Source organism: Burkholderiales bacterium, from assembly GCA_036262035.1.
Taxonomy (GTDB): domain Bacteria; phylum Pseudomonadota; class Gammaproteobacteria; order Burkholderiales; family SG8-41; genus JAQGMV01.
On record DATAJS010000031.1, the window covers coordinates 57,496 to 288,181 of the forward strand.

General features: G+C 67.1%; 201 protein-coding genes and 4 pseudogenes (2 of these 205 running past the window's edge). 83 read left to right on the forward strand and 122 right to left on the reverse strand.

Annotated elements, in window-relative coordinates; all coding sequences use genetic code 11:
* Positions 1-1,200, reverse strand: the 5' portion of a protein-coding gene (gene pabB, locus VHP37_30275) for an aminodeoxychorismate synthase component I (GenBank protein ID HEX2830663.1). 186 nt of this gene lie to the left of the window's left edge; the window shows 1,200 of its 1,386 coding nt (coding positions 1-1,200); the start codon lies at positions 1,198-1,200; its stop codon lies beyond the left edge, outside the window.
* 33 nt (positions 1,201-1,233) lie between these two features.
* Between pabB and VHP37_30280 the strand changes: the two genes are divergently transcribed.
* Positions 1,234-2,058: a sugar phosphate isomerase/epimerase gene (locus VHP37_30280; protein HEX2830664.1), complete on the forward strand. Its 825-nt coding sequence runs from the start codon at positions 1,234-1,236 to the stop codon at positions 2,056-2,058.
* Positions 2,059-2,066: 8 nt separating this feature from the next.
* On the opposite strand, the gene VHP37_30285 is transcribed toward VHP37_30280, so the two are convergent.
* Entirely contained in the window at positions 2,067-3,176 is a 1,110-nt protein-coding gene (locus VHP37_30285; protein ID HEX2830665.1) for an S-(hydroxymethyl)glutathione dehydrogenase/class III alcohol dehydrogenase, read from the reverse strand.
* A gap of 7 nt (positions 3,177-3,183) precedes the next feature.
* Positions 3,184-4,620, reverse strand: coding sequence for a glycosyltransferase family 39 protein (locus VHP37_30290; GenBank protein ID HEX2830666.1), 1,437 nt, complete (start codon positions 4,618-4,620; stop codon positions 3,184-3,186).
* Positions 4,621-4,688: 68 nt separating this feature from the next.
* On the opposite strand from VHP37_30290, the gene gluQRS reads away from it, so the two are divergent.
* On the forward strand, positions 4,689-5,582 hold the full coding sequence (gene gluQRS, locus VHP37_30295) for a tRNA glutamyl-Q(34) synthetase GluQRS (protein ID HEX2830667.1): 894 nt from the start codon (positions 4,689-4,691) through the stop codon (positions 5,580-5,582).
* Here the strand turns inward: gluQRS and VHP37_30300 are convergent.
* Both VHP37_30300 and VHP37_30305 read right to left on the reverse strand, forming a co-directional pair.
* Positions 5,579-6,352, reverse strand: coding sequence for a class II glutamine amidotransferase (locus VHP37_30300; protein HEX2830668.1), 774 nt, complete (start codon positions 6,350-6,352; stop codon positions 5,579-5,581). The two genes, gluQRS and VHP37_30300, sit on opposite strands and share 4 nt — an antisense overlap.
* Positions 6,353-6,363: 11 nt before the next feature.
* A complete protein-coding gene (locus tag VHP37_30305) occupies positions 6,364-7,239 on the reverse strand; it encodes a patatin-like phospholipase family protein (GenBank protein HEX2830669.1) in 876 nt (291 codons plus the stop codon).
* A 94-nt stretch (positions 7,240-7,333) separates the two neighbouring features.
* Here VHP37_30305 and VHP37_30310 point away from each other — a divergent pair, with 94 nt between their 5' ends.
* Positions 7,334-8,326, forward strand: coding sequence for a tripartite tricarboxylate transporter substrate binding protein (locus tag VHP37_30310; protein HEX2830670.1), 993 nt, complete (start codon positions 7,334-7,336; stop codon positions 8,324-8,326).
* A gap of 64 nt (positions 8,327-8,390) precedes the next feature.
* Here the strand turns inward: VHP37_30310 and VHP37_30315 are convergent, their stop codons facing one another.
* From VHP37_30315 to VHP37_30340, 6 genes are all read right to left on the reverse strand, one after another.
* A complete protein-coding gene (locus VHP37_30315) occupies positions 8,391-8,720 on the reverse strand; it encodes a DUF4124 domain-containing protein (protein HEX2830671.1) in 330 nt (109 codons plus the stop codon).
* Positions 8,721-8,751: 31 nt separating this feature from the next.
* Complete coding sequence (gene bfr, locus VHP37_30320; GenBank protein ID HEX2830672.1) at positions 8,752-9,222, reverse strand: bacterioferritin; 471 nt, start codon at positions 9,220-9,222, stop codon at positions 8,752-8,754.
* A gap of 87 nt (positions 9,223-9,309) precedes the next feature.
* Positions 9,310-9,546: a (2Fe-2S)-binding protein gene (locus VHP37_30325; protein ID HEX2830673.1), complete on the reverse strand. Its 237-nt coding sequence runs from the start codon at positions 9,544-9,546 to the stop codon at positions 9,310-9,312.
* 45 nt (positions 9,547-9,591) lie between these two features.
* A complete protein-coding gene (locus VHP37_30330) occupies positions 9,592-9,777 on the reverse strand; it encodes a hypothetical protein (protein ID HEX2830674.1) in 186 nt (61 codons plus the stop codon).
* A 4-nt stretch (positions 9,778-9,781) separates the two neighbouring features.
* Positions 9,782-9,964 carry a hypothetical protein gene (locus VHP37_30335; GenBank protein HEX2830675.1) on the reverse strand — a complete coding sequence of 61 codons (183 nt, stop codon included), beginning with the start codon at positions 9,962-9,964 and terminating at the stop codon, positions 9,782-9,784.
* A 40-nt stretch (positions 9,965-10,004) separates the two neighbouring features.
* A complete protein-coding gene (locus VHP37_30340; protein ID HEX2830676.1) occupies positions 10,005-10,394 on the reverse strand; it encodes a hypothetical protein in 390 nt (129 codons plus the stop codon).
* Between the two features lie 139 nt (positions 10,395-10,533).
* Between VHP37_30340 and aat the strand changes: the two genes are divergently transcribed.
* The 5 genes and pseudogenes from aat (at position 10,534) to VHP37_30365 (ending at position 14,927) form a co-directional block, all read left to right on the forward strand.
* Positions 10,534-11,232 carry a leucyl/phenylalanyl-tRNA--protein transferase gene (gene aat, locus VHP37_30345; GenBank protein ID HEX2830677.1) on the forward strand — a complete coding sequence of 233 codons (699 nt, stop codon included), beginning with the start codon at positions 10,534-10,536 and terminating at the stop codon, positions 11,230-11,232.
* Positions 11,216-11,962, forward strand: a complete 747-nt coding sequence (locus tag VHP37_30350) for an arginyltransferase (GenBank protein HEX2830678.1) — start codon at positions 11,216-11,218, stop codon at positions 11,960-11,962. Before aat ends, VHP37_30350 begins: the two co-directional genes overlap by 17 nt.
* Positions 11,963-12,149: 187 nt before the next feature.
* Complete coding sequence (locus VHP37_30355; GenBank protein HEX2830679.1) at positions 12,150-13,163, forward strand: quinone-dependent dihydroorotate dehydrogenase; 1,014 nt, start codon at positions 12,150-12,152, stop codon at positions 13,161-13,163.
* Between the two features lie 38 nt (positions 13,164-13,201).
* A pseudogene (locus VHP37_30360) lies at positions 13,202-13,585 on the forward strand (RnfABCDGE type electron transport complex subunit B).
* Between the two features lie 214 nt (positions 13,586-13,799).
* Positions 13,800-14,927, forward strand: a complete 1,128-nt coding sequence (locus tag VHP37_30365) for an HD domain-containing phosphohydrolase (GenBank protein ID HEX2830680.1) — start codon at positions 13,800-13,802, stop codon at positions 14,925-14,927.
* A gap of 117 nt (positions 14,928-15,044) precedes the next feature.
* Here the strand turns inward: VHP37_30365 and VHP37_30370 are convergent, their stop codons facing one another.
* Genes VHP37_30370 through VHP37_30380 form a run of 3 tightly spaced genes read right to left on the reverse strand, consistent with a single transcriptional unit; the run spans position 15,045 to position 17,503 of the window.
* Positions 15,045-15,971: an aspartyl/asparaginyl beta-hydroxylase domain-containing protein gene (locus VHP37_30370; protein HEX2830681.1), complete on the reverse strand. Its 927-nt coding sequence runs from the start codon at positions 15,969-15,971 to the stop codon at positions 15,045-15,047.
* Positions 15,972-15,975: 4 nt separating this feature from the next.
* On the reverse strand, positions 15,976-16,992 hold the full coding sequence (locus VHP37_30375) for a M48 family metallopeptidase (GenBank protein HEX2830682.1): 1,017 nt from the start codon (positions 16,990-16,992) through the stop codon (positions 15,976-15,978).
* Positions 16,993-17,002: 10 nt separating this feature from the next.
* Positions 17,003-17,503 carry an SH3 domain-containing protein gene (locus VHP37_30380; GenBank protein ID HEX2830683.1) on the reverse strand — a complete coding sequence of 167 codons (501 nt, stop codon included), beginning with the start codon at positions 17,501-17,503 and terminating at the stop codon, positions 17,003-17,005.
* A 187-nt stretch (positions 17,504-17,690) separates the two neighbouring features.
* Between VHP37_30380 and tssJ the strand changes: the two genes are divergently transcribed.
* The 6 genes from tssJ to VHP37_30410 are packed head-to-tail and all read left to right on the forward strand — an operon-like array spanning position 17,691 to position 27,772.
* Positions 17,691-18,533, forward strand: coding sequence for a type VI secretion system lipoprotein TssJ (gene tssJ, locus VHP37_30385; protein ID HEX2830684.1), 843 nt, complete (start codon positions 17,691-17,693; stop codon positions 18,531-18,533).
* A gap of 54 nt (positions 18,534-18,587) precedes the next feature.
* Positions 18,588-19,928: a type VI secretion system baseplate subunit TssK gene (gene tssK, locus VHP37_30390; protein HEX2830685.1), complete on the forward strand. Its 1,341-nt coding sequence runs from the start codon at positions 18,588-18,590 to the stop codon at positions 19,926-19,928.
* 2 nt (positions 19,929-19,930) lie between these two features.
* Positions 19,931-21,259 (forward strand): DotU family type VI secretion system protein, encoded by a 1,329-nt coding sequence (locus tag VHP37_30395; GenBank protein ID HEX2830686.1) that lies wholly within the window; start codon positions 19,931-19,933, stop codon positions 21,257-21,259.
* The gene (tssM, locus tag VHP37_30400; GenBank protein HEX2830687.1) at positions 21,256-24,855 is read left to right on the forward strand and encodes a type VI secretion system membrane subunit TssM; all 3,600 of its coding nucleotides are present in this window, start codon (positions 21,256-21,258) and stop codon (positions 24,853-24,855) included. The genes VHP37_30395 and tssM overlap by 4 nt, the downstream gene beginning before the upstream one ends.
* 5 nt (positions 24,856-24,860) lie before the next feature.
* On the forward strand, positions 24,861-25,652 hold the full coding sequence (gene tagF, locus VHP37_30405; GenBank protein HEX2830688.1) for a type VI secretion system-associated protein TagF: 792 nt from the start codon (positions 24,861-24,863) through the stop codon (positions 25,650-25,652).
* Entirely contained in the window at positions 25,649-27,772 is a 2,124-nt protein-coding gene (locus VHP37_30410; protein HEX2830689.1) for a protein kinase, read from the forward strand. The genes tagF and VHP37_30410 overlap by 4 nt, the downstream gene beginning before the upstream one ends.
* A 144-nt stretch (positions 27,773-27,916) precedes the next feature.
* Here the strand turns inward: VHP37_30410 and VHP37_30415 are convergent, their stop codons facing one another.
* Complete coding sequence (locus VHP37_30415) at positions 27,917-41,182, reverse strand: autotransporter-associated beta strand repeat-containing protein (GenBank protein ID HEX2830690.1); 13,266 nt, start codon at positions 41,180-41,182, stop codon at positions 27,917-27,919.
* Positions 41,183-41,318: 136 nt separating this feature from the next.
* Positions 41,319-43,007, reverse strand: coding sequence for a POTRA domain-containing protein (locus VHP37_30420; GenBank protein ID HEX2830691.1), 1,689 nt, complete (start codon positions 43,005-43,007; stop codon positions 41,319-41,321).
* A 239-nt stretch (positions 43,008-43,246) separates the two neighbouring features.
* On the opposite strand from VHP37_30420, the gene VHP37_30425 reads away from it, so the two are divergent.
* Positions 43,247-44,605 carry a caspase family protein gene (locus VHP37_30425; GenBank protein HEX2830692.1) on the forward strand — a complete coding sequence of 453 codons (1,359 nt, stop codon included), beginning with the start codon at positions 43,247-43,249 and terminating at the stop codon, positions 44,603-44,605.
* Between the two features lie 43 nt (positions 44,606-44,648).
* Here VHP37_30425 and VHP37_30430 read toward each other — a convergent pair whose 3' ends face one another.
* Complete coding sequence (locus VHP37_30430) at positions 44,649-45,194, reverse strand: OmpA family protein (GenBank protein ID HEX2830693.1); 546 nt, start codon at positions 45,192-45,194, stop codon at positions 44,649-44,651.
* 10 nt (positions 45,195-45,204) lie between these two features.
* Entirely contained in the window at positions 45,205-45,747 is a 543-nt protein-coding gene (locus VHP37_30435; protein ID HEX2830694.1) for an OmpA family protein, read from the reverse strand.
* 238 nt (positions 45,748-45,985) lie between these two features.
* Here VHP37_30435 and VHP37_30440 point away from each other — a divergent pair, with 238 nt between their 5' ends.
* Complete coding sequence (locus VHP37_30440) at positions 45,986-46,552, forward strand: glycine zipper 2TM domain-containing protein (protein HEX2830695.1); 567 nt, start codon at positions 45,986-45,988, stop codon at positions 46,550-46,552.
* Positions 46,553-46,585: 33 nt separating this feature from the next.
* The gene (locus VHP37_30445) at positions 46,586-47,053 is read left to right on the forward strand and encodes a hypothetical protein (protein ID HEX2830696.1); all 468 of its coding nucleotides are present in this window, start codon (positions 46,586-46,588) and stop codon (positions 47,051-47,053) included.
* Here the strand turns inward: VHP37_30445 and VHP37_30450 are convergent, their stop codons facing one another.
* A complete protein-coding gene (locus tag VHP37_30450) occupies positions 47,054-47,797 on the reverse strand; it encodes a protein phosphatase 2C domain-containing protein (protein HEX2830697.1) in 744 nt (247 codons plus the stop codon).
* 15 nt (positions 47,798-47,812) lie between these two features.
* Entirely contained in the window at positions 47,813-49,558 is a 1,746-nt protein-coding gene (tagH, locus tag VHP37_30455) for a type VI secretion system-associated FHA domain protein TagH (protein HEX2830698.1), read from the reverse strand.
* A gap of 177 nt (positions 49,559-49,735) precedes the next feature.
* Between tagH and VHP37_30460 the strand changes: the two genes are divergently transcribed.
* Entirely contained in the window at positions 49,736-50,005 is a 270-nt protein-coding gene (locus VHP37_30460; protein ID HEX2830699.1) for a hypothetical protein, read from the forward strand.
* A 1-nt stretch (position 50,006) separates the two neighbouring features.
* On the opposite strand, the gene VHP37_30465 is transcribed toward VHP37_30460, so the two are convergent.
* The 15 genes from VHP37_30465 to VHP37_30535 form a co-directional block, all read right to left on the reverse strand.
* On the reverse strand, positions 50,007-50,300 hold the full coding sequence (locus VHP37_30465) for a PAAR domain-containing protein (protein ID HEX2830700.1): 294 nt from the start codon (positions 50,298-50,300) through the stop codon (positions 50,007-50,009).
* A 45-nt stretch (positions 50,301-50,345) separates the two neighbouring features.
* Positions 50,346-52,475, reverse strand: coding sequence for a type VI secretion system tip protein TssI/VgrG (tssI, locus tag VHP37_30470; GenBank protein HEX2830701.1), 2,130 nt, complete (start codon positions 52,473-52,475; stop codon positions 50,346-50,348).
* 77 nt (positions 52,476-52,552) lie between these two features.
* A complete protein-coding gene (locus VHP37_30475) occupies positions 52,553-53,920 on the reverse strand; it encodes a tetratricopeptide repeat protein (GenBank protein HEX2830702.1) in 1,368 nt (455 codons plus the stop codon).
* Between the two features lie 33 nt (positions 53,921-53,953).
* The gene (tssH, locus tag VHP37_30480) at positions 53,954-56,704 is read right to left on the reverse strand and encodes a type VI secretion system ATPase TssH (protein ID HEX2830703.1); all 2,751 of its coding nucleotides are present in this window, start codon (positions 56,702-56,704) and stop codon (positions 53,954-53,956) included.
* A 23-nt stretch (positions 56,705-56,727) separates the two neighbouring features.
* A complete protein-coding gene (gene tssG / locus VHP37_30485; protein HEX2830704.1) occupies positions 56,728-57,903 on the reverse strand; it encodes a type VI secretion system baseplate subunit TssG in 1,176 nt (391 codons plus the stop codon).
* On the reverse strand, positions 57,879-59,753 hold the full coding sequence (gene tssF / locus VHP37_30490) for a type VI secretion system baseplate subunit TssF (protein HEX2830705.1): 1,875 nt from the start codon (positions 59,751-59,753) through the stop codon (positions 57,879-57,881). Before tssF ends, tssG begins: the two co-directional genes overlap by 25 nt.
* On the reverse strand, positions 59,753-60,271 hold the full coding sequence (tssE, locus tag VHP37_30495; protein ID HEX2830706.1) for a type VI secretion system baseplate subunit TssE: 519 nt from the start codon (positions 60,269-60,271) through the stop codon (positions 59,753-59,755). Before tssE ends, tssF begins: the two co-directional genes overlap by 1 nt.
* 6 nt (positions 60,272-60,277) lie before the next feature.
* The gene (locus tag VHP37_30500) at positions 60,278-61,102 is read right to left on the reverse strand and encodes a type VI secretion system accessory protein TagJ (protein HEX2830707.1); all 825 of its coding nucleotides are present in this window, start codon (positions 61,100-61,102) and stop codon (positions 60,278-60,280) included.
* Between the two features lie 33 nt (positions 61,103-61,135).
* Positions 61,136-61,618: a type VI secretion system tube protein Hcp gene (locus tag VHP37_30505; GenBank protein HEX2830708.1), complete on the reverse strand. Its 483-nt coding sequence runs from the start codon at positions 61,616-61,618 to the stop codon at positions 61,136-61,138.
* A gap of 149 nt (positions 61,619-61,767) precedes the next feature.
* Positions 61,768-62,250 (reverse strand): type VI secretion system tube protein Hcp, encoded by a 483-nt coding sequence (locus tag VHP37_30510; GenBank protein HEX2830709.1) that lies wholly within the window; start codon positions 62,248-62,250, stop codon positions 61,768-61,770.
* An 88-nt stretch (positions 62,251-62,338) separates the two neighbouring features.
* Entirely contained in the window at positions 62,339-63,832 is a 1,494-nt protein-coding gene (gene tssC, locus VHP37_30515) for a type VI secretion system contractile sheath large subunit (GenBank protein HEX2830710.1), read from the reverse strand.
* Between the two features lie 35 nt (positions 63,833-63,867).
* Positions 63,868-64,377: a type VI secretion system contractile sheath small subunit gene (gene tssB, locus VHP37_30520; GenBank protein HEX2830711.1), complete on the reverse strand. Its 510-nt coding sequence runs from the start codon at positions 64,375-64,377 to the stop codon at positions 63,868-63,870.
* A 187-nt stretch (positions 64,378-64,564) separates the two neighbouring features.
* Positions 64,565-65,584 carry a type VI secretion system protein TssA gene (gene tssA, locus VHP37_30525; GenBank protein HEX2830712.1) on the reverse strand — a complete coding sequence of 340 codons (1,020 nt, stop codon included), beginning with the start codon at positions 65,582-65,584 and terminating at the stop codon, positions 64,565-64,567.
* Positions 65,585-65,772: 188 nt separating this feature from the next.
* Positions 65,773-67,041 (reverse strand): serine/threonine-protein kinase, encoded by a 1,269-nt coding sequence (locus tag VHP37_30530; protein ID HEX2830713.1) that lies wholly within the window; start codon positions 67,039-67,041, stop codon positions 65,773-65,775.
* A gap of 5 nt (positions 67,042-67,046) precedes the next feature.
* Positions 67,047-67,916 carry a DUF3365 domain-containing protein gene (locus tag VHP37_30535; protein ID HEX2830714.1) on the reverse strand — a complete coding sequence of 290 codons (870 nt, stop codon included), beginning with the start codon at positions 67,914-67,916 and terminating at the stop codon, positions 67,047-67,049.
* A gap of 66 nt (positions 67,917-67,982) precedes the next feature.
* Here VHP37_30535 and nth point away from each other — a divergent pair.
* Positions 67,983-68,609, forward strand: a pseudogene (gene nth, locus VHP37_30540) (endonuclease III).
* 141 nt (positions 68,610-68,750) lie between these two features.
* On the forward strand, positions 68,751-69,170 hold the full coding sequence (locus VHP37_30545) for a DUF1841 family protein (GenBank protein ID HEX2830715.1): 420 nt from the start codon (positions 68,751-68,753) through the stop codon (positions 69,168-69,170).
* A gap of 90 nt (positions 69,171-69,260) precedes the next feature.
* On the opposite strand, the gene VHP37_30550 is transcribed toward VHP37_30545, so the two are convergent.
* Positions 69,261-69,599, reverse strand: coding sequence for a cytochrome c (locus tag VHP37_30550; GenBank protein HEX2830716.1), 339 nt, complete (start codon positions 69,597-69,599; stop codon positions 69,261-69,263).
* Positions 69,600-69,609: 10 nt separating this feature from the next.
* Positions 69,610-69,882 (reverse strand): annotated as a pseudogene (locus VHP37_30555) (cytochrome c).
* A gap of 373 nt (positions 69,883-70,255) precedes the next feature.
* Here VHP37_30555 and VHP37_30560 point away from each other — a divergent pair.
* Both VHP37_30560 and VHP37_30565 read left to right on the forward strand, forming a co-directional pair.
* A complete protein-coding gene (locus tag VHP37_30560) occupies positions 70,256-72,082 on the forward strand; it encodes a SulP family inorganic anion transporter (protein ID HEX2830717.1) in 1,827 nt (608 codons plus the stop codon).
* The gene (locus tag VHP37_30565) at positions 72,082-72,642 is read left to right on the forward strand and encodes a cob(I)yrinic acid a,c-diamide adenosyltransferase (GenBank protein HEX2830718.1); all 561 of its coding nucleotides are present in this window, start codon (positions 72,082-72,084) and stop codon (positions 72,640-72,642) included. Before VHP37_30560 ends, VHP37_30565 begins: the two co-directional genes overlap by 1 nt.
* Positions 72,643-72,760: 118 nt before the next feature.
* Here VHP37_30565 and VHP37_30570 read toward each other — a convergent pair whose 3' ends face one another.
* Genes VHP37_30570 through aroG form a run of 3 tightly spaced genes read right to left on the reverse strand, consistent with a single transcriptional unit; the run spans position 72,761 to position 75,311 of the window.
* Entirely contained in the window at positions 72,761-73,627 is an 867-nt protein-coding gene (locus VHP37_30570) for a helical backbone metal receptor (protein ID HEX2830719.1), read from the reverse strand.
* Positions 73,628-73,635: 8 nt separating this feature from the next.
* Positions 73,636-74,181: a cyclic nucleotide-binding domain-containing protein gene (locus VHP37_30575; GenBank protein HEX2830720.1), complete on the reverse strand. Its 546-nt coding sequence runs from the start codon at positions 74,179-74,181 to the stop codon at positions 73,636-73,638.
* A gap of 56 nt (positions 74,182-74,237) precedes the next feature.
* Entirely contained in the window at positions 74,238-75,311 is a 1,074-nt protein-coding gene (gene aroG, locus VHP37_30580) for a 3-deoxy-7-phosphoheptulonate synthase AroG (protein ID HEX2830721.1), read from the reverse strand.
* A gap of 110 nt (positions 75,312-75,421) precedes the next feature.
* Here aroG and VHP37_30585 point away from each other — a divergent pair, with 110 nt between their 5' ends.
* Positions 75,422-76,015, forward strand: coding sequence for a methyltransferase domain-containing protein (locus VHP37_30585; GenBank protein ID HEX2830722.1), 594 nt, complete (start codon positions 75,422-75,424; stop codon positions 76,013-76,015).
* A 9-nt stretch (positions 76,016-76,024) separates the two neighbouring features.
* Here the strand turns inward: VHP37_30585 and VHP37_30590 are convergent, their stop codons facing one another.
* From VHP37_30590 to VHP37_30610, 5 genes are all read right to left on the reverse strand, one after another.
* Positions 76,025-77,470, reverse strand: coding sequence for a hypothetical protein (locus VHP37_30590; protein ID HEX2830723.1), 1,446 nt, complete (start codon positions 77,468-77,470; stop codon positions 76,025-76,027).
* Positions 77,471-77,492: 22 nt separating this feature from the next.
* Positions 77,493-78,938 carry a metalloprotease TldD gene (gene tldD, locus VHP37_30595; protein HEX2830724.1) on the reverse strand — a complete coding sequence of 482 codons (1,446 nt, stop codon included), beginning with the start codon at positions 78,936-78,938 and terminating at the stop codon, positions 77,493-77,495.
* A 97-nt stretch (positions 78,939-79,035) separates the two neighbouring features.
* A complete protein-coding gene (locus tag VHP37_30600; protein HEX2830725.1) occupies positions 79,036-79,851 on the reverse strand; it encodes a carbon-nitrogen hydrolase family protein in 816 nt (271 codons plus the stop codon).
* On the reverse strand, positions 79,848-80,162 hold the full coding sequence (locus VHP37_30605) for a hypothetical protein (GenBank protein ID HEX2830726.1): 315 nt from the start codon (positions 80,160-80,162) through the stop codon (positions 79,848-79,850). The genes VHP37_30600 and VHP37_30605 overlap by 4 nt, the downstream gene beginning before the upstream one ends.
* 8 nt (positions 80,163-80,170) lie before the next feature.
* A complete protein-coding gene (locus tag VHP37_30610) occupies positions 80,171-84,001 on the reverse strand; it encodes a YhdP family protein (protein ID HEX2830727.1) in 3,831 nt (1,276 codons plus the stop codon).
* 78 nt (positions 84,002-84,079) lie between these two features.
* On the opposite strand from VHP37_30610, the gene glnE reads away from it, so the two are divergent.
* Genes glnE through waaF form a run of 4 tightly spaced genes read left to right on the forward strand, consistent with a single transcriptional unit; the run spans position 84,080 to position 89,090 of the window.
* Complete coding sequence (gene glnE / locus VHP37_30615) at positions 84,080-86,815, forward strand: bifunctional [glutamate--ammonia ligase]-adenylyl-L-tyrosine phosphorylase/[glutamate--ammonia-ligase] adenylyltransferase (protein HEX2830728.1); 2,736 nt, start codon at positions 84,080-84,082, stop codon at positions 86,813-86,815.
* Positions 86,816-86,851: 36 nt separating this feature from the next.
* Positions 86,852-87,778 carry a branched-chain amino acid transaminase gene (locus tag VHP37_30620; GenBank protein ID HEX2830729.1) on the forward strand — a complete coding sequence of 309 codons (927 nt, stop codon included), beginning with the start codon at positions 86,852-86,854 and terminating at the stop codon, positions 87,776-87,778.
* A 41-nt stretch (positions 87,779-87,819) separates the two neighbouring features.
* Positions 87,820-88,023 carry a zinc-finger domain-containing protein gene (locus VHP37_30625; GenBank protein ID HEX2830730.1) on the forward strand — a complete coding sequence of 68 codons (204 nt, stop codon included), beginning with the start codon at positions 87,820-87,822 and terminating at the stop codon, positions 88,021-88,023.
* Between the two features lie 5 nt (positions 88,024-88,028).
* The gene (waaF, locus tag VHP37_30630; GenBank protein HEX2830731.1) at positions 88,029-89,090 is read left to right on the forward strand and encodes a lipopolysaccharide heptosyltransferase II; all 1,062 of its coding nucleotides are present in this window, start codon (positions 88,029-88,031) and stop codon (positions 89,088-89,090) included.
* 42 nt (positions 89,091-89,132) lie between these two features.
* Here waaF and VHP37_30635 read toward each other — a convergent pair whose 3' ends face one another.
* Positions 89,133-90,377: an acyl-CoA dehydrogenase family protein gene (locus tag VHP37_30635; GenBank protein ID HEX2830732.1), complete on the reverse strand. Its 1,245-nt coding sequence runs from the start codon at positions 90,375-90,377 to the stop codon at positions 89,133-89,135.
* Between the two features lie 85 nt (positions 90,378-90,462).
* On the opposite strand from VHP37_30635, the gene VHP37_30640 reads away from it, so the two are divergent.
* The 6 genes from VHP37_30640 to VHP37_30665 all read left to right on the forward strand — a co-directional run bounded on the left by VHP37_30640 (position 90,463) and on the right by VHP37_30665 (position 96,739).
* The gene (locus VHP37_30640) at positions 90,463-90,891 is read left to right on the forward strand and encodes a nuclear transport factor 2 family protein (protein HEX2830733.1); all 429 of its coding nucleotides are present in this window, start codon (positions 90,463-90,465) and stop codon (positions 90,889-90,891) included.
* A gap of 163 nt (positions 90,892-91,054) precedes the next feature.
* Entirely contained in the window at positions 91,055-92,557 is a 1,503-nt protein-coding gene (gene tcuA, locus VHP37_30645; GenBank protein HEX2830734.1) for an FAD-dependent tricarballylate dehydrogenase TcuA, read from the forward strand.
* A 7-nt stretch (positions 92,558-92,564) separates the two neighbouring features.
* Positions 92,565-93,341, forward strand: a complete 777-nt coding sequence (locus VHP37_30650) for a class II aldolase/adducin family protein (GenBank protein ID HEX2830735.1) — start codon at positions 92,565-92,567, stop codon at positions 93,339-93,341.
* 127 nt (positions 93,342-93,468) lie between these two features.
* A complete protein-coding gene (locus tag VHP37_30655; protein ID HEX2830736.1) occupies positions 93,469-94,362 on the forward strand; it encodes an amidohydrolase family protein in 894 nt (297 codons plus the stop codon).
* Between the two features lie 12 nt (positions 94,363-94,374).
* Positions 94,375-95,343 carry a hydrolase gene (locus VHP37_30660; protein ID HEX2830737.1) on the forward strand — a complete coding sequence of 323 codons (969 nt, stop codon included), beginning with the start codon at positions 94,375-94,377 and terminating at the stop codon, positions 95,341-95,343.
* Between the two features lie 4 nt (positions 95,344-95,347).
* Complete coding sequence (locus VHP37_30665) at positions 95,348-96,739, forward strand: phosphomannomutase/phosphoglucomutase (protein HEX2830738.1); 1,392 nt, start codon at positions 95,348-95,350, stop codon at positions 96,737-96,739.
* 15 nt (positions 96,740-96,754) lie between these two features.
* On the opposite strand, the gene VHP37_30670 is transcribed toward VHP37_30665, so the two are convergent.
* From VHP37_30670 to VHP37_30685, 4 genes are all read right to left on the reverse strand, one after another.
* The gene (locus tag VHP37_30670) at positions 96,755-97,294 is read right to left on the reverse strand and encodes a putative Ig domain-containing protein (protein HEX2830739.1); all 540 of its coding nucleotides are present in this window, start codon (positions 97,292-97,294) and stop codon (positions 96,755-96,757) included.
* Positions 97,295-97,314: 20 nt separating this feature from the next.
* Positions 97,315-98,700 (reverse strand): FkbM family methyltransferase, encoded by a 1,386-nt coding sequence (locus VHP37_30675; protein ID HEX2830740.1) that lies wholly within the window; start codon positions 98,698-98,700, stop codon positions 97,315-97,317.
* 16 nt (positions 98,701-98,716) lie between these two features.
* Positions 98,717-101,332 (reverse strand): alanine--tRNA ligase, encoded by a 2,616-nt coding sequence (gene alaS / locus VHP37_30680; GenBank protein ID HEX2830741.1) that lies wholly within the window; start codon positions 101,330-101,332, stop codon positions 98,717-98,719.
* Between the two features lie 114 nt (positions 101,333-101,446).
* Positions 101,447-102,163: a hypothetical protein gene (locus tag VHP37_30685; protein ID HEX2830742.1), complete on the reverse strand. Its 717-nt coding sequence runs from the start codon at positions 102,161-102,163 to the stop codon at positions 101,447-101,449.
* 173 nt (positions 102,164-102,336) lie between these two features.
* On the opposite strand from VHP37_30685, the gene VHP37_30690 reads away from it, so the two are divergent.
* A complete protein-coding gene (locus tag VHP37_30690; GenBank protein HEX2830743.1) occupies positions 102,337-103,413 on the forward strand; it encodes a tetratricopeptide repeat protein in 1,077 nt (358 codons plus the stop codon).
* Here VHP37_30690 and VHP37_30695 read toward each other — a convergent pair.
* The 16 genes from VHP37_30695 to VHP37_30770 all read right to left on the reverse strand — a co-directional run bounded on the left by VHP37_30695 (position 103,400) and on the right by VHP37_30770 (position 115,697).
* On the reverse strand, positions 103,400-104,389 hold the full coding sequence (locus VHP37_30695) for a tripartite tricarboxylate transporter substrate binding protein (GenBank protein ID HEX2830744.1): 990 nt from the start codon (positions 104,387-104,389) through the stop codon (positions 103,400-103,402). The two genes, VHP37_30690 and VHP37_30695, sit on opposite strands and share 14 nt — an antisense overlap.
* Positions 104,389-104,877, reverse strand: coding sequence for a recombination regulator RecX (recX, locus tag VHP37_30700; GenBank protein ID HEX2830745.1), 489 nt, complete (start codon positions 104,875-104,877; stop codon positions 104,389-104,391). The genes VHP37_30695 and recX overlap by 1 nt, the downstream gene beginning before the upstream one ends.
* Entirely contained in the window at positions 104,846-105,886 is a 1,041-nt protein-coding gene (recA, locus tag VHP37_30705; GenBank protein ID HEX2830746.1) for a recombinase RecA, read from the reverse strand. Before recA ends, recX begins: the two co-directional genes overlap by 32 nt.
* Before the next feature lie 187 nt (positions 105,887-106,073).
* Entirely contained in the window at positions 106,074-106,598 is a 525-nt protein-coding gene (locus tag VHP37_30710; protein HEX2830747.1) for a nicotinamide-nucleotide amidohydrolase family protein, read from the reverse strand.
* A 1-nt stretch (position 106,599) separates the two neighbouring features.
* Entirely contained in the window at positions 106,600-107,064 is a 465-nt protein-coding gene (locus VHP37_30715) for a phosphatidylglycerophosphatase A (GenBank protein HEX2830748.1), read from the reverse strand.
* A gap of 28 nt (positions 107,065-107,092) precedes the next feature.
* Positions 107,093-108,064, reverse strand: coding sequence for a thiamine-phosphate kinase (gene thiL, locus VHP37_30720; GenBank protein HEX2830749.1), 972 nt, complete (start codon positions 108,062-108,064; stop codon positions 107,093-107,095).
* Positions 108,065-108,143: 79 nt separating this feature from the next.
* Positions 108,144-108,479: a hypothetical protein gene (locus VHP37_30725; GenBank protein ID HEX2830750.1), complete on the reverse strand. Its 336-nt coding sequence runs from the start codon at positions 108,477-108,479 to the stop codon at positions 108,144-108,146.
* Positions 108,479-108,970, reverse strand: coding sequence for a transcription antitermination factor NusB (gene nusB, locus VHP37_30730; GenBank protein ID HEX2830751.1), 492 nt, complete (start codon positions 108,968-108,970; stop codon positions 108,479-108,481). The genes VHP37_30725 and nusB overlap by 1 nt, the downstream gene beginning before the upstream one ends.
* A 3-nt stretch (positions 108,971-108,973) precedes the next feature.
* The gene (gene ribH / locus VHP37_30735) at positions 108,974-109,444 is read right to left on the reverse strand and encodes a 6,7-dimethyl-8-ribityllumazine synthase (protein ID HEX2830752.1); all 471 of its coding nucleotides are present in this window, start codon (positions 109,442-109,444) and stop codon (positions 108,974-108,976) included.
* Between the two features lie 3 nt (positions 109,445-109,447).
* Positions 109,448-110,560, reverse strand: a complete 1,113-nt coding sequence (ribBA, locus tag VHP37_30740; GenBank protein ID HEX2830753.1) for a bifunctional 3,4-dihydroxy-2-butanone-4-phosphate synthase/GTP cyclohydrolase II — start codon at positions 110,558-110,560, stop codon at positions 109,448-109,450.
* A gap of 114 nt (positions 110,561-110,674) precedes the next feature.
* On the reverse strand, positions 110,675-110,905 hold the full coding sequence (locus tag VHP37_30745) for a hypothetical protein (protein ID HEX2830754.1): 231 nt from the start codon (positions 110,903-110,905) through the stop codon (positions 110,675-110,677).
* A 62-nt stretch (positions 110,906-110,967) separates the two neighbouring features.
* Positions 110,968-111,561 carry a riboflavin synthase gene (locus VHP37_30750; protein ID HEX2830755.1) on the reverse strand — a complete coding sequence of 198 codons (594 nt, stop codon included), beginning with the start codon at positions 111,559-111,561 and terminating at the stop codon, positions 110,968-110,970.
* Complete coding sequence (gene ribD / locus VHP37_30755; protein ID HEX2830756.1) at positions 111,561-112,646, reverse strand: bifunctional diaminohydroxyphosphoribosylaminopyrimidine deaminase/5-amino-6-(5-phosphoribosylamino)uracil reductase RibD; 1,086 nt, start codon at positions 112,644-112,646, stop codon at positions 111,561-111,563. The genes VHP37_30750 and ribD overlap by 1 nt, the downstream gene beginning before the upstream one ends.
* Positions 112,647-112,751: 105 nt before the next feature.
* A complete protein-coding gene (gene nrdR / locus VHP37_30760) occupies positions 112,752-113,297 on the reverse strand; it encodes a transcriptional regulator NrdR (protein HEX2830757.1) in 546 nt (181 codons plus the stop codon).
* 3 nt (positions 113,298-113,300) lie between these two features.
* On the reverse strand, positions 113,301-114,548 hold the full coding sequence (gene glyA, locus VHP37_30765) for a serine hydroxymethyltransferase (GenBank protein HEX2830758.1): 1,248 nt from the start codon (positions 114,546-114,548) through the stop codon (positions 113,301-113,303).
* 60 nt (positions 114,549-114,608) lie between these two features.
* The gene (locus VHP37_30770; protein HEX2830759.1) at positions 114,609-115,697 is read right to left on the reverse strand and encodes a TRAP transporter substrate-binding protein; all 1,089 of its coding nucleotides are present in this window, start codon (positions 115,695-115,697) and stop codon (positions 114,609-114,611) included.
* A 121-nt stretch (positions 115,698-115,818) separates the two neighbouring features.
* On the opposite strand from VHP37_30770, the gene VHP37_30775 reads away from it, so the two are divergent.
* Positions 115,819-116,043, forward strand: coding sequence for a hypothetical protein (locus VHP37_30775; GenBank protein ID HEX2830760.1), 225 nt, complete (start codon positions 115,819-115,821; stop codon positions 116,041-116,043).
* A 10-nt stretch (positions 116,044-116,053) separates the two neighbouring features.
* On the opposite strand, the gene pmbA is transcribed toward VHP37_30775, so the two are convergent.
* Positions 116,054-117,394: a metalloprotease PmbA gene (pmbA, locus tag VHP37_30780; GenBank protein ID HEX2830761.1), complete on the reverse strand. Its 1,341-nt coding sequence runs from the start codon at positions 117,392-117,394 to the stop codon at positions 116,054-116,056.
* 64 nt (positions 117,395-117,458) lie between these two features.
* On the opposite strand from pmbA, the gene yjgA reads away from it, so the two are divergent.
* The 3 genes from yjgA (at position 117,459) to VHP37_30795 (ending at position 119,338) form a co-directional block, all read left to right on the forward strand.
* Positions 117,459-117,959, forward strand: coding sequence for a ribosome biogenesis factor YjgA (yjgA, locus tag VHP37_30785; GenBank protein HEX2830762.1), 501 nt, complete (start codon positions 117,459-117,461; stop codon positions 117,957-117,959).
* The gene (mog, locus tag VHP37_30790) at positions 117,946-118,548 is read left to right on the forward strand and encodes a molybdopterin adenylyltransferase (GenBank protein ID HEX2830763.1); all 603 of its coding nucleotides are present in this window, start codon (positions 117,946-117,948) and stop codon (positions 118,546-118,548) included. The genes yjgA and mog overlap by 14 nt, the downstream gene beginning before the upstream one ends.
* A 109-nt stretch (positions 118,549-118,657) precedes the next feature.
* A complete protein-coding gene (locus VHP37_30795; GenBank protein HEX2830764.1) occupies positions 118,658-119,338 on the forward strand; it encodes an alpha/beta hydrolase in 681 nt (226 codons plus the stop codon).
* 96 nt (positions 119,339-119,434) lie between these two features.
* Here VHP37_30795 and VHP37_30800 read toward each other — a convergent pair whose 3' ends face one another.
* The 3 genes from VHP37_30800 to VHP37_30810 all read right to left on the reverse strand — a co-directional run bounded on the left by VHP37_30800 (position 119,435) and on the right by VHP37_30810 (position 122,416).
* Complete coding sequence (locus tag VHP37_30800; GenBank protein ID HEX2830765.1) at positions 119,435-120,265, reverse strand: class I SAM-dependent methyltransferase; 831 nt, start codon at positions 120,263-120,265, stop codon at positions 119,435-119,437.
* An 87-nt stretch (positions 120,266-120,352) separates the two neighbouring features.
* Positions 120,353-121,864 (reverse strand): hypothetical protein, encoded by a 1,512-nt coding sequence (locus VHP37_30805; protein HEX2830766.1) that lies wholly within the window; start codon positions 121,862-121,864, stop codon positions 120,353-120,355.
* A gap of 120 nt (positions 121,865-121,984) precedes the next feature.
* Positions 121,985-122,416, reverse strand: coding sequence for a CBS domain-containing protein (locus VHP37_30810; protein HEX2830767.1), 432 nt, complete (start codon positions 122,414-122,416; stop codon positions 121,985-121,987).
* A 104-nt stretch (positions 122,417-122,520) separates the two neighbouring features.
* Between VHP37_30810 and VHP37_30815 the strand changes: the two are divergent.
* Positions 122,521-122,652: pseudogene (locus VHP37_30815) on the forward strand (DUF3096 domain-containing protein).
* 86 nt (positions 122,653-122,738) lie between these two features.
* On the opposite strand, the gene VHP37_30820 reads toward VHP37_30815, so the two are convergent.
* The 7 genes from VHP37_30820 to VHP37_30850 form a co-directional block, all read right to left on the reverse strand.
* Positions 122,739-123,506, reverse strand: coding sequence for an ABC transporter permease (locus tag VHP37_30820; protein ID HEX2830768.1), 768 nt, complete (start codon positions 123,504-123,506; stop codon positions 122,739-122,741).
* 108 nt (positions 123,507-123,614) lie between these two features.
* Positions 123,615-124,424, reverse strand: a complete 810-nt coding sequence (locus VHP37_30825) for an ABC transporter ATP-binding protein (protein HEX2830769.1) — start codon at positions 124,422-124,424, stop codon at positions 123,615-123,617.
* Positions 124,425-124,669: 245 nt separating this feature from the next.
* Positions 124,670-125,710 carry an ABC transporter substrate-binding protein gene (locus VHP37_30830; protein ID HEX2830770.1) on the reverse strand — a complete coding sequence of 347 codons (1,041 nt, stop codon included), beginning with the start codon at positions 125,708-125,710 and terminating at the stop codon, positions 124,670-124,672.
* Between the two features lie 67 nt (positions 125,711-125,777).
* Complete coding sequence (locus VHP37_30835) at positions 125,778-127,484, reverse strand: GMC family oxidoreductase (GenBank protein HEX2830771.1); 1,707 nt, start codon at positions 127,482-127,484, stop codon at positions 125,778-125,780.
* A complete protein-coding gene (locus tag VHP37_30840; GenBank protein HEX2830772.1) occupies positions 127,481-127,960 on the reverse strand; it encodes a gluconate 2-dehydrogenase subunit 3 family protein in 480 nt (159 codons plus the stop codon). The genes VHP37_30835 and VHP37_30840 overlap by 4 nt, the downstream gene beginning before the upstream one ends.
* A 3-nt stretch (positions 127,961-127,963) precedes the next feature.
* Positions 127,964-128,509 carry a hypothetical protein gene (locus tag VHP37_30845; GenBank protein HEX2830773.1) on the reverse strand — a complete coding sequence of 182 codons (546 nt, stop codon included), beginning with the start codon at positions 128,507-128,509 and terminating at the stop codon, positions 127,964-127,966.
* Between the two features lie 114 nt (positions 128,510-128,623).
* The gene (locus VHP37_30850) at positions 128,624-129,865 is read right to left on the reverse strand and encodes a CaiB/BaiF CoA-transferase family protein (GenBank protein ID HEX2830774.1); all 1,242 of its coding nucleotides are present in this window, start codon (positions 129,863-129,865) and stop codon (positions 128,624-128,626) included.
* Positions 129,866-129,979: 114 nt separating this feature from the next.
* Here VHP37_30850 and VHP37_30855 point away from each other — a divergent pair, with 114 nt between their 5' ends.
* Entirely contained in the window at positions 129,980-130,948 is a 969-nt protein-coding gene (locus VHP37_30855) for a hypothetical protein (protein ID HEX2830775.1), read from the forward strand.
* 39 nt (positions 130,949-130,987) lie between these two features.
* Positions 130,988-131,362 carry a hypothetical protein gene (locus VHP37_30860; protein HEX2830776.1) on the forward strand — a complete coding sequence of 125 codons (375 nt, stop codon included), beginning with the start codon at positions 130,988-130,990 and terminating at the stop codon, positions 131,360-131,362.
* Between the two features lie 7 nt (positions 131,363-131,369).
* Here the strand turns inward: VHP37_30860 and VHP37_30865 are convergent, their stop codons facing one another.
* The 3 genes from VHP37_30865 to VHP37_30875 are packed head-to-tail and all read right to left on the reverse strand — an operon-like array spanning position 131,370 to position 133,433.
* Positions 131,370-132,542 carry an alpha/beta hydrolase gene (locus VHP37_30865; GenBank protein HEX2830777.1) on the reverse strand — a complete coding sequence of 391 codons (1,173 nt, stop codon included), beginning with the start codon at positions 132,540-132,542 and terminating at the stop codon, positions 131,370-131,372.
* 1 nt (position 132,543) lies between these two features.
* Positions 132,544-132,717 carry a hypothetical protein gene (locus tag VHP37_30870; protein ID HEX2830778.1) on the reverse strand — a complete coding sequence of 58 codons (174 nt, stop codon included), beginning with the start codon at positions 132,715-132,717 and terminating at the stop codon, positions 132,544-132,546.
* On the reverse strand, positions 132,714-133,433 hold the full coding sequence (locus tag VHP37_30875) for a DUF2470 domain-containing protein (protein HEX2830779.1): 720 nt from the start codon (positions 133,431-133,433) through the stop codon (positions 132,714-132,716). The genes VHP37_30870 and VHP37_30875 overlap by 4 nt, the downstream gene beginning before the upstream one ends.
* A gap of 85 nt (positions 133,434-133,518) precedes the next feature.
* Here VHP37_30875 and VHP37_30880 point away from each other — a divergent pair, with 85 nt between their 5' ends.
* Together VHP37_30880 and VHP37_30885 are read left to right on the forward strand one after the other, a co-directional pair.
* Positions 133,519-134,079 carry a hypothetical protein gene (locus VHP37_30880; protein HEX2830780.1) on the forward strand — a complete coding sequence of 187 codons (561 nt, stop codon included), beginning with the start codon at positions 133,519-133,521 and terminating at the stop codon, positions 134,077-134,079.
* A gap of 53 nt (positions 134,080-134,132) precedes the next feature.
* Positions 134,133-136,850 carry a pitrilysin family protein gene (locus VHP37_30885; protein HEX2830781.1) on the forward strand — a complete coding sequence of 906 codons (2,718 nt, stop codon included), beginning with the start codon at positions 134,133-134,135 and terminating at the stop codon, positions 136,848-136,850.
* A gap of 81 nt (positions 136,851-136,931) precedes the next feature.
* Here VHP37_30885 and VHP37_30890 read toward each other — a convergent pair whose 3' ends face one another.
* The 3 genes from VHP37_30890 to VHP37_30900 all read right to left on the reverse strand — a co-directional run bounded on the left by VHP37_30890 (position 136,932) and on the right by VHP37_30900 (position 141,723).
* A complete protein-coding gene (locus VHP37_30890) occupies positions 136,932-138,455 on the reverse strand; it encodes a hydantoinase B/oxoprolinase family protein (GenBank protein ID HEX2830782.1) in 1,524 nt (507 codons plus the stop codon).
* A gap of 176 nt (positions 138,456-138,631) precedes the next feature.
* The gene (locus tag VHP37_30895; GenBank protein ID HEX2830783.1) at positions 138,632-140,767 is read right to left on the reverse strand and encodes a hydantoinase/oxoprolinase family protein; all 2,136 of its coding nucleotides are present in this window, start codon (positions 140,765-140,767) and stop codon (positions 138,632-138,634) included.
* The gene (locus VHP37_30900) at positions 140,764-141,723 is read right to left on the reverse strand and encodes a tripartite tricarboxylate transporter substrate binding protein (GenBank protein HEX2830784.1); all 960 of its coding nucleotides are present in this window, start codon (positions 141,721-141,723) and stop codon (positions 140,764-140,766) included. Before VHP37_30900 ends, VHP37_30895 begins: the two co-directional genes overlap by 4 nt.
* A gap of 106 nt (positions 141,724-141,829) precedes the next feature.
* Here VHP37_30900 and VHP37_30905 point away from each other — a divergent pair, with 106 nt between their 5' ends.
* From VHP37_30905 to VHP37_30915, 3 genes are all read left to right on the forward strand, one after another.
* Positions 141,830-142,780, forward strand: a complete 951-nt coding sequence (locus VHP37_30905) for a tripartite tricarboxylate transporter substrate binding protein (protein ID HEX2830785.1) — start codon at positions 141,830-141,832, stop codon at positions 142,778-142,780.
* Between the two features lie 15 nt (positions 142,781-142,795).
* Positions 142,796-143,836 (forward strand): LLM class flavin-dependent oxidoreductase, encoded by a 1,041-nt coding sequence (locus VHP37_30910; GenBank protein ID HEX2830786.1) that lies wholly within the window; start codon positions 142,796-142,798, stop codon positions 143,834-143,836.
* A gap of 172 nt (positions 143,837-144,008) precedes the next feature.
* A complete protein-coding gene (locus VHP37_30915; protein ID HEX2830787.1) occupies positions 144,009-144,896 on the forward strand; it encodes a Dyp-type peroxidase in 888 nt (295 codons plus the stop codon).
* Here VHP37_30915 and VHP37_30920 read toward each other — a convergent pair.
* Entirely contained in the window at positions 144,886-146,118 is a 1,233-nt protein-coding gene (locus tag VHP37_30920; protein ID HEX2830788.1) for an MFS transporter, read from the reverse strand. The genes VHP37_30915 and VHP37_30920 overlap by 11 nt on opposite strands.
* A gap of 47 nt (positions 146,119-146,165) precedes the next feature.
* On the opposite strand from VHP37_30920, the gene VHP37_30925 reads away from it, so the two are divergent.
* Positions 146,166-147,515, forward strand: coding sequence for a hypothetical protein (locus VHP37_30925; GenBank protein ID HEX2830789.1), 1,350 nt, complete (start codon positions 146,166-146,168; stop codon positions 147,513-147,515).
* A gap of 13 nt (positions 147,516-147,528) precedes the next feature.
* Here VHP37_30925 and VHP37_30930 read toward each other — a convergent pair whose 3' ends face one another.
* The 3 genes from VHP37_30930 to VHP37_30940 form a co-directional block, all read right to left on the reverse strand.
* Complete coding sequence (locus VHP37_30930) at positions 147,529-148,506, reverse strand: tripartite tricarboxylate transporter substrate binding protein (protein ID HEX2830790.1); 978 nt, start codon at positions 148,504-148,506, stop codon at positions 147,529-147,531.
* Positions 148,507-148,655: 149 nt separating this feature from the next.
* Positions 148,656-148,958, reverse strand: coding sequence for a hypothetical protein (locus tag VHP37_30935; GenBank protein ID HEX2830791.1), 303 nt, complete (start codon positions 148,956-148,958; stop codon positions 148,656-148,658).
* 49 nt (positions 148,959-149,007) lie between these two features.
* Complete coding sequence (locus tag VHP37_30940) at positions 149,008-149,970, reverse strand: tripartite tricarboxylate transporter substrate binding protein (GenBank protein HEX2830792.1); 963 nt, start codon at positions 149,968-149,970, stop codon at positions 149,008-149,010.
* Between the two features lie 111 nt (positions 149,971-150,081).
* Here VHP37_30940 and VHP37_30945 point away from each other — a divergent pair, with 111 nt between their 5' ends.
* From VHP37_30945 to VHP37_30970, 6 genes are all read left to right on the forward strand, one after another.
* Positions 150,082-151,692, forward strand: coding sequence for a D-aminoacylase (locus VHP37_30945; GenBank protein ID HEX2830793.1), 1,611 nt, complete (start codon positions 150,082-150,084; stop codon positions 151,690-151,692).
* A gap of 57 nt (positions 151,693-151,749) precedes the next feature.
* On the forward strand, positions 151,750-152,337 hold the full coding sequence (locus VHP37_30950) for a restriction endonuclease (protein ID HEX2830794.1): 588 nt from the start codon (positions 151,750-151,752) through the stop codon (positions 152,335-152,337).
* A gap of 413 nt (positions 152,338-152,750) precedes the next feature.
* Positions 152,751-153,326, forward strand: coding sequence for an ANTAR domain-containing protein (locus VHP37_30955; GenBank protein HEX2830795.1), 576 nt, complete (start codon positions 152,751-152,753; stop codon positions 153,324-153,326).
* 237 nt (positions 153,327-153,563) lie between these two features.
* Entirely contained in the window at positions 153,564-154,835 is a 1,272-nt protein-coding gene (locus VHP37_30960; GenBank protein ID HEX2830796.1) for a CmpA/NrtA family ABC transporter substrate-binding protein, read from the forward strand.
* Between the two features lie 12 nt (positions 154,836-154,847).
* The gene (ntrB, locus tag VHP37_30965; GenBank protein HEX2830797.1) at positions 154,848-155,762 is read left to right on the forward strand and encodes a nitrate ABC transporter permease; all 915 of its coding nucleotides are present in this window, start codon (positions 154,848-154,850) and stop codon (positions 155,760-155,762) included.
* 103 nt (positions 155,763-155,865) lie between these two features.
* The gene (locus tag VHP37_30970; protein ID HEX2830798.1) at positions 155,866-156,657 is read left to right on the forward strand and encodes an ABC transporter ATP-binding protein; all 792 of its coding nucleotides are present in this window, start codon (positions 155,866-155,868) and stop codon (positions 156,655-156,657) included.
* A 98-nt stretch (positions 156,658-156,755) separates the two neighbouring features.
* Here the strand turns inward: VHP37_30970 and VHP37_30975 are convergent, their stop codons facing one another.
* Positions 156,756-158,507 carry a bifunctional protein-serine/threonine kinase/phosphatase gene (locus VHP37_30975; GenBank protein ID HEX2830799.1) on the reverse strand — a complete coding sequence of 584 codons (1,752 nt, stop codon included), beginning with the start codon at positions 158,505-158,507 and terminating at the stop codon, positions 156,756-156,758.
* On the reverse strand, positions 158,504-159,325 hold the full coding sequence (locus VHP37_30980; protein HEX2830800.1) for a formate/nitrite transporter family protein: 822 nt from the start codon (positions 159,323-159,325) through the stop codon (positions 158,504-158,506). Before VHP37_30980 ends, VHP37_30975 begins: the two co-directional genes overlap by 4 nt.
* A 324-nt stretch (positions 159,326-159,649) precedes the next feature.
* Between VHP37_30980 and nirB the strand changes: the two genes are divergently transcribed.
* The 6 genes from nirB to VHP37_31010 all read left to right on the forward strand — a co-directional run bounded on the left by nirB (position 159,650) and on the right by VHP37_31010 (position 167,945).
* Complete coding sequence (gene nirB, locus VHP37_30985; GenBank protein HEX2830801.1) at positions 159,650-162,091, forward strand: nitrite reductase large subunit NirB; 2,442 nt, start codon at positions 159,650-159,652, stop codon at positions 162,089-162,091.
* Between the two features lie 102 nt (positions 162,092-162,193).
* Complete coding sequence (gene nirD / locus VHP37_30990; GenBank protein HEX2830802.1) at positions 162,194-162,535, forward strand: nitrite reductase small subunit NirD; 342 nt, start codon at positions 162,194-162,196, stop codon at positions 162,533-162,535.
* On the forward strand, positions 162,522-165,242 hold the full coding sequence (locus VHP37_30995; protein HEX2830803.1) for a molybdopterin-dependent oxidoreductase: 2,721 nt from the start codon (positions 162,522-162,524) through the stop codon (positions 165,240-165,242). Before nirD ends, VHP37_30995 begins: the two co-directional genes overlap by 14 nt.
* A 51-nt stretch (positions 165,243-165,293) precedes the next feature.
* Positions 165,294-166,214, forward strand: a complete 921-nt coding sequence (gene ybiB / locus VHP37_31000) for a DNA-binding protein YbiB (GenBank protein ID HEX2830804.1) — start codon at positions 165,294-165,296, stop codon at positions 166,212-166,214.
* Positions 166,211-166,963, forward strand: a complete 753-nt coding sequence (cobA, locus tag VHP37_31005; protein ID HEX2830805.1) for a uroporphyrinogen-III C-methyltransferase — start codon at positions 166,211-166,213, stop codon at positions 166,961-166,963. Before ybiB ends, cobA begins: the two co-directional genes overlap by 4 nt.
* Positions 166,964-166,979: 16 nt before the next feature.
* On the forward strand, positions 166,980-167,945 hold the full coding sequence (locus VHP37_31010; protein ID HEX2830806.1) for a tripartite tricarboxylate transporter substrate binding protein: 966 nt from the start codon (positions 166,980-166,982) through the stop codon (positions 167,943-167,945).
* 74 nt (positions 167,946-168,019) lie between these two features.
* Here the strand turns inward: VHP37_31010 and VHP37_31015 are convergent, their stop codons facing one another.
* The 5 genes from VHP37_31015 to VHP37_31035 form a co-directional block, all read right to left on the reverse strand.
* Entirely contained in the window at positions 168,020-168,349 is a 330-nt protein-coding gene (locus VHP37_31015; GenBank protein HEX2830807.1) for a hypothetical protein, read from the reverse strand.
* A 94-nt stretch (positions 168,350-168,443) separates the two neighbouring features.
* Positions 168,444-171,884 carry a DEAD/DEAH box helicase family protein gene (locus VHP37_31020; protein ID HEX2830808.1) on the reverse strand — a complete coding sequence of 1,147 codons (3,441 nt, stop codon included), beginning with the start codon at positions 171,882-171,884 and terminating at the stop codon, positions 168,444-168,446.
* Positions 171,881-173,062, reverse strand: coding sequence for a Fic family protein (locus tag VHP37_31025; GenBank protein ID HEX2830809.1), 1,182 nt, complete (start codon positions 173,060-173,062; stop codon positions 171,881-171,883). The genes VHP37_31020 and VHP37_31025 overlap by 4 nt, the downstream gene beginning before the upstream one ends.
* 129 nt (positions 173,063-173,191) lie before the next feature.
* The gene (locus VHP37_31030; GenBank protein HEX2830810.1) at positions 173,192-174,184 is read right to left on the reverse strand and encodes a restriction endonuclease subunit S; all 993 of its coding nucleotides are present in this window, start codon (positions 174,182-174,184) and stop codon (positions 173,192-173,194) included.
* 212 nt (positions 174,185-174,396) lie between these two features.
* Positions 174,397-175,956, reverse strand: a complete 1,560-nt coding sequence (locus VHP37_31035) for a class I SAM-dependent DNA methyltransferase (GenBank protein ID HEX2830811.1) — start codon at positions 175,954-175,956, stop codon at positions 174,397-174,399.
* Between the two features lie 238 nt (positions 175,957-176,194).
* On the opposite strand from VHP37_31035, the gene VHP37_31040 reads away from it, so the two are divergent.
* From VHP37_31040 to VHP37_31055, 4 genes are all read left to right on the forward strand, one after another.
* Entirely contained in the window at positions 176,195-177,880 is a 1,686-nt protein-coding gene (locus VHP37_31040) for a thiamine pyrophosphate-binding protein (GenBank protein HEX2830812.1), read from the forward strand.
* Positions 177,881-178,045: 165 nt separating this feature from the next.
* Entirely contained in the window at positions 178,046-179,002 is a 957-nt protein-coding gene (locus VHP37_31045; protein HEX2830813.1) for an ornithine cyclodeaminase family protein, read from the forward strand.
* A gap of 169 nt (positions 179,003-179,171) precedes the next feature.
* Positions 179,172-180,404 (forward strand): CaiB/BaiF CoA-transferase family protein, encoded by a 1,233-nt coding sequence (locus VHP37_31050; protein HEX2830814.1) that lies wholly within the window; start codon positions 179,172-179,174, stop codon positions 180,402-180,404.
* Positions 180,405-180,497: 93 nt separating this feature from the next.
* On the forward strand, positions 180,498-181,238 hold the full coding sequence (locus VHP37_31055) for a BON domain-containing protein (protein HEX2830815.1): 741 nt from the start codon (positions 180,498-180,500) through the stop codon (positions 181,236-181,238).
* Positions 181,239-181,329: 91 nt separating this feature from the next.
* Here VHP37_31055 and VHP37_31060 read toward each other — a convergent pair whose 3' ends face one another.
* The 8 genes from VHP37_31060 to VHP37_31095 all read right to left on the reverse strand — a co-directional run bounded on the left by VHP37_31060 (position 181,330) and on the right by VHP37_31095 (position 189,402).
* Positions 181,330-182,496 carry an enolase C-terminal domain-like protein gene (locus VHP37_31060; GenBank protein HEX2830816.1) on the reverse strand — a complete coding sequence of 389 codons (1,167 nt, stop codon included), beginning with the start codon at positions 182,494-182,496 and terminating at the stop codon, positions 181,330-181,332.
* 161 nt (positions 182,497-182,657) lie between these two features.
* Complete coding sequence (locus VHP37_31065; protein ID HEX2830817.1) at positions 182,658-183,629, reverse strand: tripartite tricarboxylate transporter substrate binding protein; 972 nt, start codon at positions 183,627-183,629, stop codon at positions 182,658-182,660.
* A gap of 11 nt (positions 183,630-183,640) precedes the next feature.
* The gene (locus VHP37_31070) at positions 183,641-184,603 is read right to left on the reverse strand and encodes a tripartite tricarboxylate transporter substrate binding protein (protein ID HEX2830818.1); all 963 of its coding nucleotides are present in this window, start codon (positions 184,601-184,603) and stop codon (positions 183,641-183,643) included.
* Positions 184,604-184,764: 161 nt separating this feature from the next.
* A complete protein-coding gene (gene otnC, locus VHP37_31075) occupies positions 184,765-185,397 on the reverse strand; it encodes a 3-oxo-tetronate 4-phosphate decarboxylase (GenBank protein ID HEX2830819.1) in 633 nt (210 codons plus the stop codon).
* The gene (gene otnK / locus VHP37_31080; protein ID HEX2830820.1) at positions 185,394-186,659 is read right to left on the reverse strand and encodes a 3-oxo-tetronate kinase; all 1,266 of its coding nucleotides are present in this window, start codon (positions 186,657-186,659) and stop codon (positions 185,394-185,396) included. Before otnK ends, otnC begins: the two co-directional genes overlap by 4 nt.
* Complete coding sequence (denD, locus tag VHP37_31085) at positions 186,656-187,627, reverse strand: D-erythronate dehydrogenase (protein ID HEX2830821.1); 972 nt, start codon at positions 187,625-187,627, stop codon at positions 186,656-186,658. The genes otnK and denD overlap by 4 nt, the downstream gene beginning before the upstream one ends.
* Complete coding sequence (locus VHP37_31090) at positions 187,624-188,433, reverse strand: alpha/beta hydrolase (GenBank protein ID HEX2830822.1); 810 nt, start codon at positions 188,431-188,433, stop codon at positions 187,624-187,626. Before VHP37_31090 ends, denD begins: the two co-directional genes overlap by 4 nt.
* Before the next feature lie 3 nt (positions 188,434-188,436).
* Positions 188,437-189,402 carry a tripartite tricarboxylate transporter substrate binding protein gene (locus VHP37_31095; protein HEX2830823.1) on the reverse strand — a complete coding sequence of 322 codons (966 nt, stop codon included), beginning with the start codon at positions 189,400-189,402 and terminating at the stop codon, positions 188,437-188,439.
* An 86-nt stretch (positions 189,403-189,488) separates the two neighbouring features.
* On the opposite strand from VHP37_31095, the gene VHP37_31100 reads away from it, so the two are divergent.
* From VHP37_31100 to VHP37_31110, 3 genes are all read left to right on the forward strand, one after another.
* Positions 189,489-190,577 carry an isocitrate/isopropylmalate family dehydrogenase gene (locus VHP37_31100; GenBank protein HEX2830824.1) on the forward strand — a complete coding sequence of 363 codons (1,089 nt, stop codon included), beginning with the start codon at positions 189,489-189,491 and terminating at the stop codon, positions 190,575-190,577.
* Positions 190,578-190,776: 199 nt separating this feature from the next.
* Positions 190,777-191,436: an aspartate/glutamate racemase family protein gene (locus VHP37_31105; protein ID HEX2830825.1), complete on the forward strand. Its 660-nt coding sequence runs from the start codon at positions 190,777-190,779 to the stop codon at positions 191,434-191,436.
* A 63-nt stretch (positions 191,437-191,499) separates the two neighbouring features.
* On the forward strand, positions 191,500-192,492 hold the full coding sequence (locus VHP37_31110) for a tripartite tricarboxylate transporter substrate binding protein (GenBank protein HEX2830826.1): 993 nt from the start codon (positions 191,500-191,502) through the stop codon (positions 192,490-192,492).
* Positions 192,493-192,670: 178 nt separating this feature from the next.
* On the opposite strand, the gene VHP37_31115 is transcribed toward VHP37_31110, so the two are convergent.
* A complete protein-coding gene (locus VHP37_31115) occupies positions 192,671-193,171 on the reverse strand; it encodes a methylated-DNA--[protein]-cysteine S-methyltransferase (GenBank protein ID HEX2830827.1) in 501 nt (166 codons plus the stop codon).
* Positions 193,172-193,173: 2 nt separating this feature from the next.
* The gene (alkA, locus tag VHP37_31120) at positions 193,174-194,619 is read right to left on the reverse strand and encodes a DNA-3-methyladenine glycosylase 2 (GenBank protein HEX2830828.1); all 1,446 of its coding nucleotides are present in this window, start codon (positions 194,617-194,619) and stop codon (positions 193,174-193,176) included.
* A gap of 76 nt (positions 194,620-194,695) precedes the next feature.
* On the opposite strand from alkA, the gene VHP37_31125 reads away from it, so the two are divergent.
* From VHP37_31125 to VHP37_31150, 6 genes are read left to right on the forward strand one after another with little or no spacing between them, the layout of a single operon-like run.
* Positions 194,696-195,169: a GNAT family N-acetyltransferase gene (locus VHP37_31125; protein ID HEX2830829.1), complete on the forward strand. Its 474-nt coding sequence runs from the start codon at positions 194,696-194,698 to the stop codon at positions 195,167-195,169.
* Positions 195,166-195,462: a hypothetical protein gene (locus tag VHP37_31130; protein ID HEX2830830.1), complete on the forward strand. Its 297-nt coding sequence runs from the start codon at positions 195,166-195,168 to the stop codon at positions 195,460-195,462. Before VHP37_31125 ends, VHP37_31130 begins: the two co-directional genes overlap by 4 nt.
* A 2-nt stretch (positions 195,463-195,464) precedes the next feature.
* Positions 195,465-196,073, forward strand: coding sequence for a DUF938 domain-containing protein (locus VHP37_31135; GenBank protein HEX2830831.1), 609 nt, complete (start codon positions 195,465-195,467; stop codon positions 196,071-196,073).
* Positions 196,057-197,097 carry an NADP-dependent oxidoreductase gene (locus tag VHP37_31140; GenBank protein ID HEX2830832.1) on the forward strand — a complete coding sequence of 347 codons (1,041 nt, stop codon included), beginning with the start codon at positions 196,057-196,059 and terminating at the stop codon, positions 197,095-197,097. Before VHP37_31135 ends, VHP37_31140 begins: the two co-directional genes overlap by 17 nt.
* 3 nt (positions 197,098-197,100) lie before the next feature.
* A complete protein-coding gene (locus VHP37_31145; protein HEX2830833.1) occupies positions 197,101-197,445 on the forward strand; it encodes a phage holin family protein in 345 nt (114 codons plus the stop codon).
* A 56-nt stretch (positions 197,446-197,501) separates the two neighbouring features.
* Positions 197,502-198,077 (forward strand): hypothetical protein, encoded by a 576-nt coding sequence (locus tag VHP37_31150; GenBank protein HEX2830834.1) that lies wholly within the window; start codon positions 197,502-197,504, stop codon positions 198,075-198,077.
* Positions 198,078-198,219: 142 nt separating this feature from the next.
* On the opposite strand, the gene VHP37_31155 is transcribed toward VHP37_31150, so the two are convergent.
* From VHP37_31155 to VHP37_31185, 7 genes are all read right to left on the reverse strand, one after another.
* The gene (locus VHP37_31155) at positions 198,220-199,080 is read right to left on the reverse strand and encodes an oxaloacetate decarboxylase (GenBank protein HEX2830835.1); all 861 of its coding nucleotides are present in this window, start codon (positions 199,078-199,080) and stop codon (positions 198,220-198,222) included.
* 95 nt (positions 199,081-199,175) lie between these two features.
* Positions 199,176-200,162 (reverse strand): amidohydrolase family protein, encoded by a 987-nt coding sequence (locus VHP37_31160; GenBank protein ID HEX2830836.1) that lies wholly within the window; start codon positions 200,160-200,162, stop codon positions 199,176-199,178.
* Between the two features lie 78 nt (positions 200,163-200,240).
* Positions 200,241-201,200, reverse strand: coding sequence for a tripartite tricarboxylate transporter substrate binding protein (locus tag VHP37_31165; GenBank protein ID HEX2830837.1), 960 nt, complete (start codon positions 201,198-201,200; stop codon positions 200,241-200,243).
* A 198-nt stretch (positions 201,201-201,398) separates the two neighbouring features.
* On the reverse strand, positions 201,399-202,370 hold the full coding sequence (locus VHP37_31170) for a tripartite tricarboxylate transporter substrate binding protein (GenBank protein ID HEX2830838.1): 972 nt from the start codon (positions 202,368-202,370) through the stop codon (positions 201,399-201,401).
* A gap of 101 nt (positions 202,371-202,471) precedes the next feature.
* The gene (locus VHP37_31175) at positions 202,472-203,641 is read right to left on the reverse strand and encodes a SpoIIE family protein phosphatase (protein HEX2830839.1); all 1,170 of its coding nucleotides are present in this window, start codon (positions 203,639-203,641) and stop codon (positions 202,472-202,474) included.
* Positions 203,638-204,009 carry a response regulator gene (locus VHP37_31180; GenBank protein ID HEX2830840.1) on the reverse strand — a complete coding sequence of 124 codons (372 nt, stop codon included), beginning with the start codon at positions 204,007-204,009 and terminating at the stop codon, positions 203,638-203,640. Before VHP37_31180 ends, VHP37_31175 begins: the two co-directional genes overlap by 4 nt.
* Positions 204,006-207,071, reverse strand: a complete 3,066-nt coding sequence (locus VHP37_31185) for a response regulator (GenBank protein HEX2830841.1) — start codon at positions 207,069-207,071, stop codon at positions 204,006-204,008. The genes VHP37_31180 and VHP37_31185 overlap by 4 nt, the downstream gene beginning before the upstream one ends.
* Positions 207,072-207,247: 176 nt before the next feature.
* On the opposite strand from VHP37_31185, the gene VHP37_31190 reads away from it, so the two are divergent.
* Together VHP37_31190 and VHP37_31195 are read left to right on the forward strand one after the other, a co-directional pair.
* The gene (locus VHP37_31190; protein HEX2830842.1) at positions 207,248-208,087 is read left to right on the forward strand and encodes an N-formylglutamate amidohydrolase; all 840 of its coding nucleotides are present in this window, start codon (positions 207,248-207,250) and stop codon (positions 208,085-208,087) included.
* 126 nt (positions 208,088-208,213) lie between these two features.
* Positions 208,214-209,485, forward strand: a complete 1,272-nt coding sequence (locus tag VHP37_31195) for an MATE family efflux transporter (protein ID HEX2830843.1) — start codon at positions 208,214-208,216, stop codon at positions 209,483-209,485.
* Here the strand turns inward: VHP37_31195 and VHP37_31200 are convergent.
* Together VHP37_31200 and VHP37_31205 are read right to left on the reverse strand one after the other, a co-directional pair.
* Positions 209,482-210,171, reverse strand: coding sequence for a gamma-glutamyl-gamma-aminobutyrate hydrolase family protein (locus VHP37_31200; GenBank protein HEX2830844.1), 690 nt, complete (start codon positions 210,169-210,171; stop codon positions 209,482-209,484). The genes VHP37_31195 and VHP37_31200 overlap by 4 nt on opposite strands.
* Positions 210,172-210,179: 8 nt before the next feature.
* A complete protein-coding gene (locus VHP37_31205; GenBank protein ID HEX2830845.1) occupies positions 210,180-211,142 on the reverse strand; it encodes a tripartite tricarboxylate transporter substrate binding protein in 963 nt (320 codons plus the stop codon).
* Positions 211,143-211,199: 57 nt separating this feature from the next.
* Between VHP37_31205 and VHP37_31210 the strand changes: the two genes are divergently transcribed.
* Positions 211,200-212,726: an acyl--CoA ligase family protein gene (locus VHP37_31210; protein HEX2830846.1), complete on the forward strand. Its 1,527-nt coding sequence runs from the start codon at positions 211,200-211,202 to the stop codon at positions 212,724-212,726.
* A gap of 234 nt (positions 212,727-212,960) precedes the next feature.
* Here the strand turns inward: VHP37_31210 and VHP37_31215 are convergent, their stop codons facing one another.
* From VHP37_31215 to VHP37_31230, 4 genes are all read right to left on the reverse strand, one after another.
* Entirely contained in the window at positions 212,961-214,049 is a 1,089-nt protein-coding gene (locus VHP37_31215) for a Gfo/Idh/MocA family oxidoreductase (protein HEX2830847.1), read from the reverse strand.
* Positions 214,049-214,486, reverse strand: coding sequence for a carboxymuconolactone decarboxylase family protein (locus VHP37_31220; GenBank protein ID HEX2830848.1), 438 nt, complete (start codon positions 214,484-214,486; stop codon positions 214,049-214,051). The genes VHP37_31215 and VHP37_31220 overlap by 1 nt, the downstream gene beginning before the upstream one ends.
* A gap of 53 nt (positions 214,487-214,539) precedes the next feature.
* Positions 214,540-215,502 (reverse strand): tripartite tricarboxylate transporter substrate binding protein, encoded by a 963-nt coding sequence (locus VHP37_31225; GenBank protein ID HEX2830849.1) that lies wholly within the window; start codon positions 215,500-215,502, stop codon positions 214,540-214,542.
* A gap of 92 nt (positions 215,503-215,594) precedes the next feature.
* Positions 215,595-217,193, reverse strand: a complete 1,599-nt coding sequence (locus VHP37_31230; protein ID HEX2830850.1) for an AMP-binding protein — start codon at positions 217,191-217,193, stop codon at positions 215,595-215,597.
* Positions 217,194-217,321: 128 nt separating this feature from the next.
* On the opposite strand from VHP37_31230, the gene VHP37_31235 reads away from it, so the two are divergent.
* From VHP37_31235 to VHP37_31245, 3 genes are read left to right on the forward strand one after another with little or no spacing between them, the layout of a single operon-like run.
* On the forward strand, positions 217,322-218,743 hold the full coding sequence (locus tag VHP37_31235) for a TldD/PmbA family protein (GenBank protein ID HEX2830851.1): 1,422 nt from the start codon (positions 217,322-217,324) through the stop codon (positions 218,741-218,743).
* A complete protein-coding gene (locus VHP37_31240; protein ID HEX2830852.1) occupies positions 218,744-220,066 on the forward strand; it encodes a metallopeptidase TldD-related protein in 1,323 nt (440 codons plus the stop codon). It begins immediately after the preceding gene.
* A gap of 57 nt (positions 220,067-220,123) precedes the next feature.
* Entirely contained in the window at positions 220,124-220,609 is a 486-nt protein-coding gene (locus VHP37_31245; GenBank protein ID HEX2830853.1) for a hypothetical protein, read from the forward strand.
* A gap of 34 nt (positions 220,610-220,643) precedes the next feature.
* Here VHP37_31245 and VHP37_31250 read toward each other — a convergent pair whose 3' ends face one another.
* From VHP37_31250 to VHP37_31265, 4 genes are all read right to left on the reverse strand, one after another.
* Complete coding sequence (locus VHP37_31250; protein ID HEX2830854.1) at positions 220,644-220,973, reverse strand: hypothetical protein; 330 nt, start codon at positions 220,971-220,973, stop codon at positions 220,644-220,646.
* A gap of 149 nt (positions 220,974-221,122) precedes the next feature.
* On the reverse strand, positions 221,123-222,400 hold the full coding sequence (locus VHP37_31255) for an amidase (GenBank protein ID HEX2830855.1): 1,278 nt from the start codon (positions 222,398-222,400) through the stop codon (positions 221,123-221,125).
* A gap of 208 nt (positions 222,401-222,608) precedes the next feature.
* Complete coding sequence (locus VHP37_31260; protein ID HEX2830856.1) at positions 222,609-223,565, reverse strand: tripartite tricarboxylate transporter substrate binding protein; 957 nt, start codon at positions 223,563-223,565, stop codon at positions 222,609-222,611.
* Positions 223,566-223,749: 184 nt separating this feature from the next.
* On the reverse strand, positions 223,750-224,652 hold the full coding sequence (locus VHP37_31265) for an alpha/beta fold hydrolase (protein HEX2830857.1): 903 nt from the start codon (positions 224,650-224,652) through the stop codon (positions 223,750-223,752).
* Positions 224,653-224,892: 240 nt separating this feature from the next.
* On the opposite strand from VHP37_31265, the gene VHP37_31270 reads away from it, so the two are divergent.
* Positions 224,893-225,687, forward strand: a complete 795-nt coding sequence (locus tag VHP37_31270) for a class II aldolase/adducin family protein (GenBank protein ID HEX2830858.1) — start codon at positions 224,893-224,895, stop codon at positions 225,685-225,687.
* An 81-nt stretch (positions 225,688-225,768) separates the two neighbouring features.
* Here VHP37_31270 and gcvA read toward each other — a convergent pair whose 3' ends face one another.
* Positions 225,769-226,695 (reverse strand): transcriptional regulator GcvA, encoded by a 927-nt coding sequence (gene gcvA / locus VHP37_31275; protein ID HEX2830859.1) that lies wholly within the window; start codon positions 226,693-226,695, stop codon positions 225,769-225,771.
* Between the two features lie 186 nt (positions 226,696-226,881).
* Here gcvA and VHP37_31280 point away from each other — a divergent pair, with 186 nt between their 5' ends.
* The 4 genes from VHP37_31280 to VHP37_31295 all read left to right on the forward strand — a co-directional run.
* Entirely contained in the window at positions 226,882-227,886 is a 1,005-nt protein-coding gene (locus VHP37_31280) for a tripartite tricarboxylate transporter substrate binding protein (GenBank protein ID HEX2830860.1), read from the forward strand.
* Between the two features lie 27 nt (positions 227,887-227,913).
* Complete coding sequence (locus VHP37_31285; GenBank protein HEX2830861.1) at positions 227,914-229,080, forward strand: acyl-CoA dehydrogenase family protein; 1,167 nt, start codon at positions 227,914-227,916, stop codon at positions 229,078-229,080.
* A 128-nt stretch (positions 229,081-229,208) separates the two neighbouring features.
* A complete protein-coding gene (locus VHP37_31290) occupies positions 229,209-230,600 on the forward strand; it encodes an MmgE/PrpD family protein (protein HEX2830862.1) in 1,392 nt (463 codons plus the stop codon).
* Positions 230,597-230,686: the 5' end (the start) of a LysR substrate-binding domain-containing protein gene (locus tag VHP37_31295; protein HEX2830863.1), read on the forward strand. Its footprint extends 882 nt past the window's final position; 90 of the gene's 972 nt are visible here — the first part of the coding sequence; its start codon is at positions 230,597-230,599; its stop codon lies off the right edge, out of view. Before VHP37_31290 ends, VHP37_31295 begins: the two co-directional genes overlap by 4 nt.

Genomic DNA, 230,686 nt, shown 5'->3' on the forward strand with positions numbered 1-230,686 from the left:
GAATCCGATGTAACCGATGGCGCCGCAGTACACGCCCCGCCGCTGCGGCTCGAGCTCTTCGATGATCTGCATCGCTCGCAGCTTGGGCGCGCCGGTGATCGAGCCGCCGGGGAACGCGCCGCGCAGGAGGTCGATCGCGTCGCGGCCGGGACGCAGCTCCGCGGTGACGGTGCTGACGAGGTGGTGCACGGTCGCGTAGCTCTCGACGTCGAAGAGCTTCGGCACCTTCACCGAGCCGATGCGGCAGCTCTTCGCGAGATCGTTGCGCAGCAGGTCGACGATCATCAGGTTTTCCGCGCGATCCTTCACGCTCTCGCTCAAGGATCGCACGAGCTCGGCGTCGAGGCGCGCGTGCCCCGCGCGCGGGCGCGTGCCCTTGATCGGCTTGGTCTCGACGCGCCCCGCGTCGACCTCGAGGAAGCGCTCCGGCGAAGCCGACAGCACCTGCACGTACGGCGTGCTGAGGTATGCCGAGAACGGCGCGGGATTGAGCACCCGCAGCGCCTGGTACGCGAGCCACGCATCCCCGCCGGCCTGCGCGCTGAAGCGCTGCGCGAGATTCACCTGGTAGCAATCCCCTTCTTCGATGTAGCGCTTGATGCGGTCGAACGCGCGGCCGTACGCCTCGCGGCTCATGTTCGACTGCACCGGCGAGGTCACGCGAAACGGCGTGCGCCGGCGCTCGGGCGGCGGCGAGGTGAACAGCGCGACGAGCGAGCTCCACTTCAGGTCGGTCTCGGGATCGCGGCCCTGCGCGGCGAGCCACGTCCGGCGCTCGAGGTGATCGACCACGACGCACCAGTCGTAGATGCCCACCGCCATGTCGGGGATGCGTTCGCCGTCGGCCGCGGTCGACGGCAGGCGCTCGATGCGCCGCGCGAGGTCGTAACCGAAATAGCCGATCGCACCGCCCGCGAACGGGAGGAAACCCGACGCGTCGCGATCGCACGCCAGATGCCGCCGCAGCAGCGCGAACGGATCCTCGCGGGAAAGCTCGATCCCGTCGGCGTCGATCTCGGTGAGATTGCCGCGCGTGAGAAGCCGGATGTACGGCTGCGCCGCGAGGATGTCGTAGCGCGACTGCCCGGCGTGATGCCGACCGCTGTCGAGGAACACCGCCCAGGGCAGGTCGGCGATCGCTTCGAAGAGCGAGGCGCTGTCGGGGTGGTAGGGGAGCTCGGCAAGCAGCGGGGGGGACATGCTTACAATAGTACTTCACTCGCGGAGGGCTCGATGACCGGGATGGGCGAACGCCTCGCGCTTCACACGTGGTCGCTGGACACGACACCGCTTGCCGATGCGATGCGCGCCGCGCGCGCGGGCGGCTGGAACGCGCTCGAGCTGCGGCGCGTCGATTTTAGCCGCTGCTTCGATAACGGTATGAGCAACGAGGGTGTCCTCGCGCTCGTACGGCAAAGCGGCCTGAAAGTCGCGGTGCTCGGCACCGAGGCCGGGCTCCTGTTCGCGCAGGGCGACGAGAGCCGGCGACTGTTCGACGTGCTCGAGGGCACGTGCAGCAATGCAAAGGCGCTCGGCTGCGAAACGATCATGCTCTCATCGGGACAGAACAGCGGAACGGTCGAGCTCGCGGCCGCGAACTATCGCGCCGCCGGCGAGGTCGTGGCCAGGCACGGCCTGCGCATCGCGCTCGAATTCAACTGGACGCACGACGTGGTCAACCGGCTCGAGGTCGCGCGCGAGATCGTCGCGCTCAGCGATCATCCGAGCGCGGGCCTGCTGCTCGACGCCTATCATCTGGAGCGTAGCGGCGCCGGAGGCCGCGGCTTCGAAGACGTCGCTCCCGCGGAGATCTTCATGTTCCAGTTCAGCGACGTGCCGCACGGACCTCAGGCGAGCGCAAAGCGCCCCGTCGACCGCCTCATTCCGGGCGAGGGTCGCATCCGATGGAATGAAGTCTTCGGGCTGCTGGCCGAGAAACGTTACGCCGGCTATCTGAGCTACGAGGCGCCCAACCCTGACTTGTGGGCGCGCCCGGCCGACGAAGTCGCGAGCGAGGCGGCGGCGGCGACGCGGCGCCTGCTCGCAAACGTGGAGTAAGGGTCCGCTCAGAACTCCACGACCGAACGTATCGACGTGCCTTCGTGCATCAGGTCGAAGCCCTCGTTGATGTCGGCGAGGGCGAGCTTGTGAGTGATGAGGTCGTCGATGTTGATCTTGCCGTCCATGTACCAGTCGACGATCTTCGGCACGTCGCGGCGGCCTTTGGCGCCGCCGAAGGCGGTGCCTTTCCATACGCGCCCCGTGACGAGCTGGAAAGGCCGCGTTTTGATCTCCTGTCCCGCCCCCGCAACGCCGATGATCACCGACACGCCCCAGCCTTTGTGACAGCACTCGAGCGCCTGCCGCATCACGTCGACGTTGCCGATGCACTCGAAGCTGTAATCGGCGCCGCCGTTGGTGAGGCCGACCAGGTACGGCACGAGGTCGCCCTCGACCTCTTTCGGATTGACGAAGTGCGTCATGCCGAACTTCTTCGCGAGCGCCTCGCGGCCCGGATTCAAGTCGACTCCGACGATCATGTTCGCACCGGCCAGCTTCGCGCCCTGGATGACGTTGAGGCCGATGCCGCCGAGGCCGAACACCACGACGTTCGCGCCCGGCTCCACTTTGGCGGTGTTGATCACCGCGCCGATGCCGGTCGTCACGCCGCAGCCGATGTAACAGACCTTGTCGAAAGGCGCGTCTTCGCGGATTTTCGCAAGCGCGATCTCGGGCAGCACCGTGTAATTCGAGAACGTCGACGTCCCCATGTAATGGAAGATCTTTTTGCCGCCGAGCGAGAAGCGGCTGGTGCCGTCAGGCATGACGCCCTGCCCCTGCGTCACGCGGATCGCCTGGCACAGGTTGGTTTTCCCGGAGAGGCAGTACTCGCACTGACGGCATTCGGGCGTGTAGAGCGGGATGACGTGATCGCCTTTCTTCAGGCTCGTGACGCCGGGTCCGACGTCGACCACGACGCCGGCGCCTTCATGGCCGAGGATCGCGGGAAACAGCCCTTCCGGGTCGGCGCCCGAGCGCGTGAACTCGTCGGTGTGGCAGATGCCGGTCGCCTTGATCTCGACGAGCACCTCGCCCGCGCGGGGACCTTCGAGGTCGACGGTTTCGATGGAGAGGGGTTTACCGGCTTCGAACGCGACGGCGGCTTTGACTTTCATGGCTTGTTCACCTCGGATGCAGGAACTGGAATCTTAACTCCACGACGGTGAACATCGCATTGCTGAAAGCCCTGGTGCCGATGTCGCGTTCGAAGCGCGCGTCGACGTATGCAGGGTAGCGCTCGCGCAGGAGCGTGCCGGGCGCGGCGATCACGAGATACCTCGCCCGCTCCCGCAGCTTCGCCCGGAACGTCGACTCGTCGTAATCCGGATTCCAGATCCACCCCGGCCGCTCCGCGAACAGCGCGAGCGCACGCGGCTTGGCGAATGCGATGACGCTGCCGGCCGGCGTGTGCTCGCGCAGGAAGGCGTACAGCTCGCCGCATGCGGCGCACGTTGCGAGCTCGTCCTCGCGAAGCTCGCGCGCGCAGGCGAAGAGACCGGCGTAGTAGACCGCCAGCGCCGCGGCGCACGCGGCGATCGTCCGCCGCGGATGGGCGGTGCGTCGCGCGAGGTGCGCCACGCCCGACGCGGCGAGCGCGAGGGCGATCGGCATGATCGGCAGCAGATAGCGCGGGCCGGGCGAGATCGACACGACCGCGAGCACGCCGAGATACGCGAGGAGGTACCAGACCGGCAGGGGCGTACCGCGTGCGGCGCGCGCGCCGACGATCGCGGCGGCTGTGACCGCCGCCAGCGCGGCGTGGGAGAGGACACCGAGCGGCATCGGCACGAGGTCGCGCGCCACGTCCCAATAGCCCCGCACGTTGGTCGCGATCAGTTGCAGGCCGGGCAGGACGAGCTCGCCCGCATAGGTCGGCGGTGCGACGAGCAGCGAGTTCTGCGCGGCGACCAGCAGCAGGAACGACGCGAGGAAAGCCGCGTACCACGAGACCGGCTTGCGCCGCAGCCACGCGTCGAGCAGCAGCGCCGGCACGAGCGCAAGGCCGATCGATCGGCACGCGATGCTTGCGTACACGAGGACACCCGAGATCGCGCCTGCGCCTGCGGCGCTGCCGCTGCGCTCGCGCGAAGCGTGCCACAGCGCGGCCATGCTGAAGAGCAGGTACGGCGCCTCCGAGCCGATGAGCTGGCGCAGCGTCCACACCTGCTCGTGCAGGCCGAAGAGCACGACCGCGGCGAACGCGGGCGCTTTGCCGAAGAAGCGCGCGAGGACCGCGTACGCGATCGGCAGCATCGCGACGAAGCACAGGAAACACACCGCCTTCAACGCGGCGATGTCGACGCCGAAGAGCGCGATCGCGGGCGCCAGCAGGAGCGGCAAACCGGGCGGATACTCGGGCGGCCCGACATACGGCGCATCGGGATTGAAGATGTAACCCGTGTCGCCGTACGGCGTGCCCGTGACGATGTTGCGCGCATGCAGGACGTATTGCGCCCAGTCGTCGCCCCAGCCGTGCGCGCTCGTGAGCGTGGCCAAGCCGGCGACGGCGTAGGCGGCGAGCAGCAACCAGCCTGCGGGTTCGAGACGTGGAGCGCGCACTCAGCAAAGCGCGTTCGTGTGGTTGTGAGTCTGTAAGATTACCAACTGGACTGTTCTCTGAATCCTCGATCCTGAATCCCGCATACAAGGGGCGCTTCGCGCCCTCTCCCACCGGTCCGCTGCACGCAGGCTCGCTCGTCGCCGCGGTCGCGAGCTATCTCGACGCCCGCGCGAACGGCGGTGAATGGCGGGTGCGCATCGAGGACGTGGACACGCCGCGCACCGTCGCCGGCGCTTCCGATGACATCCTGCGCACGCTGGAGGCGTTCGGCATGGCGTGGGATGGCGAGGTCATCTATCAGAGCGCGCGCGGCGGTGCTTACGGCGCGGCGCTCGACGCGCTGCGCACGCAGGACAAGGTCTACCCCTGCGGCTGCACGCGCCGCGAGATCGCCGATTCGGCGGTCGCCGGCATCGAAGGTTACGTCTATCCCGGCACGTGCAGGAACGGGCTCGCGCCCGGGCGCGAAGCGCGCGCGTGGCGAGTGCGCACCGAGGGAACGAAGGTCGCTTTCGACGATGCGATCCAGGGGCGCGTCGAGCACGACCTCGAGCGCGATATCGGCGACTTCGTGCTGTATCGCGCCGACCGCATCTATGCGTACCAGCTCGCGGTGGTCGTCGACGACGCCGAGCAGGGCATCACGCACGTCGTGCGCGGCGCGGACCTGCTCGAATCGTCGCCGCGGCAGATCTACCTCCAGCAGCTCCTCGGTTTTCCGACACCGCGCTACGCGCACCTGCCCATCGCGGTGAACGCAGCCGGGCAGAAGCTCTCGAAGCAGACCCTCGCGCCTGCGATCGACACCTCACGCGCGGCGGCGGAGCTCACGCGCGCACTGGCATTCCTGGGCCACGAGGTGCCCGCGGGAGAATCGAGCCTGGATGAGATCTGGCGCTGGGCGCGCGCGAGCTGGCGGCTGGACCGCGTCCCGCGGGTGCGCGCGATTCCCGTGGATTAAGCGCCGAGCACCGGCGAGCCGTGCTCGAACGCGACGAGCTGCCCGCCGCCCATCTTCGTCCACGTCTCGTTGTCGGTGAGCGGCGTCGTCGCGATCACCGCGACCTTGTCGTCGGGTGTGGTGACCGCGTTGAAATCGACCGTGACGTCCTGGTCGATGAGGTGCGCCTGCGCGAACGGCGCGTGGCGCAGGATGTAGCAGAGGTTGTCGTAGCAGTGCGCGAAGAAGTAATCGCCGTTCGACAGCAGATAGTTGAAGCGGCCGTGCTGCGCGATCTCGCGCGTCACCTCGACCAGCAGCGCATAGGCGTCCGGCAGCGACGGCGGGCCGCCGGGAAACGCGTCGCGCAACCGTTCGAGCATGTAGCAGAACGCGAGCTCGCTGTCGGTCGTGCCGACGGGCTGGTAGTAGCCGCGCAGGTCCGGCTCGAACGTCTTCACCGTGCCGTTGTGCGCGAAGATCCAGTAGCGACCCCACAGCTCGCGCACGAATGGATGCGTGTTCTCCAGCGCGACCACGCCCTGGGTCGCGCGGCGGATATGCGCGACGACGTTCATCGAGCGTATCGGGTAGTTGCGCACGAGCGCGGCGATCGGCGACTCCACCGCGGATTTCGAATCGATGAAGACGCGCGCGCCGCGGCCTTCGAAGAACGCGATCCCCCAGCCGTCGGCGTGATTGTCGGTCGCCCCGCCGCGGCGATGGAAACCTTCGAAGGAAAAGCAGATGTCAGTGGGCACGTTGCAGTTCATGCCGAGGAGCTGGCACATGGCGTCGCTCCTCAGGCCGACGGCGCCCGGCGCGCCGCCTTGCGCCGCGCCGCTTCGCGCACGAGCTCGGCGACCCGCGGTCCCGCGCCCTGCGCCGCACGCGCGCCCGCCGCGATGTTCTCGCGCTTCGCGCTGAAGTCGAGGAGCCGCGTACGCACCGTATCGGGCCTGATGACGAGGTCGGCATCCTTGAGATCGTCCTCGGCGAGCTCGCGCGAGCGCCAGTAGCGCGTGAGGTCGACCGCGATGACGACGTCGGCGCCCATCGCGCGCGCCACGCGCACCGGCACCGGGCTCGTCAGACCGCCGTCGACGTACTCGACGCCTTCGATCACCGGCGGGATGAACAGATCGGGGACGCTGCTCGACGCGCGCACCGCGAGGCCCGTCTCGCCGCGGTTGAAGATGACCATGCGGCCGGTCTTCGCGTCGGTCGCGACGACCGCGAACGGCTTGGAGAGCAGCTCGATGGGGCGGTTGCCGACCGTGCGATTGACGAACTCCTGCAACGCTTCGCCGCGCACCCAGCCTTTGCCGAAGAGCGAGAAATCGACGAGCGCGCCCTGGTCGAGATCCGCCGCGAGACGCTCGAGCTCGGCGCCCGAGAGCCCGCTCGCGTACAGCGCCGCGACGATCGCGCCCGAGCTGCTGCCGGTGACGATGTCGGGGTGGACGCCGGCGTCTTCGAGCGCGCGGATCACGCCCACGTGCGCGAAGCCTCGGGCGCCGCCGCCCCCGAGCGCGAGCGCGACCAGCGGCCGCTCCGACTTGACCGGCACGATGGCCTGCGCGCTGGGCGGTGAGGGTCTGGGGTTGTCCAGCGCCAGGCTGGCGCAGGCGGCGACGACGGCCGCTGCGAATACGGCGAGGAGCTTGCGGATAGGCATGAAGGGTTTGCAACGAGCCGGTGAGACAAGTCTACAATGACCCGCCGCGTCCGGATCGACGCGACGGTATCGATAATAAATCGGAGGAATTGGCATGAGAGTGACACCGCGCACGAGGAGCGCGCTTGCCGTCGCGGCCTGCGCTTTGGCGACCGCAGCGGCACCGGCAGCGGCTGCAGATGCCGTCAGGGACTACCCCAACCACCCGATCCGCATGCTCGTGCCGAACGCGCCGGGCAGCTCGGTCGACACGCTCGGGCGCATCTTCGGAGCGGCATTGACCAACGTCGGGGGCCAGCAGGTCGTGATCGACAATCGCGCGGGCGCCGGCGGCACGCTCGGCATGGAGATCGGCAAGAACGCGACTCCCGACGGGTACACCATCCTGTCGGCGTCGACCGCGGCAATGACCATCGCGCCGCACATCTACACCAGGCTGCCGTTCGATCCGCTGAAGGATTACGAGTTCGTCTCGCTGTTCGGCGTCACGCCGAACCTGCTCGTGGTGAACCCGTCACTGCCTGTGAAGAGCGTGAAGGAGCTCATCGAGTACTGCCGCGGCAAGAACGGCCAGGTGAACATGGCTTCCGCAGGACCCGGCTCGCAGAGCCACCTCGCGGGCGTGGTGCTGCTCTCGCGCGGCAATTTCCAGGCGCTGCACGTGCCGTACAAAGGCGGCGGCGCGTCCGTGGCGGCGGTGGTCGCCGGCGAATCGCAGTGGACGGTGACGCCGGCGCCGGCGGTGGCGGGTCTCGTCCGCAGCGGCAAGCTGCGCGCGCTCGGTCACAGCCTGCCCAAGCGCGATCCGCTGCTCGGGGACCTGCCGCCGATCGGCGAAAGCGTTCCGGGTTTCGAGTACAGCGGCTGGAACGGGCTGCTGCTGCCGAAAGGCACACCGAGGCCGATCGTCGACAAGCTGCGCGGAATGCTCGTCAAGGCGACCCAGACGCCGGAGCTGAAGAAAGCGTTCGAGCAGCAGCTCACCGCGGTGCACACGAACACCGGTCCCGAATTCCGCGCCTTCGTCGCGAAAGAGTTGAAGGAGATGGGGCCCGTCGTCAAAGCGGCCGGGCTGAAAGTCGAATAAGCGCGGCTGTGCGAATGAAAAAGGGCCGGCGTGTGCCGGCCCTTTTTACGTCTGAAGCGGTCGCTCAGTATTTGGTGCCGAGCTGTCCGCTCGCTGAATAGCCCTGCTGTGCGGGGCGCGCCGGATACGTCGGTTTCTGTGGAATGACGGTGACACCGCCCGGCTCGGGGTGAATATTGGCCGCACGCCCTTTATCGTCAGGCGAGGCGACCACGATGCCCGCGTGCTCCGGCCCCGTCGCGACCTTGTCGACGCGCTTCGCGCCCGGCGCGGGCGCCTCGCCGTACAGCACGCGTCCGTCCGGCATGATCGACTTGTAGATGGGGTCGCCGGCGAGTGCAGTCGAAGCGGCGAGCGCGAGCACGACGGCTGCTGCTGAGATGACTGGGCTCATGATGCCCTCCTTGGGAAGTCGTGCGGCCATTCTATTCGTACATGTTCGACTGGAGGTAGTTCTGGAGTCCCACGCCGTCGATCAGCGAAAGCTGGGTCTCCAGCCAGTCGATGTGGTCCTCCTCGTTCTCGAGGATGCCTTCGAGCAGCTCGCGGCTGATGTAGTCGCGCACGCTCTCGCAATACGCAATCGCCTCCTGATACATCGGGCGCGCCGAGTACTCGAGCGTCAGATCCGCGCGCAGCATTTCAGGCACGTTTTCACCGATGAGCAGCTTGCCGAGGTCCTGGAGGTTAGGCAGGCCGTCGAGGAAAAGGATCCGCTCGATGAGCTTGTCGGCGTGCTTCATCTCGTCGATCGATTCCTTGTATTCGTGCTCGTACAGCCGCTTCAATCCCATGTTCTGGAATATCTTGGCGTGCAGGAAATACTGGTTGATCGCCGTCAGCTCCTGCTTGAGCGCCTGATTCAAGTACGAGAGGACTTGCGGATCGCCTTTCATGCGTGCTCCCGGAAAACCAAATCGACTAGGTTAACCCAGGAAGCGCCCGCGTGGGCACGCGTGGCGTGCGATGCGCGCCGAGAGAACTCAGGCGGCTGCGGCGAACGGCGGCGAGACGATGTCGGGGAACCGAGGCTGGGGCGCGTCGCGCGAAGGTGAGGCGAGCGTCTCGTGAAGGACCTGCATCGCGGCGCCTTCGCAACAGCCGCATTGGGTGGCAACGCCGAGCTGCCCCTGCAGATCGCACAGCGTGCGCGCGCAGCCCGCTTTCACGCAATCGCGAATCTGATGGTCGGTGATGCCGTGGCAGATGCAGATGTACATGTTGCCCCTCCAGTGCGCCCATAGTAGGCGCACCGGCGAGGCTTGTCAATGCGAATCATTCGCATTTACTGCCTTATTTCTCGTTTTTGCAGCCGGGGCGGCGCCGCTGCCGGGAAGCTTCAGATAGTTCTTCCGATCGCGCAGGCAGCGGTCGCAGAGCGCGGCGATGTAGCCCCAGTCGCTCACGCACAGGGCGCCGCTCTGCCCGCATTGCTCGCAGGCGTAATCCATGGCGTCAGTCGTCCTGCAGCGGCGGCCGCGCGTCCAGCCAGCGGTCGATGCGCGCCGGCCCGAGCTGCCACGCCTGCAGCTCTTCGGTGCTGACGCTCGCGTCGCCGACGCGCCAGCGCAAAGGTTTCGAATGCCGCGCTTTCGCGTGGGTGGTGTGTTGCCGGTCGTGCTCGGTCAAACGGTTCATGGGTGCACCTCTTACCCATGGACAGCAACCGGTGTGCCGCTCAGCGGCGCGCGGCGTGGGTCGCGAGCAGCAGGTAGGCGGCGCCGCACCACGTCGCGATCGCGACCGCGATGCTGCAGCCGATGCCGAATCCGGCGGCGGGAATGATGAAGAACGGCGCGTGCGCAGCCATGCCCTCGGCCGAGCCGATGCCGAGGAACGACGTCATCGCGATCAGCAGCCAGCGCCTCACGTAGGTGAGGAGGATCCAGCGCCGCGCGACGTTGTACGAAAGCGCGAGCTCGCGCGTGCGCGGCGTGCCGACCGTCGCGTCCTTGAAGAACGCGAAAGGATCGAGGTACAGCAGCATCTGCCGCGACAGCGGCAGGCTGCGCCGGACCTCCGGCGTGAGCAGCGCTTCGACGCCGCTCTGATCGGGTGACAATCTCATTGGGCGGGACTTATCCGACTAGGCCAAGTCTGAACATCCTGTGCGGCACTCGCAACATGCAAAAGTTGCGCGAGCACCCGCCTCGAAAACTACGGAATAATTCACCCTTGATGCCGCATCCCGCCCGCGAGCCCTCGCCGTGATCCCGTGGCTCGCCCCCGACCAGCCGTTCCCGCCCGTGCAGCGCGCGCTGCGCGAGCCGAACGGTCTCCTCGCCGCCGGCGGCGATCTCTCGCTGCACCGGCTGCTCGACGCGTATCGCCGCGGCATATTCCCGTGGTACAGCGAAGGCGAGCCGGTGCTGTGGTGGAGTCCGGACCCCCGCATGGTGCTGGTGCCCGCCGAGATTTCGATCTCGCGTTCCTTGCGCAAACGCATCCGCGGCGGCACGTTCGAGATTCGGGCCGATACTTGCTTCACCAAGGTGATGCGCGCGTGCGCCGAGCCGCGCGACGGCCAGTCCGGAACATGGATCACCGAAGATATCGTCTCGGCGTATTCGGCGCTGCACGCGGCGGGACTCGCCCATTCGATCGAGGCATGGCACGAGGGCGAGCTCGTCGGCGGCCTCTACGGCGTGGCGATCGGCCGTATGTTCTACGGCGAATCGATGTTCACGCGCGCGACCGACGCCTCCAAGGTCTCGCTCGCGCATCTCGCGCGACAGCTCGCGCGCTGGCGCTTCGGCATGATCGATTGCCAGATGCAGACGGCGCACCTCGAGTCCATGGGTGCGCGCACGATTTCGCGGCGGGACTTCCTTGCCGCGCTCTCAGAATTGATAAACTACCCTACGCCCACCGGCCCATGGCGCCTGGACGATGACCTATTTGACTGACTTCCCGCTGTCGGTATTGCAGTTCTACGCGACGGCGCCCTACCCGTGCAGCTACCTGCCGGAGCGCATGGCGCGCTCGCAGGTCGCCACGCCCAGTCATCTCATCGACGGCTCGGTCTACGGCGAGCTCGTGCGCGCAGGCTTTCGCCGCAGCGGCGCATTCACCTATCGTCCGTACTGCGACAACTGCCGTGCGTGCGTGCCGGTGCGCATCGTCGCCGAGGAGTTCACGCCCAACCGCGCGCAGCGCCGCGCCTGGAAGCGCCATTCGGATCTCACGTCCGAGATGCTCGACCTCAAGTACAGCGCGGAGCATTACGCGCTCTATCTTCGCTATCAGTCGCGCCGGCACAGCGGCGGCGGCATGGACCAGGACAGCCGCGAGCAGTACCGCCACTTCCTGCTCCAGAGCAACGTCGATTCACGGCTGATCGAGTTTCGCGAGAACGGCGCGCTGCGCATGGTGAGCATCGTCGACGAGCTTCAGGACGGATTGTCGTCGGTGTACACGTTCTTCGATCCCGACGTTCCCGGCGCGAGCTACGGCACCTACAACATCCTGTGGCAGATCGAGCTTTGCAGGAAGCTCGACCTGCCGTACCTCTATCTCGGCTACTGGATCGGCCTTTCGCGCAAGATGGCCTACAAGATCCAGTTCCAGCCGATGCAGGGACTGATCGACGGGCAGTGGCAGGTTCTCGAATCGAAGAACGAAGATCTCCTGAAGTAACACGCGACGGTTGAGGCGGTGACGGGTGACGGATAAAGCGGTGAGCCCCTCACCCGCGCCCCGGCCCCTCGCTTCGCTCTCCCCACTGACCGGGGCGAGGGGCAAACCTCGTCACCGCTTCACCCGTCACCGCTTCACCCGTCACCGCTTTATCCGTCACTCTTTACCCGTCGCGTAAAATAGCCCGATGTACTCGCTCCTGCGCCCGGCGCTGTTTTCCCTCGACGCCGAGACCGCGCATCACCTGACGCTCCATTCCCTGAAGGCCCTGCACGGACTCGGATTCGTGCGCTCGGGCGCGGGCACGCCCGCGCACTGCGCACGCGAAGTGATGGGCATCCGCTTCCCGAATCCGGTCGGGCTTGCCGCGGGCCTCGACAAGAACGGCGACTACATCGACGCGCTCGGCGGCCTGGGCTTCGGCTTCATCGAGGTCGGCACCGTCACGCCGCGCCCGCAACCGGGCAATCCCAAGCCGCGTCTCTTCCGGTTGCCGCGCGCGAACGCGATCATCAACCGCATGGGCTTCAACAATCTCGGCGTCGATCACCTCGTCGAGAACGTGCGGCGCAGGCGCTGGCAAGGCGTGCTCGGCATCAACATCGGCAAGAACTTTTCGACGCCCATCGAGAAGGCGGCCGACGATTACCTCGCCTGTCTGCGCAAGGTGTACGCGCTCGCGAGCTACGTCACCGTGAACATCTCCTCCCCGAACACCAAGGGCTTGCGCGACCTGCAGGCCGCGGCACAGCTCGAGGCGCTGCTCGGCGCGCTCGCCTGCGAGCGGGAGAAGCTCGCTCAATCGCACGGCAGGCGCGTGCCCCTCGCGCTCAAGATCGCGCCCGACCTCGAGGTGCAGGAGATCGCCGAGATCGCGCAAGTCGTCGAGCGCTTCGGCTTCGACGCGGTGATCGCGACCAACACGACCGTCACCCGCGAAGCGGTGGCGAGCCTGCCGCACGGCGCCGAAGCCGGGGGACTTTCGGGCGATCCGGTGCGGGCGAAGTCGACCCTGGTCGTGCGGGAGCTTGCGCGCGCGCTGGCCGGACGCGTACCGGTGATCGGTGTCGGCGGCATCGCCAGCGCCGCGGATGCGCAGGAGAAAATCGCCGCGGGCGCGTCCCTAGTCCAGCTCTACACCGGTCTCGTCTATCGCGGCCCGGCGCTCGTCGCCGAGTGCGTGCGCGAGCTTTGCGCGTGAAGCCCGGCGTCCCCGCCGAGATGGTGCTCGCCGACGCCGTCGCGGTCATCGACGAGGCGCGCTGCATCGGCTGCACCCTCTGCATCAACGTGTGCCCGGTCGACGCGATCGTCGGCGCGACCAAGCTCATGCATACGGTGATCTCCGCCGCGTGCACCGGCTGCGAGCTCTGCATGGCGCCGTGTCCGGTCGATTGCATCACCATGCGGACTATCGATCGGCCGTCGGAAGCCGCCCATACGGCCGCGACCGCCGACGCGCGCCGACGCTGCGAAGCACGCAACGGCCGGATCGCCCGGCTCGAAGCGGACAAGGCGGCTGCGGCGGCCGCGCGGCGCGCCGCCGCCGCAGAGGCGCGCAAGCGCGAGACGATCGCCGCGGCGCTGGAGCGCGCCCGCCGGCGCCTGCGCGACCGCGTCTAAATCCCTGTCCGCCGTGAAGAATTCCACGGCCGACCCCATCCGGCCGCGGCCGCCCGGCGGTGCGCACAGCAAGTTGTGAAGTTTGTGCTACAGACTCCCTGCAACTGGCCGTTATGGTGTCACGGTTCCCCGGATCGGCGGGGGACGGCCCGCTTTCCGATTGGAGAACGGATCCGGGGGCGAACGAACCGAGTGCACATGGGGGCAACCAAAAATGGGTAAGCGACGGATAGCCGCGAACGAGCTGACGATCGGCAGCGTCCTGGCATGGGACGCCTACGACGCGAACGGCCGGCTCTTGCTCAGACGCGGGCAGATCATTTCCAGCAGCACGCAGCTCGAGGGGCTGATCGAGCGGGGCCTGTTCGCCCAGATCGACCCTCCCCGCGAAAAACCGGTCGTCCGCGTCGACGTCAATCCGTCGGCCGTGGCGCTGCTCCTCGAAGCGCGCCGGCGCCTCGCCCTGGTCTGCGGCCCGCAAGGCCCGAAGACCGGATTTCCCGAGCACGTCATGAAGATCCGCGAGCTCGTCCGCGAAGCGTGCCGAGTGAGCCAGGACGCCGCCCTCGGCATGCTCCTCCTCGAGCGCAACGGACGCTATTCGGTGCGGCACTCGGTCGACGTGGCGATCGCGTGCGAGGTCGTCGGGCCGGAGCTCGGCATCAACGAGCCCGAGCTCACCTCGACGGTGTGCGCGGCGCTGACCATGAATTTCTCGATCCTGCAGTTGCAGGACGACCTGCAAGCGCAGCAGGCGCCGCTGTCGGCGGGCCAGCGCGAAGTGATCCACCGGCATCCCGAAGAGAGCGCGCAACTGCTGCGCGGGTGCGGCGTGAGCGACGAGATCTGGCTCTGCGCGGTGCTTTCGCACCACGAGGCGGTCGACGGCAGCGGCTACCTGCACGGCCGCAAGGGCGACGACATTCCGCTCGCCGCGCAGCTCCTGTCGCTCGCCGACGTGTACTGCGCGCGCATCTCGAGCCGCGACTACCGCCCGTCGCTGCGTCCGAATGCAGCGCTGCGCGCGCTGTTCCTCGAGCAGGGCAAGAAAGTGCGCGACGGCCTCGCGAGCCAGTTCATCAAGGCGATCGGCGTATTCCCCGCGGGCACCCCGGTCCGCATCGAGAACGGCGAGATCGCGGTGGTCGTGCAGCGCGGCCAGAACGCGAGCAAGCCGGTGGTCTGCTCGATCGTCGGCCCGCAGGGCATGCCGCTCGCGGTGCCGATCCGGCGCGACACCAGCCAGCCCAACTTCACCGTCAAGGAAGTGGTGAGCTGGGCGGAGCTGGGGGCGCTTCCCAGCATGCAGACGCTCTGGGGTAAAGTCGCCGCACTCGCTTAAAAAGCGTTATCGACCGCAAAGGACGCAAAGGTTTACTAACGTCGCGTCGTCACGAGCTCGCGACGTTTGGCTTTCCTTGGCGTCCTTTGCGTTCTTTGCGGTTCAAGCTTTTTCGCTCTAGAAAAAGATCAGATAGGCGGCGCCCAGCACGATCCCGTACTGCAGCGTTCGGTACAGCGGCCGGTTCTTCTGCTTGAGCTTCCTCGCCGCGCCGCTGATGCGCGCCGCGACGGGGTGATAGACGTTGCCGTAGAAGCGGTTCAGCGCGCCGACCGGCTCGTCCTCGACGTTCTGCGTCGCGCTCGCGGTCACGAGATTGCGGCTGACCCAGCTGTTGATCGCCTGCATGAAGCGGAATTTGAGCGGACGCTCGATGTCCGCGAGCAGGATGATGCGGGTGACGTCGGTGTCGTTCTCGACGCTGTGGATGTAGGTCTCGTCGAACAATACCGCCTCGCCGTCCTTCCACCAATAGCGCTGCCCGTCGACGCTGATCCAGCACTTGTCCGAGTTCGCCGTCACCAGGCCGAGGTGATAGCGCAGCGATCCCGCGAAAGGATCGCGGTGCGGGTTGAGCGTGCTCTTGGGCGAGAGCATCGCGAACATCGCGCCCTTGACGACGGGAAACTCGTTGAGCAGCGCGACCGTGCGGGGGCACAGCGCCTGCGCCGACGCGAGCGGCTGGTCGTACCACTTCAGGTAGAAGCGCTTCCAGCCGCGCTTGAAGAACGAGTTGAAGCCGATATCGTTGTTGTTGAGCGCGGCGCGGATGTAGCCCTCGTCGTAGAGCTTCAGCGCCTCCTCGCGCATCGTCTCCCAGTGCGCCGTCAGGCGCTTGAGCTCGGGCAGGTCGTCGTCGGTGAGCAACGGCTTCGCCGGCACCGCCGAGAAGAGATACATCAGCGCGTTGTACGGCGCCATCAGCGACGAATGGTTGAAGAGCTGCCGCGTGAACGAGAAGCGCACGCGCCCGCGCAGGTGCACGTAGAGCACCGACGCGAGAAAGAGCGCGAGGATGACGTACTTGGGTGCGAGGAACTCCAATCGACTACCTTCCGAAGATGCCGCGCAGGAGCTGGCCCGGGTCCACGGGCAGGCCGCTGCCGCCGCCGCTGCCGCCGGAGCGTGCCGGAGCGGGCGCGGGTGCGGGCGCCGGCTCGGATTCGGCCGAGAGCGCGCGGGCGCCCCTGGGCATCGCCCCGGTCGATGCGGGCGCCGTGCCCGCCGAGGCGGAGACGGTGCGGATGTTCGGCTCGACGCCCTGCGGCAGGTTCGCCAGGCGAGGCGACATCGCGTCGTTGAGCCGCTGGAGGCGGTCGCCCGGCGCGGGGTGGGTGGCGAACAGAAGCTGCATCGCGTCGTCCGACGCGCCGCGTGCCTGGAGCTTCCCGAGCACGTCGGTGAGGCCCTGCGGCGTGTAGCCCGCGCGCAGCGCGAGCACGACTCCGAGGGCGTCGGCCTCGTACTCGGCGTCCTTGTCGAGGGCCCGCGTGAACACTTCGGCGCCGGTGCCGATGAGCTGATTCACGAAAGCCATGCGGTTGTCGCGCTGCAAAGCCTGCGAACCGGCCGACACCGCCGCGCTCTTCTGGAGCACCGTGACGTGATGGCGGCGGACGACGTGCCCGATCTCGTGACCGAGGACCCCTGCCAGCTGAGACTCGTTCTCGAGCATGTCGTAGAGACCGCGGGTGACGAGGATGAATCCGCCGGGCGCCGCGAAGGCGTTCACCGACGCGGTGTCGATCACCCCGAAGCGCCACGGCAGCTCCTGCCGCTCGCTTTGCGCCGCGATCCAGCGTCCGACGCGGTTGACGTACGCCTGCAACTCCGGATCGTTGACCAGCCTCGCGGCTCCCAGCGTGCGCCCGGCGAGCTCGCGCCCGATCGCGATCTCTTCCTGCTCGTTGATGCCCACTACCGCCGTAGTCGCATCCCGGACGATGCCGGGATTGTCGAGCAACCGGTCGAACAGCGACGCCGCACCGGCCGGCGCAGCGAGCCCGAACGCGAGGCACGCGGCGGCCGCGGCGTGCCGGGAGATGGTTCCCCAGTCGGCTTTCATCGCTACCCCCTTATTTGAAGTACTCGACGCGAGTGGGCGTGAGCCCGTTGTCGCGCGCCGTTTTTTCGGCGTCCTGCCGGCTCGCCGCATATTGGTCGAGGAGCCGCATCTGCGCCGCGTCGAAACGCGCACCGCGCATGTCCTCCGCGTCGAGGCCCCGAATGCCGATCGTCGCGGTCGTACGGCTCGTCGGCGTGCGCACGACGGGGACGGGCACTTTGCCGCCGGCCGCGGGCGCAGTGCCCGGCGCGAGAAAGCGCAGGTTGAACGACTGGACCCAGCCCGTACCGCTGCCCGTTCGCAGGTTGACCCACGGAATCTTTCGCGCTATTACCTCGCCGGTGGTGCCCTGCTTCAGACGCGCCACGGTCGGCGCGCCGCTGCGCGGCTCCGCGAGCAGCTCGGCGTCACGCTCGACGACGACCTGCTCCTGCGCGGACGCCCGCCCGATTCCGACGGCGAAAACACAAAAGGAAAATAAGAAGGTGAAGAGCAGTCGCTGTCCGCTCATGATCGCAGGCCTCGAATGTTTCGACGGACGTTGGCGCCCGGGTGCATTATAGATCACGCGTCGATCGTGACCCGATGCCTCACCCGCCGTTTTTCACTCGCGGAATGTGCGCGCGGATGTCGTACACTCCGCGGACTAACTAACAAGATGAAGCGACGATCGACGTCCCGTAACTGGAGCTAGCGGTGTGAGGTCCCTGATTCGATCGTCCGCTTCGTTCACACTGGCCGCTTCGGTCCTGTCGTGCGCGGCGTTCGCCCAGGTGCAGGTTACACCGGCGCCTGCGCCTGCGCCGGTGCAGCAGCCCGGCATCGCGGTGCAGATTCCCGGCGTGCCGATGTCCCCGACGATCTCGGTGCCGATACCCGGACTGCCCGGCGCGCCGCCCGTCGCCGCACAGCCTGCGCCGGTCGCCGCACAGCCCGGCGTCGTCGCGCCCGCCCCCGCAGCGCAACCGGCGGGCGTGGCGGTGCCGATCCCCGGCGTTCCCGGGTCGCCCGTCGTGACCGTCCCGGTGCCAGGCCAGCCGGCGCCCGCGGCCGCGGCGCCGGGCGCGGTACCGGTACAGCCCGGCGTCGCGCCGGCCCCGCCTGCCGCGGTCGTCGTCGCACCGGCTGCCGCGCCGCAGCCGCCCGCGCCGCCCAAGCCCAGCGTCGCAGAGCTGTCTTTCGTCATCGATCCGAACGTCAACCCGGACGCGACAGGACGCCCGTCGCCCGTCGTCGTTCGCATCTACGAGCTCAAATCGCTCGCCGCTTTCAACCGCGCCGATTTCTTCTCGCTCTACGAGAAGGACCGCGAGCAGCTCGGGCCCGATCTGGTGAATCGCGACGAGCTGCCGCTGATGCCCGGCGCCAAACCGCAGGCGATCACCACGCTCAAGAGCGAGACGCGCTACGTCGGCATCGTCGCGGCTTTCCGCGACATCGAGCGCGCGCGCTGGCGCGCGAGCACGCCGATTTTCGTGAACCAGACCACCCGCATGGAGATCAAGCTCGATCGCAACGAGGTCGCGATCAGGCTGCAATGAAAGCACGGCCGGAATCACGAGCCGCGCGGCTCCCAAGCACGGGACGATAAAACGATGTCATGGAACAGCAAGGTCATCTGGTCCGAAGGATTGTTCCTTCAGCCGCAGCATTTCCAGCAGCACGACCGCTACTGGGAGCGGCACCTCGAGGGCCGCACGCGGCCGCTGCTCGGCTATAGCTGGGGCTGCGCGAAGCTCGAGCTCGACCGCGCAGCGCTCACGCTCGGCAAGATACAGATCGCATCCGCGCAAGGCGTATTCCCCGACGGCACGCCGTTCGATTTTCCGGCGGAGGACTCGCCGCCGCTCGCGTTCGACATTCCGGAAGATCTGAAGGACGAAGCGATCGTGCTCGCGCTGCCGGTGAGAAGACCCGGCGCCGAAGAGACCGACTTCAACGACAGCTCCGAGCACAGCCTCACGCGCTACGCCGTCGGCGAGCTCGACGTGCGGGATTCCAACGCAGCCTCGGCCGACAGCAGCGTGGTGCAGGTCGGCAAGCTGCGCATGCGCCTCATGAGGAAGCGCGACGTGACCGACGCCTACACCACGCTCGGACTGGTGCAGGTGACCGAACGGCGCGCCGACAACCAGGTGCTGCTCTCCAAGTCGTACATCCCGCCGATGCTGCACTCGTCCGCGGACGCGGTGCTCGCGAGCTACATCCGCGAGCTGCACGGCCTCTTGCACCAGCGCGGCGAAGCGCTGGCCGCGCGGCTGTCGCAGATGGGGCGAGGCGGCGTGTCCGAGATCGCCGACTTCCTTCTCCTGCAGACGGTGAACCGCTACGAGCCGCTGTTCTCGCACCTCGCGACCCACCAGATGCTGCACCCGGAGCGGCTGTATGCGACGTGCCTGCAGCTCGCCGGCGACCTCGCGACGTTCAACACGACCGGCAACACGCGCGCCGAGCGCTTCCCCGAATACCAGCACGACAATCTCGAAGCGACCTTCGCGCCGGTGATCGCCGCGCTGCGCCGCTCGCTGTCGATGGTGCTCGAGCAGACCGCGATACCGATCGAGCTCCAGGACCGCCGCTACGGCGTCAAGGTCGCGGTGATCGCCGACCTCGAGCTCGTGAAGAGCGCGAGCTTCGTGCTCGCGGTCGCCGCGCAGATGCCGACCGAGGCCCTGCGCTCGCGCTTCCCCACGCAGGTGAAGATCGGGCCGGTCGAGCGCATTCGCGACCTCGTCAATCTGCAGCTGCCCGGCATCCCGCTGCACGCGCTGCCGGTCGCGCCGCGCCAGATCCCGTTCCACGCGGGCAGCAACTACTTCGAGCTCGAGCGCGGCGGCGACCTGTGGAAGCAGCTCGAGCGCTCGGGCGGGCTCGCGATGCATATCGGCGGTGAGTTCCCGGCGCTCGAGCTCGAATTCTGGGCGATCAGGGGTTGATCATGAGTGAGATGCCCGAAGATTCCGACCGCACCGTCATCATCCCTTCGCCTCACGGACGCTCGGCGCAGACCGTCGTGCGGCAGCCGCCCGGCGGCCCGGCGCCCGTCAGCGATTCGCCGCCGCCCGCGCACCTCTCCGGCCTGAATCCGCTGCTCGCCGCGGCGAATCCGCTGCTCGATCTCGTCCCTCAGCTTCGCTCGACCATCCAGCATCCCGATCCGATGGGGCTGCGCGACGCGCTGGTGCGCGACATCAAGGCGTTCGAAGGCCGCGCACGCGCCGCAGGCGCATCGCCCGAAGCGATCATCGGCGCGCGCTACGCGCTGTGCACGATGCTCGACGAAGTCGCGGCCTCGACGCCGTGGGGCTCGGGCGTGTGGGCGAAGCAGAGCCTGCTCGCGCTCTTCCACAACGAGACGTGGGGCGGCGAGAAGTTCTTCATGCTGCTCTCCAAGCTCGCGCAGACGCCGGCGCAGAACCGCGATCTCCTCGAGCTGCTGTATGCGTGCCTCGCGCTCGGTTTCGAAGGCCGCTATCGCGTCATCGACAACGGCCGCGCGCAGCTCGAGCAGTTGCGCGAGCGCCTCGCCCAGATCCTGCGGCAGCAGCGCGGCGAATACGAGCGCGAGCTCTCGCCGCAATGGCAGCCTGCGGCGGTGAAACGCCACCGCTTCTTCGCGATCGTGCCGCTGTGGGCGGTGTTCGCCGGCTGCGGCGCGCTGCTCCTGCTCGTCTATCTCACCTTCAGCTGGATACTGAACTCGCGCTCCGATCCGGTCTTCGCGAAGATCCAGGGCATACGCGCGCAGGGCGAGCCGCCCAAGCCGGTCGTGCGTCCGCCCGCGCCGCAGCCGCGGCTCGCGACCTTCCTCGCGCCGGAGATCCAGCAGGGCCTGGTCACCGTCACCGACAGCGTCGACCGCAGCGTGATCACGATCGTCGGCGACGGGTTGTTCGCCAAGGGCAGCGGCTCGATCTCCGACCGCTACCAGCCGCTCATCGACCGCATCGGCGACGAGCTCACCAAGGTGCCGGGGCTCGTCAAGGTGACCGGCCATACCGACAACCAGCCGATACGCTCGGTGCGCTTCCCGTCGAACTGGCACCTGTCGCAGGAGCGTGCGAAATCGGTCGCCGCCGCGCTCGGCGCGAGGATGGGCGGCATGCAGCGCATCACCGCCGAAGGCCGCGCCGATTCCGAGCCGGTCGCGCCGAACGATTCGGAAGCCAACCGCGCCAAGAACCGCCGCGTCGAGATCACGCTGCTCGTCGCGGCCCCGGCCGCCGCACCCGCCGCGCCGGCGCAACCGACCCCGCCAGCGAAATGAAATTCCTCCGCATGATCTTCAACCGGCGCGTCATGGCCGTCCTCGGCCTGATCGCGCTCGCGCTCATCATCTGGTTCGTCGGTCCGCTGATCGCGATCGGCACCTGGCGGCCGCTCGATTCGGAGATCGTGCGCGCCATCGTCATCCTCCTTCTCGTGCTGTTCTTCGTGGCGCGCTGGGCGTGGCGGATGTACCAGGCGAAGCAGAAGAACAAGCAGCTCACCGAAGGCATCGTCGCGCAGGCCGAGGAAACCAGCAAAGGCGCGGCCGCCGCGCAGGCCGGCACCCAGGAAGTCGCGCTGCTCAAGCAGCGCTTCGAGCAGGCGGTCGCGACGCTGCGCGAATCGAAGCAGAAGAAGTCGGGCAAGTTCTCCTCGCTCATGGGCGGGCAGTTCCTGTACGAGCTGCCCTGGTACATGTTCATCGGCGCGCCCGGCTCGGGCAAAACGACCGCGCTGGTCAACTCCGGGCTGCACTTCCCGCTCGCGGAAAAATTCGGACAGGAAGCGATCGCCGGCGTCGGCGGCACGCGCAACTGCGACTGGTGGTTCACCGAGGACGCGGTGCTGCTCGACACCGCGGGCCGTTACACGACGCAGGAATCCGACCGCGACGTCGACAGCGCCGCGTGGGCGGGCTTCCTCAAGCTCCTCTCCAAATACCGCCCGCGCCGGCCGATCAACGGCGCGCTGGTGACGATCAGCGTGGCGGACCTGCTGCAGCAGAGCGCGGCGGACATGGAGACGCACTCGCGCGCGCTGCGCACCCGCGTGCAGGAGCTGCACGAGCAGCTCAACGTGCGCTTCCCGATCTATGTGCTGATCAGCAAGACCGACCTCTTGCCCGGTTTCATGGAGTTCTTCGGCGACCTCCCGCGCGAGGATCGCGAGCAGGTGTGGGGCACGACGTTCCAGCTCGCCGGCAAGGAAGGCAACGTCCTCGCCGAGCTCAACCAGCGCTTTGAGGCGCTGGAAAAGCGCATCAACGATCGCCTGATCGAGAAGCTCCAGCAGGAACGCGATCCGCAGAAGCGTGCGCTGCTCTACGTGTTCCCGCAGCATTTCGCGGCGCTCAAGGAGCCGCTGGGCGCGTTCCTCAACAAGGTCTTCGCACCTTCGCGCTTCGAAGAGCAGCCGATGGTGCGCGGCGTGTACTTCACCAGCGGCACGCAGGAAGGCAGCCCGATCGACCGCATCATGGGCGGCCTCGCGCGCGCGCTGCGCCTCGACCGGCGCCTGCTCGCACCGCAGCGCCCGAGCGGCAAGAGCTTCTTCATCACGCGGCTCTTCAACGACGTCATCTTCGAAGAGTCCGGCATCGCCGGCACCAACCTCAAATGGGAGCGGCGCCGCGGCCTGCTGCAGTGGGGAACGATCGCGCTGCTCGCGCTGCTCTCGATCGGCGCCATGGCCGCGTGGGGCGTGAGCTACGTGCGCAACAAGGCGTACGTCGCCGACGTCGACGCGCGCATCAAGGCGGTGGAAGAGCAGGTCGCGCAGTTGAAAGCGACGCAGAGCGCCGACCTGGTCGAGCTGCTGCCCCCGTTGCGCTCGCTGCGCCGGATCGCCACGCTGCCCGAGAATTCGGCGCAAGTGCCGACCTCGATGACGTTCGGGCTCTACCAGGGTGAGAAGCTCGACGCCGCGGCGGAGCTCGCGTACCGCCGTCTGCTCCAGGACGTCTTCCTGCCGCGCGTCGCGATGCGCATCGAAGGCAGGCTGCGCTCGGGGCAGCAGAACATCGAGCTCCTGTACGAAGCGCTGAAGGCGTACATCATGCTCTCGGAGCCGCGCTATTTCGACGCCGCCGCGCTGAAGGCATTCGTGACGGCCGAATGGGAAGGCAGCCTTCCCCGCGACGTGACCGTCGAGCAGCGCCGCGAGCTCGAGCTGCACCTCGACAACCTGCTCGCGCTGGGCGGCGTGTCGCTGCCGGTGCAGCCCGACAAGAACCTGATCGCGCAGGCGCGCGACACGATCTCGCGCATACCGATCGCGCAGCGCATCTACAACCGGCTGAAGCATCAGGGCGCGGGTTCCGACCTGCCCGAGTTCACCATCGCCAGGGCCGCCGGTCCTTCGGCCTCGATCGTGTTCGTGCGCGCGAGCGGGCAGCCGCTCACCAAGGGCGTGCCGGGGTTCTACAGCTACGACGGCTATCACAAGGCGTTCCAGCGCGCGGCCGAGCAGGTGACCTCGCAGCTCGCGCAGGAAGAGCCTTGGGTGCTCGGAACCGACCAGCAGAGCGCCGCGCAGCGCATCGCCGACACGGCGGGCGGCCGGCCTCAGCTCATGAACGCGGTGAAGCGGCTCTATCTCGAGGAGTACGCGAGGACGTGGAGCCAGTTCGTGCAGGACATCAAGCTCGTGCGCGCGTCCGACCTGCAGCAGAGCGTCAACATCGCGCGCGTGCTGTCGGCGCCCGATTCGCCGCTGCCGCCGCTCATGCGCGGCATCGTCAAGGAGACCACCCTCGGCAAGGAAGAAGGCGCCGACAAGCCCGGCGACAAGTCGGTCGTCGACAAGGCGACCGAAGCGATCAAGCAGAAGCGCGACGACTTAGTGAAGTTACTGGGCCAGGCGCCCGATCCCACGCCCGCCGGTCCGCAGCGTATCGAGAGCATCGTCGACGACCAGTTCGCCGCCCTGCGCCGTATGGTGCGCGCGCCGGCCGCGGGAGCCCCGGCGCCGATCGACGGCACCGTGGCCCTCATCAACGAAGCGTACCAACAGATGGTCGCGACGCAGGCCGCGGTCAACGCGGGCGGACCGCCGCCCCCGCCGTCCGGCGTGGCCGACAAGATCAAGGCCGAGACCGGGCGCCTGCCGGAGCCGCTGCAGTCGATGCTCACCACTCTCGCGACGGGCGCGGTCAAGCAGGTCGCGGAGAAAACCCGCAGCAACCTTTCGCAGAGCGTCACCGCATCGATCACCGATTTCTGCACGCGCGCGATCAACGGTCGCTATCCGTTCGTGAAGAGCAGCGCGACCGACGTCACGCGCGACGACTTCACGCGGCTCTTCGCGCCCAACGGGCTGCTCGACGACTTCTTCCAGAAGAACCTCGCGGCGCTGGTCGACACCTCGTCGCGGCCGTGGAAGTTCAGGAAGATCGCCGACGTGCCGGTCGCGGACTCGGCGAGCCTCGTGCAGTTCCAGCGCGCCGCGACCATCCGCGACGTGTTCTTCCGCGGCGGGCAGACGCCTTCGATACGCTTCGACATGAAACCGGTCGGGCTCGATGCGAGCCTCACGCAGGTCGTCATCGACGTCGACGGCCAGAACCTCAAGTACGCGCACGGACCGCAGGTGCCGATGAGCATCCAGTGGCCGGGCCCCAAGGGCACGCAGCAGGTGCGGCTGCAGGCGACCGCCGCCGGCGGCGCACCCGCGGGCAACCTGCTCTTCGAGGGTCCCTGGGCGCTGTTGCGCCTGCTCGACAAGGCGCAGATGCAGCCGACGAGCCAGCCGGAGAAGATGCTCGCGACGTTCACGCTCGACGGGCGCAAGGCACAATTCGAAGTGATCTCCGGCAGCGTGCAGAATCCCCTGAAACTCTCGGAGCTCGAGCAGTTCCGCTGCCCGGGCAAACTGTGACGCGCATGAACACCACGACAGAGGAAGCGGCCAACATCGCGGGGTGGTACGGGAAGCTGCCGTGCCTGGGCGATTTCGCGTCGCGGCGGCTCGAGCCGGAGTTCATCACGCCGTGGGACGCGTGGCTCCAGCGCTCGATCGCGACCAGCCGCCAGCAGCTCGGCGAGCGCTGGCTCGACATCTATCTCACGAGCCCGATGTGGCGCTTCATCCTCGCGCCGGGCGTGTGCGGCGAGCGCGCGGCCGTCGGCATACTGCTGCCGAGCGTCGACAAGGTGGGCCGCTACTTCCCGCTCACGCTCGCGATGCCGATCGAAAAACACGCCGCCGACATCGTGCACCTGCTCGCGCTCCAGGACTGGTTCGCGGGACTGGAGCGCATCGGGCTCGCCGCGCTCAACGTCGAGTTTTCGGCCAACGATCTCGAAGCCGCGCTTGCCGCACACCGGTTCCCGGCGATGGAAGCGCCGTACGCGCCGCCCGGCACGCGCAACATGATCGAATGCCTGCGCGATCCTCAGCCCGAGGCGCAGTCGTTCCATCTGTCGAGCGCGGAAAATCTCGCGTCCGCCGCGAGCTCCGCCGCGCGGCTCTTCGTCATGACGGCGGTCACCGGCAAGAGCTGCTGGTGGTCGATCGACCAGGAGTCGGGCGCCGCCGAGTTCCATTACAGCGCGGCGCTTCCGCCCGACGATTACTTCACGGTGATGCTCGGCGGCTCGCGTGTCGACGCGGCGGGCGGCGGCGCCCTGCCGGTCGATCCGCTGCAGGCCTTCGATGCGGCGGCCGCGAAATGAGCGAGCGCGACGACGACCGCACGGTCCTCGGGGCACACATCGGCGGCGGCGCAGGCCCCACCGATCGCACGGTGATCGCGGGCGCCGCAGGCGCGCCGATGCCGACGAACGACGGCCGCACCGTGATCGCCGATCACGGCGCGACGGTGACGACCGGACCCGGTCCCACGCCTCCCGTCTCTCCCGGGACGGGCCAGTCGCTCGGTCACAACGCGCTGTCGGTCGGGACGAAGCTCGGCGAGTTCGAGATCACCGGGCTGGTCGGCGAAGGCGGCTTCGGCATCGTCTACCTCGCGTACGACCATTCGCTCGAGCGCCAGGTCGCGCTGAAGGAGTACATGCCGTCGGAGCTCGCGTCGCGCACGGGCGACTCGACCGTGGTCGTGCGCTCGAACCGCCACGCCGACACTTTCGCCGCCGGCATGCGCAGCTTCATCAACGAAGCGAAGCTCCTCGCGCAGTTCGACCACCCGTCGCTGGTGAAGGTCTACCGCTTCTGGGAAGCGAACGGCACCGCGTACATGGTGATGCCGTTCTACGAAGGCATCACGCTCAAGAGCGCGCTCAACGACCTCGACGCGCCGCCCGACGAAACGTGGCTGAAAACGCAGCTCGCATCGTTGCTCGACGCGCTGGAGATCATCCACAACCGGCAGTGCTATCACCGCGACATCGCGCCCGACAACATCATGATCCTGCCGGACGAGACGCCGCTGCTGCTCGACTTCGGCGCGGCGCGGCGCGTGATCGGCGACATGACACAGGCGCTCACGGTGATACTGAAGCCGGGGTACGCGCCGATCGAGCAGTACGCCGAAGTGCCCAACATGAGGCAGGGGCCGTGGACCGATCTCTACGCGCTCGCCTCGGTCGTGTACTTCGCGATCGAAGGCAAGGCGCCGGTGCCGGCGGTCGCACGCGTGATGTCCGATCCGCTGGTGCCGCTCGCGCAGTCCGCGGCGGGACGCTACAGCGACCCGTTCCTGCGCGCCATCGACAAGGCGCTGTCGGTCAAGCCCGAAGACCGGCCGCAGAACATCGCGGAGTTCCGGCAGCTCCTCGGTTTCGTCGAGCGCGCCCCGACCACGCGCTTCCTGCCCACGGGCGTCGAGCGGCGCTCGGCCGAAGACCGCATCCAGCACGACTCGCAGCCGACCGTCGCGCCGACGGTCGCGACGCCGCGGACCGCTCCGCCCGCGCCTGTGTCGACGAGCGCTGCCTCGGCGCCTGCCGCCTCGTCGGCGGCGGTCGCGCGCCCTGCGCCTGTCGCCGTTCCCGCGGAGAAAGAAACCGGCACCGGCAGGAGCAGGATGCCGCTCATCGCGGGCGGCGTCGGGCTGCTCCTGCTCGTCATCGGCGGCGCGGCGTACTGGGCGATCCAGGAAGCTTCCCCGCCCACCGCCGCGGTGCCTCCGACGAAAGGCGGCACCGCCACAGTCCCGCAGGCGGCGGTCGCCTCGGCCGCCGACGTGAACGCGAAGCTCGCGGCCTACGACTGCGCGCACCTCGAAGGCGCGGTGAACGGCGGCACCGTCATGGTGGAAGGCTTCGTATCGCGCGACGCCGACCTCCAGCGCATCAACACCGAGCTGTCGCCCCTTCCCGGCGTGAGCAGCGTCAACCGCAGCGCGGTGAAAGTGGTGCCGCCGCCGCACTGCCAGGTCGTGTCCGCGCTGTCGCCGTACATGACCGATCCGAACCGACCGAGCATCGGCCTGAAGAACGGCGCCACGACCGCGACCGAAGGACAGAAGCTCGTGGCCGCGCTCGCCGCGGCCCCGTTCGGCGGCTACATCTACGCCGACCTCTACGACACCGAAGGCAACGTCGTGCACATGCTGCCGCACGCCAAGGAGCGCTCCAACAAGGTCGAGCCGGGTCAGAAGATGACGCTCGGGGACGATCCGTTCTTCGGCATGCAGTGGGACCTGGTGCCGCCGTTCGGCAAGCACATGCTCGTCGTGATGCAGAGCCCGACGCCGCTCTTCCTGCCGAAGACGCGGCCGGATGTCGAGAAAGCTTCCGCCTATCTCGCCGCGATCAAGGAAGACGTCGCGAAGATGCGTCCCGGCGACAAGATCGTCGCGGGGTATGCGCTGTTCGATTTCGTAAAAAAATAACCGCCGTCATTCCCGACCCGCGGCAGCGACGCGACGCTGTCGCGTCGTCCCGGACCTGTCCGCGGCAGCGGACGCGATCCGGGAGCCAATTTGACTTTCAACCGGCCAAAGTAGATTCCCGCGTTCGCGGGAATGACGAGCCGTTTATTGGCAGGCGATGTTGCCGGCCGCCGCTGCGTTCGACGAACCCTGACACGACGGCTGCTGCTGCACGCCTTCGCCCGTGAACTCGTCGATGCCCGGCCGCGCGAGACCCGTCTCGAGCACCTGCCCCTGCACGAGCTGACGGCGGATGTTCTCTTTCGCGAAGCCCGCCAGCAGCACTTCCGAGATGACTTCGCGCAGCGGCGCCAGCGCGGCCCCCAACGCAGCTCGGGCGGCGGGGCTGTCCGGCGCGACGCCGTTGTAGAGCACCACGCGCTTGCTCGGGTCGTTCGCGAACTCGTACACCGGCTTGAGCGACGGATCGCCGCCCAGGAACACCACCGGCAGCGCGTTCGACTCGTTCGGAATCACCACGAACAAGCCGGGCGCCTGGATCTGCAGGAAGTTGTCCACCGTGCCGAAGACCCCCGGACCGGTCAGACCCTGCAGCTTCACCGCCGCGTTGGTGATGGCGCTATCGTTCGCGAAGTCCTTGCTCGCGATCAGCACGCCCGCGCCGTTGGTCGCCACCGAGTTGGCCGTGATCGCGATCTGCGTCGCCTTGACCGGACCGACGACGTTCGCGTTCTCGCCGAAGACGTTGAAAACCTTGAGCGGCGTTACGTCGCCGATCGTCCCGAGCTGCACGTTGCCCGACGCCGCGCCGCCGTCGGCGGTCGCGTCGATCGTCCAGGTCACCGGAGCGGTGAAGGTGGCCGTCGCGGGATTCGCCTTGGTGGTGGAAGCCAGCAGCACGTTGCCCGCGGCGGTCGTCCCGCCCGTGCGGTCGGTGTCGATCTTCGCGCCGTCGCTGAAGGTGAGATTCGTCACACCCTGCAGGTCGACTGCGCCGCCGCCGTTGACCAGCACGTCGCCGTTGATGTCGACGCTTGCGCCCGAGAGCGTCACCGCGAAGAGCTCACGATCCGCGACGCCGGCGCCGATGCCCTGCTGGAACCTCGACGTGCCGCTGCCGGTGGTCACCGTCAGCGAGCGTGCGGCCGCCGCGGTGTCGGCATTGATGCGGTTGGTGAAGATGACGTTGTTGTCCGCCGCCGGACCGTCGGTGTTCACCGTCAGGTTCTGCGCCAGCACGACCGGCGCGTTGAAGGTGATCGTGTTGCCGCCTCCGGCGTTGACGTTCACCGTCTGCGCGGCGGCGCCGTTGAAGAGGATGGAGCCTGCGTTGACGTCCAGATCGGACAGCGCAGCGGTGTTGCCGACGTTGCCGGTGAACGTGACGGTAGCCGTGCCCGCGCCGACGGTCAGGGAGCGCGCGGTGGCGTCGGAGTTGACGTTGTTCGCGAACGTGATGGCGGCGTTGTTCGACGTGAGCGTCGTGTTCGCCGTCAGCGTCACGGGGTCGTTGTAGGTCTGCGCGCCCGTCGTCGTGACGCTGCCGCCGTTGATGTCGGTCGAGCCTGAGGCGTCGGTGGTGAGCGAAGCGAGCGCGCCGCCCGCCGCACCGCCCACTGCGCCGAGGAACCGCGTGACCCCACCGGTGTTGACGTTGACCGTCACCCCGCCGTTGAGCGTATTGCCGAACGCGATGTCGGCGTTGCCGGTGCTCGCGAAGATCGTGTTGGTGCCGAGCGTCACCGCATCGCCGTAGGTCTGCGCGCCGGTGGTCGTTACGGCGCCGCCGTTGATCGCGGTGCTGCCGCCGGCATTCGTCGTGAGGCTGCCGATGCTCACGGGCGACGTGAACGTCGTCGTGCCGGTCGAGTTCACGTTCAGCGCCTGGTTGCCCGTGACCGCGCCGGTGAACGTGACGTTGCCGGTACCGGTCGAAACCGTCGTCGGGCCCGTCAGCGCCGTGGCGCCGCCGATGCTGACCGCGGTGTTTCCGGTGATGATGCTGTTCGTGAGCGAGGCGTTGCCGCTGATCGCAACGCCGCCGCCGGCGTTGATGTCTCCCGTCGCGTTCTTGGTGAACGTGCCCGAGTTGGTGACGTTCAGCGCGCCGGTGGTCGCAAAGCTGTTGTTCACGTCGAACGTCGTGCCGCGCAGTGTCGCAGAGGCCGCCGTCACGGGGCCGCCAAAAGTGGTCGCGCCCGTCGCGGCGTTGCTCTGGATCAGCGCGCCGCCGACATGGAGAGCGCCGGCGAAAGTGGTTGTGCCGGCATTGGTCAGCGTGAGCGCGCCGCCGGTGGCAACTGCGCCATTGAACGTGGTCGTCGCGGCGTTCGTCTGCGTGAATGCTCCGCCGATCGTCACGCCGGCGCCGAACGTGGCGGTGCCGGCGCTGGTCAGCGTCAGGTCGTTCAGGCCGCTGACGGCGCCGTTCACGTTGAGCGCGCTGGTGCCGCTGTTGACCGTCAGGGACTCGGCGCCCGAGCCGCCGATCGTGTTGTTGAAGAGGATCGAGTTACCGACCGGGCTGCCGCTCGTCGTATCGATCGTCGTGATGCCGCCGCCCGTGAGCGTCACCGGCGCGGCGAAGCTCACCGCGTCGCCGGTGGTGGTGATGTCGCGCGAGACGATCGACACACCGCCCGCGCCGGTCTGCGCGACCGCGCCGTCGGAGACGACGTTGCCGTTGATCGTCAGCGTGCCTGCGTTCGCGAACGTCACGCCACCGCCGCCCGTCGTCGTGATCGTGTTGTTCACGATCTGGGTGTTGCCGGTGAGGCTCACGCCCGCGGCGGCGTTGGTGTTCACCGCGCCGTCGAGCTGCGTGGTGCCGGTGCCTGCGTTCTGCACGAAAGACGCCGCCGTGACCGCGCCGGACGCGGTCACGTTGTTCGCGTTGGTGACCTGGATCGCACCGAGACGGTTGGTCGCATCGCCGACCGAGCCCGCGAACGTCATGCTGCCCGCGCCGTTGACCGTGAGATTGCGTCCCGCGCCGGAAACCGCGCCGAGGGTGAGCAACGTGCCGTTCGCGGGGGCGAATGTCGGATTGCCGGTGAGCGTCGTCGCGCCGAAGGTGAGACCCGCGGTGCCGCTCGTGACGGTGGCGTCGCGATTGAGGGTGAGCGTGTTGCTGCCGATCGACAGCGTGCCGAGGGTGTGCGTGACGCCGCCGCCGGCGGTGACTCGATCCGACTCGATGCTCACGTTGCCCGCGACGGTCGTGTTGTTGCCGAAGGCGATGCCGGTATCGCCCGCAAGCTGGAGCGCCGTGCCGTCGTTGAGCGTAAGCGTTCCGAGACCGAGCGCACCGGCGTTGCCCTGTCCGCGCAGCGTGCCTGCCGCCAGCGTGGTGCCGCCGTCGTAAGTGTTCGCGCCGGTGAGCGCCAGCGTACCGGTGCCGGTCTTGGTGAAGCCGAGCGTACCGGCGCCGTCGCTGATCACGCCGGAAAGCGTGAGGCTGTCGGTGCCGTCGGCGGTGATCGTCGTGTTGGCGTTACTGAGCAGAACGTTGCCCGCCAGCGATGCCGTGCCGGTGCCGACCAGCACGCCGCCGTTGTTGAGCGTGACCGATTCGCCGCCGACCGCTGCGTTCGAGATCCTGAGGGTCGCCGGACCGTTGATCGTCGTGCCGCCGACGGTCGAGCCCAGCGCGTTGTTGTTCGCCGCGACGAGAACGCCGCCGTTCACCGTGAGCGCGCCGTCGAACGTGTTGTTGCCCGTCAGCACCAGCGCATTCGCGCCGTTCTTGGTGAGGCCGCTCGTCGAGTTTCCGGAGACGACGCCGCGAAGCGTCACGGTATTGCCGTTGGTGTTGACGATGCTGCTGCTCGCGAGTTGGACGCCGCGGGTCGCGGCCGAGTCCATCGCACCGTCGGCGCGCAGCGTGCCGCCGTTCAGGATCAGGGTGTTCGTCGACGTCGCGTCGCCCAGCGCCGCGCTCGAGCTCGCGGCGAGGATGCCGCCGGTGATCGTCGTGGTGCCGCCGTAGGTGTTGACGCCTTCGAGCGCGAGCGTGCCCGCGCCGACTTTGGCGATGCCGAACGTGCCGACACCGTCGCCGATCACGCCGGTGATGGCGAGCGAGTTTCCGGTGTTCACCGTGATCGTGCTGTCCGCCGTCGCGAGCGTGACCGGCCCGGTCCATGTGCCGCTGCCGCTCAGCGCGTTTCCGCCGTTCAGCGTCAGCGCTTCGCCGGCGAACAAAGTTCCGCCGAGCGTGAGGTTCGCGCCGCTGTTCACCACCGTTCCGTTCGCCGTCGAGCCGAGGGCCAGGCTGTTCGACAGCAGCAGCGTGCCGGCTGCGACCGTGGTCAGGCCGTCGTACGTGTTGGCGCCGCCGAGATTGAGCGTGCCTGCGCCCGCCTTGGTGATGCCGAACGTGCCTGCGCCGTCGGCGATCGTGCCGATGATCGTGAAGGTATCGCCCGTGCCGGCCGTGATCGTGCTGTCGGCGTTGAGCGTGACGTTGCCCGACAGGAAGGCGCCGGCGCCCGTGCCGGTCAGCGCCGAGCCGCCGTTGAGCGTGAGCGCTTCATTGCCGATTGCAACGTTCGCGATCGTCAGGTTCGCGCCGTTCGCGACCGTCGTGCCGCCTGTCGTCGAGCCGAGCGCGGAGGCGTTGGACGCGATCAGCGTCCCGGCGTTGATGTTCGTCACGCCGTCGTAAGTGTTGGCGCCAGCCAGCGCGAGCGTGCCCGTGCCCGCTTTCGTGATGCCAAAGGTTCCGGCGCCGTCGCCGATCGGTCCGGAAAGCGTGAGCGCGCCGTTGACCGTGATCGTGCTGTCGGCGGTCGCAAGCGTGATCGGACCGCTGAGCGAAGCGCCGCCGCCCTGGCCCGTCAGAGCCGTGCCGCCGTTCAGCGTCACCGCCTCGTTCCCGATCGCGGCCGCGATCGTCAGGTTCGCGCCGTTCGCGACGATCGTGCCGCCGGTCGTCGAGCCGAGCGAGGACGCGTTGTTCGCGATCAGCGTACCCGCGTTGACCGTCGTCGTGCCGTCGTAGGTGTTCGCGCCGTTCAGCGCGAGGAAGCCGGTGCCTGCCTTGACGATCCCGAAGCTGCCTGCGCCGTCGCCGATCGCGCCGGAGAGCGTGAGCAGATCCGATCCGTTGACCGTGATCGTGCTGTCGGCGGTCGCGAGCGTGACAGGACCCGCGAGCGACGCGGAGCCGACACCGGTGAGCGCGAGGCCGCCGTTCAGCGTCACGGCTTCGTTGCCGATCGCGACGACGCCGCTGATCGTGAGGTTGGCGCCGTTGGCGACCGTGGTGCCGGTTCCTGCCGTGCCGTCTGCCGCGCCGAGAGCCGTATTGTTCAGCGCGACCAGCGTGCCGCCGTTTATCGCCGTGGTGCCGGCGTAGGTATTCGCGCCGGACAGCATCAGCGTTCCCGCGCCGTTCTTGGTCAGCGTGCCGCTGCCCGTGGCGATGATGCCGCTGACGAAGGCATCGCCCGCGCCCTGGAAGGTGAGGTTCTGGTTCGTACCGGTGATCGCGTTCGCGTTGTTCAGCGTGAGGTTGCCGGCATCGGACTGTATCGTCGACGCGCCGGTCAGCGTCACCGCGCCGCCGACCGTATTGTTGCCGGAGAGGTTGCGCAGCGCGCCGTTGCCGCCGACGCCTGTGCCGGCGATGTTCAGCGGGTTGACGATCGAGATACCGCCTTGCAGCGAGAGGGTGGCGCCGTTCGCGACCGTTGCGGTGCCGGCAGGATTGCCCAGGGCGCTGTTGCTCGCGGCGACCAGCGTGCCCGCGTTGATGCTCGTGCCGCCCTGGTAATTGTTCAGGCCGGACAGCGTCAGCGTGCCGGTGCCGTTCTTCGTCAGCGATCCGGACGTCGTGTTGATCGCGCCGCTGATCGCGCCGTCGCCCGCGCCCTGGAACGTGAGGTCCTGGGCGCCGTTGACGGCGAACGCGTTGTTGAGCGTGAGCGTGCCGGCGTCGGACTGCAGCGTGGACGCGGCGTTGAGGGTGACGGCGCCGGTGAGCGTGTTGTTACCGGTGACGTTGCGCACCGCGCCGTTGCCGCCGACGCCGCTGCCGGCGATCGTCAGCGCGTCGGCGATCGTGATTCCGCCTTGCAGCGCGAGCGTCGCGCCGTTCGCGACCGTGGTGCCGCCGGCGCTCGTACCCAATGCGCCGCTGTTGGTCGCGGTGAGCGTGCCTGCGTTGATCGTCGTCGTGCCGGTGTACGTGTTATTGCCCGAGAGGGTCAGCGCGCCCGCCCCCTCCTTGGTCAGCGTGCCCGCACCGGTCGTGATCGTGCCGCTGACGAGCGTATCGCCCGCGCCCTGGAACGTGACGTTCTGCCCCGCGCCGGTGATCGAATTCGGCGCACTGAGCGTGAGCGTGCCGGCGTCGGTCTGAAGCGTCGACGCGCCGGTGAGCGTGACGGTGCCGGACAGCGTGTTGCTGCCGGTGAGATTGCGCACCGCGCCGTTGCCGCCGATACCGGTGCCGGCGATGCTCAGCGCGTCGGCGAGCGTGATGTTGCCCTGGAGCTCGAGCGCGGCGCCGTTCGCGACGGTGGTGCCGGCGGCAGCGGTGCCCAGCGATCCGCTGTTGGTGGCGATCACCCGGCCCGCGTTGATGGTCGTCGCGCCGGTGTAGGTGTTCGCGCCCGACAGGGTCAGCGTCCCGGTGCCGGCCTTGGTGATCCCGTTCGAGCCGTTGTTGATCACGCCGCTCACGGTGATGTCGCTCGCGCCCTGGAACGTGACCGCACTGCCGGTGACCGGACCCGTCATCGTGAGCAGGCCCGCATCGGACTGCACGATCGTGGCCGCGCCGCCCGACGAGAACGCACCGGTCAGTGTGTTGTTGCCGGAGGCATTGAGCAGAGTGCCGCCGCCGGCATTGGTGTTCAGGGCGTCGGCGATGGTGATATTGCCCTGAAGCTCGAGCGTGGCGCCGTTGTTGATCCCGGTGCCGCCGGCGCTCGTGCCGAGTGCGCCGCTGTCCGTGGCGCGCAGCGTGCCCTCCTCGATCGAAGTCATGCCGGTATACGTGTTATTGCCGGCGAGCGTCAGCGTGCCTGCCCCGAATTTTTGAAGCCCGGCGGAGCCGGTGGTGATGGTCCCATTGACGACGAAGTTGCCGGCACCACTGAACTGGAGGTCCGGACCGGCGCCGGTGATCGAGTTCGCCGCGCTGAACGTGAGCGTGCCGGCGTCGGAAGTTATCCCGGAAGCGTCGCCCGCCGCACCGACGAGCGTCACGGTGCCGGAAACGGTGTTGTCGCCGGAGAGGTTGCGCAGGTTCGAATTGTTGCCGAGCGACACCGCATCGGCGATCGTGATCCCGCCTTGCAGCGCGAGCTGCGCTCCACTGGCGACCGTCGTGCCGCCGGTGTTCGTACCGAGCGCGCCGCTGCTCGCCGCGACGAGCGTGCCTGCGTTGATGGTCGTCGCGCCGTCGTAGGTGCTCGCCCCCGACAGCGTCAGCGTGCCGGTGCCCGCCTTGACGATGCCGAAGGTGCCTGCGCCGTCGCCGATCGCGCCCGAGAGCGTCAGCGCATCGGTGCCGTTCACCGTGATCGTGCTGTCGGCCGTGACGAGCGTGATCGCGCCGGCCAGCGATGCGCCCGTCCCGGTCGCGGTGAGCGCATTGCCGCCGCTGAGCGTCAACGCCTCGCTGCCGATCGCGACGTTGGCGATCGAGAGGTTCGCGCCGTTCGACACGACGGTGCCGCCTGTCGTCGTGCCCAGCGCGGCTGCGTTCGCGGCGACGAGCGTGCCTGTGTTGACGTTCGTCACACCGTCGTAGGTGTTCGCGCCGGAGAGCGTCAGGGTCCCGGTTCCGGTCTTGGTAATGCCGAACGTGCCGGCGCCGTCGTCGATGATGCCGGACACCGTGAGGGTGCCGGCGCCGTCGACCTGGATTTCGGCGCTGGACGTTGAGCCCGTGACGAGGGTCGTCGCGCCGCCGAACGAAGCCGCGCCCGTGCCCCTGAGGCGGCTGCCGGTGGCGAGCGTCAGCGCCTCGCCGCCGATGGCGACGCCGGCGATGCGCAGCTCGGCGGAGGGATCGAGAACGGTGCCTCCGACGGTCGACCCGAGCGCGGTGGCGTTCGCCGCGATCAGAGCTCCGGCTGCGACCGTGGTCGTGCCGTCGTAGGTGTTGGCGCCCTCGAGCCTGAGCGTCCCCACGGGGCTGGTCTTGGTCAGCCCGCCCGGCCCGCTGATCACGCCCGCGATGGTCACGTCGTTGGCCTGCGTGGCGATGGTGCCGGTGGTGGTCAGCGTGACGCTGCGCGTCGCGGGCGAAACGAACGAGGCGTCGGCGCGCAGCGTGGCTCCCGCGCCGTTGAAGATCAGCGTGTTGGTCGCGCTGCCGTCGCCGAGCGCGTCGGTCGAATTCGCCGCGAGCGTGCCGCCGGCGATCGTGGTCGTGCCGCTGTAGGTGTTCGCACCCGACAGCACCCAGGTGCCGGCGCCGGCTTTGGTGAGCGTCCCCGTCGTCGTCGCGATGATCCCGCTGATCGCGCCGTCGCCTGCGCCCTGCAATGTCAGGTTCTGGCCCGCGCCGGTCACGGCGTTCGCGTTGTTCAGCGTGAGCGTGCCCGCGTCCGATTGGATGGTCGAAGGCGCAGCCAACGTGACCGTCCCGCCCCACGTATTGAAACCGCTCACGTTGCGCAGCGCGCCGTTGCCGCCGACGCCGGTGCCGCTGATGGTCAGCGCTTCGTTGCCGACCGTGATGTCGCCTTGCAGCTCGAGCGCGGCGCCGCTCAGCACGGTCACTCCGCCCGCCGCCGTTCCTGCGGCCGTGTCGTTCTGCAGATTCAGAACGCCGGCGTTGACGTTCGTCGCGCCGCTGTAGCTGTTCGCGCCCGAGAGGGTGAATGTCCCGGTGCCGCTCTTGATCAGCCCGCCGGCGCCCGTGATCTGTCCGGCGAACGTCGTGCTCGTGTTGTTTTCGCCGGTGTTCAGGATGTTCGCGTTGAGCTGTACGGTCGCGCCCGCGACGCCCGAAAGCGACCCGATGACCTCGTTCGCCTGCAGCTCGAACGTCGCGCCGTTCGCCACGATGACCGCTCCACTGCGGGTCGCCGCGAGGAAGTCGGGGATCGCGTTGGAGTTGGTGACGGACAGCGTGCCGGCGTTGATGTTGGTGTCGCCGCCGTAGGTGTTGGTGCCGCCGAGCGCCAGCGTGCCCGTGCCGGTCTTCGTCAGTGCGCCCGTTCCCGAGATGTTTCCGTCGTAGGTGAGCGTGAACGTCGGGTCGACCTGGAAGGTTCCGCCGCCGGCGTTCAGCGTGGTGGCGCGCCCCGCGTTCAGCGTGAACGTCGCCGTCGCCTGGAGCGTGCCGCCGTCGAACGTGAGCGGCGCGACGGCACCGAGGTTCGCATCGGCGCTGATCGAGAGCACCCCGCCGTTGATGTTCGTGCCGCCGGAATAAGTGCTCGCCCCGCCGGTGAGCGTCAGCGTGCCGGCGCCGGTCTTGGTGAGGCTGCGACTGCCCGTCTCGCCGATGTTGCCGGCGATGAGAACGCTGTCGGTGTTCCCGGTGTTGATCGTGAGGTCCTGGGAAAGCGTCACCGGCCCGGTCAGGGTCGCGGTGTTCCCCGTTTGCGTCGCCACGGACACCGTCTGCGCGGCGCCGGCGTTGAAAACGATCGAGCCCGCGGTGACGTCGAAATCGGCAAGAGTCTGCGTGGCGCCGACGTTGCCGCTGAACGTCGCGGTGCCGGTGCCTGCAGTCACGGTGAGGGTGCGGTTGTTCGCCGCGAGATCGGCGTTGATCGTCGAACCGAACGTGATGTTGTTATCCGCGGCCCCGTCGGTGTTGAAAGTGGCGCTCTGTCCGAGCGTGACCGGGCCGTTCAGGGTCACAGTGTTGCCGCCCTGATCGTTGACGATCGCGCTCGCCGCATTGAACGCGATCGATCCCGCGGTGACGTCGAGATCGGCGAGCGCCTGCGTCGTGCCGATGCTGCCGCCGAACGTCGCGGTCCCGGCGCCGGCGGTGACCGTGAGCGTTCGATTGTTTGCCGCCGCGTCGTCGGCGTTGACCGTCGAGGTGAACGTGACGTTGTTATCCGAGCCCGCCGCCTTGTCGGTGTTGACGGTGACGTTCGCGCCGAGCACCACCGGCCCGGTGAACGAAACCGTCGTGGCCGGAGCGTTGTCGTCGTTGACGTTGATCGTGGGGTCGTTGAGGTTGATCGCGCCCGCGGTCACGGCGAGGCCCGCCAGCGGCTGGGAGTTGCCGATCGCGCCGCCGAACGTCGTCGCACCCGCGCCCGCGAGGATCGTGAGGCTGCGGTTGTTCGCAGCCGCATCGTCCGCGTTGATCGTCGACGAAAAGCTCACGTCGCCGCCGCCGGCGCTCGTATTGATCGTGACGTCGCTCGCCAGCACGACGGGACCCGTCAGTGTGACCGCGCTCGCAGCGCCGGCGCCGCCGGCGGTGACGAGGTTCGAAGCGAGGTTGAGCGTCGTTCCGGTGAGCGCGATCGATCCGTTCGTCGTCTGCACGCCGTTCGCAACCGTCGGATTCACCGCTGCGGCGCCCACGACGGTGAACGCGTTCGCGTCGGTGAACGCGAAGTTGCCGGCAGCGGTGACGAAGCCGGTTAAATTCGTGACGTCGTTGCCGGCGTCGGTGAGCGTGACGCCCGTGCCGGCGACGAGACCGAGCGTCGCCTCGCTGATCGTCTTCCCTGCGCCCTGGGTGATCGATCCGCCGGTTCGCAGCACGAGGCTGGTGGTGCCCGTCGGCGCGATCGCATCGGTCAGCGTGATATTGCCGGCAGCGGTCCCATCGCTGCGGCCGATGGTGAGCGCCCCGGTAGTGACCGTGTCAATCTCCGCGCTGGTGAGACCGAGCGTGCCGGCGGTGTTGGTGCCGAGGTCGATCTGGCGGCCCGCAGTCGTGGGCCGCAACGTGACGCTCGTACCGCTGATCGTGCCGCCGGCGAGCGCCATGTCGTCGGCGGTGAACGCCAGTGCGCCCGTCGTCGTAATGCCGTTCGCTGCGTTGACCGCGAGCGTTCCCGCGGTCACGAGCTCGATGTTCTTGGAACCGGCTGTGATCGGCGCATCGGTGCCCAGCGTGATGCCGCCGGTGTTCGCGGTAGTCCCGATCGTGAGCAGGGAGCCGGCGGTGATCAGGTCGATCTCGGCATCGGAAACCTTGAAGTCCTTGGTGGCGTCCTCGATGCCGATCGTCGCGGCATTCGTCGACGGACGCAGGACGACACTGGCGCCCGTCACGTTCGCGCCGAGGACGAGATCCGTCCCTTGCAGCGTGACGGTGGTCGCACTGCCGTTGCCGATGGTTCCGGCAGCCGTCGTCGTCAGCGTGCCGGTCCCGTTCGCATCGCTGTCGGCGATGATGTCGATCGCGCCGTTCGTCGTGCCGCCGGCGGCGGCGCCCAGCGAAATATTGCCGGCCGAGTTGAGCGTAACGCCCGTGCCGCCCGCAAGCGTCGCCCCGGCGTTCACGGTCATGTCTCCGTTGGTGCTGATCGAGAGCGCGCCCGCGCCCGCGTCGACGGCGCCGGTAACGGTGAGGGAGTTGACGTCGAGGACCGAGAAGCCGACGCCGCTCGAAGCGCCAAGACTGGTAAACGCGTTGTTCTGCGTGAGACTGACCGGCCCCGTAGCGTTCGCGGTCAGCGTCGTTGCGGTGATGATGCCGCCGCTCTGAGTGATGCCGCCCGTGCCGCCCGTGAGCGCGACGCTCGTGCCGGCAGTGACGTTCGCTCCGAGCCCGACCGAGCCCGAGCCACCGTTGGTGGTGATCGTGACCGAGCCGCCCGCGCTCACAGGAGCGTTGATCGCGACGTTGCCCGCAGCGGCCGGCGCCGCCGCTCCGGGATCCCTCGCGCTCATGGTGAGAGAGCCCGCAGTCAGGTTGATCGAGTCGCCGATCGTCACGCTGTTGCCGGCACGCAGCGCAAGATCGCCGGCCGCCTTTACGATCGCACCGCCGGCCTGCACGGCGATGTTGTTCTCGGCCTGCAAGCTGACGGCGCCCGCGATCGCGCCGACTGCGGTCCCGCTGATGCTGAGCGTCTCGCCTGGCCGATCGGTGAACGCGACCGTGCCGTCGGCGGCTTCGAGGTCGTCGGTGCCCACGGCAACGATGTTGATGTTCGTGGGGTCGAGCAGCAGCGTGCCCGATCCGCCGTTCGGAGCCGATGTATCGACAGCACCCGAAAACGCCAGCGCCTTCTTCCCCGAAACCTCGACGAATCCCCCGTTGCCCGCGTCGGCTCCGCCGCGCGCGCTGATGCTGCCGTAGAAGCGCGTCGCGTCATCCGCCCACACGATCACCTTCCCGCCGTCGCCGACGGTGATCGCATCGGCTCTGATCTGCGCATCCTTGGCGACGTAGGTGCGAAATGCATTCGCGACGTCGGGGTTCTTGCCCTGGAAGTCGCCGCCGACGAGCACGCTGCCGCCGCCGGTCGCGCCCGACGCGTCGAGCGTCGCGTTGCCGAAGAGCCCTACGTATTCGCCGAGGACGCGGATGTCCCCGCCCTTCCCTGCGTTCGACGACGCATCGACCAGCGACGTCACGCTCGTCACGCCGCTCTTCCCGCCGTCGAGCCAGATCTGACCGTCGCGCTCGGCCATGCCGCGCGCGAGGATCATGCCGTCGACGTTGAGCACCGTCTTCAGCAGCGCGTTCTTCGCCGCTGCGCTCATGATCACGCGCCCGCCGTCGGCCTGGATCACGCCGCCGTGCGTGATCGCGGCATCCGCTGCGGCTGCATTCACTTTGAGTTGAAGCAGACCGTCGCCGTCGAAGTCGAGCAGCATCGAATCGCCCGCGCCGAAGGCGACCGAGCCGTTGCTCGCGACGACCGTGCCCTTGTTGTGCACCTGCTTGCCGAGGAACGCGACGTAGCCGCCTTTCGGTACACGGATCGTCGCTTCGTTGACGATCGAACCCGAGCCCGCGCCTCCGGTGAAGGCGTAGTTGCCCTTCATGAAGTCGGCGTTCGAAAGGTTCAGCGTGGACGCGACGAGACCGCCCACGTCGATGCTCGCGCCGGCCGACATGTAGACGCCCGCGGGATTGAGCAGGAACACCTGGCCGTTCGCCTGCAGCGAGCCGTAGATCTCGGAACGGCTGCCGCCGACCACGCGGTTCAATGCGACCGATGCGGCGTTCGGCTGGTTGAAGATGACGCTGTTGCCCGAGCCGATGCTGAAAGTCTGCCAGTCGAGCGCGGCTTTCTGCGTCGCCTGGTTGATCGTGAGCGTGGAGGGATTGGTCTGGGTGATCGTCGCCGATCCTGCCGAGACGCTGCCGCCGGTCGGCAACGCCTGCGCCCGGGCGCCCGTCGCGCTTAGAGAGAGCACCGCCAGGGCGACGGCCGAAGCGATCGGAGTGTGCGCGAAGGCTTGGCGGGAAGAGGGCTCGGCGCGCGCTTGCGGCGCGTTCTCAATGGCGGTCATCGCAGCTCCTGGCGGTGCGCTTTGTGTATGGGTGCGAGCGCGGCCTGCCCGGGCGGACCGCCCCCTCCAGAACTTGAAATACTACCCGACCGCGCGATGCGGAGGGATCGAAGGTTTGGCCGATTTCACGGGAAACCTAGAGGTTCTTCTGCAACTGGAAGAACACCCGCGGCTTCTTGTCGTCCGGATCGGAGATCGGATTGCCGGTGAGGCGCCACGCGACGGTCGCGCGCACGAGGAAATCGTCCTGTTTGGTCCACGTGAGGCCGAGGCCGACGCCGCTCAGCGTGCGCTGGTTGGTCGGCGTCTCGAGCGGGAGCGGGTCCTTGTTGAGCCGTCCGTGCGCCCAGTCGAAGAATGCGAGGCCGACGAGGTTGCCCGGCATGAACGAAGGCTGCGGCAGGTCGCGCCGGACTTCGAAGTTGAAGATGTGCGCTTCGTCGGAAGTCGCTTCGCCGACGGCATACGCGCGCACCGCGCTCGGTCCGCCGAGTCCGATCTTCTCGCTCGCGTCGAGGTTCTTCGATGCCCATTGATACTGGTACGAGGCGAACGCGACGGTCTTCTCGACGAGCGCGTTCAGGCGGCTCGCCTGGAAGTTGATCCGCGTGTAGCCTCCCGCGGTCTGGTGACCGGTCGTGGGCGACTGATCGGCCGCGACGGCGTTCGCATTGCCGCGGATGTCGAGGTCGCCGCGCGTAAACGCAGCCGAAAAGTTGTTGATGCCGCCGCGCAGGAACGAATCGCGCGAGTCGCCGACGAGCGCGAAGTTGCCCACGTGCGTCCTGCGGTCGGAAACCGATGCGGTGGCGACCGCGATGTCTTCGAAGTAGCGCCTGTCGATGCCCGCCTGGCCGAAGAGGTTGAGGTTGCGCGTGCGGATGATCGGGTGCAGCGCGAAGATCGAGACGATCTCCGAGCGGCCGCCCAGATTGAGCTGATCGAAGAGCGCCGTGCCGACGTGGTAATTGAGGCGCAGGTACGCCGCGCCGACCTTGGTGCCGTAGTTGCCCACCGGCGTGAGGTACGAGACGCGGCCGAAGTCGAGGTCCGCGCCGCCGCCGGGGATGCCGAGCAGGCCGCGGAACGAGAGCAGGTCGCCGCGCTTGAACGGGCTGTTGAAGTTGATGCTGCCGCCCAGGCGGAAATCGCTGGTGAAGCGCGAGGTGTGGTTGTCGAACTCGAGCGTCGCATCGACGCGGCGCGCCGCGGCGACCTTCAGCACGATGTCCGAGGTGCCCGGCGCGCTTCCGGGCTCGACGATCGAGCGCACCGTCAGGCCGCGCAGGTCCGAGACGAGGAAGAGCGAGCGCTCGACGACGTCGCGGTGCAGGACGGTTCCCGGTTTGAGCGGCGAGACCAGCCCTTCGATCATGCTCTTCGAGACCGGTACGTCCGGTTCCATGTCGATGCGCACCTGGCCCAGCCGGCCTTCGAGCACCGCGATCTCGACGACGCCGTTGTCGATCTTCTGCTCGGGCAGGAACGCCTGCCCGACGATGTACCCTTTGCGCTGCAGGTATTCAGAAACCGCGTCGACGGCCGTTTGTAGATCGTCGAACGTCTTGTTCGGACCGATGAAGCCCTTGACCTCGTTCTGCAGCTCCTGCTCGCTGACGACCGTGAGCCCGCTGAACCGGAATGCCTTGACGTCGGTCTTGAGACCCGGCACCGGCTTGACCGCGCGGCGCTTGTCCTGCTCGATGGCGCTGTCGGGCGTGCGCGGCAGTGCTTTCTCGCGCTTCTCGATCTCCCTCAGCGTCTCGGGCACCGGGTTCACCTGGGGGCCGCCGGGCACATTGACCTGCGCGTGCGCGACGCTCACGCATGACAGGGCCAGGGCAAGAACGGGAGAACGGAAACGTCTGCGCTTGCGAACGGGTACAACCCCGGCTCGTGTCATGCTTGTCCCTGAACGATGAAGCGTATTTGTGCGATTTTTCACATGATAACCTCGGCATATTCCCGATACAACGCTGCGGCACTCTACGTGCTTCAAAAAACAAGACTTTTCTGCAAGTACGCAACACCTTGCGGGGGGTCTCACGCGGCTCGCCCGGCGGTATGAGCCGGCGGCAGACACTCAAGCGCCTGCTGGCTCTGGCGGGCGCGGCCACGCTGCACGGCCGGCCGCTTCCCCTGTGGGCGCAGACGCGCGGCGACCAGGTCGTGCCCGGCAAGCGCCAGGCTCTGGTGTTCGGCAACACCGCCTACACCCCCGACCGGCAGTCCATTCCGAGCTCGCGCAAGAACGCCACCGACGTCGGAGCGGCGCTGTCGGAGCTGGGATTCGAAGTGCGCCGCGAAGTCGATCAGGGTGTGGGCGCGATGCGCGCGATGCTCCGGGATTTCTTCGCATCGGTGAAGAGCAGCGGCGGCCCGCCGCTCGCGATCCTCTACTACACCGGTCACGGCATACAGTTCCGGGGCGAGAATTACCTCGTGCCCTCGGACGTGAAGCTCGACCAGAGCGCCGAGAGCATTGCGCGCGACTCGATCAACATCGACCGCGAGATCATCGCCGAAGCCTCGCTGCCGAACGACGGCACCTGCGCGCTGATCTTCGACGCGTGCCGCAACGATCCGACACGCAATCCCAAGGACGCCGGCGGCAGCTTCAACCAGGTGAACCCGCCCCGCGGCACGGTGATCACGTTCTCGACCGCGCCCGGCAAGTTCGCGATCGCACCGCGCTCGCCCGACGAGAACAGCATCTATACCGCGATCCTCGTCGAGGAGCTCAAGAAAGCCAACCCCGCGATCTCGATCAAGGACTTCCTCGATGCGGTGAAATTCCGGGTGAAGCGATCGATGGAGTCGTCCGAAGACAAGTTCCTGCGCACGCACGCGCAGGACCCAGAGGTCGCCGCCAACCTGCGCCTGCGCATGAGCCTCGTCATCGAGAAGCTCGAGGAGAAGAAGGTCGCGCCTGTACCGGTCGACGACGCCGAGGAAAAAGCATGGGCGCTGATCGACCAGACGGTCGTGCCTGCGGAGCGCCTGAAGCTCCTGAAGGATTTCATCGAGAAGTTCCCGAAGAGCCGCTTCCAGCAGGCGGCGCAGGTGCAACTCGAGCGCGCGGTGCTGTCGGAGGCGGCGACGCAGAGAAACCGCGTGCAGATCGACGAGAAGATCGGCGACGCCGAGTTCAAGGCCGAGCAGGCGAAAGCGCTCGACGGCGACAAGGACGCGGCGTTCCGCGTCGGGCAGATGTTCGAGCGAGGCTCGAACGGCGTGCCCGCCGACGAGCGGCGCATGGTGCAGTGGCTGCGCCATGCGTCGGAGCTCAAGAATGGAATCGCGAGCTACCGGCTCTACCAGTACTACAACAGCAAGGGGTTGGATCGCGATGCGGTTCGCTACGAGAACCGCGCCAGGGAACAGGGCTACGTGCTGCCCGAGCGTCTCGCGACGACGCGATAGAATGCAGGCCGGACGAACACGTCCGGCCCGCGCAAAAGACCGGTTACTTCGCGGTGCGGACCAGCTCGACCCGGCGGTTCGCCTGGCTGTCCGGGTTCGAGGGATCCTTCAGATCGTCCTTGCCGCGGCCGACCGGCTTCAACGCCTTGGCATCGACCCCGTACGACGAGACGAGGTGTCGCGCGACCGATTGAGCGCGAGCCGCGGAGAGCTTGCGGTTGAGCTCGTCGGAGCCGCGCGCATCGGTGTGACCTTCGATGACGATCTCACCCGGCGCGAGCTTGCCGTTACGCGAGGCGAGCGCCTTGCCGAGGTTCTCGAGCTGCGCGCGCGCTTCGGGCGTGAGCTCCGCCGAACCGGTCTGGAAGCGGATGTCCATGCCGACCGAGCGCTCCCCGGTCGGGCGCACCGCGAGGCACTGGTACTTCGTGCTCTCGCATTCGGCTTCCGGGAACAGGAAGCCTGTAAGCTGCTCGGTGCTCGGCGTGTTCTTGCCGATGGACAGGGTCTCGCGATCGTGGCCCGCGGCCTGACAGACCGCGCTCGCGGCGAGAAGAGTTGCGCAGACTGCGGTGTATGCGATCTTCATAGGGCGTACCTCAGTTCGGTTTGCGGACCAGCTCGACCCGGCGGTTGACCGGCGCGTCGGGGTGAGCCGGGTCCTTCAGAAATTCCTTCCCCATTCCAAGCGGCTTGAGCGTTTTTTCCTCCACCCCGTACGACGCGACCAGATGCTTGACCACCGTATTCGCGCGTTGTTCCGACAGCTTCTTGTTGTATTCGGCGCCGCCGCGCGCGTCGGCGTGGCCTTCGATGACGATCTCGCCCGGCGCAAGCTTCCCCTTGCGCGCGGCGAGCACCTTGCCCAGCGTCTCGAGCTGCGCCTTTGCTTCCGGCGTGAGCTCGGCCGATCCGGTCTGGAACTTCACGTCCATGCCGATGGCACGCTCGGTGGTGGGACGCACCGCGAGACACTGATACGTCACGTTCTCGCACTGCGCTTCGGGAAAGAGAAAGCTTTCGAGCTTCTTGGCGTCGCCCGGGCCTTTGCCGAGCGTCATCGTCTCGCGTTCGGCGGCCAGCGCGGGCATACACGACAGGGCGAGCAGAGCTGCCGCCGTCATGGTGTATGGGGCTTTCATGCCTGGCTCCTCGGTATTAGAAAAACAGGTACTTGGATCGACATTCTTTCTAGCAACAGGGGCTGTGGGTGTCAATCAGCCGCGAGGTCGGACGCGCATCGCGGGCCGCGAGCTTACTCCCAATCTATCGCCAATGCGATAATAGCAGCGGCGATCCGGCGGGCCATCAACGTTCATGATCGGTTCGACCGCGCCAGCCTTACACGATAACGAACCCGGCCAGAAGACAGGAGGCAATATGTCTAGTCTCACGTGCCGCGAGCACCGCCGTGCTCCGCTCAACCCCTTGGCCGTGCTGCTGTGCCTCACGCCGTTCGCCGCATCCGCCGAGTTCGAAGAGGTGCGCATCGTGCGCACCGAGCCGATCCAGATCCAGCAGGCCTGTCCGCCGGGCGTCGTCACCCAGGCGCCGCCCCCGCCCGTGGCAGTCGCCCCCGCTCCACCTCCGCCGCCTCCCGCGGGCGGCGGCATCACCGGAACGGAAGTCCTGGGCACGGTTGCCGGTGCTGCGGTAGGCGGTTTGCTCGGCCACCAGGTAGGCGGCGGCTCCGGCCGAACCGCGGCAACCGTCGGGGGCGCGGCCGTCGGGGGATACGCCGGCTACAAGCTCGCCGAGCAGAAGCCCAAACCTGCCGCGCCGCCACCCCCGCCGCAAGCGGCTGCGCCGGCGCCGATCTGCCTGATGACGCAGTACCGGGTGTTCTACGCGCGCCAGAGCGGACTGCAGGGCGACGTCGTCATGACCTCGCAGCCGACGAGCCAGTCGCTCATGATCAACTTCTGCGGGGACAAACCTTGCATGTAGTCGCCGCGACCTAAAAGGCCGGAGCGCGCCGACATGAAAATCAACCGCAAGAGCGTTTCGTTGTTCATTGCAGCATCCGCCCTTTCGCTTGCGGCGGTGGGCACCGCGCCAGCTGCTGCGGCGCCCGCGCCGGCGGCCACCGAGACACCGCCGGGCGTCGCTCCCGAGGAGATGCTCAAGCGCAACCAGGTGAGCGCCGCGCGCGACATCGGCGACGGCGATTTCCGCCGGGAGCAGGACAAGGGGCTCGGCGGCGATCGCGACGCCGCGCTGAAGGTGGCGCAGATGTTCAAGGCCGGATCGAACGGGGTGCCGAAGGACGAGCGCCGGATGGTGCAGTGGCTGCTGCACGCCTCGCAGCTCAACAACGGGGCGGCAAGCTACCAGCTCTACCAGTATTTCCTCGATCAGCGGCTGGACCGTGAAGCGGTGTTCTTCGAGAACCGGGCGATCGAGCAGGGCTTCACGCCGCCGCCGCGGGTCGACCCGCGGCGGGGCTGATCAGGCGCCGGACTCGGCGTTGCACCACACCGCGAGGGCGGAGTAGTTGTCCTGGCCCTTGCGGCCGCGGGCGAGCACCCGCGCTTCGAGCAACCTCAGCCATTCCTCCGCCGAAGCGGCGTCGTCCAGCGTGCTCTGGAGCTCCGCTTCCTCCACGTATTCCCACAGGCCGTCGGTGCAGAGCAGGAACTTGTCGCGATCCTGCAGCTCGTAGGGCTGCTCGGTGACGCGCGGCTCGAAGCCGTCGAGATCGCCCATGGCCGCCAGCAGCTTGCTGCGGTCGGGCGCGGTGCGCAGGTCTTTCGGATCGAGGAGCCCTGCTTCGACGAGGCTTTGCACCACGCTGTGATCCCGCGTCTGCGCCACGATCGCGTGGTTGCGGAAACAGTAGAGGCGCGAATCGCCGAGATGGCCCCACGTCGCGAGGCCGCGCTCGAAATCGACTGCGAGCACCACCGCGGTGGTGCGCATGTCGCCGATCTCGTCGTTGAGCTGCTGGGTGCGCACGACCATCTCGTTGGCGTTGCGCATCGCGGCCTCGATAGCCGTGCCGCTGCAGTCGTGCCGTTCGCGGAACCAGCCCAGGGTCTCCTGGACGACCAGCTTGGAAGCGACGTCGCCGCCGCGATGCCCGCCGGCGCCGTCCGCGACGACGCAGAAGCAGACACCGGGCCCCGACCAGAAGCCGCACGCATCCTGGTTACTCGAGCGCCCCCCGGCTCTGGACAGGACTGCTATCTCCAACTGCATATCGAATCCCTACCGCTGGTTGGCGGCGTCTTCCTGTTCCAGTTTATCTATTTGCGCTTCGTATGCGCGCAGGAATTCTTTTCCGAACAGCGTTTGAAAGTCGTCCTGCGCTTCTTTCGAGATCTCGCGGTAGAGCTGTTCGTAGAGCTCCCACAGTCGCGCGCGGCGGCTCCCGGGAAGAATCGAGCCGAGCACGCTCTTCTTCGTGAGGCGCCCTTCGAGCTGCACGGGGTCGAATCTGCCCAGCACCCCTTCCAGCGCCGCGCGCATGCCCGCCATGAAGCCGAACTGGTGCGATCGGAGATCGTTGTATGCATCTCGCATCGCGTCGGCGGCTGTCATGAAACCCCTGCCCTGCGGATTGAGCAGGTTCTGGAACGCGGCGTCGACGGTCGGCGAAAACTTCAGCGGATTGTTCTCGCGCGCCACGATGACCGTGGCCTGCGCGCGCACTTCGCGCTTCGTCAGCGCGCGGGCGAGCAGGAGATCGAGGGTGCCGCGCAGCGATTCGTGCATGAGCCGGCCGATCAGATGCATCAGCTCCGGCGTGAGGCCGCCCGGCGGGAGCTTGAGCTCCGTCGCGCGCGCGCCTTCGAGGAACGCCGCGAGCAGCGCATCGGGCGGCGCGCTCGGCGCGGTCGGCGCGGGCGCGTGAGCCGGTGCGGTGTACGGCGCCGCAGCCGGTGGCGCGGGTTGCGCGGGAGGCGGCGCCGGTGCGCGCTGCGGCGCGATGGGCGCGTCGATCCGCGGTGCGAAGTCCTGCTGGGGTTTGGCCGCCGCGGCCGCGCGCTTGGGCGACGGCAGGATGACCGTCTTGATCTCCTCGGTGGGGCTGTCGTCCTGCGCGGTGTCCCAAGACAACATCATGCCGCCGGGGTTGCCCGCCGCCGGCGGCGCCGCAGGCTTCGGCGCAGGCGGCGGCTCGACGGCCGCCCTGGGCGGCGGATCGGTGATCTCGGGCTTGGGTCGCGGCATCTGGAATGCCCCGGAGAGGATCGGCGCGTCGTCGCGCTGCGACGCGGGCTGGGGCGATTTCTCCGGCGCGAACGGCGCGAGCGGATCGGTGCCGTGACCCGCGAGCGGATCCTGCGGCCCGAGCGGGTCCCACGTGCTCGACTGCTTCAGGCCGAAGAGGTCGTCGACGCTCTGTCCAGCGGCCGGCGTGAGATTGAGGGGATCGGCGGCGGGCGCGGCGGCGGAACGCGGCGCGGGCGCGGGGGTCGCCTGTGGCAGCAGGTCGGCGAACGGATCGAAATCCGCGGGGATTCCGCCGGCATGCTGCGGCCCGCCGCTCGCGGGCGGCAAGCCGAACGGATCGTGCGGCGCAGGGGCTGCATAGGCATTGGGCTGCACCGGCGGTTGCGCCGCGGGGGCAGGCAGCAGATCCGCGAAAGGATCGTCGGGAAGGACCGGCGCGGGCGCCGCCGCGGCGAGCGCACGGCCCGACAGCGTGGCGCGCAGCGAGTATTCGCCGATCCTGAGCTCGTCGCCGTTGCGGATCGGGACTTCGTTGCCGCTGCCCACCGCGGTCCCGTTGACGAGCGTGGGCGTCGCGCTGCCCAGGTCGCGCAGCACGAACATGCCGCCGCGGAACGCGACTTCGGCCTGGGTGCGTGAGATGTAGCGCTTGTCGTCGGGCAGGACGAGCGTATTGCCTTCGGCCCTCCCGATGCTGCCGCCCATCTCGTCGAATTCCGCGTGCAGCGGCTCGAGCAGCGGCTGGTTGGCGAGAGTGGTGGCCTCGATTTTCAACATAGAACAGCGTAGTGAGTCGTGTGGCTGGCGCCCGTTGAACGATTGTAGTCGACCTTGCGCAGCGGCTCACCGCGTATGGCGACTCGCGTCACTGCAATAATGCCGTTTTCCCTCGAGGCCTCGCACCGTTGCAATATACTTCGGCTCTTCACACTGTTTTCGATGATCGGTGACGCGATGGATCCGGTATTGCTCGCCAGCAACAGCACGATCGTCATGGGTCAGCTCGCGCCTCAGATGGCGTCGCTGACGTCGGCCATGCCGCACCTTCTCAGCCTCGGCCCCAACATGGAGCAGCTCGTCGGGATGGGACGCGCGATGTTCCAGGGCGCGCTGACCATCCCCCCGGCTTCTCCCGTGCAGGCGAGCTACATCCAGGGCATCCAGGATCTCGCGGGCGTGATCGGTCAAGCTGCGAAGGCTGCACAAGGCGGCGGCGCGGCGTAGCTCAGGGGCCGATCATCACGGTGGGCAGGCCGAGCACGATCACGCCGCCGTGAGCGGTCGGATCGCCGATTCGCGCCGCCATCAGGTTGTTGATCATCACCGTCGGCGAGCCCATCACGATGACGTCCGGCGGTCCCACGCAGAGACACTGATCGGTCACGCGCGCGGCCGGCAGAAAGCCGATGATCACGTTGGGCGAGCACGGCGGCAGGATCGGCCCGCCGACGTGGGGAATGCCCGGCGGCGTCACCATCGGACACGTGTGCATATCGGTGATGCGTGCAGCAGGCGGCATGAGGTCGCTCCTCGCTGTCGATAGATTGTTAAACGCGCCGCGCGATCATTCGCAGGACTTGCTGCCCGACGCCGAGTCGTCGGCCTGCGTCGGCTCGGTCGGGGCGGCTTCCTTCGGGGCCTCCGGCGCATCGGCACTGCATCCGCTGCCGCTGCCGGCCGCGCCCCCGCTGTTGATCAGCACCATCGTGCCCTGGATCGTCACCCCGGCGGGGCCGATGTCGATGAAGTTGCCGCCGACCTTGAGCGAGAGCTGCATGCCGGCCTCGATGACGCACGTCATGCCGGCTTTGAGATGGATCGCCATCCCGGAGTCGAGCGCGGTGTTCATGGCGACCTTCTGGTGGAGATCGGCGTCGGTGGTGAGCGAAACCTTGCCGGTCACCTTCTCGGCCTTCTTGCCCTTGATCGTGAGGTGCTGATCGCCGTCGATCTGCTCCTTGTGCGCGCCCTTGACGATGTGGTCGTAATTGCCGCCGACGAGCTCCTCGCGGTTCTCGGCGATCTTGATGATCTCGTGCCGCTTCACTTCCTTGTGCCGGTCCTGATAGATCTGGATGCGGTGATCGCCCTCCGTACCGCCGTCCTTGCCGCCGACGATCGTGTGCCGGTCGTGCAGCACGCGCTCCATCATGTCGTTCTTCACGCGCACGTCGTAGTTCTTCTCGCCGTGGATGAAGATCTGCTCCCTGTCCTTGGTGTCGTCGAACCTGAGCTCGTTGTAGCCGACGCCGCCCTTGGTCGAGTTGGTCTTGATGCCGCTCACGTTGGGGTCGTGCTTGTGCTTGCCGTCCAGGCCCTGACCGAGGTACGGGTGTTTCTGGAGGGCGTTGTATACGCTGCCGGTGACGAGCGGCTGATCGGGGTCGCCTTCGAGGAACGACACCAGCACTTCCTGGCCGATCCGCGGAATGAAGTTGGCGCCCCAGTTCTTGCCCGCCCACACCTGCGCGACGCGTATCCAGCACGAGCTGTTCTCGTCCTCCTCGCCGACGCGGTCCCAGTGGAACTGCACCTTGATGCGTCCGTATTCGTCGGTGTGAATCTCGTCGCCCGAGGGTCCCACCACGAACGCCGTCTGCAGGCCCTGCACCACCGGCTTGGGCGTTATCCTCGCGGGACGGAAAGGCGTCGGAGTATTGAGTGCGGTGAAGCTGCAGCCGTAGTCCGTGCCGCCCGCCTCCATCGCTTCGTAGTCGCTGTACTCGCACTGGTGGGTAGCCGAGGTGACGAGGTACTCGCGGTTCTGATCGCCGCGCGGAAACCCCTTCAGCTTGAACGTGCACCCGCACGCGAGCCCGCGCGAGATCGTCGTGGCGTGAGCAAGCTCGTACTGTACGTGCAGCTCTTCGATGCGCGTCACGGCGACGTGCAGGCCTTCGCCGCGGTCGTCGTACTCGCCCGGGTAGTCGTACACCTCGTACGTGCCGAGCTCGTTCTGCTTGGGCTCCTCGCGGTTCGCATTGCGGTCGACGCGGGGCTCCTTGAAGTTGTAGTCGTTGGTCGCATAGGAGCCCGGCTGCACTTCGTAGCCGAAAGTCCAGCGCGTCACCGCCTCCTTCTCGGGGCGCACGCGATCGAGCGGCTGGTACGGAAGCGTCTCGTATCCCGCGAACGGCCCGTGGCCGCTGATCGAATCGGTGATCACCATCGTGTGGCGGCCTTCCGCGTGGCGGAAGTAGTAGTACATGCCTTCCTGCTCCATGAGCCGCGAGACGAAGTTGAAGTCGGTCTCTCGATACTGCACGCAGTACTCCCACGGCGAGTATTGGCCCTTCAGGTCGAGCTCGTAATCCGCGACGGCGTGATCCGCGAACACTTCCTCGATGATGTCGGGGATCGACTTCTTCTGGAAGATCCTGCAATCGGCCGTGCGCGTGAGGAACCACAGCCACGGCCGCACGCTGGCCTGGTAGGTGTTATAGCGTCCGCGCATTCCGGTCTGGGAAAAACGCGTGACGAAGCCGTTGAAGTACCGGAAGCCCTCGGTCTCGAGCTCGAGCTTGACGGTGACGTTCTTGCCGAGGATCTCGTCGGCCGCGATGTCGTTGCGAGCGCTCAGCAGATCGATCTCGAACTCGGACAGGCGGCCGAGCTCTTCGCGCGCGGTCATGCGGTGGAACAGCAGGTCGTCGTCCAGCGGCGTGACGATCTTCATCGTCGGGTCTCTGCGCACGCTCGATTGTCCGGAGCTCGAACTCGAAGCGGCCGTGCCGGAATTCATCGGGGATTTCAAAGAGACTGCCATGGGCTTTACTCCACAGGGTTACGGCCCGCTTTGCGCGCCGTGACGACGAGTCCTCGCACGGGCGAGCCGGCTTCCTGACGCAGGACGTCTTCGACGAGCTCGCAGGGCTCGAAGCCGCACTCGGCGAGGGTCTTCTCGATATAGGCGCTGGTGTGCGAGTAGCGGCCGTGCGGGTTGATGCGATGCCCTTGGGGCGCCTCGGCGTCGTCGGCGCGCTCGACGGTGAAGACCAGCCAGCCGCCGGGCCGCAACGCGCCTGCCGCCGCGCGCGTCACGGCGTCGAGCGGGCCGAAGTAGCACAAGGTATCCGCGGACAGGACGACGTCGTAGGCGTCGTGGCGGGCGGTGAGGAACTGCGTGAGCTCTTCCTCGGCGAGCGCGTCGTAGATGCCGCGCGAGCGCGCCTGCTCGAGCATGCCGCCCGAGAGATCGACGCCCTCCAGCCTCGACGCATACTTCGCTACGAGCGGCCCGCACAAACCGGTGCCGCAGCCCGCGTCGAGCAGGACGAGGCGCTTGTCGGCAGGAATGCCGCGGCGGCGCAGCGCGGCTTCGACCAGCTCGGGCGCCTTGTAGCCGAGGTTCGCGAGCTTCGCGTCGAAGGTCAGCGCGAAGGTGTCGAAGCCGTGCCGGATGAATGCATCGGAGGCGCGGTCCGGCACGTCCTTCCCGCCCAGACACGCAGCGAGCAGATGCTGCGCGAGCGGACTGTCCGGCTCGTGCGCCAGCCAGTCCCGATACGTCTGCGCCGCTTTGTCGATCTCGCCGATAGCGGTGTAGATCGCGCCGACCTGGCGCCGTGAGTTCGGGTCCGAAGGCCGCAGCTCGATCGCCTTGCCGTGACTTTTCAGCGAGCCCTGGATATCGCCGATGTCGCCGAGGAGGTTGCCGTAGTTGTGGTGCGCCTCCGCGTTCATCGGGTCGAGCTCGATCGCCCGTTCGTAGACGCGCTTCGCCTCGTCGAACCGACGCTGGATGCCGTACACGACGCCGAGATTGCAATGGGCTTTGGAACTGTCCGGCGCCATCGCCGCCGCGCGCTCGAACGCTTCGAGCGCCTCGTCGACGCGCCCGGTCGCGAGCAGCACGTTGCCGAGGTTGACGTAACGCTCGCCGACCGTCGGGTCCGCTTCCAGCGATTGCCTGATGAGCTCGACCGCTTCGGCGCGCCGGCCGCGCGTCATGGCGATCATGCCGAGGAAGTTCAGCGCGTCCGGGTGGTCCGGCACGACTTCGAGGATGCGGCGATAGATCGTCTCGGCATCGTCGAGCTTGCCTTCGCTGTGCATGCTCACCGCGATCGCAAGCGCATCGTCGAGAGAGATCTCGGTCGGTTCCTCGGCCGTGCTTGCGGCTTTCTCGGTCTCTACCATCGGCGCCGGCATCCCTTCGGCTCGAACCCCATCTCAATCGAAAGCATACTGGAAGTCGCCGTCGGCGACGGACAGGCGCACTCTCGACACCGGCTTGGCTTCGACCAGACGCGACAGGAACTCGCGGCTGATGTGCGGAAGCACGGTGTTCGTGAGGATCGCGTCGACCATGCGCCCGCCGCTCTCCACTTCGTTGCAGCGGCTCACGATGAGCTTCACCACTTCGTCGTCATACTCGAGCGGCAGCTTGTGGTTCTCCTTGACACGCTTTTGTATGCGGCCCAGCTGCAGTCGCACGATCGCTCCCATCATCTCGTCGGACAGCGGGTAGTACGGGATGACGACGAGGCGGCCGAGCAGCGCCGGCGGGAACACCTGCAGCAGCGGCTGGCGCAGCGCTTTGGCGAGCGACTCCGGATCGGGCATGAGCTCGGGGTCCTTGCACATGCTCATGATCAGATCGGAACCGGCGTTCGTCGTGAGCAGGATGATCGTGTTCTTGAAGTCGATGTAGCGCCCTTCGCCGTCCTCCATCCAGCCTTTGTCGAACACCTGGAAGAAGATCTCGTGCACGTCCGGATGCGCTTTCTCGACCTCGTCGAGCAGCACGACCGAGTACGGACGGCGGCGCACGGCCTCGGTGAGGATCCCGCCTTCGCCGTAGCCGACGTATCCCGGAGGCGCGCCTTTGAGCGTCGAGACGGTGTGCGCTTCCTGGAACTCGCTCATGTTGATCGTGATGACGTTCTGCTCGCCGCCGTAGAGCGCTTCGGCGAGCGCCAGCGCGGTCTCGGTCTTGCCCACGCCCGAAGTGCCGGCGAGCATGAACACGCCGATCGGCTTGTTCGGGTTGTCGAGCTTGGCGCGCGAAGTCTGGATGCGCTTGGCGATCATCTCCAGCCCGTGACGCTGGCCGATGACGCGCGCGTTGAGCGACTCGGCGAGCTTGAGCACGGTCTCGATCTCGTCCTTCACCATCCTGCCCACCGGTATGCCGGTCCAGTCGGCGACGACCGAAGAGACCGCCTGCTCGTCGACGCTGGGCATGATGAGCGGCGTCTCACCCTGCAACTCGCGCAGCGCGTCCTGCGCCTTGTGCAGCTCGTTCAGCACCTCGGCGCGCTGCTCGGGCGTGAGCTCGGGCTGCTCGGCGGCGGCCGCAGGTTTGTCGGCGGCGGGAGCGGCCGGCGGCGCAGCGCTCGCCGCCGCCGGCGCGGCGGCTGCGCTGTCGACCGGCTTGCCGCCCGCGCGCAGCTTCTGCCGCAGCTCGAGGATGTTGTCGACGATGCCTTTCTCCTTCTGCCAGCGCTCTTCGAGACCGACGAGGCGCTCGCGTTCGGCGCCGATCTTTTCCTCCGCGTCGCTGCGCCGGTTCGCGGCGTAGATGCCGATCGCTTCTTCACGCCCGATGATCTCGAGCTCGGTCTCCAGCGACTCGATGCGGCGCCGGCAGTCTTCGACTTCGGGCGGCGTCGCGTGCTGGCTGATCGCGACGCGCGCGCACGCGGTATCGAGCAGGCTGACCGCTTTGTCGGGAAGCTGGCGCGCGGGAATGTAGCGGTGCGACAGGCGCACTGCGGCTTCGAGCGCTTCGTCGAGGAGCTGCACGCGGTGATGCTTCTCCAGCGTCGATGCGACGCCGCGCACCATGAGCAGCGCCTTGTGCTCGTCGGGCTCGTGAACCTGCACGGTCTGGAAGCGGCGGGTGAGCGCCGGGTCCTTCTCGAAGTACTTCTTGTATTCGGCCCACGTCGTCGCGGCGACGGTGCGCAGCGTGCCGCGCGCGAGCGCGGGCTTGAGCAGGTTCGCGGCGTCCCCCGTGCCGGCCGCGCCGCCCGCGCCGATCAGGGTGTGCGCCTCGTCGATGAAAAGGATGATCGGCTTCGGCGAAGCCTGCACTTCCTCGATCACCTGGCGCAGGCGGTTCTCGAACTCGCCTTTCATGCTGGCGCCGGCCTGCAACAGACCGATGTCGAGCGAGAGCAGCGACACTTCCTTCAGCGCCGGCGGCACGTCGCCCTTGGCGATGCGCAGCGCAAAGCCTTCGACGACCGCGGTCTTGCCCACGCCGGCCTCGCCGGTGAGGATCGGGTTGTTCTGGCGGCGGCGCATGAGGATGTCGACGATCTGCCGGATCTCCTCGTCGCGGCCGGTGATCGGATCGATCTCGCCTTTGCGCGCGCGCTCGGTGAGGTCGACCGCAAAGCGCTTCAGCGCTTCGTTCTTGCCCATCTGCGCCGGCGCCATCGCGCCGCTCGCTTCGCCCGGAGCGGCCATCGACGATCCGTCGGTCGCGCCGAGGTGCTCTTCGGGCGAGCCCGCGGTGATCTTCACGAAGTCGTCCATCAGCGCCTCGACCTTGATGCGGTCGAACTGCTTGGAGATGTTGAGGAGGTTGTTGCGCAGCGACGGGGTCTTGAGCATGCCGACGACGATATGGCCGGTGCGCACGCGGTTCTCGCCGAAGGCCAGCGACCCGTAGACCCACGCGCGCTCGACGGCGTTCTCGAGCAGCATCGAGAGATCGGAGATCGACGTCGCGCCGCGCGGCAAACGGTCCAGCGCCTGCGTCATGTCGGCGGCGAGGCGCGAGTTGTCCACCTCGAAGTGCTTCAGGATGCGGTGCAGGTCGGAATCCTGTGTCTGCAGGATCTGCGTGAGCCAGTGCTCGAGCTCCACGTACGGGTTGCCGCGCAGCTTGCAGAAGACCGTGGCTCCTTCGATCGCCTTGTAGCCCAGGCTGTTGAGTTTTCCGAATAGTGCGACGCGGCTGATTTCGCTCATGGCAGTGGCCTGTTCACGATAAGTTAAAAGGTTCCCGCGGGCGCGTTCGAGGCGTAGGCGGGATGTTTGGCACGTAAAAGCTCTTCGGGATCGAGCCGCAGGTCGTCGGCGTCGCGGGTGCGCGGCGCGCGCTTGCCGAGCCACGTCGTCCAGCCGAGGCGGCCGTACCGGCCGAGCCGTATCTTCGGCACTTCGGCGTGCCGCAGCACGAGGCGCAGGTCCCAGTCGAGCTCGAAGTTGATGTACTGCCGCACCCACGCGACGATCTTCGGCAGCGCGTTGCCGCCCGGCAGGAAGCTCTCGTACTGCTCGAGCGCGAGCGGCCCGATCCAGAGGCTGAACTTGTGCTGGCGGTCCCACACCCTCGATCCGAGCATCGCGCCGGCGCCGAGCGAGCCCGCTTTGGCGCCGAGCCGCGTGCGATCGTGGACGGGCAGCGTGAGCCAGTGGCCGACGAACTGCTCGACGCGCACCGGAATGCGGAAGAAGCCGGAGAGCAGCGCGGCGAGCCCGTCGGCGTTGCGCACGTGGCGCGCGAGCAATCCGGAGTAAAAGAGCTTCGCGTGATCGGGCAGCGCGTCGCGCTTGAGCACGCTCGGTATGCCGATGCCGATGAGCGCGCCGGAATAGCCCGCGAAGCGGTCCGCGTGCGGACGGTCGAGGCTGACGGTCGGCTGCGCCTGCGCCCACGCGCGGTAAAACATCGACACGAATCGATGGTGGAAGATGTCGAGGAAGCGCGCGAAGGTGCGGTCCCCGCCGTGCATCTGGCGCTCGCGCGCGTACTCGGTCAGGTGCAGCGGCAGCGGACCATTGGGCCCGAGCAGTCCGAAGAAGCGCACTTCCAGGCGCGGATAGCGCGAGTTGTCGTTCGGCGGCGTGAATGACGACAGGGTCGCAGGCGCGAAGGTGAGCGCGGGTTCCTGCGCGAATCGGACCGGATCGTCGGCGGGTCGCAGCGACGTGCCGATGCGCGGCTTCTCCGGAAACAGCGACTCGATACGCCGCAGGACCTGGAAGAAATCGTAGTGGAACGGCTGCGCTTCGAGCGACCGGAAGAGGTCGGCGCGCTTTTGCGCGAACGCGCGCTCGCGATCGGCGCGCAGCGGCATCGCGCCGAGCGGGAGCTCGATCGCCGCGGACGGCATCTCGGGCAGCGCGGGCGCGTCGCCGTTCAGAGTATCGGCCGTTGCCCGCATCGCGGCACCCAACGCATGATCGGTCCCCGCGCGAGCGAGCGCAGGGCGGTCTCGGTGAACGAATTGATCGCGACGTGGCGCGAGAAGAACTGCTCCATCACGGAACCGAAAAGGAACGCGCTCCCGCCCTGGAACGCGAGCTCGTCGACCTCGAGCTCCACTTCGATGCCTCGCCCGTAGGCGATGCGCCCGACGTACGGCAGCCTCCGCACCGACCGTTTGGTGCGCACGCTGCGCACGCCGTCGATCTGCCGCTTCATCGCCGTGTCGGCGCTCGCCGCGTAGAGCGACAGGATCTCGCGCAGCGCCGCAGCGCCGTCGGATTCGCTCGAATCGAGCAGCGACAGATAGTTGAGCGACAGATGGCTGATGAATCGCCATGCGAGCGCGCCCTCACCGAGCGGCGCGAGCGGCTTGGAGGGTCCTTTGACGCAGCGGATCGCCGCCACCGGCGCGGCCGAGCCGAGCGTGAAATCGGTCTTGCCCACGTGCAGCGGCATCTGCAGGGGCAGGTCGCGATTGGTGCACAGCGCGGTCACCGCGAGCTGCCGCAGGTCGGTCTTGTACGGCGCCTCGCGCGAATCGACGAGCGAGAGGAACACTTCGGTGCCGACGTAGCTCGTGCGCAGTCCCGTCTGCTTCTGGTGCTCGGACAGCAGCCTCGGCTCGCGATGGGAGACGTAGTACGCGGGCCTGCGCACGTCCTCGGTGTGGAACGCGGAGTAGAACGGATGGAACGTCTGCTCGCTGTCGACGCCGATGCCGTAGCCGGTCACGCCGGTGACCTCGTACACCTCGAAGTCCATCGGCCGGGTCCGGTCCGGGACGACGTGATGCATGCTCACGCTGTCGGACAGGTGGATGCGGTCGGCGCGCTTGGGAAAGAGATTGATCGCCGGCGCGCAGAAGAGCTGGAAGTTGGCCGCGTCGACGACGCTTTCGAGCGAAGGATCGCCGCGCTCGAAGAGGAGCGCGATCTCGAGCTCGTTGCCGGCATGGCGGCGCACCGCGGATCCCAGTTCCTCGATGTCGAAGAAGCAGAAGCGCTGGGGAAAAGCGAAGTACTCCTGCAGCAGGCGATAGCCCTGGAAGCTGCGCAGCGTGACCGGCAGCAGCGCCTCCTCGTCGGCGAAGCCCGCGGGCTTCACGCACTCGGCCGACAGGAGCTCATGCCATGGCGCGGGCTGCGGCAGCGGCCGGACGATGCCGCCGATGCACGCACCGTGACAAAGCTCGTAGAGCTTGTAGGCGGCTTCGTCGGCGCCCGAGATGAACACGCGCAGGCGGTCGAGCTCGAGCTTGTTGAACGGGAGCCCGCCGGTCGAGCGCAGCCGCAGGCGCACGCCGCCTTTCACGCGCTGGCCAGCGCCGAGCGCGCCCAGCGGCAGGTCGGGCGCGAAGGAGAAGTACTCGGCGCCGGTGATCTCGAGGGGCCAGAGTGTCACGTCGTGTGCGGTGCGGAACTCGCACGCCGTCTTGTCGCCGCGGCCGGTCTGGGCCTGCAGCGAGCTGCCGCGCGGCACGACGAACCCCTTGGCGAGGTTGGCATCGTCCAGCTGCGGCTCGATCCGCGCGACGAGCATCGCCGGCATCGGCGCGAGATAGTTGGGATAGACGATCTCGAGCAGCCGCTGTGTGAAGCGCGGGAACTCGGCGTCGATCTTGAGCTGCACGCGCGCAGCCATGAACGCCACACCTTCGAGCAGCCGCTCGACGTAGGGATCGGTGACCTCGATCCCTTCCATGCCCAACCGCGCCGCGATCTTCGGGAACTGCTTGGAGAACTCCGCGCCCACTTCGCGCAGGTGCTGAAGCTCCTGGTTGTAATAGCGGAGGAGCCGTGGATCCATCAGCGCGAGCCGCCGTCGATGTCGTGGATGTGGACTTCGCCGGTCTCGAGATCGAGGTCGGTGCGCAGCAGCATCTCCAGCGGGATCGGGTGCGCCCACAGCGAGCCGCGGATCTCTATGCTGACCACGTTGTGCTGGTTGAGCTCGTTCTCGGACATGATCGCGTGCACTTCGAGCGTGTGCGGCAGGATGCGCGGCTCGAAGAACAGGATCGCCCTGCGGATGCGGTCCTCGAGGTCGAGCACGTCGAGCGTCGATGCGGTTTCGCCGGAAAGGGCGGGCAGGCCGTAGTTGACGACCGAGCCTTCGACGTGGTCGAGCCCGGCGAGCTCGTCGGGCTCCGCCATGCGCACTGCGTTGAGCAGCCAGGCCATGTCGCGCAGGACACCCTGGCGGAAGCGGTTCTTGTTGATGACTCTCGCTTCGCGCGGCTCAGGCTGCCGGTTGTCGGGATCGTCGTCGGTCAGGCGGTCCAGCAGGGCCGGCTGCAGGCGCTCGCGTGAAACAAGCTCGGCCATTTAGGATCACTGTGAGGCATCAGCGGCCGGGGCTGGGTTCAGCGCGATCTCCCGCACGTCCATCAGCGAGACCTCGCCCCCGTCGGTCGAGAGCACGCGCTGCCCGATGCCGCAGAAGAACTCGGGACGGCGCTCCTCCCACGTGGTCTTGCGCGCGAGCAGCAGCGCGCCGTCTTCCTGCTTCTCGGTGTCGGGATAGCGCGTCGGGACGAGCGCGTAGGCCTCCCCGCCGTTCTCGAGCAGCAGGTGCGCCGGGGTCCACACGACGTCACGCAGGTCCTCGGGTTCCTCGATCTCGACGCGCATGAGGCGGTTGAAAGGCACCCAGTAATAGCGTCCGTTGATGACCGCTTCGAGCACCGGGCCGAGCCGCATGTCGGCGTCGGCGATCCACTCGAACGGTTGGCCGTTCAGCGTTCCGGACGTCGCCGGCGCCTCTTCGAAGGCGCGCGCGCGCAGCGCATCGGATTCCTTCATCTGGCCTTGGCCCGTCAGCAGCAGCGACTCGATCAGCAGCGCCAGCCACTGCTCGGGCTGGCCGAAGACCATCGGAGATTTGTTGCCGGCGAAAACCTGCGCGCGCAGCACCTCGCAGCGCACCGCCTCGCGGTAGGTCTGCACCATCGCGAGCGTCGACGCGTCGAGGTTGGCGCCGACCTCGAGCTGGTTGAGCGCGCGCTCCCACTGCCCGAGCACCGACAGGAGCTGAAAGAGGAAGACGCGCAGCTTGGGGTCGTTCGATTTGCCGCGGATCTCCTCCTGCAGCAGCTTCAACGCAGCATGCGGGTCCCCGTCGCGCAGCGACTGTTCGGCTCGACTAGCGCTCGCCATGATTTTTTTCCTGTTCGGCTGAAGTGGCGCGGCTCATGCGGGAGTATGCGTGTCGGCCGAGAAGCTGGTCGCGCCGCGCGAGGCGCCTTCATTGCCCTGCGGCGTGTAGTCGACGGTGATCCGCTGGAACGCGAAATTGACGCGCTCCACGACTTCGGTGTTCTCGGTGTCGAGCCCGATGTGGGTGATGCGCGCGTTCTCGAGCGCGATCTTGAGGTATTCGAGCGGATCGCTGCCGGCCTTGCGCACGGTCAGCAAGACTTTCCTGATCAGCTCGTTGGAGCGCATGCTCGACATGAGCGCGGTGGACGCCATGTCGATCTTCTTCACCACGCGCAGCTCGTCGAGCGTGGCCCTGCTGCTGGGTCCGGCGGCGGCCATCGCCGAGCGCGAGCTCATCGCCCACGACCAGCTCAGCACGTCGATCTCGCCCTTGTGCTTGAGGTCGCCGGCTTCGCCCTTGACCACGCCCGTGCGCGCGGTCTCGACCTTGAGGAACATGTCACCGATAGCCATGGGAGAAGCCTACGCCGCAGATAAGAATTCTTCTGAAGTGTTCGATCGTCTCGGCGATCGAGAGCCAGTACAAGCAACGCGAGCCGTGCGCCCGCACGGCTCGGCAACGCGACGGACGGGCGTGGCGGCCCGTCCGCACGCCCGAAGGATCACTCCTTCGCGTTCTCCTGGATGTTGTACACGAACTCGCCGGCCGGCGTGCCGCTGCCGTCGGGCTTCTGCTCCTGGTACTCGATCTTGAACTTGCCGAAGTTCAGCGTGACGTTCTCGGTGAGACGGTCTTCCCCGCCGCTGCCGCCGGTGCTCACTGCGGTGACGAGGATCGGCTCGATCGTGATCTTGATGTACTCGAGCGGCTTCTCGCCGGCCTTGCGGACGTAGAGCGTGCCATCCTTGATGTGCTTGCCGGTGGCGAGGTGCATCATCAGCGCCGCCGTCGACTTGTCGACGTACTTGGTGACCGAGATGTCCTGCACGTTGACCTTGCCGGCGCCGCCGCCCCCGCCGGCGTGGAACGAGCCCGACTGGCTCATGCCCCAGCTCCAGGCCAGCACGTCGATCGTCTCCTTGTGCTTCTGGTCCTTCGCCTCGCCCTTGATACCGTCAAGCTTGAGAAACATGTCAACAGCCATTGCGCTCTCCTTTCGGATTGTTGTGGACTGCAGCGAGCGTAGCTGCGGCCCCGGTCAGATGAGTCTTGTTATTCCAGCGAACGTTTGATCAAGCAGCCTTCGCCGACGGCAGCTTCGAGACGAGACGCAGAGAGACGGTCAGGCCTTCGAGCTGATAGTGCGGGCGAAGGAAAAACTTCGAGGTGTAATACCCCGGGTTCCCCTCCACTTCCTCCACGACGACCTCGGCAGCCGCGAGCGGTTTTCTCGCCTTGGTGCCTTCCGACGAATGCGCCGGATCGCCATCGACGTAGTTCATGATCCAGTCCTGCAGCCAGCGCTGCATCTCGTCGCGCTCCTTGAACGATCCGATCTTGTCGCGCACGATGCACTTCAGGTAGTGCGCGAAGCGGCAGCACGAGAAGAGATACGGCAGGCGGGCGGCGAGGTTGGCGTTGGCGGTGGCGTCCGGATCGTCGTATTCCGCGGGTTTTTGCAGCGACTGCGCGCCGATGAAGGCCGCGAAGTCCGAGTTCTTGCGATGGAGCAGCGGCATGAAGCCGTTCTTCGCGAGCTCGGCCTCGCGGCGGTCGCTGATCGCGATCTCGGTCGGGCATTTCATGTCGACGCCGCCGTCGTCGGTCGGGAAGCTGTGCACCGGCAGGCCTTCGACCGCTCCGCCGGACTCGACGCCGCGAATGCGCGAGCACCAGCCATACATCTTGAACGAGCGGGTAATGTTCGTGGCCATCGCGTAGGCGGCGTTCGCCCACGTGTACTTGTTGTGGTCGGCCGCGCCCGTGTCTTCCTCGAAATCGAATTCTTCCACGGGGTTGGTCTTCGCCCCATAGGGAATACGAGCTAGGAAGCGCGGCATTGCGAGACCTATGTAACGACTGTCGTCAGATTCCCGCAGCGAACGCCACGACGCGTACTCGGGCGTGGTGAAGATCTTGGTGAGATCGCGGGGGTTGGCAAGCTCCTGCCACGAGTCCATCTGCATGACGGTCGGCGAAGTGCCGGCGATGAACGGCGCGTGCGCCGCAGCGGCGTTCTTCGCGAGCTCGCCGAGGAGCTCGACATCCTGCGGGCTGTGGTCGAAGTAGTAATCCCCGACGATCGCGCCGAACGGCTCGCCGCCGAACTGGCCGTACTCGGCCTCGTAGATCTTCTTGAAGATCGGGCTCTGGTCCCAGTTCGTGCCTTTATACCGCTTGAGGGTCTTGCCGAGGTCCGACTTCGAGATGTTCATGAAGCGGATCTTCAGCATCTCGTCGGTCTCGGTGTTGTTCACGAGGTAGTGCAGCCCGCGCCATGCCGATTCGATTCCCTGGAAGTCAGCGTGGTGCATGATCAGGTTCACCTGATCGGAGAGCTTCTTGTCGAGCTCGGCGATGATCGCCTCGATCGACTTCACCACGTCGTTGCCGATGAGCGTGGTCTGCGCGAGCGCCTGCTCGGCGAGCGTGCGCACCGCCTGCTCGACGGCGCCTTTCGCCTCTTCCGACTTGGGTTTGAATTCCTTCTGCAGCAGGATCGTGAACTCGCTGCCTTCGAGCGCGACTTCCTGTTCCTGTCCGCCTTGAACTTGAGCTTCAGCCATGTCTGTCTCCAGTATCCGTATCCGTAACGAAGCGCTTACGCCTTCGCTTCGTCCTCAGGCTTCTTCGCGGCGGCCAGCGATTGCAGCAGCGCCGGATCCTTCAGGACCTTGGCGATGAGCTCTTCGGCGCCGGTCTTGCCGTCCATGTAGGTGACGAGGTTCGAAAGCTGCTGGCGCGCTTCGAGCAGCTTGTTCAGCGCTTCGACCTTGCGCGCCACGGCGGCGGGCGAGAAGTCGTCCATGCTGTCGAACGAGATGTCGACGGCGATGTTGCCTTCGCCGGTCAGCACGTTGGGCACCGAGAACGCGGCGCGGGGCTTGATCGCCTTCATGCGGCTGTCGAAGTTGTCGACGTCGATCTCGAGGAATTTGCGGTCGGCCACGGGGGGGAGCGGCTCGGTGGGCTTGCCGGACAGGTCGGCGAGCACGCCCATGACGAACGGAAGCTGCACTTTCTTTTCCGCACCGTACAGCTCCACGTCGTACTCGATCTGCACGCGCGGCGCTCGGTTGCGCGCAATGAACTTCTGACTGCTCTGGGCCATGATCTACCTCGCGATTGACTGATGATGGTTCACGAGCGCGGGTATCCGCCGCGCTGGGGTTGCGCTCACATCCTGAAGCTTAGAAGTGCCTCGTTTCAAGCTCGTTATCCGGACCGCCAGGACGGCCCGGAAATATCCGATTTGCCGGCGCCCGCGAGCGTGTTGCCGCACGCCGGATTAGTATGACCTAAGACTCTTCCAAACCGGCAAGTTTTTTGATCTGGTCCACGCTCTCCGGCGCGAGATCCTGGATGATTTCCATGAAATTTCGGCTCATCAGCCGCTGCGCGCGGCGGATGAGGAGCGGCGCCGGGTTCGAGGGCTCCGACTGCTCGATGAACTTGCAAACGTTTTCCAGCACGCGGATCGCGTCTTCGCGCGTCAGGATCTGACCGGATATGCGCTTGGGGGCGCCTTCGCCCGCCTCGCCACCTTCGGCGGCTTCGCCTTCGCCGCCTTCGACTTCCCCGCCGCTCGCCCGCAGCGCTTCGGTCGCGACTTTCGCGGCCGACTGGAGCATGTCGCGCAGCGGACGCAGATCCGGCGCCTGGCTGGTTACGCCTTTGTCGGAGAGGAACGATTCCAGCGCCTTCAGGTGCTCCAGGGCCGTCAGCGCCGCCTGCAGCGGCTGCGGGTTCTCGGCCCCCGCGGCCTGCACGATGCCCGCGATCTGGGTCGCGCCCATCGGCGTCTCGTCGGCGGCCGCGGGCAGCTTGTTGTCGGCGATCAGGATGTCGCGCACCGCGACGCGGCCGTGCTGCGGCGACGCCACGAGATAGACGCCGCGCACGTCGCGCAGGAAAGTCTCGGGGTCGGCGAGCGGCGCGAGCGCGTTCAGGCGCATCGTCGGGTCGTCGTTGTCTTCGTGGTCGAGGTCGGGGTGCAGCGTGTCCCAGTAGCGCTCGGTCAGCTCCTTGATGAGCTCGAGGCCCGCGGACAGCCCTTCGACCTGGTCCATGCGGGTCGCCGCGCGCGCCGCGAGGACGCCGACCCGCAGGTCCTTCGAACGTCCGAGCAGCGACTCGGCGCGCGACGCGACGTCGCGCCATTCGGGCTCTTCGGCAGGGATGACGGTGTCGCCGAACTGCTGCTCGGCCTTGCCGCGCGAAACGGTTTCGAGCTCGACGAACTCAGGGTCGTATTCGAGATCGGGCCCGCTCGGCGCGTCGTCCGAAATGGGCGCGACCAATGCCTGAACGTCGATCACGTTGCGAAAACCGCGCTGAACGAATTGAGCATGCTTGTTATATGTTTATTGCCACTCGCCGGCCTCGAGGGCGCACCTCGCCGATCGGAGAGGCGAGTCTACCACCGCATCGCCGAGGAGCGTGTGACGGGCGCGTAAAAATGCGCGCTTGCCGACGGCGCCGGCTGCACCGGCCGTCGTGAAGAGATCTAGCGCAGCTTGCGGGCCGCCGACAGGAACTCGGCGCGGTCCTTCTCGTCGTCGATCGATTCCGCGATGCGCTGCAGCAGCGCCTGCTCGTCGGGCGCTTCCTTACGCGCACGCGCGGCGATGATCTTGGCCATCGGTCCGATGTAGCGCGCGAGCAGGCGCTCGAGCTCCGTGGTATCTCTGAATTGGGTCGGAACGATGGTCTGCGGTGACGGCCTCGCGGTCGGCGCGACGGTCCGCGGCTGCGCCGGCGGTTGGATCGGTATCTGCGGCACGGTGCGCGGCTGCGTGCGCGCCCCGGTCCGGAGCTCGGGATGGCTGCGCAACGGCCCGCAACCGAGCGCATCGCGAAACTCCGCGATGCTCTGGGGACGGTGCTCCGGATTGACGGCCATGGCCGCGTCGATCGCGGCGAGAAACGTTTCGGAATAGCAGCCCGCGGCGAGCTCGACGAGCGGACGGACCGGATCGTGCACCACGCGCGCGATCGACGGTTCGGGCGGCCGTCCGGTCACCGCGAAATAGATCATCGACGCGAGTGCGTAGAGATCGGTCCACGGACCCTGCTTGAGGCTTGGCGACTCGCCGTATTGCTCGAGCGGCGCGTAGCCGGGCTTGAGGATCACGGTGAGCTGGCGCGACGCGTCGTTGACGACCTTGCGCGCGGCGCCGAAATCGAGCAGCACAGGCGTATCGCCGCCGACCATCAGGATGTTGTCCGGCGCGATGTCGCGGTGATAGCACTGGCGCGCGTGTATGACGTCGAGCGCGTCGAGGAGCTGCACGAGCAGACTCATGAGCCACGGCTCCTCGGGCGCCCTGCCCATCCGGCGCAGCGCTTCCTTGAGCGTCGCACCTTCGTAGTACGGCATCGCCATGTATGCGGTGCCGTTCGCTTCCCAGAAACGATAGACCTTCACGAGCGAGGGATGATCGAACTGCGCGAGCAGCTTCGCTTCGTTGACGAAGCTGCGCAGCCCCAGCGCGAACGTCTCCTCGTAGCGCGGCGATTTCACCAGCACCGAGACGCCGCCCTCGCGCTGCGCGAGCGTCGCAGGCATGTATTCCTTGAGCGCGATGCTGCGGTCGAGCGAATGATCGTACGCGAGATAGACGATGCCGAAGCCGCCTTCGCCGACCAGGCCGCGCACTTCGAACTCGCCGAGGCGCGTGCCGACCGGCAGCGCGTTGCTGGTCTCGGGCGCGGGCGCGGCCCCGCCGCGCGGCGGCAGCATCGTCCGGTCGTCTTCGGGCGGCAGCGCCGGCACCCTGGTCAGCCCTCCAGCATTTTCATCGCTTTTTCGAGGCTGCGGCGCATGCGGTTGAACGACGCGCCGAGCACGCCGATCTCGTCCTGCGCTTTCGCCTGGAACTCCGGCAGGTCGAAGTTGCCGGTGCTCACTTCGTCCGCGGCGCGCGCCATGTCGCGTATCGGGCGCACGATCATGCTGTTCAGCATCACGTTGAGCGCGATGAACACGAACAGGAAGACCGCCGCGAGCGACCCCATGAACGTGACGAACGCGCGGTTGGCGTTGTGGATGGGCAGCGCGGTCGGTACCGACACGACCTGAGCGCCGATGACATCGTTCAGCTTCCAGCCGAAGCCGTTCACTTCGCCGTAAAGCGCGACCATCGATTTCGGTGCGACCGCCGGCGTGCTGTGGCACACCAGGCAGCCCGGCTCGACGTGGATCGGGCGCGCGACGAACATCGAGCGCCCGGTCGGCGTGTCGCGCTCGCCGACGATCTCGGGCTTGTCGCGGTGGTTCTTGAACGCCGTCACGATGTCGACTTCCCAGTCGGTCGCACGGTTGCGGGGGTTCGTCGGATTCAGCGTGGCTTCCTTGTAGCCGTAGTCCGGATAGTTCTTGCGCAGCGCACCCATCGTCTCGGTCGCGGCATACGCCGGCACCGATTGCGGCAGGAAGGTCGTCGCCATCAAAGGCTCGAGCTGCGGGCGCACTTCCTTGCTCGTGAAGCCGCGGATCGCGAGGGCCGCTTCCATCATGACGCGGGCGTTGCGCACGATCTCGCCGCGCGCGTTGCGCTGCAGGAGCTCGTACGATATCCAGCCGGCGACCACGAAGCCCAGGAAAAATACCAGCACCAGCACGATATTGAATTTGAGTCTTAAGCCCATCTGACCCCCGTTGAGGCGCGTCTGTGGCGGCGTTTGCGAATTATTCCACGTTGTACACTGCGACCGATGAACCCGGCAAAAAGATTCGAAATCTTCCGGCGCCTGCGCGAAGCCGACCCCACACCTGCGACCGAGCTCGAGCACGAGACCCCTTTCGAGCTGCTCGTCTCGGTGATCCTCTCGGCGCAGGCGACCGACAAGAGCGTGAACATCGCCACGCGCGAGCTGTACCGGAAAGCCAATACGCCCGCGAAGATACTCGCCTTGGGCACGTCGGGTCTCGAGGAGTACATCAAGACCATCGGTCTCTATCGCGCCAAGGCGAAGAACGTCATCGAGACGTGCCGGCTGCTCATCGAGAAGCACGGCGGGGACGTGCCCCGCTCTCGCGAAGAGCTGGAAGCTCTGCCCGGCGTCGGCCGCAAGACCGCCAACGTCGTCCTCAACGTGGCCTTCGGCGAGCCCACGATCGCGGTCGACACGCACATATTCCGGGTGTCCAACCGCACCGGTCTCGCTCCGGGCAAGGACCCGCTGGAAGTCGAGCTGCGGCTCAACAAGTTCGTGCCGGAGGAGTTCAGGCTGCACGCGCACCACTGGCTGATCCTCCACGGGCGCTATGTGTGCATCGCGCGCAAGCCGAAATGCCCCGAGTGCATCATCCGCGACCTGTGTGAATACCGGGACAAGACCAGGCCGGAAGAGACCGAAGAGAAGCCTACGCTGGCGCAGCAGATGAAGGGCGGAACGCCGAAGGCGGGCGGGAAGTCCAAGGCGAAACGCTAGACGTTCCGACTCTGTTACGCCTCACTCCTTACGCCTCCGCCCCACGCCGTGTTCAGCCCCTCCCGTGACCAGGCCCGCAGCTTTTTCTTCGACACGTGGGAGAAGTACCGCAACGGGCAGCCGCTGTCGCCGCTGGAGAAGATCGCGCTCGACGTGATGCTGCTGCATCCCGAGTACCACACCGTGCTGGACGACCGCGCGCAGTCTCAGTCGCGCGATTACGGTCCGGAAGGCGGCGCGATGAATCCGTTTCTCCACCTGTCGCTGCACCTCGCCATCGAAGAGCAGCTTTCGATCGACCAGCCGCCGGGGATACGCGCGAGCTTCGAGGCGCTCGCGGCGAAGATGGGCGAGCACGACGCGAAACACCGCGTGCTCGAATGCCTGGGAGAGACGATCTGGCAGGCGCAGCGCACCGGCACTGCGCCTGATCAGGAAGCTTACCTGGCGTGTATCAGACGCTCCTAGGCACCCACATGTCGCACGTAGCGCCGCCAGGCGCTTGAGCGCGCCTTTGCGCCCGAAGGCGCATAGCGCCGGAGGAGCGGCGTAGAACTTTCAGTGCTTGACGAGGTAGGAATTCTTCCGGGTCACCAGCCCCTGCTGGCTCGAGAAGTACGCGGCGAGGTCTTCCATGTCGCGCTGGCTCAGCGGTGCCGCCTGCGGTCCCATGATCGGGTTCTTGCGCTTGCCCGATTTGTAATCGTTCATCGCCTTGACGAGGTAATCGTAGTACTGGCCGGCGAGCTTCGGGAAATCGGCGGTGGCGCTGTTGCCGTCGGCGCCGTGGCACGCCGCGCACGTGCGGGACTTCTCCTTGCCAGCGTCCGGGTTGCCCGCGTAGGCCGAACCGCAGCCGAGAATCGCGACGAGGCCGAAGAGTGCGAGTTTGTTCATTCGTAGCGTCCTAGCGGGAAGCCGACTGCGTCGTGCCGGTGGAAAAGAAAGCGGCGAGATCCGCCATGTCCTGATCGGAAAGGCCTGCGGCGATCCCGCGCATCGACGGATGGGTGCGCTCGCCGGACTTGTACGCGTGCAGGGCTTTCACGATGTAAGCGGCGTGCTGCCCGTCGAGCCTGGGCACGTGGTAGACCGAGGGGAACGCGGTCTTGTAACCCGGGATGCTGTGGCAGCCGGCGCACATCGAAGACTTGGTGCGCCCGGCAGCGGCGTTGCCCTGCGTCGTGCCGGCGGTCTGCTGCGCGGCGGCCTGGGTCTGAGCGGCCGCGGGCGTCGCGGGTGCGGGCGCAGGCTGCGGTGCTGCCTGCGGCGGGGTGCCGGCCTGCGTTTCGGGCAATGCCTTTGCAGTGCCTTCGGTCGGAGCTTTGCCCTGCTCGGCCGCATACACCGACGCGGCCAGCGTGAGTGCAGCGCACAGCGCGCCGATCATGCTGGTAGTTTTCATGTGAGCCATTGTTGTGATGATGCGGCCGCGTGACATCCGAGCCGCGGGTCGAAAAACCGGACTCGCGATTATACCGAAAAAGGCCGCCTCGTTGCCGCGCCTTCCTGCATCGCACATAATCGGACGCAGGAGGCGGGATACCTTTTAAGTGACGTTCAGACAGGCTTACATCGCTCGCGTATCGCCGCATCTATCGCGGCTGCTTCCGTTCCTGCATTGGTGGCCGCGCGTAAATCGCGTGACGCTGCGCTCCGACGCGATCGCGGGACTGATCGGCGCGATCGTCGTGCTGCCACAGGGTGTCGCGTTCGCCACGATCGCCGGCATGCCTCCGGAGTACGGGCTCTACGCGGCGATCGTTCCCGCCATCGTCGCGGCGCTGTTCGGGTCGAGCTGGCACCTCGTGTCGGGTCCGACGACCGCGATCTCGATCGTCATCTACTCGACGATGTCGACTCTGGCGGAGCCTTTCACCCCCGCCTACGTCGAGCTCGTGCTGCTGGCGACCTTCCTCACCGGAGTGTTCCAGCTCGCCATGGGTCTCGGGCGCATGGGCGTGCTCGTCAACTTCATCTCGCACACCGTCGTCGTCGGATTCACCGCAGGCGCCGGGTTGCTGATCATCGGAACGCAGATCCAGCACTTCTTCGGCATCGAGATGGCGCGCGGCATGTCGTTCGCCGAATCGGTCCACGCGTTCGCCACGCGCTTCGACGAGATCGACTGGTACGTGACGCTGGTCGGGCTGGTGACGCTGCTCACCGCGACCGCGGTGAGACGCCGCTACCCGAAGTTTCCGTACATGATCGCCGCGATGCTGGTCGGCAGCCTGTTCGCGCTCGCGCTGTCGGCGATTCCCGGTCTGATCGATTACAAGATCCCGACGGTCAAGGCGCTCTCTGCGGCGCTGCCGCAATTCTCGATGCCGCCCTTCACGCTCGAAGGCCTGCGCAAGACCGCGTCGATCGCGGTGGCGATCACGATGCTCGGCCTCACCGAAGCGGTCTCGATCGCTCGCGCGATCGCCCTGCGCTCGGAGCAGCGCGTCAACGGCAACCAGGAATTCATCGGCCAGGGCCTGTCGAACCTCGCCGGCAGCTTCTTCTCCGCGTACGCCTCGAGCGGCTCGTTCAACCGGAGCGGCCTGAACTACGAGGCCGGCGCGAAGACGCCGCTCGCGTCGGTGTTCGCCGCGGTCGCCCTTGTCGCGATATTGCTGCTCGTCGCCCCCTACGCGCGCTTCCTGCCGGTGCCGACGATGGCGGCGATCCTGTTCCTAGTGGCGTGGGCGCTGATCGACTTCAAGGCGATACGCAGCATCCTGCGCACCAGCCGCTCGGAGACCGCGGTGCTGGTCGTGACGCTGTTCGCGACGCTCACCGCGCAGCTCGAGTTCGCCATCTACATCGGCGTGCTGCTCTCGCTCATGCTGTATCTGTCGCGCACGTCGCGCCCGCGCATCGTCGACGTCAAGCCCGACCCGGCGGAGCACAGCTATCTCTTCACGACGCAGAGCGGGCTGCCCGACTGCCCGCAGATCAAGATCGTGAGGATCAACGGCTCGATCTTCTTCGGCGCGGTCGATCACGTGCAGCGCATCCTGCAGGAGATCGACACCGACAAGCCCACGCAGAAGCACCTGCTGATCGACGCGACCGGCGTCAACTTCATCGACGTCGCCGGCGCGGAGATGCTCGCGGTCGAGGCGAAGCGCAGGCGCAGGCTCGGCGGCGGCCTCTACCTGTACCGGGTCAACGAGGAAGTTCGCAAGCTTCTCGAGCGCGGCGGCTACCTCGCCGAGATCGGCAAGGACAACATCTTCCCGGTGAAGGCGCGCGCAGTCGGCTTCATCTATCCGAAGATCGACACCGAGATCTGCCGCACGTGCCCGGTGCAGATCTTCCGCGAGTGCCGCACGGCGCTGCCCAACGGCGAGGCGCGTGAGTCGCCGCGCGTCGTATCCGCCGTCACCTAATGGGCAAGCGCCTCAGCCGGATCTATACGCGCACCGGCGACGACGGCACGACCGCCCTCGCCGACGGCTCGCGTGCGGCGAAGGATTCGCCGCGCATCACGGCGATCGGGGAAGTCGACGAGCTCAACAGCGCGCTCGGCGTTCTGCTTTGCGAAGCGCTGCCTGCGCCCGTTCGCGGCGCGCTCGCCGGCGTGCAGCACGATCTCTTCGATCTCGGCGGCGAGCTGAGCGTGCCGGGGCATACGATCATCGCCGACTCCCACGTCGCGCGGCTCGAAAGAGCGCTCGACGCGCTCAACGAGGCGCTCCCGGCGCTCGAGGATTTCATCCTGCCCGGCGGCTCGCACGCCGCCGCCGCGGCCCACCTCGCGCGCGCGGTCTGCCGCAGGGCCGAGCGCGCGCTGGTCACACTTGCGCGCGAAGAGCATGTTGCGCCGCCGCTGCTGCAGTATCTGAACCGGTTGTCGGATCTGCTGTTCGTCGCGGCGCGGGCGATCAACGCCGAGAGCGGGCACGGGGATGTGCTGTGGCAGCAAGGAAAGAACAGGTCGAAGGAGTGACGGGTAAAGCGGTGACGGATAGTGCGGTGACGGATAAGGCGGTGACGAAAGGCGTGCGCGGCGTTCGATCCCGTCACCGTTTCATCCGTCACTGTTTCACCCGTCACCGCTTTACCCGTCACCTTTTCCGCACCTCGTCGAGCTCCTCACACACCACCCTGGCCCCCTGCGCGATCCTCGGCGTCTGCCGCTGAATCAAGTCCGGCGGCACGTAGCGCACCGGAAGAGCGCGCAGGCCGGAGACCGGCAGCGCGGCCCACGACGCCGCGAACTCTTCGCGCCTCACCGCCGAGCTTCCGCCGAGCACGACCTGAGGGCGCGCTTTGATCACTGCCTCGAGCGACACCGCGGGCGTGAGCACCGGCGCGTCGCGGAAGACGTTGCGGCCGCCGCAGAGCGCGATGACGTCGCTGATGACGTGATCGCCGTTGACGGTGAGGAGCGGCCGGTTCCAGATCTCGTAGAACACCGCCACCGTTCGACGCCCGCCGTAACGCCGGCGCAAGTCGGCGAGATCGCGCTCGAAAGCCGAGGCCGCGGCTTCCGCTACACGCGCCGTGCCCGCGAGCGTGCCGAGCGTGCGCAGGAGACGCGCGATGTCGCCGAGCCGCCGCGCTTCGGTGACGAACACCGGCAAGCCCAGCGACTTCAGACGCTCGACGTCCCCGGCGGGATTGCCGCTGCGCCAGGCGAGCACGAGATCGGGCTGGAGCGCGAGCACGCGCTCGACGTCGATGCGGCTCGCGTCGCCGACCTGCGGCAGCTTCGACGCTTCGGGCGGGTAATCGCTGTAGCGGACCGCAGCCGCGAGATTTCCCCCCGCCCCGGCCGCGAAGGCGAGCTCGACGAGGTTGGGCGAGAGCGCGACGATGCGCTTCGCGGGCGCGCGGAGCTCGAACGCGTCGCCGCGATCGTCGCGCAGCGTGGCGGCAGTGGAGACGAGAGGAATGCCGACTGCGGCGCAGAGCAGCGCCGAGCGGCGCAGCGCGGAAGCTACGAGAGCGCGCTTTCCATGTAGCGCATCAGCTTCGCGCTGGTCTGGCGCAGCCGCGCCGAGAGCATGGTGACGAGCTTCACCAGGATCTTGGAGCCGAGCTGGGGGCGCTCGAGGATGATCTTCGCCATGTTGTCGCGCGTGAGCACCGAAAACGTCGTCGCCTGCGTGGTGCGGCATGTCGCGAAGCGCGGCTCGCCGTCGATCATCGACATCTCGCCGATGGTGGTGCCGGCGCCGACCGTCGTCATGTGCTGGAGCTCGCGCTGCATGCCGCGCTTCAGGATGTCGACCTCGCCGCGGATGATGAGCAGCATGTAGTCGCCGACATCGCCTTCGCGGATGATGGTCTCGTTCGCCTGCGCGCGATACACGCCCATGTACTCGGCCAGCGCTTTCACGTCGTCGCGCGTGAACTCGGAGAACAGCGGAGCGCGGCCGAGCAGCGTCGAGAGCTCTTCCGCGACCTCGGCGCTGTCGGCGACGCGCTCGAAGCGATGAAGAATCTCGTTCTCGGCCGGGAACTTGAGGTCGTCCTGCACCATCGTTCTAACCCCCTAAGGCTTATTCCCCTGTTCTAGTGTAACAGCGCCGGCTTCGGTCATTGCGCTTCGACTTCGGCCTTGACGCGGCGGGTCCGCACCGCCTCGGCGAGCTCTTCCAGCACGCTCAGCGAGTCTTCCCAGCCGAGACAGCCGTCGGTGATCGACACGCCGTACGTGAGCGGGGTCCCTGGTTTCAGGTCCTGCCGGCCGGGCTTGAGATGGCTCTCCATCATGATACCGAAGATGCGCGTGTCCCCCGTCGCGACCTGACGCGCCACGTCGTGCCCGACGTCGACCTGCTTCTGCGGATCCTTGCTGCTGTTGCCGTGGGAGAAGTCGATCATCACGCGCGCCGGGATCCCCGCTTCGGCGAGGCCCTTCGACGCAGCGTCGACGTTCGCGGCGTCGTAATTGGGGGCTTTGCCACCGCGCAATATGAGGTGGCAGTCCTCGTTGCCCGTCGTCGAGACGATCGCCGAATGCCCGCCCTTGGTGACCGACAGGAAGTGATGCGGCGCCTGCGCGGCGCGGATCGCGTCCACCGCGATGCGGATGTTGCCGTCGGTGCCGTTCTTGAAGCCCACCGGGCACGACAGGCCCGAGGCGAGCTCGCGGTGCACCTGGCTTTCGGTGGTGCGCGCGCCGATCGCGCCCCACGAGACGAGATCGGCGATGTACTGGGGCGTGATCATGTCGAGGAACTCGCAGCCTACCGGCACGCCCAGCTCGTTCACGTCGAGCAGGAACTGGCGGCCGATGCGCAGCCCGTCGTTGATGCTGAAGCTGCCGTCGAGCTTGGGATCGTTGATGAGACCTTTCCAGCCGACCGTGGTGCGCGGCTTCTCGAAGTACCCGCGCATCAGGATCAGCAGCTCACGGCCGAGCTTCTCGCGCGTGGCCAGCAGACGCTGCGCGTACTCCTTGGCCGCCTTGACGTCGTGTATCGAGCACGGGCCGGCGATGACGACCAGGCGGTCGTCGGCCCCGTGCAGCACGCGGTGGATCTGTTGCCGCGCTTCAACGACCGTTTTCGCGGCCGCCTCGGTGATGCCGAACTCGCGCAGCACGTGCGACGGCGGCACCAGTTCCTTGATCTCCTTGATCCGTACATCGTCGGTCTTATAATGCATGCTGCGCCCAAACCATTGAAATCAAACCATTATACTCGCGAGCGGCGACAGGTGAATAGTTGCTGCAGCGCGCCTGACGGTGCCGCGGGGTTCCTCGAGGCGACCACGCTATGCTCGGCGCTCTGCTGAAGAACATCACGAGCCGGAAAAAACGACCGGCGCCTGCCACGCCATTGCGCCTGCACATCGGCGGCAAGAGCCGGCACCCCGGCTGGCACGTGCTCGACGTGGTCTCCGGCGAGCACGTCGATTTCGTCGGCAGCTGCGTGGACCTGAGCCAGTTCCGCGACGGCAGCGTCGCCGAGATCTATGCCTCGCACGTGCTCGAGCATCTCGGCTACCAGAAGGACCTGTCCCGCGCCCTGTCCGAGTTCCGGCGCGTGCTCGCGCCGGGCGGGGCGGTGCGCCTGAGCGTTCCCGATCTCCAAACGCTCTGCGAGCTCTTCCTCGATCCGGCGCGCAGCGCCCAGGACCGCTTCCACGTGATGCGCATGATGTTCGGCGGCCAGTTGGACGATGCCGACTTCCATCACGTCGGCCTGACCGAGGAGTTCCTGAGCGAATACCTGAAGCGGGCGGGCTTTGTCGACATCGTGCGTGTCGCCGATTTGCAGGGCTTCGACGATACGAGCCGACTGGTGTACGGCGGCCGCGCGATCAGCCTCAGCATGGTTGCGCACGCGCCGCAGGCGCCCGACGGCTGAGCTCGAGCCTCAGCGCGCGGCCGTCGCGCACCACGCCGTCCACGCCGTTCGCATCGCAGCTTCGAGATTCCGCGTGAAGCCGGCATGGTCGAGGAGCTTCGAGGCCGCCATGCGCGGCCTCAGCGCTGCGCGCTGCGCACGGCGGCGCGTCGCGTCCCGTGCGAGCGATACCGCGATGTCCACGAATTCGTCGGCCGTCCCGGCGACGAGCTCGCCGAGGCCCACGGCGGTGAGCAGAGACGCGCCGACTCGCGACATGTGAGCTTCGCCGGCCAGCGTGACGACCGGCACACCCATCCACATCGCCTCGCAGGTCGTCGTCGTGCCGTGATAGGGAAACGTGTCGAGTGCGACGTCGGCCCTGCCGTACAGCGCGAGGTGCTCGGCGCGGTTCTCGATCCAGCCGTACAGCTCGACGCGCGCCGCATCGATGCCTTGTGCCGCGAACGCGTTGCGCAGGCGCTGCGCCGCCTCCGGTTCGTCGAGCAACCTGCCGCCTTTGATCAGCATGCGCGAGTCCGGCACCGCTTTGATCACGCGCGACCACAACGCGATCACCGCGTCGTTCACTTTCTGCAAGGTATTGAACGAGCAGAACACGACATCCGCCGCTTCGTCGCGCGCCGCGACCGCAGGCGCATCGGCGGGAGGCTGGTAGACGAGAAACGGCGGCGGCAGGCGCACGAGGCGCTCGGTGTGGCGCACGTCGGCGCACGGCGGATCCGCGATGCCGTCGGTGACGCGGTAATCGATGCTCGCGAGACCCGTCGTGTCGGGATACCCGAGCCAGGTCATCTGCACCGGCGCCGGACGGCGCGCGAACACGCCAGGCCTGCCGAACTGCGTATGACCCGCGAGATCGACGAGAATGTCGACGCCGTCGGCGGCCACGCGCCGCGCCAGCGCATCGTCGGACAACTCGTACGAGTCGAGCCACGCATCGGCGGAGCCCGCGATGCGCGCCGTCGTATCGTCGCGATACGGCCCGGTGTGATAGCAGCGGACCTCGAACGCCGAGCGGTCGTGCCGCGACAGCACGGGCTCGAAGAAATAGCTCACCGAGTGATCGGCGAAGTTCGGCGACACGTAGCCGATGCGCAACCGTCGATCGGGATCGGCGTCGATCGCGCGCGGCGGCAGCACGAACGGCGCGGCTTCGGCTTCGAGCATGCGTCCGTAACGCACGTGCAGCTCGAACAGCGCTTCGGGCGACGTCCGCTCGAGGTAATGCGACTGGAGCAGCGCGGCCGAGCGCAGCTCCTGGTGACCTTCGACCGCGAGGTTGCGGGGATCGGCCGCGGCACCGACCTGTACGCGCACGACCGCGCGCGCCGTGCCGTCGGCGCCGAGCGCCGAGCCGCGGACGGCAAGCTCCTCGGTCGCTCGCGAGCTCGCATCCGGAAGCTGGGTGCGCCGTTTGCGCGCGAACAGCGTGTTTATGAGGCGCAGCAGCATGCGCGCCGCGCCCCGGGAGCGCTTAAACCGTGCCGCCGACCGTCAGCGCGTCGATGCGCATCGTCGGCTGGCCGACCCCGACCGGTACGCTCTGGCCTTCCTTGCCGCACGTGCCGACACCGGTGTCGAGCGCCATGTCGTTGCCGATCATCGACACCCGCGTCAGCGCATCGGGACCGTTGCCGATGAGCGTGGCGCCTTTCACCGGGTACGTGACTTTGCCGTTCTCGATCGCGTACGCTTCCGACGCCGAGAACACGAACTTGCCGTTGGTGATGTCGACCTGGCCGCCGCCGAAGTTCACCGCGTAGATGCCGTTCTTGACCGACGCGATGATCTCCTGCGGGTCCTTGTCGCCGGCGAGCATGTAGGTATTCGTCATGCGCGGCATCGGGATGTGCGCGTACGATTCGCGCCGCCCGTTGCCGGTCGGCGCGACGCCCATGAGCCGCGCGTTGAGGCTGTCCTGCAGATAGCCGCGCAGCACGCCGTTCTCGATGAGCACGTTGTGCTGGGTCGGATTGCCTTCATCGTCGACGTTGAGCGAGCCGCGGCGCTCTCGCAGCGTGCCGTCGTCGACCACCGTCACGCCGGGCGCAGCGACGCGCTCGCCGATGCGGCCGCTGAACGCCGACGTGCCTTTGCGGTTGAAATCGCCTTCGAGGCCGTGGCCGACCGCTTCGTGCAGCAGCACCCCGGGCCAGCCCGGTCCGAGCACGACCGTCATCGGTCCCGCGGGCGCCGGGCGCGCGTCGAGGTTGACGACCGCCTGATGGACCGCTTTCTGCGCGTAATCCTGCAGCACCGAGTCGGTGAAGTACGCGTAATCGAAGCGCCCGCCGCCGCCCGCGCTGCCCTGCTCGCGCCGGCCGTTGTCCTCGACGATGACCTGCACCGAGAGCCGCACGAGCGGCCGCACGTCGGCCGCCATGAGACCGTCGGAGCGCGCGACCATCACGACCTCGTACTCGGCCGCGAGCCACGCCATCACCTGCGTGACGCGGTTGTCGAGCGAGCGCGCGTAGCGCTCGAGCCGCTCGAGCAGCGACACCTTGTCCTGGTCGTTGAGGCTGTCGAGCGGATCCTTCGCGGCGTAGAGGTTGCGAGCGCCGCCGCGCTTGACCACCTGCACGCCGCCCGCCTGGCCCGCGCGCGCGATCGCACGCGTGGCTTCCGCCGCGGAGGTGAGGGCCGGCAGGCTGATGTCGTCGGAGTACGCGAAAGCGGTCTTTTCCCCGCTCACCGCGCGCACGCCCACGCCCTGGTCGATGTTGAAGCTGCCCGACTTGACGATGCCTTCCTCGAGGCTCCACGACTCGCTGCGGCTGTACTGGAAGTACAGGTCGGCGTAATCGACCTTGTGCGTCATGATCTGGCCGAACACGCTCTGCAGCCGGTTATCGTCGAGCGAGTACGGCGCGAGCAGGATCTCCTGCGCGGTGTCGAAAGGCAGATCGATGAGCGAGATGCCGGAAAGGTTCTGCGTCTGTGTTTGCGTCTGAAGGCTCACGGTGGCTGGCTTTGAAAGAGGGCAGTAAGTAGAGACAGCGGTTGCGCCGGTAAGTTTACGGGAGCACCCGGTGCGACAGCGCCGGCAGGCTCTGCCGCACGCGTTTGAGGTGCGCGTGGTCGATGTCGCCCACCACCACGCCGGTGCCGCCGGGCAGGCGGTCGACGACCACGCCCCACGGGTCGACGAGCATGGAGTCGCCGTTGGTCTCGCGCCTGTTGGCGTGACGGCCGCCCTGCGCGGGCGCGAGCAGATACGCGAGGTTCTCGATCGCGCGGGCGCGCACCAGCGTCTCCCAGTGCGCCCGTCCCGTCGTCGCGGTGAACGCCGACGGCGCCAGGATGAGGTCGACGCCTTTCATCTGGCGATACAGCTCGGGGAAGCGCAGGTCGTAGCAGATCGACAGCCCGATCTTCCCGAACGGCGAATCGAAGGTGACGACTTTGTCTCCGCGCTCGATCGTGCGCGGCTCGGAATAGCTCTCGTTGCCCTGCTCGAACGCGAAGAGGTGGATCTTGTCGTAGCGCGCGACGCACTTGCCCTGATCGTCGTACACCAGCGTCGTATTGCGGACCTTGTCTGCAACCTTCGCGACGAGCGGCACCGAGCCGCCGACGAGCCAGATCCTGTACTTGCGCGCGGTCTCGGCGAGAAAGCTCTGGATCGGACCCGCGCCCTGCTCCTCGCGCACCCTGACCTTGTCGCGCTCGTCGAGGCCGAAGATCGGGAAATACTCGGGCAGGGCGACGAGCTGCGCGCCGCGCTCGACCGCGGTCTCGATGAGGCGGCCGGCTTCCTTCAGGTTGTCTTCGACGACGGGGCCCGAGGTCATCTGGACCGCGGCTACGCGCGCTTTCGTCAGAGTGGTCATGGCGTGATCTCTAGCGTGATGGATGCGCCCGGCGCCGCGTCGGCGCGCAGGACCGTACGCCGCGAGTCTATCGCGAGCGCGGCCAGCCAGGAGCGCAGTTCTTCCGCCTGCACCAGCGGCTCCTGCCCGGGACCGTGGTGGATCACGATCCGGGCTTCGGGCTTGGCGAGCGCGGCCGCGACCGCGCGCCGCACGTTCTCCTGGTCGAGCACCGCCCGGGCGGTGCGCGGCCGGTCCCAGAGCTCGGGCGGCACGTCGAAGGTCTGCGCGCGGGCGCCAACTGCCGACAGCGCGGCCAGGACGAACAGCATTCTCGCGATCAAGGCGTTCCTTCGGGCGTGGTCAGCGCGGCACGTTCGGGCTTGGCGACCTGGGGATCGGACCAGCTTCCGGTCACGATGTATTCGAACGAGATGAGCTGCTCGATCGGATCCTTGAGGATCTTCTGCGCGAGGAACGCGGCGACGCCGGCGACCGGTCCGCCGACGAGCGACGCACCGAGCGCAACACCTTCGGAGAGGTGGGGGATCACGCGCACGCGCAATTTCTGCGTCTCGCGCACGAGATCGACGTCGCCGGTCATCACCACGCGCGCGGCGGGACCGGCCATGCGGAAGTTGTCGGCGCTGGCGACGCCGCGGTCGATGCGCGCGCCGCCGACGATGCCGTCGAACGCGAAACCCTCGCTGAAGATGTCGCGGAAATCGAGCGAGATGCGCCGCGGCAGCGATTGCAGCGAGAGGATGCCCAGCAGCTTGCCGAGGCCCGGTTCGAGCTTCACGAACTGGCCTTTGGCCGCGTCGAAGTTGAGGTTGCCCGAGAGGCTCGGATAGTCGAAGTCGAGCGGGCCTCCGCTCCACGCGAGCTGTCCTTCGATCTTCGCGGTGCCGCCCTTGATGCCGGCGGGCAGCGCCCAGCGCGCGAGCGCCTTGCCGATGTCGCTCACGTCCATCTTCACGTTGAGCCGGGTGCGCGGCTGCGCTGCGCCCGCCTGCCATACGCCGTCGGCGTTGAGCACGTTGTCGGCACTGGAGACGCGCAGGCGCTCGATCTTCCAGTCGCGGCCTTCGTGCAGCGCGTTGAGCTCGAGCTTGCCGAGCTGCTTCTGGCCGTACTGGAACTGGTCGACGACGACGTCGAGCGCCGGAAGGTCGGGGGATTTGGCGGCGGGCTTCGGAGCGGTCTTGTTGTCCGACGCCGCGAGCGTGAGCCGCTTGAAGCGCGCGTTGAGGCGTCCCTTGCCTTCGCCGCGCCACGTCGCGGTGCCTTCGATCTCGCGGCCGTCGAGCGTGAGCTGGGTCGCGCCGCTCTGCGGTGTCGCGACGATGCCGACGTCGTTGAAGCGACGGCCGAAGAATCCGATCTGTCCGACCGTGACGTCGAGGCCGCCGAGCTGGGAACCGCCTTCGCCCGGATCGCCGGGACCGCCGCGGGTGAACGCGATCCACTCGTCGAGATCGACGCTCTTCAGCGCGCCGCGCACCCATACGCCGGGCTTGTCGGGCTCGCCGGCTTCGCCGCCACCCAGGCGCACGGCGCCGCGCTCGATCACCGCCTGCTTCTCGTCGCCGCGGCGTATCAGGTCCGCCCTGACGATGTCGCCGTACGCCACGAGCAGCCGGTCCTGCTGCGGCGCCAGGAACCGGCGCTCGATCCGGACCGGGACCGCCTCAGACGCGGTCTTCGCGAACGGCGGCGGCAGCGCCGACGTCACGCCGACGAGGTTCGATTCGACGACGAGGTCGGGAATCTTCCGGCGCAGCGTGAGCACGCCGCGCCAGTCGGTCGAGCCGCGCAACTGCTGCATCCAGCCGGGTGCGGCGATCTTGCGCAGGTTGTCCATGTTGACGCGGCCCGCCAGGGTCGCGCGCATCGTCGCGTCCTTGGGCACCGACGCCGCGGTCACCGTGAGCGGACCGCCGAGGAAGTTGGCGCTCGCGGTCGGCACGCGCACCGAAGCTTCGGTGAACTCGATGCGCCCGTTCGCCTGCTCGAGCGGCGGCACGTCGCGCTCGAACACGATGTTGTTGTTGCCGAACGCGTACACGCCCGAGACTTTCGTCGACGGCAGCTGGCCGAGCGGCAGCGTGAGCTTGAGCGCGAGGCGCCCCGTGCCCTGCGCCTGTATGCCTTCGGTGAAGCGGTCGATCATCTCGGTCACCGGGCTCTTCGCGATGAATGCGAGGAAGTCGCCCGTGAGCCCTTCGGCTTCGCCGCGGACGTCGAGCACTTCCGGACGCGCCTTGAGGTCCGGGATCTCGCCGGCGACCGGTCCGATCTTCACACCGCTGATCGTTCCGCGGCGGGCGGCGAAGTCGAGCCGCGTGCCGCGGAACTGGAATTCGCCTTCGATGTTCTCGATGCGCGGCCAGCGCTCGGCGTAATCGAGGATGCCGCCGCTCACCTTGGCCGCGACGTGGAAGATACCGCGCTTGTCGCCGGCGAACGGGAAGTCGTCGAGCTTGCCTTTCAGCCTGAAGCGCACGTCGTTCGATTCGCCCGCGACGACCGCGCGCTCGAGCCACGCGCGCACCTTCGGGAATTCGCCCGCCGGAAGGTACTTCGGCGCCGCGCGCGCATTGGCGCGCGACAGGGTGCCGGTGAGGTCCGCTTCGCCGCGCCCGGCCGAAGACACGCGATAGGTGCCGAAGAGCGTGCCTGCCGCATCCGCGTTCGAGAACGACACGTTGCTGAGCTTGAGATCGACGTGATCGGCCGCGCGCGTCCACGCGATCTGCGCGGTGAGCGTGTCGAAGCCGAGCGCGTCGGTGAACACCGCCGGCAAGTCGAGGCTCGTGCGCTCGCCCACGACGTGCAGCGTGCCGCCTTTTTCGGTCGCGTCGACGTTGCCGCTCACGCCCGAAAGCCCCGGGGTCTTCTCGAAACGATTGACCGCCAGCGCTTCGAAACGTCCGCGCACGCTGTAGCGCTGCGGCGCCGGCAGCTCGCCCTGCCACTTCATCACGACGTCGTGCAGCCGCCCGCGCGGCGAGTACGCGACGAGCCGCGCGCGCACATCGTCGCCGAGCGGCAGGCGGTCGGCGATCGTCACGAGCGGCGCGAGCTCCAGAGCATTGGCCTGCAGCTCGCCCGCCTGCGTGCCCTTGCCGTCGTTCGTGATGCGCAGCAGGAAATCGGCGGGCGGGAGCGTGGTGCCGGCGCTCGCGAGCTCGAGCCTGGCCGTCGCGAACTCGAAGCCGCGCGGCACGCGCTTCCACGAAAGCCTGCCGGCAAGCGCATCGAGCTCGAGCTCCGGCAGCTCTTTACGCAGGCGCGTGCGCACGTCGCCCAGCCTCACGTCGGCGACGATCTCGGCGAGCCGGTGATCGCTGAAGGTGAGCCAGGTGCGCAGCGCGCCGCTGCCGCGCGTGAGCTCGACCGGGACGTCCACCCACGCGTTCCACGCGGCGAGGTCGTCGGACTGGAGCTGCATGAAGATCCGCCCGTTCCAGTTCGACACGACGTCTGCGCTGTCGCCGCGGACGTCGCCGCGCACGTCGAGCGGTCCGGCGAGCGCTTGCGGCGGCGTCGCGCGCAGCCCGAAGCGATGGCGGCTGCCGCGGTTGACCATGTGCAGGTTGACCGATGAGAGCTCCAGCCTGTCTGCCTTGCGCACCTCGTCGGTCCACGCGACCTTCGCATCGTGCACCTCCACGTCGGGCTGATCGAGCAGCCATTCGGTGAAACCGCTGTGACGCTTGTCGTCGATCTCGAGCTCGATGCCCGCGACCGACAGTACGCCTCGCGCGTCGCGCCGCACCTCGAGCTGAGGGCTGAAGATGTCGAGCGCCTGGAAATGGAGATTGAGCGCCGCGAGCGAGCGCCACGCGATCGTGCTCTCGACGCGCTCGAGCTCGAGGGCCGGCTTATCGGAGCGGTCGTACACCGTGACGTTGCCGAGCACGAGGTGCGGCCGCATCCCGTCCCAGTCGCCCGAGATGCTGCCGATGGTGATACGCAGTTGCGCGGCACGGCTCACCGCCGCGGCGATGTCGTCGCGGTAGCGGTCGATGTTGGGGAGAAACCAGTAGCGCAGCGACAACACCACCGCCGCACACGTCAGGGCCGCGGCTATCAGGGTCCACGCGAACGCGCGCGAGGTCCAGATCGAGCTCTTTCTTACCCAGCCGAGCGCGGCCGCGAACGCCACTTTTTTGCCTGATATCCCGAAAAATGCGATAGTCGAACGAGGTGTCGCCAATTGTACTCTCAGTGCTCCGGCCACTGCATGGAATCGCCTGATACGCCGGCAGCTACTGCCGCCCCAATTTCACCGTCCAGTCCGGCATCTCCCTACGATCGCGCAGCGTGCTACAGCCGCTACGTGCGGCGCATCGTCGCCGCCGATTCGGACCTCGTTCGCCGCGTCGAGTTCGATCGCACGTGGACGGGCGCGCGCATGCGCGAGCGGCTGGCGGGGCTCGAGAAGGAAGGCCATCCGCTTACGCGATCCTTACGCGTGCTGCGCAAGGAGGTCATGCTCGCGCTCATCGCGCGCGATCTCTCCGGTCTCGCCGCGCTCGACGAAGTGGTCGCGACCGTAACCGCGCTCGCCGAGGTCGCGCTCGGCGCGGCGACCGACGGTGTGCATCGCGAGCTCGCGGCACAGTACGGCGAGCCGCGCGGTTCGAGCGGAGCGTTGCAAAAACTGCACGTGGTCGGCATGGGCAAGCTCGGCGGCGGCGAGCTCAACGTGTCTTCGGACATCGACCTCATCCTGCTCTATCCCGAGGAAGGCGAGACCGACGGCGCTCGTTCGCTGTCGAACCACGAGTTCTTCACGCGCCTCGCGCGCAGGCTCTCGGGGCTACTGTCGGAAAGGACCGAGGACGGTTACGTGTTCCGCGTGGATCTGAGGCTCAGGCCGTACGGCGACAGCGGGCCGGTCGTCGCGAGCTTCGACATGCTCGAAAACTATCTGGTCACGCAGGGCCGCGAGTGGGAGCGCTACGCGTGGATCAAGGGCCGCGTGCTCACCGGCGACCGCGGAGACGAGCTGATGGAGCTGGTGCGGCCGTTCGTTTTCAGGCGCCATCTCGATTTCAGCGCATTCGAATCGATGCGCGACCTGCACCGCCAGATCCGGGTCGAGGTCGAGCGCCGCGACATCGCGGACAACATCAAGCTCGGTCCCGGCGGCATCCGCGAGATCGAGTTCATCGTGCAGCTCTTCCAGCTGATCCGCGGCGGGCGCGACGCGCCGCTGCGGCGCCAGCCGACGTTGGCGGTGCTGCCGCTGCTCGCGGAGAAGCGCTTGCTCGCCGCCGAAGCCGTCGCGGAGCTCACCGCAGCGTATGTCTTTCTGCGCAACCTGGAGCACCGGCTGCAGTATCTCGACGACGCGCAGACCCACGCGCTGCCGCGCGCACCCGAAGACCGCGAGCTCGTCGCGCAGAGCATGGGGTTTGGCGACTACGCGAGCCTGCGCGCCGCGCTCGAGCGCCATCGCGACACGGTGACGCGGCATTTCAACGACACCTTCGTCGCCTCGTCCAGCGGCACCGACGACCTTGCGTCGGTCTGGCACGACGCACCCGCCGGCAGCGAGGCGGCCGGCGTTTCGGCGCCGCTCGCGAAGCTTGGATTCTCGAATCCGGCGGAAGTCCAGCGGCGGCTCGCGGCCTTTCGGGACGGCTCGCGCTTTCGGCAGATGCCGGCGGCGAGCCAGGCGCGCATCGGGAGACTGATGCCGCGCGTGCTCGAAACCGCGGCTGCACAGGAGAAACGGGACGAGACGTTCGAGCGCATGCTGCAGCTCCTGGAGAGCATCAGCCGCCGCGAGTCGTACCTCGCGCTGCTCGAGCAGTATCCGCAGGCGCTCGCCCGCGTAGCCGAGCTGATGGGCGCGAGCCCGTGGGCCGCGCAGTACCTGACGCAGCACCCGATCCTGCTCGACGAGCTCCTCGACGTGCGCACGCTGTACGAAGCGCCGGACTGGCCGACGCTCACCACGGCGGTGCGGCGCGAGATCGCCGACGCCGACGGCGACGTCGAGAAGCAGATGGACCTGCTGCGCCACTTCAAGCACGTGCAGACGATGCGCCTCCTCGCGCAGGACCTCGCCGGCACGCTCCGGCTGGAGACGCTGTCGGACGATCTCTCCGACCTCGCGTGCCACATCCTCGAGATCGTGGTCGAGCTCGCGTGGGCGGGCGTGCCGCACCGCCATCGCGAGAAACCCGCGTTCGCGGTCGTCGGCTACGGCAAGCTCGGCGGCAAGGAGCTCGGCTACGCCTCCGACCTCGACATCGTGTTCCTCTACGACGATGCGGCGCCCGAAGCGCCCGAGGCCTACGCGCGGCTCGCGCGCCGCATCAGCCACTGGCTGACGAGCATGACCTCGGCCGGCATCCTCTACGAGATCGACCTGAGGCTGCGGCCCGACGGGGCGAGCGGGCTGCTCGTCAGCCCCCTGCAAAGCTTCCGCGACTATCAGATGAAGCACGCGTGGCCGTGGGAGCACCAGGCGCTCACCCGGGCGCGCTTCGCCGCGGGCGACCGCGCGATCGGCGAGGCGTTCGAGGCGATCCGCATCGACATCCTGCGCGAGCAGCGCGACCTCGCCGCGCTGCGCACCGCGGTGCTCGACATGCGCAGGAAGATGCTCGACGCGCATCCGAACACGAGCGGCCTCTTCGACCTGAAGCACGACCGCGGCGGCATCATCGACGTGGAATTCATCGTGCAGTACCTGGTCCTCGGGCATTCGCACGAGCACGAAGAGCTCACGAAGAACCTCGGCAATCTCGCGCTGCTGAAGATCGCGGCGCGGCTGGGGCTCATTCCGGAAGATGCAGCGCTCGCGGCGCACGATGCGTACCACCGCTTCCGGCAGCTCCAGCACGCCCTGCGGCTGCAGGGCGAGCGCTACGCGCGCATCGCGCCCGAGGCAGCGCGCGGCGAAGCGCAAGCAGTGCGCGCGCTGTGGTCCCTGGCCCTCGGGGACAGTCCCGCTACGCCCTGATAGAATTACTCTTTTTTCGCTTTCCGGAGCTCTCACATGTCGATGGCGGACCGCGACGGTCACATCTGGTACGACGGCAAGCTCGTGCCCTGGCGTGACGCGAACACCCACGTGCTCACGCACTCCCTGCACTACGGGCTCGCGGTGTTCGAAGGCGTACGCGCCTACAAGACCACCGCCGGCACCGCCATCTTCCGTCTGAAGGAGCACACCGAGCGCCTCTTCAACTCCGCGCACATCTACATGATGAAGATCCCGTACACGCGCGAGCAGATCATGGACGCACAGAAGGAAGTCGTGCGCGCGAACAAGCTCGAGGAGTGCTACATCCGGCCGATCGCGTTCTACGGCTCGGAGAAGATCGGCGTCTCGCCCAAGGGCGCGAGCGTGCACGTCGCGATCGCGGCGTGGCCGTGGGGCGCCTACCTCGGCGCCGAAGCGATCGAGAAAGGCATCCGCGTGAAGACCTCGTCGTTTGCCCGCCACCACGTGAACGTGTCGATGTGCCGCGCCAAGTACTCGGGCACCTACGCCAACTCGATCCTGGCCAACCTCGAGGCGACCGAGCACGGCTACGACGAGGGCCTGCTGCTCGACGTCGACGGCTTCGTCGCCGAAGGCTCGGGCGAGAACCTCTTCATGGTGAAGAACGGCTGTCTCTTCGAGCCGGAGCTCACCAGCGCGCTGGTCGGCATCACGCGCGAATCGGTGATCTCGCTCGCGGCCGAGATGGGGCTGAAAGTGATGCCGCGCCGGATCACGCGCGACGACCTCTACATCGCCGACGAAGCGTTCTTCACCGGTACCGCCGCCGAAGTGACGCCGATCCGCGAGGTCGACGGCCGAGTCATCGGCGAAGGCAAGCGCGGCCCGATCACTGCGCGGATTCAGAAAGCGTTCTTCGACGCGGTGACCGGCAAGTCGGAGAACCGCCGCGAGTGGCTGAGCCCGGTTGCCGCCTGAGGCGCTCACTCGTTCACCCGTTCACCCGTTCACGCCTTCATATGTCCGAGCCTGTCTCCAACAGCCAGCGCCACATCGAAGTCACCGCGGCCGACCTGCCGCTGCACTGCCCGATGCCGTCGATGATCCTCTGGAACGCGCACCCGCGCGTCTATCTGCCGATCCAGAAGACGGGCGAAGCGCTGTGCCCGTATTGCGGGACGAAGTACACGCTCGTCGGCGGGGCGGCGGCCGGCGGTCACTGACCGCCATGAAAATCCTCGTCGTCGGTCCTTCGTGGATCGGCGACACGCTGCTCGCGCAGCCGCTCTTCACCCTGCTCCGCCGGCGCCACCGCGACCTCACCCTCGACGTGCTCGCGCCGCCGTGGACGTTTCCGCTGGTCGCGCGCATGCCGGAGGTGCGGCGCGCGATCGCGAATCCTTTCCAGCACGGAGAGTTCAGGTTCCTCGAACGCCGCCGCCTCGGCCGCGAGCTGCGGACCGAGCGCTACGATCAGGCGATCGTGCTGCCGAACACGTTGAAGTCGGCGTTCGTGCCGTTCTTCGGGCGCATCCCGAAGCGCACCGGCTATCGCGGGGAGATGCGCTGGCTCGTGCTCAACGACCTGCGCCTGCTCGACGAAGACGCGGTGCCGCTGATGGCGCAGCGCTACGCCGCGCTCGGGCTCGACCACGGCGTGCCGCTGCCCGCCGATCTGCCGCAACCGCATCTCACGATCGACGAGCAGCAGCGCCTGTCGACGCTCGCCTCACTGGGCCTGGATAACACCCGGCGCGCGGTGGCGCTCTGCCCCGGCGCCGAATACGGACCGGCCAAGCGCTGGCCGCCTTCGTACTTCGCGGAGCTCGCGCGGCAGTTGAAGAGCGAAGGCGACGACGTGTGGCTGGTCGGATCGAACAAGGACCAGCCGATCGGCGAAGACATCGTGAGGCTCTCCGGCGGCGCGTGCGTGAACCTCTGCGGCCGCACTTCGCTGGACCAGGCGATCGACGTGCTCGCCTCGGTGCGCCTCGCGGTCGCGAACGATTCGGGCCTGATGCACGTCGCCGCCGCCGTGGGCACCCCGCTCCTCGCGATCTACGGCTCGAGCACTCCCGCCCACACCCCCCCGATGTCGCCGCTCGCGCAGGTGCTCAAGATCGACATCGAATGCAGCCCGTGCTTCGAGCGGACGTGCCCGCTGGGACACTTCAACTGCATGATGCATTTGAAGCCGGAGCGCGTGCTCGCGCTGGCGCGGCAAGAAGTGACGGGTGAACCGGTGACGGGTACGACGGTGACGGATAAGGCGGTGACGAAAAACCCGTGACGCTCCAGCCTGTCACCGCTTCATCCGTCACCGGTTCACCCGTCACTTCTCAGGTCCTGCATAAACCCCCGCCGTATCGGGGAACAAAGACTTCACGATCTTGAACTTGGATATATCCGTCGTGCCGTCCATGTGCAGGAAGACCGCGGCGTCGCGCAGGAGCTTTTCGACGCCGAAGTCGAGCATGACGCCGTTGCCGCCGTGGAGCTCCATCGCGTGCTGGCAGACCTTGAACACTTCCTCGGACGCGAAGAGCTTCGCCATGTTGCACAGCGCTTCGGCGTCGGGTGACTTGGCGTCGACCGCGGCGGAGGCTTCGCGCAGGAGCGAACGCACCGCGGCGAGCTTGGTCGCCATTTCGGCGAGCCGGCACGCCACCGCCTGGTGCTTGATCAGGATGCGCCCGCCCTGGATGTAGGTCTGGACGTATTCCGAGGCCTTCTCGAACGCGGCGACGCCGATGCCGAGGTTCTTCGCAGCCTGGATGATCTTGCCGGGCCGGAAATAGACGCCGGCCTTGGTGAGCGCGGTGTCGTGCACGAGCAGATGGTCCTCGGGTAACGCCATGTCCTCGAAGACGAGCTCGCCGTTGTTCATGAAGCGCCCGCCCATGGTCTCGTTGCAGCGCTGCACCACGAGCCCGGGCGTATCGCGCGGCACGAGGAAGCTCGACGTGCCTTTGGTCATCCCCGCGCCGGGCTTGGTCGTCGCGTAGACGACGTAGAGCTTCGCGTCGTAGCCATTGCTGATGAACTGCTTGCGGCCGTTGATCACCCACTTGCCGTTCCTGAGCTCGGCGCGGGTGTGCATCATCGCTTCGGGCACGTCGTAGGGCAGCCAGCGGTCGGAGGCGCCGCGCGGCTCGGTGAGACAGTGCGCCAGGAGGAACGAGGGGTCTTCCGCGATCCGCGGAAACCAGCGCTCCTGGAGGTGGCGAGGCGCCACGTTGCGCAGCAGCACCGACACTTTCCAGATCTGCACGAGCTTGTCGGCGAGGCCCGAATCGCCGCGCGCGATCTCCTCCGCGATCACCGCGAACGTCTGCACTTCTTCCTTCGGATCGATCGGGGTGCCGCCGAACTCCTCGGGAACGGCGAGGGTGCGTATGCCGATCTCGTGCGCCTTCTCGAGGATGGCGGCCGGCAGGCGGTCCTCGGGCTTCATCACCCACTCGCGCTGCCAGCTCTGGCGTATGAAGGGCGTGACGAAATCGTTGACGAACGCGCGGCACGTGTCGCGCATCATCTTTTGCTCTTCGGACAGGCCCCGTTCCGTGAAGTGCATCATGACGCGCCCCTCCCTGTTTTGGCCCTGCGAAATCAGTGTGCCACAGTTTGTTAGAATCGAGCCGGATCCCGCCTCTCACAGCACCGTGAAGAAGACGTTGTTTGCGACGCCGCAGGACGCGGAAGCCGCGTTCTACGAGGCCTTCATGAAGCACGACCTCGAAGCGATGATGTCGGTCTGGGCCGACGACGACGAGGTCTATTGCATCCATCCGCAAGCCCCGCGCGTGACCGGGGTCGCGCAGGTGCGCGAATCGTGGCGACGGATCTTCGCCAACGGCCAGACCCTGCGCTTCCAGGTGCGCCAGCAGCACGTCTTCCAGGCGATGATGGTCTCGGTCCACAGTGTGTACGAGCAGATCGCCGTCGGCGAAGAGACCCGCCCCAGCCACTGCGTGCTCGCCACCAACATCTACACTCGCACCGAGCGCGGCTGGCGGATGATGGCCCACCACGCATCTCCATGTCCCGAGCTCCCGGATAGCGAACCGAGGCGTGCCAAGACACTGCATTAAGGCGTGAACGGGTGAACGGGTGAACGGGTAAAACCCCGTTCGTACCGTGGAATCCGGTTCGTAACCCGACCCTTTTCCAGACGCTATAATCCGGGGCTTCCGCGCGCTGCCCACACCCGTTCACGCGTTCACCCGTTCACCCGTTCACGCTTTTGGAGAACTTATGAGCACCACCGAATTTGGCAATCCCGATGTGATCGTCGTCGGCGCCGGCAACGCCGCGTGCTGCGCCGCGCTGGCCGCGCGTGAGAACGGCGCCAGCGTGATCATCCTCGAAGCCGCGCCGGTCGACGATTCGGGCGGCAACAGCCGTTACACCGGCGGCCTGATGCGCGTCGTGTACAACAACGTCGACGACGTCGCGCAGCTCATCCCCGACCTCACCGAGGAAGAGAAGAAGACCCACGATTACGGGAGCTACACCGCCGACGAATACTTCGACGACATGGGCCGCATCACCCAGTACATGTCCGATCCCGATCTCACCGAGATCCTGATCACCCGGAGCTTCGACACCCTGGTGTGGCTGGTGAAGAAAGGCGTGCGCTTCCAGCCTTCCTACGGCCGCCAGTCGTACAAGGTCGAAGGCGGCAAGTACAAGTTCTGGGGCGGTCTCGTCGCCGAGACGTGGGGCGGCGGCGCCGGCCTCGTCGACAACGAGCACAAGGCGTGCGAGCGCGAAGGCATCAAGATCTTCTACGAGACGCCAGCGCTCTCGCTCCTGACCGACGACAGCGGCAAGGTCGTGGGCGTCAAGGCGAAGAGCAACGGGAAGACCGTCGACATCAAGGCGAAAGCGGTCGTTCTCGCGTGCGGCGGTTTCGAATCGAACGCCGAGATGCGCGCGCGCTACCTCGGCCCGGGCTGGGACCTCGCGAAAGTGCGCGGCACCCGCTACAACCAGGGCGCGGGCATCAAGATGGCGCTGGACATCGGCGCGCTGCCGTACGGCCACTGGTCGGGCTGCCACGCGGTGGGCTGGGACCGCAACGCGCCGCCGTTCGGCGACGTCAACGTCGGCGACCAGTTCCAGAAGCACAGCTACCCGTGGGGCATCATGATCAACGCCAACGGCGAGCGCTTCGTCGACGAAGGCGCCGACTTCCGCAACTACACCTACGCCAAATACGGCCGCGTCATCCTCAACCAGCCCGGCATGTTCGCGTGGCAGGTGTTCGACAACAAGCTCATCCCGAACCTGCGCGACGAGTACCGCATCAAGCAGGTCACCAAGGTGCGCGCGAACACGCTCGAAGAGCTGGTGCAGAAGATGGAAGGCGTCAACCCCGAGCGCGCGCTGCAGACGATCAAGGAGTTCAACGCGGCGGTGCAGAAGGACAAGCCGTTCAACATGGCGATCAAGGACGGCCGACGCACCCAGGGTCTCGCGATCGACAAGACCAACTGGGCGAACACCTACGACGAGCCGCCGTACGAAGCGTACGCGGTCACGTGCGGGGTGACCTTCAGCTTCGGCGGCCTGAAGATCTCGAACGAAGCCGAAGTCGAGGACACCGGCGGCAAGCCGATCCCGGGCCTCTTCGCCGCGGGCGAGCTCGTCGGCGGCATCTTCTATCACAACTATCCCGGCGGCACCGGCCTCACCTCGGGCTGCGTCTTCGGCAAGATCGCGGGCACGACCGCCGCGCAATACGTGAAAGGCTGATCGCCCGATGAACGCTCCTGCAATCAAGATCACCAAGCCGGTCCGCGAGCAGGTCAGCAAGGAAGAGTGGGAAGCCCGCGTCAACCTCGCCGCGTGCTATCGGCTGATGGCCGAGTTCGGCATGGTCGAGATGGTCGCGAATCACATCTCGGTGCGCGTGCCCGGCACGCACAACGAGTTCCTGATCAACCCGTACGGCATGCTGTACGAAGAGATGACCGCGTCGTCGATGCTGAAGATCGACATCGACGGCAACGTCCTCTTCAACGCCACCGATTACGGCGTCAATCAGGCGGGCTTCGTGATCCACAGCGCGATCCACAAAGCACGCCCGGATGTGGATTGCATCATCCACACGCACACCCTCGCGGGCATGGCGGTTTCCGCGATGAAGTGCGGGATCATGCCGATCGCGCAGTCGTCGATGCGCTTCACCGACATCGCGTACCACGACTTCGAAGGGGTGGCGATCCGCCTGGACGAGCAGGCGCGTCTCTGCGCGAGCCTCGGCAACCGCGAAGCGATGGTGCTGCGCAATCACGGGCTGCTGACGGTCGCACCGAGCATTCCCGAGTGCTTCAACAACATGTATCGCCTCGAGCGCGCGTGCCAGCTCCAGGTCATGGCGCTCTCGTGCAACACCGAGCTTTCGATGCCGCCCTCCGAAGTCGTGCAGTACACCAACGAGCAGATGCTGCCCGGCACCCGCCGCCGCTTCGGCCTGCTCGAGTGGCCGGCGATGCTGAGGAAGCTGGATCGCGTGAATCCGGGGTACGACGCGTAGACGGCTTCGCGGAGTGTTAAGTTTTCAGTCGCGCGTCGGCTGACCACGATCCACTCATCACTCAACACTGAACACTCAACACTTTCAGCGGGCTCGTCGTCGAGCCCGTTTTTATTTGCGAGACGACATGAACGAGCCCGCTGAAGAGCGCGACTGCCCGCCGCCCGTCAAAGCGACGACACCGCAGCAGCGCCTCCCCGAAGGCACCGTCGACTGCCACTGCCACGTCTTCGAAGACCCGGCGCGCTATCCGCTCGCCGCCGGCCGCAGCTATACGCCGCCGCTGTGCACCCTCGACGATTACGTCGCGATGTGCCACACGCTCGGCATCACGCGCACCGTGCAGGTGAACGCGAGCGTCTACGGTTTCGACAACTCGGTGACTCTGGACGTTATCGCCAAACTGGGCCAGGACAAGGCGCGCGGCGTCGCGGGGATCGCGCCCGACGCGACCGCGGAGCACATCGCGAAGCTGCACGAAGGCGGTTTTCGCGGCATGCGCCTCTCGACGCGCGTCAAAGGCTACGGCGGCATGGATTCGATCGAGCCGATGGCTTCGATGATCGCGCCGTTCGGCTGGCACCTCCAGCTCCACTGCGGCGCGAGCCGCGAGCTGGCCGAGATCGAAGCGCGGCTCATGAAGCTCGAAGTGCCGATCGTCTTCGACCATCTCGGCAGCACGCGCGGCGACGAGGGCGTAGGCTCGCCCGGCTTTCAGGCGATGCTGCGCGTGCTGAAGAACCGCGACGACGCGTGGGTGAAGATCTCGAGCTTCTACCGGCGCTCCGACGCCGGTCCGCCCGGCTACGACGACATGAAGCCGCTCGCGCAGGCGCTGGTCGACGCGCGGCCCGATCGCTGCGTGTGGGGCAGCAACTGGCCGCATCCTGAATGCAACGTCACCATGCCCGACGACGGCAAGCTCGTGGACGTGTTCTGCGAGTGGGTGACGGATGAAACGGTCCGACAGCAGATACTGGTGGCGAATCCCACGCGGCTGTATGGATTCGACAAGGCGTGACCGAGTGAACGGGTGAACGGGTCGGTCGAGGCCTACCGGGCGCCGTGGTGGCTGCCCGGCGGTCATCTGCAAACCCTGTACGCCGCGCTGCTGGCGCCGCGCCCGCGTGTCGCTTATCGGCGCGAGCGCTGGGACACGCCCGACGGCGACTTCGTCGACGTCGACTGGGTCGACGGCCCGGCGACGGCGCCGCTCGTCGCGCTCTTTCACGGCCTCGAAGGCGGCTCCACCAGCCCTTACGCACATGCGCTGATGGCTCACCTGCGAGCTCTCGGCTGGCGCGGCGCAGTCGTGCACTTCCGCGGCTGCAGCGGCGAGCCCAATCGCCTTGCGCGCGCCTACCACTCCGGCGACAGCGCGGAGATCGCCTGGATGGTGAGGCGGCTGCGCGAGCACGCCGCGACCGTGTACGCGACCGGCGTCTCGCTGGGCGGCAACGCGTTGCTCAAGTGGCTGGGCGAGCGGGGCGCCGACGCATCGAAGCTCGTCAGCGCCGCCGCCGCGGTCTGTGCGCCGCTCGACCTCATGGCGGCGGGCGACGCGCTCGGCCGCGGCTTCAACCGCGTCTACAGCCGTCACTTCCTGTCGACGCTCAAGAAGAAGTCGCTCGCGAAGCTCGCGCACTTCCCTGAGCTCTACGATGCGACGCTGGTGCGCTCCGCCCGCACCTTGCGCGCCTTCGACAACGTCGTGACCGCGCCGTTGCACGGCTTCCGGGACACCGACGACTACTGGACCCGTGCCAGCAGCAAGCCGTGGCTTGCGCGCATCGCGGTGCCGACGCTGCTGGTCAACGCGCGCAACGATCCTTTCATGCCCGAGCGTGCGCTACCGGGCGCCGGCCAAGTATCGTCGCACGTCACGCGGGAATTCCCCAGCGACGGCGGCCACGTCGGCTTCGTCACCGGCCCTTTCCCCGGGCGCCTCGACTGGCTGCCGCGGCGTATCATCGACTTTCTCCTGCAACACACCCCAAGGTAGCGCAATGACTGGAGCTGTTCAGGGCCGGCCGGTCCCGCCCGAGATATTCAAGGCGTACGACGTCCGCGGCATCGTGAAGACCGCGCTCACGCCCGAGGTCACCGAAGCGATCGGCCGGGCGATCGCCTCGGAAGGACGCGATCGCGGCGTGCAGGCGATCGTGATCGGACGCGACGGCCGCCTGTCCGGCCCCGCGCTCGCGGCCGCCCTCGCGCGCGGCATCCAGTCGGCCGGCGTCGACGTGATCGACATCGGCTGCGTCGCGACGCCGATGACCTACTTCGCGGCCTACGAGCTGCAGACGATGTCGTGCGTGTCGGTGACCGGCTCGCACAACCCGCCCGAGTACAACGGGCTCAAGATCGTGCTCGCCGGCGAGACGCTGGCGGGCGACGCGATCCAGGCGCTGAAACAGCGCATCGAGACCGGCAAGCTCGCGACCGGCAGCGGCACGTTCAGGCAGGAGGACATCCGCGAGCGCTACCTCTCGCGCATCGTCTCCGATATCAAGCTCGCGCGGCCGGTCGAGATCATCGTCGACTGCGGCAACGGCGTTCCCGGGGCGACCGCGCCCGAGCTCTATCGCAGGCTGGGCTGCACGGTGAAAGAGCTGTACTGCGAGGTCGACGGCAACTTTCCCAACCACCATCCCGACCCGTCGCACGTCGAGAATCTCGACGACCTCATCGCGACCCTGAAGAGCGAAGGCGAGATCGGCTTCGCCTTCGACGGCGACGGCGACCGGCTCGGCGTCGTGACCAGGAGCGGCAAGATCATCTTCCCCGACCGCCAGCTCATGCTGTTCGCGGCCGACGTGCTCTCGCGCAATCCGGGCGCCGAGATCATCTACGACGTCAAATCAACCCGCAATCTCGACGCGTGGATACGCGCGCGCGGCGGCAAGCCGCTCATGTGGAAGACCGGGCATTCCTTCATCAAGGCGAAGCTGCGCGAGACCGGCGCGCCGCTCGCGGGTGAGATGAGCGGCCACACCTTCTTCAAGGAGCGCTGGTACGGCTTCGACGACGCGATGTACGCGGGCGCGCGGCTGCTCGAGATCCTGTCGCGCGAGAAGGACGTGAGCGCGGTGCTGGAAGGCCTGCCCGACGCGGTCAACACGCCCGAGCTCCAGCTGAAGACCGCCGAAGGCGAGAACTACGCGCTGATCGAGCGGCTCAGGCAGACCGCGAAGTTCGAAGGCGCGAAGGAGGTCATCACGATCGACGGCGTGCGCGTCGAATATCCGGACGGCTTCGGACTCGCACGCCCTTCGAACACCACGCCGGTGATCGTGCTGCGCTTCGAAGCGGACACCGCCGCGGCGCTCGCGCGCATCCAGCAGGACTTCAAGCGCCAGCTGCTCGCGCTCAAGCCGGACGCGCAGCTCCCCTTCTGATTCCGCCAGTCAACGTCAGGCGGGCTCGATCTGCAGATCGAAAGCCTGCGTGAGTTGCGCCGGCGGACGCGCGCTGTCCCTCACCTCGACGAAGATGGTCGTGTCGTCGTCGGCGCTCTGAACGGTGCCGAACAGGGTGCCTTTGGCGTTGAGCTGAAGGTTCGGCGGCAACGTCCCCTGCACCAGCGCGAAGGCATACGGCGGCTGGCCGCCGCTCGCCTCGATGCTCACCTTCTTCGCCCTGCCGACCGTGAACTGCGGGAGGCTCTCGGTGATGAACGTGAGCGGCGCGTTCGCAGCCGGCCTGAAGACGGCGGCGATCCTGTCGAGGAGGCCGGCCGCTTTCTTCGCCGGCGCTTTCCTGCCGGCGGGTGCTTTCTTCTTCGCCGCGGGCCTGCGCGCGGCGCCCTTTTTCTTCGCTACGGGCCTGCGAACCGCCTTTTTCTTGAACGTGGCCCGCTTCTTCGCCGCGCTTTTCTTCTTCGGTGCAGCTTTCCTCTTCGCAGCCTTCTTCTTCGACACCTTCTTCGGAGCGGACTTCTTTCTCGCGGCCATATGCACTCCTCCGGTTGGGCTTACCCGGCCGCGGCCTCGCGGGCTGCAGCCCTCCTCTGCAACAGGGTGAGACGGCGCTGCACTTCGTCGTCAGCATAGCCGAGCCTGTCGACGAGCGCGAGGCGCGCGTGCTCCCCTTCCGCATCGAAGAACGACGAGTACGCGCACGACCGGCCCAATGTGTCCAGCGCCGCGGCGAGCAGCCAGTCGCGGAGCGAACCACGACGCTCCACCGCCTCGAAGCGGAGCGACGGCGCGAGAAACGGCTCGCGTCCGTCGATCTGCCCGACCTCGGTCAGACGCTGGACGATGGCCGAGAGGTGATCGACCGCGAGGCGCATGGCGCCGAGATCGAACGCCGCGCGGGCGGCGCTCGAGCGCCGCAGCGCCGTGGGACGATGCTCGCAGAGCCGTGTCAGCGCCTGCAGCGCCATCTCGAGCGCGCACAGGCGCACGGACGGATCGGCATCGCGGTCGCGCGAGAGCGCATGCAGCGCAAGCGCCTCTTCCAGCGCGTGCGATTCGCGCGCCGAAGCGCTGACCAAGCGCACAAGCGCGTCCGCGGCCGAACGCGGAAAGCGCTCGCGCACCTCGCGCAGGCACGCTTCGCGATCGGACGGCGAAGGCGCCGTGCGCACCAGCAGGCCGCGCGCGGCGAGCGCCGTCGCGCGATCCGGCTTGCACGCGAAGAGATTGAGGAGGTCGGGATCCGCATCCCGGCCGTCGAAAGGCACGAGCAAGTTCAGCGCGGGCACCAGCCGGTACGAGCCATAGCCGCTCGCCGCGAACGTCTCCGCGAGCTCGAAGTGCAGATCGGCGCCGGCCTTGACCTCGTACTGCACGAGCGGCGACAGCGCATCGAAGAAGCGCCGGCCGCCGGCGACGATATTCGCTTCTTCGCCTTCGGCGTCGATCTTGACGAAACCGATATCGTCCCACGCGTACATCTCGAGGCATTCGTCGAGCGAGGTGAGCCGCACGGTCTCGGACGCGGTCGCTGCGGCATCACCGCGTACCAATGCGTTGAGCTCCGAACGCGCCTGCACCGCGAGCTGCGCAGTGCCGGGCGCGTTCGAGACCGCGCGCCGGTCGAGCGTAACGTTCGGAAAGCCGTTCTCGGCGATGCTGAGCTCGAGAAAATCCGCGGGATGTGAAGCAGGCTCGAAAGCCCAGACGTGTCCCGCGGGCCCGACGGCGTGCGCCATCGACAGCGTATACACGCCGTAGTTGGCGCCGATGTCGAGCGCGCGATCGCCCGGCTCGAGGAGCACCCGCACGAAGCGGATCTCGTCCTCGAACCAGTCGTGCTGCTCCTGCAGCACGTACGGCGTGATCAGCTCGAGCGAATCGGGCACCACCACGCGGGTGCCGTCGACCAGAGTGACGGTGAGGCGGCGCGCGTCCATCAACGCGGCGCCGCGGCTACACGCGCTCTTCGACCCAGGCCTTGACCGACTCCAGCGCCGCCGGCAGCTTCGACGGGTCGGTGCCCCCTGCCTGTGCCATGTCGGCGCGGCCGCCGCCCTTGCCGCCGACCTGCTGCGCCACGTGATTGACGAGCTCGCCCGCTTTCACCTTCGAGGTGAGATCGGACGTCACGCCCGCGATCAGCGACACCTTGCCGTCGCTGGCCGCCGCGAGGACCACCGCCGCGGACTTGAGCTTGTCCTTGAGCTTGTCGACCGCTTCGCGCAGGCCCTTCGCATCGGCGCCTTCGAGGGCCGCCGCGAGCACCTTGATGCCTTTCACGTCGACCGCGCGGTCGGCGAGCTCGTCGCCCTGCGAGGACGCGAGCTTGGACTTCATGCGCGAGAGCTCTTTCTCGAGCGAGCGCACGTTGTCCATGATCTGCGCGATCTTGGCGTTGACGTCCTGCGGCGAGGTCTTCAGCGCCGCGGCGGCTTCGGCGAGCTTGGCTTCCTGCGCCTGCACGTACTCCAGCGCGCCGGGGCCGGTCACCGCCTCGATGCGGCGGACGCCCGCAGCGATGCCGGTCTCGCCGACGATCTTGAAGAAACCGATGTCGCCGGTGCGCTTGACGTGAGTGCCGCCGCACAGCTCGGTCGAGAACTCGCCCATGCCGATCACGCGCACCTCGTCGCCGTATTTCTCGCCGAACAGCGCCATGGCGCCCGCCTTGATCGCCTCGTCGTGCTTCATGATGCGCGCGGTGACCTCGGTGTTGCGGCGGATCTCGTCGTTCACCAGGCGCTCGACCTCGCGCTTCTGCGCCTCGGTCATCGGCTCGTTGTGCGAGAAGTCGAAGCGCGTCTTCTGCGCGTCGACCAGCGAGCCTTTCTGCGTCACGTGCGTGCCGAGCACCTTGCGCAACGCCGAGTGCATGAGGTGGGTCGCCGAGTGGTTCCACGCGGCGCGGGCGCGCGCGACGGTGTCGACGTGCGCGCTGACCGCGTCGCCGATGCGCAGCTTCCCGGTCTTGAGCGTGCCTTTGTGGCCGTACACCGTCGCCTGGATCTTCTGCGTGTCGTCGACGACGAAGGTGCCGCTGGACGCGACGAGCTCGCCGCGGTCCCCGACCTGGCCGCCCGATTCCGCGTAGAACGGCGTGCGGTCGAGCACGACGATCGCCTCGTCGCCGTGCTGGATCTCCTCGGTCTGCGTGCCTCCCTTGTAGAGCGCCACCACTTTCGCGTCGAGCGACAGATGCTCGTACCCGTGGAACTCGGTGGCGTGGCCGCTGTACTCGACCGACTGCGCCATGGTGAAGCGCGAAGCGGCGCGCGCGCGCTCGCGCTGGCGCTGCATCGCCGCCTCGAAGCCGGCGTGGTCGAGGTGCACGTTGCGCTCGCGCGCGATATCCGCGGTGAGGTCGACCGGGAAGCCGTAGGTGTCGTAGAGCTGGAACACCGTCTCGCCGTCGAGCATCTTGTCCTCGCGCATGAGCGCGGCTTCGAGCACCTTCATGCCGTTCTCGAGCGTCTCGGCGAAGCGCTCTTCTTCCTGCTTCAGCACCTGAGAAACCCGCTGCTCGGCCTGCACGAGCTCGGGATACGCATCGCCCATCGCTTTCGCGAGATCGGCGACGAGCTTGTGGAAGAACGGCTGGGTCTGTCCGAGCTTGTAGCCGTGACGGATCGCGCGGCGGATGATCCGGCGCAGCACGTAGCCGCGGCCTTCGTTGCTCGGGATCACGCCGTCGACGATGAGGAACGAGGTGGCGCGGATGTGATCGGCGATCACTTTGAGCGAATTGTTCCCGAGGTCCTTCGCGCCGGTCTCGCGCGCGGCGGCCTTGATGAGGTCCTGGAAGAGGTCGATCTCGTAGTTGGAGTGCACGCCCTGCATCACCGCCGCGATGCGCTCGAGCCCCATCCCGGTGTCCACCGACGGCTTGGGCAGCGGATTCAGCGTGCCCTTCTCGTCGCGGTTGAACTGCATGAACACGAGGTTCCAGATCTCGATGTAGCGGTCGCCGTCCTGGTCGGGCGATCCGGGCGGTCCGCCGGGGATGCCGGGACCGTGGTCGTAGAAGATCTCGCTGCACGGGCCGCAGGGACCGGTATCGGCCATCTGCCAGAAGTTGTCGCTCTGGTATTTGCCCGCACCCGGCTTGTCGCCGATGCGGATGCAGCGGTCGGCGGGGACGCCGATCTCCCGGGTCCAGATCTCGAACGCTTCGTCGTCCTCGTGGTAGACGGTCGTCCACAGCTTCTCTTTCGGAAGCTTGTACACCTCGGTCAGGAGCTGCCAGGCGAAGCGGATGGCGTCGCGCTTGAAGTAGTCGCCGAAGCTGAAGTTGCCCAGCATCTCGAAGAACGTGTGATGGCGCGCGGTATAGCCGACGTTCTCGAGGTCGTTGTGCTTGCCGCCCGCGCGCACGCAGCGCTGGGACGTCGTGGCGCGCACGTACGGACGCTTCTCCTGCCCGAGGAAGACGTCCTTGAACTGCACCATGCCGGAATTGGTGAAGAGCAGCGTCGGATCGTTGCCGGGAACGAGCGGGCTCGACGCGACGACCGCGTGTCCTTGCGACTCGAAGAACCTGAGGAACTCCCGGCGGATGTGCGATGATTTCATGTGCGGCGACGGCGCGAGCAGCACGCACCGCCTATCTTCATGGTTAAAAACGGGATTTTCGCTTGTAAGGGCAGTTGATGCAAACGGCGCGCGGGTGCGCACCGCTGCGGCGAACTACCGCCGTTCGCTCACCGGCGGCGACTTCGCCCCTTTCTCGAAAACCACGACCGAATCGTAGAAATGTACGCCGAGCGTGGTCGAGCAGAATTCCGACACCTCGACGGGTCGAGCCGCCTCCTGCGGGACCCGATATTGCCGATACCCGCCGGGCGAGCGGTACCACTCGTACAGCGCGTCGATCCTGTCCTTGGCGTATTCGATGAACGTGCCCTCCGGCCGATCCTGAAAGTCCGGCGAGTAGCTCGTGTGGGTGTCTTCGACGACGTACAGGTGTCGTGTGATCGGATACAGCGCTTCGAACGTCGTCACCTGCTGTGACATCGTATGGCCGCCGTCATCGAGGACGACGTCCACTGCACCGAGCTCATCGCGCACGCGGCGCAGGAAACCGGCGTCGGCCTGGTCGCCGATGAAGATGCGGCGGTCGCCGCGCGCGAGCCGTGCGGCGTCCGGATTGACGTCCATGCCGCAGATCACGGCGGACGGGCCGAGATACTCTTCCCACATCGCGAGCGAGCCGCCTTCTCCGACGCCGATCTCGAGCATGGTGACCGGCTGCCCGCGAAAGCGCTCGAGGAAGCGCTCGTAAATCTCGAAATAGTGCCGCCACTTATGGATGCCGTGCGCGCGCATGAAAATCTCGCGCAGGCCCGGCTGCGATTCGGTGCGTTTCGACCTGAGCTCGCCGACCAGCTTCGCGAGCAGGCTCATCCGAAAAGGCCGAGCGCGCGATGCGTATGTCTGCGCTTGCGGCGTCTATGCGATGATTTCACGGGTGCGGTCTTGGGGCCTGCGGCACGGAACGGTATGGAAAAAAACAGGATTTTCGATTGTAGAACACGCGCGCTGCGAATCGATGCGGGGCGCGGCGCCGCGGCTCGCGCATGCTGATCGCGCTGCTGAAAGGGCTGTGGCGCTCGCGATCGCCGCACAAAGTGCTCGAGTCGGCGGTGCGCGCGCTCGACGACGGTCAGTCTCGACGCGCGGCCGACCTGCTCGCCGAGGCCGTCCGGAAAGCGCCGCGACATGCCGAGTGCCATTTCTACGCCGGCCTCGCGCAATTTCGCCTCGGCGCGCACGCGGAGGCGCTGCGTTACTTCGAGCGTGCGATCGTGCTCGATCCGGATCGTGCGCTCTTCAGATATCAGGCCGCCGCAATGCAGCTCGCGCTCGGCGAGGCCGCGGCCGCGCGGGCGCTGTGCGAACAGGCGCTAGCGCTCGATCCGCTGCACAAGGAGACGCACTACCTGCTCGCCTCGATCGATCTGCCCGGCCCGCCGTACACCGCGCTGCTGGGCGAGATCCACCGGGCGCTGGCGCCGCACACCTACGTCGAGATCGGCATCGCGAGCGGACGATCCCTCGAGCGGGTGCTGCCGGCGACGCGCGTGGTCGGCATCGATCCGGCGCCGCGGATCGCGCGGCCTCTGCCGCCGAGCGCGCAGGTGTTCGCGATGCCGAGCGACGAGTATTTCGCAACGCGCGACGTGCAGAGCGACGTCGGCGGTCCTGTCGAGCTCGCCTTCATCGACGGCGCGCACGTGTTCGAGCAGGCGTTGCGCGACTTCATCAACATCGAGCGCAATTCGACGCGCGACTCGACGATCCTGCTGCACGATTGCTATCCGCTCACCCGCGAGACGGCGGAGCGCGAGCAACGCACCGTGTTCTGGAGCGGCGACGTGTGGCGGCTGGTGCTGATCCTCAAGAAATACCGGCCGGAGCTGACGATCTCGACGGTAGCCGCCGCTCCCACCGGCCTGTGCGTCGTGCGCGGGCTGGATCCCGCGTCGCGCGTGCTCGCGGAACAGCACGACGCGATCGTCGAGGAATTCATGGCGATCGATTACGGCGTGCTCGAGCAGGGCGACAAGGCGGCCCTGCTCAACCTCGTGCCGAACGATGCCGAGCGCCTGCTCGCGCTGGTTGCCGGAGCACCGCGGCGAGCTACTCCAGCCTGACGCCCGCGGCCTTCACGATCTTCGCCCAGCGCGCGACGTCGTCGCGCACCATGCGCGTGAACGCGGCGCCCGATTCGCCGCTGGGCTCCGCACCGAGCGCGAGCAGGCGCTCGCGGACTTCGGGCTGCTGCAGCGCCTTGGCGTATTCGCGCGCGAGGCGGTCGACGATCGGCTGCGGCACGCCCGCGGGCGCCGAGATGCCGACCCAGACCGAAACTTCCAGGTTGCGCACGCCGGCTTCGTTGAACGTGGGAACGTCCGGCAGCGCGGCCGAGCGCTTCGGCGCGGTCACCGCGAGCGGCTTCAGGCGCCCCGCGGCGATCTGCGGCTGCGCCGAGGCGGTGGACGTGAAGAGGCCGTGGATCTGCCGGGACAGCAGATCGTTCATCGCCGGCGCGGCGCCCTTGTAGGGCACGTGCGTCACGTCGGCGTGCGTGATCTGCTTGAACAGCTCGATCGTGAGATGGGTGTACGTGCCGTTGCCGGTCGAGGCGACGTTGACCTTGCCCTTGTTGGCGTGGGTGTAGGCGACGAATTCCTTCACGTTCGCCACCGGCACGCCCGGATGCACCACGAGCACGAGCGGCGTGTCGGTGAGGTGCACGATGTGCACGAAGCTCTTGATCGGGTCGTAGCCCGGCTTGTCGTGCAGCGCCGGGAAAATCGCCATCTGCGCGCCGGTCGACAGCACCAGCGTGTGACCGTCCGGCGTGGCGCGCGCGCCTTCCTGGGTGGCGATGAGCCCTCCGGAGCCCGGACGGTTGTCGACGACGATGTTGGTGCCCAGCGCCTGCTGCACCGGCGCCGACACGAGCCGCGCCGTGACGTCCTGCGAGCCGCCGGGCGTGAAAGGCACGAGCAACCGGATCGGTTTCGCCGGATAGTCGCGCTGCGCCGCGCCCGCCCCGACCGCCGCACACGCGGCTGCCGCGGCGCACAGCACGGCCGCAAACCGGTTGAACAGTTTCTTTTGCATCACGAATCCTCTCCTGCATCGTCCGCGCCGGCCCCGCGCACCACGCGCATGGCGATCTCGACACTGAAACCCCTCGCCTGCAGGAAACGGACGTGCCGCGCGCGTTCGGCCTGATCGGCCGGCGCGGTCTTGAACTTGCGCGCCCAGACCGCGCGCGCGGTGTCGAGCTCGCTCGATTTCAGCGCTTCGAGCTGGCCCGCGATGAGTTCGTGCGGGACGCCTTTGTCGGTGAGTGCCTGCCGGATGCGCGCGGCGCCGAAGCGCCCGCGCTTCGCGCGCACGAGCTGCTCGGCCGCGCGCGCCTCGGACAGCCAGCCCCGGGCCGTGAAATCGTCGAGGACGCGGGCGAGCTCGGCCGGATCCTCGACGTGGGGCTTGAGCTTCTGCTCGAGCTCGCGGCGCGTGTGCTCGCGCCGCGCGAGCAGCCTGAGCGCCCGCGCGGCCGGCGTGTCGTCGCTACGCTTCTTCGACTTCGGCTGCGACTGCACCGCTGGCCGCCGCGGTCGTGCCGACGCCGAGGATTGCGCGGATCTTGCCTTCGATCTCCTGCGCGGTTTCGGGGTGCTCTCTCAGGTACTCGCGGACATTGTCCTTGCCCTGGCCGATGCGTTCCTTGCCGTAGCTGTACCAGGCGCCCGATTTCTCGACGAGGCGGTGAAGCACGCCGAGCTCGATGATCTCGCCTTCGCGCGAGATGCCTTCGCCATAGAGGATGTCGAACTCCGCGTTGCGGAACGGCGGCGCGACCTTGTTCTTCACCACCTTGGCGCGAGTCTCGGAGCCGATGACTTCCTCGCCTTTCTTGATCGCCCCGATGCGGCGGATGTCGATGCGCACCGACGCGTAGAACTTGAGCGCGTTGCCGCCGGTGGTGGTCTCGGGGTTGCCGAACATGACGCCGATCTTCATGCGGATCTGGTTGATGAAGATGACCAGCGTGTTCGAGCGCTTGATGTTCGCGGTGAGCTTGCGCAGCGCCTGCGACATGAGGCGCGCCTGGAGGCCCATCTGGGGCTCGCCCATCTCGCCTTCGATCTCGGCCTTGGGGACCAGCGCCGCGACCGAGTCGACCACGACCACGTCCACCGAGCCCGAGCGCACCAGCATGTCGGCGATCTCCAGCGCCTGCTCGCCGTTGTCCGGCTGGGAGATGAGGAGCTGCTCGACGTCGACGCCGAGCTTGCCGGCGTACTGCGGATCGAGCGCGTGCTCGGCGTCGATGAAGGCCGCGGTGCCGCCCATCTTCTGCATCTCGGCGATCACCGAGAGCGTCAGCGTCGTCTTCCCCGAGGATTCGGGGCCGTAGATCTCGACCACCCGGCCGCGCGGCAGGCCGCCGATGCCGAGCGCGATGTCGAGACCCAGCGAGCCGGTGGAGACCACCTGGATGTCGCGCGCGACGTCCGATTCCCCGAGCCGCATGATCGAGCCTTTGCCGAACTGTTTCTCGATCTGAGAGAGCGCCGCCGTAAGGGCCTTGGTCCTGTTGTCGTCCATGGGAAATCCTCGAGTTGGTCCGTGAAAATTATCGCACAAATCCGGTATGACTACTGGATATATTTCCAGTAACGCCCGAAAGCCGCCGCGGCTGACGCCTAGACTGCCGGGCGTAATCGCCGTCGCATGCAGCCACTCTATCGGGCGTGTGGCTCATGGCGTGAGCCTGCGGATCTCGGATGCGCTTTCAGGCCGCGGGATCGACGTGCGTGAGGTTCGCCGGCAGCGCCTCGACGATCGCGAGCACGCCTTCGAGCGCGTTGATCACCGCCTGCCGGCGCACCGCCTCGCGATCGCCCGGGAGGTGCTTGACCTCGGTGTACACGGTGCCGTTCTTCAGTCCCCACGCGAAGCACACCGTCCCGACCGGCTTCTGCGGCGTGCCGCCGCCCGGCCCTGCGGTGCCGCTCACGGCGACCGCGACCTGGGCATGGCTCTCGCGCAGCGCGCCTTCGGCCATCTCGCGCACGCAGCGTTCGGACACCGCGCCCTGCCGCTCGAGCGTCAGCACCGAGACGCCGAGCATCTCGCGCTTCGAGATATAGGTGTAGGTGACGAAGCCCCGCTCGAACCACTCGGAGCTGCCGGGCACCATGGTCACCGCTTCGGCGACCCAGCCGCCGGTGCACGATTCGGCCGTGACGAGCATCAGGCCGCGCGCTTTCAGCGCCTGGCCGACGCGCTCGGCGAGCTCGTAGAGCTGCTCGGCCATCTCAGCTCACCACCGCGCGCGCGAGCGCCAGCACAAGCAGCGTGTAGCCCGCCGCCATGAGGTCGTCGATCATCACGCCCAGGCCTCCTTTGAAGGTGCGCTCATAGTAGCGAATCGGCGGCGGCTTCGTGATGTCGAAAAGCCGGAACAGCACGAACGCCGCGGCCTGCCAGTAACTGTAAACCGGCGTGAAGAACAGTACAAGAAGGAACGCCACGGTCTCGTCCCACACCATCGAGCCGTGATCGGGCGCTCCCAGGTTGCGGCCGGTGACTTCGCACGCCCACACGCCGAGCGCGAACAGCACCGCGACCGCGCCGAGATAGACCGCCGGCTCGTCGATGAAGCGCGGACCGGCGAGCCAGAAGATGGGCAGCGCGACGAGGGTGCCGAACGTACCCGGCGCGAAGGGGATGAGGCCGACGCCGGCGCTGGTCGCAATGAAATGCGCGGGATGGCGCAGCACGAAGCGCAGGCTCGGCGCGGACGCCGCGTCAGCGGAAATGGTCGAACCCCCGCGCGGGCACGCTCATGGGCTTGCCGACCGAGTCGCGTACCAGCACGAGCGGCGCACGGCCCGTCTTGCGGACGATGCGGCCGACCATCGTGACGTGGACGCGCGCGCGGGCCGCCGCCGCGGTCACGGCCGCGCGCTGCCTCGGCGAGGCGGTGAAGCAGAGCTCGTAGTCGTCGCCGCCGGCCAGCAGCGCCCGCGCGCCGCGGTCGGTCTGCGCGTACGCGCGCACGAGCGGCAGGGCCGGCACCGCTTCCCACTCGATCTCGGCGGCGACGATCGAACGCTCGCAGATGTGCCCGAGGTCCGCGACGAGACCGTCGGAAATGTCGATCGCGCTGTGCGCGGTGCCGCGCAGCGCCGTACCGAGCGCGACGCGCGGCGTGGGCTCGTGCAGGCGCGCTTCGAGCGCCTTGCGGTCGGCGGGCGAGACCTTGCGTGCGTTCCTGCCTTTGAGGACGTCGAGCGCCATCGCGGCTTCGCCGAGATAGCCGGAGACCCAGACGTCGTCGCCGACTTTCGCGCCGTCGCGCCGCAGCGCCTTGCCTCGCGGCACTTCGCCCATGATCTGCACCGCGATGTTGAGCGGGCCCCTGGTGGTGTCGCCGCCGACGAGCGAGACCGAGTGGCGTTTCGCGAGCGCCATGAACCCGCGCGAGAAACCGGCGAGCCACTTCTCGTCCGCCCTGGGCAGCGCGAGCGCGAGCGTCACCCAGCGCGGCTTCGCGCCCATCGCGGCGAGGTCGGACAGATTCACCGCGAGGGCCTTGTGACCGAGCCGCTGCGGATCGGCGCCCGCGAAGAAGTGCCGGCCTTCGACGAGCATGTCGGCGGAGACCACGAGCTCGGTGCGCGGCGACAGCCTCAATAGTGCGGCGTCGTCGCCGACGCCCAGCGTCGCCCCGCGCGCGGGATGGGTGAAATACCGGCGGATGAGCTCGAATTCGGTCATTCGTCGAAGAGGTGACGGATGAAACGGTGACGGATGAAGCAGTGACGGAACAAGCGGTGACGAGTGAAGCGGTAGGGTGTCACCGGTCTTTCGTCACCGCATCATCCGTCACCGCACTACCCGTCACCGCACCATCCGTCACTTTTTGTTCGCCGGCCGGCACCGCCGGCCGCTCCGCCACCAGCCGCCGCAAGTACTTCTGAAGCTTGCGCGCCATGTAGTAATTCAACCCGGCGAAGCCGATGAAGACGAGCGTGATGAGGGTGACCGTGCCGCCGCTCGCCTGACCGCTGCTGCCGCCGACAGAGCCGACCCAGAGCGCCATCAGCAGGTTGATGCCCGCGGCGAAATAAAAGAGCAGCACGCGCTTCCGAAGCCGGACGGGATCGAGGTTCGGATTGATCCGGACGGGCATCAGGCGCCTCTCCTCGCAGTGCCGCGGTCGGCGGTCACCTCGATCTCGCGAAAGCGCGCCGCGAGCTTGTCGAGCACGCCGTTCACGTACTTGTGGCCGTCGGTGCCGCCGTACGCCTTGGCGAGCTCGATGCCTTCGTTGATCACCACGCGATACGGCACTTCGAGCTCGTTCATGAGCTCGTAGCCCGAGATGAGCAGGACGCCGCGCTCGATCGGCGAGAGCTCGCTCGTCGCGCGGTCGAGAAACGGCGTCATCGCCGCGTCGAGCTCGCCCGCGCGCTCGATCGCGCCGTTGAGCAGCGTGCGGAAGTACGGCACGTCGGCCTTGCCGAATTCCTCGGTCTCCGCGAGCTCGGTCGCGATCAATACCGTGTCCTTGCCCGTGAGCTGCCACTGGTACAGCCCCTGCAGCGCGAGCTCGCGCGAGCGGCGGCGCGGACTTTTCTTCGGCGGATTGTCGCGCCGTTTCTGTTTACCGTTGTCTTGCACTTCTCAGTCAAACCGTTTCAGCAGATTCGCCATCTCGATCGCGGCCAGCGCGCAGTCCGCGCCTTTTTCGGTCATGCGCGCGAGCGCCTGGTCGTCGTTCTCGGTGGTGAGGATTCCGTTTGCAATCGGCACGCCGGTCTCGAGCTGCACCGACGAGATGCCGCTCGCCATTTCGTTGGACACGATCTCGAAGTGATACGTCTCGCCGCGGATCACCGCGCCCAGCGCGATCAGCGCGTCGTATTTGCCGGTCTGAGCCATCTTCTGCAGCACGAGCGGAGATTCGAGCGCGCCGGGCACGGTCGCGATGATCATGTTCGACCGCGACACGCCGTGCTTCGCCAGCGCCGCGGTGCAGCTCGAGAGCAGCCCCTCCCCGACGTCGGGGTTGAAGCGGCTCATGACGATGCCGACGCGTAAGCCGGTGCCGTCGTGGTTCGGCTCGATCTCTTCGATGTCGTCGTAACGGGCCATGTTCTATTCGGAAGGTTGCAGGTAGCCGACGACCTCGAGGTCGAATCCGGCCATGCTCGGCATGCGCCGCGGCAGCGCGAGCAGCCGCATCCTCTTGACCTTCAGGTCGCGCAGGATCTGCGCGCCGATGCCGTAGTTGCGCAGCGCGATCTTGGCCGGCGGCGCGTCGCTGCGCGGCCGCGCGCGCTCGAGGAGCTCGGCGCCGCTTTCCTCGCGGTGCAGGAGCACGATCACGCCGCAATCGGCGGCCGCGATCGTCTTCAGCGCGTCGTGGAAGTTCCACGAATGGCTGGTGCCGCCCGCGTCGAGCAGGTCGATCAGCGACACCGGCTCGTGCACGCGCACGAGCACTTCCTTCTGCGGCGCGATCTCGCCCCTGACGAGCGCGAGATGGGTCTCGGAGCCGATGCGGTCGGTGTACGCGACCAGCCGGAACGCGCCGTGCACGGTGTCGATGTCGCGCTCGGCGGCGCGTTTGATCAGGGATTCGGTGCGGCTGCGATACTGGATGAGATCGGTGATCGTGCCGATCTTGAGGCCGTGCGTCGCGGCAAAGCCCACGAGATCGGGCAGGCGCGCCATCTCGCCGTCGTCTTTCAGGATCTCGCAGATGACCGCCGCGGGCGTCAGGCCCGCGAGGCGCGCGAGGTCGCACCCCGCCTCGGTATGCCCCGCCCGCACGAGCACGCCGCCGTCCTGCGCGGTCAGCGGGAAGATATGGCCGGGCTGCACGATGTCGGTCGGGCTCGCGTCGGCGCGTATCGCGGCCTGTATCGTCCGCGCGCGATCCGCGGCGGAGATACCCGTCGTGACGCCTTCTGCGGCTTCGATCGATACGGTGAAGTTCGTGCCCAGCGGCGAGCGGTTGTTCGACACCATGGGCGCGAGGTTGAGCTGCCGGCAACGGTCCTCGGTGAGGGTGAGGCAGATCAGGCCGCGGCCGTAGCGCGCCATGAAGTTGACCGTCTCGGGCGTGGCGAACTCGGCGGCGATGACGAGGTCGCCCTCGTTCTCGCGGTCCTCCTCGTCGACGAGCACGACCATGCGGCCGCACTTGAGCTCCGCGACGATCTCGTCGACGGAGCTGATGGCGGATTCAACGCGTGCGGTGTTCACGATGGATGGAAAGGAGGACGGGGATAGACGCGCCTCCCGGCTCGGTGCGGAAGGCTCGTGAAGAAAGGCGGGATTATAGCCGCCGGGCGGGCTCGCCGACCGGCGGTGCGAGCTTCAGTACCAGTTGAACCGCGATTCCGGCCGCTGGAAGAGCGTGCCCGCTTCGCCGGGCTCTGCTTCGCCGGTGAAGCCGTGCGCCCGCGCATCGGCGACGCATTCCCTGAAGCTCGCGAAAGTGCGCACGGAGGCGTTCGTCGGACCGTCTTCCGGGGTATTGCGCCACTCCCATTCCCACGACACCGCGTTCGCGCTGCGCACCGCTTTCGTGATGAACTCCCACGTCATCCCCGTCCCCTGCTTTTCTATTTTTGGTCTGCGGGGATTTTGCCGTGAGGCGTGCGCAGCGTCTACGGTCGTACGGTCCCGAACATGCGCTCGACGTAGCGCGCGATGAGATCGATCTCGATGTTCACGCGCGACCCGGGCCGCAGAGCCGAGAAGTTGGTGTTGGCGAGGGTGTGCGGAATGAGATTCACCGAAAAGGTGCAATCGCTCACGCTGTTCACCGTGAGGCTCGCGCCGTCGACCGCGACCGAGCCTTTGCGCGCGATGTAGCGGGCGAGCTCCTGCGGCACCGTGATCTCGATCAGCGTGTTGTCGCCGAGCGCTTGGACGCGCTCCACGGTGCCCACGCCGTCGACGTGGCCGCTGACGAGATGGCCGCCGAGTCGGTCGGCGAGGCGCAGCGCTTTTTCGAGGTTGACGCGGCGGCCGGCCGTGAAGCCCGCGACGCACGCGATCGTCTCCTGCGACACGTCCACCTCGAACGACGACGCGTCGAACGCGACGACGGTGAGACACACCCCGTCGACCGCGATGCTGTCGCCGAGCGCGACGTCGTCGAGCGGCAGCGTGCCGGCGTCTATCGCGAGCCGCAGTCCGCCCCCGGCCGGTTTTGCGTCCGCGATGCGGCCCACCGCCGCGACGATCCCCGTGAACATCAGCCTTTCATCCTTGCCAGTACCCGCAGGTCGTCGCCGATCCGCGCGATATCGCCGAACTCGAGCGCGCGGCTGTCCGCCAGATCGCCGAGCTCCGGCAGGTCGAACATGCCGTGCGCCGTGTGCCCGACGAGCTTCGGCGCCAGGTATACGAGGAGCTCGTCGGCGAGCCCTTCACGCACGAGCGAGCCGTTCAGCTTCCAGCCCGCCTCGACATGCACCTCGTTCATGCCGCGTCGGCCGAGCTCGCGAAAGAGCGCCGCAAGATCCACCTTGCCGCGCGCATTCGGCAGCACGATGACTTCACAGCCGCGCTCGCGTAAGGCCGACGCTCGCGCTGCGTCGTCGATCGCCGCCGCGACGATCGTGCCCTGCCCGATCACCTTGGCCTCCTTCGATACTTCGAGACGGCTGTCGACGACGACGCGCACCGGCTGGCGCTGCGTGTCGACGCCGCGCACGGTGAGCTGCGGGTCGTCGTCCTTCACCGTGCCGATGCCGGTGAGGATGGCGCACGCCCGCGCGCGCCAGCGGTGGCCGTCGCGGCGCGCGTCGGAGCCGGTGATCCATTGGCTCATGCCGTTGTTGAGCGCGGTCCTGCCGTCGAGCGTCGCCGCGACCTTGATGCGTATCCACGGGCGTCCCTTGGTCATGCGCGTGACGAAACCGATGTTGAGGTCGGTCGCCTCGCGCTGCATGACACCGAGGTCGACGGTGATGCCGGCCGCGCGCAAAGATTGGAGACCGCGGCCCGCGACTTCGGGGTTCGGGTCCTGCATCGCCGCGACGACCCGCGTGACCTGCGCTTCGACCAGCGCGTTCGCGCACGGCGGCGTGCGTCCGTGGTGCGAGCAGGGCTCGAGCGTGACGTACGCGGTCGCGCCCGCCGCGCGCCCGCCGGCCGCGCGCAGCGCATAGACCTCGGCGTGCGGCTCGCCCGCACGCTCGTGAAAGCCTTCGCCGACGATCTCGCCGTCGCGGACGATGACGCAGCCGACGCGAGGGTTGGGGGTGGTGGTGTACAGACCGCGTTCCGCGAGCTCGAGGGCCCGGGCCATGAATACACGGTCTCGGTCAGCTGACATACGAATCAAAAAGCTTTAACACGGAGGACACGGAGGAAAAGCGCACGGAGGGCACGGAGGGAAGCGAAACGGGAGGACGATCGCACAGACGCTGACGGTGACACTCTACGTGACTTGTTTTCCTCCGTGCCCTCCGTGTTCCTCCGTGTCCTCCGTGTTTGCGCTTTTGTCTTTCGCTTTTGACGTGATCTTGGGCGCGCTGGGCTGCTGGACTTCCTTGATCGCGTCCTGGAAGTCGTCGACGCCCTGGAAGCTCATGTAGACCGACGCGAAGCGGATGTAGGCGACCTGGTCGAGGCGCTTCAATTCGCGCATGACCATCTCGCCCAGCCGCCGCGAACCGATCTCGCGCTCGCCGAGGGCGAGCACGTCCTGGGTGATCGTGGCGAGCGCGTCGTCGACCATGTGGGTCGGCACCGGCCGCTTGTGCAAAGCGCGCATGAAACCGGTGCGCAGCTTTTCGAGATCGAACTCGCTGCGCGTGCCGTCCTGCTTGACCACCTGCGGCATGCGCAGCTCGACGGTCTCGTACGTGGTGAAACGCTTGTTACAGCTCGTGCACCGCCTGCGCCGCCGGATGCTCTCGCCGTCGTCGCTCACCCGGGAGTCGATGACCTGCGTATCCGTGGACTTGCAGAACGGGCATTTCATCGGTCACCCGTAGACCGGGAACTTCGCGCACAGCCGTTTCACTTCGCCCCCGACGCGGCTGATCACGCCTTCGTCGGTATGCGCTTCGAGCACGTCGCAGATCAGGTTCGCGAGCAGCTCGGCCTCGAGCTCTTTCATGCCGCGCGTGGTCATCGCCGGCGAGCCGATGCGGATGCCGCTGGTGATGAACGGCTTCTGCGGATCGTGCGGCACCGAGTTCTTGTTGACCGTGATGTTGGCCTTGCCGAGCGCGCCCTCGGCGTCGCGGCCCGTGAGGTTCTTGCTGCGCAGGTCGACGAGGAAGAGGTGGCAATCGGTGCGGCCCGACACGATGCGAAAGCCCCGCTCGTGCATCACCTTCGCCATCACGCGCGCGTTGTCGAGCACCTGTTCCTGGTAAGCCTTGAACTCGCGCGACATCGCTTCCTTGAAGCACACCGCCTTGGCCGCGATGACGTGCATGAGCGGGCCGCCCTGCAGGCCGGGGAACACCGCCGAGTTGACGACTTTCTCGTGCGCCGCGTTGGCGAGGATCATGCCGCCGCGCGGGCCGCGCAGCGTCTTGTGCGTGGTCGTGGTGACGAAGTCCGCGACGCCGACCGGGCTCGGATACAGATCCGCGGCGACGAGGCCGGCGTAATGCGCCATGTCCGCCATGAGCAGCGCGCCGACGCGGTCGGCGATCTGCTTGAAGCGCTTCCAGTCGATGACGAGCGAATACGCGGAAGCGCCGGCGACGATGAGCTTGGGCTTCTTCACGTGCGCGAGCTCTTCGACTTCGCCGTAGTCGATCTCCTCGGTCTCGGGATCGAGGCCGTAGGTCACCGCGTCGAAGTAGCGGCCGCTGATGTTGATACCGGCGCCGTGGGACAGGTGCCCCCCGTGCGCCAGCGACATGCCGAGGATGGTGTCGCCGGGATGCAGCGTCGCGTAGAACACCGCCTGGTTGGCCTGTGCGCCCGAGTGCGGCTGGACGTTGGCGTAGCCCGCGCCGAAGAGCTGCTTGGCGCGATCGATCGCGAGCTGCTCGGCGATATCGACGAACTCGCAGCCGCCGTAATAGCGCTTGCCGGGATAGCCTTCGGCGTACTTGTTGGTGAGCACCGAGCCCTGGGCGTGCAGCACGCGCGGGCTGGCGTAGTTCTCCGATGCGATGAGCTCGATGTGCTCTTCCTGGCGGCGATACTCCTGCTCGATCGCCTGCCAGATTTCGGGGTCCTGCGCGTCGAGGGTGTCTTTCAGCGAATACATGGGCGGGCGAGCTCCTAAAGGATCATTCTAGCGTATGGCCGCTGCGCCCGCTGCGGTGCGTCATCTCGCCTTCTTCACCGAATAGACGAAGTTGTCGAAGGTATTCTCCGCCACCCGGAACCACAGGTACTGGCTGTCGCGGAAGCTGTTCCACGAGTCGTAGATCTTCTTGAACTCGGGGCTCTTGGCCGAGAAACCGGCATAGAGGTCCTGCGCGACCTTGTAGCAGGCTTCCATCACCGGCCGCGGAAACGCGCGGAGCTGCGCGCCGGCGCCGACGAGCTTCTTCAGCGCCTCGGTGTTGCGCGCGTCGTAGCGCGCCATCATGTTGACGTTCGCCTCGGCGCACGCGACTTCCAGCGCTTCCTGGTAATGCTTCGGGAGTGACGCCCACGACTTGGCGTTGACGTAGATCGAGAGCTGCGCGGAACCCTCCCACCAGCCCGGGTAGTAATAGTATTTGGCGACCTTGTGGAAGCCGAGCTTCTCGTCGTCGTACGGCCCGACCCACTCGGCCGCGTCGATCGTGCCTTTCTCGAGCGCGGGATAGATGTCCGCGCCGCCGATCTGCTGCGGCACCACGCCGAGCTTCTCGAGGATCTGCCCGGCGAGGCCGGCGATCCGCATCTTCAAGCCCTTGAGATCGTTGACGGTCTTGATCTCCTTGCGGTACCAGCCCGCCATCTGCGTGCCGGTGTTGCCGCACGGGAAGTTGACGATGTTGTAATGGCTGAACATCTCGCGCGTGAGCTGGAGACCCCCGCCGTAGTACATCCACGCGTTCTGCTGGCGCGCGTTCATGCCGAACGGCAGGGCGGTGTCGAACGCGAGCGCGGGGTTCTTCCCGACGTAGTAGTAGCTGGCGGTCTGACCGCACTCGACGGTGCCGTTCTGCACCGCGTCGAGCACCTGCAGCGCCGGCACGATCTCCCCGGCCGCAAAGACGCGGATCTCGAAGCGGCCCTCGGTCAGCCGCGACACGCGCTGGGAGAGCTGCTCGGCAGTGCCGAACAGCGTGTCCAGGCTCTTCGGAAAGCTCGACGCCATGCGCCAGCGGATCTGCGGGGACGATTGCGCGAGCGCGGGGGCGGCGACTGCGGTCGCGGCGGCGCCCACGCCGGCGCGTGTCAGGAATTCACGTCGTTTCATGCGTTCTCCTCCCGTATCGAGCGCTGTTCCGTGCGATTTCGCACGGTTATCGCCTCTCGACTCATGGCATCATTATGGGCCCGTTGCTTGCACCTATCGGCAACGCTTGCTATCGCGTTTTATGACCGTGCTCGAAAAACTGAAAACGCGCCTGCTCCAGGCGCGCATAGCGTACCACCGCCGCAAGGCGGCCTCGTACAACGTACCCGTCGTGCGGGGCTACCGCCGCGAGCGCTACCACGCCTGGCTGCAGAACATGCGGCACCAGCACGTGATGAAGGCTCACGCCCTGGAGCGCGAGCTGGCCCGCCGCGGCGAGACGACGACCGCAGCCGTCGCCGCCTGATACACGCCGGTCAGTCGCCGGCGATGGTCATCCTCTCGAGGAGGATCGACCCGCACTGGCGCGAGCCGCGGCGGCTCACGTCGGTGCCCGCCGCCACGATCGCCTGGAACATGTCCTTGAGGTTGCCGGCGATCGTGATCTCCTGTACCGGGTAGGCGATCTTGCCGTTCTCCACCCAGTAGCCCGCGGCGCCGCGCGAGTAGTCGCCGGTGACCGGGTTCACCCCTTGGCCCATGAGCTCGGTCACGAGCAGGCCCTTGTCCATCTTCTTCAGCAACGCCTCGAAATCCTCGCCGGTCGGCGCGAGCATGAGGTTGTGGTTGCCGCCGGCGTTGCCGGTCGTCTGCAACCCCAGCTTGCGCGCGCTGTAGCTGCCGAGGAAATAGCCCTGCACCACGCCGTCCCGGACGACCTCGCGCCGCTGCGTCGCCACCCCTTCCTCGTCGAAGGGGCTGCTCGCCAGCCCTTTCGGCACGTCGGGGATGTCGGTGATGTTCACGAGCCTGGAGAAGACCTGCTTGCCGACGCTGTCCAGCAGGAAGGACGACTTGCGATACAGGCTGCCGCCGCTGACGGCGGATACGAAGTGACCGACCAGGCTCGACGCGATCGGCGCTTCGAACAGCACCGGCGCCTGCATCGTCGCGATCTTGCGCGCGCCGACGCGCTGGACCGCGCGCTCGCCGGCGCGGCGGCCGACCGAATCGGGCTTTGCCAGGTCCAGCGGATCGCGCGCGGTCTCGTACCAGTCGTCGCGCTGCATCTCGTCGTTCTTGCCCGCGATCAGCGAGCACCACACGCTGTGACGCGAGTTGGGGTAGCCGCCCATGAAACCGTGCGAGTTCGCGTACACGAACTGCGATTCCTGCGTCGAGACCGTCGCGCCTTCGGTGTTGCTGATGCGCTTGTCGACCGCGAAGCCCGCGTCCTCGGCGATCTTCGCGAGCTCGATCGCGCGCTCCACCGGCAGGTCCCACGGGTGCCAGAGGTCGAGGTCGCGGATGTCCTTCGCCAGGCGGTCGGGGTCGGCGAGCCCGGCGGCATCGTCCGGCGCGGTGAACTTCGCGATCGAGAGCGCAGCCTCGACGGTGTCCTTCACCGCCTGCCCGGAAAAGTCCGAGCTGCTGGCGTGCCCCCGCTTCTGCCCGACGTACACCGTGACGCCGATGCCTTTGTCACGGTTGTACTCGATCGTCTCGACTTCGCCCCGCCGCACCGTCACCGTCTGGCCGAACCCTTCGCTCACTTCGGTTTCGGCTGAAGTCGCGCCGTTCTTTCTCGCGTGATCGAGCACGCTTTGCGCGAGCTCGCGCAGGCGATCGGCGCTGTAGGAGAAGCGTGAAGATGGCATGGGCGGGAGGGGTCGAAATTCGGAAGTGACGTATCATATCAGGACACCGCAGCGCCCTTTCCCGATGACCGAAGAACTCACCAGCAAATCGCAGCGCAAGCGCGAGAGCCACGCATTGCAGGACCTCGGCAGCGAGCTCGTCGAATTGAACGACGAGCAGTTGTCCGCAATCGACATGCCGGAAAACCTGCGCGACGCGGTGATGGAGGCGCGCCGGCTCGACGGCAAGCACGAAGCGCGGCGGCGGCAGATGCAGTACATCGGGAAACTGATGCGCCACATCGACCCGGCGCCGATCCGCGAGCGCATCGACGCGTACAAAATGGTTTCGCGCGAAGCGACCGCGCGCCTGCACCAGCTCGAAAGATGGCGCGCGCGGCTGCTCGAGGAAGACACCGCGCTGACCGAGCTCATGTCGGCCTACCCGCACGCCGACGCGGCGCGCATCCGCACCCTGGTGCGCAACGCCGAGCGCGAGCGAGCCGCGGGCCAGCCGCCGAAGAGCTTCCGTGCGCTGTTCCAGCTACTCAACGAGACGATCAGGGACGACGATGAGCACGAATGAAGAACTGGTGATCGGCCTGGTGTCGATCAGCGACCGCGCGTCGCAGGGCGTATACAGGGACGAAGGCATACCGGCGCTCGAAGAATGGTTCGGGCGCGCGATCAGGGCGCCGAAGTGGCGCACGGTCACGCGGCTCATCCCCGACGAGCGAGCGCAGATCGAAGCGGCGTTGAAAGCGCTGGTCGACGACGAAGGCTGTCACCTCGTGCTCACGACCGGCGGCACCGGCCCCGCGCTGCGCGACGTGACGCCCGAAGCGACGCTCGCCGTCGGCGACAGGGAGATGCCGGGATTCGGCGAGCAGATGCGGCAGGTAAGCCTGAAGTTCGTGCCGACCGCGATCCTGTCGCGCCAGGTGGCGGTGATCCGCAAGCAGGCGCTCATCATCAACCTGCCGGGGCAACCCAAGGCGATCAAGGAAACGCTGGAAGGCCTGAAAGACGCCGAAGGCAAATCGCTCGTCTCCGGCATATTCGCCGCGGTGCCTTACTGCATCGACCTCATCGGCGGGCCGTATATCGAAACGAACGACGAGGTGGTGAAAGCATTCAGACCGAAGTCGGCCATACGCTCCAAAACAACTTCTTGAACCGCAAAGGACGCAAAGGTTAAATAACGTCGCGTTGTCATGAGTTCGCGATGCTTAGCCTTCCTTGGCGTCCTTTGCGTCCTTGGCGGTTAATTGCCTTTAAAAGACCATGAGCCAACCACTACTCGAATCAATAGAGATCGCCACCGGCGACAATCCCGCGGCCGCCGTCATCTGGATGCACGGCCTCGGCGCGGACGGCAACGACTTCGTGCCGATCGTGCAGGAGCTGGACCTCGAAGGCCTGAAGCCGATCCGCTTCGTCTTTCCGCACGCACCGATGCAGCCGGTGTCGATCAACAACGGCTACGTGATGCGCGCGTGGTACGACATCAAGTGGGGCGATCTCGAAGGCAAGGCGAAACAGGCCGACGAGCGCGGCGTGCGCGCGTCGCAGGCGGGGATCGAAGCGCTGATCGACCGTGAGCTCGGCCGCGGCATTGGCGCCGGGAAGATCGTGCTCGCCGGATTCTCGCAGGGGGGCGCGATCGCGCTGCAGACAGGCCTGCGCTATTCGAAGAAGATCGCGGGCGTGATGGCGCTGTCGACCTACCTGCCGCTCGCCGAGAGCTTCGAGCAGGAACGCGCGCCGGCGAACGCCGCGACGTCGGTCTTCATGGCGCACGGCACGCACGACAACGTCGTGCCCCACGAGATGGGCGCGCGCTCGCGCGACGTACTCGTGCAGCACGGATACCCGGTCGAATGGCACGAGTACCCGATGCAGCACTCGGTGTGCCTGGAAGAGATCGCCGATATCGGCGCGTGGCTGAGGAAAGTGCTGGCGTAACCGTGCGTCACGGGATCGCCACGGCGCCTTCGGCGCCTCGCGATGACGTCATTGCGAGGAGCGCAGCGACGAAGCAATCCCGTTACGAACGCCGGGTTACGACCCCGACTTCGTGGCGGTAAACGGCGTCGAATTGCTGCCGTTCTTCACCGTGCCCGTCATCGTGTTGCCGTTCACCGTCGCGGTGTACTGCGCGCCGCCCGCGGTGAAAGTGATGTGATCGGCGCGCAGCGAGCCCTTCACCGCTTCGGCTCCGAGGTTGCCGGTCACGTTCTGATACGACTGCTTGAGCGCGAGCTCGCCGCTCGGCAGCTTCCATTTGCCTTCGACTTTCGCCGGCACGATCCAGAGGTACGCGGTGCAATAGGACTGGCAGCCGTCCTTTTCGGTCGCGTTCTGAGTCTGGTCGGCCTGCCAGTCGCCCATCGTGAACGAGTTCGACACCACGCGCGTGCCGGGCTTCATGTCGAGGATCTTCGGGCGCAGTCTCACGTTGAGCTCGGGCAGCAGGAACAGCGTGATGACGGTCGCCTTCGAGAAATCGGTCTCGAAGATGTCGCCGTTGATGAACTTGGCCTTGTCGCCGACGCCTTCCTTCTGCGCGTTGCGGCGCGAGAGCTCGACCATCTTCGGGTTGAATTCGACGCCGGTCGCGTTGGCGCCGCGCTTGGCGGCGGTGATGACGGTGCGGCCGTCGCCGGAGCCGAGGTCGAAATGAACGTCGCTCGCGGTGAGCTTCGCCATGTCGAGCATGCGGTTGACCAGCGCCTGCGACGTCGGCACCCACACGACGTCCTTGCCTTCCTGGCCGACGGTGGGCGTGAACTCTTCGGCTTTCTTCTTCTCGCCCGCGTGAGCGAGGCCGGTGGCGGCGAACAGCGAGACGAACGCGACTGCGGCTAGGCGGCGAACCGGAAGCGATGACATGTTATCCCCGAACGGTTGATGAGATGGTTGTTCGTCCCATCATAACCGAAGCCGCGCCGGCTTTTGTCTCGCTTCTATCGCAGCGCCCTACGCAGGCGAGTAGCTAGCCCAGTCGAAATCGTCGCCCGCGGTGATCATCCCGACCGGGTTCATGATCACGTCGCGGTCGCTGAGCTGGATCGCGATCTGATGATTGGCGTCGAACCGGCCGGCGCGGAGCAGCACGCCGACCTCCGCCGTCGGCACCTCCTCGGCGGAGAGCAGGATCGCCGGCTCCGGATCGCGCGACGCCGCGTGCGCGATGCGCACGAGCCTCACGCTGCGCGCGAGCATCTGGATCCCGACGTGGTACTGCCGCTGCTCGTCGCGCGTGACGCGGCGCACCGCGCCTATGCCCCATTCGCCGCTGCCTTCGAGCTGCACGCCGATGATCTCGCCGACGCGTATCCAATCGGTCGTGGCCGCGGGCATCAGCGCGCCGTAACCTCCGTCGCTCACGTTCTCGACGATCCAGCTCTCGGCGCCGCTCACGCTGAAGTTCAGCGCGTCCGATTCGTCCTTTTCCAGCTCGTCGACAAGCTGCGCGTAGCCCGGCACCACCGTGATGCGCGCCGACGCCGGACGACGCTCGGACAATCGCGCCGGCGGCGTGTCGGACCAGTACGCGCCGAGGTGGCGCAGTACGGAGAGCACGCTCTCGTCCGAATAAGCCGCGCCGAGGTTGAAGTCGGCAGGCAGCTTGCCGGTGCGCTCGACGCTGCCGATGAGCTCCGCGAGCCGCGCCGGCGCCGCGCCCGGTCCGAAGTAGTGCGCGACCGCGCCGGGCGCCGCGTCCTGGAAGATGCGCGTCGGCGGCCGGTTCTGCGCCGGGTCGAAACGATAGATCGCGCCGGCGAAAGGCGCGGTCTCCAGCTTGAACGCGTCGGCGAGCAGCACCGCGGTGCGCTCCGCGATCTCCTGCTTGAGCGGCGGCAGCCCGTCGGCGCTCGACGCCCACAGCATCATGATCTTGAGGTAGTCCTGCTCGACGCTGCTCGAGCCCTGCGGGCCCGAATACACGGCGAGCATCGAGCGCGCGTAGCCGCCCTTCAGCGCGTAACCGTAGAGCTCGCCGATCGATGTCCACAGTCCCGGCTCGAACGGGCCGTAGCGCAGCATCGTCCACTTCACCTGCATGCCCAGCGCGCGCAGCGCGCGGGCGACGATGACCGGCATCTGCTTCCTGATCGCCGCCGCGCCCGCCGCGCCCTGCTCGTACTGGCGGGCGCACGTGAGATACGCCGCGCCCAGCGCCCTCGCGTACTGGTAGCCGGCGGTCCAGAGCTTGTTCTCGTTGAACTTCTGCTGGCGCGACGTCGTGAGGTAGTCGGTGAGGATCTTGCGGTGGTGGCCGCGCGCGGCGCCGTCCAGGAGCTCGATGATTTCGTAGAGGCGGTCGAGCTTGAAGCCCTCGGCGTCCGGCAGCGATTCGAGCCAGCGCGTGATCTCCTCGACGGCCTTGACCGCATCGTACGGCGGCAGGTCCGCGAGCAGAGCGCGAGCCTGCTTCGGATCGGCCAGCGGATGGTCCGGCTTGCCGCCCGTGATCCACTTCAGCACGGTTCCCCCTGAATCCTCGTGGTAGTGCGCTGCGATTCTAAGGCGCGAGCACGCGTCTCAACCAGTGAGAAAGTCTTGAAAACGCGGGAAGAACGCGTTCGGCTCAAGGCGCCCGGGTCCTCAAGCGGGGTCGGCTTCGATGTAGCGGCGTAGCAGCCGGTTCTCCAGCGTGGTCTCGCGGATGATCGCCTTCGCGGCGTCGTGGAAGGAGACCACCCCGACCAGCGCCTCGCCGTCCTTGACCGGCAGGTAGCGCACGTGATGCTCGGTCATCAGGGTGCGCAGGTCGTCGATGGTGTCGTCCGGGGAGCCTGCGATCGGGTCGGCGACCATCACGTCGCGCGCCTTGAGATTCGCCAGACCGCCCGAGGCATCGAAAGCGTTGAGCACTTCGCGAAAAGTCAGCATGCCGACCATGCGCCCGCCTTCGATGATGACCAGCGAACCCACGTCGTGCGCCGCCATGGTCCGGACGGCGTCGGCGAGCGGGGTGTCGGGATCCGCGCTGTAGACCGCGCCGCCCTTCACTTTCAGGATGTCCCGGATGCGCACAATGCCGCTCCCGATGCTTCGACGCCGCCATGGTAGCCCCAAAAATGCCGCAATGGTGGGTACGAAGGATGCTCTGGAACACCGCAACATCCAGGGAGGCCCCAATGGCTTTCAGCCTGAGCATAGGACCGGTCGTCGCGCTGATCGCGGGGATATTGATCCTCATCATCCCGCGCCTGCTCAACTACATCATCGCGCTGTATCTGATCATCATCGGCATCCTCGGCCTGGTCGGGCCGCGTGCCGGCGTCACCGCCGACGCGGCCGACACCGCGCCGGCCGCGATACACAGCACCACACCGGTCGGCCACACCACCGGGATCTAGAGCGGCTCGGTCTCGCCCGCTGCGGGACGCCAGACGAGCAGGCGCTTCTCGGCGAGCGTGACGATGGCGTCGAGCACGAGCGCGAACGCGGTCAGCACCAGGATCCCCGCGAACACCGTGTTGATGTCGAACACCGCTTCGGCCTGCGAGATGAGATAGCCGACGCCGCGCGCTGAGCCGAGATACTCGCCGACCACCGCGCCGACGAACGCCATGCCCACGGAGGTGTGCAGGCTGGAGAAGACCCAGCTCGTCGCCGAGGGCAGATACACTGTGCGCAACAGGTCGCGCGAGGTCGCGCCGAGCATGCGTGCGTTCGCGAGCACGACCGGGCTCACTTCCTTCACGCCCTGGTACACGTTGAAGAACACGATGAAAAAGACGAGCGTCACGCCGAGCGCGACCTTGGACGCGACGCCGAGCCCGAACCACACCGCGAAGATCGGCGCGAGGATCACGCGCGGCATCGAGTTCGCCGCCTTGACGTAGGGATCGAGCAGCGCGGCTGCCGTCGGCGAGAGCGCGAGCCACAGCCCCACCAGCAGCCCGAGGATCGTGCCGATCGCGAACGCGAGCAGCGTCTCGATCAGCGTGACCCCGAGGTGCTCGTAGATCGTTCCCGACGCGAACCACGCCCACGTCTTCTCCAGCACCACGAGCGGCTTGCCGAAGAAGAACGGCGGCAGGACGTTGGTCTCGGTCAGCGCGTACCACACGACGAAGATCGCGAGGAGCAGCAGAACCTGATAGACGCGCAGCTTCATCGTTTCGGACGCTCCGGGATTGCTTCGTCGCTGCGCTCCTCGCAATGACAGGTCATGTCATCGCGAGCCGGCGAAGCCGGCGTGGCGATCTCGTGCCGCACGGCGACGTCAAGCATTTTGCGTCTGTATGTAGCCCTTCATCACCTCGTCCTTCATCCGGTGCCAGATCTCCCGATGCAGCTCGACGAAGCGCGGCGCGAGACGGATCTCGGCGACGTCGCGCGGCCGCGGCAGGTCGATCGGGTATTCGCCGATCGGATGCGTCGCCGGTCCTGCCGAGAGCACGACCACGCGGTCGGACATCGAGATCGCTTCCTCGAGATCGTGGGTGATGAAGACGACCGACTTGCGGTCGGCCGACCACAGCTCGAGCAGCTCGTTCTCCATGAGCTGGCGCGTCTGGATGTCGAGCGCCGAGAACGGCTCGTCCATGAGCAGGATCTGCGGATCCATGATCAGCGTCTGCGCGAGCGCGACGCGCTTCTTCATGCCGCCCGAGAGCTGGTGCGGATAGCGATGGCCGTGCGCAGCGAGGCCGACGCGAGCGAGCCAGCCTCGCGCGCGCTCGCGCGCTTCGTCGCGCGCCGCGCCGCGGTAGATCAGACCGACCGCGACGTTGTCGAGCGCCGACATCCACGGCATCAGCGCGTCGGCCTGGAAGAGATAACCCGCGTTGCGATTGAGGCCGGCGAGCGGTTCGCCGAAGATCGTCACACGCCCCGCCGAGGGGGCGAGCAAGCCCGCGGCGACGTTGAGCAGCGTCGACTTGCCGCACCCCGTCGGACCGACCACCGACACGAACTCGCCGCGCTCGACCACCAGCGTGGTATCGCGCACCGCGGTGTACGGCGCGGTGTCCGCGCTGCGTGCGGCGAAGGTGACGGTGATGTTGTCGAGCTCTAAGGCCGGGTTGCTCATCGGTCGCGAACAATCAAAAGCTTGAACCGCCAAGGACGCAAAGGACGCCAAGGAAAGGCCGGCAACAAATCAATCTCACCGCGACGATGCCCAGAAGCCCAGCCCGTCATCGCGAGGAGCGCGACGTGGCGATCCCGTGGCGCATGGCTCTTCGTTCGCAACGAGATTGCTTCGTCGCTGCCGCTCCTCGCAATGACGGTTTCCTTTGCGTCCTTTGCGTCCTTTGCGGTTAATACGCTTTTGGGTTACTTCTTGGTCGTCGCGCCGCCGCCGTATTTCTTCAACGCCCGATCCGCGAACGAGTTGTCGAACGTCCCCGCCAGGTCGATCTTCGCCTTCTGCACTTCGGGCACGAACTGGTTGAGCACCTTGTAGACGTTCTGCGCGCCTTCCATCGAGAACCTGCCGTCGGGGGAATAGCCTTCCTTGTTCTTGAGCAGCGACCCGCGATACAGCGCGAGGTCGGCGCCGTAATACTCCTTGGGCACGGTCGCGATGACGTCGTCGACGCTCGCGCTCTTCAGCCACAGCACCGCGCGCACCATGGCGTTGACGACCGCCTGCGTCGTGTGCGGGTTCTTCTTCACCCAGTCCGCGGGCGCGTAGATGCAGCCCGCGTGGTAGGCGCCGCCGTAGACGTCCTTCATGCCCTTGGCGGTGCGCGTATCGGTGACGATCACGATGTCGCCTTCCGATTCGAGCTTGGTGATGACCGGATCGAGATTGGAGATCGCGTCGACGTTGCCGCGCTTCACCGCCGCGACCGCGCCCGCCGATGCGCCGACCAGGATCGCGGCGAAATCGTCGGGCTTCAGCCCCGCGCGCACCGCGAGGTTCTGCACCGCCATGTGGGTGCTCGATCCCGGCGCGGTCACGCCGACTTTCATGCCTTTCAGATCGGCCGCCGACTTGTAGTTCGCCGCTTTCGATTTGGCGATGCCGAGCACGATGCCGTTGTATCGGCCCTGCAGCGCGATGGCGACGATCGGCTGGCCTTTCGCCTGCATGTTGATCGTGTGCTCGTACGCGCCCGAGACGATGTCCGCGCTGCCGCCGACCATCGCCTGCAGCGCCTTGGCGCCGCCGGGAAAGTCGACGATCTCGACGTCCAGCCCTTCGCTCTTGAAATAGCCTTTGCGCTCCGCGATCGTCAGCGGCAGGTAATAGAGCAGGCTTTTTCCCCCGACCGCGAGCGTGATCTTTTTTTTCTCGAGCGACTGCGCCTGCGCGCCGGTGGCGAAGAGCGCCGCCGCGGCGAGCAGCAGCGCCAGACGTAGGAACTTCATCGATCCTCCTCGTGTGTGTGTTCGGAAGCGCGGCCGAGCGGCCGTCGCCAGTTCGGCGTGAACGATATCAGCCGACGGTGGGCTTCGCAACGCGCGGCGGCGGCGTCGAGGGCGGCAGCACGCTTTTCTTCGCGATGTGATCGGCGGTGCGTATCGCGAGCGCCTCGATCGTGAGCGACGGCCCTTCGCCGCCGCCCGCCGTCGGGAAGACGCTGGCGTCGGCGATGTAGAGGTTCGCAAGCTCGTGAGCGCGGCCGAACGCATCGACGACCGAGGTGCGCGGATCGCGTCCCATGCGGCACGTGCCGGAAACGTGCGGCGCGGAGAAGAAGTCGTAGCTGCCGTATTCCTCCGCGATCCCGGCGGCGCCGGCGTCCTTCAGGCTTTCGCGGCAGCGCTCGGCCATGAATCTCAACCGTGCGATGTCGGTCGGCGTCAGCCGCGCGTGGATCTTAGCGAACGGCATGCCGCGCTCGTCGCGATTCGCCTCGTCGAGCGTGACGCGCGTGTGCTCGTTCGGCAGGAACTCGCCGACCGCGCCGACGGTCAGCGCGCGCCCGAACGCTTCGCGCACGCCGCGCTTCAACTGCGCGCCGAATCCGCTCACGAGGCGCGACGCGTATGCGATCGGTCCGGTCAAGCCGGCCTCCTGCGTGCCCGACGTGAAGCGGCAACCGCCCGCGATCCCCGGCACCGCATCGGGCGCGTTGTACCTCCAGCAGATCGCATCGGAAGGGAGGCCTTCGTGGCTCGCGAGCGATTGCGGCACGAGCGCCGTGCTCACCCAGTGGAGGGTCTCCATCAGGTTGCGCCCGACCTCTGCCGAGCCGTTCGCAAGTCCGCGCGGATGGCGCGAGCTCGTGTTCGCGAGCAGGAGGCGCGGCGTCTCGACGGCGCCTGCGGCGAGCACGACGATGGGCGCGTCGACCCGATGCCCGCGGCCGTCCATCACGTACTGCACCGCGCGCACGCCGCCGCCGCGCGTTTCGAGCACCACCGCCGCCGCGCCGCTTTTTATCTCGCAGCGCCCGCTCTTCTCGGCGTGGCGCACGAACGTGACGTCGGCCGAGCCTTTGTCGCCGACCGGACAACCACGGCCGCAATTGCCGCAGTAATTGCACGCGCGCCGGCCGTCGTACGGCTGCGACAGCGCCGCGCGCGGGTTCGCGACCCAGTCCATGCCCGCGCGCGAAGTCTGCGCGAGCTTCAGCGACGCCTTGCACAGCCAGTGCGCCGGCAGCGGATAGGGCGCGCTGCGCCAGCGCGGCGCGGTGTCTTCGGGACCGGCGACGCCGAGGATGCGCTCCGCGATCGCGTAGTACGGCTCCAGCTCCGCGTACGCGATCGGCCAGTCGACCGCGACGCCGCGCGCGCTACGCATGCGCATCGCATCGGGATGCAGCCGATGCGCTTCACCGGTGAAGTGCAGCGTCGAGCCGCCGACACCGCGCACGTGGTGATAACCGGGGCCCGACGGTAAACGCCGCGTGCCCTTGTTGGTGCGGCCGGCGACGCGATTCCACGATCGGAGGTCGTCGTGTTTCGCGTCGAGCGCCTCGAGCTCGGCGAAGGTCGCGCGGCCCGCGCTGCCGGGCTTGTGCGGAAAGCCGCCGATCTCCCAATCGGCGCGGTGCAGGCGGTAATCGCGCGCGGGATCGAAGCGCGGTCCCGCCTCGAGCACGAGGACTTTGAGACCGTGCTCGCACAGCCGCCACGCCGCGGCCGCTCCGCCGGCGCCGCAGCCGATCACCACCGCGTCGTAGGCCGGCGTCACTTCCAGTGGTCCGGATAGCCGATCGGCTGCGGCGGCCTCCGGATCGGCAGGCCGCCCCAGGCTTCGGGACGGCTGTAGTACAGCTCGACCGTGCGCTGGCGGATGATCTCGTAGAAGCGGCGCGGCACCTCGTCGTAGTCCGCTTCGCTCATCCACGACACGATCACTTCGCGCACGCGCGCGTTCGATTCGGCGAACTTCGCTTCAGCCGCCCGATCGAGGAAAGCGCAGCCCGCCGTGATGAGACGCGTGTAGAGCGCGTCTCCGGCGGATTCGGTCAGCATGGCCTTCGCGATGCCGAGCTCCGAAGCCGCGGGCGAGACATCGTCCGCGGGGAGCAGGGTGTCGACGTACGCGGCGAGCGTGGGTTCGAGCGAAACAGGGGCCGGCGCCGCGCGGCCGCGGCGCGCGAGCAACGCGGCGCACGCAACGGCAACCAGTGCGAGAAAGCGGCGGCGGGGGAACGACGACGGCAAACGTCAGCTGCCCGGCGGGGGCGGCGGCGGCGCGGCGGTCGTCGTGGTGACGGTGTTCGGCGGCGGCACGCCCGGCTTGCCGAACGTGTGGATCATGCCGTACGGCTGCAAGCCGCTGCCGAGCACCCAGTCGACGCCGAGGTTCACGTAGGGGATGTTGACGCTGGGTCCTGCGAAGAACGCGCCTTTGGAGAAATCCCAGCCGGCGCCGATCTCGCCCTGCACGTGCTCGTTGCCGGTGAACCCCTTGAGCCTCAGCTTGCCGGGCTTGAAACCGGACTCGAAGAACGCGAAAGCGAACGAGAAATCGACGCCCCAGGTGTCGCCGTCGCTCTGGGTCTTGGCGTGCCTGACGCCGACCACGAGCTGCGGTGCGAGCGGTCCCGGCAGGTCCCACTTGAGGCCGCCGTAGATCGAGGTCATGTGGGCATCGGTCGGGACGGTGGTGGTCGTGACCGGGCCGGGCAGCGGCGGCGGCGGGCCCTTCCCCGCATACGCACCGGCCGAAACGAGAGATCCTCCTAACAGCACACAGGCGCTTGCCTTCATCGAGCCCCTCCCCATCCGAGAAGACTGCTGATGCCGATGACTTGTGCTTGTTATTGGCAGCGGCTCTTCGAGACCGCCCTGGCGCTGACTATAGCAAATCCGCGCTTGCGTGCGTCATACGATCCCGCGCGCTTTCAGGTCGTGCTGCTGCTCGGACGAATAGCCGAGCCCGGAGAGGATCTCGGCGTTGTGCTCGCCGAGCGTCGGGCCGAGCCAGCGCGTCGCGCCCGGCGTCTCGGAGAGCTTGGGCACGACGCCCGGGATTTTCATCGGCTTGCCGTCGGGGAGCTTCCACTGCTCGAGCATGCCGCGGGCGATGTAATGGGCGTCCTTCACGATGTCTTCGGCGTCGTACACGCGGCCCGAAGGCACGTCGACCTGCTCGAGCACCGCGAGCACGCTGTCCAGATCGAGCGTCATCGTCCACGCTTCGATCGCGGCGTCGAGCTCGGCCACGCGCGGCGTGCGGCCGGCATTGGTCGCGAGGTCGGGATCGTTCGCGAGGTCGTCGCGTCCCATCGCGGTCATGAGACGCCTGAAGATCGAATCGTTGTTCGCGCCGATGATCACGTACTTGCCGTCGCGCGTCGGATAGGTGTTCGACGGCGTGATGCCCGGCAGCGCGTTGCCCGCGCGCTCGCGCTTGAAGCCCAGCACGTCGAACTCGGGCAACAGGCTTTCCATCATGTTGAAGACCGATTCGTAGAGCGCGACGTCGACGTACTGGCCACGCCCGCCGTTGGCGGTGCGCTGGTGCAGCGCCATCATCGCGCCGATCACGCCGTGCAAGGCCGCGATCGAATCGCCCACCGAGATGCCGAGCCTCACCGGCGGGCGATCGGCATAGCCGGTGACATAGCGCATCCCGCCCATGCTCTCGCCGATGACGCCGAATCCCGGACGATCGCGATACGGGCCGTCCTGTCCGAAGCCCGACAGCCTCACCATGACGAGCTTCTGATTGACGGACGAAAGCTGCGGCCAGCCGATGTTCCATTTCTCGAGCGCGCCGGGGCGAAAGTTCTCGACGACGATATCGGCCTCGGCGGCGAGCTTGCGCACGATCTCCTGTCCCTCGGGCGCGCGCAGGTTGAGCGTCAGCGATTTCTTGTTGCGCGCCTGCACGTACCACCACAGCGAGGTGTCGCCGTACATCTTGCGCCACTGACGAAGCTGGTCGCCGCCTTCGGGCGCTTCGATCTTGATCACCTCGGCGCCGAAATCGCCGAGCATGCGCGCGCAGAGCGGGCCCGCGATCAGCGTGCCGAGCTCGAGGACTTTGACTCCCGTAAGAGGCCCTGCATTCGTATTACTCAAATGACACGCTCCTCGCGCACGATCGCGGCAGGAGGGCATTGTACTTCGCAGCGTGCTCTCCAAAGTGGCTGATGCAGCGGCCGAGGTTTGTCCATAGAGTCGACTCAGCAATTGCCCGGCAGTCGCCGCGTGGACAACAGACCGGAGGGATCAATGCGCATGCTTATCGAAACATGGGAAGTTGTCTCGCGCCGGATGGCGATTGCCGTCGTCGTCGCTGTGCTCGCCGGCTGTTCGAGCATCTCCATCGACGCTGCAAAGGCGCTCGCCACGACCGGCGGGGACACGGCCGCAGCGGCGGAAAAGAGCTCGCGTGCGTCCGACGACGAGTTCGGCCGCAGCATGATGGCGGAGGCGTTCCTTCACGGCACCGCGAAGGCCGTCGAGTCGCCCGCCTATACCAGCCTGCTTTCGCTGTACGAATCGATACAGCGCGAGCTTTCCGCGCGCGCGGCCGTGCTGCAGCGCCTCGCCGGCGTTTACGGCGCGTTTGCGGATTTGGCCAGCTTCGACAACAGCGCCGAAACACAGAAGGCGTTGAACGAGCTCGGCGGCGCCATCAACGGTTACGCCTCCGCCGTCAAAGCCAGCCCGCCTCTGAGCGATGCAGCGATCGGCGTCATCTCGACGGTCGGCGGCCTCATCGCCGCCGAGGCTCAGAAACGCAAGCTCGCGGAAGCCAGCCGCGAGATTCGGGGACGTGTCGCGGCCTTCCATACGTTGCTGTCGGCGCCGTTGGTGAAGGAACAGCAAGCCGGCTTTCAAAGCATGTTGCTTGCGGACCGCAAGGCGGCGCTGGTATTGCTGTGGCGCGCAGGCGTTTACGAGCCGTCGGCGATCATCAACGACCTGGGCAAGGATGTCGGCTTGACTGCGCGGGACGATGCGGCCGCCGTCGTCACGACCAGGGCCGACTCGATGGCAGGCCTGGAAGCGGTCGTCGACTGGCAGATACGCAGGCGACACCAGCAGATCGAACGCGGCTATTCGACGAGCGTAGCGTCTCTGCAGCGCCTGGTGGCGGAGCACGAAAAATTCGAGCAGGGGCAGCCGATGGATCTTTCACAGTTGCGGGCACACGTCGAGCAGCTGCGCAAGCTCGCGGAACAGATCGCGAAGTAAGCCGCCTGACCACATCCGGGGACATCTAAGGAGAAGAGCATGGCGAACGATGACGGCAGCTCGAGCTTGTTCATGGATGGCGAGTTGACCAAGGACGAAGCGCTCGCAGCGCTGCGTATGGCGGCAGAGCGCGCGACCGACGCCTTGCCGAACGCGCTGGCGGCCTGCGAGACTGACGCCGACAGGCAGCAAGTCATGGCGGCAAGGGACAGCATCGTCCTCGCCTACCTGACCGCGCTCCAGAAATCCCTCATGCACACGGCTCCGCACTTCGAAAAATTGGCGAAGGACCTCGAAACGGAAGCGAAGAGCATCCGGAAAAAAGCGAAGGAGCTTCGAGACACCGTCGCGGCGATCAATCTCTTCACGGAGCTCGCGAAGCTCGCAGCCTCTCTCGCGCTGGCGTTCGCATAGCTCGAGGTCAGCGCACGTTCTCGCGTATCCAGCGCTCGATGAAGGCGGCGATCTCGTCGCTGTTCTTCTCGAGCATCATCATGTGACCGTTGCCGCGGATGCCGTGCTGCTCCAGCCGCGCGAAGGTGTGCGCGACGCCGGCCTGTTTCAGGTATTTCGAGGTGCAGTGATCGTACGGCGCGTGATACGACGCCTCGGATACCAGCACCAGCATCGGCAGCGTCCTGAGATTCACGAGCTGGCGTGCGGGCTCGGCCTGTAGGCGACAGCGGACGAGGTCCGGACCGTCGGCCTGCGCTTCGAGCGCCGATTGCGGCGGCTGCGCGCCGCCGGGCTCGTAGATGAGCCGGTTGCGCGTGATGCCCCACGGCCGCGACGGCGGACCGTCCTTGTAGAACGCGCTGCCGCCGCTGTAAGTCACTTCGTTGAACGGCGGACCGTTGGGCTCGATCGCGAGCACCGCCTTGGCGAGCTTCGGCCTCGCGTCGGCGATCGTGAACACCAGCGGTCCGCCTTGCGAATGGCCGAGCAGTATCGCGGGGCCGATCCTGTCCAGGAGCTTGGCGCCGGCGTCGCGGATCAGGCGCTCGCCGACGCCCGGATCGTCGAGCTGCTCGACCTGCGACGCATAGAACTGGTCGAACACCGGATCGCCCGGCACGGCCGCGCCCGGCCATTGCGTGTGCTTGGTCGCTTGAGGATAGAGCGGCTTCTTCTCGGGCGCGGTGAAGCGATCGGACACCCATTGCGCCGCGCGCCGCGACGGCGCGCCGAGCACCTCGACCGAGCCCGCCGAGCGCGCACGCGCGGGTGCGTCGACGACGTACACCGCATAGCCGCGCCGGAGAAAGTAATCGGCCCAGCCGGGACGCTCGTCGGGCGTGCCGAGGAAGTTCGTCCCGCTCTGCCCGCCGCCGTGGATCATCACGATCGGATAGGGCGAGCTGCGATGGTGGGGGATCTGGTACTGCACGAACATCTGCCCGACCATGACGTTGCCGTCTTTCGCGGCACGGTATTCGCCGCCGGTGAAAAAGTAGCCTTGCCTGGCCACCGGCGTGTAGGCGCCGTGGTGGTGCATCATCGGGCCGCCCGCGTGCTCGCCGTGATGCGCGTGCTCCTGCTGCGCGCAACCGGCGAGCGCGAGGACGGCCGTGCAAACCCTGTATTGGAGTTTCACGCTAAGCCTCGCAGTCCTGACCGAGTATCCACCCTTCGATGTCCCTCACGATCGGCGTGTCGGGAGCGCCGTCGGCACGCAGTCCAAGCACCACGCCGAGCATCGAAAGAACGCCGACCACCGCATCGAAAGGATCTTCGCCGTCGCCGGACGATCCGAAGCCGCGCATCGTCACCGGCGCGCCGCCTCCGCGAGGCGCTTCAGCATCGCCCGCAGCGCCGTCGGCGCCGTCACGGGCTCGGGAAACTCGAGCCGCAGCGCCGTGCGGTCGAGCTGGAGCTCCAGCCCTTCGGGGTCGCACCCTGCGCAGCGCCACGCGCCGGCGGGCGCGCCGAGGAGCCTGGTCGCGTAGAGCTCACAGGTCTGGGCGTGGTCGTCGTTCATGTGGGCGACGATCTCGGCTTCGGCCTCGACCAGCGCCTGCGCGTCGTCGATGCGCGTGAGGAGCTGTTCGCGCGAGAGATTCACGATGCGCCCGAAACCCGCGACGAGGTGCGCGCTGTCGATCTCGATCCGGTAGAGGCCGAAGTCGCCGAAGCCCGCGAACATCCCGGCCCCCGGCTGTCGCGCGAGGTAGCGGCGGCGGTCGGCTTCGTCGGCGGTCGCCACGGCGCGCCCGGCGAGGGTCACCCGCGCGCCTTCGAGCGGATCGCCGGGCTTGCGCTCGTCGATCATCAGCGAACAGCGCGGATCGGCGAGCAGATTCTTGGTGTGCACCGCGAGCGTGGAGATGAGAAGCAGCGGCGCGCCGTCCGCCGCGCTCGCGACATTGACCAGCGAGCAGTACGGATCGCCCGAACCGGCCGTCAGCGTCGCGAGCGCCGCGCTGCGGCCTTCGCGCAGGAGCTTCTTCGAGGCTTGCGCGGGATCGAAATCGGCAGTCTGTCTCATTCCATTCTCGGGCCGGCACTGCGCTTGCACAGGTACCGGCGTGTCTCACATCCCCGCCACCGTGAATACGTCCTCCGGACCGAATGTGCAAGAGGAGGCCGCCAGGCCTCCGCTGCCGCCGCGAGTGCACGAATTCGTCGTCGACGTCGCCGACCGCGGGCCGAGCAGCCGCGCGCTCGGCATCACCGTCGTCGCGGCGTTCGCGGCCGCGGTGCTCCTGATGTTCGCGATGCCCAAGCGCGACCCGCACGAAGTGCGGCTGCAGCCGGCGATCGAGCCGGTCACGGCGCAGGTCGTGTCGCCGCCATCGGAACCGGTGCCGCCGGTGGGCCGCATCGAATCCGTGGCGAAACCGTCCGCGGTCATGCCCGCAGCCGTCGCCGCGAGCACGGCGCCGCGGCCGGAGCGCGTGGAGCCGACGATACGCATCGACGAGCCGCCGGCGCGCATCGTGGAAGTGAGCCGCGGCGATCCGACGCCCGAAGCGGTCGGCGCGACGGGCCGCGCGCCGATCGACATCCTCGTCGCGCCGCAGATGCAGCCCCGCGAGCGCGAGCCTGCCATCGTGTCGTCGGTGATCTCGCGCGACCAGCTCGCGCCGCGCCCGCCGCCGCCCGAGATCGCGGCGAAGTTCACGAGCGAGTAAGCCCGCCGCATTACGTGAGAAGATCGACGCGCCCCTTGCTGACGGAGGACGCGTTGATCCGCTACGCCATCGCCCTGCTGCTGGCCGCCGCCGCGTCCGCCGCCTGCGCGGCGCTTCCGCCCAACGTCGAGCACGTCGCGACCTTCCGCGGCATCTCGGAGTACCGTCTCAGATCGAACGGCATGCCGATCCTGCTCGTGCCGCAGCGCGCAAGCCCGGTCGCCACGTTCCTCGTCGTCTACCACGTCGGCTCGCGCGACGAAGGGCCCGGTTATACCGGCTCGACCCACCTCCTCGAGCACCTGATGGCGAACAAGTCGACCGAGAACTACGGCCGCGCGCATGGACGCCCGACCTTCTTCGAGATGCTCTACGACGCCGGCGCGCAGACCAACATGTCGGTGTGGAACGATCGCATGACGGGGTACGCCACGGTGCCTTCGGACAGGATCGAGCTCGCGATGCGCATCGAAGCCGAGCGCATGAAGCGCGCGCTCCTGCTCGACGCCGAGCGCCGGCCGGAGATGACCGTGGTGCGCAACGAGTTCGAGATCGGCGAGAACGAGCCGTGGCGCGCGCTGCAGAAAGCGGTCGTGGCGTCCTCGATGCAGGCGCATCCCTATCGCTGGCACGCGATCGGTTACCGGTCCGACATCGAAGGCGTCAGCACCGAGAAACTGCGCGAGCATTACAAGACCTATTTCTGGCCGAACAACGCCCACGCCATCCTCGTCGGCGATTTCGATACCGAGAAGGCGCTGGAGCTCTTCGACCGGCAGTACGGCGGCTACGCGCGCTCGCCGCACGAGATCCCGAAGGTGATCACCGTCGAGCCGCCGCAGGAAGGCGAACGCCGTACGCGGGTCAAGCGTCCCGGCACGATCGGCATCGTCACGATCGGCTACATCCGTCCGGGCGTGATGCATCCCGACTTCATCCCGCTCGAAGTGCTGCGCACGATCCTGGTCGAAGGGGTGAACTCGCGGCTCTACAAGGCGCTGGTCGACAAGGGCCTCGCCACCGGCGTCTTCGGCTCGCATTCGGCGTTCACCGATCCCTATCCCCTGCTGATCAGCGCGAACCTCGCCCCGCGCGTCGCCCACGCCGATACCGAAGCCGCGATCAAGGCGGTGCTCGCGGAGATCGCGGCGAACGGCGTCAGCGACGACGAGGTGCGGCGCGCGCAGCAGCAGATCGAGGTCGCGACGCTGCGCAGGCGCGACGGGCCCAACAGCTACGCGGGGAGCCTCGCCGAAGCGGTCGCGTCGGCCGACTGGAAGTGGTTCCTGACCTATGTCGACAACGTCAAAGCCGTCACCGCGGCGGACGTGAAGCGCGTCGCGGCCGCGCACCTCGTGCCCGATCACGCGACGGTGGGCTGGTTCATCCCGACGAGCCGTGCGGGCAGGGTCACTACGGCGGCGGCCGCAGCGTCACCGCAACCGCGGGCGGACGCCTCTGCGCCCGCGGTGCCGGCGCCCGCAGCGCCCGCGAACAAGCCATTTGCCGAACGCACCGTGCGCAAGGTGCTCGCGAACGGCCTCACGGTCGCCGTCGTCGAGAACCGCGCGGTACCGACGGTATCGGTGCGCGGTCTCGTCTTCGCCGGCGGCGTCACCGCGCCGGCGGGCAAGCCGGCGCTGCCGGCGCTCACCGCGCGGATGTTGAGCCGCGGCACGACGACGCGCTCGAAAGAAGAGATCGGCGCGCTGCTCGCGAGCGCCGGCGCGACGCACAGCTATGCGAGCACGCTGACCGGCGTCAACGTGCAGGCAAACGCCATGGCGCGCGACCTGTCGCTCGTGCTGGAAGTCCTCGCCGACGAGCTTGCGAACCCGGCGTTTCCCGCGGACGAGCTGGTACGTGCACGGCGCGAGCAGGAGAACGCCTACCAGCAGGCCTACGACCAGACCGGCCTGCGCGCGCTGGAGCGCCTGCGCCAGATCGTCTACAAGCCCGATCACCCGTACTACGCCTACGGCCGCGACGAGAAGCTCGCGAGCCTCCAAGCGCTCGGCGAGAGCGACTTGCGCGCCTTCCACCGCGCGCGCTACAACGGCTCGGGGACGATACTCGCCATCGTCGGCGACATCGACGCGGCGCAGGCGATCGCGCTGGTGGGGACGCACTTCGGCGGCATGAGCCGCGGCGAGCGCGTGTCGCTCGCAGCGCTGGCGCGCACCGCGGCAGCGGATAAGGGTGCGCGCGCGATCGTCGCGATGCCCGGCAAGGCGAACGCCAACGTCGTGGTCGGCACCGCGAGCGGCCTGAGACGGCTCGACGCCGACTTCGAAGCGGCGCTGATCGCCAACGCGGCGCTCGGCCAGAGCACGATCTCGTCGCGCATCGGGCGGCGTGTGCGCGACACCGAAGGGTTGTCGTACGGCGTCACGTCGCGCTTCGACAACAGCGACGAGCTCGACGGCGTGTGGCTGGTCAACATGAACGTGGCGCCGCAGAACTACGCCAAGGCGCTGCAATCGACGCGCGAGGTCATCGCCGACTACGTCAGGAACGGCGCGACCGACGCGGAGGTGGCCAGCGGCAAGAGCTACTTCTCGGGGCGCTACCAGGTCGGGCTCGGCTCGAACGGCGGCATCGCCGAGGCGCTCGTCACCGCGGAGCGCTTCGGCTTCGGCCCGCGCTATCTCGACGAGTTTCCGCAGCGCGTGCGGGCGGTGACGACTTCACAGGTGAATGCGGCGATCAGGAAGTACTTCGCCGCGGATAGGCTGCATGTGATCGTTGCGGGTGATGTCGACGAACGATGAGCGCGAGACTCGGGCGGTGCGTTAGCACGCACCCCACGATCGTTCGCGCGTAATCCCGTAGGGTGCGCGCGAGCGCACCGCTCAGGTCGCCTTCCCGAAGCCGCCGCCGCCGGCCGTCTGCATCACCACGCGATCGCCTTTCTTCAGCACCCACGTCTGCGCCGGATCGATCGCCTCGCCGTTGAGCGTCAGCCCGCCGACCTTGCCGTTCTCGCCGCCGAGCAGTCCCTGCGGCGCCGAGCGGAAGCGCGTCATGATCATCGACGCCAGCAGCGGCGAGTCTCCGGTGATCTCGATCTCGAAGCTCATGCCGCCGCCGCCGCGCCGCGCGCCGTTGCCGCCGCTGTCGCGGCGGATGCTGCGCTCGATCACGCGCAACGGCGCCTGCTGCTCGAACACTTCGATCGGGGTGTTGCCGAGGTTCGACGGGAACGACAGCGCCGAATAGCCTTCGCGCGACTGCGTCGCGCCCTGCCCCGCGTTCATGAAGCAGATCGAGGAGTACGGCCGTCCGTCTTTCTCGCCCGCGACGGTGATCGACGAGTTCGAAGAGCCTTCCGCGATCGCGCGCTCGGGCAGCGCTTCGCTAAGCGCCATGATGATCGCCGGCACCATCATGTGGCCGATCATGCCGCGCCCGCCGCTCGCCGCCGGATAGCGCGGGTTGAAGATCGAGCCGAGCGGCGCGGAAGTCGTGATCGGCAGGAAGCTGCCTTCGTTGTTCGGCACGTCGGGCGAGAGCAGCGCTTTCACCGCGTACGCCGAGTATGCGAAGCAGTAGATGGGCACGACGTTGACCGCGCGCGGCACCTGGTCGGAGGAGCCGGTGTAGTCGATCGCGATGGTGTCGCCTTTCACGTTCACGGTGCAGTCGATGACGATAGGCTCCTCGAAGCCGTCGTGCTCGAGCCGCGAGTGATACACGCCGTCCGGCACCGCGCGGATCGCCTTCCTCATCGCGGCCTCGGAGCGGCGGCGTATCTCCGCGCCGAGCGCTTTGATATCGACGTCGTCGAGCAGCGGCTGCAGGCGCTCCTCCATCATCTTGCACGCGGCGACCTGGGCCCACAGATCCCCGATCGTCATCTCGGGCACGCGCACGTTCTGCGCGATCATGTCGAAGAGCGTCTTGTTGGGCTTCCCCGCATCGAGCAGCTTCAACCGCGGAATCTGCAAGCCTTCCTGATAGATCTCGCGCACCCCCGCGTTGCGCAGGCTCCCGCCGATGTCCGGCATGTGCGACACGACCGCGGCGAATGCGACGATCTTGCCCTTGCGGAACATCGGCATCGCGATGCTGACATCGTGGATGTGGCCGGTGCCCATCCACGGGTCGTTGGTGATCATCACGTCGCCGGGCTTGAGCGTGCTCGCCGGAAAGACGTCGAGAAAATGCTTGACCGTCGCCGGCAGGCTGCCGATGAACGACGCGATCGACATCGTCGACTGCGCCAGCGACCGCCCTTCGGAATCGGTGAGCACCACCGCGAAATCGTTCGCTTCGCGCACCAGCACCGAGAACGAGGTGCGGATGAACGCGGTCGACGCTTCGTCGACCATGCTGACCAGGCGCTTCCAGTGAATCTCCAGCGCGATCGGATCCAACGCGGCGCCGCGCGCCTTACGAGCGTCATTCCCGCGCAAGCGGTGCTTGCCGTCATTCCCGCGCAGGCGATGCTTGCCGTCATTCCCGCGTAGGCGAGCCTTGCCGTCATTCCCGCGCAGGCGGGAATCCATTTTGACTTTGCCTTCCCGCCCCTTCACCTGTTTCACCCGCTTCATCAAAACTCCTTGATCCGCACCGACACCGTGTAATCGGGCAATATCGTCACGTCCGCCGCCACCGGCACCACGAGCGTCGACTCGCGCTCTTCGAGAATGACCGGCCCCGGGAGCTTCGCGCCGGGCGCGAGCGAATAGCGGTCGTAGACCGGCACCTTGCCGTATCTCTTCTTCAGAGGCAGGAAGATCTCGCGCCTGCCGCGCAGCACCGGCTTCGCCGACACGCGCTCGTCGCCCCACATGAAGCGGTGGCTCTTCACCACCGAGCGGCCGGTCAGCCGCCACGTGATCACCTGCGGCAGCGCGTTGGGCACGAGGTGGCCGTAAAGCTGGCGATAGCGCTTCTCGAACTCCTTCAGGAGCGGCGCCTCGGTGGACTTCGCGATCTTCTGCCACGGCACGCTTACCGACACGTTGTGTCCCTGCCCCGCATAGCGCATGTCGGCGCCGATCCACCACGTGATCTTCGCGTCCCCGGCGCCCGCGGAAGCGAGCTCGCGCTCGGCGTCCGCGCGCAGGTCGGCGTAGACCTTCGCGATGCGCGACCAGTCGATCTCTTTCACGAGCGTCGGGTTGGACCAGCTCCGGTCGACTCTCGCCGGCGCGGCGAGCAATCCGAGGCACGAGCCCGCGCCCGCGGCGATCGTCGCCAGCACTCGGGGGATCTGCAGCTTGCGCGCGACCTCCACCACGTGCACCGGTCCCGCGCCGCCGGTTGCGACCATCGTGAACTCGCGCGGGTCGTGACCTTTCTCGGCGATGTGGATGCGCGCCGCGGCGGCCATGTTCTCGTTGACGATGTTGCAGATGCCCCACGCGACGTCGGTCGTGGTGAGCGCGAGCTTTTTCGCGATCCGCTCGAGCGCCGCTTCGGCGAGATCGCGCCGGAGCTTCATCTCCCCGCCGAGGAAGTTGTCGGCATTGAGATAGCCGAGCACGAGATCGGCATCGGTGACCGTCGCATCAGTGCCGCCCTGCCCATAGCACGCCGGCCCCGGATCGGCGCCTGCGCTCTCGGGACCGATGTTGAGCAACCCGAGCTCGTTGACGTGCGCGATCGAGCCGCCGCCGGCGCCGATCTCGATGAGATCGATGCTCGGGATGAGCATGGGCAGGCCCGAGCCGCGCTTGAAGCGGTGCACGCGCGCGGCTTCGAAGCTGTGCGCGATCAGCGGCTCGCCGCCGACCGCGACGCAGGCTTTGGCGGTCGTGCCGCCCATGTCGAACGCGAGGATCTGGCCGATGCCGTTGGCGCGCGCGGTATTGAGCGCGGACAGCACGCCGCCCGCGGGCCCCGACTCCAGCAGCAGGATCGGCGTCTCCGCCGCGGCCTCGCCGGACGTGAAGCCGCCGCTCGACACCATGATGCGCAGCGGCGCACCTTTCGAGATCGCGTTCACGCGATCGTCGAGCTTGCGCAGGTAGTCCGCCATCAGCGGCTGCACGTACGCATTGCCGACGGTGGTCGACATGCGCTCGAACTCGCGGATCTCGCGCGCGAGGCCCGACGACACCGACACCGCGACGCCCGGCAGGCGCTCTCGCAGCACCTGCGCGATCTTCTTCTCGTGCTCGTCGTTGACGTACGAGTGCAGCAGACACACCGCGACGGCGTCGACGTCGAGGCTTCGTATCTCTTCGACTAGGCGATCGAGCTCGGCGTCGGACAGCTTCGTGACGACTTCGCCGGACGCGTCGAGGCGCTCGTCGGCTTCCACGCGTGCATTCGTCGCGACGAGCGGCCTGGGCAGCTCGAGGTTGAGGTCGTAGAGGTCGTAGCGCCACTCGCGGCCGATGTCGAGCACGTCGCGCGTGCCTTTGGTGACCACCAGGCCGGTGTTCGCGCCTTTGCGCTCGATGAGCGTGTTGGTGACGAGCGTCGTGCCGTGCACGACCTCCGACACCCGCAGCGCAGGCGCCTCGCCTGTTTTCACATTGCGTGGCCTTTCTGCAGGCGAGGGCGCCTGCGCTACTTTCATCTGCTTCACGAGGTCGGCCATCACCGTCGTCACCGCTTCGCCCGGATCGCGCGGGGTGGTCAGCGTCTTAGCCACCCAGATGCGGCCGTCGACCGAGGCGAGGCCGTCGGTGAACGTGCCGCCGATGTCGACGGCGATGCGCGCGGATCGCTTCATTCGAACTTGATGTGCTGCTCGCGTATCACCTTGCCCCACTTCGCGGTCTCCTGTTTCTGATGCGCGACGAGCTCTTCGGGCGCGCTGCCGACGGGATCGATGCCCTGCAATCTGAGCTTCTCGCGGATGTCGGCGGCGCCGAGCGCTTTGACGAGCTCGCGATGCACGCGCGCGATCGGGTCTCTGGGCGTGGCCGCCGGCGCGAACATCGCGAACGATGTCACCGACTCGAAACCGGGCAGACCCGATTCGGCGATCGTCGGCAGGTCGGGCATGAGCTGAGTGCGTTTCGCGGTGCTGGTCGCGATGGGGCGCAGGCGCTTCGCTTCCGCCTGCGGCAGCGCGGTGATCACGTCGACGAAGGAGAGCGCGGTCTCGCCCGCGATCAGCGCCTGCGCCGAAGGCCCGCCGCCCTTGTAAGGCACGTGCGTCATCCTGATCTGCGCCAGGTTCATCAGGAGCTCGGTCGCCATGTGGCTGGTCGCGCCGACGCCGGCGGTCGAGAACTGGATCTGCGCCGGGCGGCTCTTCGCCAGCGCGATCAGGTCGCGCACCGAGTGCACCGGCAGCGACGGATGCACCGAGAGAATCTGCGGGCTGATCGCGACGAGCGAGATCGGCGCGAACGCTTTCTCGTTGTCGTACTGGAGCGTCTTGTAGAGATGGGGCGCGATCGCGAAGGTGCTGTTGGTCGCGAGGAGCAGCGTATAGCCGTCGGGCGGCGCCTTCGCGGCGTACGCGTGGCCGATCGTGCCGGTCGCGCCGCTCCGGTTGTCGACGACCCACTGCTGGCCCGTCGATTCGGCGAGGCGCTGCGCGAGGATGCGGCCGATCGAATCGGTCGAGCCGCCCGCGGCCCACGGGATGACGAGGCGCACCGGTTTCGCCGGATAGTCCTGCGCGGACGCCGCGCAGACGAAGAGCACGAGCACACAGACAACGCACACACGGAACATCGTGGGTTCCTCCTGACGCGTTTCTGACCGCCTGCTCATTCTATTGAGGTCACGCTAATATGGAAGCCCGGCCGTTCACATAGAGGACGCTATGACGTGCAGAGCGGTGTGTATCGGAATCGTCGCGCTCGCGAGCGCTTCGGCGTGCCTTGCGCAGCAGAGCTTTCCCACGCGGCCGGTGCGCATCATCGTGGGCTTCCTGCCCGGCAGCAGCCAGGACATGCTCGCGCGCTACATGGGGTCCAGGCTCACCGAGCGCTTCGGCCAGCAGATCGTGGTCGACAACCGCGCCGGCGCCAACGGCATCATCGGCGCCGATCTCGCGGCCAAAGCGACGCCCGACGGTCACACGCTGCTCATGATGTCGACGTCGCACACGATGAATGCGGCGGTCCAGCCCAGGCTGCCGTTCGACCCGGTGAAGTCGTTCTCGCCGGTCGCGATGCTGGGCGCCGGGCCGCTGGTGCTGGTCGCGAATCCTTCGGTTCCCGCTTCCAACGTCAAAGCGCTGGTCGAGCTCGCGAGGGCGAAGCCTCGAATGATCACCTACGCCGCCGCCGGTACGGGCGGCATCAATCACTTCGGCGGCGCGCTCTTCGCGCGCACCGCGGGCATCGAGCTCACGCACGTGCCTTACAAAGGCGGCGTACCCGCCCTCACTGACGTGATGAGCGGGCAGGTCCAGCTCATGTTCGGCACGATGCCGCTCACGCTGCCCCAGATCAGGGCGGGCAAGGTGAAGGCGCTCGGCATCACGAGCACCAAGCGCTCGCCGCAGCTCGCGGAAGTGCCGACGATCGCCGAAGCGGGCGTTCCCGGCTACGAGATCAGCACGTGGTGGGGCGTGCTCGCGCCGGCCGCGGTCCCGGCCGCCGTGGTCCGCATCCTGAACACCGAAATGTCGGGCATCATCACGCAACCCGAAGCGCAGCAACGCCTCGAAGCGGAAGGCGCGGCGCCGTGGCCGATGCCGCCCGCCGAATTCGCTCGCGTCATCGCGACCGAGATCGAGAAGTGGCGGCGCGTCGCGCGGGAAGCCCACATCAAGCCGGATTGAAGGGAGAGCCAGAAGATGAAGTTCAGCAATTTCCTGTTCCCCGCCGCGATGGATCCCGCGGACGACCATCGCGTCATCCAGGAGACGCTGGCCGAGGCGCAGCTTTGCGATGCGCTCGGCATGGAGATGCTGTGGCTCGCCGAGCATCACTTCGACGGCATCTGCGCCTACGTCGACCCGGTGAGCTTCGCGGCCGCGCTCGCGTCGAGCACCCGGCAGATCCACATCGGCTTCGCGGTCGCGCAGATGTCGCTGCACCACCCGATCCGCATGGCCGAGCAGATGTCCCTCATCGACAACATCAGCAAGGGACGCCTCACGGTCGGGCTGGGACGCGGCACCGCGTACAACATCTACGACTACCAGGGCTACGGCATCGACCCCAGGGAAGCGTACGAGCGCCTCGTCGAGTCCGAAGAGATCATGATCAAGGCCTGGACGACCGAGAACTACGAGCACAAGGGCAAGTACTGGAACATCCGCCTGCCGCTGCTGCGCCCGCGGCCGTATACCAAGCCGCATCCGGCGATCATCCGCGCATGTGCGGGCGAAGAATCGATGCTGGGCATGGCGCGCGAAGGCCGGCCGTTCCTCATGAACATCCAGACCAACGAAGTGACGAAAGCCCGGATGGACCTGTATCGCAAGACGATCCGCGAATCGGGTTTCGACGAAGCCCGAGTGCAGCAGTGTGTCGACGACACGTGGATCTGGCGCAACATCTTCGTCGGCGAGACCGACGCCGAAGCCAGGCGCCTCGCGCTCGGCGCCTGGGAAACCCAGCAGGAATTCCGCAAGACGATGCGCAGGCGCGTGTACCAGGAGCAGGGGCTCCTGCTCAAGGAAGAAGCCGGCACGCCGTCGCGCGACCAGGTCCAGCACTCGCTCCTGTGCGGCTCTCCCGACACGGTGTGCGAAGAGATCGCCAAGATCGACAGGATCGGCGTCGGCGGGCTCATCCTCGTGTTCCGGCTCGGCCCGATGCCGTACGAGGTGGCCGCGCAGAGCATACGGCTGTTCATGGGGAAGGTGGCGCCGAACTTTCGGAAGACGTGACGGGTAGGACGGTGAGGGGTGAACCGGGTGACGGATGAAACGGTGACGGCTGACGTCGCGCGAACGCCTTTCGTCACCGCCTTATCCGTCACTGCCTTATCCGTCGCCGCTTTATCCGTCACCTTTGAACGGCCTTAGAATTGCCGGTGCTCGTAAACACGCCACTTCGTTCATGTCGATCACCTCAAAAGTACAACCCGGAATCCTCAAAGCACCCCCCGTCGTCGCGCGATCGCTGACGTTTCGCATCGAGAACGCCGATGAAGTCGGCGCGGCGCTGAAGCGTCTCGCCGCCGAGCACCAGTCCGCGTGCGACATCGTCGCCGTCGGCGAGCCGTGCACGCTCGCGCTCGACGCGACCGTTCCCGGCCTGCGCACCTTCCCGGCGATGTCGGGCGCCGGGTGCGCGGTGCCGTCGACGCAGGATGCGCTGTGGATACGCGTCTGCGGTCCCGATCGCGGCGTGGTGTTCGACGCCGCGCGCAAGGTGCGGCAGATCCTCGCCGGCGCTTTCCGTCTGGCCGATGCGCTCGACACCTTCGTCTATCACGGCGGCCGCGACCTCACGCGTTTCGAAGACGGCACCGAGAATCCCAAGGACGACGCCGCGATCGACGCGGCCATCGTCAGGGAAGGACCGATCGCCGGCTCGAGCTTCGTCGCAGTCCAGCAATGGGTGCACGATCTCACGCGCTTCGAAGCGCACACCGACCAGGAGCGCAACGACATCATCGGCCGCGACGCGGAGACGAACGAAGAGCTCGAAGACGCGCCCGAATCGGCGCACGTGAAGCGCAGCGCGCAGGAGAACTACGACCCGCCGGCGTTCATGCTCCGGCGTTCGATGCCGTGGGCCGGCGTCGACAAGGAAGGGCTGGAGTTCGTCGCCTTCGTCGCGGGCGTCGACACGTTCACGCGCATGATGCGGCGCATGGCCGGACGCGAGGACGGCATCGTCGACGGCCTCTTCTCGTTCTCGCGGCCGGTCACCGGCGGCTTCTACTGGTGTCCGCCGGCCGCCGACGGCCGCCTCGACCTCTCGTTCCTGTTCAAGTCGTGATGCCGCGCATGCGCCTGCGCCACAGCGCCCAGCCCACGATCAACAGCCCGCTGCACAACCAGAAGAAACCGCGCAGCCCGAGATAAGGCGCCAGCAGGCCCCCGATGAGCGGCGCCACGGCGCTGCCCGCCTGCTGGAGCGACGTGCCGTAGGCGAGCGTGCGCCCTTCCATGCCCGGCGGCGCACGGTCTTTGATCATGCGGATCAGCACCGGCGGCAGGCCGGATACGAAGATCGCGAACACCACGCGCGCGAGGGTAAGCTCGAGCGGATCGCGCGCGAGCGGCGTGAGCACGCTCGACAGGCAGACGCCGGCAAGCAGGAGCGCGAGAACGCGCGCGGGATGGAGCCGATCGATCAGCCGCCCCCAGAACGGCAGCGCGACGAGCCCGGCGAGCGTGAAGCCGACCGCCGTCGCCGCAACCCAGCCCTCGACGCCGAGCCCCAGCAACCCGGATCGTCGGGCAACCAGCTCCATCGTGTGGAGCGCCACGACCTGCGTCGCCCCGAACGCGCAGAACGCGAACAGCATCTGCATGTAATAGAGGAGCTTGAGCTCGGGCAGGTGCGACAGCCGTTTCGCGTCGGCGATCACGTCGATTCGAAGCGCGTGGGCCGGGCGCACGTGGTGCTCGCGCACCGCGGTTGACGCGAGGATGCCGGCGACCAGCATCGCGGCCGCGGTCAACCAGAACAGCGACTGCTTGGTCGGCAGCCAGCCGATCAGCGCCGCACCGACCAGAGGCCCGAGCAGCGTGCCGGCGGACGCGCCGATCTGCGTGAGCGCGAGCGCGCCGCCGATGTGCTGCTGCGGCGTCGTGGTCGCGACCAGCGCCTGGCCCGCCGGCACGAATCCGTTGGCGAGCCCCGCGAACACCAGCACGACCAGGAACAGCACCGGATGGGACGTCATGGCGAGCAGGCCGAAGCCGGCAGCCATGCCGAACGCGGCGCGCAGCACCATGCTCTTGCGGCCGTAGTGATCGGCGAGCATGCCCCAGACCGGCGTGAACACGCAGCTCACGCCGTAATAGCCGAGCATCATCGCGCCCACCCAGAGCGCGAGGTCGCGCTCGACGCCCAGCGTCTGGACGATCAACGGCAGGAAAGCGAAGGACGCATTCCAGCCGATGTTGATCAGGAGATTACCTGTCGCGAGGGCGCGCGCGTTGCGCCGCCACTGCGCCGGATGGGGCGTCCCCTCGCCCGTCGAGCCGCTCATGGAGCGTCGGATTGTAGCGGCCCCGGGACAGCCGGTAGCATGCGGATATGAGCTCACGTGACGCGACACGCGCGCTGCTGGACATACTCCGTGGCCGCCGCTCGCGTCGCTTCGGTCTCGGCATGTCGATGCCGAGCGGGCCGCTCGCCTACAAGAGCAGCCACGCGCCCGTCCGTCTCACCGAAGAGGAAGAAGCGATCCTCGCCTTCGCCGCGTGCGGCGTGACGGGTTACGCGCTCGCCGACCTCATGTACGAGCGCGGCGGCGGCGGGACCATCATGTCGCGGCTGCTCGCGCGCACGATCCCGAGCGGCGATGCCGCGCAGGCCGTCGCGCTCATCGTGATGAACGCCGACGCGACGTACTACTTGAAGCGCCCGCAGGACTACGCGCCCGAAGAGATCCCCGAGCTCGTCGACCTCGCGGCGCGCGAGCAGTACGTCGAGCTCTACCGGCGCAGCCGTGTGAAGATCCGCGACGGTCGCACCAGCCCGCCGCCCGATCCGCTTTTCAATCTCGACTGCAACCGCTGGTCGCTGCACGACCCGGCCGGGACATACTTCCTGCCGGTCAACGAGCTCACGTGGCTGTACATCAACGGCATCCTCGAGATCTTCAACGAGACCAATAACGTCTACGTCGTCGACGAGCGCGCCGACTTCCAGCCGGCGGGACTGAAGCGCTATGCGAAGAGCCGCGGCGGCCACCTCGACGACGACGCCGCGAACGGCCGCGTCGTCACGATCCAGCAGCTGGAAACGTTCGTCACCGAGTTCGTCACCGCCGAGTTCGGGATGATGATCCAGAACCTCGCGCTCATGGTGCACGCGATGGGTCTCGGCGGCTTTCCGCACTGGGCCGCGCATGCGTTCGGGTGGTTCGAGGCGCTGCGCTTCGACATGGGCTCGATGCCCGCGAGCCGTTACCTCGGGATGGGGCGCGTGCTCTCTACGCTGTCACGCTGGCTGGGACGCGACACGCCCGTGCCGTACGTCCAGGGCCTGACGGTCGATGGCAAGCCCCTCATGACCCCGATGTGCCCGCCGCACTACCCGAGCATGGAAGCCGCGGTGCGCGCGCTGGTCGACGCCAAGGTCGGCGCGAACGGCATCTTCCGCGGCGGCGCTTCGAACAGCTCGTGGCGCGACGCGTCGGCGGTCGCCGATGCGTGTCCCGCGTTGAGCGACGCGAACGTCGACGCGGCGATCGCGTACTGCGAGTACGTGTGGGACCGCTACGGACGCTTCCCCGCGTATCAGCCACCGTTCCGAACGTTGCTCGGGTTTCAGGTGAACCATCTGGACTGCGAGTTCTACGACGCGCACTACAAGCCGGGCGCGGTGACGGAGAACCAGCGCAGGCACATGCAGGAGTGGCACGCCTCCGATGTGCGGTGACTCACGGCTCTTTCTATTGCGCGTCGAGACGTATGCCCGCCGCCTTGACGACGCTCGCCCATTTCGCGGTCTCCTCCCGAATGAGCACCTGGAACTCGTCCGGTGAGTTGTAGCGGATCTCGGCCCCGACGTTCGCGTATCGCTCGCGGGCCTGCGGAGACGTCAGTATCGACACGATCGCCGCGTTGAGGCGATTCACGATCGGCCTCGGCGTCTTCGAGGGCGCCAGAATGCCGTTCCACACCGCCGCCTCGTATCGCGGCACGCCCGCCTCCTCGATGGTTGGAATCGCCGGCGCGAGGGGAGAGCGTGCTTTGGAGGTGATCCCCAGTCCCTTCATCTTCCCGGCTTTGACGAGCGGCAGCGACGAGAGAAAGCTGGCAAAGCCGAGCGGGATGCGGCCCGCCATGACGTCCAGGTTCGAACCGGTGATGCCTTTGTAGGGCACGTGCACGAGCTTGACCCCGGCCAGCAGCTCGAAGAGCGCCCCCGCGAGATGCGTCGGGCCGCCGTTACCCGATGAGCCGTAATTGAGCTCGCCCGGGCGGCTTTTGGCGAGCGCGATGACCTCTTTCACGGTGCCCGCGGACAGTGACGGGCTGGCGACCATGAGCATGGGTGACGCGCTGATCATGCTCACACCCTGGAAATCCTTCAGCGCGTCGTAGGGCACTTTCGCGAAAAGCGCGGGAGTCGCCGTAAACGTGTTGGGCACGGCGGCGAGCGTGTAACCGTCGGCCTGGGAACGCGCCACGATCTCCATGCCGATCATGCCGTTCGCGCCCGCGCGATTATCGACGACGAACTGCTTGCCGAGGGCCTCGCTGAGGCGATCCGCGATGTAGCGGGCCTGCGCGTCGGCGTTTCCGCCCGCGGCCTGGGGCACGATCATGCGCACGGGCCTGGCTGGATAGGCTTCCGCGGCGTGTGCAGCCGTCCCGGGCAGCGCGGCGAGTATCGCGATAGCGATCGAGAGTGTGCGCTTCATCATTGGCGACGCATCCGGGTGTCCACGGCTCGATGATTTCGCCTGAACGTCGAGCACCAATGCTAACGCATCCCTGCGGTCGCAGGCGGGGGTGGTACCTGTCGCGGCTCCCGGCCTACGAATACACGACGACGGCGCAGTGATGTCGAGGGCTAGCGGCTGCCGAAACGGAACGAAGACGGGCGGCGCGGCCGCGGTTTCGCACGCGGCTTCTCGTCGGCGGCATCCGCCAGGCGGCCCGGCGCGAGCTCGCCCGGCGGCCGAGGCCTGACCAGGATCTCGCGCGGCAGCTCGGCGGCGGCGCATTTGAACGGCCGGCCGTAGCGCTGCTGCGCCTGCTGGAGCCGCTCCTCGCGCCAGTCGCGCGAGCCGGGGCTCACTGGCATGTGATCGATGATGCCGGGGACTTCGATGCGTCCGTTCGGTCGTCTGAAAATACGCCGCAGCACATCCATGCTGTCGCCTCCACGGTGGACACGCGGAGGGTGCAAGCGATGTGCCTTTTCAGTCGGCCCGGATGTGCGCGGCCTTCACGACTTTGTTCCATTTGTCGCGCTCGGCGTTGATGTACTTCAACGCCTCCGCGGGCGAATTCCCGACGCCTTCCATGCCCAGTCCGGACAGCTTTTCCTTCACGTCGCCCGCATGCAGCGCGCCGGCGACGCTCTTGTTGAGCTGACCGACGATCGCCTGCGGGGTGCCCGCCGGGACGAGGATCGCGTACCACGCATCCATCTCGTAACCCTTGAGGCCCGCTTCGGAGATCGTCGGCACGTCCGACCACCCCGATGCGCGCTTGAGCGAGGTCATGCCGAGCGCTTTGAGGCGGCCCGCTTTGACGTGCGCCTGCATCACCAGCGGGCTGGAGAACGAGATCGGCACGCGTCCCGAGAGCAGGTCGGGGATGAAGTCGTTCGTGCCTTTGTAAGGGATGTGCAGGATGTCCACGCCCGCCATGTACTTGAAGAGCTCGCCGGCGAGGTGCAGCGAGGAGCCGTTGCCGCCCGAGGCGTACTGAAGCTGTCCGGGCTTCGCTTTCGCCGCGGCGATGAGGTCTTTCACCGAGTTGATGCCCGCCGTCGGCGTGACGACGAGCACCAGCGGTCCTTTGGCGACGATCGTCACCGGGATGAACTGGTCGTAGGTGTACGGCACCTTGCTGTAAATCATCGGGTTCACGGCGTAGGCCATCGCCGGCAGCACCAGGGTGTAGCCGTCCGGCGCGGCACGCGACGCGAGTTCGATCGCCAGGTTGCCGCCGGCCCCCGGCCGGTTGTCGATCACCACCTGCTGTCCCCACCCTTCGCCGACTTTGCCGCCGACCATGCGCGCGAGCACGTCGTTGGGGCCGCCCGCGGGATACGGCACCATCAGGCGCACCGGACGGTTGGGAAAGGCATCGGCCGCGAGCGCGCCGACCGGCGCGGCCGCGAGCACCGCGAGCGCGGCGGCGAAGAGCTTCGTCATGATCGATCGGGGATGAAATCGGAGCGGGCAGTATAGAGGAAGTAGAATGCGTCCGCCCTTGCCCTTCACGCGTTCACCCGTTCACTCGTTCACTCGTTCACGCATTTCGGAATGCACTTCGACCTTCTCATCCGCAACGGCCTCGTCGTCGACGGCAGCGGCGCGGCGGGCATCGTCGCGGACGTCGGCATCAACGGCAACACGATCGCGGCGATCGCCCCCTCGCTCGACGGCAGGGGTTTCAGGACGATCGACGCGCAAGGTCTCGCGGTCGCTCCGGGCTTCATCGACGTCAAAACCCATTCGGACTTCACGCTGCCGATCAATCCGAAAGCCGAGAGCAAGGTGCGGCAAGGCGTCACGACCGAGATCATCGGCCACTGCGGCTTCTCGGTGGCGCCGTGCCTGCCGGGCAAGGTCGAGCTTCTGAAGGACTATCTCAGCCCGTCCGCGCCCTGGCTGCCGTTTCGCGAGCGCTCGTTCGCCGAATATCTGGATACGTTTCCGGCGACGGCGGTCAACGCCGGCATGCTCGTCGGCCACAACACGCTGCGGCTCATGGCGATGGGCATGGACCAGCGGGCGCCGTCGACGTCGGAGATGGCGCGCATGTGCGAGCTGCTGGAAGACGGTTTGCGCGCCGGTGCGCTCGGGATGTCGTCGGGGCTCTTCACCGCGCCCGGGTCGTACGCGGCGCGCGACGAGATCGTCGCGCTGTGCCATGTGTTGAAACGCCACAACGCGGCCTACTTCACGCATCTGCGCGACGAATCGAACAAGGTGCTCGAAGCGCTCGACGAAGCGATCGACGTCGCCGAGACGTGCGGCATCCACGTCGAGGTCGTGCACTTCAAGTGCTCGGGCGTCGACAACTGGGGCAAGGCGAGCGCAGCGCTCGCGCGCATCGCGGCGGCGAACGCGCGCGGCGCGTCGATCGACTGCGACGCGTATCCGTACGCCGCCGGCAGCAATCCGCTCAAGAACCTGATGCCGCAATGGGTGCAGGCGGGGGGCGTCGAGGCGATGCTCGCGCGCCTGAAGGAACCCGAAGCGCGCGCGCGCATCCGGGACGACATCGCGCGCGCCGGCCTCAACAACTGGGGCCGTATCCCCGATTGGGAGTGCGTGCAGATCTCGATCTCGCCGCATCTCCCGCAATACGCGGGGCGCACCATCGCCTCGCTGGCGCAGGAGCGCGGGCGCGATCCCATCGACGTGGTGTGCGACTACCTCATCGAAGACCGCGCGGCGACGCGCGTGCTCGTCACCTCGATCTCCGAGGACGACATCCGCGACATCATGCGATCGAAGAGCGCGCTGGTCGGCTCCGACGGCAACTGCGTCGCGACCTACGGCACCGTGAGCCAGGGCATGCCGCACCCGCGCTTCTACGGCACCTTCCCGCGCGTGATCTCGCGCTACGTCAAAGACGAGCGCGCGCTGACACTCGAAACCGCGATCCACAAGATGACCGGCGCGAGCGCGCGTGCGCTGAAGCTGTCGGATCGAGGGCTGTTGCGGACCGGCCTGCGCGCGGACGTGACGATCTTCGATCCGAACGATTTCGCCGATCGCGCCACGTATGCCGATCCGCATCGGTATCCGAGCGGCGATCGTACGACCGTCATCGTCAACGGCACGCTCGTCGTGGAGAATGCAGCCCACACCGGCGCGACACCAGGCCGAGTCCTGCGCCGTTCGCCCGACGGGACGGTCTCGTGAGCTCGCCGAGACCTGCCCGTTCACCCGTTCACCTGTTCACGCGTTCACGCCTTTGAAATGGCTGCCAAAGAATCCCTCTTCCAGATCCTCCTCCGTCAGCCGTGGTGGGTGACCCTCGTCGTGGCGCTGCTGGTGTTCGCGGTGACGAGGCTGATCTACCCACCGGTCGCGCCGTTCACCGCGCTCCCCTTCGTCGTGCTGTGCGGAATCATCGCGTTCAGGCAGTTTCGCGGCGCCGCGCCGCTGGACGCCCACGAGCGGCTGGAGAAGTTGCGTGCGATGGACTGGGACGAGTTCAGCGCGCTCGTCGTCGAGGCGTACCGCAAGCTCGGCTACACGGTGCATCCGGCGACTTCGCGCGACTACGACTTCCGGCTCACCCGTAACGCGCGCGTCACGCTGCTGCAGTGCCGCCGGTGGAAAGTGAACCAGGTCGGCGTCGGGCCGCTGCGCGAGCTTCTGAAGGCGGTGGGGCGCGAAGACGCGAGCCACGGCATCTGCATCGCGGCCGGTGACTTTTCCGCACCCGCTCGCGCGCTCACCGCGACCGAGCCGCTGACGCTCGTCGACGGGGCGGAGCTCGTGACGCTGGTGGGGGCGCTCAAGACCAAACCGGGGTCAGACCCCAAAAAGACCGGGGTCTGACCCCCGAATTAATTGGGGGCTGACCCCGAATTCCGGCGGCGTTGCGATGTCGCGCGGAAGCGACGCGTGAAAATCGCGTGAATTCAGCGCTCTGTACCGATGGCGCCCAGCCGCGTCGTCCGCGAGAGACAGGCCGCACGGTTTACGCGGCAGGCCTCAGGTCCTAAGTGATTGATCCTCAATGACTAATCAAACTGGCACAGCATCTGCTATTAGACGGTCAGGCAACAGTAGTTCCCCTGAAACGGATTTACCCTCCCCTGTTTCCCCCGGCTCCGGCCGGGGTTTTTTTGTACACGGGCCTGGGTCGGATCCCGGATGAATCGGGGTCTGACCCCTTTTTAATGACGTCCGTTTAATCGGGGTCTGACCCCGATTTTCACTGGCATAGGTCTTGCGAACGCGCAGCGGCCATGCCCACTCTCCTGCTCCTGCACGAAGGCGCGGCCGACGCCGCGGCTCTGCGCGCCGCTCTGTCGTCGACGTCTTATCGAGTGGCCGGTGAGCTCAGCGATGCCGCGCGGCTCGGTGCCGAAGTGGGGCGCGTCGCACCGGACGTGATCATCGCGTGCACCCAAACGCCGAGCGCCGCCGTGCTCGATGCGCTGCGCAGTCTTGCCGCTGCGGCGCCGCGTCCCGTCGTCATGTTCGCGACCGATCCGCGTCGCGAAGTGATCCGCAGGACCGTCGAAGCCGGCGTCGCCGCCTACGTCGTCGACGGCTGGTCGCACGCGCGTGTCGGCGCGATCATCGAAGCGGCCATCGCGCGCTTCGACGCGTACGAGTCGTTGAAGCGCGAGCTCAGGACGACGCAGGACAAGCTGGCCGAACGCAAGATCGTCGAGAAGGCCAAAGGCCTGGTCATGCAGCAGCGCGGTGTCTCGGAAGACCAGGCGTATTCCTCATTGCGCAAGATGGCGATGGACCAGAACCTCACGCTCGCCGAAGTCGCCCGCCGCGTCGTCGCGGTCGCACACCTCCTCGCCTGACCCATCACTCATTTGGTGCGGCGTTGGCGCCGGTGCACCGTGTTCGTTCGCCCACGCCTGGGCTTTCTCTCCCTTCCTGCTGTCATACCCGCCTGGCACAGTCCGTGCTCGATGCAATCCCGAAGCGACGGCCAATGACGGCCGTCTGACGTTGCGCCCGAGCGGGCGCGATTCGAGACAACGGCGTCCATGCAAGCGGCAGAACCGCTGCATGGGCGCTTTTTTTTGGGGATCGGTATGGCCGAAGAACAGAAAGCCAGCGTCGACGCAGCGCGACGGCGCTTCATGCACAGAAGCGCGAGCACGCTCGGCGCGGCGGCACTGATGTCGCTGGTCCCGCCCGGCGTGCGCCAGGCCGCGTGGGCGGCGGGGTCCGACGCGCCCGAGAAGAAAATCGTTACGATCGGCTTCATCCCGCTCACCGACTGCGCTTCGGTCGTCATGGCCGCGGTCAACGAGTTCGACAAGAAATACGGCATCCGGATCGTCCCCACCAAGGAAGCGTCGTGGGCGAGCGTGCGCGACAAGCTGGTCAACGGCGACATCGACGCCTCGCACGTCCTCTACGGTCTCATCTACGGGCTGCACCTCGGCGTCGCCGGTCCGAAGAAGGACATGGCGATGCTGATGGCGCTCAACCACAACGGCCAGGCGATCACGCTCTCGAAAAAGCTCGCCGACGCCGGCGTGAAGGACGGCGCGACGCTCGCCGCGCACATGAAGAAGGACAAGCGCGAATACACCTTCGCGCAGACCTTTCCGACCGGCACGCATGCGATGTGGATCTACTACTGGCTCGCGGCGAACGGCATCCATCCGTTCAAGGATGCCAAGGCGGTGGTCGTGCCGCCGCCGCAGATGGTCGCGAACATGCGCGTGGGCAACATGGACGGCTTCTGCGTCGGCGAGCCCTGGGGTCATCGCGCGATCGCCGACGGCATCGGCTTCACCGCGATCACCACGCAGGACATCTGGAAGGACCATCCCGAGAAAGTGCTCGGCTGCACCGCCGATTTCGTCAAGCAGAACCCGAACACCGCGCGCGCGATGACCGCCGCGATCATCGACGCGAGCCGCTGGATCGACGCGTCGCTGTCCAACCGCCAGAAGATGGCCGAAGTCGTCGCCGCGCCGGCCTACATCAATACGTCGGTCGACGTCATCAACCAGCGCATCCTCGGCCGCTACACCAACGGACTCGGCAGGACCTGGGACGATCCCAATCACATGAAGTTCTACGCCGACAGCACCGTCAACATGCCTTACCTCTCCGACGGCATGTGGTTCCTGACGCAGCACCGCCGCTGGGGACTGCTCAAGAGCGATCCCGATTACCTCGCCGTGGCGAAACAGATCAACCGCATCGACCTCTATCGCGAAGCCGCGACGATGGCCAAGGCGAGCGTCGTGAAGGACGTGATGCGCACGTCGAAACTGATGGACGGCGCGGTCTGGGACGGCAAGGACCCGAAGAAGTACGCGATGTCCTTTCCCATCCGCGCGGCGTAAGGAGCCACGGCCATGTCAGCAGCAGCTCAACCCCTCACCACGGCGCCTGCCGCGCCGACGCATCTCGCGACGGTGATTCCGCATCCGGCCGCGCCCGCGCTCGCCGCGGCCGCTACGCGGGCGGCGGCCGGCCCGGCGATCTTCGATCGAAGCCGCGAGCGCGCACGCCGCGAGCTCACGGCGAAGATCGTCGCACCGATCGTCGGCGTGCTCGCGTTCCTCGGCGTCTGGGCGCTCGTCGCCCAGGGCGGCTCGATTCCCGGCCCCGCCAGGACGTGGGAAGCCGCGGTGCAGGTCTTCAGCGATCCCTTCTACAGAAACGGCCCGAACGACCAGGGCATCGCGTGGAAGATCGGCGGCTCGCTGAGCCGGGTCGGCATCGGCTTCGGCTTCGCGGCGCTGATCGGCATCCCGCTGGGGTTCCTCATCGGGCGCTCGACCTTCATGCGCAACATGGCCGAGCCGATCATCGGGCTGCTGCGGCCGGTGAGCCCGCTGGCGTGGCTGCCCATCGGATTGCTCGTCTTCAAGGGCGCGGATCCCGCGGCGATCTGGACGATCTTCATCTCCAGCATCTGGCCGATGATCATCAACACCGCCGTCGGCGTGCAGCGCGTGCCGCAGGATTATCTCAACGTCGCGCGCGTGCTGAATCTCTCCGAGTGGAAGGTCTTCACCAGGATCCTCTTCCCGGCGGTGCTGCCTTACATGCTGACCGGCGTGCGCCTCTCGATGGGCGTCGCGTGGCTCGTCATCGTCGCCGCCGAGATGCTGACCGGCGGGGTCGGCGTCGGCTTCTGGGTGTGGGACGAATGGAACAACCTCAAGGTCGAAAACATCCTGATCGCGATCCTCGTGATCGGCGTCATCGGGTTGCTGCTCGAGCATGCGCTGCTGCTGGTGGCGAAGCGGTGGCAGTACGACTAGTCCAAAAGGTGATGAGGTGAAGGTGATGAGTGAAAGCGAAAACACCCCTATCTCATCACCCCCATCTCATCACTTCTATCTCATCACTCGTTCATCAAAAGACATGGACCACTACCTGAAAATCGAATCCGTCGGCATGACGTTCGACACCAGGCAAGGCCCTTTCATCGCGCTGCGCGACATCGACCTCACGATCGAGAAAGGCCAGTTCGTGACGCTGATCGGACACTCGGGCTGCGGCAAGTCGACGCTGCTCAACCTGATCACCGGCCTGAACGTGCCGACGTCGGGCTACCTCTTTCTTTCCGGGCGCCAGATCGCAGGACCGGGGCCGGACCGCGGCGTGGTGTTCCAGAACCACTCGCTGCTGCCGTGGCTCACGTGCTTCGAGAACATCCATCTCGCGGTGGAGCGGGTGTTCGGCGCGACCGAGCCGAAGGCAAGGCTGGTCGAGCGGACGCAGCACGCGCTGGCCCTCGTGCACCTCGAGCACGCTGCCGACAAGCGCCCGCACGAGATCTCGGGCGGCATGAAGCAGCGCGTGGGCATCGCCCGTGCGCTGGCGATGGAGCCGAGGCTCCTGCTCATGGACGAGCCCTTCGGCGCCCTCGACGCGCTCACCCGCGCGCGGCTTCAGGACGAGCTCATGCGCATCGTCGCCGAGACCGGCAGCACCGTGGTGATGGTCACGCACGACGTCGACGAGGCGGTGCTGCTCGCCGACCGCGTGGTGATGATGACCAACGGCCCGGCCGCGACGATCGGCGAGATCCTCGAAGTCGATCTCCCGCGCCCTCGCGATCGGCTGGCGCTGGCAAACGACCCGGCTTACATGCGGCTGAGGAAGGCGGTGCTGGAGTTCCTCTATCAGAAGCAGCTTAGGGAAACTGCGTAAATGTCATTGCGAGGAGCGAAGCGACGAAGCAATCCCGAGGCGCTCGTAACCGTGCGTCACGAGATCGCCACGGCGCCTTCGGCGCCTCGCGATGACGGTCACGGCAACGCGTAGTGCACGAACAACATCACGAATATGACCACCGCCAGCACCGCCGACACGCCCTTCCAGAACAGCGCGGGGTTGCGGTCGAGCAGCGTCGGGCGGGTGCGGTTGACGAAATCGGCGCTCGGATGCCGCAGGTCGTAGACGAATTCGGACAGCGTCTCGTGGCGCCTCGAAGGGTCGGGATGCACCGCTTTCCTCAGCACCTCGTCGATCCACGCCGGGATCTCCCGGTCTTCGTCCAGCACCGATTCGTAGCGCAGCCGCCGCTGCGCCGCCACGGTCCTCGCGCGAGACACTTCGGCGCCGTAGGGCAGCCGTCCCGACAGCATCTGATACGCGATCACGCCGAGCGAGAAGAGGTCGGACTGCGCGGTGCCGGTCTCGCCGAGGAAGTACTCCGGCGCCGCGTATTGCTCGGTGCCGAGGACGCCTTCGCGATCGAGCGGCGAATCCATCTCGGCGATGCCCGCGACCCGCGTCGCGCCGAAGTCGATGATCTTCACCGTGCCGGTGCGGTCGATCATCACGTTGGCAGGCCTCAGGTCCTGATGGACCATCTCGAGCCGGTGAAAAGCCTGCAGGCCTTTGGCGATCTGCTCGACGATGCGCCGCACCGTGTCGGCGTCCGGCCGGGGGTTGTCGATCATCCATTGCGCGAGCGTCTGGCCGTCGACGTACTCGGTGACGACGTAGAGCGCGCGCCGCGGCCGCGTCGGCGGACGCGCTTTCAGCACGTGAGCGCTGGCTATGCGCCTCGCGACCCACTCCTCCATGAGAAAGCGTTCCAGGTACGCGGCATCGCCCGAGAGGTCGACCGACGGCGTCTTCAATACGACCGGCGCATCGCTGTCGCCATCCAGAGCGAGATAGATGTGGCTGCGGCTGCTGCCGTGGATCTCGCGCACGATGCGATAGCCGTCGAGCTCCGTGCGCGGGTGGAGCAGCGGCGGCAGCGCCAAGCCCGACGCCTGCTTGCGGATCTCGCCGGCGCCATGGTCCGGCACGTCGTCGATCGCGACGATCTGCACCGTGAGGTTGTCGCCGCTGCCGCGGCGGTACGCCTCTTCGACGATGCGCTTCGCCGCCGCGTCGAGGTCCGCCCGTCCGGTGCGGATCGCGTCGACGATGAAGGACGGCGTGACGTGCTCGTGCACCCCGTCGGTGGCGAGCAGGAAGAGATCGCCGCGCTCGACCGGATGCGCCTCGTAATCGATCTCTATCGTGGGATTGAAGCCGACCGCGCGCGACAGATAGCTCTGGTCCTCGGAGACCCACACGCGGTGGTCGTTGGTGAGCTGCTCGAGCGAGCCGCCGTGCACGCGATAGACGCGGGTATCGCCGACGTGGAAAACATGGGCGGTCGTCGATTTGACGATCAGGCCCGCCAGCGTGCAGACGTAGCCCTTCTCCTTGTCGTAGCGGTACTGGCTCTGCCGCGTCTTGGCGTGCAGCCACGAGTTGGTCGCATCGATCACGCGCTCGACCGACTTCTTCACCGACCACGCATCGGAGGTGCAGTAATAGTCGTCGACCAGGCCGTGAACCGCGAACTCCGCGGCGATCCGGGACACCTCGCTGCTGCTGACGCCGTCGGCGAGCGCGACCGCGATGCCCTTGGAAGAGAGCTGGGGCTCTTCGGGAACGAAGACGCCGTGGAAATCCTGGTTGACCGCCTTGCGGCCCCGTTCCGAACGCTGGCCGACGGACACCCTGAGGGTGCGCGCCGGCGCTTCCGTCTTCACGCGACGCGCGCGAGCTTGCGCTTGGGCGCGGTCTTCACGTGAGTCGCGTAGAGCGTCAGACCGGTGAAGGCGAGACCGCCGGCGATGTTGCCGAGGATCGTCGGGATCTCGTTCCAGACGAGGTAGTCCATGATCGAGAACTTGCCGCCGAGCATGATCGCGGTCGGGAACAGGAACATGTTGACCACCGAGTGCTCGAAGGTCATCGCGAAGAACACCATGATCGGCATCCACATCGCGAGCACCTTGCCGCCGACCGTGGTCGAGATCATCGCGCCGACGACGCCCATCGACACCATCCAGTTGCAGAGCGCCGCACGCAGGAACAGCGTCAGCATGCCGGCCGCGCCGTATTGCGCGTAACCGAGCGTGCGCGATTCGCCGATGCTGCCGAGCATGTGGCCGAGCTTGCCGGCGTCGGTCTGGAAGCCGTAGGTGAAGACCGTCGCCATGATGACCGCGACGGTGAACGCGCCCGCGAAGTTGCCGCAGAACACCAGGCCCCAGTTTCTCAGCACCCCTTTCAGCGTGACGCCCGGCCGCTTGTCGATCAGCGCGAGCGGCGCCAGCACGAACACCCCGGTCACCAGATCCAAGCCCATCAGATAGAGCATGCAGAAGCCGACGGGGAACAGGATCGCGCCGATGATCGGATAGCCCGTTTGCAGCGCGACGCTGACCGCGAACACCGCCGCCAGCGCGAGGATCGCCCCCGCCATGTAGGCGCGGATCAGCGTGTCGCGTGTCGACATGAAGATCTTCGATTCGCCGGCGTCGACCATCTTGGTCACGAACTCTGAAGGAGCCACGTAAGCCATCTCTATCCCCGATTCGAATGTGTGGAAAACGGGCGCGCTCCAACGCAAGAGGTATGCCATTGGTCGATGCGTGAGGCGTGAGGCACGAGGAGTGAGGCGTTAGGGCGGGGCGTCGTGCGCGCTCTCGGTGCGCGTGCGCTTGCGGCTGCACTCGATTCGTGCGCGCTCAATCGAAACGCAGCAGCTTTCATTGACCGACGGATTAGATCTGCTGCGACTTTGCCCCTGCATACGCCTCACACCTCGCCCCCCAAACCTGACGCATTCAAGTGGCATACATCGTGCTGAAGCTCCGCCCGACTTTGTTGGGGAAGCGAGAAGAACATGCGCAAGATGAAGCTGGTGTGCGTCGGCAACGGGATGGCCGGAGTCCGCACCATCGAGGAGCTGCTCCGGATCGCGCCGGACCTGTACGAGATCACGGTATTCGGGTCCGAGCCGCATCCGAACTACAACCGGATCCTGCTCTCGCCGGTGCTGTCGGGCGAGCAGACGATCCCGGAGATCATCCTCAACTCGCGCGAGTGGTACGCCGAGAACAACATCACGCTGCACACCGGGAAGACGATCACGACGATCGACCGCGTGCGCCGCGCCGTCATCGCCGACGACGGCACCGAAGCGCCGTACGACCGGCTGCTGCTCGCGACCGGCTCCAATCCGTTCATCCTGCCCGTCCCCGGCAAGGACCTGCCGGGCGTCATCACCTACCGCGACATCGCCGACACCGAAGCGATGATCGAAGCGGCCAGGCATTACAAGCACGCGGTGGTCATCGGCGGCGGCCTCCTCGGCCTCGAAGCCGCCAACGGCCTGCGCGTGCGCGGCATGGACGTGACGGTCGTTCACCTGCTCGATTCGATCATGGAGCGCCAGCTCGACAAGACGGCCGCGAGGCTCCTCCAGAAGTCGCTCGAAGCCAAGGGACTCAAGTTCCTGCTCGAGAAGCAGACCTCCGAGCTCCTCGCGGGCGAATCGGGCCGCGTGTGCGCGGTGCGCTTCAAGGACGTCGAGACCATTCCCGCCGACCTCGTCGTCATGGCGGTCGGCATCCGTCCCAACACCGACCTCGCGCAGAAAGCCGGCCTGCACTGCAATCGCGGCGTCGTGGTGTCGGACACGATGCAGACCTTCGATCCGCGCATCTACGCGGTCGGCGAGTGCGTCAATCACCGCGGCACCGCCTACGGCCTCGTCGCGCCGCTGTTCGAGATGGCGAAGGTCTGCGCGACCCACCTCGCGGCGTTCGGCATCGGCCAGTACCAGGGCTCGGTCACCTCGACCAAGCTCAAGGTGACGGGCATCGACGTGTTCTCCGCGGGCGATTTCGTCGGCGGCGACGGCACCGAGCACATCACGCTCTCCGACCCGGTGGCAGGGGTCTACAAGAAGCTCGTGCTGAGGGACGACAAGCTCGTCGGCGCGGTGCTCTACGGCGATACGGTCGACGGCGCGTACTACTTCAAGCTGCTGCGCGACGGCCGCAGCGTCGCCGACGTCCGCGACAAGCTCATGTTCGGAGAATCGAACCTGGGCGATGCCGGCCACCTCGGACAGAGCAAAGCCGCCGCGATGTCCGACGACATGGAAGTCTGCGGCTGCAACGGCGTGTGCAAGGGCACGATCGTCGAGGCGATCCGCGAGAAGAAGCTCTATACCCTCGACGAGGTGCGCAAGCACACCAAGGCGTCGAGCTCGTGCGGCTCGTGCACCGGTCTCGTCGAGCAGATCATCATCGCGACCGCCGGTGCGGACTACTCCGCGGCGCCCAAGCAGAAACCGCTGTGCGGCTGCACCGAGCACACCCACGCCGAAGTGCGCAGGGCGATCCGCGATCACAAGCTTCTCTCCATCGCCGGCGCCATGCAGTTCATGGAGTGGCGCACGCCCAACGGCTGCGCGACCTGCCGCCCGGCGCTCAACTACTACCTGATCTCGACCTGGCCGCACGAAGCGAAAGACGACCCGCAGTCGCGCTTCATCAACGAGCGAGCCCACGCGAACATCCAGAAGGACGGCACGTTCTCGGTGGTGCCGCGGATGTGGGGCGGCGAGACCAATTCGGCGGAGCTGCGCCGGATCGCCGACGTGGTCGACAAGTACCGGATCCCGACGGTGAAGGTCACCGGCGGCCAGCGCATCGACCTGCTCGGCGTGAAGAAGGAAGACCTGCCGGGCGTGTGGCGCGACCTCGACATGCCGTCGGGCCACGCCTACGCCAAGGCGCTGCGCACGGTGAAGACCTGCGTCGGCGCCGAATGGTGCCGCTTCGGCGTGCAGGACTCGACCCGGATGGGCCAGGACCTCGAGCGTGCGCTGTGGCGCATGTATGCCCCGCACAAGGTGAAGCTCGCGGTGTCCGGCTGTCCGCGCAACTGCGCCGAATCGGGCATCAAGGACGTCGGCGTGATCGGCGTCGAGTCGGGCTGGGAGCTCTACGTCGCCGGCAACGGCGGCATCAAGACCGAGGTCGCGCAGTTTCTCGTCAAAGTGAAGACGCGCGAGGAGGTGCTCGAGTACGCCGGCGCGTTCCTCCAGCTCTATCGCGAGGAAGGCTGGTATCTCGAGCGCACGGTGCACTTCGTCCACCGCGTCGGCCTCGACTACGTGAAGAAGCGCGTGCTCGACGATGCCGCGGGACGCAAGGCGCTGCACGAGCGCTTGCTCTTCGCGCTCAAGGACGAGCCCGACCCGTGGGCCGAGCGTGCGGCCGGACAAGGCGCGGGCGAGTTCGAGCCGCTCAAATCCGAAGCGGAAACTGTTTGATGAAAACCACCCCCATCCCGGCCTTCCCCTGAGGGGGAAGGAGAAAAGCATCCCCTCCCCCTCAGGGGGAGGGTTAGGGTGGGGGTGGGCTTGAGGATGCCTATGAAAAACTGGACAAGAATCTGTCGGGTGGACGACATCCCCCGCCTCGGCGCGCGCGTCGTGCGCCGGACCGAAGGACCGAACATCGCCGTCTTCCGCACGGCGACGGACACGTGCTTCGCGCTGCTCGACCGCTGTCCTCACAAGAACGGTCCGCTGTCGCAGGGCATCGTGTACGGCGAGCGCGTCGCCTGCCCTCTGCACAACCAGAGCGTCGAGCTTGCGACCGGCTGCATGGTCGCGCCCGACGTCGGCGAAGTGCGGCGCTTCGACGTGAAGGTCGAAGACGGCGCGGTATATCTGGACCTACCGGTGACTGCTGACAGGTATGCCTACGGTTAAGAGCACCTGCTGCTACTGCGGCGTCGGCTGCGGCGTGCTGATCGATGCTGTCGACGGCGTCATCACCGGCGTGCGCGGCGATCCGGATCACCCGGCGAACCACGGCAAGCTCTGCTCCAAAGGCCAGGCGCTGCACCTGACGACCGGGCTCACCGGCCGCGCGCTGTACCCGGAAGTCCGCTGCTCGCGGTCGCAGTCCCGATCCCGTCTGTCATGGGACGACGCGCTCGAGCACACCGCCGACCGTTTCGCGGACATCATCCGCCAGCACGGCCCCGATGCGGTCGCGTTCTACGTCTCCGGCCAGCTGCTCACCGAGGACTATTACGCGTTCAACAAGCTCGCCCGTGCGCTGGTCGGCACCCACAACATCGATTCGAACTCGCGGCTGTGCATGTCGAGCGCGGTCGCGGGCTACAAAGTGACGCTGGGCGCCGATGCGCCGCCGGCGTGCTACGACGACATCGATCGCGCCGACTGCATCTTCATCGCCGGCTCGAACACCGCCTGGGCGCACCCGGTGCTCTTTCGCCGCATCGAAGCCGCCAGGGCCGCGAAGCCCGACCTCAAGCTCATCGTCGTCGACCCGCGCCGCACCGCGACCGCCGAAGCGGCCGACCTGCATCTCGCGATACAGCCCGGCACCGACGTCGCGCTGTTCAACGGCATCCTGCACCTGCTGATCTGGGAAGGCTGGCTCGACCGCAAGTTCATCGACGCGCACACGCAGGGGTTCGAGCCGCTGAAGGCGCTGGTGCGCGACTACACGCCGCAGATGGTCGCCTCAACGTGCGGCCTCTCGGTCGAGGAGATCGCCACCGCGGCGCGCTGGTTCGGCAACGCTCACGCCGCGCTGTCGCTGTACTGCATGGGCCTCAACCAGTCGACGCGAGGCACCGACAAGAATGCGGCGCTCATCAATCTGCACCTCGCGACCGGACAGATCGGGCGCCCCGGCGCGGGTCCGTTCAGCCTCACCGGGCAGCCGAACGCGATGGGCGGCCGCGAGACGGGGACGATGGCGACGCTGCTGCCGGGTCATCGCGATCCGGCAAACGCCGGACACTGCGACGAGATCGCGACGCTGTGGAGCGTTCCGTCTCTGCCGAGCTCACCGGGCAAAACCGCGGTGGAAATGTTCGAAGCGCTCCACAAAGGCGACATCAAGGCGGTGTGGATCGCGTGCACGAACCCTGCGCAGTCGCTGCCCGAACAGGCGCTGGTGCGCAAAGCATTGGAGCGCGCCGAGCTCGTGGTGCTCCAGGAAGCGTTCGCGACGACCGAGACCGCGCCGTACGCCGACGTGCTGCTGCCCGCGACGACGTGGGGTGAGAAGGAAGGCACCGTCACCAATTCGGAGCGCCGCATCTCGCGCGTACGCGCGGCGGTGAGCGCGCCGGGTGAAGCCCGCGCCGACTGGAAGATCGCCGTCGATTTCGCGCGCAAGCTCGAGGCGCGCCTGCGGCATGGCCGGACGACACTCTTTCCGTTCGACATGCCGCGGCAGATCTTCGACGAATACAAGCGCACGACGGCGGGCCGCGATCTCGACATCACCGGCCTCACGTACGCGCTGCTGGAAGCGCGCGGGCCGCAGCAGTGGCCTTTCCCCGAGGGCGCGGAAGCCGGCGCGGCGCGCCTCTACATCGACGGCGTCTTCCCGACGCCGGGCGGCCGTGCATCGTTCGCGCTCGCCGCGTATCACCCGGTGGCCGAGCAGGCGACCGCACGCCATCCCTTCGGGCTCATCACCGGGCGCCTGCGCGACCAGTGGCACGGCATGAGCCGAACCGGCCGCAGCGCGCGCCTCTTCGGTCACGCACCCGAGCCGCGCGTCGCGATGAATCCCGCCGACCTCGCGCGCCGCCGCATCGCGGCCGGCGACTTCGTGCAGGTCGCATCGACCCGCGGATCGGTGACGCTGCAAGTCGAAGCGAGCTTTGAGGTCAAGCCGGGGCAGATCTTCCTGCCGATGCACTGGGGCAGCGCACATCTGGGCGGCTCGGGCGCGAACGGCATCAACGGCGTGACGCTGTCGAAGCTCGACGCGGTTTCGCGCCAGCCCGAGCTCAAGCACTGCGCGGTGCGCATCACGAAGATCGAGCTGCCGTGGCGGCTGGTCGCTTTCGCTTATCCGCAGGACGGCGATGCGCTCGCGCTCGCCCAGGTCGCGCGCCGGTGGCTGCCGGGGTTCAGCTTCGCGACGTGCGTGCTGGTCGGCGTGGAGCGCCAAGGCGTGCTCTTCAGGGCCGCGGCGCCGGGCGCGGTCGAGCCGCGCGCGATCGAAGCGATCGACGCGATCTTCGGACTCGACGACGAGGACACCCTGCGCTACGACGACGGCCGGCGCGGCGTCGGCCGCCGCATCCGCATGAGCGGCGGCGCGATCGATGCGGTGCGGCTTGCCGGCGATGTCGGCGCGGAGGCCTGGCTGCGCGATCTCTTCGACCGCCGGGAAGCGGTCGCGAATGTCGGCGCGCTGCTGCTCGCCCCGGCCGCACGGCTGCCCGTACCCGTCTCACGCGGCAAGACGGTGTGCAGCTGCCTGAACGTATCCGAAGCGGCGATCTGCGAGTTCGTCGCCGGCGCGGCGGGCGACGCCGATCCGCTGGCCGCATTGCAGTCGACGCTCAAGTGCGGCACGCAGTGCGGCTCGTGCCTGCCCGAGGTGAAACGCCTCATCGCTTCGGCCAAGGCGGCAGCGTAGATCATGCGACCGTGCGATGATCCCGCGTTCACCGCCCCAGCCCGCAGCGCCATGGCTTTAGATCCCTCCAGGCTTCCCGCTTTCATCAAGGAAATCGGCCGCGGCAGGAACGCGGCGCGCGACCTCTCGCGCGAAGACGCGCAGACGCTGTTCTCGGCGATGCTTTTCGGAGAAGTGCCCGACCTCCAGCTCGGCGGCATCCTCGTCGCGCTGCGCATCAAGGGTGAATCGATGGAGGAGCTCGCCGGCTTCATGGCCGCCTGCGAAGGCAGTTACGAACACCTCCCCGCGCCACGCGCGACGCCGGTGGTCATTCCCTCTTACAACGGCGCGCGGCAGCTTCCCAACCTGGTGCCGCTGCTCGCGATGCTGCTCGCGCGCGCGGGCATTCCTGCGCTGGTGCACGGCGTGATGCGCGATCCGGGACGCGTGTCGACGCGAGAAGTGTTCGAAGCGCTCGGCGTCGCGCCGGCGGCTTCCATCGACGAAACTTCGGCGCAGCTCGACGAGCGCCGTTTCGCTTTCATGCCTGTCGAGCGGCTTGCACCGCGCGTCACCTCGCTCCTCGACCTGCGCGCGAGCCTCGGCGTGCGCAACAGCGCGCACACGCTGGTGAAGATGCTCCAGCCGTTCTCGGCGCCCGCGCTTCGCATCGTCAGCGTGACGCATCCCGAGTACGTGCTGCGCATGCGCGAGTTCTACACCCGGCACGACACCGGCGCGCTCATCCTCCGCGGCGCCGAAGGCGAAGCGGTCGCGCATCCGCGGCGCGAGCCTTCGATCGACTGGGCGCACGGCGGCAAGGTGCAGACATGGACCTCGGAAGCCGCGCCACCCGCGGACCTGCCGTCGCGCAACGCGGCCGAGACCGCGCGCTGGATCGAGCGCGTGCTCGCAGGCGAGATCGCGGTCCCCGCGGCGATCGCGCACCAGATCGAATGCGTGCAGCGCGCGCTGAAAGAGATGCGATGAAACAAGGCAGGGTCTATCTGGTCGGCGCGGGCCCCGGCGATCCCGAGCTTCTCACGCTGAAGGCGGTGCGCGTCCTCGGCCTGGCCGACGTCGTCCTCGTCGACGATCTCGTCAACAAAGCGATACTCGTGCACGTGCGCGAAAGCGCGCGCGTGGTGAAGGTCGGCAAGCGCGGCGGCTGCCGATCGACGCCGCAGGTTTTCATCGAGAAGCTGCTCGTCGCCGAAGCGAAAGCCGGCCATATCGTCGTGCGCCTCAAAGGCGGCGACCCGTTCATCTTCGGCCGCGGCGGCGAGGAAGCCGAGACGCTGCGCGCCGCGGGCGTCGAGTGCGAGATCGTCAACGGCATCACGTCGGGCCTCGCCGCGGCGACGTCCGCCGGCGTGCCGCTCACGCATCGCGCGCACTCGCGCGGCGTGGTCTTCGTCACCGCACACACCGCCGCGGGGGACGAGCCCGACTGGCGCGCGCTCTCCGCGAGCGGCATGACGCTCGTCGTCTACATGGGTGTGTCGCGCTGCGAAGCCTTGCAGACCTCGCTGATCGGCGGCGGGCTCGCGCCGTCGACGCCGGTCGCGGTCGTTCAGGACGCGACGCTGGCGCGCGAGCGTCAGTTACGCACGACGCTCGGCCGACTCTCGCAGGACATCGCCGCGCACGAGATCGAGAGTCCTGCCATCATAGTGATCGGCGACGTGGCGCGTGACAGCGAGATTCCGACCGTCGGTCACGCGCTCGCCGCGTCCTGATAACGGGAGGGCTTCCATGCGCTTGCTCGCAGCGCTCGTTCTGCTCTGCACTATGCAGCCGTTGCTTGCACAGGTTCAGCCGTATCCGTCGAAGCCGATACGCGTGGTCATCCTCGTCGTACCGGGCGGCGGCGCCGACGTGACTTCACGCACGGTCGGGCAGAAGCTCACTGAAAGCTGGGGACAGCAGGTCATCGTCGACAACCGTCCCGGCGGCAACGGCATCGTCGGCATGGAGATCGCCGCGCGCGCGAATCCCGACGGCTACACGCTCGTGCTCGGCACCATCGGCCCGGTCGCCGTGAACCCGAGTCTCTACGCGAAGCTTCCGTACGACCCGGTGGCCGATTTCGAGCCGGTCGCGCGCGGGGTCTCGGCGCTCAACGTGCTCGTCGTCCATCCCTCGGTTCCGGTGAAGTCGGTAAAGGAGCTCATCGCGCACGCCAAGGCGAATCCGGGGAAGCTCACCTACGGCTCTTCGGGCGTCGGCTTCGCGGACCATCTCGCGGGCGAGCTGTTCAACACGATGGCCGGCGTGAAGATGGTCCACGTGCCGTACAAAGGCGGCGCACCGGCGATGCTCGATCTGGTCGGCGGCAACGTCCAGCTCATCTTCGCGACGGTCTCGACCGCGCTCGGCAGCATCAAGGCGGGACGCATACGGCCGCTGGCCGTGACCTTCTCGAAACGCGTCGAGCAGTTTCCGGACTGGCCGACGGTGGCTGAAGCGGGCGTACCCGGATTCGCGGTCGACAACTGGTACGGTTTTCAGGCGCCCCGCGGCACGCCCAAGCCGATCGTCTCGAAGCTGCACCTCGAGATCAACCGCATCCTCGACCTGCCCGACGTCAAGGAGCGACTCGCCGGCCTCGGCATCTTTCCTTTCACTGCACCGACGCCGGGCGCTTTCGGCGACTACATCAAGTCCGAGATCCGCAAGTACGGAAAAGTGGTGCAGGCCGCCGGCATCAAAGCGGACTGAGCCGTACGTGATACCGGCCCCGCTGCCGCAGTTTCGCGACACACGGGGCCGGGCGCTGGAACACTGGTGCGAGCTTACTTCTGAGGGGCGGACGGCTTCGACTCGCTCACGCCCGACGGCGACTTCGGATTCGGCGTGTCTTTCGAATCCTTCTTCTTCGCCTCGCCTTTTTCCTTGCCCGCCTTGTCCGGCGCCGATTCGCTCACCGAAGAAGGTGCGGCCTTCTTCGGCATCGTGGCCTCGCCGGCCTTGCCTTTGTCTTTCTTACCCGTCTTGTCCGGCGCGGACTCGTCGACCGACGAAGGCGCCTTCTTGTCCATGTTGCTCGCGGCGTGCAGCACGGCCGCGCCCGACATTCCGATGATCGCAGAGAAGGCTGCGCTGAGCATCGATACCGTTTTCATATGTTTCCTCCCTATTAGATCTCCGAGCCCGTGCTCGGGCCTCGCGGTTGTGCATTTGGCGTGCCTGAGCTCCGGCGGAAGGATCGAGCGGCCGCTAATAGCCTGCCTTTGTTCGGCCATCCGCGCCGTCGGGGACTGCCTTTCGCCGGACGGCGTCCAGAGAGACGAGTAAGGCCTGCAGATCCGCATCGCCAAAGAGCACTTCCGGTCCAGTCGGCGCGACGAAGGTAAACGGCGACTCGTACAGACGCTCAATTTCGACCACGCCATATTGCGTCAGATGGTCGATTACGTAAGTCACGAAGTCGATCTGTGCCGCGCTGAGCGTGCGGCCGTCGAGGAAATCGGCAAGCGCTGCCTTCGCCGCCTCACGGTCCAATCCGACCAATGATCGGACGAAGAGACCAAGTCCCTGCGCTTCGACCGCGGCGCGATGGATGTCTTCGAGTCGTCCGACGCCACTCTGCGTGAGGATACGTTCGAGCTCCTCCAGGTCGGCGGAACTCAAGGGCTCGTTCATGCGCAGCTTGCGAATCGGCCCTTCGTCCGCGTGCGCACGCAGGAATACGAGCGCCTTGTCCTTGAACCGAGCCAGCTCCGCGGCCTCGGTCACCTGGGGCAGAGCAATTTCAGTCTCGCCGCCTAGATGGTCTTCGAAGTCGGTAAAGACAGGCGCTCGGCGCCGCTTCTCGATCAACGGCACCAGATCGCGCAGCCGGCGCCGCATCGATTCGAGCATCGGAATGGTGACATCGATCCACCATGCTGCGGTCTGGACCTCCTGAATCAGCGGCAACTGCTCCCGGATAAGGGGAATCGTTGATTGCTCTTCGAGCAGTCCCGCAATCGTAACCACGTGCTCGCGAAGCTTCTCCAAGTCACCGGAATTGCGCAGCCGCGCCAGTTGGAGTCGAAGCACCAGCAGATCGAACCGCCGAGCCTCTTCTTTGTCGGCGTCGAGCTGCGATGGCAGCCCAGCAACGCTCTGTGAAAGATCGGCGATGTCTTCATCGTTCAGCGATCGCCAGGCGGTGACGTTCGCGTAACGCTCGACGAGCCGCCGCTGCGGCCGAACGAGGAAGTTACCGAGATTCATCGCCGCGACTTCGCGCTGCAGGCCGCCTGCGACCAGGTCGGCCACGTCGGACTCGGTTCTGGGCTCGTACGTGGGCGGCACATCGCTCACGCGCGGATTGACCTCGACGGCATAGGCTTTCTGCAGGATGCCGAGCAGTTCCAGCCGTGCCTGGAAGATTCGCGCCAGCAGAGACGCGCCGACGGCGCCTTCCGTCGCTTCCGGATTCTGGCTGAAATACTCCAAGTTCTGACAGAAATCGAATACGTAGAACTCTTTTTTATGCTCGCCGGGGCCGAACAGATCGCGGCATAGCCGTGTACCACGGCCCATCATCTGCCAGAACTTGGTTTTCGACCGCACGAGCTTGAAAAATACGAGGTTGACCACTTCCGGAACATCGATCCCCGTGTCCAGCATGTCGACGGAGATGGCGATGTGCGGCTCGTCGTCCTTGCGCGAGAAAGAATCGATCAGCGACTGCGCGTACTCGGTCTTGAACGTGATCACTCGCGCGAAGCGCCCTGCGTAGTGCGGATAGTTCGTGTCGAAGCGCGACGCTATGAATTCGGCGTGGTCCTGATTCTTGGCGAAAACGATGGTCTTACCGAGCCGGTCCCCGCCGGCGACCTTCATTCCGCGCGCCATCACGTGCGCGAGAACCTTGTCGACGGTGTCCTTGTTGAACAGCCATTTGTTGACCGCTTTCGCTTCCACGCGATCCGGCACGGCGCCGTCTTCGTCCCACTCGATCGCGTCCCACTGGTCCTTCTCGTCTTCGGAGAGCTCGTCGTAGCGTATGCCTTCGCGCTGAAAACGCAGAGGCACCGATACGGCCCGCGGCGGCACGAGGAACCCGTCTTTCACCGCCTCGTCCAGGCTGTACGCATCGGTTGGGACACCGTCTTCGAGCTCGAACAGGCTGTACGTGTTGCGGTCGACCTCGTCTTTAGGTGTCGCGGTAAGCCCGACCAACAGGGGGTCGAAGTAGTCGAAGATGGCGCGGTATTTCTGGAACACCGACCGATGCGCTTCGTCGATCACGAGCAGATCGAAATGGCCGACACCGAAGCGACGCTCTCCGTCCCCGACATCGTTGATGAGGCCCATCATCGTCGGATACGTCGAGACGTAGACGCGGCCTTCGCCCGTCCTGTCGGTCACGAGATTGACCGGCGCGGCGTCCGGCAGATGCGCCTTGAACGCGTTCACCGCCTGATTCACGAGCGCGACCCGGTCGGCAACGAAGAGCACGCGCTTCGCCCAATTGCAGTCCATCAGGAGCTTCGCGAGCGCGATGACCGTTCTTGTCTTGCCCGCACCGGTCGCCATGACAACCAGCGCTTTGCGCTCGTGATCGCGTTCGAACGCTTCCGCCACGCGGCGTATCGCCCGCCTCTGGTAGTGCCGCTCGACGATCGCACCGTCGATGTTCGCCTCGGCGAGGCGCCGGCGTGTCGCGCGGCGCTGGATCAGGAGCTCGAGCTCTTCCTTCTTGTAGAAACCCTGCGTGCGGCGCGGTGGATACGCGGTGTCGTCCCAGATCCAGTGCTCGTAGCCGTTCGAGTAGAAGATGACCGGACGGCGACCGTATTTCTGTTCGAGACAATCGGCGTAGAGCTTCGCCTGCTGCCGTCCGACGCGAGCGTCGCGCTTTGTGCGCTTCGCCTCCACCAGCGCGAGCGGCATGGCGTCGTCGCCCCACAGCACGTAATCGACATATCCGGTGCCCTCGGCGTTGGGCATGCCCCAGACTTCCAGCTCGCGATCGTGCGGCTGGTCGAGCGCCCACCCGGCTTCCTTCAGCAGAAGGTCGATGAAGTACTCACGAGTCTCGGCTTCCGAATAGTCGTGCGTGTCGGGCTGCGACTCGGCTGCCCGCTTGGCCGCGGCGACTTCGGCACGGAGACGTTTCAGCTCCTCATCGAGCGTCGACTTGTCGGCAAGCAGCGCCGTGAGCTTCTCGTCACGCTCACGAAGGGCCTCCTGCAGCCGCTGGAGCTGCTCGGCCGTCTGAGGCGGCGTCGCCGACGCTTTCGGCAGCGCATTCGCATCGAAGGCCAGTCCCGGCGGTGGCCGCTGCGTGCGGCCGTAAGTGCGCGCGAGCCAGTAGCTCACGTGGAAAAGCTCACGCACCGCCGCGACCGCGTCAGCCGTGGGAATAGCGCGATGGCTGTGCACGGCGCGGTTGCCGAGCGTCGTGATGACCTTCGCCTTGCCGAAAACCGCCTCGCCCGCCATCGTCTTGAAGGTCGGCTCGTGGATGAGCGCGCTCAGATTGTCCTGATACGGGAGCCGCAGCACACCGTCGTGCTTGTACGCCCAGGCGACGGCAAGCTCGAGCGTGCGGCGGGCGTAGAAAGAAGCCGTGCGCGGATCGGCATGAACGGCACCCTCGGCCTTCGCGGCAGCCTCGAAGACGGCAGGCCACTCGCGCTGAAGAAAGGCGAACTGGCTCATGCGCCGGCCTCGATGCCGGCGGGATCGTTGAAGAGAGCTATGTAGGGCGCGTAGCGAAAGCGGCGGTTGCGGACGTAGCCGGTCATTTCCTCGAGAACCCCCAGCTCGACGAGACGTGACACGAGCGCATTGGCGGCAACATAGGTGGTGCCGGTGAGGCGCCGCACGTCCGGCACCGAGATGATCGGATGGTCGAACAGCGACTCGAGCACCTTGTGCCCGTTGGCGGCGGAGCGCGAAAGCCGCTCGGTGATTGCCGTTCGGTGCTGCTCGCGAAGCAGGAGAATGCGCCGCGCGGTTTCCGCGGCCTCTCCGGCCACCTCGACGACGCCGCGGAGGAAGAACGCGAGCCACGCCTCCCACGTTCCCTGGACCCGCACCGCCTGGAGCTGATCGTAGTACGTCTGGCGGTGCGCCTTGAAGTAGTGCGACAGATACAGCACCGGCTTGTGCAGCACGCCGCGCTCGGTCAGGAGGAAGGTGATCAGCAGGCGCCCCACGCGGCCGTTGCCGTCGAGAAACGGGTGGATCGTCTCGAACTGCACGTGCGCGAGCGCGATCTTGATCAGCGGCGGCAACGGATCGTCCTGGTGCAGGAATTTCTCGAGCTCGCCCAGTGCGTCCGGCACCGCGTGCGCCGGCGGCGGAACGAAGCTCGCCGCCATCAGGGTGGAGCCGGCCGGGCCGATCCAGTTCTGGCTGGTGCGCAGCTCGCCGGGCTGCAGGCGTCCGCCGCGCACGCCGCGCATGAGCTCGGCGTGGATCTCGCGGATCAACCTGACGGAGACGGGGAGCTCCGCGAGGCGCGACAGGCCGTGATTCATCGCGCGAACGTAGTTGATCACCTCGTCGACGTCGCTCGGCAGGTCCTGATCGAACAGCTTCGCCTCGGCCGCGAGCAGGTCCTGGAGCGAGCTCTGCGTGCCTTCGATCTGGCTCGAGAGCACCGCCTCCTTGCGGACGTACATGAAGACGAAGAGGTCGGGATTCGGCAGGGTCAGGACCGAGCCGTCGAGCCGCCCCAGCGCCCGATCGGCGGCCGACAGCAGCGCAGGCAGCTCCCCGCCCATGTCCAGCGGCGGCACAGGCGGCAGCGGCGCCGGCATGAACGCGCGATAGCCCGTCGGCTGGCTGATGTAGCGCCCGGCGCGAGTCGACCCTGCCGCGGCAGCCGCCATGTTGAAGGTTCCCCTACATATGGCCCGGATCGGGCGCCATATGATAGGCAGCCTTTAGTATGAAAGGGAAGTGGGAACCTTATTTTAGGTACGCGCCGGTAGACGGAGCCAGTTGAGCGAGTTCGGCAGTCAGACCTCGCCGCGGAACGCAAGATGTTGAAGTGTCGCGAAGAGCGCGTCGAGCTGCGCCAATGCGGTGACTTGGATCGCCTTCAGCTTTCGCACCGCGCCAATTCGACGCACAAAGTCCCGCTGCAAATCGATGGGAGGCAACGGAATAGCCACTTTTTCCACGCGAAATAACGCCAGTTTACCGATCGTCACCTGCCCGACATTAGAGCCAATTTGCCCCTGTATAGCAGGCGCCTGCAACACATGCGCAAGGTATTCCGCGTTGTACGTCGATCGGTCACGCGGGACGAGCTTCGCAGCGTTTTCGGTCAAGTTGACGCCGGCAAGCGAAGCCGGCACAGGAGCTGTAAGACCAATTGATCCAGCGATAGAAATGATTACGTCGCCTGCGTTCACCACATACCGCGCGATCTTCGACTGGACTTCAGGTTTGAGATAGACAAGACCCGATTCATCTACAGCACCCTGCTTCAGGTCCGTGACACGAATGTAGCGGAACGGAGTCGGCGTTCGCGAATATTCCTCTCCCTTGGGAAGCCGTTTCCCGCCTTTGACCTCACATAATTCTCCAATCGATCGCACCGGCCACCCTTTGGGGTTCGTGCCCGGATCTCCAAACAAGTCGAGAAAGATCGATTTACTTAGCGCGTCAAGTTCCGCCAACCCTGTGAGACGCTTGGCGCGTAGCGCAATCGCCTTGTCTAGGAGTGCCGCAATGCGTCGCTGGTCTGCGATCGGTGGGAGCGGTATCGGTGTAGCCGCAATTTTTTCTTGCGAGATGTTGCGCATAGAAAAGCTGGTACCGGTCGCGCTCTGCTCAATGTGAGCTCTCGCTGAGGCAGTTCTGAGCGCGTAAAGAAGAAATGGAGCATGCAATACATTGCGCTTCGGCACCAAACGCAACGTCTTATCTGAAAGGAGAAGATTCGGATGATCTTTCTCAACTAACACTACTGCGCCGACAAGATCGGTGGTGTTTGCTCGAGACATCAAGAGATCCCCAGCGCAGACTCGGGGACAATTACCAGGGTCCATTCCAGGGAACAGCGCCTTGTTCTCTGTCGGTTCGAATTTTCCCCAACTGATCGCGCTCAGTTTCAGAACGCCAAATTCATCTGCGCGGGCGGGCCGCTCCTGCGCGCTCGGACTCCTGCCAGCCTCAATGCACTCCAAAGCGCTCCCACAAGGAATCACCGGCCACTTCACGCCAGCATGCCCTCCAGGTCCTTCATGCCGCGCCGGATGTCCTCCTCGAGCTTCGCAAGCTCAGCGAGTATCTCCTTCGGTGGCCGGTGCTCTACCGGCTCATGCACGGCCTCCTTGTATCGGTTGAGTGAAAGGTCATAGCCCTGCGCGGCAATGCCCGATTTAGGAACGCAGAAGCTTTGTGCCGTACGCGGGCGATCGCGTTCGCTAGTGTTCCGTTCGGTCCAGCGCGCGAGCACGTCGGGGAGGTTGTTCTTGGGGTGTTCTTCAGGTGTTAAAGATGGATTCCCGCCTTCGCGGGAATGACGAAGTACTGGCCCGAGCTTCTCTTCCGGCAGCAGCGGCGTGCGCTTGTCGTCGAGGCTCCAGCCGTCGGCTTCGACGTCATAAAACCAGACGTAGTCGGTTCCGCCCGAGTTCGTCTTGGTGAACAAGAGTATCGCCGTAGACACACCCGCGTAGGGTTTGAACACCCCGCCGGGCAGCTTGATCACCGCGTCGAGCTTCTGCTCCTCCACGAGCTTGCGGCGCAGTTCCTTGTGCGCCTTGCTCGACCCGAACAGCACGCCGTCCGGCACGATCACCGCCGCGCGACCGCCCGGCTTGAGAAGACGCAGGAAGAGCGCGAGGAACAGCAGCTCGGTCTTCTTCGTCTTGACGATCTGGAGCAGGTCTTTCGCGGTGTTCTGGTAGTCGAGGCTGCCGGCGAACGGCGGATTCGCGAGCACCAGCGTGTACTTCTCCTCCTCGCCCGCGTGGTCCTGCGCGAGCGAGTCGCGATAGCGGATGTCCGGGTTCTCGATGCCGTGCAGCAGCATGTTCATGCTGCCGATACGCAGCATGGTGTTGTCGAAATCGAAGCCGTGGAACATGCCGTGGTGGTAGTGCTCCGCGAGCTTCGAATCGTGCAGGAGCTTCGGATGATGCGCGAGGATCGTCTCCGCCGCCGTGACGAGAAATCCCGCCGTGCCGCAGGCGGGGTCGCAGATCACGTCTTTCGGCTGCGGCGCCGTAAGCTCGACCATGAGCCGGATGATGTGGCGCGGCGTCCTGAACTGGCCGTTCTGGCCCGCCGTCGCGATCTTCCCGAGCATGTATTCGTATACGTCGCCCTTGGTGTCGCGGTCCTCCATCGGCACCGCGTCGAGGAGATCGACCACTTTCGAGAGCAGCGCCGGCGTGGGAATCGTGAAGCGCGCATCCTTCATGTGGTGCGAATACGTGGTGCCGTTCCCGCCGAGCGTTCTCAGCCAGGGGAAGACGTGCTCGGCGACCACGGTATACATCTCCGGGGCCGAGAGATTGCGCAAGCGTGACCACCGAAAGTCTTCGTAGGAGCGCCCCTTTTCGTCGGAGCCTTGCGGAAAGACACGCTTCGCCATCGGTTTGCGGGTGCGGTTGGCCCTGTTCTCTTCGAGCGTGTGCAGCTCGTCGAGACGCCGCAGGAAGAGCAGATAGGTGATCTGCTCGATGACTTCGATGGGATTGGAAATGCCGCCGGTCCAGAAGGCGTTCCAGACGGCGTCGATTTTGGATCGGATTTCGCCGGTAAGCATAGGGTGACTCTCGTGCGCAAAGTTTTGCGCTCGATTGTACCGGCGCGGCCGGGTCGTCGCGCTTCGACTTCGGCCCCTTCGGGCCTACGCTCTGCGCGAACGGCTTTCCGAGCGTCTCGGGATTGCTTCGTCGCTGCGCTCCTCGCAATGACTCCGTGAGGAATTCGGGACAACAGCGCTGTGATACCCTCTCGCCCGTAGCGCGCCGCGCCTGTTCTACACTCTCTGGAGGCCCCCGATGAACCCCGCCGACACCACGCTCGCCCGCTCGGGCGCGCAGATCCTCGTCGACTCTCTCAAAATTCACGGCGTCGACAGGGCGTTCGGCGTTCCCGGGGAGTCCTATCTGGCGGTGCTCGATTCGATGGTCGACAGCGGCATCGAGTTCGTCATCTGCCGCCAGGAGGGCGGCGCGGCGAACATGGCGGACGCCTACGGCAAGCTCACCGGCCGTCCCGGCATCTGCATGGTGACGCGCGGTCCGGGCGCGACCAACGCGTCGCTCGGCATCCACACCTCGTTCCAGGACTCGACGCCGGTGATTCTCTTCATAGGCCAGGTGGGCAACGACGTGGTCGAGCGCGAGGCGTTCCAGGAGATCGATTACCGCCGGATGTTCGGGCAGATGGCGAAGTGGGTCGCGCAGATCGATCGCGCCGACCGCGTGCCCGAGTACATCAGCCACGCTTTCCATACCGCGACTTCGGGCCGACCCGGTCCGGTCGTGCTTGCGCTGCCCGAGGACATGCAGACCGAGATGGCGACGGTGCCCGACACCGGCCGCTACCAGCGCGTCGCGGCGCATCCGGGCCCCGACCAGATGAAGCAGCTGCGCGAGATGCTCAGCGCAGCGCAGCGCCCGATGGTCATCGTCGGCGGCGGCGGATGGAGCAAACAGGGTTGCGACGACCTGCAGGCGTTCGTGACCGCGTTCAACTTACCCGTAGGCTGCGCGTATCGCTGCCAGGACCTGATCGACAACCGCGATCCGCATTACGTGGGCGACGTCGCGGTCGGCCTCAATCCCAAGCTCGCCGAGCGCTTCAAGACGTGCGATCTGCTGCTCGTCATCGGCGCGCGCCTCGGCGAATGGACGACGGTCAACTACACACTGTTCGACATACCGCGCCTGAAAATGAAGTTCGTACACGTGCATCCCGGCGCCGAAGAGCTCGGCCGCGTGTACCAGGGCGACCTCCTGATCAACAGCGGCATGCCCGAGTTCACCGCGGCGGCGAAAGCGCTGGAGCCGGTCAAGCGCAACTGGGACGACTGGACCAAAGGCGCGCGCAGCGATCTCGATGCGTGGCAGCAGCCGGTGCAGGTGCCCGGCAACGTCAACATGAGCGAGGTGGTGAAGCACCTGCGCGAGACGCTGCCGCGCGACGCGATCATCACCAACGGCGCGGGCAACTTCTCATTGTGGGCGCATCGCTTCTACCCCTACGGCGGCTTTCGCACGCAGCTGGCGCCGACGAGTGGCGCGATGGGTTACGGCGTGCCGGCGGGCGTCGCCGCGGCGATCGTGCATCGCGACCGCACGGTGGTCACGTTCGCGGGCGACGGCGACTTCCTGATGACCGGACAGGAGCTCGCGACCGCCGCGCAGTACGACGCGAAAGTCGTGTTCCTGGTCATCAACAACGGCATGTACGGCACGATCCGCATGCACCAGGAGCGCGAGTTCCCGACGCGCGTGAGCGGGACGATGCTGAAGAACCCCGACTTCGCGGCGCTGGCGCGGGCATACGGATTCTCGGGCGAGACGATCGAAAAGACCGCCGACTTCCCCGCCGCCTTCGACCGCGCGCTGAAGTGCAAGACCTCCGCGCTGATCGAAGTGCGAGTCGATCCCGACGCGATCAGCCCTCGAGCCACGTTGTCCTCGATCCGCGCCGAGGCACTGAAGAATAGGAAGCAATAGACCGCCAAGGACGCAAAGGAAAAGCAAACGACGTAAAAATGGATTCCCGCTTTCGCGGGAATGACGACGTTGGAAACCTTGCCGCCCGTAGATAGCTTTTTGCCTTCCTTTGCGTCCTTTGCGTCCTTTGCGTTTTATAGCTTTTCGACGTTCTAGAGCTAATCCATGACTCGATATCTCACCGAACAAGACGTCAAACAGCTCCTCACGATGCCGATGGCGGTGGAGCTCGTCGAGGAGGCGCTGCGGGCCCGTGCCGAAGGTCGAGCGACCGACACGCCGCGCGTGCGCAACCGCAACCCCGAAGGCACGCTGCACATCCTCCAGGCATCGGCGCGCGACCTGAACCGCATCGGATTCAAGGCCTACTACTCGATCCCCGGGTCGACCGGCTATCACGTCCATCTCTACGACATGAAAGTCGGTGCGCACGTCGCGATGGTCGAAGCGAGCTATCTCGGCATGCAGCGCACCGGCGCCGCGAGCGGTGTCGCGACCAAGTATCTGGCACCCAACGCTTCGGTCGTCGCGATGCTCGGCGCGGGCAAGCAGGCGGTCGGGCAGCTCGAAGCGGTGTGCGAAGTGTGCAAGGTGAGTGAAGTCCGCGTGTGGAGCCGCAAACCCGAAACTTCGGCGAAGTTCATCGATCAGCTTTCGGGCAAGCTCGGTGTGCCGATGCGCGCGGTGAACGATCCCGCTCGCGCGGTCGCGGGCGCGCACGTCATCAACGTCATCACCAAGGCCGCCGAGCCGGTGCTCAAAGGTGAATGGCTCGAGCCGGGCCAGCACATCAATGCAGCGGGCTCGAACTCGCTCATCCGGCGCGAGCTCGACCTCGCCGCGGTCAAGCGCTGCAACTACATCGTCGTCGACTCGCGCGGCACCGCGCGCAACGAGTGCGGCGACCTCCTGCCCGCGGTCGAAGGCGGCCTCGCGGACTGGGACCAGCTCACCGAGCTCGGCGAAGTCATCGTCGGCCGCGCCCCGCGCCGCACCTCGCCGCACCAGATCACGCTCTACGAATCCCACGGCATGGGCATCCAGGATCTCTACGTCGCCGACGCGCTGGTCGACCTTTCGCGCGAGCGGAGTGTAGGTGTGGATCTGCCCATCAGCCGCTGAAAACCCTTTTAACCGCCAAGGACGCAAAGGACGCAAAGGAAAAGCTAAAAGCGAAAATGGATTCCCGCCGCCGCGGGAATGACGTCGGAGTTCCTCGACGATCGATTCGCATTTGATCTCCTTTGCGTCCTTTGCGTCCTTTGTGGTCAATTGCATTTGAAGTGATCTCATGAAAAACCAATCAGGCGCCCTCTCGGGCATCCGCGTGCTCGACATGAGCCGCGTCCTCGCCGGCCCATGGGTCGGGCAGACTCTCGCCGATCTCGGCGCGGAGGTGATCAAGGTCGAGCGCCCCGGCGTCGGCGACGACACGCGCGGCTGGGGGCCGCCGTTCCTCAAGGACCGCGACGGCAGGGAGACGCGCGAGTCGGCGTACTTCCTCTCCGCGAATCGCGGCAAGAAGTCGCTCACCCTCGACATCTCGAAGCTCGAAGGCCAGCAGATCGCGCGCGATCTCGCGGCCCAATCCGACGTGCTGCTCGAGAACTACAAGGTCGGCGACCTCAAGCGCTACGGCTTGTCGTACGACGATCTCTCGGCGCTCAACCCCAGGCTCGTGTACTGCTCGATCACCGGCTTCGGCCAGACCGGCCCCTACCGGGAGCGCGCGGGATACGACTTCATGATCCAGGGCATGGGCGGCGTCATGAGCATCACCGGCGAGCGTGACGACCTGCCCGGCGGCGGGCCGCAGAAAGTCGGCGTCGCGATCGCCGATCTCATGACCGGCATGTACTCGACGGTGGCGATCCTCGCCGCGCTCCAGGAGCGCAACCGAAGCGGTCTGGGGCAGTACATCGACATGGCTCTTCTCGACACGCAGATCGCGTGGCTCGCCAACCAGAACACGAACTACCTCATCGGCGGCGAAGTGCCCCGGCGCATGGGCAACGCGCACCCGAACATCGTGCCGTACCAGACCTTCCACACGAAGGACGGCGACCTCATCCTCGCGGTCGGGAACGACAACCAGTTCAGGAAGTTTTGCGAAGCGGCGGGCATCCCCGAAGTCGCGAAGGACCCGCGCTTCATCGGTAACGTTCCGCGCCTCGAGAACCGCGAGGCATGCGCCGCGGCGCTCGCCGCCGCGATCAGGCAGAAGACGACCGCCGAATGGGTCGCGCTGCTCGAGCCCGCCGGCGTGCCGTGCGGGCCGATCAACCGGCTCGACGACGTCTACGCCGATCCGCAGGTGCAGCATCGCGGCATGAAGATCAACGTGCCGCATCCGCTGGCGGGCGAGATCCCGCTCGTCGCGAACCCGATCAAGTACTCGCGCACTCCGATCGAGTACGACGCGGCGCCGCCGCTGCTCTCGCAGCACACCGACGAGGTGCTGTCGGGCCTGCTCGGGAAGTCGGCGGAAGAGATCGCGGCGCTGCGGGCGAAGAAGATCGTATAGGGGCGGGCCCCGAACGGGGTCTGACCCTGGTTTTTGATCCCGGGAACACCGGTTGCTCCTTTTCAAGATTCACAGTCTCGAAGGAGCGACACGATGGGCCCGTTACTCCTCATCGGCGCCGCGCTCGGCGGCGCCGCGATGTATCTCTTCGATCCGCAGCAGGGCAGGCGCCGCCGCGCGCGCATCATGGACAAGGGCGTCCGCGCGCAGACCCGCACGCTGCACCTGGTCGACAAGGGCAAGCGCGACCTCGCCAACCGCGCGGGATCGATCGGCGGGCGCGCGCGCTCGCTGTTCCACCGCCGCGAGCCGGGGGACCGCGTGGTCGCCGAGCGCGTGCGCGCCAGGATGGGCCGCTACGTCGCGCACCCCGGCGCGATCGAAGTCTCCGCCACGCGCGGCTGCGTCGTCCTCACCGGGTCGGTGCTCGCGCACGAGCACAACGAGCTGATCGCCGCGATCGCCGAGGTGCCCGGCGTGCAGGACATCTACGACCGCCTCAACGTCTTCGAGCGGGCCGAACGCATCTCGCAACTGCAGGGCGGCCGGCGCCGGCGCGGCCAGCGCATGGAGCTCTTGCAGGACAACTGGGGCCCCGCGGCGCGCGTCGCCGCCGGCGCGGCCGGCACCGTGCTCGCCGCGAACGTGCTGCGCGGCGGCGTCAAGGGCTGGCTCTACGCGGCCGTCGGCGCGGCCCTGCTGGTGCGGGCGGCGACCAACAAGCCGCTCACGCGCGAGCGCGTGGAGGCGTTGCTCAACGTGACCGGACAGAGCGAATCGAGCGCGACGATGAATGACGCGGCCGCGCCGCAGAACGCCGAGACGACGCTATAGAATCGTGCGCCTCGCGATGACAGTCATTGCGAGGCGCGGCAGCGACCCTTCGACGGCGCTCAGGACAAGCTTCGCAATCCCGAGGCGCTCGTCACGCGATGATCCCTTTCATGAGCGCGTAGAGCTCGTTCTGCCCTTCGAAGCCGATCCCGGGGCGGTCGGGTAGCTTCAGCCAGCCGTTCTCGACTTTCGCGTCGTCGGCGAAGCCCGCGAACGCGCCGAACACGTCCGGATACGCTTCGCACCCGCCGAGGCCGAAGCCGCCGACGATGTGCAGCGTCATCTGGTTGCCGCCGTGCGGGAAGATCGACGCGCGGTTCCACCCGAGGCCTTTGAGCATCTCCAGCGTTCGCGAGAACTGCACGATGCCGTAGGACTGAGGCACGTCGATCTGGAGGATGTCGCGGTCGGCGCGCAAACCCCCGAAGCGCACGAGGTTCTCGATGTCCGGCGTGGAGAAGAGGTTCTCCCCGGTGCCGATGGGCGCGCCGTAGCGTGCGGCGACTTCGGCGAGCGTCGCGAACGCGAGCGGGTCGGTCGGCTCTTCGAACCAGCGCAGGTCGAAAGGCGCGAGGGCTTCGGCATAGGCCAGCGCACGGCTGCGGTCGAACGCGCCGTTCGCGTCCACCGCCAGCCTCTGTCCTTCCCCGACCACCTTCAGCGCGGCTTCGATGCGCTTCACGTCCTCGGGTATGGGCGCGCCGCCGACCTTGATCTTCATGGTCGTATAGCCCTCGGCGAGGCGCTTCCTGATCTCGTCCTGAAGGTGCTCGACGCCTTTACCGGCGTGATACCAGCCGCCGCCGACGTAGCACTGGACCTTGTCCTGCACGCGGCCGTCGCTGTAGCGCTCGGCGAGGACGCGGTGCAGCGGCTTGTCCTCGATCTTGGCGACCGCGTCCCAGCACGCGACCTCGATGGTGCCGATCGCGATCGAGCGCTCGGTGTGCCCGCCGGGCTTCTCGCGCTGCATCATCGCCGCCAGAATCTTCGCCGGATCGAGGTTCGTCCCCGCCTCGTTCAACAGGCTCTCCGGCGCCGCCTTCAGGATGCGCGGAATGAAGCGCGCGCGCATCTGCGCGCCGCACGCATAGCGGCCGGTCGAGTTGAACGCGTAACCGATCACCGGCTTGCCCCCGCGCACCACGTCGGTCTTCACCGCGACGACCGACGTGGTCATCTCGCTGAAGTCGAACGCGGCGTTGCGCATGCTCGTGTTCAGCGGGACGGCTACTTCCTTGATACCTACGATACGCATGGCTTCAAGTCAAAAGCGTTAACACGGAGGGCACGGAGGCGCACGGAGGACACGGAGGAAAGCACAGCGGGTGGTCGACATGAGGGCGGATGACGTACCGACTGCTGTAAACCACCGTGCCCTCCGTGTTCCTCCGTGCCCTCCGTGTCCAAGCTTTGTTTTTAGTCCGCCTTGATGCCCGCCGCCTTGATCACCTTCCCCCATTTCTCGATCTCGGCCCTGATCTGCGCCGTGAACTGCTCGGGCGTGCTGGCGACGATGTCGAAGCCGAGGGTCGCGACGCGCTCTTTCACGTCGGGCATGGCGAGGAGCTTCACGATGTCGGCGTGGAGCTTGTTGACGATCGCCCTGGGCGTGCCCGCCGGCAGCAGCACGCCTTGCAGCGTGTCGGCTTCCTGGCCTTTGAAGCCCGCTTCCGCCATCGTCGGTACGTCGGGCAGCGCGCTGCTGCGCTTGGCGCCGGTCACCGCCAGCGCGCGCAGGCGTTTGGCTTCGATGTGAGGCGTGGTCGGCGGCAGCGCGGTCGAGCCGATCTGCACCTGGTTGCCGACGACTGCCGCGACCGCGGGACCCGCGCCGCCGTACGGCACGCGCACCACGTCGATGTGCGTCGTCATCTTCAGGAGCTCCGCGCCCAGGTCGGGCGTCGTGCCGACGCCGGGTGTCGCGACGTTGTATTTCTTCGGCTCTTTCTTCGCCAGCGCCACGAGCTCCTGCATGCTCTTCGCCGCGACCGAGGGATGCACCGTCCAGACGTTCGGCGAAGCCGCCGCGTTCGTCACCGGGATGAAGGTCTTGTACGGGTCGTACGGGATCTTCGAGTACAGGCTCGGATTGACCACGATGCTCGAGCTCGAGATGAGGATCGTGTAGCCGTCGGGCGGCGAGCTCGCCGCGAGCCCCATGCCGATGTTGCCGCCCGCGCCCGCGCGGTTGTCGACGACCACCTGATGGCCCCAGATTTCGGTGAGCTTCTGCGCGATCAGGCGCGCGATCACGTCGGTGGGACCGCCCGGCGCGAACGGAACGATCATGCGCACGGGGCGCGAGGGATAACCCTGCTCGGCCGCGAATGCCGCGGACGAAAACGCCGCGCCGACCAGCGCGGCGGCCAATGCTTTCTGCAACTTCATGTACGAACCCTCTAGTCTGCTTTGATGCCGGCTGCCTTGATGATCTTCGCGTAGCGCGCCGCCTCGGTGCGGATGAACGTCGCGAACTGGTCGGGCGAAGTGCCGAGCGGCTGCACGCCGACCGACAGCAGCTTCTCCTTCAGGTCGGGCGCGGCGAGCGCCTTGTTGATCTCGGTGTTGAGCCTCGTGATGACGGGCCCGGGCGTGCCGTGAGCCGAGAGAATGCCGTACCAGATGTCGACGACGAGCCCGTCGAAGCCGGCTTCCTTCGCCGTCGGAACGTTCGGCATCGGCGTCGCGCGCTTCTCGGAGAAGATCGCGAGCGCGCGCGCCTTGCCGGCGTCGACCTGCGCCTGTGCCGCCGGCACCGCCATGATGAGCACGTCGACCTGGCCGCTGATGAGACCGATGAGCGCGAGCCCCGATCCCTTGTACGGCACGTGCACGAGCTTGGTGCCCGTCAGGTGCTGCATGAGCTCAGGCGCGAGGTGCGTGGTGGTGCCGACGCCGCCCGAGCCGTAGTTGAGCTTGCCGGGCTGCTTCTTCGCGACCGCGATCAGCTCTTTGAGGGTCTTCGCCGGCACGGACGGATGCACGAGCAGCACGTTCTGGATCTGCGCGACCAGCGACACCGGCGCGAGGTCCTTCTGCGGATCGTAGTTGAGCTTGGAGTACAGCGACGGGCTGATCGAGATCAGCGGGGAAGAGAGCACGAGCGTGTAGCCGTCCGGCGGAGACTTGGCGGCGAGCTCGAGACCGAGGTTGCCGCCCGCGCCCGGCCGGTTGTCGGTGATGACCTGCTGGCCCACCTGCTCGGTGAGCTTTGCCGCCAGCGCACGCCCGAGGATGTCGCTCGGGCCGCCGGGCGGGAAAGGCAGGATGATGCGGACGGGCTTGGTCGGGTAGGTCTGGGCGGTTGCGGCGCCGGTCAAACCCAGCGCGCACAGTATTGCGAGAGCTGCCTTGAATCTCATGCCTTCTCCTCAGATCTTGTCATTCGAACTTCGCGCCCCCGGGGGGCGCGCTGAGTATACGCACGTTGAATGTCAAAATGGATCCCCGCGTTCGCGGGGATGACGATTGCCGGGATTCCCGACCCGCGCCAGCGGAAGCGATCGGGAATCCATCTTGATCTTCAGGCGGGGAAGCGGCGGTTCAGCTCCGCGACCTGCTCCGCATTCAGATACCGCGTGGGCTGCCCCTGCAGGAGCAGCATGAGCTTCGCGGTCTGCTCGAGCTCTTCGATCGCGTTGACGGCTGCGTCGAGCGACGAGCCCGCGACCACCGGGCCGTGGTTCGCGAGCAGCACCGCGTGGTGCTTGCCCGCGACCTTGCGCACCGCCTCGGCGAGGCTTTCGTCGCCGGGCGGGTAATACGGCACGAGCGCAAGGCGGCCGACCTGCATGACCGCGTAAGCGGTGATCGGCGGAAACACGTTCGCCGCGTCGAGGCCGTCCATGCACGACACCGCCACCGAATGCACCGAGTGCAGGTGCACGACCGCGCCGGTCGCCGCGCGCTCCTCGTACATCGCGATGTGCAGGAACGTCTCTTTCGAAGGCTTGTCGCCCGAGAGCAGCTTGCCGCTGCCGTCGAGCCTCGATATGCGCGCCGGATCGAGCCTGCCCATGCAGGAATTGGTCGGCGTCATCAGCCAGCCGTCTTGAAGCTTGACGCTGATGTTGCCCGCGCTGCCGTGCGCGAGCCCGCGGTCGTACAGCGATTTGCCGAGGGTTGCGATGTGCTCGCGCAGTGGGTTCTCGTTCATTTCAGTAACTCGAATGCCCTGGTGAAAAAATCGTCCGCGCCGAAGTTGCCGGATTTGAGCGCGAGCGCGATCGGCTCTCCCGAGATCGTGACGGTCCACGGCACGCCGGGATCGATCTCCTGACCGATGCGCAAACCTTCGACGCCGAGCGCGGACACGACCGCGCCCGAGGTCTCGCCGCCCGCGACGACCATGCGCCGCACGCCGCCGTCGACGAGCCGTTTCGCGAGCTCGGCGAACGTGCGCTCGACGAGCTCGCTCGCGCGCTCGCGGCCGAGCTGCGACTGTGCCGCCGCGACGCGCTGCGCGTCGGCCGACGAGTAGATGAGTATCGGCTGCTCGCCGGTGCGGCTCGAAGCCCATGCATGAGCGTCCGCGGCCGGGTCCGCGGACGCCGAGATCGCGAGCGGATCGAGCTCGAACGCGTCCCACTGCTTTTTCGCTCGAGCGACCTGGCGCTGCGTCGCGGTCGAACAGCTCCCGGCGAGCACGACCGCGGGACCCGCGATGCTCGGCACGCTGTCGGCGGCGTGGCGCTTGAGCAGCCCCTCGTGTCGATAGTTGACCGGAAGCCCGAGCGCGAGCCCCGAGCCGCCCGTCAGCAGGCGCATCGACGCGCACGCCGCCCCGATCTCGCAGAGGTTCTCGTCGGTGAGCGCGTCGACGATCGCGTAGCGATAGCCCTGCGCCTGCAGCGCGCTCGCCGACGCGGAGATCGCTTCGGCGCCGCGTTCCACGGCCGCGAACGGAATGAGGCCGACGCGTCCTTCGGCCTGCTGCTGGAGCACGCGCACCAGCGACGAATCGGTCATCGGGTTGATCGGATGGTTGCGCATGCCCGACTCGGACAGCAGCTCGCCGCCGACGAACAGATGGCCCTGGTAGATCGTCCGCGCATTGGTCGGGAACGCCGGGCACGCGATGGTGAACGGCTCGTGCAGCGCTTCGAGCAGCGCGTCGGCGACCGGTCCGATGTTGCCCGCCGGCGTCGAATCGAACGTCGAGCAGTACTTGAAATAGAACTGCCGCACGCCCGCGTTCCGCAGCCATTCGAGCGCCTCGAGCGAGAGCTCGATCGCCTCGCGCGCCGGTATCGATCGCGATTTCAGCGCGACGACGATCGCATCGGCTTCGGACAGATCGAGGTCGGTGCGCGGCACGCCCAGCAGCACGACCGTGCACATGCCCTGGCGCGTGAGGGTGTTCGCAAGATCGGTCGCGCCGGTGAAGTCGTCGGCGATGCAGCCCAGTATCGGATTCATGCGTTACTCGCCGCTGCGTGCATGCGGACGATGTCCTCGATGCTTTCGTCGCGCCTGAAGCCGAGCCGGTCGGCGCGGGCGGTGTCGAACGCGGCGGGCCACGACAGCACGATGCGCTCGATCCCGGGATCGCGCTCGAAGCGCACTCGTGCGCGCGCTTCGCGGCCGGCGACGCGCTCGAGCGCCTCCAGCGCTTGCGCGACGCTCACCGTGATGCCGGGCGCGTTGAGCGTGCGGTGCGCGCCCCACGCGCTCTCGTCGAGCTCCATCGCGTGTATCAGCGCGTCGATCGCGCGGCGCGGCGACGCGATCCACATCCTCGCGTCTTCAGGCACCGGGCACACCGCGGCTTCGCCCGCGAGAGGCTCGCGCAGGATGTTGCTCATGAAGCCCGACGCGGCGCGGTTCGGCTTGCCGGGCCGGATGACGATCGTCGGCAGGCGTATCGCGCGGCCGTCGAGATAGCCTTTGCGCGTGTAGTCGTTGACGAGCAGCTCGCCGATCACCTTCTGCGTGCCGTACGAGGACCGCGGCGTCGCGGCGGTGGTGTCGACGACGGTCTGCGGCAGCTCGCCGCCGAACGCCGCGACCGAGCTCGTAAAAACCAGCCGCGGCAGGCTCGAATGCGCGCGGCACGCTTCGAGCACCGTGCGCATGCCGTCGACGTTGACGCGCATGCCGAGATCGAAATCGGCTTCGGCGCCGGCGCTCACCACCGACGCGAGATGGAACACCGCGTCGGCGTCGCGGCACACTTCGCTCACGAGATCGCGGTCGACGATGTCGCCGCCGACGCGCTTCACGCGCTCGTCGTCCAGCGCGTTGGCACCGAACGCCTGGTCGAACAGCACCAGCTCGTCGAGCCGCGTCGTGCCGCCGGGCTCGTCGGCAAGACCGCCGCGCGCGAGCAGCGCCCGAGCGACACCCTGCCCGAGAAATCCGCCCCCGCCCGTGACGAGCACTTTCATGCGCCGAGAAAATCGAACGTGCGCGACGCGACGAGATCCGCGTGGCTCCACGTCGCACAGAAGCGCGCGCCGGGGATCACTTCGCCGCGGCCGCGCGGCACCGTCTTTTCGAGCGAGGGCATGTCCTTCGTGTAGTGGAAGTGCTCGCCCATGAGGAAGAGCACGTCGCAGCCGATCTCGCGAAACTGCCCGTGCTGATCGTACGCGCCGAGCGCATGCAACGGCTGCCAGCGGTCGCGGCCGGCTTCGACCTGCGCGACGTTGATGCGGTCCATCCACGACTGATCGGCGTCGATCGGCGCATGGGTCGCGTCGTGGGCAAGCACGAAGTCGAGGGTGCGGGTGAGCGGAAATCCGGAAGCATCGCTGGGCCTGAGATGATCGCGCAGCGGCGCGTGGGCGCGCTCGCTGACGCTGCGGTCCGGATAGTACGGGCAGTTCACCAGCACCGCGCGCTCGATCCGCGACGGAAAAGACGCCGCGAGCTCCGCCGACACGAACGCGCCGGTCGCTTCGCCGAGCGCGGTCGCGCGCTCGACACCCGCCGCATCCATCGCTGCGATCGCGCACCTCGCGTAGTCGGCGATCGTCGGCTGCGCCGAGACGTGATCGGACATGCCGCATCCCGGGTAGTCGATCGCGATGGCATGGACTTTTGCAGCCAGCGCTTCGACGAGCTCGGTCATCAGCGCCGACGACTGCTGGTTGATGTGGCTCAGCACGACGGCTCGTGCGTGTCCGCGGCCTGCATGCCGGTAGTGGATGTAGCCGTAAGGCGTGTCGGCGAGGCCGCGGTCGATCTTCATGCACTAGTCCGCGTGGATGTTCGCCTGGTGCGCGACCTTGGTGAACTTCGCGATGTCGTTCCTGAAGATCGTCGCGGTCTCTTCGGGCGAGCTCGCCACGACGTCGGCGCCGAGCGAAGCCATGCGCTCCTTCACGTCGGCGAGCGCGAGGGCCTTCACCATCTCGTGGTTGAGACGCTGCACGATGTCGCGCGAGACCTTCGCCGGGGCGACCGCGCCGTACCACGTGCTCATCGAATAGCCCGGCACCGTCTCGGCGACCGTGGGGACGTCGGGCAGCACCGGCGCGCGCTTTTCCGTCGTCACCGCGATCGCGCGCACGCGATGCGCCTTGATGTGCGGGATCACCGGCGGCATGGTCGAGAAGCTCGTCATTACATGTCCCGCCAGAAGGTCGATCGCGATGGGGCCGCCGCCCTTGTAGGGAATCGGCAGCAGGTTGGTCCTGGTCATCATCTTGAACATCTCGCCGGCGAAGTGCTCGGGACTGCCGACGCCGGACGTGGCGTAGGTCATCTCGCCGGGCTTCGCCTTGGCGAGCGCGATGATGTCTTTCACCGAGCGCGCCGGCAGCGACATGTTCGCGCACAGCACGTTGGGCACGCTCGACACCACGGTGATCGGCGTGAAATCGCGCTCGATGTCGTAGCCGAGGTTCTTGTACACCGGCTTGCTCATGATGTGCGCGACCGACATGAAGAGCAGCGTGTAGCCGTCGGCGGGCGCTTCGGCCGCGAGCTTGGCCGCGAGGTTCGCGTTCGCCCCCGGACGGTTGTCGACGACGAACTGCTGCTTCATCGACTCCGAGAGCTTGGTCCCGACCGTGCGCGCCATGATGTCGGTGCCGCCGCCGGGCGCGAAGCCGACGAGTATGCGCACCGGTTTCGCGGGATATGCCTGCGAGAACGCGTTCCCGCAGGACAGAACGGTGAGTGCGGCAAACGCTGCGAATAGCTGAGAACGAGCCATGAGTCCTCCTCTGTCGGGTTTTTATCTACAATAGCCCAGCCTTACGTCCTGCCGCAAACTCCCCGCAACCGGAAAGAAGAAATCGCATGAACATACTCGTCCTGCCCGGCGACGACATCGGGCCCGAGATCACCGCCGCCGCGGTGTCGGTGCTCGAACGAGCGAACGCCGTGTACTCGCTGGGTCTCCAGCTCACGACGCGCGACGTCGGCATGGCGAGCTATCGCAAGATCGGCACGACGATGCCCGAAGCCATCGTCGAGGAAGCGCTGGCCGCCGACGGCGTCGTGCTCGGCCCGTGCGGCATGACCGAATATCCGCCGCGCGAGCAGGGCGGCATCAACGTGCCCGGCACGATCCGGAAGCGCCTCGACCTCTACGCGAACATCCGCCCGGCGCGCAGCCGCCCAGGCATCGAGCGCGCGCTGCCGAAGCTCGACTGCCTCATCGTCCGCGAGAACACCGAAGGCTTCTATTCCGACCGCAACATGTTCCTGGGCAGCGGCGAGTTCATGCCCACGCCCGACGTCGCGCTGTCGGTGCGCAAGATCACCGCGAAAGCGTCGAAGCGCATCGCCAAGGTCGCGTTCGAGTACGCGGGCCGCCGCAGCAGGCGCGTGACCGCGGTCGGCAAGCGCCACGTGCTCCAGTTGTCCGACGGGATCTTCATCGAGCAGACGACGGCAGTGGCCCAGGACCATCCGCAGGTGACCTGGCGGGAGATGGACATCGACGCGATGGCGGCGGACATCTACACGCGGCCCGAGCGTCACGACGTGATCCTGATCACCAACATGTTCGGCGACGTGCTGTCGAACCTCGCGGTCGCGATGTCGGGCAGCCTCGGCCTCGCCGCGGCGCTCAACGCGGGCGACGAGCACGTCGTCGCCAACGCCGGACACGGCTCGGCGCCGGACATCGCGGGCAAGGACATCGGCAACCCGACCGGATTGATACTCTCGACCGCGATGCTGCTCGACGCCCTCGGACACCGCCGCAACCGCAAAGAGCTTTCCGAAGCCGGCCGCGCGATCGAAGCGGCCGTCGACGCGGTGCTCGCGAACCGCGCAAACCGGACCGCCGACCTCGGCGGCAAGACCGGCACGCGCGCTTTCGGCGCTGCGGTCGTGGCCGAGGTCGAGAAGAGCGCTCAACGCCTCGCGCAAACCGTTTAAAAGCAATAAACCGCCAAGGACGCAAAGGACGCAAAGGAAGGCAAAATCGTCATTGCGAGGAGCGATAGCGACGAAGCAATCCCGTTGCGAACGAACGGCGTGCGCCACGAGATCGCCACGCGCCTTCGGCGCTCGCGATGACAGCATGTAGGCTTTCCTTTGCGTCCTCTGCGGTAAAAAACGCCTTTTCAAAACACTTATGCAAGCACCCCGTATAGCCCTCATCCACGCGACCCCGGTCGCCATCGAGCCGATCGTCTCGGCGTTCAAGCGGCTGTGGCCGGCGGCGCGCACGACGAGCCTGCTGGAAGATTCGCTCGCGCCCGATCTCGCTGCCGACGGCAAGCTCACCGACGTCATGATCGAGCGCTTCGTCACGCTCGCGCGCTACGTGCGCGGCTGCGGCGCGGACGCGATCCTCTTCACCTGCTCCGCGTTCGGCCCGGCCATCGAAGAGGCGCGCAGGCAGCTCGACGTGCCGGTCCTCAAACCCAACGAAGCGATGCTGGACGAGGCGCTCGCCGCGGGCACGCGGATCGGCCTCATGGCGACGTTCGCCCCGAGCATCCCGTCGCTCCGGCAGGAGCTCGAGGATCTCGCTGCGGAAAAAGGCCTGAAGCTCTCCATACGGACGAGCGCGATTCCGTCCGCCCTCGCGGCGCTGCACGACGGCCAGCCCGGCGAGCACGATCGCCTGATCGCTGCCGCCGCGGAAGAGATGGAGGACTGCGACGCGCTGGTGCTCGGCCAGTTCTCGATGGCGAGCGCCGCCGACGCCATCCCGAAGAAGCGCGGGCGCAAGGTGCTGACCAGCCCCGCATCGGCGGTGCTGCGTCTGAAGTCGACCCTGGGGAGCTGACCCCGCCCAATTTCCTCCGGCGCGCACGTAAAATGCTGCGCTCTCACAAGGAGGGAATTTCCCATGAAGTTGCGTTTCAGCCGCCTCGCTCTCGTGCTGGCGGCCGCGTTCTCACCCGCGGCGCACGCGCAGGTGATCAAGGGTCCGGGCGACTATCCGAACAAGCCGGTCCGCCTCGTCGTGCCTTTCGTGCCGGGCGGCCCCACCGACATCCAGGGCCGCATGCTCGCCGAGAAGATGGGCCAGCGCATGGGCCAGCAGGTCATCGTCGACAACCGCGGCGGCGCCAACGGCAACATCGGCATGGAGATCGTCGCACGCGCACCCGCCGACGGCTACACGCTGGTGATCGCGACCGTCGGCACGTGGGCGGTCAACCCGCACCTCTACAAGCTGCCGTTCGACGTCACGAAGGACTTCACGCCGATCACCCAGGTGTCGACCTCGCCCGGCGTCCTCGTCGTGCACCCGACGGTCAACGCGAAGAGCGTGAAGGAGCTGATCGCGCTCGCACACGAGAAGCCCGGCGCGCTCAACTACGGCTCGTCCGGCATCGGCGGCTTCGGCCACATCTCGGGCGAGCTCTTCTGCATGATGGCCAAGGTCAAGATGACTCACGTGCCGTACAAGAGCTCCGCGCCGTCGCTGACCGATCTCATCAGCGGCCAGATCCAGGTGCTGTTCAACAACATGATCTCGACCGTGCCGCATCTGAAGACGAACCGGCTGCGCGGGCTCGCGACGACGGGCAAGAAACGCTCGCCCGCCCTGCCCGACCTCCCGACCGTCGCGGAAGCCGGCGTGCCGGGCTACGAGAACTCGTCGTGGTCGGCCGTCGCCGGCGGCCCCGGCATGGCGAAGCCGCTCCAGGCGCGTCTGCACAAAGACCTCGTCGAGATCCTCAAGATGCCGGACGTGCAGGCGAAGCATGCCGAAGTCGGCGCGGAGATCATCGCGAGCACGCCCGAGCAGTTCCACGCGTACCTGAAGAGCGAAGTCGCGAAGTTCGGCAAGCTCATCAAGGCGACCGGCATCAAGGCCGCGGCGAACGGTTGATGTAAACGAACGGGCGGCGCACGCCGCCGGCGCTCGCAGCCCACGAGCGCGCCGCCCTGAGGCGCGAGCTTGCCGAATGCGCCTCGGACGAAGAACGTCAGGCCCTGCGGCAGCGCCTCTCCGAGCTCGAGCAATTCATCGCGCTCAGGCTGGAAGGGATGCGCGCGAGCGGCAAGCTCTAGACGGCCGCTAACAGGTCGGCGGTGCGCGATTCGAGCGCGAGCAGCGCGCGCTTGCGATGGAGCCCGCCCGCATAACCGGTGAGGCTGCCGGTCGAGCCGACGATGCGGTGGCACGGCACGATGATCGTCAGCGGATTGCGTCCGGTCGCCGCACCGGCCGCTCGCACGCTGGCGGGCGACCCCGCGCGCCGTGCGAGCTCGCCGTAGGTGATGGTCTCGCCGAACGGCACGGTCGATATCGCATTCCACACCGTGCGCTGAAAGTTCGTTCCGTGCGGCGCGAGCACGAGGTCGAAGCACTCGCGCTCGCGAGCGAAGTACTCCGAGAGCTCGCGCTTCACCTGACGCAGCGTCGGATGCTGCGCATCCCGCTTCCACGCCGCGGCGATCTGCGGGTAATACTTCTCGCCTTCGAAGTGCACGCCCGAGAGGCCTTCGTCCGAGGCCGTCAGCAGCATCTGGCCGTGCGGGCTGTCATAGAAATCGTAGTACTCCATCGTCACTCCTTCACAAGCGATTGCCAGAGGTGCATCACCGCGTACGCCCGCCACGGCCGCCACGCTTCGCCCGCCGCGAGCACGCGCTTCGCATCGGTCTCGCCGAGCGCTTTCATCAACGCGAGATCGATGTGCGGGAACGCGTCGGGCCACGACAGCGCGCGCATCGCGACGTATTGAGCGGTCCACTCGCCCACCCCAGGCAGCGCGCGCAACGCCGCGAGCGTGGATTCGACGTCGGCGTTCGGCGCGAGCGCAAGCTCGCCGTCCGCCACGGCGCGGGCGAGCGCCGCGATCGATCGCGCGCGTGCGGCCGGCATGCCGACGGCGCCGGCGATGCGCGTCGGGGCCGCCTCGGCGATACGCGCAGCCGTCGGAAAGAGCGTCGCGAGCGTCTCGAACGGCGTATCGATCCGATCCCCGAACGCCGCCGCGAAACGCCCCGCGAGCGTGCTCGCTCCGGCCACGGTGACCTGCTGGCCGAGGATCGCGCGCACCGCGAGCTCGAAACCGTCGAACGCGCCCGGCACGCGCAAGCCCGCATGGCGTTTGCCGAGCGTGCCCAGCGCCTTCGCCACTTCGGCGGGCTGGCACGCGAGGTCCATCAGCGACTTCACGCGCGAGATCACCGGCGGCACCGCCCTGGCGAGCGACGCGGCCACGGTCACTCGCAGCGTCGGTTTCTTCGCCGACATCGCGACCGCGATCCAACCGGTGTGTTCCTTGCCGCCGCTTTCGATGCGCACGGTGCGTCGATAGACGCCGTCGTCGACCGCCTCGACCCCCGCGATGGCGCGCGCGCCGAGGAACGACAGCATCGCCGACCAGTCGAACGGCGGCCTGAACGCGAGCTCCAGCTCGAGCACGTCGCTCGCGCCCTCGGCCTGTCGCTGCTGCCGCCGCAGGTCGCCCGGGCGCAAGCGATAGCGCTCGCTGAACAGCGCGTTGAAGCGCCGCACGCTGTTGAAGCCGCTCGCGAACGCGACGTCGGTGACGGGCAGCGCGGTGTCGGTGAGCAGGCGCTTGGCGAGCAGCAGCCGCTGCGTCTGCGCGAATTCCACCGGCGACACGCCGAATTCGGCGCCGAACGCGCGCCGCAGGTGGCGGTCGGTGATGCCGAGCCGCCCCGCCAATGCGTCGAGCCCACCGTCGGCGAGCGTCCCGTCCTCGATGAGGCTCGCGGCGGCCTGCGCCAGGCGCGTGGTCGCATCGACGCTCGCGTTGCCCGGCGCAAGCTCGGGCCGGCAGCGCAGGCACGGCCGGTAGCCGTTCGCTTCCGCCGCCGCCGCGCTCGGAAAGAACGTGCAGTTCTCGCGCTTCGGGGGTTTCACCGTACACACCGGCCGGCAGTAGATGCGCGTCGACGAGACCGCGACGAAGAAGCGCCCGTCGAATCTCGCGTCGCGCGCTGTCAGCGCCCGGTAGCAGATGCGGGGATCGAGAGACATGAGCCGATTATCGGCGTTCCGCCGCGCGCTGTCTGGCCGTTTTCGGACATCGGAGCGCGTGCCGCATAATCGCGCCATGTCCTCCACGCTCGAAATCGGCGTCGCCACGCGCGACGATCTGCCCGAGATCGTTCGCCTGCTCGCCGACGATCCGCTCGGCGCGAAACGCGAAACGTATGCCGTGCCGCTGCCGGACGCCTATTACGCCGCGTTCGACGCCATCGCCCGCGACGACAACAACGAGCTCGTCGTCGCGCGCAGCGACGCGCGCATCGTCGGCGTCCTCCAGGTCACGTTCATTCCGAACATCACGTATCGCGGCGGCTGGCGGGCGCTGATCGAAGGCGTTCGCGTCGCCGCCGACGCGCGCTCGGCGGGCGTCGGCCGAGAGCTCGTGTCCCGGGCGATCGAGCGCGCGCGGGCGCGCCGCTGCCACATGGTCCAGCTCACGTCCGACAAGACGCGGCCGGATGCCATCCGTTTCTACCAGGATCTCGGGTTCGAGGCGTCACACGAAGGTCTCAAGCTGCATCTGGAGCGCAGCGCGTGAGCGCCGCCTGGATCGCCCCGCGCACACGCGCTGTCGCGGGCGCCATTTCCGCGGCGATGGTCGTCGCCGCGTTCGCCGCGGCGCCTCGGTCCTGCGAAGGCGGGTTGGAGCTTTACTTCGTGGCCGGACTCGTCGGCGTGGCGGCGCTTGCGGCGCTGCCGTTCATCGCTCGTGCGGGCTGGCCGGCGGCGAGCTGTATCGGCCCGGCGGCCGGCTACGCCGGCTTCGGCGTCGCCGTCTGGATCGCCGCATTGTTCATCGCGAACGTGCGCATCCTGTGCAGGTTGTTTTGAGCATGACGCGACTCACGAGCCCTGCCTGCGACCGCAACAAGGAGCCGATCCTCGAGGTGCTCCGGCGCGTGCTGCCCAAGAGCGGCCTCGTGCTCGAGATCGCCGCCGGCAGCGGCCAGCACGCGGTCCATTTCAGCCGCGCGCTGCCGATGCTCACCTGGCAGCCGAGCGACGCCGATGCGGCCGCGCGCGCTTCGATCGAGGCGTGGGCGGCCGGCGAAGCGCTGCCGAACCTCATGCCGCCGATCGAGCTCGACGTGCGCAGAGAGCCGTGGCCGATCGAGCGCGCCGATGCGATCGTGTGCGTCAACATGATCCACATCTCGCCGTGGACAGCGACGCTCGCGCTGATGCGCGGCGCGGGCGCGATCCTCCCCGGGGACGGCGTGCTCTACCTGTACGGACCGTACCGCGTCGGAGGCCGGCACACCGCGCCGAGCAACGAAGCGTTCGACGCGTCGCTCCGCACGCACGACGCCGAATGGGGCGTGCGCGACCTCGACGATGTGGTAAAAGTGGCGGGCGCCGAAGGCCTCGCGCTCGTCGAGACCGCGGCCATGCCGGCGAACAATCTTTCCGTCGTATTCCGCAAACATGGCGACAGTTCCTGAGACCCAGAAGCAGTGGCGCCTCGCGTCCTATCCCGACGGCCTGCCGACCGAGGGCAACTGGACGCTTTCCGCAGGGCCGGTGCCGGCGCCGAAGCCGGACCAGGTGCTCGTGCGCGCGATCTATCTGGACGTCGCGCCTTACATGCGAGGGCGCATCAGCCCGCAGAAGAACTACGCCAAGGGTGTCGCGCCCGGTGACGTCATGCTCGGCGGCGGCATCGGCGAAGTGGTGGAGTCGAATTCGCGGCAATACAAGCCCGGCGACCTCGTCGTCACCGATTTCAGCTTCGGCTGGCAGGAGTATTCGGCGATCCATGCGGGCGCGGTGCGCAAGGTCGATCCCGGCGTCGCGCCGCTGCCGTACTGGATGGAGGCGTTCGGGCTCAACGGCACGACCGCATACTTCGCGCTGCTGGATGCGGGCCGCATCCGGCCGGGTGATACGGTGGTGGTCTCCGCTGCGGCCGGCTCGGTCGGCCAGATCGCGGGACAGATCGCGAAGCTCGCCGGTTGCCGCGCGGTCGGCGTCACGAGCTCGCCGCAGAAAGCCGCTTTCTGCCGGGAGCTCGGTTACGACGACATCGTCGATTACCGCGCGCAAAGCGCGCACCTGCCGGCGGCGATCCGCCGGGCGTGCCCGAACGGCGTCGACGTCTACATCGACAACACCGCCGGCGCGATCAGCGACGCGGTCATGCAGAACCTCGCGCCCCACGCTCGCGTCGTGCTGGTGGGCTCGATCAGCCTCGCGGGCAGGTTCGGACAGCCCGACATCGGCCAGCGCTTCCACCGCCAGACGCTGATCGCGCGCGCGACGATCCAGGGCTTTCTCGTCAGCGACTACACCGCGCGCTACCAGGAGGCGCGCGACCGCCTCGTGAGCTGGTACAGCGCGGGCGCGCTGAAATCGAAGTTCGACATCGCCCACGGCTTCGAGAACCTGCCGAAAGCCTTCCTGCGGCTCCTCAACAGCGACAACGTCGGCAAGCAGATGGTGCAGGTCGGCGACGATCCGTCGCGTTAAGTCATGCGCATACTACTCGTCTGGCTCGTCAACGCGCTCGCGCTGATCGCGGTCGCCTATCTCGTGCCGTCGATCAGCGTCGACAGCTTCGGGGCGGCGCTGATCGCCGCGCTCGTGCTCGGGCTCGTCAACGCGGTGATACGGCCGGTGCTCGTGCTGCTGACGCTGCCGGTGACGGTGGTCACGCTCGGCCTTTTCATCCTCGTCATCAACGCGCTGCTCTTCTGGTTCGTCGGCTCGATACTGTCGGGCTTCCACGTCGCGGGATTCTGGGGCGCGTTCTTCGGATCGATACTCTTCAGCATCGTGTCGTGGCTCCTGTCCGCGCTGGTGCTGCGGGACAAATGAAGCCGCGCCGACGGATCGTCTGCGCCGCCGCCTTCGGATTACTGTTATTGCCTACGATGTCCAACGCTGAAGAAACCGCATGGGTCGAGGCGAGCGCGCTGCGCCTCGTCGTGCGATCCGACGATTATCTCGCTCGCGCGCGAGCGGCGCTGGGCGCGGACGGGCCGACGCTCGTCGAGCGGCCGCTCGCCGGGAACCTGCACGTGACGCTGGTGCTCGACCTGCCGAGCTCCCTGCGTTCGGTCGACGGACGTCACCTCGAGGCGCTCAAGCTCACTGCGGACCAGGCGTTCGAGCTGGCGGCGAAGAACACGCTCGCCGTGCTCCCGCCCGTCTCGGAATCGGCGAAGCCGGTCCAGCGCGGCCGCATCGGACATGTCTCGGGGAACGTCTACGAAGTCGGACGCGTGGCGATCCATTCCGAATGGGCGGGGCTCGCCGCGGCGCAGGGCGGCACGCTGCTCATCGCCTTGCCGACGACCGATGTGGTGCTCTATCTCGCAGATGCGAGCCCCGCCGCCATCAGCGCATTGCGCAAGCTCGCCGAGCAGTTCAGGAGTAAAGCGTCGAATTCGATGTCGTCGGCGGTGCTGAGGTGGGCGAAGGATCGGTGGGAGCTGGTCGAACCGTGAAATGAAAAAGGCCGGCATCGCCGGCCTTTTTGTTGCGAACGTTTCGCGATTGCTTCGTCGCTGGCGCTCCTCGCAATGACAACCGAGGCTGTCATCGCGAGGCGGCTCCGATAGGAACGCCGTGGCGATCCCGTGGCGCACGTTACCGCAGCCAGTCCTTCTGCCACCCCTTCCAGATGTCGTTGCGCGTCATCGCGTTCATCTCGTCGTTCGACGCGATCTTGTCCTTGAGCGCCGCCGGCGCGCCGCCCTTGTGCAGGTGCTCGTACACTTCGCGCAGCGCCTTCACCGCGGCGGCGATGGGCTGGTGGCCTTGCAGGAGGATGCGTGCGCCGGCCGCGGCGAAGTCCTCGCGCTTGATCGACGCGGGCGCCGAGCCGACGATGATCGGCAGCTTCGTCGCGTCGTGCACCGCTTTAACCTGCTCGATGGTCTCCACGCCGACGAGGAAGATCGCGTCGACGCCGCATTGGGCGTACGCCTTGGCTCGCGCGAGCGCGCCTTCGAGGCCTTCCACCTTCAGCGCCGACGTGCGGCCGGCGATGACGAGCGACGGATCGCTGCGCGCGGCGAGCGCGGCTTTCATCTTGCCCACGCCTTCGGGGATCGAGATCAGCTCTTCGCCGCCGGTGTTGCCGAAGCGCGTCGGCAGGATGGTGTCCTCGATGCTCATCGCCGACACGCCGGAGTGCTCGCATTCCTCGACCGTGCGCATGACGTTGAGCGCGTTGCCGTAGCCGTGGTCGGCGTCGACCAGGAGCGGGAGGTCGGACGCGCGCGTGATGCGGCGGATCTGGTCGGCGAACTCGGTCATGGTCAGCACGATGAGATCCGGCGCGCCGAGCGTGCTGTTCGACGCGACCGAGCCGGCGAGCATGCCGATCTCGTAGCCGACGCTCTTCGCGACGCGCGCGGACAGCGCGTCGTAGACGCTGGCGGGGGAAAGACACTGGTTGCCGGCGATCAGCTCGCGCAGGCGGTTGCGGCGTTCGGTGTGGGTCATTTTTAAGTTCCGTGAAATGTGAAATGTGAAACGTGAAACGGGGTGAATACGGGAAAGCGCGAAGTGAGAAGATCCGTTTCACGTTTCACCGTCATTCAGTCCTCCCCCAGCAGCGACAGCGCCGTGAGACTGCAGACATATTCGCGCTCGCTGGCCGACAGATCGGGTATCGAGTCTATCGCACCCATCAGGTCCGGCGGGCCCATGTCGAACGGGTGGTCGCTGCCGATGACGACGCGGTCCGCGCCGACCCTGTCGATGAGATGGCGGGCGGCCTGCGGGTCGTGCGTCAGCGCATCGAAGTAAAAGCGGCGCAGCAGCTCCGCGGGCGAGGTCTGAGTCTTCGCCCTGGGCTCGGGGCGCACGTTGAAGCCGTGGATGAAGCGGCCGATCTGGTAGGGCACGTAGCCGCCGCCGTGCGGCAGCAGGAATTTCAACGTCTTCAGCTCGTCGAGCGCGCCGCTGTACATGAGGTGCGCGACCATGAGCGTGGTGTCGAGCGGGAAGCCGACGAAGTTCGAGAGGTAGTACTCGCCCATCCCGCCCTGCGCGAGGCACTGGTACGGATGGGTGAAGACGAAGCAGCCGAGCTGCTCGATGGTCTTCAGCACTGTCCTGAACTTAGGGTTGGCGAGCTCGACGCCTTCGATCGAGGTGCCGACCTCGACCGCCTTGAACCGGTATTCCTTGACTACGCGCTCGAGCTCGGTCACCGCGGCGTCGGGGTCCTGCATCGGCAGGTGCGCCATGCCGCGCAGGCGATCGGGACGCTTCGCCACCATCTGGGCGATGCCGTCGTTGGCGAGCTTCGCCGCTTCGAGGCCGATCTCGGGCGACAGCCAGTAGAAGTAGATCGGCGGCCCGACCGAGATCGCAGCGACGTCGAGACGGTTGCGATCCATCCACTCGACCTTCGCGTCCGCGTCGTAGAACACCGGCGCGAGCTCCGCGAGGCGGCCATGGCTGTTGAACCAGCGCTTGCCGTCCTTCTCCTCGATGCCCATGCCGTAGCGGTCGGGGTTTTTCGAGAGCGCGTCGACGACGGTGGGGGGAACGACGTGGTTGTGGAGGTCGATATTCATCGGTAACTGCGTGAACGGTTCATGCGCTCGAAACACCCGTTCACTTATTCACCCGTTCACTCGTTCACGCTTTTGCCTTCAATCAGCCTTGATCCCCGCCGCCCTGATCACCTTCGCCCACTTCTCGGTCTCCGACTTGATGATCGCCGCGAACTCCTCGGGCTTGTTGCCGACGGGCTCGGCGCCTTCGCTCATGAAGACGTTCTTCACGTCGGGGCTGTGGAGTATGCGCGCGGTCTCTTCATTGAGCTTCGCGACGATCGCGCGAGGCGTCTTCGCCGGCGCGAGGAAGCCGTTCCACGGGCCATGATCATAGCCGGGCACACCCGATTCGGCGATCGTCGGAATCTCCGGCGCGGCGGGCGAGCGCTTCGCGGTCGTCACCGCGATGCCGCGCAGCTTGCCGCTTTTCAGATGCGGCAGCACCGACACGATCGTGGCGAAGTTGAGCTGCACCTGGCCGCCGAGCAGCGCCTGCACCGCGGGACCGCCGCCCTTGTAAGGGACATGGACCATGTCGATCCCGGTCATGTACTTGAAGAGCTCCGCCGAGAGATGGGTGCCGGTCGCCGCGCCGCTCGATCCGTAATTGATCGATCCCGGCTTGGCCTTCGCCAGCGCGACGAGGTCCTTCACCGTCTTCACCGGGAGCGTCGGATGCACCGTGAGGAGGTTGGGAAACGACGAGAGCTGCGTGATCGGCGCGAAGTCGCGGATCGGCTGGAACGGCAGGTTCTTGTGCAGCGTCGGATTGAGCGTGATCGACGAGGCGACGACGAGCAGCGTGTAGCCGTCGGGCGCGGCTTTCGCGACGAGATCGGTGCCGACGATGCTGCCCGCGCCCGGGCGGTTGTCGACGACGAACGGCTGGCCGAGCGCGGCGTTCAGCCGCTGCGCGATCAGCCGCGCGGTGAGATCGGTCGACGCGCCGGGCGACTGCGGCACGATGATGCGGACGGGCTTGATCGGGTAGCTGGTCTGGGCGTGTGCGGTGACGCCGAGAGCCGATAACGCGGTGACGGCAAGTACGCGGTGCATCAGGACCCCTCCGGATTGGTAGCGCAGGCGCCCCGCCTGCTTCCTGGCTTCGGATTTTGATGCAGGCGAGCGCGCCTGCGCTACGCCATAGGATTTGATCGTGCGCCACGAGATCGCCACGGCGCCTGCCGCGCCTCGCGATGACGTCATTGCGAGGAGCGATGCGACGAAGCAATCCCGAAAACGTTCGTTAGCGTCTCACTCCTGCGGAATGCCGGCGTCGTTGATGATCTTCGCGAACACCGCGCTCTCTTTCTTCATGAAGGCGGCGAGCTCCGCGGGCCCCTGCGCGATCACGTCCGCGCCCTGCTGCGCCAGCCGCTGTCTGGTCTCGGGCAGGACGAGCACCGACGCGAGATCGCGATGGATGGCAGCGACGAGCTCCTTCGGCGTACCGGCGGGCGCGAAGATGCCCATCCACGCGGTCATGTCGAACCCGGGATACGCTTGCGCGATGGGCGCGACGCCGGGCGCCGCAGCCGACGGTTTCGCGCTCGACACCGCGATCGCGCGCAGCCGCCCTGCTTTCACCTGAGGCAGCGCCCCGACGATGTTCGCGAACATGACGTCGACCTGCCCCGCGATCAGATCCACGAAAGCCGGCGCCGCGCCCTTGTAGGGCACGTGGACCATCTTGATCCCGGCCATCGTCTGCAGCAGCTCCATCGACAGGTGCTGGAGGTTGCCGATGCCGGCGCTCGCGTAGGTGAGGCCGCCCGGCTTCTGCTTCGCGATGCGCACGAGGTCGCGCACCGAGCGGATCGGCGTCGACGGATGCACCACGAGCAGCATCGGCGCTGCGAGCACCCAGGTGACCGGCTCGAAAGCGCGCTCGGGATCGTAGAGCGGCTTCTTGCGCAGGTGCGGGTAGACGGTCATCGGACCGCCGTTGCCGAGGAGCAGCGTGTAACCGTCCGGCGGCGACTTCGCGACGAGCTCCGCGCCGACCGCGCCGCCGCTGCCCCCGCGCGTATCGACGAGCACCGGCTGTCCCCATTTGGGACTGACTTTCTGGCCGATGTAACGCGCGACGTCGTCGACCGGACCGCCCGCGGCGTACGGGACGACGATGCGCACCGGCTTGGAAGGAAATCGCGGCGGCGTCTGCGCGGATGCGGCGTGCGTGACGGCGGCGAGCGCGCAGGACAGCGCGAGCGCGGAAAGCTTCATGGACCTCCTCGTGTAGCGCAGGCGCCCCTGCCGGCAGCGCTTATGAAGCAGGCGAGGCGCCTGCGCTACGTTTTCGTTTGGAATTTTTCGGGAAAGGCGGATTAGACCAGCCGCACCGCCATCGCCGCAATATCGTCGGCCTGCGGCGCTTCGGCGACGAAGGCGCGCACGTCCTCGACCACCTTGTCGACGATCGCTCTCGGCGTCGCGCCGCCGAGGCCTTTGAGGCTGTCCTCGAGGCGCCGGTCGCTGAAGAAGCAGTGCTCCACGTTGGTGGCCTCGGAGACGCCGTCGGTGTACATGAAGATCGCGTCGCCCGGCTCGAGCTTGTGCTCGCCGTTCTCGTACTCGAAGCCCGCTTCGATGCCGAGCGGTATCCCGACCGGACCTTCGACGCGCCTGACCTCGCCCGAGGCGCCGATCACGCACGGCATCTGATGGCCCGCGCTGCAGAACGAGAGCGTGGACGTCTTCGGATCGAGCATCGCGAAGAACACCGTCACGAACATGAACGCGCTGTTGACGCGGCACAGCTCCTTGTTGACGTGCTCGATGATGCCGGCGGGGCTCGGCCGCTCGCCGTCCCTGGCGCAGAGGAGCGTGCCGGCGACGCGGATGACGCTGTTGGTATGCGCCATGAACAGCGCGGCCGGCGCACCCTTGCCCGAGACGTCCGCGACCACGAGACACAGCGTGCCGTCCTCGAGATGGAAGAAATCGAAGAGGTCGCCGCCGACCTGCCGCGCGGGCAGGAGGGTGCCGAACACTTCGATCGCCGCGCTTGGCGGCGGAAACTCGCCGGGCACCATGCCGAGCTGGATCTCGCGGGCGGATTCGAGCTCGGCTTCCATGCGCGCGAGATGCGACGCGGTCTCGTCGCGCAGCCGCTTCTTCTCCAGGCTCGCACCGACGCGGGCGTTGAGCAGCACCGGGTTGAACGGCTTGGCGAGATAGTCCTCGGCGCCGAGCTTGATACAGCGCACCACGCTCTCGAGCTCGTCGACCGCGGAGATCATGATGACCGGCAGGTGCCGGAGCCGCACGTCGCCCTTGAGCCGGTCGAGCACCTCGTAGCCGTTCATCTCCGGCATCATCACGTCGAGCAGCACGAGATCGAACTCGTGCAGCGCGAGGAGGTCGAGCGCTTCGCGGCCGTTGGTCGCGGCGGTCACGTCGGTGTAACCCTGGCGCTTCAGCCGCTGCGTGAGCGTGTAGCGGTTGTCCTCGTTGTCGTCGACGACCAGCAGCCGCGGCCCGGCGTTCGTCATCATGAGCCGCCGTTCTCCACGAGCGCCTGGATCTTGCCGCGCAGCCGCGGGAAATCCACCGGCTTGGTGTCGAAATCGTTGCAGCCGGCCTCCAGCGCTTTCTCGCGGTCGCCGGACATCGCGTGCGCCGACAGCGCGATGACCGGAATGCCGCGCGTGTCGTCCGACGCCTTGAGGCGCCGCGTCGCCTCCCAGCCGTCGAGCACCGGCAGCGAGAGGTCCATGATGATGAGGTCGGGCTTTTCCGCGACCGCCATCTGGATACCCTTCGCGCCGTCGCCCGCGATGAGCACCTCGTGCCCCAGCCGGGTCAGGCGGTTCCTGAGCACGTACACGTTGTCCTCGTTGTCCTCGACGTACAGTATTTTCATCGAGCGCCTCCTGCGGCGGCGGGCTCGGCGTGGCGTATGCGTGCCGCGAGCGTCTCGCTCACCTTCCGCAGGAGCTTGTCGCTGTCGTGCGCCCCCTTGCGTATCACCGTCTCGACCTCACCGTTCAGCCGCTTGCGGTCTTCTTCGGTCAGGTCGAGCGCGCTCACCACGATCACCGGGATGTCGCGCCATTCGCTCTTCTCCCGGAGCTGTGCGAGGAACTCGAATCCATCCATTTCGGGCATCATCAAATCGAGGAGTATCGCATCCGGTTTGGACTGCTGCACGCGGTCCAGCGCGACGCGGCCGTTCGCCGCCTCGTCGACGGTCCAGCCATGGCGCTCGACGGCGGCGCGCACGGTGGCGCGCGAGGCTTCGTCGTCTTCCACCAGCAGCAGATGGCCCGTATCGCGGCCGCACAATGTCCGCAGCAGGATCGCGAGGCGCTCGCGGTCGACCGGCTTCACCATGTAATCGGTCGCGCCGAGCGTGTAGCCGCGCTGCTTCTCGTCGACGATGGTGAGCAGGATGACCGGGATGCCGGCGAGCTCGGGATCGCCTTTCAGCGCCGCGAGCACGGTCCAGCCGTCGATGTCGGGCATCATCACGTCGAGCGTGATCGCCGCGGGCCGCATCTCGCGCGCGAGCGCGAGCGCTTCGATGCCGTTCGCCGCGGTGGCGACGTCGTAATTCTGGCGCTCGAGGAAGCGCGTCATGAACTCGCGCACCGTCTCGTCGTCGTCGACGACCAGCACGGTCGCCTTGCGGTCGCTCTTGACGGGCGCGGCGGGCAGCGGCGTGCGATCGGCGATGGCGCGCAGCTCCTGCGGCGCCGTCGTCACCGGGAGCTGTATCGTGAACGTCGAGCCGCGTCCCGGCGTGCTCTGCACCGTGATGTCGCCGCCCATCATGCGGCAGAAGCGGCGGCTGATCGCGAGCCCCAGCCCGGTGCCGCCGTATTTGCGCGTGGTCGACGCGTCGGCCTGCTCGAAATCCTGGAAGAGGCGGCCGATCTGCTCGGGCGTCATGCCGATGCCGGTGTCGGTCACCTGCAGCGACACGTTGTCGCCGGCCGCGGTCGTATGCCGCGCGGCGGTGATCGTGACCGTGCCTTTCTCGGTGAACTTCACCGCGTTGCTCGCGAGATTCAGCAAGGCCTGGCGCACGCGTGTCGCGTCGGCGTAGAGCTCGCCCACGCCCTCGCCGCAGTGCACTTTCACGGCGTTGCCGTTCTTCTCGGCGAGCGGCCGTATGGTGTCCGCGACGTCGTCGACCAGCGAGCCGACCTCGAAAGTCTCCGGCGAGAGCTCCATCTTGCCGGCCTCGATCTTGGAGAGGTCGAGGATGTCGTTGATCAGCACGAGCAGGTGCTGCGCCGCGCGCAGGATACGCTGCAGCGGCTCGACCTGCTCTTCCTGGCCTGAATCGTGCGCGTCTTCGAGCAGCATCTCGGACACGCCGATGATCGCGTTCATCGGCGTCCTGAGCTCGTGGCTCATGTTGGCGAGGAACTGCGACTTGTGGCGGCTCGCTTCCTCGAGCATCTGGCTGCGGCGCTCGCTCTCGCGGCGGCGGATGAACTGGCCGATCTGGCGGCCGACCGCGCGCACCATGTGCAGCAGGGCTTCGTCGGGCTCGGCGATCGAGCGGCCGTAGAACTCGATCACGCCGATCGGCTGGGTGGCGGCGGCCAGCACCGGAAAACCGAACGCGCAGTGCAGGCCCGCTTTAGCGGCGGTCGCGCCGCGGCGGAAACCGGGCGCCTGCGTCACGTCGCGGAACCACACCGGCGCGCCGTCCATCCACACCCGCCGCACCAGTCCGCCGGTCGTCAGTTTCGGGGCGGCCTCACCGGTCCACGCCGGCGCTTCGTTGACCGTCTGCGCGGCGGCCGTGACGAACTCGCCGATCTCGGGCGAATCGATGTGCCACGTCTGCGCGCAGCGCAGGAGCTGCGTCTGCTCGTCCCAGCGCCAGTGCGCGCCGCACGCCCAGCCGAGGCTCTCGCAGATGATCTGGATGATCCTGGTCACCGCTTCGCCGGTCGTCTCGGCTTCGGACAGCACGCGCGTGATCGCATGCTCCATCCGGCGGCGCTCGTCTTCGCGCTTGCGATCGGTGACGTCGATGATCGTGCCGATGAGGCCCGCGATCGTGCCGCGCGTGTCGGTGAAGGTCGCCTTGTAATAGCTCGCCTCGCGCATGCCGTGCGGGGTCTTGATCGTCGTCTCGTAGGTCTGCGTGCCCGGCTTGTCCCACAGCGCCTTGTCCATCGCGTGCAGGCGGTCCGCGACTTCCGGATTGTTGGGATAGAGGTCGTGCACCGTCTTGCCGACGAAGCTCTCGCGCGGGATGCCGAAGTAGCTTTCCCACGCCTTATTGACGCCGAGATACTTGCCGTTGGTACCTTTGAAGAAGACCGGATTGGGCAGCGCTTCGATGAGCTGCTCGGTCATGCGCCGCGCATCGAGCTGCGACTTGAGACGATCCGCGGCCTCCAGCGCCTGGTTCTTGATCTCGATCTCGCGCAGGAGGCGCTCGTTCTGGAGCGCGAGCGTCGACTGTGCGACGACCTGGAGGAGGCCGATGCGCTCGGGGCCGAACGCCCCCGGCGCCTTGCGGCGCACTACGATGCCGCCGACGATGCGGCTGCCGCGCCGCATCGGCACGGCGGCGACGGCGCGAAAGCCCGACAGTATCGCCGCTTCGCGGAAGCGGCCGGTGACCGCGGGATCTTCGAGGACGTCGGGAACATCCCACGGCTGCCGCCGCGCCGCGGCGATGCCCACCGCGCCTTCGCCGAGCTTGACCGGGTTCGCGCGCAGGCGGTCGACGTGCTCGTCGTCCATGCCGTGCGTCGCGCGCGGGAGGAATTCTTCGGAATCCGGGTCGTAGTCGTAGATCGTGCCCTGGTCGGCGCCCGACATCTGCACCGCCGCGGTGATGATCTGCTGGAGGAAGGCGTCCGCGTCGATGACGGCGTTGGCGGATCGCGCGAGCTCGCCGAGCGTGCGCAGGGCCTGCAACGCGTCGACTTCGGATGGCGTCTGTGCAGCCGGCATGTCCTCCTCCTCGCGGCATCGCTGCCGCCCCCTCGTATGGCCGAAAATTATAGTCAGACTTCCGCCTTCGGCTGTCAGGAAACGGAACTATTTGACGGCGAGGGCATTTATCAGCGACCGGGCCGGCCCCGCCTCTGTCGTTAGAATCGCGTGGATTACAGGAGAAAGCCCGATCGATGATACACGCCAGCCCCGGCCTCTTTCTGCGTTACGAACCGCTTGCCACCGCGGTCCCGCTGCTCGTCGACGTGTCGCGCAGCGGCCGCGAATACCCGAAGGAATACCGCTCGCCGCTGCCTTTTACGACGGTCCACGACAACGTCTCGATGTACGTCGAAGACCTGTGGGCGGGCGCGCCGCAGGTCGGCGCGACGCTGCTCTACTGCGCGTTTCCCAACACCTGGGTCGACGTGAACCGCAACGAGCTCGACATGGACCCGGCGGTCGTTGACGGCGAATGGCCGGTGGAGCTGAAGCCGACCGCGCGCACTCTGGAGGGGCTGGGACTCATCAAGACCAAGGCGCGCTACGGCGAGCCGTTCCAGGAGCGCAAGCTCACCGTCGCCGAGATCGAGGAGCGCCTGAACCAGTACTACCGGCCGTATCACGCGGAGTTGAAGCGCATCGCCGACGATCTGTATGCGAAGTTCGGCAAGCTCACCCAGATCTCGTGCCACTGCATGTCGGCGGTCGGCGCGCCGACGCATCCCGACGCGGGTCAGCCGCGCGCGGATTTCTGTGTCAGCGACATCAAGGGCCTGACGGCGTCGAAGCCTGCCTTGGAGCTGGTGGTGGACACGCTGAAGAGCTACGGCTACAGCGTCTCGGTGAACACCCCCTACATCGGCAACGAGCTCATCCGCCGCATCGCCGACCCGGCCAGCGGCAGGAACAGCATCCAGGTCGAGATCAACAAGAAGCTCTTCATGGATACGAAGACGTTTCGTGCCACCGAGGGGCTGGCGAAGGTCAAGGCCGATCTCGACCGCCTGCTGCAGGTCCTCGCCAACGCGTAACAAGAACATCCCCTCCTCTCAGGGAGAGGGTTAGGGGTGGGGGTGGGTTTGCTTTTCCGCCGCAGGGCATCCGAGACACACAGCGTTCCGAGTCAGCATCGCCGCCTGCACGCCCAGCTCTGGGCGATGGCCGGGCCGATCATCCTGGCGAACATCTCCGTCCCGTTGCTCGGCGCGGTCGACACCGCAGTGGTCGGACACCTGTCGGAGGTCTATTACATCGGCGCCGTCGCAATCGGCGCGATGCTCTTCAACTTCATCTATCACCTGTTCAACTGCCTGCGCATGGGCACCACGGGCCCGACCGCGCAGGCGCGAGGCGCCGGCGACTACGGCGAGGTCCGCGCCATGGTCGGTCGGGCCCTCCTGCTCGCCGCCGTGATCGGCGCGGCGGTCGTCGCGCTGCAGCTTCCCATCATCTCCTTCGCTTTCTGGCTGATCGACGCGAGCGCGGAAGTGAAGCACTATGCCCGCGAATATTTCCTGATCCGGGTCTGGTCGATGCCCGCGGTGCTCTGCACCTACGCGATCATCGGCTGGTTCTATGGACTGGAGAACGCGCGCACGCCGCTCGTCCTCCAGATCCTGACGAACGTGCTGAACATCGCGCTCGCCTTCCTGTTCGTCTTCGGCTACGGCTGGGGCGTTGCCGGCGTGGCCGCGGCCACGCTCATCTCGGAATACGCCGGATTCATCGCCGGCGCGTGGACCATGCGGCGCACGCTGCGCAGCCTGCCCCACGACAGTCATCGCACGAGACTCCTCGATCGCGCCAGGCTGCTCCGCATGATCTCGATCAACACCGACATCGTCCTGCGGACCCTGTGCGTAGTGTCGGTGCTCGCGTTCTTCATGGCGAAGAGCGCCGAGCTCGGCGACGTGACGCTCGCCGCCAATCAGGTGCTGCACCACTTCCTGATCTTCACGTCGTTCGCGCTCGACGGCGTCGCACACGCGGCGGAGGCGATACTCGGCGAAGCGTTCGGAAAGCGTCATCGCGAAGCCTTCACGCGCGCGATGCGCGTGGTCTTCCTGTGGGCGGGCGTGGTCGGGCTCGTCAACGTTGCGATCTATGCCGTATTCGGGCACGGCATCATCGCGCTTCTCACCAGCATCCCGGAAGTCCGCGCTGCCGCGGCCGCGTATCTGCTGTGGCCGGTGCTGATCCCGCTGGTATCGGTGTGGGCCTACACCTACGACGGCGTGTATCTCGCCGCCACGCAGACCAAGGCGATGCGCAACGCCGTCATCGCCGCCTTCGGCGTGTTTCTGGTGCTGCTGTATACGCTGATGCCGCTCTGGGGAAACGCCGGTCTCTGGATTGCGGTCGCTGCATTTCTCGGCGGTCGCGCGCTGCTGCTCCATCGACTCTTTCCGACGCTCATGCGGGCGTTCTAGGGCTGCTGGCGCGACAGCTCGACGAGGTGGCGGTAGACCGCAGGCCCTGTCGCATCGGACTCCGGATGCCACTCCACCCCGGTGAACCCGCGCCCTTCGATCGCCTCGACGACGCCGTCGTCCGCATGCGCCGCGGCGGTGAAACCCGGAGCGACCTTGTCGATCGCCTGATGGTGCGACGACGCGACCAGCGCGCGCTCGCCGAGCGCGCGGCGCAGTGCAGAGCCCACAGCGGTCGTGACGTGGTGCTGGGTGGAGATGCCCGTACCGCCGTGCTCGATCGCGCCGCCGCCCGGGAGCTCGACGTGCAGCGTGCCGCCGAAGTGCAGGTTGATGAGCTGCATGCCGTAGCACACGCCGAGCACCGGCTTCCTCGAAGCGTTGAACGCGTCGATGAGCAGCCGTTCGTAGCCGATGCGCTCCTGCACTTCCGCGGACGGGCTGTCGAGCGCGACACCCGCGTCGAAGCATGCCGGCAGGTCGTCGCCGCCAGAAATGACGAGACCGTCGCAGAGCTCCGCGACCGCCGACGGCGCGAGGTCGGGCGGTATGAGCACGGGGTGGCCGCCGACTTTCGCGATGCACGCGCTGTAGCTGCGCTTGATGTACAGGTACTCGTGTCCCGCACGCAGGCGCTTCCCCGGGTCGATGCTGATCGATACGCCGATGACCGGTTTGCGCTGCATGCAGCGGCCTAGTCGGCTTTCGCGCCGGACGCTTTCACGACCTTCGCCCACTTCGCGACGTCGCGCTGCACGACTTTCGAGAATTCCTCCGGGGTCGTCGCATACGACGTCGCGCCCTGCTTGAGGAACAGCTCGCGCACGTCGGGCGCGTTCACGATCTTCACGATGTCCGCATTCAGCCGCGACACGATCTCGCGCGGCGTGCCGTCGGGCGCGAACACGCCGTACCATGCGACCGCTTCGTAGCCCGGCAGGCCCGATTCGGAGACGGTCGGCATCTGCGGCACCGAGGGAAAGCGCTTCGCGCTCGTCACCGCGAGCCCGCGCAGCTTGCCCGACGCGACCAGCGGCTGCGCCGACACGATCGTCGAGAACGAGGTCGCGACCTCGCCCGACACCAGCGCCGGCATCGCCTGCGAGCCGCCCTTGAACGGCACGTGCAGCATGTCGACGCCGGCCATGCTGGTGAAGAGCGCGCCGGAGAGATAGAGGAAATTGCCCGAAGAGGCGTAGCTCAGCTGCCCCGGCTTCGCGCGCGCGAGCGCGATCAGCTCCTTGACGTTCCGGACCGGGATGGACGGATGTGCGACCACCATGTTCGGCAGGAGCGCGGTCGGCGTGATCGCGACGAAGTCCTTGACCGGATGGTACGAGGGCTTCGCGTACAGGCTCGCATTGATCGCGTGCGTGCCGGTCGTGCCCATGACCAGCGTGTAGCCGTCCGCGGGCGCGCGCGCGGCGATGTCCGATCCGAGCACGCCGCCCGCCCCGGCACGGTTGTCGACGGTGACGACCTGACGCTGCCACGCCTCGTTGAGCTTCTGCGCGACGACGCGGGTGACGACGTCGGTCGCGCCGCCCGGCGGAAACGGCACGATGAAGCGGATGGTCCTGGAAGGATAGGGATCGGCGGCATGGACGCTCGCCGACACGAGCGCGCCGGCGGCGCACAGCAAAAGAGGTTTGTTCATGCGTTACGATGATACACGGTGCATCACTCCATAAGAGGTTCGCGCGTGGACCCGACGATGTCTTTCGAGCCGCTCACTCCGACGGCTTTCCTGGTACGTGCCGGCGCGGTCTTCGCCGACCGCGTCGCCGTCATCGACGAAGACCGGCGCTATACGTACGCCCAGTTCCTCGATCGCGCGCTGCGGCTCGCCGGGGCGTTGCGCGGGCTCGCTGTCGAAGCGGGCGACCGTGTTGCGGTGCTCGCGCCCAACACCCACGTGCTGCTCGAAGCGCATTACGGCGTGCCGTTCGCCGGGGCTGTGCTCGTCGCGCTGAACCCGCGGCTCACTGCGGGCGACCTGACGGGCATCGTGCGTCACGCGGGGGCATCGGTGCTCGTCTACGACGGCGACTTCGACGCGGTCGCGCGGGAGATCGGCGCGGCGAACGCCGGGCTGAGGCTCGTGCGCGCCGATGAATACGAAACGCTGCTGCAAGGCGCGCAACCATATCGGTCCGCGGTCGAAGACGAGCGCGCGCTGCTCGCCATCAACTACACCAGCGGCACGACCGGCTCGCCCAAAGGCGTGATGTACCACCACCGCGGCGCGTATCTGCAGGCGCTGGCGATGGCGCTGCATACGAAGCTCGACGCGAGCAGCCGCTTCCTGTGGACGCTGCCGATGTTCCACTGCAACGGCTGGTGCTTCACGTGGGGCGTCACCGCGGCCGGCGCGACGCACGTCTGCGAGCGCAAGGTCGAGCCCGCGCGCGTGTGGCGGCATCTCGCGGAGTCGGGCATCACGCATTTCAACGCGGCGCCCACGGTGCTGGTCATGCTGGCCTGGCACGAGTCGGCGCAGCCGCTGCAAGGACGCGTCGCCGTCGCGACCGGCGGCGCACCGCCCACGCCGGCGCTGCTGTCGCGGCTCGCGTCGCTGGGAATGGACGTGACGCACCTGTACGGCCTCACCGAGACCTTCGGTCCGGCGGTGATCTGCGACTGGCATCCGGAATGGAACGCCGCGAGCGCCGAGGAGCAGGCGCGCTTCAAGGCGCGCCAGGGGGTAGGCAACGTGATCGCGCAGAGGATACGCGTCGTCGACTCGGCCGGCGCCGATGTCGCACGTGACGGCACGGCGCTCGGCGAGATCGCCTTGCGCGGCAACAACGTGATGCTCGGCTATTACCGTGACGAAGAAGCCACCAGGCGCGCCGCACCCGACGGCTGGTTCAGGAGCGGCGACCTCGCGGTCGTGCACCCCGACGGCTACCTCGAGATCCGCGACCGCGCGAAAGACATCATCATCTCGGGCGGCGAGAACATCGCGTCGATCGAGGTCGAGCGCGTGCTCGTGAGCCATCCGGCGGTGATGGAAGCCGCGGTGGTTGCCGGCCCGGACCCGGTGTGGGGCGAGGTCCCCGTCGCTTTCGTGACGCTGAAGAGCGGCGTGGTCGTCAGCGAGCAGCACCTCATCGACCACGCCCGCGCCAGCCTCGCGCACTTCAAGGCGCCCAAGCGCATCGTCTTCGGCGACCTGCCGAAGAACGCGACGGGCAAGATCCAGAAGTTCGTGCTACGGGATCGGGCTAAGGGCCCTTAAGGTCAAATACGTAATTGACCGCCAAGGACGCAAAGGACGCAAAGGAAAATCACAATCAAATAACCACAAAGGACACAAAGGTTAATCAACGTCGCATCGTCACGCGTGCGCGATGTTTAGCTTTCCTTTGTGTCCTTTGTGTCCTTTGCGTCCTTTGCGTCCTTTGTGGTGAATAGGGTTGGCTTTTTGCCCTTCCTTGGCGTCCTTTGCGGCCTTTGCGGTTAATAAGCCTTTTTAGCCGGCGAGAGGCAGCGTGACGGGCCGGCCGGTTGCGACCGAATGCTCGATGGCCAGCGTAGCCTCCAGCGTCGCGCGCGCTTCGTGGGGCGTCGCGAGCACGCAGGGACGGCCCATGCAGAGGTAGTCGAGCCACGCGCGGGTCTCGTTCGCGATCGGCCCGTAGAACTCCCCCAGCGCCCAGTCGCCCGGCGTGCCGCTCTGCAGGAACACCATGTTGACGCTGTGATCCGGCAGGTAGACGTGCGGGATGCCTTTCTCGCTGTACATGAGCTGGTCGGTGTGATCGTCGTCGAGGATCATCACGCCGTCGGTGCCGACGACCTCCACTCGCGCGGCGTGGCCGAGCGCGGGATACTTTTCGGGCAGCGCGTACGAGACGCCGAGGTTGGCGACCGTGCCGTCTTCGTAGGTGAGGATCGCGTACGAGACGTCGGCGACGTCATGGCCGGCGTTCTTCAGCACGCCCATCTGGCCGCGCGCATAGACTTCCACCAGCCGCTTGCCGCCGAAGAGAAAGCTCATGAGGTCGACATAGTACGTGAGCGCATCCACCACCGGCGTCGCGTGCGGATTGCGGCTGAGCATCGCCAGCGCCTGCGAGCGCGAGTTGAAGACCCGCGCGGCGCCGCCGGTCGGCGTGCCGATGCGCCCCTGCACGACCTGCTCCCGCGCGATGAGATAGCGCTCCTTGTAGCGCCGGCTGTAGCCGACCCGCACGTCCGCCCCGCTCTTCTCGATCGCCTGGATGACGCGGTCGGCGTCCGCGGTGGTCAGCGCGATCGGCTTCTCGACCAGCACGCGCTTGCCCAGCTCGATCGCCCTCACCAGCGGCTCGACGTGCTCGCCTTCGCTCGTCGAGACGATGACCGCGTTGACGTCCGGATGCTCGATGATGGCGTCGTTGCGCGTGCTGCTGACCTGGGCGCCGACCGTCGCGGCGAGCTTCTTCGCCGCAGCGTCGTCGCGGTCCGACACCGCGATGAACCGCACCGCGGGATGCGCCGCGGCGAGCCGCGCGCGCAGCGTGCCGATGCGGCCGGAGCCGACGATCGCGAGCCCGATCGGTTTGCTGTCGGCCGGCATCAGCGTCGCGCCTTCGCGCGTTTCTTCGCCGGCGCCCGCGCGCCTTCCCCGGCCTGCCAGCGCTCGATCGCCTGGCGCGCGGTGCGCGTGCCCTTGAGCGCCGCGGGAAAGCCGCAGTAGATCGCCGCCTGGATGAGGACCTCCATGATCTCCTCCGGCGTGACCCCGTTCCTCAACGCTGCGGTCGTATGCAGCTCGAGCTCCTCGGGCTTGTCGAGTGCGACCAGGAACGCGAGGTTGAGCATGCTGCGCGTCCTGTGCGGCAGCCCGGGCCGCGCCCACGTCAGTCCCCAGGCCTGGGTCGCGAGGTGCTGCATCGGCGCGCTCCAGTCGCTGGCGAGCGCGAACTGCTTGTTGACGTACTGGGGCGTCAGCACCTGCTTGCGAACCCGCAAGCCCCGCTCGAAGATCGCATCGTTTGTACGTTTCGCCGCCATCAGCCTCTCCTCACCTTGATCTCCTCACCTTCACCTCATCACTTCAACGTCTCTCAATCGACGTTGATGTGCGCTTCGCGAACGACCTTCGCCCACTTCGCGAGCTCGGACTTCATGAACTTCGCGAGCTCTTCGGGCGTGCTGCCGACCGGCTCGATCGCCGAGCGCTGGAGCACCGCCTTGACCTCGGGCTGCGCGATCGCACGCACGATCTCGCCATGGAGCTTGTTGACGATATCCTTCGGCGTGCCGGCCGGCGCGAGGAAGGCATACCACACGCCCGCGTCGAAACCGGGCAGCGCGGCTTCGGCGACGGTCGGCAGGTTGACGCCGGTGAGGCGTTTGGACGTGCTCACCGCGAGCGCGCGCAACCGGCCGCTTTCCATGTGCGGCTTCGCGGTCGCATAGGGAGCCGACAGCACCTGCGCTTCGCCGGCGATCGTCGCGGTGAGCGCGGGGCCGCCGCCTTTGTACGGGATGTGCAGCATCTTCACGCCGGCCATGCTGTTCAGGAGCTCGTTGACGAGATGGCCGCCGCTGCCGCTGCCCGACGATGCATACGTGATCTGGTTGGGCTTCGCCTTCGCGAGCGCGATCAGCTCCTTGATCGATTTCACCGGCAGCGAAGGATGCACCAGGATGATGTACGGCCCGCTGCCGAGCAGCGTGATCGGCTCGAAATCCTTGATCGGATCGTAGGACACTTTTTTGTAGAGCGCGGGATTCACCGCGAGCTGTCCCGTCAGCGCGAAGACGAGGGTGTAGCCGTCGGGCGGCGATTTCGCCGCGAGCTCCATGCCGATGTTGCCGTTGGCGCCGCCGCGGTTGTCGACGATGACCTGCTGCTTCAGGCTCTGGCCGAGCACGTGGGCCATCGGCCGGATGATCGTGTCCGCCCCACCGCCGGGCGGATACGGAATGATCATGCGGATCGGTTTGCTCGGGTAGGTCTGCGCCTGCGCGGCAAAGCTCGCCGCGGCGAGACACAGCGCTGAGATGTACGTTCTTGTTTTCATCGTTCTCCTCGGTTTCAAGTCAATAGGGGTTCCCGCCTGCGCGGGGACGACGGGGATCGTCATTCCCGCGAAGGCGGGAATCCATTTTCAGGTTACTTCTCAGCCTCCAGGTCCACCGCCCTGCCCTTCAGCGACGCATCCTTCTTCAACTGTGCCTTGAGCACCTTGTGCGTCGGCGTGTGCGGCAGATCGTCGACGAACAGCACGTAGCGCGGCACTTTCTGCGGCGCGAGGTGCTCGCGGCACCACAGCGCGATGTCCTGCGCGGTCGCGCTCCGTCCCGGCTTCAACACCACCAGCACGAGGATCTCGTCCTCGCCGAGCTCCGCCGGCACCGGTATCGCCGCCGCTTCGTGCACCGCCGGGTGCGTGCCGATGACGCGGTCGAGCTCGGCGCCGGCGATGTTCTCGCCGCGGCGCCGGATGATGTCTTTCTTGCGCGAGACGAAGAAGAAGTAGCCGTCCTCGTCGCGCTTCACGAGGTCGCCGGTCTTGAACCAGCCGTCGGCGAACGCGTCCTTCGTCTGCTCGGGATCGCGGAAGTAGCCCTGCATGATGATCGGCGTCTTCACGAGGAGCTCGCCTTCTTCGTCGACACCGACGTCCTTGCCGTCGTCGTCGACCACGCGGCATTCCGCCCACGGGCGCATTGGGTCGGGATGGCGTCCGATCGGTCCCATGCTGCCCGGCTTGCGCAGGCCTTCGACCGGATTGCACGTCACGCCGGGGATTTCGGTCATGCCGTAGCCGCCGATGAGATGCGGGATCCGGAACTCGTCGCGGAACGTCGCTTCCATGCTGTGCCGCACGCCGTAGATCGCGCGAATCCTGTGCTCGGGCCTGAACTCCGACCGCGGGCGGTTCTTGAGGATCGTGCCGATCGCCTCGATGATGTTGACTTCGGTCGCGCCGTAATCGACCGCGGTGTTCCAGAACGTCGAGGCGGAGAAGCGCGGCACGACGATCATCGCGCAGCCCGCCGCTACCGTTCCTGCCAGCGAATAGAAGAGCGCGTTGATGTGGAACAGCGGCAGCACGATCATCACGCGATCGTCGGGCTGGAGGTAGACGCGCTGCACGAACGCTTCGCCCCCGGTGATGAAGCTGCGCTGGCTGTGCATCGCCCCTTTCGGGAAGCCGGTCGTCCCCGACGTGTAGACGATGAGCACGGTGTCGTCGCCGCTCACATCCGACGGCATCGCGCGCGGCTGCACCCGTGAGGCCTCGGCCAACAGCCCCGGCACGCCGGCATGCGCGTCGCCGAGCATCAGGAACCACGGTGCGCGCTTCAATCCGTCACACGCCTCGCGAACGACGTCGAGCGTGTCGGCGCTCGCGACGACGCCGCTCACTTCGGCGTGGTGCAGCACGTAGCGCGCTTCCTCGACGCCGAACTCCGGATTGATCGGCACCATGATCGCGCCGGCGCGGGCGAGCGCGAACAGCATGAGCACGTGGCCGTCGCTGTTGCGCCCGCTGACGCCGACGCGATCACCCTTGCGGATGCCGCGGTCGAGCAGCAGCGACGCGATCTGGGTAACGGCCTCGTCGAACGACCGCCAGGTCCAGGTGCGCTCGCCGAAGCGGATGAAAGGACGTTCCGCATCGCGCGCGGCGCGGCTCTCGAGCACGCCGTGCAGCGTGTAATCGTGCGGAGGGTAGAGCTTCAGGACTTCGAGGGGCTGTTTCATGATGCGTGAAGCGCGGGAGAGTGCGGACATTACAATACGCGCTTTGTCGTCGGCAAGGCGCTTGCATCGCCTGCACGACCACCCCTCCCTGACCCTCCCTCCGAGGGGGGAGGGAATTGTTGAGTGATATGCACGACGATCTGCGAAAAACTTTCGAGTCGCTGCGCTCCACCGCCGGCTTTTATTCGCTGCGCGTCGTGGACGAGGAACGCGAGCACTTCGCGGTGCGCAACGACACCGTCGAGCCGCCGCGCCTGCTCTGCGACCGCGGCGCGATGCTCGTCGCGGTGAGCGACGGCGGTTACGGCTACTGCGCGACCAGCGACCTCACGCACGCAGGACTGCAGGCGGCGCTCGATCGCGCGACCGCGTGGGCGGTAGCGACCCGCACGCAGAGCGTGCATCGCTACAGCCCCGAGGACATGCCCGCCGCCCGCGCGGAGCGCCTCGCTGCCGGCCGCCGCGTCACGCTCTCCCGCAGCGAGCTCTACGACCTCCTCGCCGACGAATGCCGCAATGCCGCCGTCGATCGGCGCATCGTCGAGCGCTACGCGAGCCTGGAGCTGCGCCGCGTCGACCAGCGCTATCTCACCAACACCGGCGGCGACGTGCACCAGCAGTTCGTCTACACCGTGCCGCAGGCCCACGTCACCGCCAACGAAGGTACCGAGACCCAGAGCCGCACCTTCTTCGATGCGCGCCAGGGCGGCTTGGAGCGGCTCGCGGACAGCGGCTTCTCGGGCTGCGGCGCGATGCTCGCCGGCGAAGCGTTACAGCTTCTGGGGGCGCCGAACTGCCCGTCCGGCCGCATGGACCTGCTGCTCATGCCCGACCAGATGATGCTGCAGATCCACGAGTCGATCGGCCACCCGCTCGAGCTCGACCGCATCCTCGGCGACGAGCGTAATTACGCCGGCACGAGCTTCGTCACGCCCGACATGTTCGGCCGCTACCGCTACGGCTCGGAGCTCCTCAACGTCACGTTCGACCCGGGCGTTACCGACGAGCTCGCGAGCTACGACTACGACGACGACGGCGGGGCCGCCGAAAAAGTGTGGCTCATTCGCGACGGCATCCTCGAGCGCCCGCTCGGCGGGCGTCTCTCGCAGCGCCGCGCAGGGATGGAAGGCACCGCGAATTCGCGCGCGGGATCGTGGAACCGCGCGCCGATCGACCGCATGGCGAACCTCAATATCGAGCCCGGACCGCACACGCTCGACGAGATGATCGCGTCGGTGCGACGCGGCGTGCTCATGCGCAGCAACGTCTCGTGGTCGATCGACGACTCGCGCAACAAGTTCCAGTTCGGCTGCGAATGGGGCGAGCTCATCGAGGACGGCCGGATCAAGGGTGTCGTGAAGAACGCCAACTACCGCGGCATCTCCGCCGAGTTCTGGCGCAGCCTCGCCATGCTGGGCTCGGCCGGGACGTTCGAAGTGCACGGCACGCTCTATTGCGGCAAAGGCGAGCCCAACCAGGTGATCCACGTCGGTCACGCCTCGCCCCCGGGTTTATTCCGCGACGTCGAAGTGTTCGGAGGCTCGCCTTAAGTGAGCGCGCAGGCGCAGTTCTTCGAGCTCGCCGATGCGCTCGCGCGCGAATGCGACGCGGGCGAGGTGCTGCTCGCGGCGCTGTCCGGCGAGCGCTCCGATTTCGTGCGCTTCAACAAGGCGCTGGTGCGGCAGGCCGGAACGGTGGAGCAGCGCTATCTCACGCTGCGCCTGGTGCGCGGCTCGAGGCAGGCGGCGGCGACGATCGCGTTGTCGGGCGGGCCGGGCGACCTCGACCTCTGCAAGCGCACGCTTCCGCGCGTGCGCGACATGCTCGCGCAACTGCCCGAAGACCCCTGGCTGCTGCTGCCCGACAGCGTAACGTCCACCAACTTCCACCGGCGGGGCGCTCTGCCGGACGCCGAGAGCGTGGTCGAGCAGGCCGTCCAGGCGGGACAGGGCCACGACTTCGTCGGTTTCTATGCAGCCGGCGCGATCTATCGCGGCTTCGCCGACAGCCGCGGCCAGCGCAACTGGCACGAGGTCGACACTTTCAACTTCGACTGGAGCGTGCATCTGCGCGCCGACAAGGCGGTGAAGGACGGCTACGCGGGCTTCGACTGGGACGGCGCGGTGTTCCGCGACAAGGTCGAGACCGCGGTGCAGCGGCTCGAGCTGCTCGCGAGGCCGCCGGTGACGCTGGAGCCGGGCGAATACCGAGTCTTTCTCGCGCCGCACGCGCTCGAAGAGATCACCGGCCTGTTGTCGTGGGGCGCTTTCTCCGCGCGCTCGCGCGCGACGCGGCGCAGCGCGCTGCTCCTCATGGAGCACGGCGAACGGCTCTCGCCCAAGGTGACGCTCGCGGAAAACACCGCCGGGAGCACCGCGCCGATCTTCCAGGGCGAAGGCTTCGTGCGGCCGCCCGGCGTCACGCTGATCGAGCGCGGCGCCCTTGCCGACAGCCTCGTCTCGCCACGCTCGGCCAGAGAATACGGCTACACCGCCAACGGCGCGAACGGCGGCGAGAGCCCCGAAGCGCTCGACCTCGCCCCCGGTGAGCTCCCCGCGGCCGAAGCGCTGGCCGCGCTCGGCGACGGCCTCTACATCGGCAACCTCTGGTACCTGAACTATTCCGACCGGCCGGCGTGCCGCATCACCGGCATGACGCGGTTCGCGACGTTCAAGGTCGAGGGCGGACGCATCGTGGCGCCGGTGAACGCGCTGCGCTTCGACGACACGCTCTACCGCATGCTCGGCGAGAACCTCGTCGACTTGACGAGCGAGCGCGAGATGCTGCTCTCGACGTCGACCTACGATGAGCGCTCGACGTCGAGCTCGCACCTGCCCGGCGCGCTGATCGGGCGATTGCGCTTCACGCTTTAAGCTTGAGATGCGCCGGGCGTAGTATGTCCGGCTCGAACAAGAAGACGGAGGAATGCCGTGGCGGATGTCGTTCGCAAAGTCGAATATTTTTCGATACAGGTGCCGAACACCGCGGGCAAGGCGTTCGGCGTGCTGTCGACGCTCGTCAGCGCCAAGGTCGACCTGCTGGCCTGCGTGGGCGTGCCCCACGGCAAGCGCGCCAAGATCGACGTCGTGCCCGCCGATCCCGCCAGTTTCAAGCGGGCCGTCACCAGGGCGGGGCTGGCGTTCACTTCGGAGAAGAGCGGCTTCCTCATCCAGGGCACCGAGCGCAGCGGCGCCCTCACCGATCACCTGAAGAAGCTCGGAGACACCGACATCAACGTCACCGGCATCGATGCGCTCTCCGCCGGCGAAGGGCGCTGGGGCGCGATCATCTGGGTCGAGGACGATGCGGTCAACCGCGCCGCGCGCGTGCTGAAAGCCCAGGCGAAAGCGAAGGCCAAGGCCAAGGCCAAGGGCAAGGCCAAGAAAAAAACCACGAAAAAACGTAGGGTGCGTTAGCGCCGAAAGGGCGCGTAACGCACCGAGCCCCACCTCACCGCTGCGTAAACACCACCACGATCGCGACGACCGCAACCCCCAGCGCGGTGACCGCGAACGTATAGGCCCGGCGGATCCGCTTCTCGGTCTCGGTCGCGGCCTGCTCGAGCGCAGCGACGGTCAGCCGCAACTGCTCGGCGAGCTCCCTGATATGCGCCGCATTCTCCGATGCCACCGATTGCAGCTCGGCGATCTGCTGCTGGACGACGCCCGCTTCCTCGGCCGGCGTCCCGAACTTCTTGGTGAACACCGGCTTCGCCGCGGCGACGATATTGCCGACGTGGGGAAGGATGAGCTTTACGGCAGGCCAGAGCCAGGACGGCATGAAAAACCTTTGAGCGCGAAACGCGAAGTACGAAATGATAAACGCTCCGGGAAAGCGGAACTCGAAAGAGCGCGGAAAGGAAAGGAGGTCTCGGAGGGAAACCCTGGTTTCCCTCCGAGTCGTTTACCGGCGCGGAAGCGCAGCGCCCGCTAGCGGGCGCGCATGACGTACTTGCAGGCGGCAAACAGCTTGCGGTCGTCATTGCGGCGCGCGATGAACTGCGCGCCGACGGGGAGACCGTTCGGGCCTTTGAACAGCGGCAGCGTGACGGCGGGGACGTGCATCGAGGTCCAGATCGCGCAGAACGACGCGTTGCCCGTGGAGTTCAGGCCGATCGGCGCCTCGCCCGACGCCACCGGCACCAGCAGCACGTCGAGGTCGCCGAGAACCGCGTCGACCATGTTGCGGCAGTGCTGGATGAAGGTGCGCGCTTCGCGATACTGCTCGAACGTGCACGACAGCCCGTCCTTCAAACGGCCGTTGCGCAGCTCGGCGCTGATGAGGTTCCAGTGGTTCTCGATCTCCCACGTGAAGTTGCGCGAGAACTCGAAGCTCGATACCCAGCGATGCGCGTCCTCGATGCGCGAGAACTCCTCCGGCAGCGTGACGTCGCGGACCTCCGTGCGCGCCGCGAGATCCTGCGCGAGCCCGGTCAGCATCGCCTGCGTCGCCGGCTCGCACTGGTCCCACATCGGCGTGCGGCAGAAGCCGATGCGCGGCTTCCACGCCGCATCGTCGACGAGCGGCTCGACCTTGGCGCCGAGCAGCACGTCCCTGTACAGCGCGACGTCGTCGACCGAGCGCGCGATGAGCCCGAGCGTGTCGAGCGAGCCGGCGGCTTCTTTCACGCCGACGGCCCGCAGGTCGCCCCACGTCGGGCGATAGCCGACGCAGCCGCAGAAGCTCGCCGGCCGCAGGGTCGATGCAGTGGTCTGCGTGCCGACCGCGAGCGGTACCATGGCGTCGCCGACCGCGGCGGCGGAGCCGCTCGACGACCCGCCGGGCGTGCGCTGCGGATCGAAGGGATTGCGCGCCTTCCCGGGGAAGCGGTTCGCGAACTCGGTCGTCACGGTCTTGCCCATGACGATTGCGCCGGCGCGGCGCGACAGCGCGACGCACGCGGCGTCGTTCACCGGACGGTGCCCTTTGTAGATCGGCGAGCCGTACTCGGTCGGCATGTCGGCGGTGTCGATGATGTCCTTGAAGCCGACGGGCACGCCCTGCAGCGCGCCGACGGTGCCTCGGCGATCGAGCGCGCGCGCCTGCGCGAGCACGAGATCGGGGTCGAGGAACTGCCAGGCCTCGACGCGCGGCTCGCGCTCGGCAATGCGATCGAGGCACGCGCGCGCCACGGCTTCGGCGGTCGTCTTGCCCGAAGCGACGGCGCGGACGATCTCGGTGGCTGTTAATTCGTTCAGAGCTTTCATGGTGACTCCTGGATTACTTCAAAAGCATCAACACGGTGGACACGGAGGTGCACGGTGGACACGGAGGAGAACCGCAAATGTCATCGCGAGGAGCGATGCGACGAAGCGATCCCGTGGCGCACGCTGCGTTCGCAACGAGATTGGTTCGTCACCCTGTTCCTCGCAATGACGATTCGAATTCCTCCGTGCCCTCCGTGTTCAAGCTTTGTTACTCCGGTTTGATGCCTGCGGCTTTCACGACCTTACCCCATTTCGCGGCCTCGCTTCGGAGGTACTGCGCGAACTGTGCCGGCGTGTCGCCGACCGGCTCGAGGCCCAGCGAGAGCAGGCGCTTGGACGTCGCAGGGTCGTTCAGCACCGCGACGATCTCCTTGTGCAGGCGGGCGACGATCTCGCGCGGCGTCTTCGCAGGCACGACGACGCCGTTCCAGTTGTTCGCTTCGTAGCCCGGCAGACCGGCTTCCGCGATCGTCGGCATTTCGGGGAACAGCGGCGAGCGCGCTTTGGTTCCCACGCCGAGGGCGCGAAGTCGTCCCGCACGGATGTGCGGCTGCGCGGTGGTGAGATTGGCCATGGCGAAGTCGAGCCGGCCCGCGACGAGGTCCGCGACCGCCGGTGCGCCGCCTTTATAAGGCACGTGCGTCGCATCGACGCGCGCCATGCTCGTGAAGAGCGCGGTGGCGAGATGCCCCGCGCCGCCGACGCCGCTCGTGCCGTAGTTGTACTTGCCCGGATTCGCCTTGAGCAGCGCGATCAGCTCCTTCACCGATTGTGCCGGCACGCTCGGATTCACGACCAGGAGGTTGGTCGAGCCGGCGACGTTCGTGACCGCCGCGAAATCGCGCTCGAGGTCGTACGGCACCTTGCCGTAGAGCGAAGGATTCACCGCGGTGGGCGGGGTCGCCATGAAGAGCGTATAGCCGTCGGGCGCCGCATGCGCCGCGATCTCGGTGCCGATGATCGTGCCGCCGCCGGTGCGGTTGTCGATCACGACCTGCTGGCCCATGCGTTCGAAGAGCTCGCGGCCGACGACGCGCGACAGCGTGTCGGTCGAGCCGCCCGCGCTGTACGGAACGATGAGACGGATCGGTTTGGTGGGATAGGCGCCGTCGGCCGCGAAGGCCGTGGACGAGAGTGCAAGCAGTGCGAGAGAGAGTGTTTTCATCCGCCGAACATTAAAGGGTTCGGCGCCTGTTGCGCAACGTCGGCACTTCGATCGTCATTCCCGCGAAGGCGGGAATCCATTCGACGCGAAGCGTCGTCCTGGCGAAGGCCAGGATCCATTTTCTGCCGGGACCTCAAAATCAACGTGGATTCCCGATCGCGCTATCGCGCGTCGGGAATGACGATCAGCCGCGGTAGATCGGCTCCGGCTGGGTGAACCACGAATGAAGGATGTGGTACACCATCCTGTAATTGATCTGCTGGAAGCTCGCGTGCGAGATGCCCGACATCACCGAGAACGTCTTGTCGGGGTTGGGCAGCTTCTCGAAGAACTTGATCAGATCCTCGAAGCTCGCGATGCCGTCCCACTGCCCGCGCATGACGATCGTCGGCACCGTGATCTTCTCGGGATCGACGATCGGCAGCCTGGAGGTCATGTCGACATAGGTGCCGGTCGGCATCGAATCGTCGAGCGCGAGGATGGCGTCGGCGAACGCTTCGATCGTGCGCTTTTCGGCGCAGCCCGGATGGTCGCGCTCGAACACCGAGTATACGAACGCGCGATCGATCGGGCGGCGATTCATCTTCTTGAACTCGGGCAGCCTCTTGGCGCGCTCTTTCAGCGTCGGGCTGCCTTCGCCGGTCCACACGAACGCATCGAGCGCCAGGCGCGCGACGCGGTCGGGATTGCGCTGCGCGAACAGCGCCGCTTTGAGCGCGCCCGACGAGATGCCGTACACCAGGAACTTCCTGATGCCGCGCGTCTTCATGATGTAGTCGGTCGCGGCCTCGAGATCGTCGGCGCCGTTGGAGATGTCGAAGTTGATGTCGCGCTTCTTGTCCGAGCGGCCGTAGCCTTCGTTGTCCACGGTCCAGGTGTTGAAGCCGCGCTGCGCGAACCAGTCCATGGCCGAGGAATCCTCGCGGCCGGGCACCGTCAGGTCGAACGTCGGCTGCGACGCCATCGACGAGCCGTGCACGAACAGGACCGTGGGCTTGTTCGGATCCGAGGCGCCGGCGGTCTTCTCCCAGAGAAACAGGCGCACGTCGCCTTTCTGGGTCCAGTGTTCGTTGCCGGTGACGGTCATAAAAGCTCCAGTGTCGAGTGTTGAGTGTTCAGTGTTGAGTGAAAAGCCGGGGCATGGAGCCGCTCAACGCTTATCACTCAACACTAAACACTCGGGGGCCGAAGGCCCCCGGGAGAGCGCGTGAGTCTAGAGAGGAGAGGCCATACCGTCAAATGGTGGACTCGGCATTTGTCCACGGCGCGCGCCCGGCCTAAAATCGAATCGAGCAGCACACCCCTCCGCAGTCCTTCGGTAAATCCCATGTCCCCCGACTTTTCGACGCAGTTTCCGTGCGTGCGCGAGCACGTCAGCCCCGAGGAGTGGCAGGCGCGAGTCGACCTCGCCGCGTGCTACCGCCTGATGGACAAGTTCGGCATGACCGACCTGATCTACAACCACATCACGCTGCGCATTCCCGGCACCGAGCACCTGCTGATCAACCTCTACGGCATGCTCTACAAGGAGATCACCGCCTCGAGCCTGGTCAAGATCGACGTCGAAGGCGAGATCGTCTGGAAGCCGGACACGGACTACGGAATCAACAAGTCGGGCTATGTCATCCACGGCGCGATCCACAAAGCGCGTCCGGATGTACACGCGATCATCCACAGCCATACGCGTGCAGGCATCGCCGTCTCGACGATGAAGTGCGGCCTGCTGCCGATGAGCCAGACCTCGATGCGGTTCGTGGGACACATCGGCTATCACGATTACGAAGGGCCGGCGGTCGACCTCGACGAGCGCGAGCGCCTGGTGCGCGACCTCGACGGGCACAGCGCGATGATCCTGCGCAACCACGGGCTGCTCACCTGCGGGCCGAGCGTCGCGCAGGCGTTCAACCTCATGTACAACCTCGAGCTCTCGTGCCGCGCGCAGGTCGACGCGATGGCCGCGCGCACCGAGCTCGCGCTGCCGCCGCAGGAAGTGCTGGCCCACACCGCGAACATGTACCAGCCCGGGACCCGCCGGCCCTACGGCGAGCTCGAGTGGCACGCGATGAAGCGGTATCTGGAAGCGGAAGAGAAGTTCTCCGGCTATCCGCGGTACGACTCGTAATTCAAACCCCACCGTAACGCTCCCCTGAAGGGGAGGGAACGCGTCACCGCTTCATCCGTCACCGTCTCATCCGTCACCGCTTTACCCGTCACTTTTGTCCAGCGTAGCAAGCAGCCAAGCGCGAAACGTCTCGACCTTCGCATCTCCGGCAGATTCCTTCGGACACACCAGGTAGTACCCCGCATCGCGCATGAGCGGCTTGTCGATCGGCACGACGAGCCGGCCGTTCGCGATCTCCTCGGCGAGATACTTGCGCTGCCCCATCGCCACACCGAGACCGTCGATCGCGCACTGGTAGACGATCGAGAGGTCTTCGAAGCGCATGTCGCGACGATCGGGCTCGCGCGTCAAGCCCGCCATCTCGATCCAGTCCGGCCAGTCGCGACGGCGCGCGTTCAGATGCAGGAGCGGCAGCTCGAGCAGCTTCGCTGCGGCGAGCGTGCGCGTGTTCCCGGTGAGCTGCGGGCTGCAGACCGGCACCAGCTCGTCCCTGAACAGCAGATCCGCCCGCAGGTCGGCCCATGCGCCATTGCCGTACAGCACCGCGACGTCGGCCTGATCGCGCCTGAAGTCGACCGGATCGGCGCTCGCTTCGAGGCGGATCTCGACCTCGGGGTGCGCGGCCTGAAAGCTGGGCAGGCGCGGGATCAGCCAGCGCACGAGAAAAGTCGTGTAGCCGCGCACGGTCAGCACCTCGTGCGAGCGCGCCTGCCGCAATGCGTCGGTGTGCGCGGCGATCTGCTGCAAGGCGGCGCCGATCGTCTCCGCGTACGCGCGCGCCCCGCGCGAGAGCCTGAGCGTGCGGCCTTCGCGCTGGAAGAGCTCGAAGCCCAGCCAGCTCTCGAGGGCGCGGATCTGATGGCTGACAGCGCCCTGCGTGACCGACAGCTCGCGCGCGGCCTCGGTGAAGCTCATGTGGCGCGACACGCACTCGAAGACGCGCAGCGCGGCGAGCGGCGGCAGCCGCGGAGCACGCGCCGCACGCCGCTTTGCATTACCTTTACTCATAGGTGCATGAACAATCTTGGTTTGCGGGTCGACCGCGCGGCGAGTACAGTTCGCCGTCTGCAGGTGAAGCATCGCAGACCCGCCCCGGGACGTTCTGTCCTGCGGCGCTCCGGATGATTTTTTCTAATATTACCGGCGAACCCGCCTGCCAAGAGCGGCGCCCGACGAATTCCTGGAGGAGGATCGATGACTGCCGTACGCCGCGTTGCCTACGCGAAGCTCGCTTACTTCGCTGCGGCCGTCATCGGCGCCGGCGGCGCCCTGGGTGAAGCGGCAGCCCAGGGCGCCGATTCCGCGCGCTTTCCCTCGAAACCGATCCGGGTGATCGTCCCGTTCCCGCCCGGCGGCAGCAACGACATCCTCGGGCGCGTCATCGCGCAGAAGATGAGCGAGCGCCTCGGTCAGCAGGCGATCGTCGACAACCGCGGCGGCGCCGACGGCATCATCGGCACCGAGCTCGCGGCGCGCTCGCCCGCCGACGGTCACACCCTGCTCATCGTGTCGACGAGCTACGCGATGAATCCGGCGATCCACAAGCTGCCGTACGACCCGGTGAAGTCGCTGATCCCGATCTCGCTCATCGGCTCGGGCGCCAACGTGCTCGCGGTGACGCCGAGCCTTCCGGTGAAGACGTTGAAGGACCTGATCGCGCTCGCCAAGGCGCGGCCGGGGCAGCTTCACTACGCGTCGTCGGGGATCGGCGGCTTCAACCACTTCGGCGGCGAGCTGTTCAAGTCGATGGCGGGCGTGAACCTCCAGCACGTGCCTTATAAGGGCGGCGGTCCGGCCATGGTCGACGTGATGACCGGACAGGTCGAAGTCCTGTTCGGCACGCTGATCCAGGCATTGACCCACCTGCGCACCGGGAAACTGCGGCCGCTGGGCGTCGGCTCGGCGAAACGTTCGCCCGTGGTGCCCGACGTGCCGACCATTTCCGAAGCGGGCGTCGCCGGCTACGACGGCAGCATCTGGTGGGGCATCCTCGGCCCTGCCGGCATCCCGCAGCCGATCGTCACCCGGCTCAACACCGAGATCGGCGCGATCCTGCGCGATCCCGACATGGCGAAGCGTCTCAACGCCGAAGCGGCCGAGCCGCTGATCGAAACACCCGAAGCGTTCGGCAAGCTCATCGCAGGCGACCTCGCGAAATGGCAGCGGATCGCCAAGCAGGCCGGCATACGCGCCGACTGACGCATACACGGCAACTCAGGAGTCAACATGGATTTCAGCCTTTCCGAAGAACAGCGCGAGATGGTCGACACCGTCCGCAAGCTGCGCCACAAACAGCTCGCGCCGAACGCGGTCAAGTATCTCAACGGCGATTTCCCGTGGGAGAACATGAAAGCGCTGGGCGAGATGGGCGTGCTCGGCATGGCGATCCCGCAGGAATACGGCGGCATGGACGCAAGCGTGCTCGACACCGTGCTCGTGCTCGAGGAGATCAGCAAGGCCTGCTACGCGACCGCGCTCGCGGTGCTGGGCGAGATCGGCGTGCAGCCGCGCATCATCGCGAACTACGCGCCCAAGGACATCGCGCGGAAATACCTGTCGCGCGTCGCCGACGGCAGCGGCGTGCTCGCGATCTGCCTGACCGAGCCCGACGCCGGCACCGACGTGCCCAACTACAAGACCAACGCGACGATCAAGGGCGACCGCGTCATCGTCAAAGGCGCGAAGACGCTGATCAGCCGCGCCGACATCGCCGACGTGCTCATCGTCTTTACTCGCGTGAACAACATCCCCGGCGCGGCGGGCATCGGCTGCGTGCTGGTGCCGCAAGGCACGAAAGGGCTGACCGCCAAGGCCGCGTATCACACCATGGGCGGCGAGTACCTGTGCGACGTCGTGTTCGACGAGTGCGAGGTGCCCCTCGACCACCTGATCCTGCGCGAGAACAGCATGAAGACGCTGCTCAACGCGTTCAACACCCAGCGCTGCCTCAACGCGTCGGTGTGCCTCGGCTGCGCCGAAGGCGCGCTCGAGGAAGCGGTGAAATACATGCGCGACCGCAAGGCGTTCGGCCAGCCGATCGGCGACTTCCAGGGCATGCGCTGGAAAGGCGCGGACATGCTGATCGAGATCGAAGCGGCGCGCGGCCTGCTCTACCGCGCGGCGGTGAGCGGCCATCCTTTCCCCGACCGCGCGATGGCGGCGATGGCGAAGATCTACTGCAACGAGATGGCGATCCGCGTCACCAGCGAAGCGGTGCAGGTGCACGGCGGCTACGGCTTCACCGACGAGTTCGCGGTATCGCGGCTCTTCCGCGGCGCGCGCTTCGGCAGCCTCGGCGGCGGCACGACCGAGACCCTGCGCAACTTCGTGGGCGAGCATCTCGTGAAGCGGATGGACATGAACACGGGTGTGTTCGGACTTTCAAAGCTTTAACGTCAAAAGCATTAACACGGAGGGCACGGAGGAAAAGCACACGGAGGTCACGGAGGTTTTTTAATGAATTCCTCCGTGAACCTCCGTGTTCCTCCGTGTCCTCGGTGTTGAGCTTTGTTTTTACGACCATGAGCGAACCGGTACTCGATGCGTTCATAGATCTCTCGCAGCGGCTGCGATGGTCCGACGTGCCCGCGAGCACGCGCGCGATGGTGAAGCGCGAGCTGATGGACTGGGTCGGCGCGGCGATCGCGGGGCGCGCGGCGATGGGCATGCCGCCGTGGCTCGCGGTGCTCACCGACTGCGGCGGGCGCGAAGAAGCTCGCGTGATCGGCGGGCCTCGCGTGCCCGCGCACGTCGCGGCGCTCTGCAACGGCTACTTCGGTCACGTCCTCGAGTTCGACGACACCCACGACGAAGCGGTGCTCCACGCGGGGTCCGCGGCGATCCCCGCCGCCCTCGCCGCCGCCGGTGCGCGCGGCAAGCTCTCCGGCGCGCAGTTCTGCGAGGCGGTGCTGCTCGGCATCGAGCTCACCTGCCGCCTCGGCGTCGCGACGCGGCTCAACCTCGTCGAAGGCGGCTGGATCTACACCGCGCTCCTCGGTCATTTCGGCGCGGCGCTCGCGGCCGCGCGCATCCTCGACGGCAGTCCCGAAGTCCTGCGCAACGCGCTCGGCATCGTGTACTGCACTGCCAGCGGCAACCACGAATCGACGCGCGAAGGCGCGCCGACCAAGCACGTGCAGCCCGGGTTCGCCGCGTCGAACGCGATCCTCGCGTCGCTGATGGCGAGCCGCGGCCTGCCAGGCGTCAAACAGCCGCTCACCGGTGAAGACGGCCTCGTGCGCGTCTACCTGCACGAGCGCTTCGATGCGCTACGTGCGGTCGATGCGTTGGGTGAGCGTTGGGAGACCGACCGTCTCTCGTTCAAGCCGTATCCCACGTGCCGTCTCACGCATCCGGCGATCAGCGCAGCGCTCGAGCTCCGCGCAAAGCTCGGGGACAAGCTCGCGCAAGTCGAGCGCATCGAGCTCGTCGTCGGCCCGCAGGCGCACGACGTGGTCGGCCGCGACATCCCCGAGCGCCGCACGCCCGTCACGCGCGTCGCCGCGCAGTTCAGCAACTACTGGACGGTCGCGATCGCGCTGGCGTACGGCGAAGTGACGCCCCGCCATCTCGCCGAAGAGATTCCGCCGACGCCGACGGTGCGCGCATGGGTCGCCAAGATCTCGTGCGCCGCCGACGCCGCGACCCAGGGACGGGACGTCGGAGGCTGCCTCATCCGCGCGCACGGCCGCTTCGGCGTGCTGGAAGTAGAGCACGCCAACGCCAAAGGCCATCCCGATTTCCCGCTCTCGGATGACGAGCTGCTCGAAAAATTCGTAGCGAACGCGCGCTATGCGGGCATGGCCCGACCGGAGGCGACGCGGCTCGCTCGTCTCGTCTCCGAGCTCGACGACACCGACGACGCGACCGTGCTCGGCGAAGCGCTGTGCGCCGCGGGCGCCGGCCGCCGGTGAACATTCGGCAGCTTCGCTCGCTGTGCGAGGTGCTCCGACACGGACTGCACATCTCCGAGGCCGCCAAAGCCGTCCACGCGTCGCAG

Bases quoted from the DNA above. Each gene is read 5' to 3' on its own strand.
- VHP37_30280 (HEX2830664.1), top strand. From the start codon at position 1,234: ATGACCGGGATGGGCGAACGCCTCGCGCTTCACACGTGGTCGCTGGAC.
- VHP37_30285 (HEX2830665.1), bottom strand. From the start codon at position 3,176: ATGAAAGTCAAAGCCGCCGTCGCGTTCGAAGCCGGTAAACCCCTCTCC.
- VHP37_30300 (HEX2830668.1), bottom strand. From the start codon at position 6,352: ATGTGCCAGCTCCTCGGCATGAACTGCAACGTGCCCACTGACATCTGC.
- VHP37_30305 (HEX2830669.1), bottom strand. From the start codon at position 7,239: ATGCCTATCCGCAAGCTCCTCGCCGTATTCGCAGCGGCCGTCGTCGCC.
- VHP37_30310 (HEX2830670.1), top strand. From the start codon at position 7,334: ATGAGAGTGACACCGCGCACGAGGAGCGCGCTTGCCGTCGCGGCCTGC.
- VHP37_30315 (HEX2830671.1), bottom strand. From the start codon at position 8,720: ATGAGCCCAGTCATCTCAGCAGCAGCCGTCGTGCTCGCGCTCGCCGCT.
- bfr (HEX2830672.1), bottom strand. From the start codon at position 9,222: ATGAAAGGCGATCCGCAAGTCCTCTCGTACTTGAATCAGGCGCTCAAG.
- VHP37_30325 (HEX2830673.1), bottom strand. From the start codon at position 9,546: ATGTACATCTGCATCTGCCACGGCATCACCGACCATCAGATTCGCGAT.
- VHP37_30330 (HEX2830674.1), bottom strand. From the start codon at position 9,777: ATGGATTACGCCTGCGAGCAATGCGGGCAGAGCGGCGCCCTGTGCGTG.
- VHP37_30335 (HEX2830675.1), bottom strand. From the start codon at position 9,964: ATGAACCGTTTGACCGAGCACGACCGGCAACACACCACCCACGCGAAA.
- VHP37_30340 (HEX2830676.1), bottom strand. From the start codon at position 10,394: ATGAGATTGTCACCCGATCAGAGCGGCGTCGAAGCGCTGCTCACGCCG.
- VHP37_30350 (HEX2830678.1), top strand. From the start codon at position 11,216: ATGACCTATTTGACTGACTTCCCGCTGTCGGTATTGCAGTTCTACGCG.
- VHP37_30355 (HEX2830679.1), top strand. From the start codon at position 12,150: ATGTACTCGCTCCTGCGCCCGGCGCTGTTTTCCCTCGACGCCGAGACC.
- VHP37_30365 (HEX2830680.1), top strand. From the start codon at position 13,800: ATGGGTAAGCGACGGATAGCCGCGAACGAGCTGACGATCGGCAGCGTC.
- VHP37_30375 (HEX2830682.1), bottom strand. From the start codon at position 16,992: ATGAAAGCCGACTGGGGAACCATCTCCCGGCACGCCGCGGCCGCCGCG.
- VHP37_30380 (HEX2830683.1), bottom strand. From the start codon at position 17,503: ATGAGCGGACAGCGACTGCTCTTCACCTTCTTATTTTCCTTTTGTGTT.
- tssK (HEX2830685.1), top strand. From the start codon at position 18,588: ATGTCATGGAACAGCAAGGTCATCTGGTCCGAAGGATTGTTCCTTCAG.
- VHP37_30395 (HEX2830686.1), top strand. From the start codon at position 19,931: ATGAGTGAGATGCCCGAAGATTCCGACCGCACCGTCATCATCCCTTCG.
- tssM (HEX2830687.1), top strand. From the start codon at position 21,256: ATGAAATTCCTCCGCATGATCTTCAACCGGCGCGTCATGGCCGTCCTC.
- tagF (HEX2830688.1), top strand. From the start codon at position 24,861: ATGAACACCACGACAGAGGAAGCGGCCAACATCGCGGGGTGGTACGGG.
- VHP37_30410 (HEX2830689.1), top strand. From the start codon at position 25,649: ATGAGCGAGCGCGACGACGACCGCACGGTCCTCGGGGCACACATCGGC.
- VHP37_30415 (HEX2830690.1), bottom strand. From the start codon at position 41,182: ATGACCGCCATTGAGAACGCGCCGCAAGCGCGCGCCGAGCCCTCTTCC.
- VHP37_30425 (HEX2830692.1), top strand. From the start codon at position 43,247: ATGAGCCGGCGGCAGACACTCAAGCGCCTGCTGGCTCTGGCGGGCGCG.
- VHP37_30430 (HEX2830693.1), bottom strand. From the start codon at position 45,194: ATGAAGATCGCATACACCGCAGTCTGCGCAACTCTTCTCGCCGCGAGC.
- VHP37_30435 (HEX2830694.1), bottom strand. From the start codon at position 45,747: ATGAAAGCCCCATACACCATGACGGCGGCAGCTCTGCTCGCCCTGTCG.
- VHP37_30440 (HEX2830695.1), top strand. From the start codon at position 45,986: ATGTCTAGTCTCACGTGCCGCGAGCACCGCCGTGCTCCGCTCAACCCC.
- VHP37_30445 (HEX2830696.1), top strand. From the start codon at position 46,586: ATGAAAATCAACCGCAAGAGCGTTTCGTTGTTCATTGCAGCATCCGCC.
- tagH (HEX2830698.1), bottom strand. From the start codon at position 49,558: ATGTTGAAAATCGAGGCCACCACTCTCGCCAACCAGCCGCTGCTCGAG.
- VHP37_30460 (HEX2830699.1), top strand. From the start codon at position 49,736: ATGGATCCGGTATTGCTCGCCAGCAACAGCACGATCGTCATGGGTCAG.
- VHP37_30465 (HEX2830700.1), bottom strand. From the start codon at position 50,300: ATGCCGCCTGCTGCACGCATCACCGATATGCACACGTGTCCGATGGTG.
- VHP37_30475 (HEX2830702.1), bottom strand. From the start codon at position 53,920: ATGGTAGAGACCGAGAAAGCCGCAAGCACGGCCGAGGAACCGACCGAG.
- tssH (HEX2830703.1), bottom strand. From the start codon at position 56,704: ATGAGCGAAATCAGCCGCGTCGCACTATTCGGAAAACTCAACAGCCTG.
- tssG (HEX2830704.1), bottom strand. From the start codon at position 57,903: ATGCGGGCAACGGCCGATACTCTGAACGGCGACGCGCCCGCGCTGCCC.
- tssF (HEX2830705.1), bottom strand. From the start codon at position 59,753: ATGGATCCACGGCTCCTCCGCTATTACAACCAGGAGCTTCAGCACCTG.
- tssE (HEX2830706.1), bottom strand. From the start codon at position 60,271: ATGGCCGAGCTTGTTTCACGCGAGCGCCTGCAGCCGGCCCTGCTGGAC.
- VHP37_30500 (HEX2830707.1), bottom strand. From the start codon at position 61,102: ATGGCGAGCGCTAGTCGAGCCGAACAGTCGCTGCGCGACGGGGACCCG.
- VHP37_30505 (HEX2830708.1), bottom strand. From the start codon at position 61,618: ATGGCTATCGGTGACATGTTCCTCAAGGTCGAGACCGCGCGCACGGGC.
- VHP37_30510 (HEX2830709.1), bottom strand. From the start codon at position 62,250: ATGGCTGTTGACATGTTTCTCAAGCTTGACGGTATCAAGGGCGAGGCG.
- tssC (HEX2830710.1), bottom strand. From the start codon at position 63,832: ATGGCTGAAGCTCAAGTTCAAGGCGGACAGGAACAGGAAGTCGCGCTC.
- tssB (HEX2830711.1), bottom strand. From the start codon at position 64,377: ATGGCCCAGAGCAGTCAGAAGTTCATTGCGCGCAACCGAGCGCCGCGC.
- VHP37_30535 (HEX2830714.1), bottom strand. From the start codon at position 67,916: ATGGGCTTAAGACTCAAATTCAATATCGTGCTGGTGCTGGTATTTTTC.
- VHP37_30550 (HEX2830716.1), bottom strand. From the start codon at position 69,599: ATGAACAAACTCGCACTCTTCGGCCTCGTCGCGATTCTCGGCTGCGGT.
- VHP37_30565 (HEX2830718.1), top strand. From the start codon at position 72,082: ATGGGCAAGCGCCTCAGCCGGATCTATACGCGCACCGGCGACGACGGC.
- VHP37_30575 (HEX2830720.1), bottom strand. From the start codon at position 74,181: ATGGTGCAGGACGACCTCAAGTTCCCGGCCGAGAACGAGATTCTTCAT.
- aroG (HEX2830721.1), bottom strand. From the start codon at position 75,311: ATGCATTATAAGACCGACGATGTACGGATCAAGGAGATCAAGGAACTG.
- VHP37_30585 (HEX2830722.1), top strand. From the start codon at position 75,422: ATGCTCGGCGCTCTGCTGAAGAACATCACGAGCCGGAAAAAACGACCG.
- VHP37_30590 (HEX2830723.1), bottom strand. From the start codon at position 77,470: ATGCTGCTGCGCCTCATAAACACGCTGTTCGCGCGCAAACGGCGCACC.
- VHP37_30600 (HEX2830725.1), bottom strand. From the start codon at position 79,851: ATGACCACTCTGACGAAAGCGCGCGTAGCCGCGGTCCAGATGACCTCG.
- VHP37_30605 (HEX2830726.1), bottom strand. From the start codon at position 80,162: ATGCTGTTCGTCCTGGCCGCGCTGTCGGCAGTTGGCGCCCGCGCGCAG.
- glnE (HEX2830728.1), top strand. From the start codon at position 84,080: ATGGAATCGCCTGATACGCCGGCAGCTACTGCCGCCCCAATTTCACCG.
- VHP37_30620 (HEX2830729.1), top strand. From the start codon at position 86,852: ATGTCGATGGCGGACCGCGACGGTCACATCTGGTACGACGGCAAGCTC.
- VHP37_30625 (HEX2830730.1), top strand. From the start codon at position 87,820: ATGTCCGAGCCTGTCTCCAACAGCCAGCGCCACATCGAAGTCACCGCG.
- waaF (HEX2830731.1), top strand. From the start codon at position 88,029: ATGAAAATCCTCGTCGTCGGTCCTTCGTGGATCGGCGACACGCTGCTC.
- VHP37_30635 (HEX2830732.1), bottom strand. From the start codon at position 90,377: ATGATGCACTTCACGGAACGGGGCCTGTCCGAAGAGCAAAAGATGATG.
- tcuA (HEX2830734.1), top strand. From the start codon at position 91,055: ATGAGCACCACCGAATTTGGCAATCCCGATGTGATCGTCGTCGGCGCC.
- VHP37_30650 (HEX2830735.1), top strand. From the start codon at position 92,565: ATGAACGCTCCTGCAATCAAGATCACCAAGCCGGTCCGCGAGCAGGTC.
- VHP37_30655 (HEX2830736.1), top strand. From the start codon at position 93,469: ATGAACGAGCCCGCTGAAGAGCGCGACTGCCCGCCGCCCGTCAAAGCG.
- VHP37_30665 (HEX2830738.1), top strand. From the start codon at position 95,348: ATGACTGGAGCTGTTCAGGGCCGGCCGGTCCCGCCCGAGATATTCAAG.
- VHP37_30670 (HEX2830739.1), bottom strand. From the start codon at position 97,294: ATGGCCGCGAGAAAGAAGTCCGCTCCGAAGAAGGTGTCGAAGAAGAAG.
- VHP37_30675 (HEX2830740.1), bottom strand. From the start codon at position 98,700: ATGGACGCGCGCCGCCTCACCGTCACTCTGGTCGACGGCACCCGCGTG.
- alaS (HEX2830741.1), bottom strand. From the start codon at position 101,332: ATGAAATCATCGCACATCCGCCGGGAGTTCCTCAGGTTCTTCGAGTCG.
- VHP37_30685 (HEX2830742.1), bottom strand. From the start codon at position 102,163: ATGAGCCTGCTCGCGAAGCTGGTCGGCGAGCTCAGGTCGAAACGCACC.
- VHP37_30690 (HEX2830743.1), top strand. From the start codon at position 102,337: ATGCTGATCGCGCTGCTGAAAGGGCTGTGGCGCTCGCGATCGCCGCAC.
- VHP37_30695 (HEX2830744.1), bottom strand. From the start codon at position 104,389: ATGCAAAAGAAACTGTTCAACCGGTTTGCGGCCGTGCTGTGCGCCGCG.
- recA (HEX2830746.1), bottom strand. From the start codon at position 105,886: ATGGACGACAACAGGACCAAGGCCCTTACGGCGGCGCTCTCTCAGATC.
- VHP37_30710 (HEX2830747.1), bottom strand. From the start codon at position 106,598: ATGGCCGAGCAGCTCTACGAGCTCGCCGAGCGCGTCGGCCAGGCGCTG.
- thiL (HEX2830749.1), bottom strand. From the start codon at position 108,064: ATGACCGAATTCGAGCTCATCCGCCGGTATTTCACCCATCCCGCGCGC.
- VHP37_30725 (HEX2830750.1), bottom strand. From the start codon at position 108,479: ATGCCCGTCCGGATCAATCCGAACCTCGATCCCGTCCGGCTTCGGAAG.
- ribH (HEX2830752.1), bottom strand. From the start codon at position 109,444: ATGGCCCGTTACGACGACATCGAAGAGATCGAGCCGAACCACGACGGC.
- VHP37_30745 (HEX2830754.1), bottom strand. From the start codon at position 110,905: ATGACGTGGGAGTTCATCACGAAAGCGGTGCGCAGCGCGAACGCGGTG.
- VHP37_30750 (HEX2830755.1), bottom strand. From the start codon at position 111,561: ATGTTCACGGGGATCGTCGCGGCGGTGGGCCGCATCGCGGACGCAAAA.
- ribD (HEX2830756.1), bottom strand. From the start codon at position 112,646: ATGTCAGCTGACCGAGACCGTGTATTCATGGCCCGGGCCCTCGAGCTC.
- nrdR (HEX2830757.1), bottom strand. From the start codon at position 113,297: ATGAAATGCCCGTTCTGCAAGTCCACGGATACGCAGGTCATCGACTCC.
- glyA (HEX2830758.1), bottom strand. From the start codon at position 114,548: ATGTATTCGCTGAAAGACACCCTCGACGCGCAGGACCCCGAAATCTGG.
- VHP37_30770 (HEX2830759.1), bottom strand. From the start codon at position 115,697: ATGAAACGACGTGAATTCCTGACACGCGCCGGCGTGGGCGCCGCCGCG.
- VHP37_30775 (HEX2830760.1), top strand. From the start codon at position 115,819: ATGACCGTGCTCGAAAAACTGAAAACGCGCCTGCTCCAGGCGCGCATA.
- pmbA (HEX2830761.1), bottom strand. From the start codon at position 117,394: ATGCCATCTTCACGCTTCTCCTACAGCGCCGATCGCCTGCGCGAGCTC.
- yjgA (HEX2830762.1), top strand. From the start codon at position 117,459: ATGACCGAAGAACTCACCAGCAAATCGCAGCGCAAGCGCGAGAGCCAC.
- mog (HEX2830763.1), top strand. From the start codon at position 117,946: ATGAGCACGAATGAAGAACTGGTGATCGGCCTGGTGTCGATCAGCGAC.
- VHP37_30795 (HEX2830764.1), top strand. From the start codon at position 118,658: ATGAGCCAACCACTACTCGAATCAATAGAGATCGCCACCGGCGACAAT.
- VHP37_30800 (HEX2830765.1), bottom strand. From the start codon at position 120,265: ATGTCATCGCTTCCGGTTCGCCGCCTAGCCGCAGTCGCGTTCGTCTCG.
- VHP37_30820 (HEX2830768.1), bottom strand. From the start codon at position 123,506: ATGAAGCTGCGCGTCTATCAGGTTCTGCTGCTCCTCGCGATCTTCGTC.
- VHP37_30825 (HEX2830769.1), bottom strand. From the start codon at position 124,424: ATGAGCAACCCGGCCTTAGAGCTCGACAACATCACCGTCACCTTCGCC.
- VHP37_30830 (HEX2830770.1), bottom strand. From the start codon at position 125,710: ATGAAGTTCCTACGTCTGGCGCTGCTGCTCGCCGCGGCGGCGCTCTTC.
- VHP37_30845 (HEX2830773.1), bottom strand. From the start codon at position 128,509: ATGAAGGCAAGCGCCTGTGTGCTGTTAGGAGGATCTCTCGTTTCGGCC.
- VHP37_30850 (HEX2830774.1), bottom strand. From the start codon at position 129,865: ATGCCCTCCTGCCGCGATCGTGCGCGAGGAGCGTGTCATTTGAGTAAT.
- VHP37_30855 (HEX2830775.1), top strand. From the start codon at position 129,980: ATGCGCATGCTTATCGAAACATGGGAAGTTGTCTCGCGCCGGATGGCG.
- VHP37_30860 (HEX2830776.1), top strand. From the start codon at position 130,988: ATGGCGAACGATGACGGCAGCTCGAGCTTGTTCATGGATGGCGAGTTG.
- VHP37_30875 (HEX2830779.1), bottom strand. From the start codon at position 133,433: ATGAGACAGACTGCCGATTTCGATCCCGCGCAAGCCTCGAAGAAGCTC.
- VHP37_30895 (HEX2830783.1), bottom strand. From the start codon at position 140,767: ATGAAGCGATCCGCGCGCATCGCCGTCGACATCGGCGGCACGTTCACC.
- VHP37_30900 (HEX2830784.1), bottom strand. From the start codon at position 141,723: ATGTTCCGTGTGTGCGTTGTCTGTGTGCTCGTGCTCTTCGTCTGCGCG.
- VHP37_30910 (HEX2830786.1), top strand. From the start codon at position 142,796: ATGAAGTTCAGCAATTTCCTGTTCCCCGCCGCGATGGATCCCGCGGAC.
- VHP37_30915 (HEX2830787.1), top strand. From the start codon at position 144,009: ATGTCGATCACCTCAAAAGTACAACCCGGAATCCTCAAAGCACCCCCC.
- VHP37_30920 (HEX2830788.1), bottom strand. From the start codon at position 146,118: ATGAGCGGCTCGACGGGCGAGGGGACGCCCCATCCGGCGCAGTGGCGG.
- VHP37_30925 (HEX2830789.1), top strand. From the start codon at position 146,166: ATGAGCTCACGTGACGCGACACGCGCGCTGCTGGACATACTCCGTGGC.
- VHP37_30930 (HEX2830790.1), bottom strand. From the start codon at position 148,506: ATGATGAAGCGCACACTCTCGATCGCTATCGCGATACTCGCCGCGCTG.
- VHP37_30935 (HEX2830791.1), bottom strand. From the start codon at position 148,958: ATGGATGTGCTGCGGCGTATTTTCAGACGACCGAACGGACGCATCGAA.
- VHP37_30940 (HEX2830792.1), bottom strand. From the start codon at position 149,970: ATGACGAAGCTCTTCGCCGCCGCGCTCGCGGTGCTCGCGGCCGCGCCG.
- VHP37_30945 (HEX2830793.1), top strand. From the start codon at position 150,082: ATGCACTTCGACCTTCTCATCCGCAACGGCCTCGTCGTCGACGGCAGC.
- VHP37_30950 (HEX2830794.1), top strand. From the start codon at position 151,750: ATGGCTGCCAAAGAATCCCTCTTCCAGATCCTCCTCCGTCAGCCGTGG.
- VHP37_30955 (HEX2830795.1), top strand. From the start codon at position 152,751: ATGCCCACTCTCCTGCTCCTGCACGAAGGCGCGGCCGACGCCGCGGCT.
- VHP37_30960 (HEX2830796.1), top strand. From the start codon at position 153,564: ATGGCCGAAGAACAGAAAGCCAGCGTCGACGCAGCGCGACGGCGCTTC.
- ntrB (HEX2830797.1), top strand. From the start codon at position 154,848: ATGTCAGCAGCAGCTCAACCCCTCACCACGGCGCCTGCCGCGCCGACG.
- VHP37_30970 (HEX2830798.1), top strand. From the start codon at position 155,866: ATGGACCACTACCTGAAAATCGAATCCGTCGGCATGACGTTCGACACC.
- VHP37_30980 (HEX2830800.1), bottom strand. From the start codon at position 159,325: ATGGCTTACGTGGCTCCTTCAGAGTTCGTGACCAAGATGGTCGACGCC.
- nirB (HEX2830801.1), top strand. From the start codon at position 159,650: ATGCGCAAGATGAAGCTGGTGTGCGTCGGCAACGGGATGGCCGGAGTC.
- nirD (HEX2830802.1), top strand. From the start codon at position 162,194: ATGAAAAACTGGACAAGAATCTGTCGGGTGGACGACATCCCCCGCCTC.
- VHP37_30995 (HEX2830803.1), top strand. From the start codon at position 162,522: ATGCCTACGGTTAAGAGCACCTGCTGCTACTGCGGCGTCGGCTGCGGC.
- ybiB (HEX2830804.1), top strand. From the start codon at position 165,294: ATGGCTTTAGATCCCTCCAGGCTTCCCGCTTTCATCAAGGAAATCGGC.
- cobA (HEX2830805.1), top strand. From the start codon at position 166,211: ATGAAACAAGGCAGGGTCTATCTGGTCGGCGCGGGCCCCGGCGATCCC.
- VHP37_31010 (HEX2830806.1), top strand. From the start codon at position 166,980: ATGCGCTTGCTCGCAGCGCTCGTTCTGCTCTGCACTATGCAGCCGTTG.
- VHP37_31015 (HEX2830807.1), bottom strand. From the start codon at position 168,349: ATGAAAACGGTATCGATGCTCAGCGCAGCCTTCTCTGCGATCATCGGA.
- VHP37_31020 (HEX2830808.1), bottom strand. From the start codon at position 171,884: ATGAGCCAGTTCGCCTTTCTTCAGCGCGAGTGGCCTGCCGTCTTCGAG.
- VHP37_31025 (HEX2830809.1), bottom strand. From the start codon at position 173,062: ATGGCGGCTGCCGCGGCAGGGTCGACTCGCGCCGGGCGCTACATCAGC.
- VHP37_31030 (HEX2830810.1), bottom strand. From the start codon at position 174,184: ATGTCTCGAGCAAACACCACCGATCTTGTCGGCGCAGTAGTGTTAGTT.
- VHP37_31035 (HEX2830811.1), bottom strand. From the start codon at position 175,956: ATGCTTACCGGCGAAATCCGATCCAAAATCGACGCCGTCTGGAACGCC.
- VHP37_31040 (HEX2830812.1), top strand. From the start codon at position 176,195: ATGAACCCCGCCGACACCACGCTCGCCCGCTCGGGCGCGCAGATCCTC.
- VHP37_31045 (HEX2830813.1), top strand. From the start codon at position 178,046: ATGACTCGATATCTCACCGAACAAGACGTCAAACAGCTCCTCACGATG.
- VHP37_31050 (HEX2830814.1), top strand. From the start codon at position 179,172: ATGAAAAACCAATCAGGCGCCCTCTCGGGCATCCGCGTGCTCGACATG.
- VHP37_31055 (HEX2830815.1), top strand. From the start codon at position 180,498: ATGGGCCCGTTACTCCTCATCGGCGCCGCGCTCGGCGGCGCCGCGATG.
- VHP37_31060 (HEX2830816.1), bottom strand. From the start codon at position 182,496: ATGCGTATCGTAGGTATCAAGGAAGTAGCCGTCCCGCTGAACACGAGC.
- VHP37_31065 (HEX2830817.1), bottom strand. From the start codon at position 183,629: ATGAAGTTGCAGAAAGCATTGGCCGCCGCGCTGGTCGGCGCGGCGTTT.
- VHP37_31070 (HEX2830818.1), bottom strand. From the start codon at position 184,603: ATGAGATTCAAGGCAGCTCTCGCAATACTGTGCGCGCTGGGTTTGACC.
- otnC (HEX2830819.1), bottom strand. From the start codon at position 185,397: ATGAACGAGAACCCACTGCGCGAGCACATCGCAACCCTCGGCAAATCG.
- otnK (HEX2830820.1), bottom strand. From the start codon at position 186,659: ATGAATCCGATACTGGGCTGCATCGCCGACGACTTCACCGGCGCGACC.
- denD (HEX2830821.1), bottom strand. From the start codon at position 187,627: ATGAAAGTGCTCGTCACGGGCGGGGGCGGATTTCTCGGGCAGGGTGTC.
- VHP37_31090 (HEX2830822.1), bottom strand. From the start codon at position 188,433: ATGAAGATCGACCGCGGCCTCGCCGACACGCCTTACGGCTACATCCAC.
- VHP37_31095 (HEX2830823.1), bottom strand. From the start codon at position 189,402: ATGGCTCGTTCTCAGCTATTCGCAGCGTTTGCCGCACTCACCGTTCTG.
- VHP37_31100 (HEX2830824.1), top strand. From the start codon at position 189,489: ATGAACATACTCGTCCTGCCCGGCGACGACATCGGGCCCGAGATCACC.
- VHP37_31105 (HEX2830825.1), top strand. From the start codon at position 190,777: ATGCAAGCACCCCGTATAGCCCTCATCCACGCGACCCCGGTCGCCATC.
- VHP37_31110 (HEX2830826.1), top strand. From the start codon at position 191,500: ATGAAGTTGCGTTTCAGCCGCCTCGCTCTCGTGCTGGCGGCCGCGTTC.
- VHP37_31115 (HEX2830827.1), bottom strand. From the start codon at position 193,171: ATGGAGTACTACGATTTCTATGACAGCCCGCACGGCCAGATGCTGCTG.
- alkA (HEX2830828.1), bottom strand. From the start codon at position 194,619: ATGTCTCTCGATCCCCGCATCTGCTACCGGGCGCTGACAGCGCGCGAC.
- VHP37_31125 (HEX2830829.1), top strand. From the start codon at position 194,696: ATGTCCTCCACGCTCGAAATCGGCGTCGCCACGCGCGACGATCTGCCC.
- VHP37_31135 (HEX2830831.1), top strand. From the start codon at position 195,465: ATGACGCGACTCACGAGCCCTGCCTGCGACCGCAACAAGGAGCCGATC.
- VHP37_31140 (HEX2830832.1), top strand. From the start codon at position 196,057: ATGGCGACAGTTCCTGAGACCCAGAAGCAGTGGCGCCTCGCGTCCTAT.
- VHP37_31145 (HEX2830833.1), top strand. From the start codon at position 197,101: ATGCGCATACTACTCGTCTGGCTCGTCAACGCGCTCGCGCTGATCGCG.
- VHP37_31150 (HEX2830834.1), top strand. From the start codon at position 197,502: ATGTCCAACGCTGAAGAAACCGCATGGGTCGAGGCGAGCGCGCTGCGC.
- VHP37_31155 (HEX2830835.1), bottom strand. From the start codon at position 199,080: ATGACCCACACCGAACGCCGCAACCGCCTGCGCGAGCTGATCGCCGGC.
- VHP37_31160 (HEX2830836.1), bottom strand. From the start codon at position 200,162: ATGAATATCGACCTCCACAACCACGTCGTTCCCCCCACCGTCGTCGAC.
- VHP37_31165 (HEX2830837.1), bottom strand. From the start codon at position 201,200: ATGCACCGCGTACTTGCCGTCACCGCGTTATCGGCTCTCGGCGTCACC.
- VHP37_31170 (HEX2830838.1), bottom strand. From the start codon at position 202,370: ATGAAGCTTTCCGCGCTCGCGCTGTCCTGCGCGCTCGCCGCCGTCACG.
- VHP37_31175 (HEX2830839.1), bottom strand. From the start codon at position 203,641: ATGATGACGAACGCCGGGCCGCGGCTGCTGGTCGTCGACGACAACGAG.
- VHP37_31180 (HEX2830840.1), bottom strand. From the start codon at position 204,009: ATGAAAATACTGTACGTCGAGGACAACGAGGACAACGTGTACGTGCTC.
- VHP37_31185 (HEX2830841.1), bottom strand. From the start codon at position 207,071: ATGCCGGCTGCACAGACGCCATCCGAAGTCGACGCGTTGCAGGCCCTG.
- VHP37_31190 (HEX2830842.1), top strand. From the start codon at position 207,248: ATGATACACGCCAGCCCCGGCCTCTTTCTGCGTTACGAACCGCTTGCC.
- VHP37_31195 (HEX2830843.1), top strand. From the start codon at position 208,214: ATGGCCGGGCCGATCATCCTGGCGAACATCTCCGTCCCGTTGCTCGGC.
- VHP37_31200 (HEX2830844.1), bottom strand. From the start codon at position 210,171: ATGCAGCGCAAACCGGTCATCGGCGTATCGATCAGCATCGACCCGGGG.
- VHP37_31205 (HEX2830845.1), bottom strand. From the start codon at position 211,142: ATGAACAAACCTCTTTTGCTGTGCGCCGCCGGCGCGCTCGTGTCGGCG.
- VHP37_31210 (HEX2830846.1), top strand. From the start codon at position 211,200: ATGTCTTTCGAGCCGCTCACTCCGACGGCTTTCCTGGTACGTGCCGGC.
- VHP37_31215 (HEX2830847.1), bottom strand. From the start codon at position 214,049: ATGCCGGCCGACAGCAAACCGATCGGGCTCGCGATCGTCGGCTCCGGC.
- VHP37_31220 (HEX2830848.1), bottom strand. From the start codon at position 214,486: ATGGCGGCGAAACGTACAAACGATGCGATCTTCGAGCGGGGCTTGCGG.
- VHP37_31225 (HEX2830849.1), bottom strand. From the start codon at position 215,502: ATGAAAACAAGAACGTACATCTCAGCGCTGTGTCTCGCCGCGGCGAGC.
- VHP37_31230 (HEX2830850.1), bottom strand. From the start codon at position 217,193: ATGAAACAGCCCCTCGAAGTCCTGAAGCTCTACCCTCCGCACGATTAC.
- VHP37_31235 (HEX2830851.1), top strand. From the start codon at position 217,322: ATGCACGACGATCTGCGAAAAACTTTCGAGTCGCTGCGCTCCACCGCC.
- VHP37_31250 (HEX2830854.1), bottom strand. From the start codon at position 220,973: ATGCCGTCCTGGCTCTGGCCTGCCGTAAAGCTCATCCTTCCCCACGTC.
- VHP37_31255 (HEX2830855.1), bottom strand. From the start codon at position 222,400: ATGAAAGCTCTGAACGAATTAACAGCCACCGAGATCGTCCGCGCCGTC.
- VHP37_31260 (HEX2830856.1), bottom strand. From the start codon at position 223,565: ATGAAAACACTCTCTCTCGCACTGCTTGCACTCTCGTCCACGGCCTTC.
- VHP37_31265 (HEX2830857.1), bottom strand. From the start codon at position 224,652: ATGACCGTCACCGGCAACGAACACTGGACCCAGAAAGGCGACGTGCGC.
- VHP37_31270 (HEX2830858.1), top strand. From the start codon at position 224,893: ATGTCCCCCGACTTTTCGACGCAGTTTCCGTGCGTGCGCGAGCACGTC.
- gcvA (HEX2830859.1), bottom strand. From the start codon at position 226,695: ATGAGTAAAGGTAATGCAAAGCGGCGTGCGGCGCGTGCTCCGCGGCTG.
- VHP37_31280 (HEX2830860.1), top strand. From the start codon at position 226,882: ATGACTGCCGTACGCCGCGTTGCCTACGCGAAGCTCGCTTACTTCGCT.
- VHP37_31285 (HEX2830861.1), top strand. From the start codon at position 227,914: ATGGATTTCAGCCTTTCCGAAGAACAGCGCGAGATGGTCGACACCGTC.
- VHP37_31290 (HEX2830862.1), top strand. From the start codon at position 229,209: ATGAGCGAACCGGTACTCGATGCGTTCATAGATCTCTCGCAGCGGCTG.